The sequence below is a fragment of the Thermostilla marina genome, from assembly GCF_054657455.1.
The window spans coordinates 692,056-922,741 of the sequence record NZ_BAAHYR010000001.1; the positions used below are offsets into that span (position 1 = coordinate 692,056).

Sequence of the window (230,686 nt, forward strand, 5' to 3'; positions counted from 1 at the left end):
GAGAATGATCATCGCGAAGTACAGCCGCAAGAACTCGTTTCGGCCCAGCAGGTTTTCCATGTCGCGGCCGAAGAAAAACAGCGTGAGCATGTTGAAAAACACGTGCTGCGGCGTCGGCGAGTGGAGAAACCCGTAGGTCACGAAACGCCACCACGTCCAAGGGGTCCACAGAGTTTCCACCCGTGCCGCCCCAAGATTGCTCAACAACTGCCCCGAAAACCCGTCTGCTATGTAGATCACAACGTTTAGAATGATTAGCGTGATTACCGCGGATTGCGGCCCGGCCGTGCCCAAAGGGGATCGGCGGTAGCGCACGTAGTCGCGATCGTACAAGCCCATGCCCGGAGTCCTTTCGCCGTGAATTGCTCCGAATAATCCGCAATGAAGACGCCAACCTCGGCACTTGTCGCCATTGTACCGTAGCACGCGGGGAAAGAAACGACGATCGCCGCCGGACGGTTCTTGCCGCCGGGTAAGGAACCGTTTGCCCGCGACCGGTTGCCGGGACTACACTCGGTTGTTTTGCTGTGTCGCCCAGTTTGTCTACTTTTTGTGTCGCATTGCCGGAGACGCATCATGTCACGTGCGTGCTGGTTCTTCCGCCGGTTTCGGGGATCTCGCCGCCACGGTCGGCCGCTCGGTTTGTCCGGGGCTGTGCTGGTGGGGATCGTGTTCGTTGCCGCCGCAGCCTGCGGACAGGAAGCACGTGTACCCACGTTTCGCGTGGTCGAAGCGGTCCCGCTTTCGGCGTGGGATGCGCGCTTCGCGCCGAGCGAGGCCTGGGGCGGCGCCGACGGGGCCTACTCGGTTCCGTTGTCGTCGGATCGCATCTTGTGGTTGTTCGGCGATACGTTCACCGATGCCGCACGACGTCGCATGGTCAACAACTCGATCGCCCTTGCCCGCAAGGCGCAATCGGGGGATCGCACCGCCTGGACGGTCGATTTTCATTTTGGAAGCGATGCCGCAGGCAGACGCGCGTCGTGGATCGTTCCCCGCGACGGGCGAGGGTTCTTCTGGTTGCTTTCGGGTTTGCGTCTCTCGAAACGTGCCGTGCTGGCGGCTGCGCAAATCGAGCACACACAAACCGGAGGCCCGTTCGGGTTTCGCCAGATCGGCCAATGGCTTTTGGTGATCGACAATCCCGATGCCGAAGTCGCCTCGTGGCGCGTCGAGCAATACGCGGTTCCGCATTTTCTCGATACGAAAGCGCGGGCGATCGTCTACGGATTGTCGTTTCTGCTGCACGATGGTCGACTGTACATCTACGGCTACGATGAAGACCGCCGGGCGAAGCCGTTTCCCGACAAGCGATTGATCGTTGCGAGGGGCGATCCGCAGCACGTGGCCGACTTCACCGCGTGGCGGTTTTTCGACGGCAACGGCTGGGCGGCCGATTTCCGTCGCGCGGCTCCACTGTTCGGCGGTGCGGCGAGCGAGGGAAGTGTCACCTATTCCGCCGACCGGCATTGCTTCGAGATCGTGTATACCGAGATCGGCCTGTCGCCGCGCATTTTGTATCGCAACGCGGCATCGCCGACCGGCCCGTGGAGCGAGCCGCTTCTGCTGTACCCGTGCCCTGAAGGCGACGACAAAGGACTATTCTGTTACGCGGGCAAGGCTCATCCCGAGCTCGCCCGACAAGCGGACGAGTTGATTATCACCTACGCTGCGAACGCGTGGGACTTCAAACGCCTGGTCGAAGACCGCTCGGTCTATCAGCCGCGGTTCGTGCGGGTACGTTTGGCGGAAGACGACTGACGCCGACCATGCCCGGATCGTGACGCGCGAAACGCCGTGTGCCGTATGGGCGCACACAGCACATCCGACCGTGCTGCTTTGCCGTTGCGGCAACGGTTCTCGTCGGCGGCTCTTTCCCAAAAAATGCGGTATGCCTTGCCGCTGCGGTTGCGTGGTTGCGCGCAGCTCGCGCTTGGGAGCGGAACCCTGCGTCGGAACGGTCGGTCCATTACAATGAACACGCCCAGAAGCGTAAGACTCTAGCCGCGGATTCCTTTTGGTGATGTCGAGTGCGATGAACATCTTCGGTTCGCTGTACACCCGGGTGCCGGCGACGGCCACCGATTTGTATCAGCTCACGATGGCCTGCGGCTACTGGAAGCTGGGAATGGATCGGCGCCGCGCCGTGTTTCAAGCAACTTTCCGGCGGAACCCCTTCGGCGGGGCGTTCACGATCGCGTGCGGGCAACATACGGCCGCGCAGTTCCTGGCCGGCTTGCAGTTTTCCGAGGATGATGTCGCCTACCTCGAAACGGTCACCGCGGCGGACGGCTCCCGGTTGTTTCCTCCCGAGTTTCTCGCCGAGCTGGCGAAGATGTATTTTGTCGGCAATGTCTACGGCGTGCCCGAAGGAAGCATCGTCTTGCCCGGCGAACCGATCTTGCGGGTCGAAGCCCCGTTGCTTTGGGCGCAATTGGTCGAGACGCCCTTATTGACGCTCCTCAATTTCCAATCGTTGATCGCCACCAAGGCGGCGAGGGTTTGTCTGGCGGCTCAAGGGGATCCCGTTCTCGACTTCGGCCTGCGCCGGGCCCAGGGGCTGGACGGCGGCGTTTCGGCGTCGCGTGCCGCCTACATCGGCGGCTGCGTCGGCACGTCGAACGTGCTGGCCGGAAAGCTATTCGGCATTCCCGTCCGCGGTACCCACGCCCACAGTTGGGTGATGGCCTTCGACGACGAGCTGCGGGCCTTTGAAGGCTTCGCCGAGGCCATGCCCCAAAACGGCATCCTGTTGGTCGATACCTACGACACACACGAAGGGCTGAAGCACGCCGTCGTTGCAGCTCGGCGGTTTCGGGAAAAGGGGCACCGGTTGCTCGCCGTGCGGTTGGATTCCGGAGACCTCGACTACTGGAGCCGGACGGCGCGTCGAATCTTGGACGAAGCCGGCCTGAACGACGTCAAGATCGTCGCCTCGGGCGATTTGGACGAGTATCGCATCGACGCGTTAAAACGGGCGGGAGCACCGATCGACCTGTGGGGCGTGGGGACGCGACTCGCCACCGCCTACGATGAACCGGCCCTTCCCGGAGTCTATAAGCTGGCGGCGATCGAAACCGATCACGGCACGATGCGTCCCTGCTGGAAGTTGTCGGCCCAGGTCGAAAAGCGTTCGCCGCCGGGGGTGGTCGAAGTCGTGCGGGCATACGCAGGAGATCGGGCACAGGCCGACATCCTATTCGCGCCGCAGGTGGAGGCGACCCCGTCCGGCCCGTGGTACGATTTGCAGGGGCTCCCGCTGTCGCTTTCGCTCGAAGACGAAGAAAATAGCGTGAAGGCCGCCGAGTCGCGTCTTGTGCCCCTGTTTTCACGCAGCGGCGACCCGCACGCCGAAGCGATCGATGCGACCGGCCTGCACACGTTACCGGAGGCCGAAGCCGTCGCACGCGCCCGCAAGCGGGTACAGGAAGAACTTGCACGCCTGCCGGAAGCCTGCTTGCGGATTCGTCATCCGGAACCGTTTCCGGTCATCGTCTCGCACAAGACCCGGCAAGCCTGGTCGGCGTTGTGGAACGATTCCGCCGAGGAGCCCTCATGAAACGCATTCGATTGGCCGCCGCCGCATTGAACCAAACCCCGTTGGCGTGGGACGACAATTGTCGGAACATCTTGGCCGCGATCGAGCAGGCCCGAGAGGCAGAAGCGATCCTCGTCTGTCTGCCCGAGCTGTGCATCTCGGGCTACGGCTGTGAAGACGCGTTCCACTCGACCGACATGCAGCACGAGGTTCTCGCCGTCCTCGAAGCGATCGTTCCGGCGACGCGGGGAATGATCGTCTCGATCGGTCTGCCTCTCTTGCACAAGAGCGCCTTGTTCGACGCCGCGTGCCTGGCAGTCGACGGTCGCATCGCGGGCTTCGTTGCCAAGCGTCATCTGGCGGGCGAGGGGTTGCATTACGAGCCGCGTTGGTTCAAGGCCTGGCCCCGAGGCGTGCGTGACGAGATCCGCATCGGCGGGCGAAGCTATCCGATCGGCGATCTGGTGTTCGACGTCGGCGGATTGAATATCGGATTCGAAATCTGCGAAGATGCGTGGGTGGCGAAACGCCCCGGCGGCGACATGGCCCTCGAAGGCGTCGACGTGATCTTGAACCCCAGCGCCAGCCACTTCGCGTTCGGCAAGCACGATATTCGGCGTCGGTTCGTCGTCGAAGGTTCCCGCGCCTTCGGCGTCAGCTACGTGTATGCCAACCTGTTGGGGAACGAGGCGGGACGGATCATCTACGACGGCGGCGGGCTGATCGCCTCGGCCGGGAACATGATCGCCCAGGGCAAGCGGTTTTCCTTCGAGCCGGTCTTGTTGACCACGGCGGTGGTCGACATCGAAATCACGCGGATGATGCGTGCCCGCACGGGAAGCTACGAGCCGAAGCTCGGCGGCGATCATCCGTTGGTCGTCGAATGTCCGTTCACGTATCCCGACCTCGACCCCGAAGTTCCCGATCCGGCGCCCGAACCGTGGGAACAGGGACCGCACGTCAAAGAAGAAGAGTTCGCCCGCGCGGTGATGCTCGGGTTGTTCGACTACCTGCGAAAGAGCCGGTCGCGCGGTTTCGTCGTGAGCGTCAGCGGAGGGGCCGATTCGTCTGCGGTCGCTTGCCTGGTCGCGTTGATGATCGAGGCTGCGCACAACGAGCTGGGACACGAACGTTTCTGCCGGGCCTTGTCCCACATGCCCGAATTGCGCGAGACGACCTCGCACGCGCAGCGCGTACGCATGTTATTGAACTGCGTTTACCAGGCCACACGAAACAGCAGTGCGGCGACGCGCGAGGCGGCCGTCGGGCTGGTCGAGTCTCTGGGCGGTTCGATGGCCGTGTTGAACGTCGACGACGTGATGGCGGCGTACATCGGCAAGATCGAAGAAGTGTTGGGGCGTCCGCTCACGTGGGAGCAAGACGATCTGGCTCTCCAGAATATTCAGGCCAGGGCGCGCGGCCCGAGCGTGTGGCTTTTGGCGAACGTCAAAGGCGCGCTGTTGCTGGCCACCAGCAACCGCTCCGAAGCGGCGGTCGGCTATGCGACGATGGACGGCGACACCTGCGGCAGCCTGAGCCCGATCGCCGGCATCGACAAAGCGTTCTTGCGTCGCTGGTTGAAGTGGTTGGAAACGACCGGACCGGCGCATCTTCATCCGGTTCCCGCTCTGGCGGCGGTTACGCAACTGCCGCCTACTGCCGAGTTGCGTCCTCAAGACAAACACCAGACCGACGAAGACGATCTGATGCCCTACGAGGTGCTCGATGCGATCGAGCGGGCGGCCATCCGCGACAAGCAAGCGCCCGTCGAAGTCTTCCGCCTGATGCGGCGACTCTTTCCGCAGTACACGATCGAACAACTTGCGGACTGGATCGAACGGTTCTTCCGTCTGTGGTGTCGCAACCAATGGAAACGCGAGCGATATGCGCCGTCGTTCCACCTGGACGACGAGAACCTCGACCCGAAGACGTGGTGCCGGTTCCCCATCATCTCGGGCGGCTTTGCCCGCGAACTCGAGACGATGCGTCGCTATGCCCGAAGTTTGCGGGAGAATGCGCAAGGCGAGACGCGATAACGCCTGCGACGCCGGCTCAATCTTCGTCGATCTCGCGAAGCAGCGCCACCAGCCGTTTCGTCTCTTCGGTGGTGTTGTAGTGTAAAAGCCCTACGCGAAGCATCCCCTCGGGTTCGAGCCCCAGCGCCTCGGTGAGCGGCAAGGCGTAGAAGTTGCCGTGCCAGACGAATATGCCGCGACGGCCCAAATATTCGGCCAGATCGCGCGGCGACAAGCGGTCGTGCAACAAGCCCAGGGTGGGCACGCGGTCGCGTGCGCGGGCGCGCTCGGTGATTCCCAACACGCGGATATGCCGCAACCGAGACAGGTCGTCGATCAGGCCGTAGACCAACTCGGTTTCGTAGGCGGTGATCGCCTCGAAGGCGGCCGCCAACTGTTCCCGTCGATGGTCGGCTTCCGGATCGATACGAGAGCCCAACTCGGCCAGGTAATCGACGGCAGCCTTGACACCCGCGATGCCTTCGTGGTTTTGCGTGCCGGTCATCCACCGATCGGGTAGATTGTCGGGGGCGGGGCGGACCTTGTACGGTGTGATCGTTTCGAGCAGCTCGCGACGTCCCCACAACACGCCCACGTGCGGACCGAAAAATTTGTATGCCGAACACACCAGAAAATCGCAATTCCACGCGGTGACGTCGATCAGGCGGTGCGGCGCATAATGGACGCCGTCGAGAAACACCAACGCGCCGGCGGCGTGCGCCTCGCGGATGATCGTTTCGAAGGGCTGGACCGTACCCAACGCGTTCGAGGCGCAACCGACGGCGACCAGCCGCGTCTTGTCGCTGAGTTTATTGCGGAAGTCGTCGAGGTCGATCGAGGCATCTTCCGGACGGATGGAGACGACTCGCACCGTCGCCCCGGCGTCTTCGGCGGCCAGTTTCCATGGGGTGAAGTCGGCGTCGTGTTCGGCTTGGGTGAGGAGGATTTCGTCGCCCGGACGCCATGTTCGCGACAGTGCCCGCGACAGGGCGAAGGTCAGACTCGTCATGTTCGGCCCGAATACGACGGTCTTCGGATCGGAGGCGCCCAAGAAGTCGGCGACCGCCTCGTGCGCCGACTCCAACAGCGAATCGCTCTCGCGGCTGGTTTCGAACAGTCCGCCGTGATTGGCGTTCGTTTCGATCAGGTACCGGCATACGGCGTCGACGACGGCGTGCGGTACCTGGCTGCCCGCGGGACCGTCGAAGAAGACGACCGGCAGTCCGTCAAGTGTCTTGCTCAAGGCCGGAAATTGTTTACGACACCAGTCGACATCGAACGCGTCCGCGGTGCGAGGGTTTCGGTCGGTCATTCCACGGCTCCTGGAAGGTTCCGGTCATCGTCGGGGCATGGGGCGTGTTTGTGCGGACTTGCCCGCTGAACCCGTCTTGCCGAATAATTGCCAATTGGTCGTGTGAACTTTACCGGCATAGCGGGCGGCGGTCCAGTCTCGTGCATTGGATCACTGTAGCGATTCGGCGGCAATCCCCGACGTGCGGGGGCGCCGACATGGGTCGCGTCCAAGCTCGGGACGCGGCACGCTTTCTGCGTCGGGCCCGTCTTGGTCACGGCCGACGACAACACGTCAATCACGTCATCTTGTAACGGTTTGTACGACACCCATGACTTCGCTCGAACAAAAACGCCGGACGGGGCTTCCGATCGTCTTCCTGGTCGTTTTCGTCGATCTGCTCGGATTCGGCATGGTCTTACCGCTGTTGCCGGTGTATGCCAAGCAGTTCATGGCCGGATACAGTCCGGCGACTACCAATGCCGTGCTCGGCCTGTTGATGGTCTGCTTCTCGATCATGCAATTCTTTTTCAACCCGCTGTGGGGAAGGCTTTCCGACAAGTTCGGACGCCGCCCGATCATCTTGTTGGGGCTGCTGGGGTCGACGGCATGTTATTTTCTGTTCGGCTTGGCCACGCAAGCGGGAAGCTTGACGTGGATGTTCATCTCGCGGATCGGGGCCGGCATCACCGGTGCCACGATTCCGACGGCGCAGGCGTACATCGCCGACGTCACGCCTGCCCATCGCCGTACACGAGGCATGGCGCTGATCGGGGCCGCGTTCGGCCTGGGATTCACGTTCGGGCCTTTGTTGGGAGCGGGCGCGCTGTGGATTGCCACCGAGAAACATGCCGCGCTCAGCCCCTGGCCCGGCTACACCGCCGCGATCTTCTCGGGAATCGCTTTCTTGTTGGCGTGGCGGTTGCTCGCCGAGTCGTACACGCCCGGTGAGGCCGCGCAAGCCGATCGACGCTTGTTCGACTGGCAGACTTTTCGCGAGGCACTCACGCAGCGGCCGCTGGGGATGGTGTTGGCCTCGGCGACGCTGGCGATCTTCGCCCTGGCCGGTTTCGAAGCCACGTTGTCGGTCACGCTGGCCGATCTGTTGAAGATTGATCGCGGGGGGGCCGAAATCCTCGTCGTTTTCGCGTTCATCGGCCTGATTCAAACGCTCGTTCAGGGATTGCTGGTACGTCCGCTTTCAGTGCGCGTGAGCGAAGCATGGTTGGGATATTCCGGGCTCGCCATTGCGTGTCTGGGATTCGCCGTCATCGCCGCTTTTTCGGAAGGCACGTGGGCCAGCGCGGTAATGATCATCGTCGGGGCGGGGGTGGTCGCCTGGGGGTTGAGCTTCGTGCAACCGGCGCTGCATTCGTTGCTTTCGCGGCGGACCTCGGCCGACAAACAGGGCCGCGTGTTCGGCCTGGCGACGAGTTTGAGCGCGGTCGCTCGCATCGTGGGCGTGATGGTGGCCTTTCAAGCCCGCACACTTTCCGCGTCGGTGCCCTTCTGGGCCGGGGCGGCGCTGATGATCGTAACCGCCGTGTTGCTGGGCTACGCGCTGCCCGAAGCACCGGATGCGACGCGCAATGAAGAAACGGGATCCGACGCGATCGACGGCCGACAAGTCGTCCTTTCCGCCCAAGGTGCCTCGGCGGACGAGGACGCCTGACGAACCGACGTGCGAGCATGCTCCGGCGGCGACCCAAGAGGCGGGTCGCCAAAGAAAGGCCCTCCGTGGCCCCGGCCGATGCGCCCCGTGAGGCGCAACGACCGTTCGGTCCGTCGGATGTTTCGGCGGTAGGACGCCGCTGAGAGTTCGCGTTCAGTTCTCGGCGGGCGGTTCGTATCGCCCCGGCTCACGGACGCCCGAACCTGCCTGCTTGGTGGCCGAGTCGCCCAGGTCGGCGCGGGCTTTTTCGGCCAACTTTTGCAGGCGGGCGACGACCTCGGGATGCGCGTCGGCGACGTTGTGTCGCTCACCGACGTCGGCTTCCAAATCGAACAGCGAAAGGCCGATCTCGGCCTGCACGTACGGACCGGGCTGACCGTCTTTGCCCGGTGTACCGCCCTGTTCCATGCTGCGGTACTTGTGCGGGAAGTGAAGCTTCCATTTGCCGCTGCGGATCGCTTGGAGATGTCGACCCCAGTAATAGTAATACGCCTCGTGCGGCGTCTTCGCACCGGGCTCGCCCGCCATCAACGGCCAAATGTTCTTGCCGTCGATGATCCGATTTTGAGGCAACTCGCCGCCGATCAAGTAGGCCATGGTCGGCAAGATGTCGATCGTCGCGGCCAATTCGTCGCACACCGTTCCGGCGGGAATCTTGCCGGGCCAACGCATGATGCAGGGTTCGCGGACGCCGCCTTCAAAGGTCGTGCCCTTGCCTTCCCGCAAAGGCTTGGCCGAACCGGCGTGATTGCCGTACGACAACCAAGGACCGTTGTCCGAAGTGAAGATGACCAGCGTGTTGTCGTCCAAGCCGTGTTTCTTGAGCGTCGCCAAGATTTGCCCGACGCTCCAGTCGATCTCTTCGATGACGTCGCCGTATTTGCCGCGTTCCGTTTTTCCGGCGAATTTTTCCGACACACCCAACGGTACGTGCGGCATATTGTGGGCGAGGTAAAAGAAGAACGGACGATCTTTGTTTCGCTCGATGAACGAAACGGCCCGCTCGGTGTACCACGTGGTCAACTGGTTCATGTCGTCCCAGTCGACGTACTTGACCGTCTTGGTTCCTTCGATCAAGGGAAGCGGCGGGAACTTGGCGGTCGGATGATACGGCCACATGTCGTTCGAGTAGGGCAGACCGAAATACTCGTCGAAACCGTTGTTGACCGGCAGGAACTGCTCGTGATGCCCCAGGTGCCACTTGCCCGCCATGCCGGTCACGTATCCCTGTTGTTTGAACAGTTCCGGCAACAACAGTTCATCGGCATGGATGCCGATATTCGCGCTCGGCCCCAAAGCCCCCAGAATGCCGACACGGTTCGAGTAGCAGCCGGTCAGCAGTGCCGTCCGCGATGCCGAACACACGCCTTGCGCGACGTAGAAGTTCGTGAAGCGGCGGCCCTCGGCGGCCATGCGGTCGAGATTGGGCGTTTCGAACCCTTCGGCGCCGAAACAACCGACGTCGGCGTACCCCTGATCGTCGGTAAACACGATCACCACGTTCGGCAGCCGATCTTTCGTCACGGCGGGGCGTTCGGCCGCGGTAACCGGTTGCACGACCGCGCCCAGCATCGCCAATCCGGCGATCCACAGAAACCAGCGGTTTGCGGTCATTATGAAAACCTCCGACGATGAAAATGCCATTGGGAAGAGAAACAGCGGCACGGGCAGACGTCACTCGTCGACGCTTTGCACGTCGTGCGGCTGAACGCCGTACTCGATGATCGCCGACGGATCGTCCGTCTTGGGCAACGCGTCGGGATTCCGGCACGTCTCCCGAATATGATCGGCCAGAATGTGCAGGAACCGTTCGATCCGTTCGCGGTGCTCGGGCTTGTGCGCGACGTTGACGAACTCGCCGGGGTCTTCCTCGAGATCGAACAGTTTGATCGTCGGCCCCGGCAACGGACGCTTGGGATCGTAGCCGTCGTCCCGCACTCGCTTGCCGCGGAAGTAGACCAGCTTGTAGCGTTCGTCACGAATCATGATCTCGTCGTTGTGCGCGTACGAGACGATCACGTATTCGCGGTGCTTGTCCGTCTTGCCGGTTGCCACGTCGATGAGGCTCTTTCCTTGCACGCAGTCGGGGACGGGAACACCGCACACGTCCAAGATCGTCGGCACGATGTCGATGAACTCGACGAACGCCTGCGTGCTGCGTCCTTCGGGAAACAGCTTCGGATAACGCATGATCAACGGCGCGGCGTCGGCGGGCTCGTAACTGCAATGTTTCTCGAAGCGGCCGTGCTGGCCGAGCATGTACCCGTGATCGCCGATGTACACGACCAGCGTGTCGTCGTCCAACCCGGCCTGCGACAGCGTGTTCAACACCAGCCCCACGTTTTTGTCCATGAACTCGACCGAGGTGTAGTACGCCGCGTTGATGCCGCGTTTTTCGTCCGGAGTCAGGTCGCGGAAGATGTCGGGAATCTGGTCGTCGTCTTCCGGTCCCACGCGGTACACGTCGAATTCATCGCGGGAGTGCCGTCCGCGGTATTCGACGGGAAATCGAAACGGCGAGTGCGGCTCGTAGAAGCTGACGATCAGGAAAAACGGACGTTGGTGCTTTTGGGCCAAGAACTCGCACGCCTTCTGTGCGAAAAAGGTGCCCGACATTTCGGCATCCCAGGCACCGTAAGGCAAACAAGCGGCATTCAGCCAAATTCGTGCGGGATCGCGGAAGGGCTTCCACGGCGGTTGCACCTCGACTCCCGGCGGCAGCGGCCGTTGCGGCATCGTGTTCAGCCACGCACGCCACTGCGGATTGTCGATCCGCGTTTGGAAACCGTGCGTCAGGTTGCTGTTGAAGTGCATCTTGCCGATGGCCGCGGTCTCGTATCCTGCGTCGGCCAGCATCTCGCCGATCGTCAAGGCACTTTTCGGCAGCGGCGTGTGCAGCAACGTCACCCCGACCGAGCGAGGATACCGGCCCGTGATGAACGATTGTCGCGACGCGGTACAGATGGGCGAATTGCAGTACGCTCGATCGAATCGGACGCCTTCGGCCGCAAGTCGGTCGATGTTCGGCGTGCGGACGATGTCATTTCCGTAGCAACCGGTGACATACGCGGCGTGGTCGTCGGCGATCAGCCACAACACGTTCGGGCGTTTCGGTTCTTCCGCCCGCGTAATGCACCGCGCCGCGAAGATCGCAGCGAGAGCAGTCGCAACGAAAGCACCACGGAAAAGCAACGAGATCACACCAGACTTCGGCATTACCGTACCGCTCCTTGAAACGAGCCGGGAAGAGTCGTCCGGTGCCGCAGCGGCGCACACGGACACACACGTTCATCGTTCGGCAACGCACCCCCCAACGCTTCGGTCATCATCATGGTTGCAGGGACCGTCCGAGTCAACTAAAAGAGCTTACCTTTGCCGCGGCGCCACGGAGTGCACTTCGAGACGGCGGATTGCAGGCAACACGCAAAGGGCAAAAATCGCCATGAACGTAGCTTTCCGATTGCCCGCGCGATAGATTTAGCCGCGGACGGCGTACGGTCGCTGCGGCGACACGAGGCGTCCCTTTTCGACGATCGACGAGACGAAAGGAGCAGCGGATAGTGCGCCCCGGCGTTGTCCTTTTCTGCCTGGTTTTGTCATCGGCCTTGCCGATGTTCGGATGCGGCCGGCAACCCGTCAACCGGGACGAGGAAGGCCGGCTGATTTCGTTGGAAGAAGCTCGCGCCGCATTTACGACGACGATCGTGCGCGTCGATCCGCCCGGTCCGCCGCCGGATCGACCGCCGCCCGGGTGCGGGTTCGAGTTGGTGTTCTACGAATCTCCGGCGGGGCGTTTCCCGGCGTATGTCACGGTCGATCCGCAAGACGGCGTGCGTCATCCGGCAATCGTCTGGATCACCGGCGGAGACTGCAACACGATCGGCGACGTATGGTCGCCGCAACCGTACGACAACGATCAATCGGTGCCCGCCTTCCGCCGAAACGGTATCGTGATGATGTTCCCCTCGTTGCGCGGCGGCAACCGAAACCCGGGGCGGCGCGAAGGGTTTTACGGCGAAGTCGACGATATCCTGGCTGCCGCCGATTACCTGGCATCGCTTTCGTACGTCGATCCCGAACGAATCTACCTGGGCGGTCACAGCACCGGCGGCACGCTCGCGATGCTGGTGGGTGAATACAGCGACCGCTTTGAAGCGGTGTTCGCCTTCGGGCCGGTGGCCGAAGCCCGTCAATACGGCGGCGAATTCATCTACTGCGACCCCGGCGACGCCCGAGAAATCGGCTTGCGGTCGCCTGTGTATTGGCTCCATTGCGTGAAGAAGCCGATGTACGTGTTTGAAGGCGATCACGACGGGAACTGGTACGGCGGCGTGGACAGAATGGCCGACCGGAACGAGAATCCGAACATCCGATTCTTCAAGATCACCGGGCACGACCATTTCAGCGTCCTGTCGCCGGTGACCGAGATCATCGCCCGCAAAATCGCCGCAGGCGACGTGACGATCACCGAGGCCGACCTGGCCGGCATTCGCTGAGGGGCGTTTCGGCCTTGCGGGTTTGCCGCCGTCAAAAACTGCGAAACAAGAGCCGTCTTTCGGTTTGCCGAAAAGCGGTGTGCCGCTTTCCGCATACGCCTTCTTCCCGCCGTAATCGTCTGCAATTAAGATGCATTGTCACGGTTCGGCGATCCGGCATGTGCCGCTCGCCCGAGTCATCCCTCCATATCGTTTCCTTCCGATTCGCCGCACACAGGGAGCCGGCATCATGATCCTTGCACGTCGATTCTTGTTCGCGCTACTGGGGTGTTTGCTGGTCGTTTCGACGTTTCCAAATCCGGCGGAAGCCGGTGAGTTCACGATCCGTCGCGGCGTGAACATCAGCCATTGGCTTTCGCAAAGTGGACGCCGCGGAGAGGAACGGCGGGCGTGGTTCACCGAAAAGGACGTCGCCTTTCTCGCCCGCTGCGGATACGACCACATCCGACTGCCCATCGACGAAGAACAAATGTTCGACACGCAAGGCAACAAGGAAGCAGAAGCCTTCCGATTGTTGCACGCGGGCATCGGCTGGGCGCTGAAGCATGATTTGCGGGTGATCGTCGACTTGCACATTTTGCGGTCGCATCATTTCAACGCCGCCGAGAAGCCGCTGTTCACCGATCCGGCAGAACAAGAGCGTTTCTGCCGCTTGTGGGAAAAGCTGTCGAGCGAGCTGAGTCGCTATCCCGTCGACAAGGTCGCGTATGAACTGATGAATGAGCCGGTGGCCGACGATCCCGAAGATTGGAACCGGATCGTCGCCAAGGCGGTCGCCGCGATTCGCAAGCTGGAACCCGACCGCGTTCTCGTCATCGGCTCGAACCGCTGGCAGTCGGCCTCGACGTTCGATCAATTGAAGATTCCCGAAGGCGACCGGAACATCATTCTCAGTTTCCACTTCTACGAACCGTTCTTGGTTACGCATTACCGTGCCTCGTGGACGGCCAACAAGGATTACACGGGCCCGATCCATTACCCCGGTTGGTTGGTGCGGCCGGAAGAAGTCGCCCAACTTCCGCCCGATCAGCAGCGATTCGTGAAGGCGAGGAACCGTGAGTACGACCTCGACGCGCTGACCGAGATGATCGCCAAGCCCCTGGCCGTTGCGAAAAAGACCGGCTTGCCGCTGTATTGCGGCGAGTTCGGATGCATCGAAGCGTGCCCTCGCGACGTCCGGCTTGCCTGGTACCGCGACGTCCGCACGATGCTCGAATCGAACGGCATTGCATGGGCCAACTGGGATTACAAAGGCGGCTTCGGGATCGCCGACTCGGCCGACGAGCCGGACGTCGAGTTGATCCGCATTTTGACGGGCGTCGACCTGTCGCAGGCGAAGTGATACGGAGTCGGCCGCCCGCGTCGCGCATCGCCTTTCTCGACGCGCGGGGCGAAGAAAATCGACGACCGAAGCCTTTCGTTCCGGTTGCCGCCCGAGTAAGCTCGAATCTCGGAAAAAGAAATCTTGCCCGCGGCGGGTTGTGCATTCGGCGCTCGCCGAGCGCCTTGACGGCTTCGATCGCACAACAACCAACCGAGGAGGTCGATCATGCGGGCACAAAGGCCGGCACGAAGATTCATGGGGCACGCTGCCATTTGGACAACGGCCCTGTTGCTGGTTTGCGGGACGGTTCGAGGATTTGCCGCGACGCCCCAAGACATCTTGCAACAAACGCATACCGACGGCGGTTTCGTCGTCGTCCTCGGCGGGAATGGGGCTTTGGCCGAGGGGATGCGGCCGAACGACCGGTACACGGTCGTCATGTTTTCTCGCGATCCGCAGACGGTGAGCGACGTCCGCAGTCATCTGGCAGCCGAAGGCAAATACGGCTTCGTCTCGGCCGATCGCTTGGCGGGCGACGTCCTTCCCCTGACGGACAACCTCGTGAACTTGATCGTTATCGCCGACGACGAAGGAATCGCCGAGGACGAGTTGCTTCGCGTGCTTGCGCCGGGTGGTGCGATCTATCGCCTTGCCGACGGGTCGATCGTTTCGAAACCGTGGCCCGACGACTTGGACCAATGGTCGCATTTCTTGCACGATGCGGGCAACAACGCCGTTGCGAACGACGACGAAGTCGGTCCGCCGCGGGCGGTCCAGTGGGTTGCGCCGCCGCTTTGGTTGCGCAGCCATGAAACGCCTTCGGGTATCGAAGGCATGGTCTCGGCCGGCGGACGGCTGTACTACATCTTCGACGAGGGGCTCATCGGCATCACCGACAAGCGTTTGCCCGAGCGTTGGAGTCTGATCTGCCGCGACGCCTTCAACGGGAAATTGCTGTGGAAACGTCCCTTGGAATCGTGGGGATGGCCTGAATGGGCGCCCGAGCGAGCCGACGTCGATTGGCTTGAAGCCCGCGCCTTTCGTACGGTTGTTCCCGAAGAAAACCAGCGCCGCGTCGTCGCGACCGAAGACCGTTTGTACGCCACCTTGGCCTACCGCGCACCGTTGAGTATCCTCGATCCGGCGACGGGCGAGGTCTTGAAAACCGTGCCTGAAACGAACCCGGTGCGTGAAATCTTGTACGAAGACGACATCGTCGTCGTCCACTCGGCGAATGCGAATGAATCCTCGCAAGCGGGTTCGATCCTCTTCGGACTTTCGCCGGACGGCGACATCCTGTGGAAGAAAGAGACGCCCGGCATCCGCAGCCTGATGCTGGCCGCCGACGACGGACGCGTGGTCTACTTCACGCAAGGGGCGTTGTCGGCGATCGACTTGGCAACCGGAAAATCGCTCTGGTCCACGCCCGGGATCAAGGGAAACGGAAAGACGTTGATCGCTGCCGAAGGTGAAGTCTTCTGGTTCGACGGTGGAAAACTGGCCGTCTTCGACGCGACCACCGGCGACAAGTTGTGGGAGAAGTCGGTTCCTCGCTCGGGAGGTGCCGAGTCGGTCGATCTGTTCGTGATCGACGGGCTCGTGTGGCGCGGCATGGTGCCGGTCGACGAAAACGGCCGCCCGGTCGGAAAGAGCGAAAACGCGATGGCCGTGGGCTACGACATCCGCACGGGTGAAGAGAAGAAACGCGTCTTGGTCCGAAAACTCCGCAGTCCCGAGCACCATCACCGCTGCTACCGCAACAAGGCGACCGAGCGGTTCATCATCAGCGGCATGGAAGGCGCCGAGTTCATGGACCTGGTGGACGGCGAGCACTCGCAGAACAACTTCTTGCGAGGTGCCTGCAAGCTGGGCATCATGCCCGCCAACGGCTTGATGTACGTTCCCGCCGACCAATGCTTCTGCCAGCCGGGTTCGAAACTGTTGGGTTTCGTAGCGACGACGGACGATACCGACTTCCGCTCGCAACGGGTTCCCGACGACCGGCGACTCGAACGCGGCCCGGCCTACGGGACGAAAGCGTTGCAAGCAAAGGAAGTGGGGCCGGGCGATTGGCCGACGTACCGGCACGATCCGGCACGGCATGGGTACACACCCGCCGAGGTAAAGAAAGATGTCGTTCCGGCCTGGCGGACGAAGCTGGGCACGAAGCTCACGCAACCGGTCGTCGCAGGCGGCCGTGTGTACATCGCCGATATCGACGCGCACACCGTGTTCGCCTTGGACGCGAGTGACGGGCAACCGATTTGGAAGTTCGTCGCCGGCGGACGCATCGACTCGCCGCCGACCGTCTATCGCGGGGCCGTCCTGTTCGGCTCGGCGGACGGTTGGGTCTACTGCCTGCGGGCGGAAGACGGGGCCTTGGCCTGGCGGTTCCTCGCCGCACCGGCCGATTGCCGTGTGGCCGTCTTCGATCAGCTCGAATCGGTTTGGCCCGTTCACGGTAGCGTACTCGTGGAGAACGGCACGGCCTACGTCGCCGCAGGGCGATCGACCTACCTGGACGGCGGTGTCCAATTGTGGGCGTTGGATCCGCTCACCGGCGAAATTCGGCACCAAACGGTCTTGGCCGGACCGTTTCCCAAGGTCGGTGAAACCCGCGACATGGGATTCTTCCTCGAGGGGGCGAACGTCGAAGTGCTCGTGGCCGAGGGCGGCTACGTCTACATGCGACAAAAGAAGTTGACCCGCGACTTGAAACCGATCGAGTCCGAGATCCTCTCGTCGAAGGGCGAAAAAGATGTCGGCCTGCACGTGTTCTCGACCGGCACGCTGCTCGACGGATCGTGGTACAACCGGGCCTTCTGGATGTACTCGAAGCGTTGGCCCGGTTTCCAATTGGCGAATCAGGCGCCCAAGGCGGGCCAATTGTTGGTCGTCGATCCCGAGCGGACCTTTGCCGTGCGGGTGTACTATTATCGGAACGTCCACAGCCCGATGTTTTTCCCCGGCCGCGAAGGCTACCTGCTGTTCGCCGACCGTAACGACAACGAACCGCAAATCGTCGGCGAACCCGGCGCCCGCAAACCGGTCGAGTGGTTGCCGCAATCGTACATTCCTCGCGACGGCGGCAAGCGACCGCTCGACAGCGAGGCGTTCGGGCTCGACAAGATGATCGGTTACACGCGGGCGGAACCGCCCTTGTGGAAAACCTGGATTCCCGTGCGGATTCGCGGGATGGTCAAGGCCGGCGACCTGATCTTCGCGGCGGGACCGCCGGACGTCTTCGATCCGAACGATCCTTACGCCCCCTTCGAAGGTCGCAAGGGAGCAAAGCTGGTCGCCGTCACCGCCGACGACGGACGCGTCGTCCACGAATTGTCGCTGGAGGCAGAACCGGTGTTCGACGGCTTGATCGCCGCCGACGGCGCGTTGTTCATGTCGCTTCGCGACGGCTCGTTGGCCTGTTTGCGTGCGAAGACCTCACCATAATGTTCGACATTCGATATCCATCGGCACGACACCGTCTGATTGTTCTTTCGTAACCGACGACACCGCCCACTCACGGGGAGGAGCTCAGATGACACGCTTTCACAAAACTGCGATCGTCGCTTCGGTCGATCGACGGCAATGGTGGTGTTGCACGGTCTTGATGTCGGCTCTCATCGTCGCGGCATGCGGCCTGTGGGGGGCTTCGGCTCTTGCAACCGAACCGGAAGCCGCTTCCACCGAGGTTCCCGACTACATGAACGCGCCGCCGGAACGCATCGAAGCCTGGCGGAAGCTCAAGTTCGGTATGTTCATCCACTGGGGACCGGTGAGTTTGAAAGGAACCGAAATCGGCTGGTCGCGCGGCGGCGAACGTCGCGGCCACCGAACGCAACGTAACCCGAACGGCATCCCCGTCGAGGTCTACGACAATCTCTACAAAGAATTCAATCCCGTGAACTTCGATGCCGACGAATGGGCGGCGATCGCCAAGCGGGCCGGAATGCGCTACATGGTCTTCACCACCAAGCATCACGACGGTTTCTGCATGTTCGACACGCAGCAGACCGACTACAAGATCACCAGCCCCGAAAGCCCCTTCGGCCGCGACGTGGTCAAAGAACTGGCCGACGCCTGCCATCGTGCCGGATTGTGGTGGGGATGTTACTACTCGCCGCCCGATTGGCATCACCCCGACTATCGCACCGAACGGCACGACAAGTACATCGCTTACTTGCACGCGCAGATTCGCGAGCTGCTCACGAATTACGGTCAGGTCGACATCCTGTGGTTCGACGGCCTGGGCGGCAAGCCCGAAGACTGGGATTCGCCTCGCCTGTTCCGAATGATCCGCGAGTTGCAACCGCAAATCTTGATCAACAATCGTGCGGGACTTCCGGCCGACTTCGACACGCCCGAGCAACGCATCGGCCGCATGCAAACGGATCGTCCATGGGAAACCTGCATGACCATTTGCACCCAATGGGCGTGGAAGCCGAACGACCGGATGAAATCGCTGGAGGAATGCATTCACACGCTTGTCCGCGTGGTGGGAGGCGACGGCAACCTGCTGTTCAACGTCGGCCCCATGCCCGACGGACGCATCGAGCCGCGCCAGGTCGAGCGGCTCGAACAGATCGGCGACTGGCTGGCCCGCAACGGCGAATCGATCTACGATACCCGCGGCGGCCCCTTCCCGCGAACCGACGTCGTCGCTTCGACGTACCGCGGAAACACGGTCTACCTCCACGTGCTTTCGCCCGACGCTTTTCCCGTGACGCTACCCGCGATCGACACCAAGATCGTCTCGCAACGATTGCTGAGCGGCGGCGACGTCTCGGTTCGTCAATCGGCGGACGGCATTGTCGTCGACGTGCCTGAGCAAAATCGCGATGCAATCGACACGATCATCGTGTTGCAACTGGAAAGTCCCGCGGGTGAGGTGCACATCAACCGTTATTCCGGCGAGCCGGTCACGCTCGGACGCCCGGCGACGGCCTCGAACGTATACCGGGGCATGACCGCGCAATACGGCCCCCGATTCGCCGTCGACGACGATCCCACCACCCGTTGGGCGACGGATGCGGGTACATCGGAATGCACTCTCGAAATCACGCTCGACGGTCCCGCGACGGTCGATGCCGTGATCGTGCACGAATACGAACCGCGCATTCGACGTTACGCCCTCGAGACGTTCCGCGACGGGAACTGGATCGCGTTTCACGAAGGCACGCGATTTCCGCCGGGGGAACCGGTTCGCTTTCCGCCGGTGGAGGTCGGTCCTCGCGTGCGGCTGCACGTGTTCGAAGCCTCGGACGGACCCACGCTGTACGACTTCCAACTCTTGCGAACCAAGAACTGAATCGCGGACGATCGCAGTGGGCAACAGGGGTGTTGCCGGCTCGGCTGTTCAGATGACCCCGTGCAGCGGCCCGCCGGGGGCGGCCAGCTTGTCGACCCGCGCGCTAATCTCGGGATCTTCGACCAACGGCGGCGGATGGTGCGGCTTCGCCCGCGCATCGATCACCAGCGATCCCGCGCAACCCCAATGCTTGTCGGTCGTACTCGCGTCGATACCGTAGATGTCGCTTGCCGGATCGCTGCGTGTGAAGGTCGTCCACAAGAAGTTGGACAGCGAGGACGAAGCAAAGCGGGCATCGTCGACGATCACCACCAGCGGATAGAGATTGATCGCATCCTTGCGTGTGTAGTGGGCGCAGAACTGCGCCACGGCCATATCCTTGCCGCGGTCGTCGGGTGAAAACGGCGGCCCCTGGACGACGAGGATGCCCGGCAGCAGTACGTGCGGCTTCTCGAAGCCCAAGCCCTTGGGCAACTGCAAGCGGGTGTCGATCCCGACCGGCAAGGTTCGCCGCGGCTTGCCTACCGCGGCAATCACCACCTTTGAGCCGCGATTGAGCGTCCCGCACGTGTAATCGAGCGTGTCGGCGGTGGTTTCGGTGTGAAAATGCAAATCACGTCGCCAATCGACGCGCTCGAGAATGTGTCGCAGAAACTCGTCGACCTCGTGAACGTCCAAGTCGGGATCGTCTTCGGCCGCCGCGATGAACAGGTATTTCGCCAGCGACAACTGCCCTTGTCCCAAGATCGCACTTGCCTGCGTCAACAGTTCTTGGGGACGCTTCCGTTCGCTGTAGGGTGTGTAGCGTTCGGTACCGAGCGCGAGCAGCAACGGGTGGACGCCGGCGGCATCGACCGCATGCACCGCCCGCACACCGGGAATCGTCCTCGGAATGATCGGCCCCACCAGTTCGTGGATGAGCTTACCGAACATCGTGTCTTCCTGGGGCGGACGCCCCACGACCGTAAACGGCCACACGGCGCCCGATCGGTGATAGATCTTTTCGACCCGCATCACGGGAAAATCGTGTTGCAGGCTGTAGTATCCCAGGTGATCGCCGAACGGTCCCTCGGGCAGAAGCGTTCGCGGCTCGATGTAGCCGCAGAGGGCGAAGTCGGCCTCGGCCATGATCGGCAGCTCGTCGCCGCGGCGGATCATCGCGATACGACGTCCGCCCAGTAGCCCGGCGAAGAGAAGCTCGCTCATGTTTTCGGGCAAGGGCATCACGGCGGCGACGATGGCCGCGGGAGGACCGCCCACGAACACGTTGACACGCAACTTTTGCTTGCTTTCGATGGCCTTCGCATGATGAATGCCGATGCCTCGATGGATTTGATAGTGTAAGCCGACCTGATCGCGATCGTACTTGCCTCCCGAGAGCTGCACGCGGTACATGCCCAGGTTCGAATGCAGATAACCGGGCCGCGTGGGATCTTCGGTGTAGACCAGCGGCAACGTGATGTACGCGCCGCCGTCGTTGGGCCACGAGACCAATCCCGGCAAGCGATCGAGCGTCGTCGTGTTCGCCAGCACGGGACCGCGGCGGACGGTCTTCGGTCGCGCGTGCCGCGCCCACCAGGGAAGTTTCAGCAAGAGTCGCGGACGCTTGAAAACGTCGGCGGGGTCGGCTCCCAGTTCGACCATCTGCCGTAACCGGTCGAGCGTGTCGCGAAAGATGAATCGCACCCGCTCCATAGTGCCGAACAGGTTCGAAACCATGGGGAAGGCGCATCCGCGGACATTGGCGAAATACAAGGCCGGTCCTCCGGCGGCGAACACGCGACGCTGGATTTCGGCCATTTCGAGGTGCGGATCGATCGGCTCGTCGATTTGCAGCAATTGCCCCGTCCGCGCCAGGTCGTCGAGGCATTCTCGAAGGTTGCGATAGCCCATCTACCTGTCCTGCGTCATTTTCCGCCCCGGCGTTTCCGCGGATCGTCGAGCGCACGGCGGTCCATGCGCTTTTTCAAGTGCGCAAAGCGCGTGGCGGGGCGGCGCACCACCCGATTGGTTTTCCGCGGTCTGCCCTTTCCTTGCGTCATCGATGCCGCCCGGTGTATGCGAGAGGATACCGTACTCGTTGCGTATGCCGAAGTCCTTCCGGCCGAAGAAGAGATCGCCGATTCGACGGCCATTCCTATTGTAGCCGCCTTCACCGCCCGATCCACGAAATTGACCGATCCGATGTGTTGCTTCCTCCGAAATCGGCCGCCTTCATGCCCGGCTTTACATTGCGTACAACAGCAACCGGCGGACGCGGCGGCTGTTCGGTAGAGTGCGCCGAAGTCGCCCTTGCAGCCGCGGACACATCGGCAAGGCGGCGCAAGAAATACGGTGCGCTTGTTGCCGAACCAACGATCGCCGGGCCTGCGCTTCGTTTGTCCCGCCCCGCTCCGGCTATCGGCTGGCCTTGCACTGAGAAGAACGGTTCGTTGCTGTTTCGCGCTGCGAGTGTCTACAATCGTCCGCAAGTCGCAGAGAGGTTTGCAACGGGCTGCTATACGTTGAGCCGGGCAGCCCGCGGGAAAGCAGCGATGCGGAGTCGTTCGGCGGCCGTCTTCGCGACGAATCGCTCGCCCGGGAGGAGTTCGAAAACATGGCCGAGCCCCCACGCTATGGTATCGGTTAGCGGTTGGACTACAATCATCGTCGGCCGCACCGTGCGTGGGGCTATCGGATTCCGGTGGAGTTTGTTGCCGGCTGTGCGGCTCGGTCGACGACGCGATCGACTGCCAAGGACAGTAGCCTGTTCCCAACAATGTGCGATAACGATGTTTCCGAATAATGTTAGGATTCGAGCCGGCGCAAGGCGAGGCTTGAGCTGTTTCTGTGCGATGGCTGTTACGCTCGTCTCGTGGGCGTCATTCGGGCAGGCCCAGAACCGGTCAGACGTGTTTCTGAAGAATTGGGATGCGACCGCAGCGGACCTGTTTCGCGCAGACGGCGTGACAAGTCTGGTTCCCCCCAGCTTGGTCGATAAAAGCGCCATCGCGGCGTTCAAGAAGACGGTCGCCGAGGCGAACGCCAAGGGGCTGATCACCGTCGGCCGGATTCCGCTCGATTACCGGATCGAGATCTATGAAGACTTTGCGCGGCAGCAGGGTAAAACGCTGGACGAGGATGTGTGCCGGGACATCGAAGGCAATGCGCTGCGTCACTGGAACGGCAACATCTTCTTGTGCTCCAATTCGCCTTTCGTTCGCGAAGCAATGAAACGCATGGGGCAAATCTGTGTCGAGGCCGGTTGCGACTGGATTTCAGCCGATCTTCAGACCGCAACGCACGATTCCTTGCGTCTTGGCGGCTGCTTCTGCCGGCACTGCCGGCAGGGATTTGCCGCGTATTTGCAGAAGCCGGCCTCATGGAGCTATCGCGACTTCCTGGTTAGCCGTGGTTACGACACGGTCCAGAAGCTGAAACGCGAAGCCGGAAGGGGCGAAGCGAGCATGATGCCGCTATATCGCGAATACCGGGCGTTTCAGCATCAGGCCCTGCGTCAATGCTACGAGGCAATCCGGGCTCCGGGTAAAAAATTCCTCACCTCACAGGACTTTCACGGCCACAGCGCGCCGCTGGGCACGCATCCGGATTTCGACTTCGTCGGCGAAGGCCTGTGGGGACTGGACAATGCTGAAATCCCGTTCCTGTACGCCTTGACCGAGGCGGCGGGCCGGTTCAACTACATTACTGAAGGCCCGGAAGGCGACTGGGAGAATTTCGCGCAGGGCCGTTTGCGACTCGCTCAAGCCTACGCCTACGGCCAATCCTGGGTGGTCCCCTACCGGCAAGGTATCCGCCGAGATGGAAAATGGCTCAAATGGATCAGCCCGCCCGTCCAAGACCTTTACGAGTTCATCCACGAACATCGCGAGCTTTTCGATGGTTACGATCCGTGGCCCTGCGTCGGACTCATCTATAGCCATCTGGGGCATCGGTACAATCAAGCAGTGACCGCCGAAGCGGTTGCCGTGCTCGTGCGCCGGAACGTTCCTTTCAAAATATGTGTGGCGGGGTCCGACTGGTGGAATCCACCGTTCGACCTTTCAGGTGTCCAAGCGTTGGTCAAGACCGCCGACTTTCGCTACCTGACGGCGTCTCAGCAGCAGGCCGTCGCCGCCGCTCAGTTGCCCACCGTTGATATTTCATCCCTGGACAGCCTGTGGCGCCGCATTCCTCGCCCGATTCACGTTTCCATCGGCGACGAAAAGGTCAACGTCGTGCCGCGGCGCAAGGACGAGCATCGGCTACTGCATCTGGTCAATATGCTTCCGGGAACGGCGCACCGAGACTTCGTCGTAACCCTCAACCGACAATGGGCAGGTCCGGTTCGCGCGGCTACCCTGAACGCGCCCGGCCGGCAAGCGACAACGCTCCGCTGCCAAACGACCGGCTCGCACACCGAGATTCACGTCCCGTTCTTGCAAGAATGGGCCATCATCACCTTGGAGTAGGCGGCACAGCCGGATATCGTAGTGAAACTCGCCGAGAGGTTTTTCAGTAGATTGTCAAAATATAGCGGCGGTAGTTGTTGTAGGTATAGCGGAAGAGTTGTGACTGCTTTTTGGGAGGCGTTTTCTCGTGGGCGGCCGCGACTTCATTTTCGGTCGCAACCTTCTTGCGAAATCTGTAGCGGCAGCGCAAACCCTGCATACAAAGCATGCCCCAAACGGCGGTTTGATGATGTCTTCCGGCAGGGAGCAGGGCGTCGAGCGAGGCCCGACGGTCGCAGAATTCCGGTCGCGGCGTGTTCGTCGCATCTTGTTGGCACCACGATGTTTAGAAAATATTCGCGAAGCCGATTCGAGTATTCTTTAGAAAATCTTTTGACTTTCCGCCGGTAGCGTGTATAGACATAGTGCGGCGGGAAAAACCGAGCGGAAACAGGGGCCACCGGAAAGCTCGCCGCGAGCCGAACTCTCCTCAATCGTTTCTTTCCACACGGGGGTGCTCCATGCGAAGCGAGCACTGCTGCCGGCAACGGCGGACGCGGAGGACGGCCCGATCCGGTCCGAGAGATCGGGGGGCTCGGTGAGGCCGGGCTCCCCCGCCAAGACGGGTCGCCGTGCGGCCCGGAGCGTTCCGCCCGGTGAAGACGCGATCGTCGGGATCCGTCGCCGGGGACTGTGAGGCGAAACTCGTGCAAGCGAGGTGGACCATGCCAGGGTACCGAGCACGTTCCAATCCCGGCTGAGGGGCGTCCGGTTGCGGTGACCGCGACGCCCGAACCCGGTCCGAATCGCCAGGTCTTCGTCATCGGAGGAGTGCCTATCGAAGCACGTTGCGGCAACGGTCGTTGCCGAACAATTCGGTTGTCTCCTTGAAAACGCATCGGGATCGACGGAGACGTCGTGCCGAGCCGGATGGCAACCGCCCGAATCGGATTCGCGAGACGATCCCCGCAAAGGCCGCATCGGCGTTTCTCTCGGCGGCTTGGGAATGCAGCTCGGTATTGTCCATCGGCTTTCTCGCGAGTGGTACCCCGGCCCGAACGGCCGCGGGCCGAGGAATCTCGGGCGACCATCGGTCAGCGTGTCGAAGCACGCAGCACGCCTCGCGATCACCGATGCGTTTTTTTATGCGCCGCGTCGTGCCGGCTCGAGGCCTTCTCGGCGGCCGTCGTTCGAACGCCTGTCGATCGTTCTCGAAACGTGGTACCCTAATCGTGTTTGTCGTGGAAACGAACACTCGCGGGAAGGAGTCGAGAACGCGTTTCGTGATCGAAGAAAAAAGGGCGAGCGACAGTGACGACACGTAAGGCGGTAGGACTTTTCGTTGCGGGAACCGATACGGGCGTGGGGAAGACGTATGTCGGCGCGCTGATTGCAACGAAGCTCCGCGAGCAGGGGCTTCGCGTGGGGGTCTACAAGCCGGCCGAAAGCGGTTTGTCGCCCGACGAGCCCGACGACGCGACGATCCTTTGGGAGGCCGCGGGCCGTCCCCGCACGCTCGAAGAAGTGTGCCCGCAACGATTCTCGGCCCCGTTGGCTCCCTACTTGGCCGCTCGCGAAGAAGGCAAAGAGATCGACGAGACGCTCTTGTTCGACGGGATCACGCCGTGGTTGGAATCGTCGGATATCGTTTTGGTCGAAGGGGCGGGCGGATTGATGTCGCCGATCTCCGACAACTTGTTCGTAGCCGATTTGGCCTACGAGTTCGGCTTTCCGCTGGTGATTGTCGCTCGGAACGCCTTGGGCTCGATCAACCAAACGCTGCAAACGTTGATCACCGCCGCGGCATTTCGTGACGGGTTGGAAATCGCCGGAATCGTGTTGAATCATCCGCGATCGCCGGAAGACGGGGACGTGAGCCGGGCGACGAATCGGCGCGAAATCGAGCGATTTAGCGGTCCGTCGGTGTTGGCCGAAGTCGCCTGGAACGCCCGCACGTTCGATGCCGAGGTCGATTGGTTCGGCCTGGCAAAACCGGCGCGCGAACCGAGCTGAGGATACCGCACAATAGAACGTAAACACCGGCCGACAGACAAAGCGAGAAGCCCGACGCACGAGGATGCACGATGGAGACGATCCGCGGCAACATCTACGACTATCCGAAGTATTACGACGTCCTCTTCGGATCCGATTGGGCCGCAGAGTTTCGATTCTTGAAGGCCTGTTTCGCGCGGTTTGCGAAACGACCGGTCAAACGTCTGTTCGAGCCGGCCTGCGGCACCGGCCGATTGATCTATCATTTTGCCAAGGCGGGATACGAGGTTTCGGGGCTCGATCTCAACGAAAAGGCCGTCGATTACTGTAATCGGCGGTTCGAAAAAGCGGGGCTTCCGCCCGCGGCGTTCGTGGGCGACATGAGCTGCTTCAAGCTCAAGCGAAAGGTCGATGCCGCTTTCAATACGATCAACAGCTTTCGGCATTTGCAAAGTGAGCCCGAAGCCCGCGGACATCTCGAGTGCATGCAGCGGGCGGTCGCCAAGGGCGGCTTGTACGTGTTGGGGTTTCATTTGACGCCGAAGGGGCGTCCTACCTGCGACCGTGAGGCGTGGGTGGCGCGGCGGGGTCACTTGCAGGTGTCGTCGTACATGGAGTCGCTGGCGTTGGATCGCCGTCGTCGCGTCGAGCGGGTAAAGCTGGTGTTCGATGTGTACACGCCGACGCGGCAGTTTCGGATTACCGACGAATTTCCCTTCCGCACGTACACGGCCGAACAATTCCACCGATTGCTCGATGCGGTAGGCGGCTGGGAAATCGCGGCCACGTATGATTTTGCATACAATATTGATGAGCCGCAGGCGGTAACGGGAAAGTCGGAAGACGTCGTATTCGTGTTGCGGCGGGTGTGACCGGCGACGCCCGGGTATCCCGACGCCCTAGCGCGAGGACGAGCGTACGGAGCGGGACTTTCGGGCCGCCTGTAGGGTACAATTTCGACGGGTTGCACGAGCGTTTTCGAAGCAGCAACCGGACCCGGGAGTAGCACGATCGTGGTTTTCGGCGCCTCGGTGCAGGTGGTGCATGCCCGACCGGCCGGGCAGCTCCAAAATGCATCACAAATCGCAGCCAGATTGTTTCCGGCTTATCGGTTGGACGGCGGGACCGTTCAACTTGCCGGCTGCGCGCTGGAAGACCACTTGTTCGTTCGGCTCAAGGTCCGTCTTGCCGACGATCGCGAAGAAATCTATTTCGCCGATGCGCAGGCAAAGTTGTTGGAGCCGCTGCAAGTCGACGGCCTGGGGCTCCGCGAGCTCGAAACCGGGACCGAACCGCCGGAAGGCTGGTCGGTCAAACGGCTCGACCGCCTGTGGGAAGTCGTGCGCCGCACGATCGCCGAACGGACCGGTTGTACCGAGCCCGAGCCGGTCGAGGTGGTGTGCATCTGGTGCCGATACGTGACCGGCAAGTTGCGATTCCACTTCGGTGCGAAGACGGCCGAGCAATCATTCGCCGGTTGGACCCGCCGGTTGAAGGCGCCGCCGGTGACGTGTCCGGCGACGGGAACGCCCACGTATCACCTCACGCAGACCGACGACGCCCGCATCGCCGCGGCCGAACGTATCGCCGTATGCGAAGAAACCGGCAGTCGCGTGCTCGACATTGATCTGGAAACGTGCGAGCTGACAGGCAAGCGGGCGCAAGCGGGATTGCTGGCGTTGTGTCCCGTGACGGGCCGCAGGATTTTGGCGTATCGGTTGTTACCGTGTCGCTTGTGCGGCGAGGAGGTCGATCCGGAGTGCCTGGAAAACGACATATGCCGGGCGTGTCGGCGACCGGCGCCCGTATCGGCCGACGATCCGCGGATCGTGCGGTTGACCTCGGAGTATCCCTCCTTGGAAAAGTGGGGGCGGTGGCGACTTTCCGAGACGGCCTCACTGTATATTGTCTCCGCCCGCTGTTGGCTGCGGCAGGCAATGTTTGTGTTCGACAAAGATAGTTTGGCGTTGCGCGCCGCGGCGACCGGCGGACGGTTGGCGTCGGTGGAAAAGCTCCGAAAAATCGACCAGCCGCAATCGATCTTGGAGACCGAGACCGACGTAGGATAAGCTGAGGACCGGATCAGCGCGGTTTGGATGCTTTGAACACGGCCGCGGGCAACGGAGAGCTGCGCCGGTCGTGCAGGCGGAACTTCGCGCTCTCGACATCGGGCACGGAGGTCGGGGAAGGCATGGGAATCGAATTTCGATTGGGCGCGCGACTTCGCGTCTGGCTGTGGTTCGGCTTCTTGACGCTCTTGGTTGTGGCGGCGCTGTTGGCGTTGGCGGCCTATCTTGCCTATCGCGCGGCAACCCACGTGCCCGACTTCTACCGTGAATCGTTGGTGCTCGATCCGCAGGCGGCCGCCGAGGCGACCGATCGCGTGCTGAAAAAAGCGGCGGCACTGAGCAACGAGGCCGGGCAACCGGGGACTTGGTCGATCGAGTTCACCGAAGAAGAAATCAACGGATGGCTGGCCTACGACCTGCCGGAGAACCATCCGCGTGCGCTGCCGCCGGGGGTTTCCGACCCCCGGGTGCACATCGAACAAGACAATTTCACCCTCGCCTGCCGCGCCGAACGCAAGGGCGTGCAAACCGTCCTCACCGTGACCGTCGACGGGTACGTGACCGGTGACGGCGAGGTGGCCGTGCGGGTGAAGCGAGCCAGGGCCGGGATTCTGCCGTTGCCCATGGACGAATTGCTCGAAAAGCTGGTCGGCGCGGCAACCAAAGCGGGACTGGGCGCTCGCCGCATGCAGCAAGAAGGCGATCCGGTCATCCTTTTCGACGTGCACGGTTTGGCGGGCAAGGAAGAGATTCTCAAGTTGCAGGCCATCGAGATCGGCGAAGGTGTCGTCCGCCTGAGCGGCGTCACATTGTCTCGCGAAAATGCGGAAAAGGCGTCCTCGTCGTAAACGGCGCAAGCGGGGAGAGGATCCCGCAACGGCAGCGAACGGATATAATATCGAACGGTTCGGTGACCGAGAGGCGTGATCGACGGCCTTGCAGCGGGGGTAAGCTTTTCTTGAAGTTTCCGGCCGTCGGTCGACCCGGCGATTTCGCACGTCGAAACGCGGCGTGCGTGTTCCGGCCCGTGGGGGTCGGTTCGAGGAATTTCATCGTTCCGCCGAAGCGGAAGCGATCATGAACATGCGTGCTGCTCCAAAAAGTTTTCGACTGCATATCGGCATTTTCGGCCGGCGAAATGCCGGGAAATCGTCGCTGTTGAACATGCTTACGCGGCAGGAGACGTCGATCGTTTCCGAGACGGCCGGCACGACGACCGATCCGGTCGAAAAGCCGATGGAGCTCTTACCGTTGGGGCCGGTGTTGTTCATCGATACCGCCGGAATCGACGATGAAGGCGCGTTGGGTGAACAACGCGTGGAAAAGACGCTCCAGGTCATCGATCGGACCGATTTGGCACTGTTGGTGGTCGCCGAAGGCCGCTGGACGGCGTTCGAGGAACGGCTCTTGCAGCTGTTCTACGAACGTGAGATACCGGTGGTCGTCGTGTTCAATAAGTGGGATCTCGATCGTCCGCCCGACAAGCTGGCCCAAGATCTGGAAGAACGCGACATTCCGTGGGTGGCGACGATAGCCAACCGGGGCGAAGGGTTGAACGTGCTGCGGGAAGCGTTGATCCGCACCGCACCGGCCGACTTCATCGACACGCCGCCGATCATCGCCGATTTGGTTTCGCCGGGCGACGTGGTCGTGCTCGTGGTCCCGATCGACAAAGAAGCTCCCAAGGGACGCCTCATCCAGCCGCAGGTGCAAACGATCCGGGAATTGCTGGATGCCGACGCCTACGCGATGGTCGTCAAAGAGCGGGAGCTTTCTGCGGCGTTGCGCGACTTGAATCGACCGCCTGCCTTGGTGGTGACCGACAGTCAGGCCTTCTTGAAGGTCGCCGCCGACACGCCGCCCGACGTGCCGATGACCTCGTTTTCCATTCTGTTCGCGAGGCAAAAGGGCGACTTGTGCCGGTTCGTCGAAGGGGCGTTGGCGATCGACGATTTGAAGCCGGGCGATCACGTGCTGGTTGCCGAAGCCTGCTCGCATCACCCCATCTTGGAAGACATCGGGCGGGTGAAGATTCCCCGTTGGCTGCGGCAATACGTGGGCGGCGAGTTGCACTTCACGCACGTGCAGGGGCACGATTTTCCGAACGATCTGCGTCCCTACCGGCTGGTGGTGCACTGCGGGGCCTGCATGTGGAACCGGCGCGAGATGCTCAGCCGGATGATGCGCTGTCGCCGGATGGGCGTGCCCGTGTGCAACTATGGAATGACGATCGCCTATACGTTGGGAATCTTCGATCGCGCCTTGCAACCGTTCCTCGATGCGTATGAAACCTACAAGCGGCTCATGCGCGAGCGGGCGGCGGCAAAAGAAAACGTCGCCGAGAGCGATTGAACGTCCCGGCGACATGCGGCTCTTTTCGAGGGTAATGACCGGCCTACGGATCAGAAGCCGCGCGCGGCCTTGATGTCGTCAAAGTCGCGCAAGTGGTAGTCGATGCCCACGTAATCGAGCAGGCTGCACAATCCACGCAGGGCCACGCCCAGCCCGTCGGGACCGGAGAATCCGCCGAACTGCCCTCCGCCTTTCACGTGCGGTTCCAGATCCAGGAACACGCCGGGAACGCCTTGGGCGGCGAGCTTCTGTTCCAGTTCGGGCAAGATCTCGGCGAAGTCGCGCAAGATTTGCTCGTGGCCGGTGTCGCCCATGTTCGCGGGAACGAAGTTCTTGAGCATGTCTTCATCGACGTGGCCGCCCTTGCCGTCACGTTGCGGCCGTCGATAGTCCTTGATGTGGAGCCAGCCCAATCCGGGCTTCATCGCAAGGTATTCCTGGTAAATGTCGTCTTGCGTGTAGCCTTGGACCACCAGGTTCGCACCGTCGAAGATGAGCACCATCGCCGGGTGATTCACTTGCTTGTAGATTTCGGCCAACAGACGACCGTTTTGGCCGACGAGATTCGCTTCGACTTCCAGACCGAAGATCACGCCCGCCTTTTGGCACGCGTCGGCGATTTGCCCCAGCTTGTCCGCGACCTCGGGAATGTGCGGTTCGGGATCGGTGTCTTTCGGATGATAGAACGAAAAACCGCGGATGAGCTTCGTCTCGAAGCGGTTGGCCAATTCACACGCCCGGGCGACGTCTTCGGCCAGGTACTTTTCAAAGGGGATGTAGACGTTTTTCGTACCGTCGTCGACGTCTTTGAGCTTCACCTTACCGATCGGGGAGCCGATCGACGACACCTTCAGGCCGTAGTCGGCCATCAGTTTGCGGACGGTGTCGATCTCGTCGTCGGTCAACTTCATGACGTTCTTGATGCCGTTGCCGACGTCGATAAACCGAATGCTGAAATACTGCAAGCCCAACGCGGCGAATGCGGCGAATTGTTCGACCGCCGTCTTGTTGATGGCGGCTTCGTCGGCGAAACCCGAAAGCAATACGCGGGGACGTTGTGCCATGAATGAATCTCCTTGTGATGTTTGGGGGGACAAGAACACCGGCGCAAATCGATACGCGACAAAAATCCTTGCGCGACGTCCGAATCTCGATGAACCTGTTTCGAGATCGTTGCAGGAGTTCGCTATTGTCACCCACCCGAATTGCGCCGACAACCCCCGCAAGATCGGACGCTTTCGCGCGAACAGATCATTGAGAAGGCATTTCGACTCCGTTTCGGAGGCCACTATTCTGAGGGGTTTTTCGTTGATCCTGCCGTGGTATTTCGTATCATGGACATTGGGTTATTTGGGTCCATCTTTTCCGAAATTTTGCGACAGGCGGAAGTCGTCGCCGGCTGACTGCGATCGGAGCACCTCGAAGGCACCGGCGGATCGGGAAATGCGTCGCTGGTAAGAGGAGTTTTGTCATGAGCTCGCGATTGTCTTTGGCGATTCTTGTGCTTGCGCTCGGCCTGTTTGTCGTCCCGGTCGAGCGGCTTTCGGCCGAAACGCGAAGTTGGAAGACGCAAAGCGGAACGACCTTCAAGGCTGAGTTCGTCCGCATCGATGACGGCAAGGTCGTTTTCATGCGAGGAACCCGACCGACCCTCGTTCCGTTTGCGTCACTTTCTCCCGAGGATCAAGACTACCTGCGGGAATTGCTCACCAAGCAGGGACAGGCCGATTTGATTCCCGACGTTTCGGCGACTCCGGCGCCTTCGACGCTGCAGCGGCCGACAGCATCGGCGAGTCCCGCGAGAAGGCCGGGTGATTCGGCACCGCGACCGGGCGCGGGTTCCGGGCCGTTCCAGACGCAACCCGATATCGGTTCGTCGCCGGGCAATAACGTACCGGCAAGGCCCGGATTGCCGGCCGGTGTCCGCCCGCTCGACGAGGTGCGTGCCGAGTTGGGCCCCGACGCCACGCCCGAGCAGATCATCGAGGCGATGTTCGGCGACGGCGAACGCGTGTGGCGGGATCGGCGCGGCAAGCAGCTTCGAGCGAAATATGTGCGAGTGGACGAAACATCGGGGACGCTGTACCTGTCGGCCGACGGTAGAGAAATCGGTGTTCCGATCATCGGCCTGAGTCCCGAAGACCAGTTCTATGTCCGGTTTCGCATCATGATGGAGCGGCAGCTTCAAACGGTCGCCGGTGCGTCGTCGCGTCATGAATCCTCCGGCGGATTCGCGGGCGCGAGTCCTTTCGGCAGTTCACCGCCGCAAATGCCCGGCTTCGGATCGCGGCCTGCGGGCGGTTCCAGCGGACAGGTCGTCTCCGGTCACGATGCCGAAGGCGAAAGCGAATACGGTTCGATGCCGTCCGCTCCGGGGAGTTTCGGGATTGGTTCGGCGAATCCCATGCGCGGCGTGATCGGGACCGCCGACGAGGAATACGAAGAGGAATACGAAGAGGAACCCAGCGGCCACGATGTGGGAACCGGGCACGATGTCGGGGCTCCGTCCGGCGGTTACGGCTCGCGACCGCCGGTGAACTCGCTTGCATCGGCCGAAACGGGGCACGATGTGGGCGGTTCGACGCCCGAGTCGTACGGTTCTCCCGGCTCCTCGGCGCCTACGTCGCCTCAGTTGACGCCGCCCGTCTCTCAACCGGAAATAGAATATGAGGAAGTTTGGGTGTGGACCTGCGAGTCGTGCGGTTACGAGTTCGAGGCCAGCGACGAAGAAGTCCACACCGGCATGAAGTGCCCGAACTGCGGCATCGTGTTTGCCGAAATCGATCGCGACGGCGACGGCACGTATGAAGAAAAATCGGCCGTGGCCCAGGCCGGGTTCTATACGGGAATGGTGAAGATCGTCGTCAGCGTGATCGTGTTGCTCGTGTCGCTCGGTGGATTGGTAGCCGGGATCAAGAAAGCCTCAGGGTGAGGCCTGGAAATCGAGACGGCGGGGCATTCCTGGGACGTCGCGGAGAGAAGAGGCCCGCTTCGGTCGGAGACTCATCGATGTTGCCGATTCGTTGCCCACACTGCACCGGGCGTCTGAAGGTTCCGGCCGAGGCGGTGGGCACGTTGCGACGCTGTCCGCTGTGCGCAAAGGTCTTCACCGTTCGGCCTCCCAAGCCCGAGTCGGAGATGCCCGCATACGCGACGGCTGCGGAAGGTTCCGATCCGGGCGAAAAGTACGTGGGGGCGATCTGCCCGACCTGCCACGCGTCGTTGTACGCGCCTGTTTCTCAGGCGGGCAAGGAAATCACCTGCGACGATTGCGGGACGCGGGTCCGCTTGCCCCACAGGCCGACCGCCGCTGATCGGAAGACACGGCCGTCTCCGCCCGAGGACGCTTCGGCGGAAGACGTCTACGAGCTGGCCGACGAACAGTGGTATGCGGCCGATCGTCGTCGGGGAGACGAGCAACGATACGTCTCGGTGACCTGCGGCATGTGCGGCACTCGCGTGACGGTCGAGCGAAGCCGGGTCGGCACCACCGTACGGTGCCCCGATTGTGATCATCCCGTGGTGATTCATGAGCGGCCGCCGGTCGAAAAGCCGTCATGGGCGAGTACGGCCGCCCGCCTGGGGAACACGTACGGCGTGAAAAAGGCGGCCCCGGTCGAAGAGCCGAAGTATCGCTTTCTCGTCGATCCGGAGCGGGCGAAAGAACGCTTCATGTTCGATCGCGAGTTGCCCGACCCGCCGCGGTTTCCCTTTTTGAGCGGTGTGTGGACGTATCCCTTCTATCGCACCACGTGGCAACCGATGGCGTTCGCGGTCGTTGTCGGTATGGTTGCCGCGGTCTTGATCGAGTTCATCGCGGTCCTCTGGCAGGGGGTAAGCCTGGGATCGATCTTGGTCGTGTTCATGCTTCCGGCGGCCGCGGCTTTCGGCCTGTTTTGGTTTTTCGGCGCAGCCTCTACGGCCTTTGGTACGATCGCCGTCACCAGCGAGGGCTACGACCGAGCCGAGGGCTGGTCCCAAACGCCATGGATCGATCGGGTGGGCATCGCGCTGTACTTCGCATTTGCCCAGGGGTACACCTCGGTCTTCGTTTGGCTGGTCGCCGGGTTGGTCGGGCATTTCGGCGGCAGTCCCGTGTGGGCGGGTATCGTCACGGCGGCGCTTGCGTACCCGATCTTTTTGCTTTCGGAATTGGAACGAGGATCCCCCTTCGAGCCGTACTCGGTGGTCGTGTGGTCTTCGCTGGTTCGCCGGGCGGGCATGTGGATTCGCTTTCACCTGGTAGGCAGCGTGCCCGTCGGTTTGGGCCTGCTCGCACTGGTGTGGCTGCGACAGCGGATCGGCGGTTTCGCTTGCGCGCCGATCGAAGTGATCGTGCTCACTTATCTGTGGATGGTTTATCACCGCCTGCTCGGCCGAGTCGGATGGTGCCTGAACCAAACCGGCACGCGCGACCGCACGCAAAGCCGGCGAGACCGCGCCGCCGCAAGCCGCGAGTTGGAGGTTTCGGGGGAAGATCTCCGTGCCGCACTCGAGCGGCCGCCCCGGCATTGATCGGGCGATCGCTTCCTGGCCCGCGCGGTTGTGCAACAGGCGTGTTGCCGAACGCGATCCGCCTACCGCGCCGAGGTCTTCAGCGGTCCGTGTTTCGCTTCCAGCGCCTCGGCGATGGCCAATGCCAAATCGACGTCCTTGCACGGTTTGGTGAAGTACTTCCACACGCGACCTTCGTTGATCGCGCGAATGGCGGCCTCGACGCTGGCGTGCCCCGTGAGGACGATCCGTGTCACCTCGGGAAAGAAGTCGGCGACCCAGGCCAGCAGTTCACTGCCGCTCATGCCGGGCATTTGTTCGTCGGCCACGATCACGTCGACCGGCCATTTCATGAGCACGTCCTTGGCTTCTTTGCCCGACCGCGCGGTGAAGATGCGGTAAGGTTGATGCCGCAGTGTCCGCAGCAGGCCGCTGAGCACGTTCGGATCGTCGTCGACCAGTAGCACCGTTCCGTTCATTGTGTTACCTTCTCCGAGTCGTCGGTTCATGGCGGTCGTGTCTGTTTCCTTTCGTCGGGCGGCGGATCAGTCACCGGTATCGGTGGTCAGCGCGCTGACGAGCACGGTGTCGCGTCCGGCTTCGTCGTCGGTTTGCAGGTCGCGGACGGGCAACCGAATGATGAAGGTCGTTCCCTTGCCGACTTCCGATTCGAACGAAAGCACGCCGTGGTGTTTTTCGACGATCGTGTTGTACGCGATCGCCAGGCCCTGGCCCGTTCCCCGGCCGACGCCCTTGGTCGTAAAGAAGGGGTTGAATATCTTGTCCCGCAATTCTTCGGGAATCCCCGTGCCTGTATCGCCGATGCGGGCTTCGACCCAATTATCGTCGATCTTGCGGGTGGCGAGCGTGATCGTGCCTTTGGTTTCCGTGCCTTCCACCACGTCGGCGATCGCGTGCGCCGCGTTGACGATGATGTTCAGCACCGCCTGATTCAGTTCGGCGGTGAAGACGGGAACCTTCGGCAAGTCGGGGGCGAATTCGGTCTTCAGTTCGGCCACGTACTTCCACTCGTTTCGCGAGACGGCGGCGGCGGTTTCGAGGACGTGGTTCAAATCGACCGGCTGTTTCTCGCTGCTTCCCGGGTGCGAGAATTCCTTCATCGCCCGCACGATCGTAGCCACCCGTTCGACACCGTCGAGCGATTGGCGAATTGCTTGCGGGATTTCTTCGCGGAGGTACTCCAGGTCGGCGTCTTCCAACGCCTCGTCGGCCTTGGCAAGGAGTTCCCGGGGCACGGGGCCGCTTTTGGCTGCTTCGTGGACGGCGTTCAACGCCTCGATCACGGCATCGAGATCGCCGAACGAGTCTTTGAGGAAGCGGATGTTGTCGCCGACGTACTGGGTGGGCGTGTTGATTTCGTGGGCGATGCCCGCCGCCAGATGAGCGACCGCTTCGAGCTTCTGCGCCTGGGCCAGGTGCCCTTCCATCTTCTTGCGCTCACTGATATCGACGGTGATCTCGGCCACGAACCAATCGCCGTTTTCGTCCTGGTAGGGGATGGCGGTCGTTTGGACCGGGCGGTTGTTTTCCCGCGGCAAGTTGTGTTCGACGACCACACGTTTTTTCGTTTGCAGCGCCTTTGCGGCGGCGCAGGTCCAGCAGGCCTCGTCTTTGCCGCAGAAGTACTCGTGCGATGTCTTGCCGCGGAAGTCGCCGTAGATTTTCTGTCGATTGCGGTCGACGTACAGCATGCGGCACTGCCCGTCCATGATGCTCATCCCGGTATTGGTGACTTCCAACAGCATTTCCATGCGCTGGTGCAATTGTTGGGCGTCGCGCGTGGCTTGCTGGGCGTTGAGAATGCTGCCGATGCGTTCGGCCAGCTCTTCGACCAGGGGGCGGTGCCGGTCGAGTTCTTCTTTCAGTTCCGTGGGGACGTCACATTCTTCGACGGCGACCTCCAACGCCCCGACGTATTGGTCTTGTACAAAGATCGGCGCGCTGACGACGAACGGCGTATCGACGAAGCGATCCGATAAGTACGTCTGTTCGTGCAGCGTGAGTCGCGCGTGAACGGTACCGACGTTTGGGAAGGCGCCGGGGATCAATCGCACGGCGCGTTGCAGGAATTCTTCCACGGAGAGAAATTCTTCGGCCAACCGCGTGATCGCGAACATCGTCTCGATCTGCCGCGTTTGACGCTCCAGTTCGGCCGACTGGGTCCGCAGCTCTTCTTCCGTCGCCTCGCGTTGACGTTCCTCTTCGGCACGGTCGAGGCGGGCCTTGAGGATCGGGCCGAGGTAGCGGGCAATGCTTTCCAGGGTGTCGCGCTCTTGTTCGGTGTAGTCTTCTGCCTTGTTGGCGACGAAGAGCGCCCCGATCAGCCGATCGCGATAGACGATCGGCGTTCCCAGGAATCGCGTGATGGGCACATGGCCCTTCGGCGGTGTGAAGGAACGGTTGGCAAGGATCGTTTTTCGTTCCGTGAGCACCTTGCCCCACACGCCGCCCCATACCTTGCGAGGGAGGACGATCGATTTGTCGGCCATCCGGCACTGCTGCCAAATGTCGCGGGTCATCGACGGGCACACCAACGATCCTTCGTGGTCGATGTACCCGAAGATGCCGTACCGACTCTTCAATTTCGTCAAGATGATCGAAAGAACCTCGGCATACGCCTCTTCGCCCGGGAAGGCCAAAAACGTGTTGGCGATCGTCGTGAACAGTTCCAATTGGCTTTGGGACCGCATCAACGATCGCTGTAGTTCGGCGTTGCCGGCTTGCACCACACTGACCATGACCGAATGAATCCTGCCCTCTTGCGTGCGCATGGGGATGGCCGTGATCGTGGCCTGGAATTTCTCGCCGTCGGTGGTCGTGCGGACGGCAGTTCGCGTTACCATGCGATTGTGGCGTAAGGCCGTCATGGCCACGCAGCATTCGCCGCCGTCTTCATTGCCTTCTGAGGGAAGCACTTCGCAACAGTGCTTGCCGAGGAACGCCTCTCGTTCGGCCTGCATCAAGGTGCAGAAGGCTTCGTTGACGTCGCGGACGACGCCTTGCGTGTCGACCAGTAATCGTGGGACACCGTCTTCCAAGACGTTGGAGGCAAGCGCCTGGCCTTGCAGTTCGGTGAACGCCATATTGGCTTGGGCTTCGCTTCGCCGGCGGTCGGAAAGAACGCGTTCGACGACCGCGGGAAGTTCGCGGGTGATCTTGCCGGGACCGCTCTTGCGGAAAAACGCCGCGTTGCCGACGTGTTCGGCCTTGAAGGCGACCTCTTCGCTCGCCGAGGCGGTTGCCAGGATGGCCGCCGGCAAAGGACGCATGCGCTGTAGTTGTTTCAGTAGTTCCAGTCCCGTCATGTCCGGCAGGTAATAGTCGGTCATGACCAAGACGAAGTCGCCTCGCCGGTACGCTTGGATCGCTTCCTCGCCGTTTTCCACCGCAGTCACGGGATAACCCGCCCCTTCCAAGACTGCGGCGAAAAGACGTCGTTGGTCGTGATCGTCTTCCACCAGCAGAATCGGATGACTCTCGGCCGTCATCGGAATGTTTCCTTCTTGGTTATACGTTTGGGAAAACCGTAACCGGGGTGCGATGAGGCTTACTCCAAGAGATTGCTCAGTTCCTGCATCGAGGTGTCGTCGAAGGAATCGACGGCGTCGTCGGTTTGTACGGCTTGTTTTGCGGGTACGTACACGCGGATCGGCTTCGAAATTCCGACATTGATCGCATAATTCCGCAGACGCAGCCGGATGGCCGGTGTCACGACCTGCCCCTTGCTGCAAAGCAAGGTGCCTTGGACCGAAACGACGTCGTCGGCCAGCACCGTGCCGTCTTTCAGGTCGGCAATCTTCACCTGGCGCACCACGTGCACCTCTTCGATGTTCAGGGTGCGGCGGAAGGCCTCGACGACCTTGGGGTCGTACCAGCCGTCGCGGTCGTTGATCTCGGCCAGGGCGATTTCGGGGTTCAGGCCCACGTTGCACAAGGTGTCCCAGTCGAGGGCCAACTTGAGGATGCGGCTGCCCAAGGGAATCTGGTCACCGGCCACGAAATCTTCGGGAAAGCCCGACCCGTCGTAGTGTTTCTCCTGGTAACCGACGATCTCGGCGACTCGATCGAGGCGGGGGATCTTGGCCAGCAATTCGCGGGCGAGTTTGGGATGCGACTCGTAGATTTCACGTTCTTGAGGTTTCAGTTCCTCGCCGTTGTACACCTTTTCGAGAATGTGGGCGGGTACGGCAACACAGCCGATCTGGGAAAGCATGGCGGCAATTTCGACCTGCCACGTGTTCGGCACGCGCATCGCCTTGCACAGCTTCGAGACGGTGGCGCGGACACGGGACGCTCGGCCGAAGGCTTGAGGCGAAACGGCCGTCAAGATTTCGGTGAGCACGCGGACGCTGCCGGCCAACGTCTTCGACAAGAGTTCTTTTTCGGCGGTCACCAGCCGGTATTGTTCGATGCCGGCATCGAGCATCTTGGAGAAGGTTTCGGGCGGACACGGCTTCGTCATGAAGCGAAAGATGGCACCCTCGTTTACGGCCTGGATCGCGGTTTCTTGGTCGGCATTGCCGGTCAGCATCATGCGGACGGTTTCCGGCGCGATCTCCTTGACCTGGCGCAGAAACTCGATGCCGTTCATGCCCGGCATTTGCATGTCGGAAACGACTACGGCATACGGGCCGCATTCGCGGACGGCCTTGAGGCCGTCTTCGCCGCCCAAAGCGACTTCGAGGTCGTACCGCTTGCGGAGTGTCCGCTTGTACGCCTGGAGGACGTTCGGGTCGTCGTCGACGCAAAGGACTCGCTCGATCATGCCGATACTCCTGTAAATTGAAATTCGCTGCACATGTCCTGCCACTTTTCGAGGCGCTCTGTCCAACCCCGGCGTTCCAAGAATTCGCGATCGAGTGTTTGGGGACGACCGATCAGGTCGCTCAGGCTTTCATCCATGACGCAGCCGACGACGTGCAGGATGCTTATCTCTTCGAGGAGTTCGGGGTCGTCGGTCGGGGCCTCACTCGGTGTGCGCACATGCTTGGCGACGGTAATCACGTCGCGCGGCAAGCCCCACAATGCCAAGAAGTAGGCGCCCACTTCGTTGCGCGTGGCTTGGAAGACCTCGCGTTCGACCTCGGGCAAAGCCATTTCGTAGCGGACGGCCTTTTCCAGAAGCGAGATGTAGAAGTCGATGTCTTGCGTTGCCAACACCAGCATCCCGACGTTCATCAGCCGTCCGGCCAGATGCAGGCGGCGCAACCGACTCTCCGACAATCCCTCGGCTTTGCCGATCTTCATTGCGCCTGCCACGATGGCCTCGTGTACGCGGTTGAAAAGGGTCAACAGTTCCGTTGCCTTGGGCGAGGCTTCGAGCGGTTGCAGGGCTTCCGTTTCGAGTACCAGCGGCCGCATGACGTCGGTACCTAGTAATCTCGCAGCCTGCGCCGCGCCCGAAACTCGCTGCGGCGATCCGAAAAAGCTGCTGCTGACCAGTTGGACCAACTTGGCCGTCACGCCGATGTCGCGGGAGGCAATCTCGGCCAGCGCATCGATCGACGTGTTCGCGTTCCCACATTCGGTGCGCAAGTCGGCGATCACCTGCGGTTGGCATGGCAGGCATACGATCGCACTGACGCGCGAACGAATGGCGTCGTTTTTCAGCTTGTCGCGCAAATTCGACACGCCGCAGACGGTGCTTTTGAGCAACTCGGCATCGCACGGTTTCGAAAGAAACTGATGGGCCGGGCCCGCCGCCTTGAGTACAGAGGTCTTGTCGCACTGCCCTGAAAGGATCAACCGCACGGTGGCCGGATAGCGTTGCCGGATCGTTTCGAGCAGCTCGGCACCGCTCATGCCGGGCATGCGCATGTCGCTGACGACGACGTCGGTCGGCGCTTCCTGGAGCATTTCCAGGGCTTCGGCGCCGCTTTCGGCGAAACGCATGTCCCATTCCCGCCGATGGCTGCGCAACAAGCGCCGCAGGCCGTCCAGCAGCTTGCGTTCGTCGTCGACGAAGAGGATTCGTTTTTTGGGTGTTTCCCTGGTTACATCCATAGCGAGTCCTCGAGACGAAAGGCGTCCACCGAATCTTGGATGTGTTGTTTCAAGGCGAGTATGTCGTCGAACCGGCGTTCGAATGCAGCGACGATTTGCGGATCGAAGTGGCTACCGGATGCCCGCCGCAAATAGTCGAGCGCGTCTTGGTGGCTGCCCGCCTGCTTGTACGGGCGCCGCGATGTGAGCGCATCGAACACATCACACACCGCCGTGATGCGCGATACGAGGGGAATCTTGTCGCCGGCCAGTCCGATCGGATAGCCGGTTCCGTTCCACTTTTCGTGGTGGGTCAGGGCGATTACGGCGGCCGTATCCAGCAAAGGATCGATCGTGTCGCTCGGGCTTTCGCAGTGATACCAGTTCAACAGCGGCGCCATGACCGAGGCCCGACCGCGCAGGATCTGCTCACCGAAGACGCAGTGCTTTTGCATCAGCGCCCATTCGCCGGGAGAGAGCGGACCGGCCTTGAGCAAGATCGCGTCGGGGACGGCGATCTTGCCGATGTCGTGCAGCGGTGAGGCCAACAGGAGCATCTGCTGGTCTTCGCGCGGCAGGCCCAAGGCTTCGCCGATCAGCCGCGAGAAACAGGCGACGCGGACGACGTGATTGCCCGTCTCGGTGTCGCGGTGTTCGGCGACCATTCCCAACCGAAAGACGACTTCGAGCCGTTGCCGGGCGATCAACGCCTGCTGTTTGGCGATCTGCTCGTTGAGCCGATCGGTGATTTGCTCGAGTTCGTCCTGGCGTTCCTTCCATTTGAGCAGGCTTTCGATGCGGGCGGTCAGTTGCCGCGACCGTACCGGTTTGTTCAACAGGTCGAACGCACCGCTTTCGAGCGCGCGTTCTTTCAGGTCGTCGTCTTCCATGCCCGTCAGCACGACGACCGGCATGTTCTTGTTGTGCGGAATCTCCTGGACCCTGGAGACCAGTTCGAGACCGTCCATCTTCGGCATCTTCAGATCGGTCACCAGGGCGTCGTACGACTCTTCGGTGAGGCGATCGCAGGCTTCTACGGGATCGTCGACGAATGCCAAATCCCACTCGTCACGCCGTGACCGCAGGCAGCGGGCGATTGCGTCGAGCACGGGACGCTCGTCGTCGACGAACATGATGTGCTTCTTGTCGTTCATGGCTTGGGGCCCGTCGAGGCTTCTTCGGAATCCAGCGGCAAGCGGACGATGAAGGTCGTTCCTTCACCCGGCGTCGATTCGACGTCGATCGATCCGCCGTGCTTGTTCACGATGATGTTGCGTGCGATGGCCAGCCCCTGCCCCGTACCTTTGCCGACCGGCTTGGTAGTGAAGAAGGGATCGAAAATCTTTTCCAGGTTTTCCGGCGGAATACCTGTTCCGGTGTCGGCGATGCGGATTTCGACCGCCCCTTCGACCCGGCGTGAAGTGACGGTGATCGTGCCTTTTTCTTTGGGGGATTCCCCGAGCTTGTCGCCGATCGCATGCGCCGCATTCACGATCAAATTCAGAAAGACCTGGTTGATTTCTCCCGCCAAACATTGGACCGGCGGCAGATCCTCGGCCAGGTCGGTTTTCAGCTCGGCGACGTATTTCCACTCGTTGCGGGAAACGGTGATCGTGTTCTCCAAAGCGCGGTTCAAGTCGACCGCCTGTTTCTCGTCACCGCCGGGATGTGAGAACTCTTTCATCGAGCGGACGATTTTTCCGACGCGTGCGACGCCTTCGAGCGATTGAGAGATCGCCGAGGGAATCTCTTCGAGCAGGTAATCGAGGTCGGCTTCTTCGGCGGCACGGCGAATGGCATCGAGGACGTCGGGCGAAGGTGTTTCGGAGTCGGATTCGGCCAATCCGCGGCAAAGCTGCAAGAGCGATTCGAGATCGTGGAACGAGTCTTGGATGAAGCGGATATTGTCGCCGATGTATTGGGTCGGCGTATTGATTTCGTGGGCGATTCCCGCGGCCAACTGACCGATCGATTCGAGTTTTTGGGCTTGTCGCAGTTGGGCTTCGAGTTGACGGCGTTCGCTGACGTCGGTGAAGGTGACCACACGCCCCGCCAGGTGTTCGCCGTCGTGCATCGGTCGGCTGGTGAACGTGACGGGGAAGTGCGTTCCGTTCTTGCGCCAAAACAGGTGATTGTCGAGCGGGTTCGACGCTACGACGCTCGAATCACCGTGGCAGACGGGGCAGGGCGAGGGCAGGGGGGAGCCGTCGACATCCTTGTGGATCGTTTCGTGCATGGGTTTCCCGATCAATTCGTCGGGATTCCAGCCCAACAGCGATGCCGCGGTGGGATTGACCCACAGGATGTTTCCCCGGGCGTCGAGGCCGATGATGCCTTCGCCTGCCGAATTGAGAATCAATTGCAGCATCAAGTGAAGACGCCGCAGCTCTTCTTCGCTTTCTTTTCGCCGCGTGATATCGCGGAAGATCACCGTGTACAATTGCGTCGTGCCGATCATGACCTCGCTGACGGCCAGCTCGACGGTGATCGGCTTGCGATCGCTGCGCAAAACGACGACTTCCTCGGTATGCCCCGGGCATTCAAGGCAATTGCGTTCGCACGAACCGCGGCGACATACCAAGCGATTGAACAAACCGGTTTCACGTTCTTCGCCGTTATCGCCCGCCAATGTATCGATGTGTTTGCCGACGATTTCGTTGGGGGCGTAGCCGAGGATACGTTCCGCCGCCTCGTTGAGCGACCGGACGATCCCCTGGTGATCGACGGTCAAGATGCCGTCGGCTGCCTTGTGCAGGATCGTTTCGATCTGCCGGAAATGTTCTTCCTGTTCCCGCAGCCGTTCCTCGCGTTCTTCGACGGCCGCATTGACGGCTTCGGTGTGCGAGGCCTTCATGGCCGCGACTTCCACCTTCAAGTGATCGACGCGAGTTTGCAGCTTGAGGAGTTCCTGCTGCTGGCGGAAGATGACGCCGGAAAGAAGCCCGCCCAGCCAGGCGGGAATCTTGGGAACGTCGGCCGCCGGTGCCGGGCCATCCTTCGTACAGCCGCACGTCAACTCTTCGCCTTGGGCGGTATCGACCAGGCAACCGATCCAGATGGGCCCGCGACGGCTGAGGTGCCGCCAGGCGACGACGCGACAACGACCGTCGGTGCCGGGGAGAACGGCGCAGTCGACGGCGGCGTCGCCGAGTTGCTCGTGGATGAAACGACGGCCGAATTCGAGGTCGGCTTCGGGGATTTCTTCGTCGAGCTGGAGTCGACTGAGTATGTCACCCTCGGGCGATTGCAACCACACGGCCGAAAGCCCCCAGGGCTCGACCGACAAGGCCACCCGCTCGCCGGGATCCTCGCCGAGAATCGGGTTTACCTCGGCCAACAAGTCGTCCAGGTTGTCGAGAAATGCCGTCATCGGACCGTCCTCGCTCTTCGCAATGTCGACCGAACGAGGTTCGCCTCGTGGCCCCCTTGCGAACGATGCGTCGGAACGCCGCCGAATCGATGCCCGCCTGCGACTGTATGCCGCGGGTGCGCAGGGTGGGTCACAGGTGATACAAAGCGGCGTTTTGCGTAATCTCGTTTTCGAGATCTTCCGCCAAGACGGCGATGTCGGACTTCGTCAGTTGCAGACCCTTGAATGCCGCGGCGGGAACTCGCAGCAATTTCATGCCGACGGAAGAGATGCCTTTCAGCGTGCAAATCAGGTTCGCCACTTCGACGCAGCGAACGATGTCGATTTCTTCTCCCCGATAATTGTGCGAGCCGTGGTGGTGACTGATGGCCGCGCGGACGTTCGGCGGGAAGCCCCACGCCTTGCCCAGTTCTTCGCCTACCAGACAATGATCGAAGCCCACGTACTCGCGTTCGATTTCGGACAACGTCTTTTCGGGAGTCAGGTGTTCGATGACCGCGCGGAACTGCTTGGGAGCATTCTGGTCGATCAGAATGATGCCGATGTCGTGCAACAGCCCGGCCAGAAACGCGTCTTCGAAATTGGCTACCTTGCGACGCATGGCGATCAGCCGCGCGCAGATGCCTACCGTCACCAGGTGTTTCCACAATCCTGCCCGCGAATAAGGTTCGATTCCCAGGTCTTCCCGGAACATCTCGGCCACGCTGGCGGTCAAGGCGATGTTGCGGATCTGCTTGAGGCCGAGGTAGGCGATCGCCTGTTGCAGGTTCGTGATTTTGGTGCGGACGGCGTAGGCAGACGAATTGACGCAGCGCAGAATGCGGGCCGACAAGGCGGCGTCCGTCTCCATGACCTCCTTCAGATCAGCCGCTCCGGAAAGCGGATCATTCGCCACCTTCAAGACTTGCAAGGCGATCTGCGGAATGGTCGAGATGTCGTGGACGCGTCGGACAAACGCCTCGAGGTCCGGGCCTGTCGTCCCTGAGTACGAGATTACTCCAGCCACTATCTGCCTCCTTGTCCGACAAGTCGAGGGGCGAATTCATGGGAGCCGCTCGATGCACGGCGAGATTCGCCCAACATTCGATGCAAACGTCGGCTCTTCATTCAAGGTTAGTACAATTTTCCCCTCTTGGCCGACCGGAAAAGGTTTGTATGGTTGCTTCTTTTCGATGCTGGGAGTTTCGATCGAATCAGTGGCGCAGGAGGCGGGATCGACTGGGGGGATCCTACCGGTCATGCCGGAAAGTGACGGCTGGGGGTGGGAAAATTCACCCGCGAACTCGACGGCGAAGAATCCGCTACCGGCGGGGGTAACAGAGAAAAAACCCCGTATTTCGTCCGCTTTCGCCGCCCGGATGAGCTGGTTCAGGGGCGGTTGCGCTGAATTTGTGGTGTTTGACGGCAGCGCGCAAGGTAGGGGGGATCGAAGGACAAATCGTATATTTTCTTTGCCGGAAGACGAGTTTCTTCGTGCTTGTCTTGGCGGCGCAAGGCAAGCGAACGCGTTACCGTTTCGATCCGCCGACGGACGTTTTTACCCGCTCGAGAACCAGCAGGCGCGTCTCATTCTCCGGTGTTGATCGAAAGTTTGAGGGACGTATGCTGCCGAGACACAATGTCAGCCGGTCGCCTTCGATTCGGTAGATGCCGTAGACCCTGCTGAAGAGAATCGTGTACTCGAAGTGCCGTTTGCGGCGATCGAGCCGATACGCGAAACGATACGTGCCCTGTTGCGGCGAATCGAAGGTCAGCTTGTCGTCGTTCTCAGGGAGGGTGAGAACACACCCGATCAGTTCGGGCGACGGCCCGCCTGCGTACCACGCCTCCACCACCTTCCAAGAACCGTACGGCGACGGGCCGAGGTCTTCGACGGCGGCGTCGGCGGTTTGGTCGTTCGCCCCGGTGGCCGGGGCGTCGTCGGCATCGGCGGCCGAACGCCCGCACCCGCAAACCGCCGGAAACGAGACGACAAAAACGGCTACGACAAGCCGTAAAACGGCGAATTCCGCTTGACGAAAGGGCATGACGACTCGCGTGAGGTGAAGGCAAGAGGATCGTCGCGGCGGCACGAAGCCCGGACGACGCTTTCGGCGTTTGTGCGGAAAGTCATTCGCCCGAACAGCGCCGTTCTTGTCGGGTTGGGTGTCGCCGACAGACGTTTTTCAATTCTACAGCCGAAACGGCGTGTTCGTTACCGGCACCGTGGGCGAGCGATCGGAAGTTTCCATCGTGGCGCACCGGCCTTTTCGGGCTTTCTTGGTGTTCTCGAACTCACGCACCACACGGGGAGTGACTGCGAAGCGAAGGGGAAGCCTCTCGCCGAAGCCGTCGATTCGTCCTCCGATGGCAGCGCATCGGCGTGGGAATGCGCCTATCAAGAGCCGCGCACCGCACAGCGAAGGATGCCGCCGGTGATTCCTTCGGGCGGCTGCACGCTTGAAGTGCAACGTGGACAACGAATCGCCGCGAATGCCTCGCCGGATCGCGTTCCGAAAAGGTCGGTGACGTTTTACTTCGGCCACGGCGCGAGTGAGGGCCGGTCGCTCGTTTCGGTGAGCACAAAAAACTTGATGCGCTCTTCGGGAGAGCGGTTCGGGCTGTGCAGCGCGAGCATTTGTGTGCCGTCGAAGCGGGTGAATAGCATCGCGTGACCGCCGCCGATGAACAGCGGCTCGGGTTCGTGTGTCCAAGGTCCCCTCACGCCGCCGGAGCGACTGCGGGCGACGCCGACGGCATATCCCTTGTCTGTGAAACTCGACCAAAGCATCCAAAGGGTTCCGGCGTCCGTGCGATACAGACACGGCCCGTCGGTCACGTACTTGTCGTCGTCGCGCACCGGACGTGTCCAGGGGGCGTCGGAGGCGGCAAACAGCGTCGTGATCGGGCCGACCGTTTTCGACAGGTCGTCGCTGAGGCGAACGGCGCACATCGTTCCGTCGCCGATCTGCACCCACTCGTGGCAGAATACCATCCAGGGCTTGCCGTCTTCGATCCACAGGGTTCCGTCGAGGGCAAACCAATCGTGCGGCGTTGCGGCGTCCTTGCTGTGCGGGCGAAACGGCCCGAGCGGATCATCGGCCTCGAAAATTTGTGTACCCCGGCAGCGGTCCGCTGCACTGAGTGTACCGAACAGGTAGTACTTTCCCCGATAACGATGCACCTCGGGGGCCCAGAAGTCCCGCGTGCCCCAGAAGTCGGCCGGCGGCGTGAAGACGGGTGTCGGCCGGGACCAGTGGAGGAGGTCTTTCGAGCGATAGCATTCCCATCCGCGGGCGTCTGCGGTCCGGTTTGCGGCGTTGGCGTACAGGTAGTACGTTTGCGATTCGGCAACGGGCAAGATGAACGGGTCGCGAACGCGAATGTCGCCCACGTGCAGGGGGTAGGTTTCGTCGGCGAGAGTCGGCAAGCAGATCGAGCCGAGAACCACCGCTGCCGTCTGCACGCAAAGGACGACTCGTATCGGCTGCTTGGAGATATGTCGCATCGAAACGGTCTCCTGTCGGATGGTAGCGGCACGGGGAAGGACCACTGTTGGAGGTGTGACTATTCTCACCCGTCGCAAGGCTGCTTACAATGAAAATTGGTGAATCGGGAACAAAACGCGGTCGCACGGCGCCCGCGGATTCGGAAAAGGAGAGAGCGGGGCCGCGGATCGGCACCGGGTGTGGAGAACAGGCATGCAAGCATTCGTGTTGGCAGCGACGGCCACGTGGGTCGGATTGTATTTCTTGGTCGGCTTTGTGATCGTGGGCGGATTGGCGGTTGCGTTGGCGCCCAGTCGTCGGCGCGACGCGAGTAAACCGGCCGACTTCAAAGGCACCTCGTGGGGGGCGGCCGTCAAAGAAGAAAAGCCCACGGAAGAGCAGGGCCCGCCGCCCGGTGTGTTCATGCCCGGCCGGTGAATCGTCGGCCGGATGCCGCGTTTGCCGGTTCCACCCTGTTTTCCGACATCGGACGAATCACAAGTGAAAAGCCCCTTTCGGTCGTCGTGGCCGAAAGGGGCTTCGTAGTTCAGGCCGAAAGATTCGGCGGGTCATTCGGGAATCACGATATCGAAGGTGTTGGCCCCTTCTTGGATGGTGGTGGTGATTCCGGAGGTCGACGGCTCGAAGAACTTTTGCGGAATCTCGACCATTTTGGGCATCGGCGGGGCGCCGGGGCCTTGCGCCGCGGCCATGGCCTCTTCCATGGCGATTCCTTTGCCGGCTTCGGTGTTCACGCCGATCAGGACCTCGCCCACGGGGACGTACTCGACCTTGTAATGCCCTTCGCGATCGGCATTACCGGTGGCCGAAAGTTCCCCGCCTGCTTTGGGAACGACGACGACCAAGGCGTACGGAACCGGTTGGCCCTTGTACGTGATCGTGCCTTCCAAGGTGGCATTGGGCAGGTCGAGTCGTTCCGTGTCGGAACACGAAATCGACGTGGCACACAACGCCGCGACGAGCACGGCGACCGCGATTCGAAACGCTTTCATCTTCTCTGTAAATCCTCCCGTGTAGAAGCTGGGCAAAGCGGTCGGTCCTTTCGGCCGATGGTGAACGATCAGTTGTTATGCTCGGTCTCGCCGCCGCGACGGGTCATCTGTGCCGACCAGACGATGACGTCGATCGTGTTGTTGACGGCCTGCACGCTGCCGTCGGCCATCAGCACGTTGACGACGCCGCCCGCGTGGATCGGGTAAATGTTCCACACGATCTGTTGGTCTTCCGGTCGGTTGCGGGCCGGGGGTTGGAAGAACTCGCGGGTTTGACCGTTGTAGGTGAACTTGCAGTCACCGCGCCACCATTGGCCTTCTTCGTTGTCCCAGGTGACGTTCGGGTCGTTGCAGTTGCAACCGAAGAAGGCTTGGACCTCGGGGCCGATATCGGTCTTGGCCCACACGTTGGCGCCGTCGGTCTTGCCGTTCTTGCCTTTGACGCTCCACGACTCGGCGTAGACGATGCTTTCGCCGGTGATCATGGGCTTTTCGGCCTCGACGATCGTGTTCGACGTGCCGTCCACGAAGTCGGACATCGAAACTTCACCGCTGCAATTGTCCCAGGCGATGTTCCACACGCTCATCGAGCCGTTCGAGTTCTTCTGGCCGAAGGCCTGGGCGCTGGGGACGTAGCTGGTCAGACCGACCGGTTTCAAGGCACCGCCCAACACCCACGAATAGCCGCCGAAATTGATCCAGTCTTGCGGTGAGGCATCGCTCGGGCACTTGAGGACCGGCGGCGATTCATAGTCGAACCAGTTGCCGGGGTGTTGCCGCGACTCGGACAGCACGCAGTTGTCCCAAACGGTGTCGTCATGGAGCATTTGCAGTTCCATGTACGGCAGCAGGCAGTAGAAGTAAGTGATCTTCTGGCCCGACGAGGTCGGGTCGATGTACTTGCCGCGGTACACGTACGTGCTGCCGTCCGACTTGGGATTCTGGCTGACCCAACCGTTGATGATCAACGGCGGGAACTCGCCATGGATGTCATGGGCGTTGTGTAAGGCGATACCGTGCTGCTTCAGGTTGTTGGTGCATTGCGATCGACGTGCGGCCTCGCGGGCGGCTTGCACGGCGGGCAACAACAACGAAATCAAGATTCCGATGATCGCAATCACCACCAGAAGCTCGACCAGTGTGAAACCGGCCGACCTGCGACGAGCGGACGGGAAAATCATGGGATAACTCCTTCCTCCACAGAAATGCACAGGGAAATCACACCACCTCCGCGACCGCAAAACGCCGTCGGGTGCGCTCGGCCGAGGGGCACTACATAGCCGCGCTTGTGTTGGGGGGACGATCGTCGACGTCGGCACGCAGGGGGGCGAGCCGGAAACCTGGTAGATGGCGGAAATCCCGCCGTAGGAACACAATCGTTCTAATGGTTTTTCCCTTGCCCTATGCACACGATATTTCAGCGAACAAATTGTGTCAACAATTTTGAAGCTGAAAACGATGGGGGGTGCTTTGTCATGTATTGCACAGGGTGCGTGGCTGTGGTGTGGGGGTAGCTTTTTGATTTTCCACCGTTGTATTGTCGACAGAATACAATCGGCGGCTTCTGTGGCTGTGGCCGGCAGGCTTCTCGAATTGCGGTGTGCTGATTTTTGGCACGCCCTCCCAGGGGGCGGTGTTGGTCGCGGCCCCATGCGCGAAAAAAACGACCCTGCTCTCGGCAGGGTCGTCGGCGATTCATTTCCGTTTTCTTACGGCCTTCGGCCGCAGCGGCAGGATCAGTCCCACCACCATTTGCCTTCGGGCAGCGTGATTTCGAGGTCTTTGTGCAGCTTGGCCAGCTTGCCTTCCTCGTCGTTGAGGAGGTTTTCCGGCTTGAGGGCCTCGTCGGGTTCGATGTGCACGCCGCCGCCGACGGGCGTCAGCAGGCGGCTGCCCTTGAACACGGCGTTCACGGCCGTGGCCACTTTCTTGGGCGCCGGATACAGGCGGACCTTGAATTGCGTTTCGTCGCCCAAGTATTCCATCTTCCAGCCGGTCTTCGAGTAGACGTCGTTCTTTTGCAAGTACGCGGCAACGACGGCCATGTCGATCAGGTTCCGCAGCTCGGCATAGACCGGCGAGCGAGCGGCCAGTTGGCTGTAGTTACGGGTAAAGCTGATGGTGTAGGCTTTCGAGGCGGGCGATTCGCTGCCTGCCACTCGGCGAACACCGTCCTGTTCGACGATCTCGTTGGCGCCCACCAACTTCACGCCGTCCCCGACGAGTTCCATGCCGTTGCCGTCTTCGCTGACCCGCAAGCACTGATAGTCGGGCACGAAGTACCACCGCATCAATGCGTTGGCCGGTTGCGCCCCGCTTGCCCGGTCGATGTAGGTCGTCATACGCACGGGCGGTTTTTCGAGGCCGATGCCGATGAGCTTCATGCGATAATCGGCTTCGACCAGAACTTGAGCGAAATGCGTGTCGGCCGGGACGCCCTCGATCGTGATTTCTTGCGGTCCGAGCGATTCCCGCAGGTTCGCCGCAATGTATTGTGCCGCCTGGTATTCACCTCCCGGCGGCAGGATGCGGCCGACGCTGTTAAGAAACTGTTGCATACGCGCCAGGCCTTCCTGCGTGGGATCGATCGAGCAAGAGATCAATTGCGTCGACTTGCCGTCGGGCGAATAGGCCCGCAGCGCAACGACAAGGTCTTCCAGCCGCAGGACGGGACGGCCGGTCGTGAGGCCGACGACGCGTCCGGTCGGATCGGTCATCCAGCCTTCGGCCGGTCCGGCGATGACGATGTCGCCGCTGTCGGGATAAACGAATACGTACTTGATGCGCTGCAATCCGGCGAGATACTTCATCTCGTCGGTCAAGGCACCGTTGGCCTCGACGATCGCGCGTTCCAAACGCGGCAATGAAACCATCCGCAACGCGGTGGGCTTGGCCACGTCGGCGTTGAGCGAGGCCCGTGCCGCGGCGATTTGCCGGCGCGTCAACATTCCGGTGGGATCGGCGACGACGCGGGTTTGCACGACGCCGTCGGGATTGACCAAGATACCGGCCACCCCGTTATTGTTGTTGTTTCCACCGCCGCCTTGGCCGAACGCGACCGGTGAAAGGCCGCCGACGGCAATCGCGAGTGCGGCAACACCCAAGACAGCGTACATGCCCGAGATTGGCCGACGCATGAGTTGCTTCTCCGTTAACCTCGTGATCGAATCGTTCCCCGAACCGCCTCAGGAACGTGCCGGTTCGGTCATCCAAGTCTACGTCGTATCCGGATTTGTTGTGCAGAACCGTCCGAAGAGCCTTCGCCCGCAAGACCTTGCCAATGTCTTGCTGCTCGAAAAGCGCCGAGGGCCGGAACGCGTCGCACATCCTCCGGCACCAAAAGTCAGAAAAGGTGACTCATCTCGATCATAATTGGGCAAACTGGGTAAAGCAAGGAATTCTCAGTGGTTTTGACGCTTGATTGCCGCCGTAAGTTCCCTTGCTGTCCGCATATTCTGAACCGACCGAGTCGCTCGGAGGCTTCACGTAAAGGCGCGATTGTGCCGGTCGACGGGGCGGCACGGCGTGTTCCCGGCACTGAAGTGACGTTCGACGGGGGATGTCATTCCGGCTTTGATCTGGGATAATCGGCCCCAGGGGCGTTTGCTGCGTTATTGGGCACCAAGTGCCTTGATTGTGGGCGTGTTCGCGGCGACCGACGTTGCTTTGTCGGATTATTAGGGCAGCGAAAGTACCGTATTAGGCCGAAGTTCAGGCATCTTGTCGTGAATTTCTTGTGTTTCGGTCGTTTTGGTACGGCGGTTGCAAATCCGCGGTTGCAAAGACTTGGTTCGAGGAACGCTGCCGCAACCGCGGGGCGTATCGGATTCGATCCGTGGGTTCTCTATTTTAACAGAAGTGGTGATCCAGTGACTCCGAAAGAAGTATTGGCGCTGTGTCGTGAGAAGGGTGTGAAGTCGGTCGACCTTCGGTTCATGGACTTCCCAGGCGTGTGGCAGCACTTTACCATCCCGGTGACGGCCCTCGATGAAGACACCTTCGAGAACGGCTTGGGCTTCGACGGCTCGAGTATCCGAGGCTGGAAGAAGATCAACGAAAGCGACATGTTGGTCGTGCCGCAACCCGAAACGGCCGCCATCGACCCGTTCGCCGAAATTCCCACGTTGATGATGATCTGCAACATTCAAGATCCCATCACGCGGGAGGATTACTCGCGCGACCCGCGGAACGTGGCCCGCAAGGCCGTCAACTATCTCAAGTCGACCGGCATTGCCGACACCTGCTACGTCGGGCCTGAGTGCGAATTCTTCATTTTCGACGACATCCGCTACGATCAAACTCCCCATTGCGGCTTCTACTACGTCGACAGCATCGAAGGTCAATGGAACCGCGGTCGCGACGAGGGGCCGAACCTCGGATACAAGCTTCGCTACAAAGAAGGCTATTTCCCGGTGCCGCCGGCCGACCAACAGTTCGACCTGCGGAACGAGATGATGCACGCCCTGATCGACGTCGGGATTCCGATCGAGGCGCAGCACCACGAAGTGGCCACCGGGGGGCAGGCCGAGATCGACATGCGATTCTCGGAATTGGTGCACACGGCCGACATGGTCATGTTGTACAAGTACGTCGTCAAGAACGTCGCCCGCAAGCACGGCAAGACCGTCACCTTCATGCCGAAGCCTTTGTACGGCGACAACGGTTCCGGGATGCACACGCACTTGTCGTTGTGGCAGGGGGATACCCCGCTGTTCGCCGGTAGCGGTTATGCGGGGTTGTCGGATACCGCCTTGTACGCGATCGGCGGTTTGCTCAAGCACGCACCTTCGATCTTGGCGTTCAGTAATCCGACGACCAACAGCTACAAGCGGTTGGTGCCCGGCTTCGAAGCCCCGGTCAACTTGGCGTACTCGCAGCGGAACCGGTCGGCGTCGATCCGGATTCCGATGTACAGCGCCAGCCCGAAGGCCAAGCGGATCGAGTTCCGCTGCCCCGATCCGACGTGCAATCCCTACCTTGCCTTCGCCGCCATGTTGATGGCGATGATCGACGGGATTCAAAACAAGATCGATCCGGGCGAGCCGCTCGACAAGGACATCTACGACCTGTCGCCGGAAGAATTGAAGGACGTGCCCACCACGCCGGGGTCGTTGGAAGAGGCCCTCAAGGCGTTGCGGGGAGATCACGAATTCCTGCTTCGCGGCGACGTCTTCACCGAAGACGTGATCGACACCTGGATTTGGTACAAGATGGAAAACGAGGTCAACGCCCTGAAGCTGCGACCTCATCCCTACGAATTCTGCTTGTACGCCGACATGTAATCGGTGACGCGAGTCGACTCCGCGTGTCGGTTCGACCGGCTGCGTGAATCGGACGGTGATCGTGCAAGAAACGAGGCCGAAGGAAACGCGGTTTTCCTTCGGCCTCGAATCGTTTACGAGTCGAAAAAAACGGCGGTCGGTCGACTACGGCTTTTTCAAGTCCTGTTTGGCCTTCCACTCGAGGGCCTTACGGAATTGCGGGTTCGGCGTGCTGTGGAAATAGTATTCCGGCGGCCACCAGTGTTCCGGCTCTTTCAGCCAGTAATTGTCTTCGTCGAGACTCAGTTCGCAGTCGAAGCGGGCAAGGATGGAATAGCTTTTCTCGCGGGTTCCTGCCGTCGTGAAATGGCAAAGCCCCCAGGTGATTCCGCGGCCGTTACCCGAATCGGTGAAGGCGTCGGGGACGTACGGACCGGCTGCGAACGGGGGAATACTGACGCTTGATGCCACGTCGAAGTTGACGCCGTCCGGCGCGTATTGGATCGTGTTGTGCTCGTTTCCGTGCCGCGTCACGATCGCTGCGATGCCTTCTTTGAACGGGAAGAAGGCCGTTTCGTGGCCCGAGTTCAACACCGGGTTGAGCGGATACTTCTCGAACGGTCCCAAGGGATCGTCGGCGATCGCCACACCCAGCAGACGCACCGGCTTCGGCCTGCCGGCCGATTCCGACTTGTAGTACAGGTAGATCTTTCCCTTGTACACCAGCGGATAGGGATCATGGACGGCGTACTGGTCCCACGCGCCTTCGGGGCCGCAGGGGACGATGACCTTGTCGGTGCGGGTCCACGGGCCGTCGGGCGAATCGGCGTAGGCGCACGAGGCGGCGCAGAAGTCGCCCCGCTTACCCGAGGTTTCGACAAATACCTGGTAATACAGGTAATACTTGCCCTTCCAGTAAAGCACATCCGGCGTGCAGACGGACCGCCAGCCCAACTGCGGCTTGGGAGGACGGGTGACGGCCGGGCCTTCTTCGTGCCACACGAAGCCGTCTTCACTGGTTGCATACCAGATTTCGGCCAGGTCCCAATCGGTGGAAGGAATCTCGTCGGTCGAGGCTTCGTATCCCCGCGGCGGCGTGGGCGTTTCGCGTCGCGTGTACCACACGTAGTATTTTCCGTTTGCCTTGATCACCTTCGACGGATCGCGGCGCGAGACGGTGCCGTCGCCGTTGTGATAGTCGAGTCCTTCCAACGGCGAGTAGAGGAACTTCGTGAACAGTTCGTTGCCCCAGGTGGTGGGCGACATGTACCGCGTGTAGGCCCGCTCCATCGCCTTGCTCAACGGGCGATCGGGCTTTTCGGAAGGTACGCCGTACGGAAAAGGCGGCAGGTCCGACGACTGGCCGTAGCCCGGCATCGCCTGCATGGCCGCCCCCAGGGCGAGAACCACGAAACACCATCGAACTCGACGCATGGGACACTCCTCGTTGGCTTGACGTGCGATTAGACGGACCGACAGGGACGGTTTTCGCGGTCGATCGCTTTTCGTCCCGTCGACCGGACGACGAACCATTTTGTATACAATCTACAATCCGCGTCAAGCAGATTTTCCGTGAAAGTCGTTTCCTGCAACACGCATCGTCGAGGTCCTTCCGCGTGCCGGGCCGCAAGCCTTCTTTCGCGAGGTCGCGGCGGCCGTCATGCGTGGTAATCGATCTTCCGGCGACGTACACTGCCTATTGGGCCGCAGGCGCGCATCCGGCCGAGCCGTCGGCCTCATCGCGCCGGGAGCCGTCCGCGGCCGACGGGATCGACATCCGACTCGACAAACAGGGGAAAAGATCATGCAACCGGTTTTCGCGACGTTGTGTTCGGTAGTCGCTTGCTGTTCGTTCGGGGTACTGGTGGGGGCGGGCGAGCCGCCGCGAACGCTCGACGACATCATTCCGCCCGGCACGCCGGTCGAGGTGCTCGGCACCGGCTACGGTTTTTGTGAGGGGCCTGCCGTCGACGCCGAGGGCAACGTCTACTTTTCCGACGGCAAGAACGACTCGATCCACGTGTACCGGCCGGGAAAGGGCGTCGAACGGTTCGTCGACGACAGCACCGACGCGAACGGCATGATGTTCAACGCAAAAGGGGAATTGGTCGTTTGCGAAGGGGCCGCCTACCGGATCGTCGCCTTCGACACGACCACCAAGAAAAAGCGAGTGCTGGCAAGCGAGATCGACGGCACGCACTTCAACGAACCGAACGATCTGACGATCGACCGGCACGGCGGATTCTACTTCACCGACCCCAACTACCGGCATCGCGGCCAAGAGACGGTCATGAAGGAAGACGTCTACTACGTCTCGGCGACCGGCGAAGTCACGCGCGTGTCGCAGGTATGCCAAAAGCCCAACGGCATCTTGCTGACGCCCGACAACAAGACGCTGTATCTGGCCGACAACAAAGGCCGCGTGCTGTACCGGTATGACGTGCTCGGTCCCGGCAAACTGGCCAACGAGCGACTGTGGATCGAGCTGGGGGCCGGCCCCGACGGGATGACCTTGGACGAGTTCGGCAACCTGTACGTGGCCTGCGGTCGGGCGGGCATCAAAGTCTACACGCCCGAAGGCAAGCCGCTGGGCGTGATCGAGGTTCCCTACGCCTCGAATTGCGTGTTCGGCGGCACAGATTTGAAGACGCTGTTCATCACGTCGGCCGACAAGTTCCTGGCCGTCAAGACGCGGGTTCGCGGTGTACCGCCGTTGTGCGCCGACTGATACACGATGACGCAACCGCCGATTACTCGCGGGTTTGCTCGTTCGGTCGCAAACGACGGAAAGCAAGTTCTGTTTGGAACACCCGATCGAGGGGATTGTCCGACGGTCTGGTGACGCCTAGAGTTTTTTTGTGCACCAAAACCTAGGTTTTGGGTATCCAAAATCTCGATGTGGTGCTCTGTTGATAGGTGAGGGCGAAGCGTGACTCTACGCATTTGGAATTGGATTCCGTGGCGCTGGGCGCGGCGGATGCAGCAGCGCGTGTTGTTCGAGGACACGCTCAAGTGGCTGTTCTCGCGCGAGCACGACGGGGTGTCGGCCGATGTCCGCGGACTGGCCGAGGCGTTGGGAATCTCACGCAAAAGAGCGGCGCAGATCGTTGAGCGACTCATGCAGTTGGGTTTGGTCACGGTGACGCCCGAAGGAACCGTCGCGCTTTCTTCCAAAGGTCGCGACGAAGCCGCCCGTATCGTCCGCGTGCATCGCTTGGTCGAAACCTTCTTGGCCGAAGAGAGCGGCCTGCCGCCGGAGGAATGGCATGCGGTGGCCGACCGTCTGGAACATGCCGCCGGCGAGGAGGAGGTCGAACAGATCGCCCGCCGGCTGGGAAATCCGCGGTTCGATCCGCACGGCGATCCGATTCCGACGCCCTCCGGCGAGATCGAGGCGTTGCCGGGCGAGCCGCTGGCGGGCTTTGCGCCGGGAAGCCGCGGCCGAATCGTCCACATCGAGGACGAGCCGCACGACGTCTACCAGGGCCTGCTCGATCGCGGATTCGAGTTGGGCCGTCAAGTGTCGATCGTTCGCGACGAAGGGGCCGCCCGCGTGGTCGAGATCGACGGACGCCGCGAGGTGCTTTCGCCCCAGGCGGCGGTCAATGTTTCGTTGGAGCCTTTGGCGGAAGACGAACCCGAGGAACGGCCCGCGCGACCGCTTTCGGCGCTGGCCGTGGGCGAAACCGGGATCGTCCGCGACATTGCGGCTGCCTGTCGCGGATTGCAGCGGCGGCGACTGCTCGACTTGGGGTTTGTTCCCGGTTCGAAGGTGACGGCGGAATTTTCCAGTCCGGCCGGAGACCCCGTGGCGTATCGCGTCCGCGGCACGCTGATTGCCTTGCGGCGCGATCAGGCGGCGCTCATCCGCATCGAACCGCAAGAAGCGGCCCGCCCCGAACCGGTCACCGCTTCCGCAGGATGAGCCGACCGCCCATTCACCGCGAAGATCGCGAACCCATCCAAGAGAGACAGGATCGGCGACGATGGATTGCAAGTCGTGTGAACAGTGTCCGAGCAATCGGCCGACCGGCTGGATACGGCTGGGCGACGAGGAGGGAGAATTCGATTTCGTCGTCGCCTTGGCGGGGAACCCGAACACGGGCAAAAGCACCGTTTTCAATGCGCTCACCGGACTGCGACAACACACCGGAAATTGGCCCGGCAAGACGGTCGCCCGCGCAGAAGGCGCCTTTTCGTACCGCGACAAACGTTTCCGGATCGTCGACTTGCCCGGGACGTATTCGTTGATGGCGACCAGCGTCGATGAAGAGATCGCCCGCGACTACGTTCTGTTTTCGAAGCCCGACGTGACGATCATCGTCGTCGACGGGGGGCGGCTGGAGCGGAATTTGAACCTGGTCCTTCAGGTGCTCGAAATCACCGACAAAGCCGTCCTGTGTGTGAATCTCATGGACGAGGCGAAACGGCACGGGATCGCCGTCGACGTCGAACGACTGGAACAGGAGTTGGGGATTCCCGTCGTGGCGACCTCGGCCCGCTTCGGTCGCGGGATCGACAGGTTGTTGGAAGCCGTCTATCAAACGGCGATCGGCGAACGCCAGACGCATCCGCGGCGCGTGGGCGGTGAATCGCCGGTATTGCGGAACGCCGTGCGCGAGCTGACCGAGGCGTTGAACGAGGCCTTTCCGGCGTTGACCAACACACAGTGGATTGCCTTGCGGTTGCTGGACGGCGATCGACGGGTGACCGAGGCCGTCCGCACCGGCGAGTTTCGCCGCGCGTTGGCCGAAGAAACAACGTTGACTGCCGAAGCGGAAGCTTCCCAAGACGGGCCGGAAGAAGGCGTCTCGTTTCCGCCGGGCGAGCGGATCGTGAAGCGGGCGTCGGAGCTGCGCTGGGCCGTCGGTCCGCGGTTCCATCAGGCGCTGGTCGAAACGATCTATGCCGAGGCCGCCCGCATCGCCGACGCTTGCGTTTCCCGCAGCGAAGACCGACGCGCGACCGACTTCGACCGGAAGTTGGACCGGATTTTGACCAGTCCGTGGACGGGCTATCCGATCATGATCGGACTGTTCCTGCTGGTGATCTGGTTGACGGTCGTGGGAACGAACTACCCTTCGGCGTTCCTGTCATGGCTGCTGGTCGACCAAGGCCACGGCTGGCTGAAGGGGCTTTCGGCCTCGATCGGATTGCCGTGGTGGCTCGACGGCGTGTTGATTGATGGGGCCTATCTTGCCACCGCTTGGGTAGTGAGCGTGATGTTGCCGCCGATGGCGATCTTCTTCCCGCTGTTTACCCTGGCGGAAGATTTCGGTTATTTACCGCGGGTGGCGTTCAACCTCGACCGTTTGTTCCGGGCGGTCGGTGCGCACGGGAAACAGGCGCTCACGATGACGATGGGTTTCGGCTGTAACGCGGCGGGGGTCGTGTCGTGTCGCGTGATCGACAGTCCGCGGGAAAGATTGCTGGCGATTCTCACGAACAATTTCAGCCTATGCAACGGTCGTTGGCCGACACAGATCTTGATTGCGACGATCTTCATCGGAGCGATGGTGCCCGCCTATCTGGCCGGAGTGATCGCCTCGCTGGCGGTCATCGCCGTGGCGATCTTGGGGATGGCGTTTATGTTCGCCTCGTCGTGGTTTTTCTCGCGTACCGTCTTGCGGGGCGAGGTTTCGACGTTCCATCTCGAATTGCCGCCGTATCGTCCGCCGCGGTTGCTGCAAACGCTGTATACGTCGCTCATCGACCGCACCTTGTACGTGCTGTGGCGCGCGATCGTCTTCGCGCTTCCGGCCGGTGTGGTCATTTGGCTCATTTGCAACGTGCACGTCGGCGACGTCACGATCGCCGAATGGATGATCGACAGGCTTGACCCGTTTGGGCTGGCAATCGGGCTGAACGGCGTGATTCTCGTCGCGTATATCGTGGCGATTCCGGCAAACGAGATCGTGATACCCACCGTGCTCATGCTGACCGTCCTGGCGCACGGCATGAGCGGGCAAGGCGTGGGGGCGGGCGTGATGTTCGAGGCCGATGTGCAAGGAACCGCCGAGATCTTGAAGGCGGGTGGTTGGACCCTGCTTACCGCCGTCTGCTTGATGCTCTTCAGCCTGTTACACAACCCCTGCTCGACGACGATTTACACGATTTACAAAGAGACCGGCAGCGCGAAATGGACGGCCGTGGCAGCGTTGTTTCCCGTGGCCCTCGGCATTGCGGTCTGTTTCATGACCGCGACGATCTGGCGGCTGGTCGGAGCCTGAGGCGACCTCCGGCGGTGTGCAGCAAACGGAACGTATGAAACCGAGAGCTGTTGCGGCGATCGCTTGTTTTGTCGGCGATGTTCTTTTTTGGGAATGCCGCAGGTGGTTGCGGCGGACGTCGGACCGACGTTTGTTTCTGAGAAAAACGAAAATGCAGCGGTTCCCGCGGTGCGCGGGTGGTGTGCCCGATCGTCGGTGATACAATGACAATCTGCTGGAGGCCGCGGCAGGATTCTTACCGATCTTGCGGCCGAAACGCCGTGGTCGGACCTCTCTTCGCTGGTTGCACCGGGAGTGCGTCGCATGAACGAAGCCGACATCCGCGCCTTGCCCCGCTGGGAATATCCGCCGTACGAACGCGGCGAAAAGGTCGCCCTGTTCATTCCCTGCTACATCGACCAGTTCTTTCCCAAGATCGCGAAAGACACCGCCGAAATCCTTACCCGATTGGGCGTGCCCGTCGAGTTTCCCGAAGAACAGACCTGTTGCGGCCAGCCGGCGTTCAACTCGGGTTATTGGGACGAAGCGCGGCGCGTGATCCGGCATTTTTGCGACGTGTTCCGACCGTATCGGTACATCGTGACGCCTTCGGGGTCGTGTGCGGCGATGGCCCGCGTCTTCTTCGGACAGGCCGATCCCGACGAGGCCGTGACTTCGGTCGGGGCGCGGGTGTTCGAACTGACGGAGTTTCTCGTCGAGATTCTCGGTGTGGTCGATCTCGGAGCACGGTATCCGCATGCGGTCACGATGCACAGCGGTTGCCACGGGCGGCGGGAATTGGGAATCTACTTTCAGCCGCTGCGATTGCTCGAACACGTCAAGGACTTGGACTACCGCGAGCTGCCGAACATCGAAGAGTGTTGCGGTTTCGGAGGGACGTTCAGCGTGAAAATGGCCGGCACGTCGTTGGCGATGGGGAAGACGAAGGCCGAATACATCGCCTCGACCGGGGCCGAGGTGGTCACGTCGGTCGATATCAGTTGCTTGATGCACGTCGGTGGTGTGTTGCGAAAAGACCCGGCCAAGAGACATATTCGTACCGTGCACATCGCCGAAATCCTCAACAGCCGATGAACGGTCCGCCGTCGGAGACGCCTCGAATTCCCTCTCCTACACCAGGCGAGCGACGTCATGAGTGAACACGAAAGCCTATTCGGTGCCCCCTTCTTGAAGGCCGAAAACAAGGGGCTTTACGAACCGCACGGTTCCGAATCGCTCGGTATCTCGGCCGAACGCTCGATCAAGCACAACCGCGAGGTGGCCGCGAAAATACCGCAGTGGGAAGAGTGGCGCGCGGCTGCGAACGCGGTCAAACGCTACGCGATCGCGAACCTCGACAAGTTGCTTGTCGAATTCGAGAAGAACATTTCGGCACGCGGCACGACCGTGCTGTGGGCAAAAGACGCCGCCGAGGCCAACCGGCACGTCCTCGACATCGTTCATCGCCATTCGGTCAAGACCGTCGTCAAGTCGAAGTCGATGGTCTCGGAAGAAATGGAACTCAACCACGTGCTGGCCGAGGCCGGCGTGCGGGCGCTCGAGACCGACTTGGGCGAATACCTCGTCCAACTGGCCGAGCAGCGACCGACGCACATCGTCACACCGGCCTTGCACCTGTCGGCCGAAGACGTGGGACGATTGTTCGAGCGAAAACTCGGCGAACCGTTCACCGCCGAACACGAGGCGCTCACCGACATCGCCCGGCGGCACTTGCGTGAAGAATACTTGCGGGCGGATATGGGCGTCTCGGGGGTGAACTTCGGCATCGCCGACACCGGCTCGATCTGCATCATCGAAAATGAGGGGAACGCCGGGTTGTCGACCACGGCCCCGCCGGTTCACGTCGCCCTGATGGGCATCGAAAAGGTGATCCCCTCGATTCGCTATCTTCCCTTGTTTTTGAATTTGCTCGCCCGTAGCGGAACGGGGCAGCAGCTTACGACGTATACGCACTTGCTGCACGGGCCGACGCCCCATCGCAAGCAGTATTTGATCATCTTGGACAACGGACGGTCGAACGTGCTGAAGGATCCGCACGCCAGAGCGGCGTTGTTCTGCATTCGTTGCGGGGCCTGTTTGAACGCGTGCCCGGTCTACCGCCGCGTAGGCGGATGGGCCTACGGCTGGGTCTACCCGGGACCGATCGGATCGATCTTGACGCCGCATCTGGTCGGTTTGGAGCAAGCCGGGACGCTACCGTTCGCCTCGTCGTTGTGCGGTGCCTGCGGCGAAGTGTGTCCGGTGAAAATCGATATCCCGCATCAGCTCGTTCACTTGCGGCATCGTGCCGTGGAGGAACCGTCGCCGGTGAAAAGCTGGACGGAACGGCTGACCTGGCAGATGTGGTCGTGGGCGATGCGCGGTCCTGTGCGATATCGCCTGGCGATGGGCTGCGTGCGGTTGGGCGTGCGGTTGGCGCGGTTTCTGCCGTGGCATCCCGGCAAACTCGGTGCGTGGACACGGGGTAGGGCGTTACCCGACGTCCCCGGCGACACGTTCCGCAATTGGTGGAAACGCAACGGCAGTCGTCTGGTGCCCAAAGACGTTTCTTCCGGCGGGACGGGAGGTGAAGCATGAGCAGTCGCGACGAAATCCTGAATCGAATTCGCACCCGCTTAGCCGATGATCCGCCGCTGGAACGGCCGCCTGTGCCCGAGGTGTGGGCCAAAACCGATCCCCCCTTGGAACCGATGATGGAACGGTTCGCAAGCGAGCTGGCCGCCGTGCAGGGCGAGCTGTTTCGCGTGCCCGATGTGAATGCGGCGCGGAAGCAACTCGAAACGTTGTGCAGCGAGTCGAACTACGGCGAGATCGTCGTTTCGGGACATGCCCTGGCTCGCGAGACGGCGACCGGTCTGTCGGTGCCCGTTCGCGAATGCAGCGACAACCCGGTGCCGCGCGATTTGGCCGACGTGCCGGTGTCGCTGGTCGAGGCCGACTACCTGTTGGCCGATACCGGATCGGCTCTGGTCGACTGCCCGACGCCGCGGGAACGTCTGTTGTGCTACTTGCCTCCGGCGTGCGTGATCGTGACACGAAGCGATCGTGTGCGCGAGCACATGCCCGCGGTCTGGGACGACATTGCCTCGCGAACGGCCGAACCCGATCGGCGGGGTGAATTCGTGATCATCACCGGGCCCAGTCGCACGGCCGATATCGAAAAGATTCTGATTCTCGGCGTCCACGGTCCGAAGCGCGTGGTCGTTCTGGCCGTCGACGGCTGACGGAACGCGTTTCTTGTCGCACGACCGCAGGCGATGGAAGGGTCGGTGGGATTATTCTTCCGGCTGTGACGCGGCGGGCGCTTCGTCCGAAGGTTCCGGTGGTTCCTGAATCAGTTCGCGGACCGGTTCACCCCGCTTGTACGATTCGAGTTCTTTTTGCAGGGCTTCCTTTTCTTCCGGATCCCCCAATTCGACGGCCTTGGCCGACCACTTCTTGGCCGATTCGAAATCGCCCAGCTCGGCATAGGCGGCCGCCAGCGTGCTCAGAATGTGGGCTTGCTGGTAGTTGGTCAACTCGCAGGCTTTCTTGGCCAATTCCAATGCCCGCTTGCCGTCACGCAACTTGGGGTCGGGCGACGTGCACAACAGCCAGGCGAGGTTGTTGAGGACACCGTCGTCCTCGGGGGCGACTTTCAAGGCTCGTTCGTAGTCGGCGATTGCTTCGGCCTGCTTGCCCATACTCAGGTAAGCGTCGGCCCGTCCGCGAAGCGCGATCAGGTTGTCGGGTTCGAGTTTCAGAACTTCGGTGAATTTTTCGACCGCCTTGGCGTGGTATTTCTCGGCGGCGTAGAGCAGGCCGAGTTGAAGTGCCGATTGGACATCTTGTGGCTGGGCCTTTTCGATCCGTTCGAGATCGGCGATGGCTTCTTTGAATTTCCCGGTTCCGGCGAGCATCGATGCCCGCATGCGGATGAGCTGCGGATTGTCGGGTTGGAGGCGAATCGCTTTGTCGAGATCGGCCAGGGCTTTTTCCGTGTCGTTGAGTTCGTTGTGGACGGCCGCCCGCAGCAACAGCGCCCGCACGTCACGCGGATCAAGCTCCAAGGCCTTGTCGAGATATTCGATCGCCTGATCGAACTTCTCTTGAAGTGCGGCGATGCGCCCCCGCTGGAACCACGGCAGCGACTGCTCGGGCAGGAGTTCATCGAGTTGTTCGACGACTTTCATCGCCTGATCGAATTGTTTCAACTCGACCAGACAATCGATCTTGGCGACCACGGTGCCCGCATGGTTCGGATCCATCTCAAGGGCTTTGTCGAAGTCGTCGAGTGCCTTGTCGAATTGTTCTTGTTGGGCATACAGCAATCCGCGAAGCCGCAACGGGACCGGGTTGTCGGGCAGCAGTTCGATCGCCTTGCCGAGCGTTGCGATCTTCTCTTCGGGTTTTTCCACCAACTCGGTGCGAAGCAAATAAGCCTGGGCCGACAGATTGCGGTCTTCAGCGGCTTTTTCGACCGCTTTGTCGACCGCTTCCAAGGCTCGTTTCCGGTCGCCGCCGGGCATCATGTTGAGTTGGGCGACGAGGAGCCACGCCTGCGGCTGGTTGTCGTCCCAGCTCAGGGCGGTCTCGAGATCTTCCAACGCCTGCTTGCGAAGCATCTGCCAGCTTTTCGGCGGCCCGACAAGCGTGGGGCGGACGATGGCCTCGGCGATCGTCATTCCCCGCTGCAAACGGGCGGCGTTTGCCAACTGCTTGGCGAATTCGGTATTCGCCTCGTCCAGTCCTTCTTCGATGGCCTGTTCGCAAAGGTCGATTACTTTGCCCAAATCTTCCAGACTTTCGGCGGCCAGCTTGGCCTCGATGGCTCGATCGAGGGTCGCCTGGCCGGCGTTGGAAACCTCGTTCTCGCTCGCCTCTTGTGCGGCGGCCGGAACGGCCAGGCAAAGCGACAACACGAATACGACAACCGACGGCCGACGAAGCATGACGGCGACTCCTTCAAAGCAGTGGGGAAACACCGGCGACCGAGGCGGCCGCGGGCGGGATTCGTCCAATCTACACAAACAATCTGCGTCGCAAGCGAATTCTATTCGGAAAACTCGCTGTGCGTTTCCTATTTTGCAGGGGGCGGGCGGCGAAAGGCAAGATCGAATCGGTATTTCTTGAACCCGCCGCGTTGGGCACGGTACCGTTGATGTCCGTCTGCTGCGGCCGTTTCCGCGATGCGATCACGGGGCATCGACGATGTCGTCGCGCGGAGGGGAAGGCGAATCAGGGGAAGTCGGTCGGATGGGAGGCTCGACGGGCGGGCGCGTTCGACGCTTCTTGCGGCGACCGAAAAGGTATCGGGAGCCGAGTTCGACGAGCATGCGGCCGCCTTCGGTGATCTGCGTTTTCGTTTGGGCCCAACGCTGCTCGCGACGCAGCGCGGCCGTCGCCCGCAAACGGCGAACGCGATAGGCCTGATGCAGCACGTGGCCGATGGCAGCGGTCAGGCTGTCGGGGCTGTCTTCGAGGTTGTACACGCGGTCGGGATGCGTACAGACGGGCGCGATCGCCTCGCGTTCCATTTCGAAGATCGTCGCCCACCGATCGACTTCGCGGGAAACGCTGTGTTCTTTTTCGCAAAGCGGCGCTTCGAACGCGTAGGGCGGCGACCATTCGTCTTCTGGAGGAAGCCGGTCGATGTGCGTCAAGGCGACGACCACCGGCGGTTGAAGACGTTTCGGATTGCAGGCGAAGAAGCCTCGCAACTCGGTGAGAAAGCGCTGTTGCGGGCCGGACACCGCGGAATTCGCCGGGCACACCAACAGAATCAGGTCGGCCGAAAGCACTTCCTTCTTCCAGCGGGCGAACGGGTCTCGCCGGTCGGTGCGATCGAAACCGGGCGTGTCGATCAGCAGGAGACGGCCGAAGTCTTCTCGTTGGACGACGTAATGATCGACACGGGCGGTCGGAGGAATGTCGTCGGTCGGCCACGGGGTGCCGCATATCGCGAAAATCAAACTCGTCTTGCCCGCACCGCGCGGACCGACGACCAGCACGCGCAACGGTGCTGCCGTTTCTTCCACGTCGAGCCGCCGCGCCTTGGCGACGGCCTTTCGGTCTTCGGCCGGGGCGTACGACTTGAGCGAATCGTGTTCGATCAAGGCCCTGCCGGAGTACAGCTCGATCGCGTAGTAACCGATCCGGCGCACGGCAAAGCCGATCGCCCATCGGCGAAGTTCTTCGACCGAGCGGCGAAGCCCCGCGCTTGCCGCCGATCGCTGGGCCTCGGCCAAGATGCCCGATCCGGGTGAGACGATGAACCGAAAGATGCGATACGCGAAATAGAACCGCTCCCCCATGGACGACAGATGACGCATCCGCTCGAAGTCACCCATCCGTACGATATGGGCACCGGGGACGCGACGCTCCAGGACTTCCCGCAATTCGGCGGCCACCTTTTCGACGATCCGCAGCACGTCGGGCAACGGCGTTTCCAGGGTCGGGGTTTTGCTGTCGGGATAATATTCCTTGGCTACCGTCTCAAGAACGCGGGAGAGTAGTTTCCAGGCGTCTTCGGGGGAATTGAGCGGAAACGTATCGTGTTCGGCCTGAACGGCCAGCTCGTCGACGACTTTCCAGACCTCGCGATCGTGCGGCGGCCAGCCCTCGGGAGGTTCGCGATTTTGCGGCAAGGGGGCCGTCGAGCCGCGTTTTCCGAGCGACAAGAGCGCCCAACCGACCGCGGTGATCGCCGCCGAGACGGCCAGGTAGAGCCACAACCATCCCTGGCGATAGCACCAATACCCGCCCGCGACGATCAACACCCCGTAGGGGATCGCCAGCAACACAAGTCCGGAAAACCACAACCAACGCGTTCGTTTCATGAAGACCGGAAAAATCGTTTTGCGGCGGTGCTATCCGTCACGAGCAGGAATTGTTTGCGAAAAAAAAGGGGAAGGCGCAGCGAGGGCGCAGGGCGTCTGTCTTCGTTATATCTGAAACGATCCCCCCGCGGGGATAGTTTTTCGGGACCGGCCGACAATGCGGGAAGATTCCGCAGATTAGGAATGGCAGCGGGGATGGGTAAGAAAGGAGGCGTCGCGACGATCGCTCCGATCAGGATCGGGCGGTGCTCGGATTGATTGCGATGCCTTTCCGTTTGACGCGGGCGCTCAGGTGAACGTCGGTTCCCACCTCCTCGATGCGGATGTCGGACAATTGGACGGCGCGGTCCATCGACTCCCGTCCGCGGCCGGCGACCGGCGTAAAGCCCTCGCGACCGCCGACGATCTTCGGGGCTACGAAGGCATGCACCTCGTCGATCTGGTCCAAATCGAACAGGTTGCCCAACAGCGTGCCGCCGCCTTCCACCAATACGTTTGTCATGCGGCGATTGCCGAGTTCGTCGAGCAGGTACAGCAGGCGTTCGGCGTGCGTTTCGCCGGGGCATCGCAGGATTTCGACACCGGCCTCCATCAAGGCGGCACATTTGTCGGGCGGTGCGCCTTCGCCCACGGCCAACAGCACGGGCCAATCCTTGGCGGTCTTGGCCAGTTGGCTGTCGAGATTCAATCGGGCCCGGCTGTCGACGACGATGCGGACGGCGCGGCGTAATCCTTCGGGGCGGGCGGTCAACAAGGGATCGTCGGCCAGGGCCGTCCCGCTCCCGACCATGATGCCGTCGACGCGGCCGCGCAATTGATGGACCATCGCCCGCGACTGTTCGTTCGACACCCAACGGCTTCGCCCCGTATAGCTGGCGATCTTTCCGTCGAGCGTCATGGCCCACTTGGCGATCATCCAGGGGCGCTTTTCGCGGCATAGCTTCAAATAGGGGGCGTTCAGGGCGACCGCCTGGGCTTCGAGCAGGCCGATTTCGGTCGTGATGCCCGCCGCCTGAAGTCGGGCGATGCCGCCGCCGTCGACCTGCGGAAAGGGGTCCTGCATCGCGGCGACGACGCGTCGGATGCCGGCCTGGATGATGGCTTCGGTGCAGGGAGGCGTCTTTCCGTGGTGACAACACGGCTCGAGCGTCACGTACATCGTGGCGCCGCGTGCTCGATCGCCGGCCAATCGCAGGGCCTCGATTTCGGCATGCGATTCACCGTAACGGGTGTGGTATCCTTCGCCGACGATTTCGGCTCCGCGCGCGATGATGCAGCCGACCATGGGGTTCGGCTCCACGGCGCCTCGGCCTTTGGCGGCCAACGTCAACGCTCGTTGCATGTGCCAAATGTCGATCTCGGAACGTTCCATCGCAAAAGGATCCGAGCCGCGATTTTCTGCATCACCGGATGAACGCGAGGAGGAATCGAACAAGATGAGGCTCCCGGCTGCGCGACAAACGGGAACGGAGGAAACCCTCAACACCTTCGGCGGCCCAAGTGCCGAACGACGAAATCCTCGAAACAAGGTTACGACGCCGTCGGCACGTCGTGAGCGGGGAGCCGTGCCCGAATCATGGATGCCGCTGAGGGGGAGACGCCGCAGTCGAGGCCTCGTTGACAGAAATTGGACGCTGCAATGGTGCTGATGATACCGCGTTTTCGGCCGATTTACAGCAGGTTCCGGCGACATTTTTCCAATTTTTAGTGCGAAAAAGACCGGTGGTCGACGGGCTGCTGCACGACCGTCGGCACACGACAAAAGCATGTTTCATGAGCAAATACGAATGATGCCGTGCCGAAACGAACGTGAATGAAGCATATCGTCCATCCTCACGAGGGGGTGAGGATGGTTTTTGTCGATTATTTGTGCATCGGCGGTCGGAGCTCGTCCATCAGCCGCGAGGCGGCTGCTTCGCCGCTGCGAACGGCGCTTTCGAGTGTGCCGGGCCACGACGTAGCCGTCCAATCGCCCGCGACGACCCAGCCGGAAACAGGGGTTCCTTCCACCGGTCGTGCGCGTTCCATTTCGGGATCCGGCGGCAGCACGGCGTGACGTTCCCACACGAGTCGTGCGTGCACGGCTTTCGCTTGCGAACGGGGAAAGTGCGCCTGCATTTGGTCGCGAATCGCATCGCAGGGATCGCCTTTTGCCTTGCTCAGCAGGCGATCGGCCGCGCTGATGACGACTTGCGCGTACCAATGCGGCTGCGACTTTTCGGGCTCGCTCGTGGGGAAAAAAGCCCATTGTCCCAAACCGTCGAGCAATGCCGCATTCGGTAGCTGCGTAAGGGGGCGGTCGTACCACACATGCACCGTGGCGATTCCGCAGGCGGTCAGTCGCGAACACGCGGCGCGTAAGGTGGATAGTTCTTCGTGGGGTGCGAACAGTTCGGTTACCTGCCGGGGAGGCACGGCCGTGACGACGGCATCGAATCGCATCGTTTCACGCTCGCGATCGGCGTGTTCGACTCGCAGGCGAAAGCGGCCGTGCGTGCCGCTTTCCGATTCGCGAACGATCTGCCGCACGCGAACACGTCGGCGGATATGAATTCCCTTTGCCTCCAGCGACTTCGCAACGATCCGATCGAAGAACTCGGCGGACGAGGTATCGAACATGTAGATTTCATGGCCCCGACGGCGGCGGAAGAACATTTCGTCGAACACGAACGCAGCCGTTTGGGCGGGAACGTATTCCGGCAGTTCATTCAAGGCACTGATGAGAACCGGGGCGAAGAATCGGCGAAGAACGATCTCGGGTACGCGACGGCGGGCAAGGTACGCCGTGATCGGGACGTCGAGTCGCTGTCGGTCGTTGCGTCGCCGATCGCGAACGAGCGACCGGAGCGATCTCGCCAAACAAAGGCGATCCCGCAACGAAAGAAAACGCAATTGTCCCAAGCCGGGCATCCAATGCAGCGGCGGGGGCAGCCACGTCCACGGTCGAAAGGAAAACACGCCGCCTCGATTGTCGACGAAATACAATCGTGATTGCCGTTGAAGATGCGACCGAACATCCCATTCTTCGCACAGTCGCAGGAATCGCTCGCAGCAGCCCATCACCAGGTGCCGGCACGTATCGAGCATGATGCCCGCGAACGGATCGAGGAACGAATTCGCCCGTCCGCCCAGCACGCGACGCCGCTCGAAGACCGTGACCACGAAACCGGCTTCGGCCAACCGCCACGCCGCCGTCAGTCCCGCGGCACCACCGCCGACGACGGCAACCCGCGGACGCCGATCGTCGGGAGAAGTGCCGGTGGGCGAAGTGTTCTCGGTCATGCCAGGGCGAGCGGTCAAGGGATCAACGGGCGGTTCGGCAGCAGCAGGCGGCGAAGGACCAGGCGGCGCTTTCGCATCCGGGGCAACGTGATGCGTCGAAATGCGAGCTCGGAAGCGTGTCGTTTTACTTCGCAAAACAGGGCGAAATACACGTCGAACATCGCGCGAAAGATCAAACGCCCCCGTTTCATCAGGTAGCGATCGGTTTCGGCGGCACATTGGAACAGCGCCTGCGTCCGTTCCAATTGCGCGGCCACGACCGATTCGAACCGCGGATCGGCGAACAACCTATCGAGGTCGTCGGCTGCAAGCCCCGCGGCGTGTAGGTCGCTTTCGGGCAGGTAGAAGCGGCCTCGGCTGCGGTCTTCCGGGATGTCGCGCAGGATATTCGTCATCTGGAAGGCGATGCCGCAATCATCGGCGGGCGCGAAGACGGCCGGGTCGTGGTACCCCCAAATGTGAATGCATGCGCGCCCGACTACGGACGCGACGCACCGACAATACTCTCGCAGCGAGTCGAAATCGGAGAACGTTTGAAACTCCAGGTCGCGTCGCACGCCGCGAAAGAAATCGGTGAAGACGCCGGCGGGGATGTCGAACGCGGTCGCCGTATGCGCCAACGGCGGCACGATCGCGGCGTGGTGCAGCAACTCGGCGTCGCAAGCATCGTCGGCCCAGGAACGCAGGCGGTCTTCGATCGACGCCCAATCGGGATCCGACGCACGAGCCGCCTCGAGCGTGTATTGCAACATCGCTTCCCAGCGTTCGAGACGAGGTCCGAGTGAGGAACTCTCGGCGGCGGGCGCGTCGACGAAATCGTCGGTGACGCGCATGAAGGCGTACAAGGCGTCCATCGCCCGACGCTTCGCCCCGGAAAGCAAAAAGAAAGTCGCGTAAAAGCTGCTGTGCGCGCGGCGTCCGATCTTGCGACAACGTCGATAACCGGCTCGCAGGGCAGAGGGGAGCGAAACGGACGGCTCTTTTCCCGTTGCCGCAGGGCGATCGTTGTCCGGCTGATTCGATAGCGGCTCGCTCATCAGACGCCCTCCGCCGCGAACCGTCCGCGTTTGACCTGCCACCACGTGCGGACGACGAGCAGGAACTTTTGCTGCTTGGTGAGTTCCGGACGTCGGTCGAAAATGTCGTAATCGACCTCGCGAATCGCCCGGCAGATCGCCAGTCCTCCGGCGACAAACAGGGCGGTCGGCACTCGCAGGTCGCCGGGCATTTTGGCCACCAAAGGCACGCCGCGTTTCAGGTACGCCTCGGCTTGATCGACCAGGCTGTGCATCAGAAGTCGGAAAGAGGCATCGATTTTACCGACTTCCAGAACGGCGGGATCGCAGTGGAAGCGGCGGAATTCCGACTGCGGCACGTAGATGCGCCCGCGTGCGAAGTCGACGGCGACATCCTGCCAAAAATTCGCCAGTTGCAACCCCGTGCAGATCGAGTCGGAAAGCGAGATCCGCTCCGGCGTGGCGCAGCGGCCCAGGTGGAGCACCAATCGTCCCACCGGATTCGCCGAATGACGGCAATAGTCGATCAATTCTTCGAAAGTGTCGTAGCGGAACTTTTGTTGATCTTGCCGAAAGGCAACCAGCAGATCCGAAAAGGGCTCGATAGGGATCGCGTAGCGCGAGATCGTTTCGGTGAGGGCGATCGTGACCGGATGCACGGCATTGCCCGCGAAACAAGCCGACAGTTCTCGTTGCCACCATTCGAGCAAGGCGGCCGCCTGCTGCGGCGATTCGGTTTCGTCGGCGAGATCGTCGGCCCAGCGGCACCAGGCGTAAATGTTGCAGAAATCCTGCCGTAGGTCCCTGGGTACGAATCGCGAGACGACGGTAAAATTCTCGTAACGGCTGCGGGCAAGCGCGCGGCAATAGGCTTTGGCCCGTCGCAGAGAGATCGGTTGCGGCGGGGTCGTCGGCCCGTACTGCTGCAAATCGGCAAGAAATCGCCGACGCCGTTGCTCGTGTTGCGGCACAGCGGCAGAGGCGGGTCGATTGTCGGGTCGCGTGGCGGCGTCCATCATCGGGTTCGGTCGTTTCGAGCCGGGTGGTCGTCGATTGCCTATTATGCCGTAGCAGAGGTTTTCTGCCGAGTGTCCGCCGAAAAGTCGGTCTTGCCTGTTTCGGCCGCTGCAAAACGACCCCTAACTTTCGGGATACGAACCAGATGCGAATTTTGCTTGCCTCGCCCCGCGGCTATTGCGCAGGGGTGAACATGGCCATCGCCGCGTTGGATACCGCCCTTGCGCGCTTCGGAACGCCGCTTTACGTATTCCACGAGATCGTGCACAACCGTTGGGTGGTCGAGCATTTTCGCGGCCGGGGAGTGATCTTCGTCGATTCGATCGACGAGGTCCCCGAAGGGGCCGTAGTGATGTATTCGGCCCACGGGGTCTCGCCCCAGGTACGGCAGCAGGCGGAGGCAAGGCGCTTGCAAACGGTCGACGCGACCTGTCCGTTGGTGACCAAAGTGCACCGCGAAGCCGTCCGCTTCGCCGCGGAAGGGTACGCGATCATCTTGGTGGGACACGCGGGGCACGACGAAGTCGTCGGCACGATGGGCGAGGCACCCGAGGCGATTCGGCTGGTCGGCAGCGAAGAAGACGTCGACCGCCTGGAATTGTCCGCCGATGCCAAGGTCGCCTACCTGACGCAAACGACGCTTTCGGTCGACGACGCCGAACGGATCGTTCGACGGCTGAAGACGCGGTTTCCGCACATCGTCGGTCCTCCCCGCGACGACATTTGTTATGCGACCCAGAACCGCCAAGAGGCCGTCCGGCAGGTGGCCTCGGCGGCGGATATCGTCCTGGTCGTGGGCAGCCGAAACAGCTCGAACAGCCGACGCCTGGCCGAGATCGCCGAATCGATGGGCGTCGCGGCAAAATTGATCGATGGACCGAAACATTTGCAGTCGCAATGGTTTCACGCCGATCAAACCGTGGGCATTACCGCCGGGGCCAGCGCGCCGGAGCACCTCGTCCAGGGCTGCATCGACTGGCTGAAAACCCGCTACGACGCCGTGGTGGAATCGGTCGCCTTGCGCGAAGAGAATGTTCGGTTTCCGCTTCCGATCGAATTGCGGTCGGAATTCGACGCCGCGTCGTGACCGGCAGCGGCCCGGCAACAGCGGTGTTGCTTTGCCGTGTTCCGGCATTGCCGCTTGTGTTGCGAACCGGATAGAATGGCGGCCGTGCTTGTCGAGCTTTTCTTCGGCGTGGATTGACGGTGCGGTCCGGCGGACGACGAGTTGCCCTTCGATGCAGATCTCCGACCTCGAGTTTCATTGGATCCCTCTTCGGGAAGCGTACGCCGAATCGTGCGGAACGCGTCCGATTCGGGGCCTGCTGTTGGTGCGCCTCATCAGTGACGGAGGTTTGGAAGGTTGGGGCGAGACGCCCACTTCGTGGCGGGAAGACGAAACGGCAAGTCGCCGTGAACATTGCCTGCCGTTGGTGGCCGGTCGGAGCGTGTTTGCCGTCGAAGAGTTGTTGCGACTGGACGGCTTGGACGATTTCGGTCTGCGCTGTGCGCTGGAAGTCGCCTGTCGAGATCTGATCGGCAAGGTGGCCGGACAGCCGCTTTGTCACCTGAGCGGCGGCATGTTCCGGGATCGGGTGCCCGTCGCGGTTCGAGTCGAAGGCGACGCGGTCGACGCGGCGGTCGTCCGCGCGAGGGAGTTCTTGGAAGCGGGGTTCACGACCCAGGTCTTGGTTGCGTCGGGACGTCTCGAAGAAGATTGCCGTCGCTTTCTCGCGGTGCGCGAGGCGGTTCCCGATCATATCGACGTGCAACTCGACGCCATGTGCCGATACACGATGGACGACGCCCGCGAGTTGTGTGCGTCGTTGGAGGAATTCGGCAATCCCGTGGTGATCGACCCGGTGGCCGAAGGCGATCTCGACGCCGTGACGCGACTGCAGCGCCAGGTCAATGTGCCTTTGGCCGTCAAGCGAGGTATTCGAGAGCCGGCCGACGTGCTGCGTCTGCTGCGCAGCGGCGAAATGAAACGTGTGATCATCGATCCGATACGTGTCGGCGGAATGACGCGTGTGCGGGAATGCGCCGTGGTGGCCGGCAGCGGCGGGTTGACTGCGGCGCTGGCCGTTTCCACCGCGGCAGGGCCGGCGACGGCGGCGATGATTCATACGGCGGCCTCGACACCGGCGGTCAGCGGGTGTTTGGAATGCCCTGTCGTGAGCATGCTCGAATTGGGAATCACCGGCCCGTGGGAAGTCGTCGACGGCATGGTCCATGTCCCCGACGGTCCGGGGCTGGGAATCGATGTCGATCTGCAACGGCTCGACCGCCTCGGCGAGTTGACCGGGTGAAGCGATTTGCCGCGTCCCGCCCGCGGATTCGGGACGAACGTGTTGCATGCCGCCAAGCGCAAAAAGAACGGGCCGCCGACAGGGAGCGGCCCTTGAAACGTCGTCGATCCGCGTCGATGGAGTGAGTGATCGCTACGGCGTCATGTCGAAATTCACATCGGTCTTGTCGCCGTTGATGGTGGCGGTCAGGCCCGACGATTCCGAGCTGCGATACTTGTCGGGGATGTTGTCGACCTGCTTGTACTCTTCACCGGGTGGCGAGTCGGGACCGCCCCCGACCTCGATGAGCGGCGGAGAAATGCTCACCTTGTAGTCGCCGGCGGGAAGTTGCAAGGTGTATTTCCCTTCTTCTCCCAGGTCGGCCGACTGCACGAACCCGGTTTGCGGATTTTCAAAGCTGATTTGACCCTCGGTGACGGGCGAACCTTGGAAGGTCACCGCCCCCGAGACCGTGTACATTTTCTCCTGGTTGCCGCTGTTGCAGCCGAGCAAAAGCGCCGCACCCAACAGTGCACCGGCGGCGAGAAAACGCGTCGTCTTGAACATGGCTTTCGTCACCTCTCTCTTGAATTGGTGGAAACACTTGCCGGAACGATGCGACATCGTACCCCTGAAAATGCGACTTGCATTCTTGCAGGCGAGCACCCAGGGAACCCGGCGGTAAGCAAACCGGCGCCGCCGTCGGGCAGCGCCGGATTCGATTCTCGACAACCGGCGATCGAAGTCGCCGAATCGCCGCACCGGCGATCAAAAAGCGTCGTTGCCGACGACTTCGCGGTCGTCGCGGTCGGCCAAAATCTTCAGCGTGTGCAGGTCGATCGTGTCACGAATGAAGTGGACCGAACCGTCCGCCAGTCCGACCTGGGCGCCGCCGGGGTGGGCCGAGGTCAACGGCGTGTTGCAGCGGTTGTTCTTCTGCCAATTCGCCAGCCCCTTCGGGTTCGGCGGTTGACGAATCGTCGTTTGCGCGTAGCAGCGGGTGTCGTCGTTCGATGACGAAAAGCTGTGCGATCCCGATTCGGCCCAGGTTCCGTCACCGTTGGGGACGCGCGGATTCTTACTTCCCATCCACGGACCGCTCGAGCTGAAGGCCGTGCGGAATTCACGGTTCTGTCCGATCCAGTTCGACTGTTCGACGAACGTGAGCGTGTTCGACGAGCCGTCGATCAAGTCCGAGAAGCTCCTCACGCGGTTGTTGGGGAACACCCCGCCGGCCGATGCGTAAGCACCGTCGTAGACATTGTGGTCCGTCGTGCGGTGGAGATCGCTACCTGCACAGCAAGCGTAGCTGGGCACCATGATCTTCTTGCCGGAAACCGTCCGCGTGTCGTCGAAGGGACTCGACGGACAACGATAGGCGTCGATCTTGACGTTGTGAAGAATGTTCCGAACCTGAACCGTACGCGGATTCGAGCTACCCAACCAGTAGTTCGTTTGGTAGCCGAACCCGATGGCGGCCAGTTGGTCGTACAGCGAGCGCTGTTCGACGTACGGCAACATGAACACGAACGCCGTGGGGCCGTGTCGTCCCGAGGTCATCACGACCGGCGGAAAACACTTGTACGAATCGTGATAGTTTTGAGCTGCCAAGCCGAGCTGCTTCAGATTGTTCGAGCATTGCGCTCGACGGGCGGCTTCGCGGGCGGCCTGCACCGCGGGCAACAACAGGGCGATCAAGATGCCGATGATAGCGATCACCACCAGCAGCTCGACCAAGGTAAAACCTTTTCGAGTGACGCGCTGAACCATAGCTGACTCCTACCTACCCAAAAACATCAAACATGAAAACCGAATCGGGAATCGGGGCATTACATTCCGCGAGCGCAGCCCCAACCCGTTGGGGCGCACTTTCCCGACGTGATGAGCACAACCCTAGAGCGACCGCAAGCTTCTCCCGCCCGCTATCGGGCAGGACACCTCTTCTCGCACTACAGACTGTTCCGAACGAGGTGGGAAACTGGGGAAAACTAATGGTATTATGGCATTCGATCGGGTGTAGTTCAATATAGTTGAGATTCCGAAATAATTCAGAAAAAAAGTGTGCATATGCGATATGCAGTGAAGTCGCAAAAAAAAGAACAAAGAGTTTGGCTTTTTCCGGAACCGCAATGCGACGGGCCGTGTTGCGTGAAATCGTTCGGTACACGCCGAATGACCCCCTTCAGAGAGGGGTGGAAACAGGCTCCCGGCCGAGCCGGTCAATGGAGGGGCATGGGACACCAAATTCCTAGCCCGACCGGGAGCGCATACGGGAAGCGGGCGACGCATTCGGGCAGACAAGCGAAACCTTCCACCGATTGCGGAAAACGCCGCTCGGCCGACCCTCGCGGCTACGGCGTCGGTCTCTCGACGAGACGAGCTATCTGAAGCATAGCTTTTTTCTCCGCGCGGGGGCTCTTGGCCGCTTCGCGAGCTGCCCGACCGAGTGTGCCGGTTTTGTCGGCTGCGAAAAGTCGGCGGGCGGCGGGGTTGTTGCGGGCTAGGGTCTTGTTTCCGGTGGCTGAAACGGTGGCTGTTCTCGCGGCTGCACGGGGGCGGTGGTGCGGATTTTCGGTGCTCGCGGTGCTTTCGTCGAACCGGTTCGGCGACGGGGGACGATGTCTCCACGGGGGAAGTGTGTTTGCTTGTCTTTCGATGCCCCCCTCGACGCGATTGCAATCCAGTCACAAGGGAAACGATGGCCATGTTTCGATCGGGATTGTACGGGATCGGTATTGTGCTGTCGGGCGCTGCCCTGGCCTGGGGGCAGTACGGTCTGACGGGGGCGCCCGAGCTCATGGCGTTTCCGCAAAGCTATTCTGCGGCACAAGCACCGCAAGACGCCTACGCGGCGCCGGGTTCGTACGGTTCTCAGCCCGCGAGCAGGTCGCAGGCATCGCCGTATTCGCAGTTTCCGGCACCTTCCGCGGCATTCAACGGCGTACCTCGGCCGCAGTATGCCTCTCAGGTCGTGCCGCAACCGGCGTATTACCCGGCAGGTCCTGTTGCCCCGGCGGCCATGCCTTACGCCGCGCCGCAACAATCTCGTCCCGCGATGCCGCCTAGCGGCGGATTGATCCCGGCGGCGGCGACGCAACCGGTACCGATCGATCAGGGCGAAGCACCGTTGTTGTTGGAGGCCCAGCCGCCTGCGACCTCGTCGTCGGACCAGGTCAATCTGATGGATCGCATGCTCGGCAATCAAGAGGGGGAAACGCTCGAGGCCCCGGTCATGCCCGACGGGGTCGAACCGGCCGACGACGACTGGAGCTTTTTCGGAACGGAGGCTTGCCCCACGTGCGGTTCGCCGTGCGGCGAAACCTGTCTGCCGCCGGTGCTGTGGTACGTCGATGTAGGCGGGCTGATCATGGGGCGGAACGACGCCAACCGCGTGTGGTTCTCGTACCAGTCGAACAACAACGCGAACCAGATCATGCACAGCCAGGATGCCCGCACCGGGTGGCAGGGCGGCTGGGAAATCACCTTGGGCCGGTATCTCGGCGGTCCCGCCGGCAGTTGCGGACTGCTGGGTGATTGCAATCCCTGCGCGCGTTGGGCGATTGAAGCGACCTACTGGGGAATCGCCGACATGGAAGGTGATTCGTCGGTCACCCATGCTTCGTACGTGAGCACGCCGTTGATCTTTACCGACGTCGTGTACGCCGATCCGTCGATCGTCGATCCGGTTACCGACCTGTTCTTCGGTGTGTACGAACAGAAGCTCGAGCGGCGCAACGACTTCCACAGCGTGGAATTGAACCTGGTGCGGCGCCGGATGGCCGACATGCCGCACGGGCTCGGAGTCGACTGGTTGTGCGGCGTGCGGTACTTCCGCTTCGACGAAGAGTTGCTCTTCGGTTCAAAGGCCCACAACGGCGCGTGGGGCGCGAGCCCGACCGAGGAAGGTTTCCTTTCGGATCGCACCGAAAACAACCTGGTGGGGGTTCAGTTCGGTTTCGACATGCGCTACTACTTGGGCTACAACCTGTCGCTGTCGTGCGTGCCGAAAATCGGCATCTATGGAAATCACATCCGAAATCGTTTCAAGGCCTATCGGGGGGACGGCGAGGTGTTCGGTCCCGATCCGACGCCGCCGTTGGGTGATCCGGTTTCCGGCAGCTATCCCGTCAGCTCGACCGACGATGCCCTCTCGTTCCTCACGCAAATCGATTTGGGCGTCGATTGGCAGATGACGCCGCGCTGGTCGGCCTTCGTCGGATACCGCGTGGTGGTTGCGACCGGCATCGCCTTGGCCGACAACCAGTTTCCGCCGTATGTCGTCGATATTCCCGAGATCGCCGATATCGACACGAACGGCGAACTCGTCTTGCACGGGGGCGTGGCCGGGCTGACGTACACCTGGTGACCGGTTTTCAGCAGGAGACATTTTTCAAAAACGACCTGCGAAAAAGCCCCGGCGATCCCGGCGATCTCCGGGGCTTTGGTTGTTTTGTAGACAATGCAGAAGCGATCCGCGCTCGCCGGAACGGTCTTCACCGCGGCATCTCGGGAATCTCGCGCCGACACACCCAGTAGATCGCGCGAATCAACATGCCGACGAACGACGCCTGGCGGAAATCGTCCTGATGGCCCAACGAGGTGTAAAACACGCGGGCGCCTTTGTAGGTACGCGTCCAGGCGACCGGCTGTGTCGACTCGGGAATCGAGCCTTGGAGCAACACCGTCGTATCGGGGGCGATCGACGGATTCTTATACAAGCTGCCCTTCGACACGTACGGCTTGAAGCCTTGAACGATCGGATGATCGGCCGCACCCGGCGCCGTCTCGATTTTCGGGTAGATCGTCTTGCCGAAATGGCCTTGGTAGTCGCCGCCGAAGACCTCTTTATCGAGTTCCAGCCAGTTCTGGAAGGCGTGGCTGGCGGTCCGAATACCCACCACCGGCTTTCCCGAAGTGAGGTATCGCTTTATCTTCTCGAGCGATTCGCCCTTGATTTCCAGCCGCCGCGTGAACAGCACCATGCAATCGCAGCGATCCAAGGCATCGAGACCGGGCAACTCGTCGACCGACGGCGCATACGCCTTGTCGCACTCGATGCCGAAGTTTTCTTTCACGTAAGCCGCGAACCAATCGAGCGACTTGTCCGACTCGTATTCGAACGAACCCGACACCAAGCACAGCCGCAACGGTGGTGCCGCGGGCCGAGAGGGCGACTCGGTCTCGATGAACTCGGCCAAGACTTCGCGGGAACGGAAGGCCGCCATGCCCGCCGACAGCCCCAACGTACCGTGGGCGGTATGAAAGATGAATCGGCGTCGATCGATGCGGGACATCGTTTATGACTCCCCAAGGTGTATGCTCTGGAACACGCGTATGAGGCGCGCCGTCGCCGTTCCATTATGCTCCCGCACCATGAGGAAATCCACGAATTCGAGGCCCCGCTAGGCCGAAATTGCGTCGCGGCGGAATCGTCGTATCGGCGGCGAAAACCCGATAACTACCGAAAACCTTGACGGCCGTGCCGTGCCTTTGGAAGAGGGCGAAAAGACCGGCGACAGCGTGTCGATTGCGCAAGCGTGAACAACAAGGAGGAATGGGAAAACAAAATGGGCCGGGCAGACACGGTGCCTGCTCGGCCCGGGGAATTCGATATCGCGAAAGACGACTATTGGGCGTTTTGCGTGATGCCCGGGAAGTCGTCGGTGCGGAACGGGCTGGCCGGAAGACCGGCCTTGTTCCACAGGTTCACGACCGGGTAGTCGGCCCATCCGAAGCGGACGGCGACGGGCTTGTCGACCCCCTCGGCCCAGACGACGACGGTATCGCCCTCGATCTTGGCTTGGGCGTTGACGAACTTGCGATCGGGACCGCAGATCGTGAAGCCGGTCAACTTCTCACCGCGGCATTCCAGTCCGCCGTCGACGTGCGTGAAATGAACGATCGCCTTGTTGCCTTGGACTTCCATGTGATCGTAGATCGGGCCGGAATACTCGATCTTTTCACCGTAGGCCAAGGCCCGTGCGGCAATCGCGAGCCGATCGCCTACCGGCTGTTTCTTTTTCGGATGGATGTCGTGTTCTTCACCGACGTCGGTGATGACCGCCATGCCCGTATTCGGCACGTTGAGCATCGTGAGCAACTGGGCTTCACGCAGTTCGGCCCAGGTGCTTTCGGTCGGCTCGTCGACGATGTCGCGGAAGGGGGCCAACTGGACGAACAAGAAGGGGAAATCGCCTTCGTTCCAGTGGGTGCGCCAGCAACGGATCATCGCCGGGAAGAGCGCGCGGTACTGATAGGCGCGACCGGAGTTCGATTCACCCTGGTACCAGATGGCGCCGCGAATCGCATACGGCACCAAGGGGGCGATCATTGCGTTGTACAACCCGGCCGGGCTGTGCGTGTGATGAGGTCCCATCGGCGGTCCCGGCGCACGCGGAATCGGCTTGCCTTCGGCGCGAAGCTGCTTCACCTTCTCGCGGTATTCTTGCAGCCGCTGTTCGTACTGCTTCATGGCCTCGGGATAGCGCTTCATCGCCTCGTCGAAGGCGGCAAGGATGGGGGCCGCTTCGGGCGTGGCTTCCAGATGCGCCCGGCAGGTCCACGCTTCGGCCGGAGTGCCGCCGACCGACGTGTTGATCAGCCCCACGGGAACCCCCAGCTTTTCCTGGAGATGCTTGCCGAAGAAGTATCCGACCGCCGAAAAGTAGCGACTGGTTTCCGGGTTACACGGTTGCCAAGCGGCGTCGATCGTCTCTTGCGGTTCCGGTTCGGCCTTGCGCGGCACGGTGTACAGGCGGATGTTTTCATTCGCCGAATTCGCGACCGCCTCTTCGCCGTTATGCGCATTGATCAACGCGAACGCCATGTTCGATTGGCCGCTGCAAATCCAAACCTCGCCGACGAGCACGTTCTTCAAGGTGACGGTGTTCTTGCCGCGGATGACCACCTCGACCGGTCCGCCCGCTGCAAGCGGATCGAGTTTCACCATCCAACGACCGTCGGCACCGGCGGTGGTCGACGCCGAGTGATCACCGATTCGGACGGTGACTTTCTCGCCCGGATCGGCTTTGCCCCACACGGGAAGCGGCATGTCGCGTTGCAGGACGGCGTTGTCGGTAAAGATCGACGCGGGCTGGACGTCGGCCCACAGCAACGGCGGTGCCGCCGGCATCATCGCGAGAACGAGCACCGCGTACAAGATGCGTTTCATGGCGAAATCTCCTCTGCTCAAGTTGAGTGTGACGGAAACGGATCGGCCGTGGGCGAAGGCCCCACGGGTTCAATCCGACACGGCTATTGTGTTTCGACGGAAACGACCGAGCAAACAATTGTGCCGGACCGTCTTACGACGGCCCGTTGTCGACAGTCCGCTTCGACAGGACGATTCGATCCGGCCGCGAAAGTTATTCGTCCCGCGACAACGTGACCGTGCCGAGGGGACACCAGCCGTCGGCGGTGGTTTCTTCGACGGCGAAGCGAACGGCGGGTTTTGCGGCTTTCGCGTCGGCAAGCAATCCGACCGCCAGGCGGTACCGACCGGCCGGAACGCCGTCGAATCGGGCCGCGAGGACGGCCTCGCTCGTTTCGTCGGGCATCCACTCGTGCGGATCGACCTGGGGCACGGGACGCACGGCAACCGGTTTGCCGTCGGTACTCAGCAGGGCGATCGCGGGAACACATGGGACGTAGATCGGCGCGACGCCGCGGTTGGCGACGGTGATCCGGACAGTGCAGGGCGTTCCAATTCGGACGTTCGGGTCGAATCGGGCCGTTTCGAGCACGAAGTGGTAACCCATGCGGTTTGCCAAACGCCGCACCAGCGCGGGTTCTTCATCGAGCAGTTGTTCGCCCGTCTTTCCGCCGCGGCTGAGGTCGATATAGCTGGGTTTCCCTCGTTCGACGCAGTCTTCGAGTTTGTAGCCGAAGCCCTTACGGCCGTCGTTGTCGCGTCCGTACCACCAACCGACCTGTTTCAGGTAGGGATACGCGGCAAACAATTCGAACACGGCGGGCGCAACGCCGAACGCCCGCAGCGTTTCGCTGCCGTCGCTGTTGCCGCAAATGCCGTCGCGTCGGGCGGCACAGTGCATTTCTTTGACGGCCCAATCGTAGACGGCGACGTGCGGGCCGGACTTGTTTTCACACGAGATGCACAACCGCGTATGCGGAAACGCGTCGAGGTGCAATTGAATATGGTAGCGGAACATCTCGCCCGAAATCGGTTCGCCGCCGAAGGGGTGCATGTGCCCTTCGCCCCAGTTGCCGTACGATCGCACGTCGTAGAACGCGATACGGGGATCGCCGCCGAAGCGTTTGCCCATCGCCGATAAGAACTGTTTGAGCTTTTCGAGAAAGATCGGATCGTCGAAGTCGGGGACGATCTTCACGCCGGGTGTACCGGTGGTCGGGCGGTCGATCTTCGTGAGATCGAATCGGCGGAAGGCGGCTCCGGAATCGAAAACCCACTTCGGCGTACTGTAGCCGCCGGGCTGCCGCGTGTGGGAGTTGCAACACATCACACCGAAGGCTGCCTGCTTACCGCGTTTCGCCCAGCTATCGAGATATTCCTCGATCGGTTGCCAGTTGTAACGGCCTTCTTCCGGTTCCAGTTCGGCCCACTCGAATCGCCGATAGCCGAGATTGGCGACCGCGTGCAAGCGGTCGGAATGCCATTCGGCGTTGCCGTACAACACCCAGCCTTTGCCGGGATTGAGGACGATTCCTTCGGCGGGCGTCGGATGGACGACGGTTTCTCCGGCGATCCCCGCGGTACCGAGCCCGCACAATACCGGGACGAAAAACGCTGCAATCCAATGTCCGCGCATACGTGCACCTCACTTCCTGCAATGGAAGTTACGTTGCGATCGGAAAACGCGTGTGCCGAAGCGATGTTACTCGGGGCAGTCTTCCGGCGACAGTTCCCGCAGGCGGATGTTCTTCCATTCGACATGCAACGGCTCGGTCCGTTTCCCCACGCCGTGGACCTGCAAGCCGATGAAGCCTTCCCGCGTGGTCGTGTCGCGGATATCGGTCACCTTCGTGCCGTTTACCCAAGTGAGGATGCGGTCGCCGCAGCAAATCACGCGGTAATGATTCCATTCGCTCGGCTTGAGCAGCTTGGTGACCGATTCGGTCATTTGCTCGGGCGGATTCAGAAAGCGGCGGCGTCGGCCCTCGTCGTAGATACAGCCGGACCATTTGCCTTCGGCGATTTCGACCTGGTAGCCGTGTACGCGATTGTCGAGATATTCGGGATACGCATTACTGCGGATTTGTACCCCCGAGTTCAACTCGGAATCGACTTTCACATCGAAGACCAATTCGAAATCGCGGTAACGCTTTTCGGTGCACAAGAACGAATTGGGGCTGTTCGGAACGGAGGTTCCGCGGATCGTCCCCTCGGGCGTCACTTCGTACTTGGCAAAGCCGTTGATTTGTTTCCAGCCGGTCAGGTCCTTGCCGTTGAACAGGTCGATCCAGCCCTCATCGGCTGCGGCGAGGCCGACGAGCGAAAGGCTCAACGAAAGCGACAACGCAAGATATCCGAGATGTTTCATCGTGAAGACTCCTGTTGGGTGACCTAGCAAAGGAAGGTTGATATGCACGCCGGTACGCGGCGCACCGACGGGAAAAGAGAGCGGCGACGGCGGCTCGGCCGCCGACATCGGGCATTCTAATCGCAAGGTGTGCCGAAGGCACGCAAAAATGAGCCGATGCAGACCGTACCGTCGCAAAGCGTCGACGGTCGGGACGCGAAAGCCGTCTCAGCCGAGGATCATCCACAAGGCTGCTGCGCCGGCGAGCACGAGGACGAGAAAGTCGAACAATCCTTGTGAGATACGACGGGCGACGTAGCGTCCGCCGGCCACCCCTACCAGCAACATCGGGATCGCCCACAAATCGAACAGTAGCGTTTCGCGCGTGATCATCCCCTCGAGCGAAAAAGGAACGATCTTCAGCAAATTCACGATGAAGAAGAACCACGCACACGTTCCCAGGAACTTGTCTTTGCGCAGTTCGTGACTGAGCAAGTACATCGTCATCACAGGGCCGGCGGCGTTTCCCACGGCGGTCCCGAAACCTGCCAGCAGGCCGATCGATACGGTGAACGCCCAATGGTGCGGGACGTCGTTCCAGCCGTAATAGCGACGGGCCATCTCGAGCGCGAATAAGAAGAGCAACAATGCCCCGAGGATCGGGCGGAGCTGGTTGCCTTCGACGATGTGCAACACGCCGATGCCCAGGCTCATGCCGAGGACGACCGTCGGAAACAGCCGTACCAGCCGCTTCCAACTGGTGAATTTGCCGTAGAAGCGCACGGCAAACACATCGCCCACCAGCAACACCGGCAGCATCGCGCCGACGGAAAGTTCGGCGTTGTGCCGGAAGCCTTGGGCCATCAAGGCGACAGCCAAAATAGACGCCCCCGGCAGGCCGGTTTTGGCGAACCCCATCAACAGGGCCGCCAGCCCGCCGAAGACGATCAACGAAATGTCGATAGGCACACCGGGCTCCGCAGAAGGGAAACGTCAGCTCTTGTTCGCCATCGCTTCGGCGAGAATCTTGGCCGTGCTTTCACGCATGATCCGCGGATCGACCGGCTTGCCTTCCTGGAGCAACGCCCGGACTTGCTTGCCCGAGATGAACACGGGCTTTTCGTCGGGATGGTTTTCCATCAGGTCTACCCGTCCGAGCGATTCGTAATAGGCTGCAAAGCCGACGCACAACGGCTTGATCTTCAAGTCGCCCTTGAGTTGGTTGAAGATTTCGTGCGCGTCGAAATCGCCCCAGATCGGTGTACCGTCGTGATAGGGGGCGTCGGCATGCTTCCGCCCGATGATGATGTCGGTGAAGCCGAAGTTTTGGCGATAGATCGCATGCATGACGGCTTCCGCCGGACCGGCGTAGAACATCTTGATGTCGAGTCCGAGGAGGATGACGCGGTCGGGCACGGACTCGCCGCGAGGTCCCCACAACTCGGGATCGCTGTCGCCGTCGCCCAATGCCCGCTGTTGGATGAGCGCTTCGTAGGTCCGCATCCGCACATCGGCGGGAACGTCGTCGCCTTTCGTTTCGCCGATCAGCGGATTCAGGCACGCCCCGGCGTTGTGGCCCGCCCGCAGCAGCGTCTCCAGACCGTAGACCAAGGCGTACTCGTGCGCCCGATGCAACGGGTTGCGGGTTTGGAACGCGACGACGCGGTCCCAGCCTTTTTCGGCCAGCAAGGCCCGCACTTCCCGCGGTGTGAGCACGTATTGGCCGAACATGGGATTCTTCGGTTGCGGTAAGGCCATGATCTCGCCGCCGATCAAGTACGTCTTGTCGGCGTCTTGCTTGAGGACCATGTCGCCGCCGGGATGGTCCGTCCGCTCGGTCCGGTAGACCTTGGTGAGGTATTTCTTCTTGTCCCACGGGAACACGTCGGTCAGTTCCAGCGTGGCGACGATTTCGTTTTTCGAGTCGACCAGCGCGACCTTTTGGCCGGGAGCGAGCGTCTTGGCCAGTTCCTCGGTCACGGGGAAGGCGATCGGAATCGTCCAGGCGTACAACTTCCCGTCGACCTCGATCACCTGCTCCTCGAGCACGCGGTCGTAGGTTTCGCGGTCCATAGGACCGGTCAGCGGACTCAAGGCACCATCGCCGAATCGATACACGCTCGACAAATCGGCATCGGAGACGGGAACGCGAGGCAGCTTTTCCGCTTCGGCGAGGAAGTCGTCACGCGCCTCGGCGGGAACCGTGCGATCGACGAGTTGCTGTAAACCACCGTGCGGAGGAATCAAATCGGCCATCGTTGAAGAAACTCTCTTTCACCTGAATCGAAAATTGCCACGCAGATTCGAGAAACCGAATTGCCACCGAGCCGGACCATGTATCGGCTGCGGTGTTCACCAAGAAGGTAATTTTACTGCCCAATCAAACTAAGGCAAAAAAGGACGCCTTGGGCGATCGGATCGGTTCGGGCGGCATCATGCCGCAGCGATCGGTGAGGACGATTCCTCTACCGGCCGGAACCACGTTGCGCCAAGGCGGCTGGACAAATCCGTTTCGTTTCGAGACCTCGCACCGCCGGAACGCCGTGGGCGTTCGGGACGATGCAAAGGCGAGAGGTTTACTCTTCCGCGGTTGCGGACGACTCGGCAGGCGTATCGACCACCTCTTGCCCGTTGACCTGCACGCCGGTGATCTTCACCTTCGTGTAGAGCTGTCGATGGCCTTTCCGGCGGTGGTAATTCTTTCGCCGACGGAATTTTTCGACGTAGATCTTTTCGCCGAACACCGGACCGAGGACTTCGGCGGTCACGACGGCGCCGTTGAGCGTCGGGCGGCCGAGCTGGATTCCTTCGGAGGTCCGCAGGGCGAGTACGGAGTCGAACGTGATCTGTTCTCCCTTGGGGGTCTCGCGATAGTCCACTTCCAGTTCCTGACCGGCCTCGACACGGTATTGCCGCGTGCCGTCTTGGATGATTGCGTACATGATCTTCACCCGATCTCGAAAATCGTGCTGGTATAGGTATTTCCGGCGCGAAGTGCGTTTGCGTTGCTCGATTGCAGTCGGTTGAAAGAAACAGACCCCTAAGTAAACCAGATCGCTCGCCGTTCTGCAAGGGGCCGGACAAGGTCCCACGCTCAAGGCGTTTGACCGGCGATTTGACCGACAACCCGTCCTCGAGAGGGGGAAATAATGTGGTCAATTGTTGGGAAAATCTTCGGAAATTTGGTATCCTTTCGGCCGTAAGGGGCGTCCTATAGGACGGGCATCCAATGTCGGCCGGCATGGCCGGTTCGCGTTCGAAGCCGCCGATCAAGAAACTATTGCCAAGTGGCATGCGTATCGATACGGGCGACGGTGAGAGCCGAGGGAAGCCGCGGCGCACGAGTGGGTTCCCCCAAAACCCGACCGCACGTTTTCGCTCGATGACAAGCAACAACTGTTTCGCTGCGGCAATGCTCTTCATGGGAGACGGTGTTGAGCGGTAACGTTGGGGAGAGAAGATTTTTTCAACGCTGCCGATAGGACACCCTGGAAATGGGGCGGTTTTCGTGGGAAACTCCCCGAAAAGAGGTGTTTCGACCCGATCGAAAGCCTTGGAAAAGGGGCGGGACGATCGATGTAAGGCTTTTCTGTTGCAGTTGTTACGACAATTCTCGGGGATTTTTACACTTGTGCTTGCAAAAAATGGCAACATGAGGTACGCTGGGAAGCAACAATTGCAACAGGCAAAATAGATTCAAAACGGTCGGGCGACGACGCGTCACGCGTGCGGTGGGTCGTTACCCGGAGCCGATCGAGTGAGGAGGAGGGCTGCCATGCCTGGGACCAAGACCGCAAAAAACAAGTACCGCGTGCCCGCCTTGAGGGAGCTGTGCGAACAGCTCGTGCGGTTTGCGCCGCGGGAAAAGAAAATCGAGCAGCTCGAACGGGCGGAGGCTCTCATCGGCACCCTGCGACCGGATCGGGAGTATTCGTACACGTATATCTGTACCCAAGTCACACGCTTCAAACCCGAGGCGTATAGTGATCTGCGGATCTCCGGAGAAGACGCCCGACATGACCTGCGGTTGATGGTCGACGAGCTGTCCGACGCGGCCGATCTGCGCGTCGAGGAGGTCGAGCAAAAGGTCTACACGGTTGAAGAGCTGGCGGACCGGTTCCAGGTTTCGACGAAGACGATTTCGCGATGGCGGGAACTGGGCCTCGTCGGCCGGCGGCTCGTGTTTAAGGGCCGAAAGCGAGTCGGCTTCACGGCGCAGGCGGTGGAGCGGTTCGCCCAGGAAAACGCCGCCCGGGTCGAACGCGGGGCGAGTTTCAGCCAGCTCACCGAGCAGGAGCGGGACGAAATCATCGAGGTCGCGCGGCGGATGGCAAAGGCCGGAGGGTGTCCTCCCGAGGTCACACGACGCCTTGCGCAACGGACGGGACGCAGTGTCGAAACGATCCGTTACACGCTGCGCCATTTCGATAAACGCAATCCCGAAGATGCCATCTTTCCCGACACCGGGGGTGTGTTGACCGAGGAGATCAAGCAGCGAATCTACCAGCAATACAAGCACGGCGAATCGCCGGAAGTGCTGGCCAAGCGTTTTTGCCGCACGCGGTCGAGTATTCATCGAATCATCAACGAGGTGCGGGCAAAGCGGATCATGGAACTGCCGCTGGACTACATTCCGAACGAAATGTTCGAAAAGGTGACGCCCGCTCAAGAACGGGAAATCTTAGGGCCGATGCCCGAGGGACCTGCGGCGCCGCGCAAGCCTCGCTTGCCCAGCGGGCTCCCGCCGTATTTGGCCAGCCTGTACGAGGTGCCGTTGCTCACCAAGGAACAGGAAGTTCACCTGTTCCGCAAGATGAACTACCTGAAATACAAGGCATCGAAACTGCGCGAGCAGCTCGATCCCAAGCGGCCGAAACGCCGGTTGATGGATCGAATCGAGCAGCTTTACGAACAAGCCGTCGCGGTGAAGAACGAGATCGTGTCGGCCAACCTGCGGCTGGTGGTTTCGATCGCCAAGCGGCATGTAGGGCCGATGGAGAGCTTCTTCGAGTTGGTCAGCGACGGCAACATGTCGCTGATTCGGGCGGTCGAGAAATTCGACTATGCCCGCGGCAACAAGTTCAGCACCTACGCCAGTTGGGCGATCATGAAGAATTTCGCCCGGACGATTCCCGATGCCCATCGGTATCGCGAGCGGTTTCGGACGGTCGATTCGGAGCTGTTCGCCGGAGCGGAAGACGAGCGAACGGATCAGCTCGAGATCGAAACTGCTTACGCCCGGCGGCAAGCCCAGATCCGCAAGATTCTCGGTCACTTGGACGAGCGGGAACAGAAGATCATCGTTCGCCGCTTCGGTCTGGATCGAGAGCAGGAGCCGCTGACACTCAAGGAGGTGGGGGCGGAACTCGGCGTAACGAAGGAGCGAATCCGCCAGATCGAGGCCCGTGCGCTCAACAAGCTGCGCAAGCTGCTTCAGGAAGAGAAAATAGAGGCTTTGGAGCTCGATTAGGGCGAAAAGCGGGCTCGATCCGGGTTGCTCGAGCGGTCGAATATCCGCACAATAGGAATCTGCCGATCGCCGTGCGGATAATGCGGAACGGATGGTCGGCGCGCTTTCGAGCGTGAGTTGTTCGTGCTGTCGACGGAGGGCGGTACCGCTTACACATCTCATACGGCCGCGAGGCGGTGTTCTATCCGACCGCATCGGTCGCTCGCACAGGACGGCGGGGCTTCCCAAGTGTGGTGAAATTGGTACCATGTTGGGAATCGTCGCCGAGCGGGCGATTTGTCTAGGCTCGGCTTGCATCGTTTCGCGGTTCGGCTATATTAAGTGGTTCGCGTCCTCTCGGAGGCGGTCAGGCTAGCGTAGCTCAATTGGCAGAGCGGCTGACTTGTAATCAGCAGGTTGTGGGTTCGAGTCCCACCGTTAGCTCGTCGAGCCGAGGAGACAAGACGCGGTTGACGCGGCTGCGAAGCCGAATTTGTCGGGGGGTTTCCCGAGCGGTCAAAGGGGCCAGACTGTAAATCTGGTGGCTCAGCCTTCGCAGGTTCGAATCCTGCACCCCCCACTTAACGATGGGAACCAAGCCTGCCGACCCGACGTGGGTTGGAGGAGCGGTCGACCGGGGGCTCCCGGTCGCGAAAAGCGATTGCGGGTGTAGCTCAACGGTAGAGCAGTAGCCTTCCAAGCTATTGACGAGGGTTCGACTCCCTTCACCCGCTTTCGTGACGGCCGCGGCAGTCCGGCTGGGTTCGGCGAGCCGAGCTGTATGCCGTCGACGCGTCGATCGGGCGTGACGAGGATCGCTGCTGTAGCTCAGCCGGTAGAGCGCGTCCTTGGTAAGGACGAGGTCATGGGTTCGAGTCCCATCAGCAGCTTTTGGGAACGCTGGTTCGGTCTGCCGCCAACCAACGACTAGGCTGATTTCCTTTTACCCGCATCATCCATTCGTAGGGAGAATCCAGCAGAATGGCCAAAGACACATTTGTTCGGACGAAACCCCACGTGAACGTGGGGACGATCGGTCACATCGACCACGGTAAGACGACGCTCACCGGTGCCATCTTGGCCGTGCAGTCGAAGAAGGGGTTGGCGAACTTCAAGTCGTATGCGGATATCGCCAAAGGTGGTACCGTCCGCGACGCCAGCAAGACCGTGACGATTCACGTCGCGCACGTCGAGTACGAAACCGAAAAACGCCACTACGCACACATCGACTGCCCCGGCCACGCCGACTTCATCAAGAACATGATCACCGGTGCGGCCCAAATGGACGGTGCGATCCTGGTCGTGTCGGCGGCCGACGGCGTCATGCCTCAGACCCGCGAGCACGTGCTGCTGGCGCGTCAGGTGAACGTGCCCGCTCTGGTCGTCTTCATGAACAAGGTCGACCTGGTCGATGATCCCGAATTGCTCGACCTGGTCGAGATGGAATTGCGGGAACTGCTCGATCGCTACGAGTTCCCCGGCGACGAGGTTCCGGTCATTCGCGGTAACGCCCTCGGCGCGTACCAGAATCCGGAAGATCCCGAAGCGATCAAGTGCATCGAAGAGTTGCTCGATGCCGTCGACAGCTACATTCCCGAACCGGAACGTGCCGTCGATCAGCCCTTCTTGATGGCGGTCGAAGACGTCTTCTCGATCGAAGGTCGTGGTACCGTTGCGACCGGTCGTATCGAACGCGGTATCGTGAAGGTCGGCGATGAGGTCGAGATCGTCGGTCTCGCTCCCGAGTCGCGGAAGACGGTCGTCACCGGCGTCGAAATGTTCAACAAGACGCTCGACGAAGGCCGTGCCGGCGACAACGTCGGATGTTTGTTGCGTGGTGTCAAGCGCGACGAAATCCAACGCGGCCAGGTCTTGGCCAAGCCGGGCTCGATCACGCCGCACACGAAGTTCGAGGCCGAGGTCTACATCTTGTCGAAGGAAGAAGGCGGCCGTCATACGCCGATCATGTCGGGGTACAAGCCGCAGTTCTACTTCCGGACGACCGACGTGACCGGTGAATTGAACCTGCTCGGCGACGCCGAAATGGTGCTGCCCGGCGAAAACGTCAAGTTGCGCGTCGACCTGATGAAGCCGATCGCGATGGGCGAAAACCTCCGCTTCGCCATTCGTGAAGGTGGTCGTACCGTCGGTTCCGGCGTCGTGACGAAGATCATCGAGTAGTCGTGTGCGGGCTGTGTGCCCGTTTGCAGCGACGTGAATATACGGCATAATGTCGGGCAGAGTCCCGATATGCCACAGGGGTGTAGCTCAATTTGGTAGAGCACCGGTCTCCAAAACCGGCGGTTGGGAGTTCGAGTCTCTCCGCCCCTGCTTGGATTCAGGTCGAGGACGTCAATCCGCGGACAGCATAGGCTGCCCGGGCGGGGGAAGTTTCTGCCCGGCAGGCTTATTTGTTTAGGGAAATACGGCCGGTGAACGCTTTCATTCAAGAGTTGTTTCGCGTCGGCTTGTACAAGCGGACGCAAGGGCGGATCGTCCGGCAAGCGACCTTCGCAGCGATCATGGTGATCACGTTGTTCGGGCTGTGGAAGCTCGTGATCACCCTGAACGGATGGGGCGCTTCGCCGAGCCTTACGTTCGGGTTGCCGGTGGTGATCGGCGCGGCGGTGGCGTGGGTCGCGTACCGACTGATGAACGTCCCGGCGGTGGCCGACTTTTTGATCGCCGTCGAGGCCGAAATGCGGAAGGTGTCCTGGCCCACAAGGCGCGAGCTGATTCAAAGTTGTGCGGTCGTGTTGGTGGTCATCTTTTCGATGGCGTTCGTATTGTACGTGTACGACATCGTGTGGCAGTCGTTGTTTCGGGCCATCGGAATCGTGTGACGGACGAACGATACGATCCGTCGGCCGGTGAGGCGGCCGGATACATTGGGGGATATTGAACGTGTCCGTGGATCCGAATACCCCGGAAAACCTGAACGAAGAAATCGAGGCCGGCGACGCCCTCGAAGCTGCCGACGAAGCGCGCGAAACTGAAGTGGCGGCACCAACCGAGCAGGAGACTTCCGAGGCGGTGGAGGATGCCGAGGAGGAGGCTACGGCTTCTGCTCCGGAGGCGGACGCCGAAGAAGCCGAGACTGCGGAAGACGAAACCGAAGAGTCCATCGAGGACCAGATGGACTGGTACATCCTCAAGGTGCAAAACAACCGCGAGGATACGATCCGCGAAGCGATCCTCCGCCGAATCAAAGTGGCGGGGTTGGAGAAGTACTTCGGCGAGATCATCGTGCCGACGGAGCGGGTGACGGAGTTCAAACGCGGCAAACGCCGGGTCGTCAAGCGAAAGCTGTATCCCGGTTATATCGTGATCCAGATGGCGATCAACGACGATACGTGGTTTCTCGTGCGGGAGACGCCGGGAGTCGGCGATTTTACCGGCGCGATCGGGCGCCCCACGCCCATGCTTCCCCACGAGGTCGAACGTATCAAGTCGCTCATGGCCGAGGAGACCGGCGAAGATCAACCGAAGCTGAAGATCGGCTTCTCCGTCGGCGACCGCGTGAAGGTCAACGAAGGCAACTTCGCAAACTTCGAGGGCGAGGTGTCGGCGATCGACGAGGCCAACGGGCACGTGACGGTGATGATCAACATCTTCGGACGCAGTACCCCGGTGGAGCTCGGTTATTGGCAGATCGAACCGGTGGAATGAACGCTCCGCGGTCGGGGGATGCGTCGTTGAAGATAGCGGAAATCTGAGCGAGTCAGGAATTCACACAGATGGCGAAAAAGAAAGTCGATACGGTACGGTTTCACGTTCCCGGCGGACAGGCGACTCCGGCGCCGCCGGTGGGTACCGCCCTGGGCCGGTTCGGGGTGAATCTCGGTCAGTTCGTGCAGCGGTTCAACGATGCGACGCGCGAATACACGGGGCTTCGGATCCCCGTCGAGGTCACCGTGTACGATGACCGGTCGTTCGATATCCGCACGCAAAGCCCGCATTGCGTCGATCTCTTGAAGCAGGCGGCGGGTATCGCCAAAGGGGCGCACGAGACGCCGCGGGACAAGGTCGGCAAGGTCACCAAGGCCCAAATCCAGGAAATCGCGGAAAAGAAGAAGGCCGACCTGAACGCCGCCAGCCTCGAGGCGGCCTGTCGAATCATCGAAGGCACCGCCCGCAGCATGGGGTTGGATGTCGTCGACTGAAAGAACCGAGTACGTCGCGAGTCGGTTCACGGGAAGATACTTTTCGGTTCGTCGTCTTTCGCACAAGACGCGAATGGACCCTTGTTTGTACCGCTAACCTCTTCATCGGCCGTCCACGTGGAACGATGGTTTCTCGGCGACTTGTCGTCGGACATCGCTTGCGACCGATGACGACGGGGTGCGGGAGAGCTTGAATTCACAGGTTCGCAACGATGCCGAAGCATTCGAAACGCTATCGGGCACTGGCGAAGAAGGTGCCCGGAAAAACACCGCTGCCGCTGGAAGAAGCGGTGAAGGTGTTGAAGAGCTTTGACAACACGAAGTTCGATCAAACGGTCGAAATCGCCATTCGGCTGGGGATCGATCCCCGCCAGGCGGATCAGATCGTGCGTGGATCGCTTGTGTTGCCGCACGGAATCGGCCGCTCGCTCCGGGTGATCGTGTTCGCCAAGGGAGATCGGGCCGAGGAAGCCAAGGCCGCCGGTGCCGACGAAGTCGGCGGCGAGGAGCTCGCCGAGAAGATCAAAGGCGGCTGGCTCGATTTCGACGTGTGTATCGCGGCTCCCGACATGATGGGAATCGTTGGGCCGTTGGGGCGCGTGCTCGGGCCTCGGGGGTTGATGCCTTCGCCGCGGGCGGGCACCGTGACTCCCGACGTCGGAAAGGCCGTCAAAGAGTACAAGGCCGGTAAGGTCGAATTCCGAAACGACGCCGGTGGGAATGTTCACGCGATGGTCGGTAAGTTGAGCTTCGACGAGCAGAAGCTCGTGGAAAACATCCGCGAGTTCATCCGCTACATCGAATCGCTCAAGCCCGCCGCCGTCAAAGGGCAGTACATTCGGAACATTTCGATCGCCGCAACCATGTCGCCGGGCGTCCGGGTGGCCGTGTGAGCGGGACGTGACGCGACGAGACGGCCGCAAGCGAAACACATTCGATGGGCGTGAACGATCATGAGTAAATACGTCAAACAACTGATTACCGACGAGTACCGCAAGCAGCTCGACGGCGTCGACGCGGTCGTGTTGACGAACGTGATCGGGCTGGATGCGAACCGAACGAATCGACTCCGCCGGCAATTGGCGGAGAAGAATATCCGCATGATGGTCGTGCGGAATACATTGGCCCGCCGGGCGCTCAAGGGCACGGCTTTGGACGGGTTGTTCGACGATGCCGTCGGGCCCCACGCGGTCTGCTGGGGGGCGTCGGATATCGTCGAGTTGGCGAAGACGATCGTCAAGCTGGCCGACGACCCCGAATACGAGAAGTTCGAAGCGAAAGGCGGCATGTTCGACGGCCAGAAGCTGTCGGCCGAACAAGTGGTCGAGGTCAGCAAGTGGCCGTCGCGCGAAGAACTGATCGCCAAAATCGCGGGTCAAATCATTGGGCCGGCCGCGACGTTGGCCGGGCAAATCAGCGGCCCGGGTTCGACCTTGGCCGGTCAGGTCAAGCAAAAGGCCGAGGAAGGCGAGAGCTGAAATACGAAACGGATTGGCGGTCGGCCGTGATGACGGGTGCGGTCGGCTCCGTTGGTAAGAGGAAACAAGTGGAACATGGGAGAGCGGCCGGCGGCATGTGCCCGCCCATGCCGCTCGCAATTACCAAGTTTTTGCGAAAGGATCATTCGACCGATGGCAACTGACGCTCCTGCACGTGAATTTTCGGAAGCGATCAAGGAACTGGGTGATCGCATCGTGGCGCTCAGCCTGAAGGAAGCGAAAGAGCTGAGCGACTACCTGGAAGAGGTCCACGGCATCAAGGCCGCCGCAGGCGGTGTCGTGATGGCGGCTCCCGCCGGTGGCGACGGCGGCGCCGGTGACGGCGGTGCGGCCGAAGAAAAGACCGAATTCGACGTGGTGCTCGAAAGCTTCGGCGACAAGAAGCTGAAGGTCATCACGGCCGTCCGCAGCATCCTTGCCGGTATCCCCTTGACCGAGGCCAAGAAATTGGTCGAAAGCGCCCCGGCCACGATCAAGGAAGGTGTGCCGAAGGAAGAAGCGGAACAAATCAAAGAAGCGCTCGAAAAAGAAGGCGCGACGGTTACCATCAAGTAGCATATCGTACCGGTCGGTGTCGGCGGAACGCAACGCGTTCTGCCGACGGCCGGTCTGGTGCGCGCCGGTTGCAACGGCAAGGAAGTTCGCCGTCGAAGCGGCCGGGCGCGTCCGGGCAAACCGCGGTTGGAATCCGTCCTCGCGTCCTCGAGCGGGATGGAGTGCGCATGCGCGTGTGTCTTCGACTTCGCTGTTCGGGAGCTCTGTACTCGAATGGGTCCAGGCTGCGGCGCCCTTGCGCGCCGATTCAACCTCTCGCCCCATCTGTTTGATTGGGTCCCGATTACATTTCGTTCATTGTGGAGGGTAACCCCTGCATGGCTAGCTCTGCTCAGCGCCGGCTGGAACCTAAGGACGCTCGCTATTTCGGGAAACGGCGTCATGACGATTTCGAGATCCCTGATCTGACCAAGATTCAAACCGAATCGTACGCAAGGTTCTTGCAGTACGATGTTCCGTCCGAGAAGCGGAAAAACGAAGGGATCGAATCGGTTCTGCGGGAAATCTTCCCGATCGAGAATTACGACAAGTCGGTCAAGCTGGAATACGTCCGCTACGAGCTGGGCAAGCCGCGGTACACCCCCGAGGAATGCCGGCAACTGCGCTTGACCTACGGCCGACCCTTCAAGGTTTGGCTGCGGCTGAACAAGGAGGAGCCGGTCGAGGAAGAAGTCTACCTGGGCGACATGCCGATCATGCTCGGCGGCGGTGAGTTCATCATCAACGGGGCCGAGCGCGTCGTCGTCAGCCAGTTGCACCGCAGCCCCGGTATGGACTTCGTGGTCAACCAGGAGGGCGACCGGCGCGTCCATAGTTGCAGAATCATCCCCGAACGCGGCAGTTGGATCGAGATCGAGGTCACTCGCCGCGAAAGCCTCGCCGTCCGCATCGACCAGAGCGGAAAGTTCCCGGTGATGACGCTGCTGCGGGCGATGGCACCGGAATTGGGCGACAATGCCTCGATCCTGCGGGCCTTCTACGGCGACCAGATCAGCGAGGAAACGATCGTCGACGGCCGCAGCGCCGTGAAGATCGAGGGCAAGATCGCCGTCGAAGACATCGTCTATCCCGAAGATAGCCCGAACGCCGGTGAGATCATTGTCGAGTGCGGGCAGAAGATCAGCAAGAACACGGCCGAACTCATTTGCGCCTCGGGGCTGAAGTCGGTCGTGGTCATGGAACCGCAAAAGAACCCGCTGATCCTCAATTCGCTGGCCGATGATCCGACCGCCAGCCACGAAGAGGCCCTGCTGCGCATCTATCAACGGCTGCGGCCCGGAAACCCGCCGCAACTGGAGAAGGCGAAAACGCTCTTTACCGAGAAGTTCTACGACACGAACCGCTATCGGCTGGGACGCGTGGCCCGCTTCCGCATCAACCGGAAGCTTAAGTTGAACGTCCCCGAGGATGAAATGTGCTTGCGGCCCGATGACTTGATCGAGGCGATCAAGTACCTGTCGCATCTGCGGGCAGGCGACGAAGGCTACGAAGTCGACGACATCGACCACTTGGGCAACCGGCGCGTCCGCACGATCGACGAGTTGGCCTGCGAGGAGCTGCGGAAAGGGTTCCTCAAGTTGCGGCGGACCGTGCAAGATCGCATGGCGTTCAAGGATCTGGCCGACATGACGCCGAGGTCCTTGATCAACTCCAAGAGCATCAGCGCGGCGATCGAGTACTTCTTCGGCCGAGGGGAACTGTCGCAGGTCGTCGACCAAACGAACCCCTTGTCGATGCTCACCCACGAGCGACGGCTTTCGGCCTTGGGGCCGGGCGGCTTGAACCGAAAGCGAGCCGGCTTCGAAGTCCGCGACGTGCATATTTCGCACTACGGTCGCGTGTGTCCGATCGAAACCCCTGAAGGGACGAACATCGGCTTGATCTCCAGCTTGGCGATCTACGCCGGAGTCGACGAGTACGGGTTCCTGGTGACGCCCTACCGCGTCGTGGAAAACGGCGTGATCACCGACAAGATCGAGTGGCTGCGAGCGGATCAGGAGTTCGACGCCGTCTTGGCACCGGCCGACGTGCCCGCGGTGGACGGCAAGATCCAAGGCGAAAACATCGTGGCCCGCTACCACGGCGATTTCACCCTGGTGCCGGTCGACAAAGTGCAATACATCGACGTGGCGCCGGCACAAATCGTGGGGGTCTCGGCGGGGTTGATTCCCTTCTTGGAACACGACGACGCCAACCGGGCGTTGATGGGGTCGAACATGCAGCGGCAGGCTGTGCCGCTGTTGGTGACCGAACCGCCCATCGTCGGGACCGGTATGGAGAAAAAAGCGGCCGAGAACTCCAGCCTGCTGGTCCGGGCGAAACGTGCCGGAACCGTCAAGTACGTAGACGGTTTGCGGATCGAAATCGACACCGGCAGAGGCGTCGACGTCTACGAATTGAAGAAGTTCGTGGGCATGAACGAGCGGACGTGCCAAAACCAGAAGCCGATCGTCATGCCCGGCCAAAAAGTCAAAAAGGGCGAAGTCATCGCCGACGGTGCCGCCACCTACAAAGGTGAGCTGGCGCTGGGCCGAAACGTCCTGGCCGCCTTCATGTCGTGGGAAGGCTTCAACTTCGAGGACGCGATCATCATCAGCGAAGAGCTGGTCCACAACGATACCTTCACCTCGATCCACATCGAGGAATTCGACGCCGAGATTCGCGAAACGAAGATCGGCCGCGAAGACTTCACCCGCGACATTCCGAACGTCAGCGAAAAAGCCCTGCGCAACCTCGACGAGAACGGGATCGTGCGGGTGGGGACCTACGTCCGGCCCGGCGACATCCTGGTCGGTAAGGTTTCGCCCAAATCGAAAACCGAATTGTCGCCGGAAGAAAAGCTGCTGCACGCCATCTTCGGGCGTGCCGGTGAAGATGTGAAGAACGATTCGCTCGAGGTTCCTTCGGGCATTGAGGGAATCGTGATCCACACGCAGAAGTTCGCCCGGCGAATGAGCCTCAGCGACGAGGAACGCAAGGAATTCGAAGACAACCTCAAGAAAGCCGAGGCGGAGGGCAACGCCAAGATCGCCGAAGCGTTCGGGCAACTGGTCGAACGGATCGAGTCGATTTTGAAACGAAAGCTGACCGACGAAGACGGCAATCCGCTCGTGGAAGGGCAGGAGCACCGCTACGTGGCCGAACAGGCCCAGCGATTCGACATCAGCAAACTCGACATCCGCAGCGAAGAACGTCGCAAAGAGGTCAAGGCCGCGTACGAAGAGCTGTGGCCGTTGGTCGAAGAAGCCATCGACAAGCGGGACCGGACGCTCAACTCGATGAAGCGCGGCGACGAGCTGCGCAGCGGTGTGCTGCAAATGGTCAAGGTGTATATCGCGACCAAGCGGCACATCTCGGTGGGCGACAAGATGGCCGGTCGGCACGGAAACAAGGGTGTCATCTCGAAGATTCTGCCGAAGGAGGACATGCCCTTCTTGGCCGACGGGACGCCCGTCCAAATCCTGCTCAACCCGCTGGGCGTGCCCAGCCGTATGAACGTGGGCCAGATTCTGGAAACGCACCTGGGATGGGCCGGGGCGAAGCTGGGCTTTCGTGCGATCACGCCCGTCTTCGACGGTGCCGAAGAACACGAGATCAACGAGTGTTTGAAAGAGGCCGGTTTGCCCGCCAACGGCAAAACGACCTTGTACGACGGCCGGACGGGGGAACCCTTCGAACAGCAGGTCACCGTCGGCTACATCTACATGCTCAAGCTGCACCACTTGGTAGACGACAAGATTCACGCGCGGGCGACCGGACCGTACTCCCTGATCACGCAACAGCCGCTGGGCGGTAAGGCTCGCTTCGGCGGTCAGCGATTCGGGGAAATGGAAGTGTGGGCCTTGGAAGCCTACGGTGCAGCCTACGTGCTGCAAGAATTGCTGACGGTCAAAAGTGACGACGTCGAAGGTCGTACGAAGATCTACGAAGCGATGGTCAAGGGTGAGAACACCCTCGAGGCGGGAACCCCGGCCAGCTTCGACGTGTTGACCAACGAAATCCGCGGCCTGGCCCTGAACATGCAGTTGGTCAAGGGGCGGAACTTGTAACCAAGAGGCAATCGACGGGATCGCGCAGTGCCGCGCAAGGATCGAGTCCTCCGCGGCGTTTGCCATACAGCCGATGATCTCCTATTCGTCTTCTCCGGAGAATAAGGAGTTTGTATCGTGAGTTTCGGTGAAGCTTCCTACGACCGGGTCAATGATTACGCGGCCGTCAAGATCAGTCTGGCCAGGCCGCACGACATTCGGAGCTGGTCCTTCGGCGAAGTCCGGAAGCCGGAAACGATCAACTACCGAACCTATCGCCCGGAGAAAGACGGGCTCTTCTGCGAACGCATCTTCGGTCCCGAAAAGGACTGGGAGTGTTCCTGCGGTAAATACCGCGGCATGAAGTACAAGGGGATGGTGTGCGATCGCTGCGGCGTGAAGATCGCGCACAGCCGCGTCCGCCGCAAACGGATGGGCCATATCGAACTGGCCAGCCCGGTCGTTCACATCTGGTTCTTCAAGGCCGTTCCCAGCCGCTTGGGAACCTTGTTGGCCATGAAGACGACGAGCCTGGAAAAGATCATCTACTACCAGGACTACGTCGTCGTCGATCCCGGCGACACGCCGCTGAAGAAGCAGCAGTTGCTCAGCGAAGAAGAATACCGCCAGGCCCGGGCAGAGTACCCCGACGGCTCGTTCCAGGTCATGATCGGGGCCGAGGCCATTCGACGCCTGTTGCAAGACCTGGACTTGGTGACGCTTTCCCGCGAGCTGCGCGCCGAGCTGAAAGAGTGCAATTCGAAGCAAAAGCGTAAAGACCTCATCAACCGGCTCAAGTTGGTCGAGGCGATCCGCGACAGCGAGAATCGTCCTGAATGGATGGTGTTGGACGTGCTGCCGGTGATTCCGCCCGACTTACGTCCGTTGGTCTTGCTCGATTCGGGAAGCTTTGCCACCGCCGACCTGAACGATCTGTATCGCCGGATCATCAACCGGAACAACCGGCTCAAGAAGCTGGTCGATCTGAACGCACCCGAGGTGATCGTCCGTAACGAAAAGCGGATGTTGCAACAGGCCGTCGACGCCTTGTTCGACAACGGCCGTTGTAAACGCCCGGTGTTAGGATCGAGCAACCGGCCGCTCAAGTCGCTCACCGACCTGATCAAAGGTAAGCAAGGGCGCTTCCGAGAAAACCTGTTGGGAAAGCGGGTCGACTACTCGGCACGAAGCGTGATCGTGGTCGGTCCGTCGTTGAAGCTGCACCAGTGCGGTTTGCCCAAACGGATCGCTCTGGAACTGTACCAGCCGTTCGTGATTCGGCGACTGCGTGAATTGCAGCATGCCGACACGATCAAAAGCGCCAAGAAGATGCTGGAACGCCGCGACGAGGAAGTGTGGGACATCCTCGACGAGGTGATCCAGAATCACCCGGTGTTGCTCAACCGAGCACCGACGTTGCACCGGATGGGGATCCAGGCCTTCGAACCGGTATTGGTCGAAGGAAACGCGATCAAACTGCATCCGCTGGTGTGCAAGGGCTTCAACGCCGACTTCGACGGCGACCAGATGGCCGTTCACTTGCCGCTGTCGATCGAGGCCCAGGTCGAGGCACACACGTTGATCATGTCGACGAACAACGTGTTCAGCCCGGCCCACGGGAAACCGATCATCAGCCCGTCGCAGGACGTGGTGATGGGGTGCTACTACCTCACCTTGGCCTTGCCCGATCGCAAAGGCGACGGCATGGTGTTCAGTTCACCCGCCGAGGTCGAATTGGCGTACTCGTTGGGCAAGGTCGATACGCACGCCGAGATCAGCGTTCGGCTGCCGCAAGGAAAGACGGTCAAGAACCGGCCCGACATCGCTCCCGGATCGGTCGTGTCGACGACGGTCGGCCGCATCATCTTCAACGAGATGTTGCCCGAGGGCATGCCCTATTACAACGAGGTGATGACCTCGAAGGGGCTGGCGACGGTCATTTCCGACTGCTACGAGTTGTTGGGACGGCCGGCGACGATCAAGTTGCTCGACGACATGAACCAGCTCGGTTTCCGGCAGGCCACACGCAGCGGTTTGAGCTTCGCTACCGACGACCTGCTGATGCCTGCCAACAAGAGCAAGATCCTCGAAGCGGCCGAAAAAGAAGTCATCAAGAAGCACCGTTCGTATCTGCGCGGTGCGTTGACGCAGAACGAGCGTTACAACCAGATCCTCGACATCTGGACCCGGGCGCGAAACCAGATCACCGAGGAATTGATGTCGTCGTTGAAGAACGACCGACGGTATCCCGGATACGTCAACCCGATTTACCTGATGTCGCAGTCCGGGGCTCGTGGTAACGTCGAGCAGATCCGGCAGTTGGCCGGTATGCGGGGCTTGATGGCCAAGCCGTCGGGGCAGATCATCGAAACACCGATCAAGGCGAACTTCCGCGAAGGCTTGAACGTGCTCGAGTATTTCAGCTCGACGCACGGTGCCCGCAAGGGGTTGGCCGATACCGCCTTGAAGACGGCCGACTCGGGATACCTCACGCGAAAGCTCGCCGACGTGGCGCAAAATGTGGTAATCACCTGTCACGACTGCGGAACGACGCAGGGAATCACCAAGGGCGTCATCTACCGCGGCGAGAAAGTCGAAGTGAAGCTCTCCGACGCGATTTGGGGACGCGTCGCCCGATCGAACATCGTCAACCCGATCACCGACGAGATCATCGTCCGCGAAAACCAACTGATCACCCGCGAAATCGCGCGCAAGATCGAGGACTTGGGCGTCGAGAAGATTCAGGTCCGCAGCCCGATGACGTGCGAGGCGCCGTTGGGCGTGTGCGCGTTGTGCTACGGGATGGACGCCTCGACGGGGCGGTTGGCCGAGCAGGGCTTGGCGGTCGGGATCATCGCTGCCGAGAGTATCGGCGAACCGGGGACGCAATTGACGATGCGGACGTTCCACATCGGTGGTACCGCTTCGCGGGCGGTCGAAGAGCACGAAATCCGTGCCAAGCAGGAAGGGACGATCCGGTTCACCCGGTTGCGGAAGGTCGATGCCGACGATGGACGGCAGATCGTCTTGGGGCGGAACGGCGAAATGCTCTTGCTCGACGAACGCGGTCGAGAACTGGACAAGTTCGAAGTCCCCGCCGGGGCCGAGCTGAAGGTTCGCGACGGCGACCAGGTCAAGGCCGGTCAGGTGCTGTGTGAGTGGGATCCGCACAGTATCCCGCAGCTCGCCGAGGTGCACGGTCGCGTTCGCTACGAGGACGTCATCGAAGGCGAAACGATGCGTCTGGAAAAGGATGCCGTGGGCACCATGCGGCGATTCATCTTGGAGCATCGCGCCGATCGCAGCCCGCAGATCATTATCGAAGATCCCGAAACCGGCAAGGTTCTCGACTTCTACCCGCTGCCCGAACGATCGCACATCTTGGTCGAAGAAGGCGACATGGTTTCGCCGGGGACCGTGCTGGCCAAGCAGCCGCGTGAGGTTTCGGGTACGCAGGACATTACCGGCGGTTTGCCGCGGGTGACCGAAATCTTCGAAGCCCGCAAACCGAAGGATCCTGCCGTCATCGCCGAGATCGACGGTAAGGTCGAAATCCTCGGCGAGAAACGGCGCGGCAAGAAGACGATCGTGATCCGCAGCGAAAGCGGTCTGGAACGTGAGCATCTGGTTTCGCCCGGTAAGCGTATGCTCGTGCATACCGGCGATTACGTGAAAACCGGCGATGCCTTGATCGAAGGTCCGCTCGTCCCGCACGACGTGTTGCGCGTGTCGGGGGAAGAGGCCGTCCAGCAGTACCTCGTCCGCGAAATCCAGAACGTGTACCGCAGCCAAAAGGTCGAAATCAACGACAAACACCTCGAGATCATCGTGGCCCAGATGCTGCGGAAGGTGAAGGTCGAGTCGGGCGGCGACACCGGTTTGCTCGAAGGTTCGGTGATCGACAAGTTCGAATTCCGCAAGGCGAACGAGCAGCTCGCCAAGTGCGTGAAGATCGTCGACCCCGGCGACACGAAATTCGAGGTGGACGAGATCGTACCTCGCGAGGTGTTCGAACAGCAAAACGCCCAGGTCGAGGCCGAGGGGGGCACTCCCGCGACGTGCAAGCAGCCCACCCCCGCCACGGCCAACACGCAATTGCTGGGGATCACCAAGGCGGCCGTGCAGAGCACGAGTTTCCTCTCGGCAGCCAGCTTCCAGGAAACGACCAAGGTGCTCACCGAGGCGGCCTTGGCCGGCAAGACGGACCATCTGGTCGGCTTGAAAGAAAACGTCGTGCTGGGGCGGTTGATTCCGGCAGGAACCGGTTTCAAGCTCTATCGGCAAGCGGAAGTCCGCTTGAGCCCCGAGGCATTGGCCGAACAGGCCGAGCGCGGCGCGCCGCTGCCGGAGCAGGAATTCCGCTTCCTGGCCGATGCCCCTGCCGGGCAGACCGAGAACGCTGCCCCGTCCGGTGGGCCCACACTGGACGACATTCCCAGTGCCTCGAACAACCCGGAAGGCGGGTCGGACAGCGTCTCGACCGGACAGGAGTCGGAACAAGCCGACTGAGCAGCCCGCGCGGCAGGGCTTTAGACAGCCGAGAAAAGCGTTCGAGGGAAGCCTTGACAGCCGATACCGTTTCGGTAGGCTAAAGGTTTATCCCTTTTCAGACAGGTATGCTTCGGCAGCCTGTCGCCGATCGAGTCCGAGGCCGGCTCGGCAAGTAGTGGACAAGTGGGTGCCGTCAGTAACGGCAAATTGGAAAAAATATTCAGTTAGGGCAATTGAAGTAACATGCCAACGTTCAGTCAGCTCGTTCGCCGTCCGCGGAAACCGAAACCCACCAAGAGCAAGGCTCCCGTTTTGGACAAATGTCCTCAGAAGCAGGGAGTGTGCCTCCAGGTGCGGACGATGACGCCCAAGAAGCCGAACTCCGCGATGCGGAAGATCGCCCGTGTGCGGCTGAGCAACGGGAAGGAAGTCACCGTCTACATTCCGGGCGAAGGCCACAACCTGCAAGAACACTCGATCGTGCTCGTCCGGGGCGGTCGTATCCGCGACTTGCCCGGTGTGCGGTATCAGGTCATCCGCGGAACCCGTGACGCCGCCGGTGTCGAAGCACGTCGTCAGGCACGCAGCCGTTACGGGGCGAAGCGGCCGAAGAAATAGTTCGAAGCGGCCGAAGGCGAGGCGTGCGGAGTTGTTGGGAAAACGTCGAACATAGAACCGTAGTTTGGGTGAAGCAAGATGGGTCGTCGGACTGCCAGTGAAAAACAGCTCGCTCCGGATCCCGTATACGGGTCGATCTTGGCGAGTAAGTTCATCAATTCGATGATGTGGGACGGCAAGAAATCGGTCGCGCAGCGGATTTTCTACGACATGCTCGAAATCCTGCGCACCAAGATTCCCGACGAAGAACCGATCGAGGTCTTCACTCAGGCGATCGAGAACGTCAAGCCGAATATCGAGGTCCGCTCGAAGCGCGTGGGTGGTGCCTCGTATCAGGTGCCCATGCAGGTGAATCCCAAGCGACAGCTCTCGTTGGCCATTCGCTGGATTTTGCAGGTGACCCGCGAACGTAAGGGTAAGCCGATGGCCGAGAAGCTGGCCGACGAAATCGCGGCGGCGTACAAGCGGGAAGGTGCCGCGATGACCAAGCGCGAGAACGTCCATCGTATGGCCGAGGCCAACAAGGCGTTCGCTCACTTCGCCTGGTAATCCATTCCGTACACAATCGCACCGCGCCGGGATCGTCTCGACGCGGTGTTGTTTTGCGCCCTTTGGGGCGGCTATATTGGGAAGCTCCTCGTCCGCGGCCTTCCGCGGCGGGGTTCGCCCGAGGATGACACACCTTCGGTTCGCTTACGGTGTTCGACCATGCCACGTGACTTGAAGAAGCTGCGGAACATCGGAATCGTCGCGCACATCGACGCCGGTAAGACGACGCTTACCGAGCGCATGCTCTATTACGCGCATTTCGTCCATCGCGTGGGCATGGTCGATAACGGCACGACCGTCACCGACTATGATCCCGAAGAGCAAGAGCGGGGGATCACGATCCAATCGGCGTGCGTTACGTTCAAGTGGGAAGGAATCGACATCAACCTGATCGACACACCGGGACACGTCGATTTCACGGCCGAGGTGGAACGCAGTTTGCGGGTATTGGACGGTGCCGTCGTCGTCTTCAGTGCCCGCGAGGGAGTCGAGGCGCAAAGCGAGACCGTGTGGCGCCAGGCCGATCGCTACCACGTTCCCCGCATCGCGTTCATCAACAAGATGGATCGCGAAGGGGCCGACTTTTACGCCGTCTTGGACGAGATCGAAAACCGACTTCACTGTCAGCCGGTGCCGTTGAATATTCCGGTGGGAAGCGGGCCGCCGCACTTCAAAGACGCTTTTCGGGCGGTGATCGATCTGATTTCGATGAAGATGCTGACCTTCGAGCCGCAGGGCGAAGGCAAAGACGTCGTCGAGCATCCGATTCCCGACGAGATGGCCGACGATGCGCAACTGTGGCGGGCGCAGATGCTCGATCGGTTGTCGCTGTACAGTGATGAAATGACCGAGTTGTTGTTGGCCGAGGAAGAGGTGCCCGCCGAGTTGATTCAAAACGTCGTTCGCGACGCCGTGATTCACAACATGATCGTGCCGGTGTTCTGCGGTTCGGCCTTGGACGGTATCGGCGTGCAACCGGTGCTCGACGCGGTCAAGCTCTATCTCCCCAGTCCGCTCGATATTCCGCCGGTCGAGGGAACCGATCCCAAAAAGCCCGAAAAAAAACTCGTCCGCAAGGCCGATCCGAAAGAGCCGTTCTGCGCACTGCTGTTCAAAGTTCAGGCCGACAAGCACGGCGATTTGGACTTTATTCGCGTCTACTCCGGCACGCTCAAAGCCAACAGCCGTGTGTTGAACCCCGGCAAGAACAAAAAAGAAAATGTGCCGCAGCTTTGGCGCATTCAGGCCTCGGATCGTGAACAGATCGCCGAGGTTTCGGCCGGAGACATCGCCGGCATCATCGGGTTGAGACACTCGGTGACCGGCGATACGTTGTGCGACACGCGAAACCCGATTTTGCTCGAGCCGATCACCTTCCCCGAGACGGTCATCGACATGGCCATCGAGCCGGAGAATTCCACCGAGCGGAAGAAGCTCGCGGCCGCGCTCGACATGATGCGGCGTCAGGATCCCACCTTCCGCGCCCGCGAAAACGAGGAAACCGGCCAAACGATCATCAGCGGTATGGGGGAACTTCACCTCGAGATCATCACGCACCGCTTGATTCGCGAGCACAACTTGAACGTTCGTGTTCACAAACCGCGGGTGAGCTACCGCGAAACCGTGCGCAACGCGGTCGAAGTGACCGGTGCGTGCCATCGGACCATCGGCGGCAAGCAACTGTTTGCCGAAGTGACTATCCGCATCGAACCGTTCCAGGCGGAGGGGGCACCCGTAACCGTCGTCAACGCATGTGCCGATCCGGTTCCACAGCAATTTCTCGATGCCGCTCTCGAAGTCTTGCGTGAGCAGGGATTCGGTGGAGGCTTGTACGGTTTCCCGCTGATCAACATCCGAATCAGTCTTGTCGGCGCCAAGATGCACGAGGTCGATTCGAACGAGATCGCGTTTCGCTTTGCCGCCGCCGACGCCTTCGAAAAAGGCCTGCGCGAGGCTGAGGTCGTGTTGCTCGAGCCGATCATGCGGGTCGAGGTCACCGTACCCGAAGAATTCGTCGGGGATATCGTCGGCGATCTGCAACAACGCCGCGGCGAGATCACGCAAACCTTCAACCGCGGTAAAGACACCGTCATCGAGGCCAAGGCACCGCTGGCCGAGCTTTTCGGTTACTCGAACGCGATGCGCAGTCTCAGCCAGGGACGCGCTTCGTGCTCGATTGAACCGCTCGATTACGGGCCGGCACCGCCGGAAGTCGTCAACAGCTTCGTTTGATGAGCGGCACGTGGTAGGCGTCGGCGCAATATGGGCGAGATAGGGGGACCCAGAAGTCGCCCGAGGCCAAGTTCTCTTGACGCCGCATCGCTTGCGGACGTACAACCGTAATCGCTCTCCCCGAGTAAACCCCCGGGGCCAAGGATGACCTTTGCGCGCTGTTCGAAACAAAAGGATGCGACAAGCATGGTAAGGCTTGGGCGAACGGAATCGAGAATCGCGTTGCTTGCCGGTGTGATCGTTGCGGCAACCGCCGTTTGTGGGGCGGTTTACGCCGAGACCGTCGATTTGACCCCGAAACGGCAGCCGGGTGACTTCTTCCGCATCGAAACGGCGATCGAGGTCAAGGGAAAAGTCACCGTCGATCCCACGACCGAGAAAACCGAACCGCTGGCGATCGCGGCGAATTTGAACTACGAGGGGCAAATCCTTCAATACGATTCGGGCGACAAGCCGGTGGTTCGTTCGCTGCGTGATTATGACAAAGCGATTGCGAAGATTCGCGTGGGCGAGAAGCCGTTCGAGGTGGTTCTCCGGCCCGAGGTGCGGCTGATCGCGGCCGACGTATCGGAAAACCGCACGACCCTGTTTTCGCCGTCGGGGCCGCTGACACGCGACGAATTGGATTTACTGGAGACCTTAGGCGACAGCGACGCACTGTGTAACGCCTTGACCCTCGAATTGATCTTGCCCCGCAAAGAGGTCGAGACCGGGGCGACGTGGACGATTCCCGAGAGCACGTGGCAGCTCTTGTTGGGACTCGATTCCGTCCGACAGGTCGAGTCGAGTGCAAAGCTCGTCGAAATCCAGAATGCACAGGCCCGAATCGAGTTTTCAGCCGATGTGCAAGGAACCGTCCACGGTTCGAAGACGGCCGTGCAGGTCGTCGGCCGTTGCCTATTCGACACGGGCAACGGCACCATCGTTTGGGCGGGGGCGGTCGTCAACGAACAACGCGAGTCGAACATGATCGAAAATGCTTTTGCCGTTTCGGCCCGCGTCCAGTGGAAGTGCGAGCCGTTGACCGTTTCGGAGCGGTTGGCGAAGTTCGATCCGGGGACACTGACCTTTCCGCCGGAAGGCGAGCAGGCGGGGCTGCTGCTTCAGCCCGAGGGCAAGCCGTGGCAGCTCGTCCACGATCGCCGCTGGTATCTGGTCGAAGATTCGCCGGAACTGGTCGTGTTGCGGTTTGTGGACAGCGGCGACTACTTGGCCCAATGCAACATTTACCGCGGCAAGGGCGGCTCCGAGAGCATCACCCTGGCGGCGTTCAAAGAACAGGTTCGCGTGCTGCTGGGCGATAGCTTGAAACAGTGGCTCAGCGAGAGCGAGAACGAGGCGGGCGGAGGCTTCAAGCTCTTCCGGGTGGCCGCCGTGGGCGATGAACAAGGCCTTCCCGTGCAATGGACGTACTACCTGCTGACCACGCCTCGCGATGAACGATTCGTGTTTCTCTTCTCGGCCCAAGAGGACCTGAGCGAGCGGTTGGGTGACGCCGACCAATCGCTGGTCGCGGGCTTTGCGCTGCTCGATCCGGACGAAACGGCCGCCAAAGAAAAACCGACCGCCTCCCGGTAAGAAGGCAGTCGGTGTCGTCGTCGCGTCTCAACCCGACCGAGGGTGCATCAGTCGAGCGGGAAGTCCTCGGTCGTGCTTTGTTTGCGGTAGATCGGCAAGTGCCGATAGTACACTTCCAGGATCATCGTGGCCATCGCCGTGCAGTACAGACGACCGCCTTTTTCGGAATGGTTCTGTTTGAAGAACCAGCTTCCGGCTTCATGGCCTTGGGTCGCCTGGGACTCGACGAGGTAGTCGCGCATCTCGGCGTTCCACTTCTTCCACTCTTCACCTTCCCAGTGCCGCATGACCTGCGTGGCGTAATAGTCGTAATACATGTTGTTTTTCGAGGGCCCCCTGTTGCTGAGCCACTTGACGCCCTGGGCCAGTGCGGGGTGATCGTGTTTCCAACCGAGATACATGCGGCACAGGAGGCCGATGGCGGTGGTCGCTTCGCCCGATCCCGGGCTGACGTAGCCGTAGTTCGCCCCGTTGTTCGACTGGACTGAATCGAGAAAACGCATGGCCTTTTCGATCGTGGTGGGCGGCACTTGCAGATAGCCCATGTGAGCACTTTTCAGGGCCATCAATTGCCAACCGACGACCGACGTATCGCCCGCCTGACGCGGTTGGTAACGCCATCCGCCGCCGACCGGATCTTGGGCGTAGGCGATGAAATTGACCGCCTGTTGGGCGGGAACCCGCAACGCTCGGTCGTGTGTCATGGCGTATGCCTCGCACAGAACGATCGAGGCGATGCCGTGGGAATACATGCGTCCCTGCTTGTCGATCAGGCTTCCGCCGCCGGTTTGGGGCGAAACCTTCATGCGGGTAATCAGGAAGTAAAGTCCTTGCTTGACGTTGTTGCGATACTTGCCTTGTTGGTGCGTATTTCCGGCACCCAACAGCGGCATCAATGCCAACCCCGTGGCGGCGATGCGGGCATCGGTCAGTTCACCCGTATTGCGGCATTGGCCGTGACAACTGGGGGCCAAGGCATGATTGAAGGACCATCCGCCGTCGGTGAGCTGGTGCGCGACGATCCATTTCAGGGCGTTGGCGACCGCCCGTTCACTTCCCTCCGTACCACCGCCGGTCGCTACCAAGCGTGCCTTGCCCGATCCGCGGCCGGCTAGTGCATCGCCGGTCAGCGTGCCCGCCTGGGCGGCCAAATCGGTATCGGGAACGAGGACGGGACTCAGGTCGCTCAGGGCTTCGACCGAGGCCAAGGCAGCCGTCTCGTCTTCGAACGGCGAGGGGTCCTCGATCGGTTCGACGTCGGTCGGCATTTCGATCGGCATCGACGCCATGTCGAGGTCGATCGCCTCGGGCGGATCCGGAAGCAATTCCTCGATTTCTTCGATTTCTTCCGATTCCCCCGGCGCAACGACCAATTGCTGAACCGTGGATTGAACCTCGGTCGGCAAGGTGATCATCGCCGCAACCAAAAGCAGCACGATGTGAAACACCATGCTGACCAGCCAACTCGGCGTCCAATGAAGGACTTCGGAAAAGAAATACGCCAAGCGGCTGCGACGGCGGTCGTCTTCCTGGATGAAACCTTGCTCGGGCCGGCTCTGTTGTTGGGCTTGCTGTTGGGTAGAAGCCGCTTGAGAACTCGCCTTGGCCGCTTGTTTTCCGGCCGAAGCGTTCGTGGCCTCGGCGCTTGCCGTCGGCTGTTTGGCCGGCGATGGGGCTTTCTCGGACGCCGACGGCTTCCCCGGCAGCTCAGGAGGGCCATTTTTGTTTGCCGGTTGCGGCGCCTTTCCCGCTGCGTCTTCCGCTCTTCTTTGTTCCGGTTGGTCTGCCACTTCCCTCACCTCCTCGTAGGGACACCCCGACGAGAGAACCTGTTCCGCAGATTGTAATCCGTGGGTTCGGGCGGGCGCAAAAACGGCATCGAGTCCAAGACCTCGCCGCTTGCAAACCCCGTTTGCCGCGCGTTTGCTTCGGGGGGTCGGACAACGTAACCGCCCGACGTTTCACCACTTCCTACGATAACGACCGGCCTCGTAAAACGCAAGCAAATGCCCCCTCGCACACGGCAAGGGGGCTTCGGTCGTCACGATCAAAACTCGCCGATGAGTACGCCGCCGGCTTCTAGTCTTTCGGGAACGGCCGCGGGGCGACGTCGTCGGCAAGCATTTCCAAGGCCAGCGTGTCGTGATGCCGCACGGCAAATTCGCGCAACATTTCGCGGTGACGGCGCACGACCTCGCGATATTCCGGTCGATACGCCAGATTGACGGTCTCGCCGGGATCGTTTTCGAGGTCGTACAGCGATTCGCGCCGGTTACCGTACTGGTAGAGACAGTATTTGAAGCGGTCGCTGCGGACCATGCGCCCCTGCATCTTGGGGGCATAGCCGTTCACCGGGCCGGTTTGGACCATGTCGTCTTCCGAGACGACGTATTCTCGCCACACGTCGATCTTCTTGCCGAGAACGACCGGCGCGAGTGAACGACCCGGCAATTTCGAGGGGATGGGGATACCGGCTAGTTCGAGCAAGGTGGGCAACGTGTCGACGCCGGTGTTTACGAGCAGGTCGGTAGTCGTCTTCGGGGTGTGTCCCGGCCACGAGATGATCAACGGAATGCGGACGGATTCTTCATATAAGACGGTCTTCTGGTTGAAGTGATGGGCTCCGGCGCAGTCGCCGTGATCCGACGTAAACACGACCACCGTGTCGCCGTCCAGCTTCCGCCTTTTCAACGCGTCGAGAACCTTGCCCAGCTCGGCATCGACTTTTTCGATCATCCGGTAATAGCCCCAGCGGTGGCGACGCCAATCGTCCCGCGTGAAATCGCCCACGGGGAACTTGGGATCGGCGTGGTAGCCCTTGCGGATGAGCGTCATGCCGTCGGGTTCATCGACGGGCGGATCCCAGTTTTCGGGCGGGGGAGGGCATTCGTCCAACGGCGGCGGCGTGCCCACCTCTCCGCAATTGAAGTTTTGCTCTCGACCGGCCAAGAATCGGGCCCACTCGCACACGTTGTGCGGATTCAAGAAGCTGACCACCAGCAAGAACGGTCGCTTGTGTTCTCGCTCGAGAAAGTCGACCGCCGCCGCTGCGGTGGTCGCGTCGACGCCGCCCTCCTCCTTCGGGATCGGCTCGTGCTTGAGAATCTTGAACCCGTGCGTCGATTCGTCTTTTATGGGGAAGCACAAGTGCCACTTGCCGCAGTATGCCGTTTCATATCCGGCCTCGCGGAAGTATCGTCCCATCATGACGAATTCGTTGAAATCGAGACCGCCCTTCGGTGTCGCGTTGTGCATGACCCGTGTTTCGTGGGGATAGCGTCCCGTAAACAGCGAGTTGCGAAGCGGCATGCACAGCGGGTTGCTCGAATATGCCCGCGTGAACAGCACGCCCTGTGAGGCGAGCGAGTCCATGGCGGGCGTGCGCAACCAACGATCGCCGATGCGGCAGCTCATCAAGTCGGCCGATTGTTGGTCGGTGATGACCAATACGATGTTCGGTCGCGTGTCGGCCGCACCGAAGCGGGCCGTTGCAATGACCGCCGCCGCAGCGACGACGGCGAGCATGAGGGCTCGGCAGAACATACGAGGCATTTCGAAACCTCCGGATGCGAAAGACAGGGGATGGGAACACAAACCACCGACTTCGGTGGGGGCGCGATCGTTCTCTCCCATTGTGATTGCGCGCCTGACGGCGGTGCACGCAAAAATTGACGCTGTCGACAATATACAGAACGCTGCCGACAGCGGGACGATCCGGCGCTGTCGAGTGGAGATGCGATGCGTTACACCCCGCCTTGGGAACGGGCCGTCGGAGGCCGGTCAGAGATCGCCGCGCCCGCTCAAGCCGACGCCCTCGAGATGGTCGACGCGATCCACATCCACGGCGCTGAAATGATCGGATTCCGGATCGTACGCGAAGACGGAAATCGAGCCGTTTTGCAGTGCCGAGGGAACGGCGTTTTCGTGTTCACCGAGCAGGCGTTTGAGCGTCACGACCAGCAATCTGCCGTGTGCTACGACCGCCACTTTGTTTAGCCCGCAGCGAAAGATGTCGCGGAATGCGGCCTCACCGCGGTCGGCCAATTGCCGCCGCGATTCACCCTCGGGGATGACGAAGTCGGGATCGCCGCTGACCCAGCGGGCATAGATTTCGGGGTACAGTGCCTGTAGCTCGGTGCGAAGGCGGTCTTGGAACACGCCCGCGTTGACCTCCTTCAGGCGGGCATCGACGCGGATCGGCAGGCCCGTCCGCTGCGCGAGAAACTCAGCCGTCTCGTACGCGCGTTTCAAGGGGCTGGCGTAAATCGCTTCGAGCCCTACATCGGCCAGCGCGTCGGCGACGGCACGGCCTTGACGGCGTCCCAGTTCCGAGAGAGGTACGTCCGACTGGCCCTGGACGCGACCTTCCGCGTTGTAAGTGCTTTCTCCGTGGCGCACGCAGTAGATCAACATGATCGGGATATGTCTTCCTCGGTTGCTTGGTGTTGATCGGCGAAATCTTCTTCGGGATCCAAAGAGAGGGCGGCTCATGGCCCGCGGGGACGGGAGACCTGCGCATGTCTTGCCAGTTTGGGCGAGACGGCGCGTTTCGGCAACCCCGTGCGGCTCGCGGTGTGCGCACGACGGCCGAGCGTGCGTGGCGAGTTCACGATCGCGAAGAGGCCGGTTCTTGTGACGGAAGGATCTCGGGGGTGATTTTCGGCCGGATGACGCGGCAGCCGATGGCCGCCATTTCTTCCGTCAGGCGCTGGAACGTTTCGGCATCCGGTACGCAACCGACGATCGCCCCGCCGGAACCGGCGAACTTGGCCGAGGCGCCCGCTCGACGTGCGCGGCGGACCATTTCGACATGTTCCGGTGCCAGCTTCAAGATCGAGCGGCGCAAATCGAAGTTGGCATCCATGATTTTCGAAAAGGTTTCGGCATCGTGTCGCAACAGGGCGTCGCGTGCTTCGTCGGTGAGGGCCGCAAATCGCTTCATGGCCTCGACGACTTCGGGATCACCACGACGGTATCGGCCCCGCAGATCGTTGTGGATGACTTCGGTCGGCTCGCTGATTTCGGGATTGAACGCCAAATACAAAGGCGGCAACAACGCCGGATCGAGCGGCTCGTACGTGCCGCACGGGAAGCCGTGGATGATGTCGGTACGGTCTTCCGAGAAGTCCATGTACACGACGCCTTCATAGACCTGGATCACCCGGTCCTGCAAACCGGCGGCGATACCCAGTTCCTCGGTTTCGACCGACAGTACCAGCGACGGTTGCACGCGGCGTGCGATGTCGATGCCGTAGAAGTCCATCAGGCAGCGCAGGGTGGCGACGATGATGGCGCTGGAGCCGGCCAAACCGAGTTGCCGCGGAATGTTCGTTTCGTAGCGGATCGAAAAATTTCGGTCGTGCAGCGGAATGTCGTTTGCGCGGCAGTACTCGAAAAACCGCTTGATGGTCGCTTTGACCAGCCGCACTCCGCCGTAGTAGCCGTGCAGCTTGACGTCGTGCGCCAATTCGGCGATCGAACGGAACCGACTGCGATCTTCCTGGCTGAGGACGATCTCGATTTGGTCCCATTCGTAGAGGGTGACTTCGGCCCAGAAATTCCGAACGATAGCCGAGATCGTCTTGCCGTGATAGCCGTCGGACGGGTTTCCCACCAAACCCGCCCGGGCGAAGGCTCGTTTTCGAATCAGTTGCATGAGGCTCTGCTCCCGACGTTCGGCGCGGCGATCGGTCGGTGAAGGGGACGGCGGATTACGGTTCGCGGTCGATCAATTCACGCAAGAAATCACGCAGCGGCGGCCCGTAGTTTTCGTCGGCCAAGGCGAATTCGCAGAAGGCGCGAAAATAGCTCTCGAAGTTGCCGATGTCGAAACGGGGTTCGCTCGGCGGCAGTCGCACCCCCAATACCTTGCCGCCTTTGTGGATCAAGCGGCGAATGGCGTCGGTCAGTTGGATTTCGTCGCCCTTGCCCGGCTCGATCCGCTTGAGGTGTTCAAAGATGATCGGACTGAACACGTACCGTGCCGCCACGGCCAGGTTCGAGGGCGCTTCGTCGAGCGAGGGTTTTTCGATGATGTCTGCCAGCCGGAACACTTCGTTCGCTTGTCCGTCGGGCTTGGCGATCCCGTAGCGAACGACGTCCGACCGCGGAACTTCTTCGAAGGCGACGACGGCATCGGCCTGCTGCGATTCGAACTCGTCGATCATCTTCGCCACGACCGACGATTGGGCGTTCAGCCCGATGATCGAATCGCCCAACGCGACGACGAACGGTTGCCGGCCGACGATCCCTTCGGCACACAAGACGGCGTGTCCCAGCCCCAGTTGGCGTCGCTGGCGGGTATAGAAGTAGTCGATATCCGCCCGCTCGAATGCCAGTTCGGCCAGCAGATCTTCTTTGCCCGACTGCCGCAACGATTCGATCAACTCGGCGTCGATGTCGAAATGATTTTCGATCGCGGTCTTTCCGGGGCCGGTGATGAACAGGATGCGTCCCACGCCGCAACGGGCGAGTTCTTCGACGACGTATTGAACGACCGGCTTCCGGCCGACCGGCAGCATTTCTTTCGGCTGGCTCTTGGTGAGCGGCAGCAAGCGGGTTCCACGACCGGCGACCGGCACGACTGCAAGATCGACCGACATGTTCGGTGTTCCTTCCTGGATGCGTAAAGACGCGTTGTGCAGAGGTTCGACGACGGATGTTCCAAGGTCTCGGGTGCTCGCGGTGTGCCCCACCGAATGGGGCCGCAAGCCGGGGTGCCCCCTAAACGGCGGACGGCCGTGCGAAGAGGAGCTGTCAATGTTTACTGGTTTATTGTTCAAGTATACCCTCGATTTCACACCGGCGGTCCTGCCCCGGATTAGGGGGATACGCCTCGTCTCGCTGCCGGTCGTGGGATATAGTTTCCAAGGGCAACGCCGTCCGGTATGTTCGGGGGGCACCACCACTTGGGATTATGGGACCATGCCGCCTCGTTTGGGCAATCCAACTCGATCTACTTTCGACGCAGCGATCGCGCTGGCGGCCGTCGCGACGCTCTTGGTGTGGGGGGGATGCGGAAAACCGTCGTCGGGCGGGAAATCGGCCGGCTCGAATCGTGCCCAAACGGCTCCCTCGGAGAGCGATTTACCACAACGAAGCGTTTCGCCGGACGACACCCGCGAAAGGGCCGACGCCTCGTCGACCGAAAACTTATCACCGAAACCGGCGCAACTTGCCGGGGCGCCGTCGGGAGATGCAATGCCGCCCCGAGCGGAGGGGCCTGCCCCGGGCTCGTTGGAGGAGGCCGTGGCCAAGCGTCGCCGTGGTCGGCGACTGCTCGTGCCCGTCCCCATCGACGAAGCGAAGTTTCTATCTGCCGGATTGCGGAAACTTGCAGGAAGGTACATCGTCTTGTACACCGACCTGCCGGCGGGGCCCGAGGTCGACACGTTGCCCCAGGTATTCGACGCGGCCGTTCCCCAATGGGCCGAGTATTTCGGTTTCTCGGAGGATGATTACGCCGATTGGTCGATGATCGGATTTGTGATTGACGACAAAGAAAAGTTTCGCGCGTTGGGCGTGTTGCCCGAAAGCTTACCGGCGTTTGCCAACGGCTATTCGATCGGCAAAGTGCTGTGGATGTACGAACAGCCGAGCGCGTACTACCGGCGGCACTTGCTCTTGCACGAAGGCGTACACGGCTTCATGCGCTATTTTTACGGCGACGACGCACCGCCGTGGTACGAAGAAGGGATGGCCGAGCTTTTGGCGACGCATCGTTACGAAAACGGTCGATTGGAGGTGAACTACGTACCCCGCTCGCGCGACGAGGCACCGATGTGGGGACGCGTGCGCATCTTGCGGGAGGCGTTCGCTGCGGGAAAAGCCCTCGATTGGGAAGACGTGCTGAATCTGGGACCGACCGCCCATCGCGAGGTCGACGCCTACGGCTGGTCGTGGGCGGCGTGTTTGTTGTTGGAAAAAGATCCTCGGTTCCACGAACGGTTTCGCCGCGTGCCCGCGCTGTTGGAGTACGGCGATTTCTTCAACGGCTTCCACGATCTGTTTGCCGACGATTGGGACACGATTCGTCGCCAGTGGCGGGTGATGGTCGCCATGTTCGATTACGGGTACGACGTGAGCAAAGAAACCGTCGACGGCACGCCAGGGCAACCGCTACCGGCAGAAGGGGCCGAGATCGTCGTCTCGGCGGAGCATGGCTGGCAGAACAGCGGTTACCGCCTTGAGGTCGGGAAAACCTACCGCATTACCGCCCGCGGACGGTACACGATCGCCGTCGATCCCGAGCCGTGGCCTTGCGAGCCGAACGGCGTGACGGTGCGATATTTCAAAGGTTTCCCTTTGGGGATTTTGTTGGCCGCCGTTTACGACGACGAAACCTCGCCCGAAGGTTTGTGGAATCCCGTGCCTGTCGGTTTGGAGCAAACCCTGGTCATCCAACGGCCGGGAACACTGTTCTTTCGTGTGAACGACTCTCCGGCCGAGTGGGACGACAACCAAGGCGAGCTGCGCGTGCGGGTGACGCCGATAACGCAAAACGGCTCATCGACGACCGCAAGCCGACCGTGAGCAGCACGGTATGGCGGTTTACTTCGCTTTCGAGGGTTTCACCGAAACCGTATAATCGCAGAAAGCCACGATCGCCTGAGACCGGCCGCGATCCGTTGCGGGCCGGTTTGGAATGGCACACGACGACAACCTCCAAACGCAGATAGCAGATACACGGACGATCATGAGCGAGAAACCCCGGATCCTGATTGCCGACGACAACGCCCCGAATGTCGAGCTGCTCGAAGCTTATCTGGCCGATGTGGATTGCGAAACCGAGATCGCCGTCGACGGGCAAGACACGCTCGAAAAGGTGGCGGCTTTCCAGCCCGACTTGATCTTGCTCGACATCATGATGCCCAAGCTCAGCGGCTTCGAAGTGTGTGCGAAACTCAAGAGCGATCCGGCCACCAGCGACATCATGATCTTGATGGTCACCGCCTTGAACGAACTGGGGGACATCGAACGGGCGGTAGAGGCCGGTTGCGACGACTTTTTGAGCAAACCGGTCAACAAACTCGAGTTGCTCAAACGCGTCGAGAACATGCTCAAGCTTCGCAAAGTGACCGATGAGCTCGAGCGGCTTCGGGCGTACATCGACAGCATGGAAGACAAATAACCTCCAGCAACCAGGTAAAAGCATGGCGGAAGCATCCCCCCTGTACGTCGAAATCGCTTTCGATTGTCTGCCGCTGCGGACGGTGGCGAGACTCGATCCGCCGTTGGATGCCTCACCGGCGTTTCTCGCGCTCTTCGACCGGGTCGTGAAGGCGATCGAAAAGCACGGACGGCACAACACGTACTACCTGCATCACGCAACGTGCGTTTTTCATCTCACGAACGATCCGCAGATCGGGATGCTCGAGTTCGCTTTCGAAGGCTGCGTGATGACCGATTCGCTCGATCGGCAAACGATCGCTTGCGATCTCGACATCTCGCTGAAACGCGATACCTGTGACTGGGCGAATGCCCGCGTGATCGAGTGGTTCCACGAAACCGTCCGGCGAGCGGTGATGGTCGAGTTCGACCGCTACATTGCCGCGGGCGATCTTCAACGGGCCATCGAGCGGTTGGAACGCCTGGAAAAAGAGGCCGACGAACACGGCGGCTACCTGGGCTTGGGATTGTAGACGGAATACCGGCGGCTTTTCCGGAAACGGCCTGTGCGTCGTCGCCGCGGTTCGCTACGACGAAAAAGCCCGGCGGGGCGGTGAACCTCGCCGGGCTTCCGTCTTGAAGGCCCTTTCGCATCGAAAGGGCTTACGACAAAGGGTGCATTACGCGTCTTTCTTTTGTTCTTCCTTGTCGAACGCGGCGTCGAAGGCGACGTTGCTGGGGGCGAAGTCGACCTTGCGGACGAATTCGCAGGCTTCCTTCGCACCGTGCATCCGGTCCATGCCGCTGTCTTCCCATTCGACCGACAGCGGACCTTCGTAACCGATGTCGTTCAGCGCCCGGATGATCTCTTCGAAGTTCACGCCGCCGTGCCCCAGCGAGCGGAAGTTCCAACCGCGACGCCAATCACCGAAGTCGATGTGGCTGCCGAGGATGCCCGACTTGCCGTCCAGCGTGACGATCGCATCTTTCATATGCACGTGGAAGATGCGGTCGGGGAAGTTGCGAATGAATTGCGCCGGATCGACGCCTTGCCAGATCAGGTGGCTCGGGTCGAAGTTGAAGCCGAACGCTTCGTGGTAGTTGAGAGCTTCCAAGGCCCGTTCGGCCGTGTACAGGTCGAAGGCGATTTCCGTCGGATGCACCTCGAGGGCGAACTTGACGCCGCATTCGGCGAACACGTCCAAGATGGGCGTGAACCGTTCGCGCAGCAGGTCGAAACCGGCTTCGATCATCTGCGGCGGGACGGGCGGGAACGAATACAACAGGTGCCAAATGCTCGAACCGGTGAAGCCGTTGACCACGCCGACGCCGAACTTCTGTGCGGCACGGGCGGTGTCTTTGAGTTCATCCGCCGCACGCTGGTTCACGCCGGCCGGATCGCCGTCGCCCCACACGTAGTCGGGCAGCAAGGCCTTGTGACGCTCGTCGATGTTGTCGAGAACCGCCTGCCCGACCAGGTGTGCGCTGATCGCGTAGCACTGCATGCCGAACTTGTCGAGCAGCTCGCGCTTCTTGGCGCAGTAGTCGTCTTCTTCGATCGCCTTGCGGACCTCGAAGTGGTCGCCCCAGCATGCCAGCTCGACGCCGTCGTAGCCGAATTCCTTGACGTGGCCCAACAGGGTTTCCAGCGGCAGATCGGCCCATTGGCCCGTGAACATGGTGACCGGACGTGGCATGGTGTACTCCTTCCGAACGAAATGAGGTTTTCAATCGGCGGACCGCAAAACGGTCCTGCGTGTCTCGACAACACCGGATGGTGGTATTGTGCCCATATTCCCGCCCCGCTGCAACACCCCGGCGGCATTTGCCCACGGCTGGAGACTCCCCCACACGAACCACCGACTGCGGCGGGAGGACGCAACGAACCGATAAGAAAATTCGAGGGAATCGCCGACGGAGGAGGCCGGTCAATCGACGTCCGGTTCTGTTTCGGGAGACGCCGCTCGCGGAAGTTGGGCCGTCATCGATTGCAGGAACTTGGCCAGATGATCCGAGGCGACCAGCGCCCTTTCTTTCAACCCCCAAAAGTCTTTGATGCTCGAAGGGCGGCGCCAGAGTGCGGCCACGAATGTTCCGGCCTTTTCCGTCCACTTGTGGCGGTCGAGCATGGCATCGACTTCGGGGGGAAGGCGAAAATCGAATTCGTCGCTGATGATCCGCACGGCCAAGAGCGGCATCTGGTGCGCGCGACATACCTGGGCGACGGCAAACGTCTCCATGTCAACCGCCCAGGCTCCGTATTTTTCGTGAAGCGCCTGTCTTTCCTGTTGTCGTCGGACGATGTGATCGGTCGTGACCAGGGGGGCGACGTGCAGGCCGGGGGTTTGCGCGACTGCGTCGCGGTCGACCTGAAGATCGAGCTTCAGCGACTTACCGGTGGTATCGCACACGCGATCGATCATGACGATGTCTTTGTAACGCAGTTCGGGGACGAGGCCGCCCGCGAATCCGGCGGAGACGATCCAGCGGGGGCGATGGCCCAGAAGAAGGGCTTCGGTCGCGTGGGCGGCAGCCTTGCGTCCGGGCCCGGAAATCACGATGACGACGTGGCGGCCGTCGAGATTCCCGTACCGCGCAGCAATGTGTTCTCCTTGCAGGTAGACCACGTCGGAAAGCAGGTCTTCCAATCCGCCGGCTTCGATTCCGAGGGCGAAGATGAAGCCCACATCGCACGGAGGTTGCCGGTCGGGCGGTTCCTGCGGCTGCGTTTCGGAGACGGCCTCTTCGACCTTCTGCCGAACGTGGTTCTGGACCGTCTGCGTCACCTGTTCGCGGATCAAACCTTGGACGAGCGAGCGGAAGACCATAGAACCCTCGACGGCCGACGATAGGGCGTGACGATATCGAAGCGGGAAAACCCGACGCCCTCATTGTACCACGAACTGCCGAGCGACGTTCGGCACTTTTCACACCTCGCTCGGGCGCCAGTCGACCAGTTGAAGTTCTACCCGCTGGTAGCCGCGGAAGTCGTTGATTGCCGGACGAAAGGCGATGTCGAACGGGCCGGTCGATGCTTCCAGCTCTTCCAGCCGATCGGCGGCACCGAACGCGACCGCCCGAAAGTTCGTGTCGTGCTGCCGTATCCGCATCGACAGATGGCGTCCCGATTTGCCGATCGGCTTGGCGTCGGTAATCTCGACGCCGGTGGTGCACATCAGCGGTCGGTGGTTGCCCTCGCCGAAGGGGCCGAGCGTTTCGAGCTGGCGAACCACATCGGTCGTGAACGCGGCCAAAGGGAATTCGGCGTCGATCGCCAATTCGGGCACGATTGATACCGGGTCGTAGTTCTCGGCGACATACTCGCACAATGCCGTGCGGAAGGCGTCGAGTTGTGCCGGATCGATGGAAAGGCCTGCAGCCATCGCGTGTCCGCCGTACTTGATCAGGTGATCGCCGCAGGCGGACAGGGCGTGATACAAATGGACACCGGGAATGCTGCGCGCCGAACCGGTTCCCGGCGAGGTTCCCGACCGGTCGAGACTGACCACCACCACCGGCCGGTGAAACGTCTCGGCCAGCCTTCCCGCCACGATCCCGATCACTCCTTTGTGCCACTGGTAGTCGGCCAGCACGAGCGCGGCGTCGTTTTCGGGATCGAATTGCTCTTTGGCCTGTTTCAACGCACGCAAGTAGATGCTGCGTTCGAGCGATTGGCGTTGATCGTTGAGTCGGTCGATATATTCGGCGAGTTCGCGGGCGCGTTCTTCACGCTCGGTGATCAACAGCTCGACGCCCAGCGCGGCTTGTTCCAGGCGGCCGGCGGCGTTCAGGCGAGGGGCCAGTTGAAAGGCCACATCCTCCGAATTCATCGCAGCCTTTTCGGTCAGCTTGGCGACTTCGGCGAGGATCCGCAAACCCAGCGGCGGTCGCTTTGCCATCGCGGTGTGCACGCCGTAACGCACGAGGATTCGGTTTTCGTCCAACAAAGGGACGACGTCGGCGATCGTGCCGACGGCCGCCAGGGCGACGGCTTCGACCAGGTAGCTTCGCATCTTCGGCGAGACGCGCGTGCCGTCGCCGGCCAATTGGGCCACCGCCCAGGCCAGCTTGAGAGCCACGCCCGCGCCGCTGAGTCCGTGAAAAGGATAGTCGGAGCCGGGAAGACCGGGATGGACGACGGCCGCGCAGTCGGGCAATACGGTGGGCGGTTGATGGTGGTCGGTGACGATCAACGCAATACCCAGCTCACGCGCGACCGCCGCTTCGTCGACGGCGGTGATGCCGCAATCGACCGACACGACGACTTGCGTTCCGCGTCGAGCGAGCGTTTGCAAGGCGTCGGGGTTCAGTCCGTAGCCTTCGGTCGTGCGGCTGGGAACGTAGTATCCGACGTCGCCGCCGAGCAGCTTCAGGCAGCGATAGAGAATCGCCGTGGCCGTCATGCCGTCGACGTCGTAATCGCCGTAGACGACGATGCGTTGCTTGTTTTGGACGGCGTTCCAAAGGATTTCGGCGGCTTGCGAGCATCCGGGCAACCGTTCGGGCGGCCGCAGCGCGGTCAACTGCGGATTCAGAAACGTGCGGGCTTCGCGCGGATCCTCGATGCCGCGGCAGATCAGCAGTTGAGCGACGACCGGTGGAATCTCTGCGGCACGTTGAAGGGCCGTGATCTTGTCCCGGTCATGCGGAGCGATGCGCCAACGCCGTTTCATGTCCGTCCTCGCGGCGCGCAGAAGAAAGACCGCTCGCGCGTTCGGAAGTCGAAGTCACCCGATACGCACCGACGGCGGTCGAAAAAACGAGTGATTCTTCGGAACGGCGTGTGGCCGAACCGACGAGGCGTTCCGGTAAACGCCCTGCGGAATGACTATTTCTTTTTCTCGGTGTGCCAGGTGTGGCGACGCAGCCGCGGGCAGTACTTCCGCAGTCGCAGTTTCTCACCGCCGGGCTTGCGCTTGAGCGTGTAGTTGTAGTCGCCGGTTTCTTCGCACACCAAAAAGACCGTTTCGGCCTTCTTTTTTGCTTTGCCGCCTTTGGCCATCGAACCGAACTCCTCGTGCCCGATTGATTTGCACCTGCGGCCGATTGAGAGAAATCGGCCGATCCGTATTTTACAGCGGCCTGCGGCGGTGCCCTGCGGGCAAGACCGTCACAGGCGAAGTCCCTCATTTTAACTTTCGGCGGGCCGGTTGCAAATCCCGGCCGCTTCGGCGTCGCGAAAAGTGGACACTCAGGTCGTTTTTGTGGTCGGTGTCGGCAGGTATAGCTCGATCGGTGAAGGTTATGTGGCTCACGGGTGGCATTCGGGCGCCTCGCGTGGGAAGCCGGTCTGGTCGTTGTGATCGGAATAAACTATTCTCCGCGTCCGACCGACATATGTAGGCAAGGGAACCCGTCGATGAGGGATACCGCTGCGCGGCTGGTCCCTCGAAAGAAGGGTTTTGCTGCTGGACGTTGTTGTCGGACGTGTTCCTTCCCGCTGGATCGCTGAAACAGGGTATCGCGGTGTCTCGCCTGTCCGTGATCATTCCCGTGCTCGGCAATCTCGACCGAATGGAGCAGACGCTCCTCTCGGTACTCGAGAATCGGCCCGACGATTGCGAGGTCATCGTCGTCTTGGACGAACCGTATGACGACCCCTACCACCTCGAGGGCGAGGTGCGGTTCTTGCCGCCGGAAGGCAAGCACGGTTTGGCGGCCGCGGTGAACCGGGGGCTGAGGGTAGCCTCGGCACCGCTGGTGCACATCTTGGCCTGCGGATGCGAGGTCGTCGAGGGATGGACTGAAGCGGCTGCGCGGCACTTTGAAGACGAACGCATCGCCTGCGTCGTGCCGGTCGCCCTCCAGCAGGAAAAGCCGTCGGCGATCCTGGCGGCGGGACTGGGATATGAACCGACCGGGCGACTGATTCATTTTCAGTACGGCGTGGCCGCCGACGGAATTCGTCTCGCCCATCGAACGCAAGTTCTCCCCCACGCATCGGGAGCGATCTTCCGAAAGGATTTGCTGGAATTGATCGGCGGCGCCGATCCGATGGTCGGCGATCAGTGGGTCATGGTCGACCTGGTGCTCACCTTGCAGCACGCGGGACGGTTGTCGATCTTGGAGCCGCGTTGTCGCGTGCGTGCGATGCACATCGTGGGGGCATTCCCCGGCGAATATCGACTGGCCAGCGACGCCGAAGCCTTCTTCTGGCGTTGGAACGCTCTGACCGGCTCGTGGAAACAGACTCTCCGACACGTCGGATCGTTGGCCGGCGAAGGGGTCAGCTCCCTCGTGCGATGGCAACGGTTGCCGCGTCTTTCGGGCCGGTTGGCGGGCATGCGGCGACCCAGCGGCGGGGAGTTCCTCGCGCAACGGATTCGCCGACTGCGCCGTGCCGAAGAATCGCACGCCGTTCGGCCGTTCCCCGTCAGGCAGCCGCTGGCAAAAGCCGGGTGACGAGGGTTTCCTCACCGGCGGGCAGGGGATTTTCTCGATCGAACGTTCGCTTGCGCCCGGCCGAAGCGAGCGGGTTGTCGTTCTTGCCCATCTCGTTTAAGTTACGTGGTTTTGGGGCCTTTTGCGCGTCGAAGCGGGGGCGGCCTTTGCATCGGAGCGATGGCGCCGGATGCAGCCGGACAATATCCCCACGCGGCGTGTCGGCACCTTGTGAACAACACGATCACCGACTTTATCAGGCGGCCGAGGTCATCCGGATGAGCGATCCCTATTTCCAGAAACTGTTCGCAGAACGAATCGGCGGGGCGTCCTACGGGAAAGGGACCGAGATCTACAAATTCGAGAAGATCAAGCGGGCGAAGCGCAAGGCGTTGGCCGAGCACCCCGAGCGCACGCTGATCGATTTCGGAATCGGCGAGAACGACGAGCCGGCCGCCGAATCCGTCCGCGCCGTGATGGCCGAAGAAATTCACAAGCCCGAGAACCGCGGCTACGCCGACAACGGGATTGCCGAATTCAAGGAAGCCGTCGCCCGGTTCATGAAACGGCGGTTCGGGGTCGAGCTTGATCCGACGACCGAGGTCAATCACTGCATCGGGTCGAAAACGGCCTTGGCCATGTTGCCGGCGGTGTTCATCAATCCCGGCGATGTAACGCTCTTGACGGTGCCCGGCTATCCCGTGGCGGGGACACACACCCGTTACTACGGCGGCGAGGTTTACAAACTGCCGTTGTTGCCGGAAAACGATTTCTATCCCGATCTGGACGGGATTCCCGAAGATGTTCGCCGCCGCGCGAAGTTGTTGGTGATCAACTATCCGAACAGCCCGACCGGACAGGTGGCGACGCAGGCCTTCTACGAAAAGGTGATCGAATTCGCCAAGGCGAACGACATCGTCGTCGTTCAAGACGCGGCCCACATCATGCTCAGCTTCCGCGACGAGCCGTTGAGCTTCTTGCGAGTGCCCGGCGCCAAAGAAGTCGGCGTCGAGGTCCACTCGCTGTCAAAAGGCTGGAACATGATCGGCTGGCGGTTGGGCTGGGTGTGCGGTAACCCGCTGATCGTGCGGGCGTTCGCCGATGTCAAAGACAACTGCGACTCGGGACAGTTCATCGCCATTCAAAAGGCGGGCATTGCGGCATTGGACGACGATTCGATTCCCGATCGAACGCGGGCGAAGTATCGCCGGCGATTGGAAAAGCTCGTCGCGATGCTCCGGCGATGCGGTTTTCGCTGTGAGATGCCCGGCGGAAGCTACTTCTTGTACACGCCTGCTCCGAAGGGAACTACCGACGGTCGCCGTTTCGCGAATGCCGAAGAGGTCTCACAGTACCTCATCACCGAGCACTCGATTTGTACGGTGCCGTGGGACGATGCTGGTCCGTACTTGCGATTCTCGGTCACCTACCTGGCCGAAGACGAAGCCGCGGAAGACGCCCTGATGGCCGAGACGGAATCGCGGTTGCGCGACATCGGCTTCGTCTTCGAGTGAGCGTAAGCCGGCAACACCGCTGTTGCCGGGGCGAGCAAGATCGTCGCGGCGCCTCTCCGGCGTCGGCGAACGTGAGCAACCGGAGGAAGCGGCGTCAGTCGTCCCAGTACGAGAGCTTCTTGACATGACTCAAGAAGCTGGTCGTGATGGCGTCGAAGACCTTGGCCTGCGCCTGGAATTCCCGATCTTCTCCTTGACAGAAGAAGGCGTAGGTTGCTTGCTCGGTTTGCACGCAGCGGATCGTGGCCGTGCACACCAGATCGAGGAAGAAGAAATTCATCTCGTAGCCGACGAGTTTGCGGCCGCCGAGCGAAACGGTTTGCGATTCAGAATCGACGGTGTCGTATTCCAATTCCATCGTCTTCAGGACCGATTCGGCCAGTCGGTGAGGATCGGCATCGCGCGGATGGACGCTGACCGACCAGAATGCACCTCCGGGGCTGTAGACGGCCACGGACGACTTGCCCGCCAGCATCTCGGAATGGTCCAGCTCCCAACCGTCGGGATACATGAATCGCAATCCGCGGTGAATGTATTCCTGCGGCATCGAGCGAACTCCCCTATCATGCCGTGAGAACGATGGTTTCGGCCGCCGCGCTGTGTGCCCGGCAGTCTTTCTCATTGTACCCCGCGGCAAAATGCTGCCGAATGGGGGTGGTTCGGCGGGCCGCTGCCGGAAAGCCCGAACAGGGGGCCCGGTCGATGCGACGCGCTCCCGAATCGTCGAACCGTTGTGCCGGATTGGTGTCTCCCCGGGGTGTCCGCAATATAATGACACGCAACCGATAGGGGGTATTCGACCGACCGTTCGATCCGCGAGGGTGGGCCATGGCGATTCGGGAGGGCTTGTGATGATTATCGGCGTTCCGCGGGAGATCAAGCGTGACGAGTACCGCGTGGGCATCTTGCCTGCCGGAGTCGAAGAGTTTACCAAGGCGGGGCATCGCGTGCTGATCGAGGCGGGGGCGGGCCTGGGGTCGGGGATCGCCGATCACGAGTATCTTCAGCACGGCGCCGAAATGGTCGCCGGCCCCGAGGAGATCTACGGCCGCGCCGACATGGTGATCAAGGTCAAAGAACCGCAGCCGCAAGAAATCGAGCTGATCCGGCCGGGACAGATCCTCTTCACGTATTTTCATCTGGCCGCCGATCGACAATTGACCGAAGCGCTGCTCGAGGCGAAAGTGACCGCCGTGGCGTACGAAACATTGCGGACCGACGACGGCCGCTTGCCGCTGTTGACGCCGATGAGCGAGGTCGCCGGCCGCATGAGTATTCAGGAAGGGGCCAAGTACCTCGAACGGCCGCAGATGGGCCGAGGGATCCTGCTCGGCGGTGTGCCGGGCGTACAACCGGCGCATATCACCGTTCTCGGCGGCGGTGTGGTGGGCGCGAACGCGGCGAAGGTGGCTGCGGGATTCGGTGCCTCGGTGTCGATTCTCGATATCGATGTGGATCGTCTACGCTATCTCGATGATGTGATGCCGCCGAACGTCACCACCTTGTACAGCGACAGTTACAACATCCGGCACGAGCTGGGACGCTGCGATCTGCTGATCGGAGCCGTGCTCGTACCGGGCGCGCGAACGCCCGTGCTCGTGCATGAAGACGACCTGCGACTGATGAAATCGGGAGCCGTGTTGATCGACGTGGCCGTCGACCAGGGCGGATGTATCGAGACGAGCCGCCCCACCACGCACAGCGATCCGACCTTTATCGTGCACAACGTCGTGCACTACTGCGTGGCGAACATGCCCGGTGCCGTGGGACGCACCAGTACGTTCGCGTTGTGCCACAGCACCCAACCTTGGGCGCGGCGGATCGCCGATTTGGGAATCCTCGAAGCCGCCAAGCGGTACCGGCCGATCGCCAGGGCGGTAAACATCTACGAGGGCGAGTTGACCAATCGGGCGGTCGCCGATTCGTTCCAAATCCCGTACAATCCGGCTTTCGACCTGTAGTCGCTTCTGTCGATCGGCTGAAGTCCGCATGTTTGGGAGTTCATGATGTCGGAAAACGGAAAACCGATTCGTGTCGGTATCGTAATGGGCAGCGACAGCGACTGGCCGAAGATCCGCAAAGCCGCCGACGCGCTCGACGAGTTCGGCGTGGGGTACGAGGTCCGCGTGATGAGCGCCCATCGCACTCCTGCGGCGGTTCAAGAATACGCCGAAACGGCCTACGAACGCGGTTTGCGCGTGATCATTGCTGCGGCAGGCGGCGCGGCGCACTTGGCAGGCGTGGTGGCCGCACATACGGTGTTGCCGGTCATCGGCCTGCCCGTCCCGACCCAATTGGCCGGAGGATTGGACTCGCTCTTGTCGATGTCGCAAATGCCCGGCGACGTGCCCGTGGCGACGATGGCCGTCGGTATGGGCGGTCCTCGAAATGCCGGCCTGCTGGCCGTTCAAATCTTGGCCCTCAGCGATCAGTCGCTGCACGGAAAACTCGTGCAGTTCAAGAATGATCTTGTCGACAAGATCAAAGCGAAGGACGCCGCCTTGCAAGAGGCGATCGCGCGGGAACGGGAGCAGCGTGACGGCTGAAACCGCCGACGGCACCCATGGGAAATCGAAACCGAGTGGAGTCTTTTCGTGGATCAATCGTTGCAAACGCTTGAGTGGATCGGCGGGATCGACGGCTATCTGCGTCTGATCGACCAGACGAAGTTGCCCGTCGAGTTGACCTATTGCGACTGCCGCGATGTCGAAACGTTGTGGGAGGCCATCAAGGTGCTTCGTGTCCGCGGGGCACCGGCGATCGGGATTGCCGCGGCGTACGGCGTCGTGCTGGGGACGCGTTCGGCTGCCGCGGGCAGCACGGACGATTTCTTTGCGGCCTTGGCGAAGACGATCGAGTATCTCGCCTCGAGTCGGCCCACTGCGGTGAACCTGTTTTGGGCCTTGCAGCGGATGGAAGCAACGGCCCAAGCCGCTCGCGATTTGCCGCCGGCACGGTTGCTCGAACGTTTGTTGCAAGAGGCGAAAGCCATCCATGATGAAGATCGCCGCATGTGCCATGCGATCGGCGAGCACGGTGCGGCGTTGATCGAAGACGGTTGGGGCGTGCTCACGCATTGTAACGCCGGCGGTTTGGCCACGGCCGAGTACGGTACGGCGTTGGCCGTCTTCTACGCCGCGCACGAGGCCGGGAAACGCATTCATGTCTACGCCGACGAAACGCGCCCCTTGTTGCAAGGTGCCCGCCTGACCGCGTGGGAGCTTCAGGCCCACGGTGTGCCGGTTACGCTCATCTGCGACAACATGGCCGGGCAGGTCATGCGCGAGGGGAAGATTCAAGCGGTCGTGACCGGTGCCGACCGCATCGCGGCGAACGGCGACGCGGCCAACAAAATCGGCACCTACTCGGTGGCCGTGCTCGCCAAGCATCACGGTATCCCCTTCTACGTAGCGGCCCCGGCCAGCACGTTCGATCTGTCGCTGGCCGACGGTTCGGCGATTCCGATCGAGCAACGCGATCCGCGCGAGGTGACGCACGGATTCGGACGGCAAACGGCGCCGGAGGGCATCGACGTGTACAATCCCGCCTTCGACGTGACGCCCGCCGAGTTGATCGCGGGACTCATTACCGATCGAGGCGTCATTCAGCCGGTGACGCCGGAAGAAATCCGGCGCGTGCTCGGGGACGCGTGAACTTTGGGGTCGGCGATGGTGATTCGGTTGCCGACACTGCCGCGCAATTGAAAAACTTTGACGCGCCCGCTGTGTGCGCGGTACGATCCGAGCGGTTTTCGGCCGTCTTTTCGGCCGGTTGTTGTTGCCGGTTTCTCTGTAGGAGGCTCGCCATGGATCGCTCATCTACTCGCGCGCACGGCATCACACGCCGCCGATTCGCCGCCGCGGGGGCGGCCGTCGGCCTTGGGTTGTCGGCTGCCTCGTATGCCCGCGCGGCGGGAGCGAACGATCGCGTCCGCCTGGCGTTTATCGGCGTCGGCAACCGCGGAAGCCAACTGCTCGATGCATTCCTTACACACGACGACGCCGAGCCGGTCGTCTTTTGCGACGTGTACGAGCCGTATCTCGACCGGGCGCGCGAACGGGTCGGAAGGCCCGTCGATACGACGATCGACTTCCGGCACGTTCTCGATCGCAACGATGTCGATGCCGTGGTGATTGCGACCCCGGACCACTGGCACGCCTTGATGACCGTGTGGGCGTGTCGGGCGGGCAAAGACGTGTACGTCGAAAAACCGTTGTCGGTGACCGTCGTCGAAGGCCGCAAGATGGTCGAAGCGGCGCGCGAACATGGCCGCGTCGTTCAGGTCGGCACGCATCGTCGCTCGTCGACACTCTATCATCGGGCCGCGGAACTGATCGGCTCGGGCGGCATCGGCAAGGTGACCGTCTCGCGGGCGTACCGCTTGAGCAACATGTTTCCGGATGGCATCGGCAAGGCCCCGCCGAGTGATCCGCCTTCGGGATTGCACTGGGACTTGTGGCTGGGACCGCGTCCGGCACGGCCGTTTCAGGCTACGATCGCGCCGTACAAGTTCCGCTGGTGGCATTTGTATTCGTCGCAGATGGCCAACTGGGGCGTGCATTACCTCGATGCGATCCGCTGGTTGACCGGCGAGGAGGCGCCCTCGGCGGTGTGTGCGATGGGCGGGCGATTTGCCGTCGATGACGACCGAACCATTCCCGACACGCTGGAAGTCACCTTCGAGTTCGCCTCGGGACGATTGGCCGTGTTCGGCCAGTACGAGGCGTCGGGAAACCCGGCCTTGGCGAGCGGCGAAATCGAACTTCGCGGAACCCAAGGTACCGCCTATATCGACGAACGCAGGCTCAACGTCGTTCCCGAAAAAGGCGGACAGTTCCAAACCGGCGGCTTACGGATGGACCCGATCGAGTGGGCGGAAGAATCCGGCGGTAACGCGGGGTTGACTGCCGCGCATGCACGAAACTTTCTCGATTGCATCAAGTCGCGTCGAACACCGAACGCCGATGTCGAGATCGGCCACCGCTCGACGACCTTCGCGTTGATCGCGAACATCGCCTTGGCGACGAAGTCGCGACTTGAATGGGATCCCAAGCTTGAGCGCTTCACGAACCACGCCGATGCGAACCGGCTGCTGCACTACGAATACCGCAAGCCGTGGCGACTCGATTGACCGGTCAATGATCCTCGCTCGGCGACATTCCCGTCAGCGATCGCGGAAGCGTTCGATGCGATGGAACGTCATGAAGTTCGCATCGTGGTAGTTGTGCGCGCCGCCTAGGCCGTCGTCGTATGCCGTGCGGGAAACGGCGATGATGTCGTCGTCCTCCAACAGCCAATCGACGTATTGAAAGCCGTGGTACTTCGTTTCGGGATGATGCAGGATCGTCGCCCGGACCGTCCACGTGCGCAGGTCGGGTGAACTGACCAACGCCAGCGTGTTCCGCACGCGATCGGGTTCGCCTCCGTCGTAGTTTTCGGGGAGCGTGTTGACCAGCGACCAGTATCGGCCCGACGCCCGGTCATAGCGAATCGTGAACTTCTTGGCGCCGCCGGGAAAGGAGATGAAGTCGCGCGACGGATCGAAGCGGGCGGTGCGACCGTCGGGACCGATGTGGATCATTGCCGCGGTGTTGCCTTGCGGCCGCCGGTGGACGCGCAGGATGTCCACGATCTCGCCCTCGGGAGTGACGACCGCGTTCCCCTCGAGCCAACCGCCGAACTCGCCGTTCAACCATTCGGGGTTGCGAGGAAGGCGCTCGCTGAAGGTCCAGTTTCGGGCGTCGAGCAGGTCGACTTCGACGGGGACGGACATCATCAACGCACGAAAGTGGGCTCCCCATCCGCCTCCGCCCATCGCATCTTCCATCCCCCGCCACAGACGACCGGCGTGTTCGATTACCGGGACCGGCGCGCAGTGATAGCGTGCCGAATCGTCCAGTAACCCGGTCTTTTCGTCCCGCGGCTCGGTCCAGGTGTAACCGCCGTCGGTCGAGCGACGAATCACGGCCGGGCCGTACTGTCCACCCGTGCCGATCAGGTACAACGCGCCGCGATGGGTGAACAGCGTCGACCAGAATTGGTCGGGAATGCGGGCGATTCGCTCCCAGGTGCGTCCCTTATCCGTCGAGCAAAAGACGAGCGTGCATTGTGCGCCTTCGCCGGGACCGAACAGATCGTGCGAGGCGACGTACGTACCGTCCTCCAGCTTCGCAATGCTCGGTGAGCCGATGTACAAGCGGCTTGCGGCCGGTTGGTGATCGATGACGACACCCGGAACGCGCGACAAGTCGGGCCGAGGCACGCCCTCGACCAGTCGGATGTGCGCGGCCGCAATCATCGTACCCGTCCAGCCCAATTGACGGACGACACAAGGAAGCACCTTCGGCGACAGGCGGTATACGGCCAGCGGTGTCCGGTTCGCGTCGGTGTAACAAAAGCCGTCGGCAGGGACGCGATCCCAATCGTCGGGGGCGACCGCCGCGGCGGAAGTGATCGCGTACACGTCGGCCTCGGCAGGCCGCGATTCGATGCGCAGAAAGGCCGCTTCGCCGCCGGGGAGTCGCGTGAACGTCAGTCCCTGCAAGCAGGCCGGAATATTCTCGAACACGTATCGCCGGTTGGAAAAGGCGAGGGCCGACTCTTCGAATCGCCCAAGTTCTGCCTTTTGGGCGGCGATTGTCACAAGCCCCTGTTCGGCTCCTGCGGTCGATGCTGAACCGGCCGTCGCGCAGACGATGCCGAGCACGATCGTCGGTATCGAAACAGGTAGAAGACGGCTGTGCCGAACGATCGGCATCGCGAACAGTTTCGGCAGGTTTCGGTTGCGGGGATCGTTGGACACCGAGTCGGTCATCGGAACGCTTCCTGTGTGGGTCGGTGGGGACAGACATACCTTGAGAATGCCCGCCAGTGTGATTCGCGCGGAACAACGATGCAACATGGGCATGCTGCACCCGGGGGTCGGATAAAACGAGTGGGCTGGAAATAGCGGTTGCGCGGAATCGAGTGGTCGGCGTTGCCGATCGCGCCCCAAAAACGCCTTCTCGTGAATATCGCGCTCGCTTCTTCTCCGGTTCCCCTCTTTATGGTGGAGGCTTGTGCGAAAAATACGGCGTACTCACGGGAATTCTCGAGGGGCGTCGAAAATTTTTCCTATGATTGATTCGAGGCACCTGTGAGATGGCATCCTGGAGAGGGGCACCGAAAAGTGGTATTGTAGACAAAGTTTGGTTGTGCGGACCGACGGGGCAAGCGTTCCCGAATGCCGATGCGGGGCAATCGGCGGAGTCTGGTGATCCCAGTCCATGAGCATCGTCAAAAATGCGGCCGTCTTACTGACCGCCTTTACCTGCGGTTGGATCATGATGGGCCTGGAAATCCTCGGCGGACGGATGCTGTCTCCCGATTTCGGGAGCGGCGTGTTCGTGTGGGGAAGCATCATCGGCGTGTTCCTGTTGTCGCTGAGTGTCGGATATTTTCTCGGCGGGATTCTCTCGGCGCGGTGGCCCTCGCATCGGGGACTGGCAATCGTGATCATTCTCGCGGCGCTGGCGCTGCTGCCCACCGCCGTGTGGTACCGTGAAATCAGCGGCTTCTTCGTGCTGACCGACTGGAACGAACGCTGGGGCTCACTGGCGGCGGCGTGCGCGCTGTTTCTCGTACCCTCATGCCTGTTGGGGATGGTGTCGCCGTACTGCATTCGACTGTTGGTGCACGACGTGAAAAGCTCGGGCGCCATCGCCGGAAGGCTGTACGCGGTTTCGACCATCGGCAGCTTCCTGGGCTGCCTGCATACGGCGTTCTACCTGATCTTGTGGGCGGGGATTCATCAGATCCTGTTGATTGCCGCCGGGTTGTTGGTAGCAACGGCCTTTTTCTTGTGGATCGTGTGTGAGGCCGCCGAACGTGCGTCGAAGCGGCAAGGAGGAAACGCATGAAGCCGGTCGGTATGCTGCGTCGCCGAAACGCCTGGATGCTTGTCGCGCTGTGGCCGGTGTTTGCGATGACCGCCTGCACCAGTCGTTCGCAGGGCGAAACGCGGACATTGTTCGAGCGGGAATCGCTGTACCATTACGTGCGCGTGGTCGAACAAGGCGACGTTCGCTACTTGCAATTCCGCCGACGAGGATCGGACTACGACGAGTCGGCCATTCGGTTGAGCGATCCGCTCGATTTTCCGCTGAACTACTATCGGCTGATGTTCGCCGGATTGGCGCATCAGCCGGAACCGAAACGCATTCTGTTCGTGGGGCTGGGCGGCGGCACCCTTCCGCGGGCGCTGCACCATTATTTCCCGCAGGCGAAAATCGACGTTATCGAGTTGGATGAGGTCGTCGTCGAGGCGGCCGTTCGCTACTTCGGTTTTCCTGCCGACGATCCGCAGATCGACGTGTTCGTTCGCGACGCGCGCGTCCAGATCAACCGCTTCGTTCGCGAGAAACGAAGCTACGACTTGATTTTTCTCGATGCCTTCCGCGGTGGATACATTCCTTACCATCTGACCACGCGCGAGTTCTTCGAGGCCGTGCGGGCGATCCTTGACGAAAACGGCGTCGTCGTCAGCAACTTGCAAGCCGGATTTCGCTCGTACGACTATCACCGGCGGACGTTGGCGGCCGTCTTCCGAAACGATTGGTCGTACGGCGATCGGGCCAACGTGATCGTGGTCGACAGCAACGAACCGAACCCGCCGACGCACGAAGAACTCATCGCCCGCGCTCGCCGGTTGCAAGAAAAGCTCGATCTTCGTTTCCACTTGCCGTCGATCATCGAAGCCGGCGGCATGCGGGACAATTACGAGCGGTCGGGACGCATCTTGACCGACGACTACGCGCCGACCGACGTCTTGCGCGGTATCCCGCGTGAATGAGGCCGTGGGCATTTCCTGCCGACGTATCTTCCCGTTACACCGAAGCGGCTAGCGACGCTGGAAGGCTTCTTTCTCGAACGGGTTGTCCAGGTAGGGATCGGCCCCTCGAAGCAACAAATACAACCAGCATCCCAGGTAAGCGGGAATGAAGAAGAGTCCCCATCGCATGTACTGCCGAATGTGAACGTGCTCGTGCTCGCGCGCAGCATCGAGGGCCGCTTGATCGACACCCAGGATCACGTGTCCGAAGGTGACCGCCGAAGCGCCGCGAAGCGGTACGAGGTTCCGGAGGAAAAACGCGGCCCAGCCGCCGCAAAACTCGAAAGCACCGGCGTAAAAGGTGCCCCGTCCCCCTGTCGCCAACGTAAGAAGCCCGTGCAGCAATCCGAACAGAGTTACGGGGGAAGCCCACAGGAAACCAGCCGGCAAACACATGCGACGCAACGTGGAACAGCGGTTAGGGGGGCGCGGTGCGGGAGACATGGTTTCCTATCTTGGCTAGCTTGTGTATTTGTCAAGAAAAATGTTCGGATTCCGTGAGATTTTCTCGTGTGCCGCGGTCGATTGGATGCCGATCGGCCGAATTTTGCAAGTGCCGTTTAGATGAGAGGTTAAGCCGAAACTTTGATGCCTGTAAAGCATGCCCCCCGATCGGCTTGTAAATCGGGAACCGACGGTGAAACAACAAGTTACGACGAACGCTATCCTGAAGGTTGACTTCGAAGCCAGGAACGCTAAACTAACAATCGTCGCCTGTATCTTGTGGTTGCATCTTGTCGATACACGATATGTAGTGCAGGCGAAGGAGCACTAGGATTAAAACGGGTCGGTTCGACGGCGTTGGGGGGATGACTCTTTTGGTCTACTTGAATGTCCCCTGCTTTGCGTAGTTTGCGGGGCTTCTTTCATCCGTGATTCCACACGTGAAGGCTGATCGGTCCGCCCGTTTCCCGGTGCAAACTGAACGGATGTATATTTACCACGGCGTGTGATCGTTTGCAATTTGGAGGCCGATCATGAGCGAACAGGAAGTTGCGGCCCGGACGACCGGGGCAGATAAACATATCGATACGTCGGGCTTGCGGATCCAACCGCGGTTTTGTCCGGAGGATGTTGCGTCGCCGTTCGACACGGTGACGTGGAGCAAGCGCACCGCGTCGATCAAAGGGGCCGACGGCACCGTTCACTTCGAGCAACACGACTGTGAAGTGCCCGAGTCGTGGAGTCAATTGGCGACCAACGTCGTTGCCAGCAAGTACTTTTACGGCGAACAGGGAACGCCGGAGCGCGAAACCAGTGTCCGGCAGTTGATTCATCGCGTGACCCGCACGATCGCCGATTGGGGCCGTGAGGACGGCTATTTCGCCTCGGATGCCGATGCCGAGAATTTCTACCGCGAATTGACGTGGTTGTGCCTGCATCAGCATGCGGCCTTCAACTCGCCGGTATGGTTCAACGTGGGGTTGTACCACCAATACGGCATCAAGGGGGCGATGTGCAATTGGCGGTACGACGCCGTCAAGGGTGAGGCGGTCCAACCCGAGAACCCCTATGAGTATCCGCAGTCGTCGGCCTGCTTCATCCAAAGCGTCGACGACAACATGGAAGACATCATGGAACTCGCCCGCAGCGAGGCCATGTTGTTCAAGTTCGGCTCGGGGACGGGAACCGATCTATCGACTTTGCGGTCCAACCGCGAGAAGCTCTCCGGCGGTGGAAAGCCTTCGGGACCGTTGTCGTTCATGCGGGTGTACGACCAGATAGCCGCCGTCGTGAAAAGCGGTGGAAAGACGCGTCGGGCTGCGAAGATGCAGTCGTTGAAAGTCTGGCATCCCGACATCCTCGAGTTCATCGAGTGCAAGTGCAAGGAAGAAGAAAAGGTCCGCATTCTCATCGGGAACGGCTACACGCCCGATGAAGCCTACAGTTCGGTCCTCTTCCAGAATGCGAACTTGTCGGTCCGGGTGACCGACGAGTTCATGGAGGCCGTCGAGGCCGATCGACCGTGGACGACGCGCTGGGTGACCGACCCTGAACGCGAGGGGCCGACCTACGATGCCAAGGAACTGCTGCACAAGATGGCCGAGTCGGCGTGGGCGTGCGGCGATCCCGGTGTGCAATACGACACGACCATCAACCGCTGGCATACCTGTCCGAACTCGGGGCGAATCAACGCCTCGAATCCGTGCAGCGAATACATGTTCCTGGACAACTCGGCGTGTAACCTCGCCAGCATCAACCTGATGAAGTTCCGCCGTGAAGACGGCGTGTTCGACTACGAACGGTTTGCCGCGGCCTGCCGCATCGTCTTCATCGCGCAAGAGATTCTCGTCGATCATTCGAGCTATCCGACGCCGCGGATCGCCAAGAACAGTGTGTTGTTCCGGCCGATCGGGTTGGGGTACACGAACCTGGGCAGCTTGCTGATGGCCAGCGGATTGGCCTACGACTCGAACGAAGCCCGCGGCATGTGCAGCGCCGTCACGGCGATCATGCAGGCTGCCGCCTGTCGGGCCAGCGCCGAGATCGCCCGGGTGAAGGGGCCGTTCCAAGAGTTCGAAAAGAACCGTGAACCGATGCTCCGCGTGATGGAAATGCACTGGGAGCATGCCGAGCGGATCGAGGCGGCACCGGAATACCTCAAAGAGGCCGCGCGACGCATGTGGGACCAGGTGTTGGCCGACGGGCGACGGTACGGCTTCCGCAATGCCCAAATGTCGGTGTTGGCGCCCACCGGTACCATCAGCTTCATGATGGACTGCGACACGACGGGCATTGAACCCGACATCGCCCTGGTCAAGTACAAGCAACTTGCCGGCGGCGGCATGATGAAGATCGTCAACCGGACCGTTCCGCTGGCCTTGCGGACGTTGGGGTACGACGACGAGGCCATCCAAGAGATCGTCGAATACATCGACAAGAACGACAAGATCGAAGGCGCCCCGCACCTGAAAGAAGAACACGTTCCGGTGTTCGACTGTGCCTTCCCGCCGCCGGGTGGAGGTCGTTCGATCGCCTGGCGGGCGCACATCGCCATGATGGCCGCCGCACAGCCGTTCATCTCGGGAGCCATCTCGAAAACGGTCAACATGCCGCGCGACAGCAAGCCGGAAGACATTGCCGCGGCGTACATGGAAGGTTGGCGATTGGGCTTGAAGGCCTTGGCCGTTTATCGTGACGGCTCGAAGGAAGCTCAACCGCTGACCACCAAGAAGGTCGAAAAGGATTCGGCCGAGCAAAAGGTCGTCGCGGCGCCGCGCCGCGAGCGACTGCCCGACACGCGGCAGTCGGTCACGCACAAATTCTGCGTGGGCGGCCACGAGGGCTATATTACCGTCGGCTTGTATCCCGACGGTCGGCCCGGCGAATTGTTCATCACGATGGCCAAAGAAGGAAGCACGATCGGCGGGTTGATGGACTGCTTCGGAACGGCCATCTCGATGGGCCTGCAATACGGCGTTCCGCTGGAGGTGTACGTCAAGAAGTTCTCCTTCACGCGGTTCGAGCCGATGGGCTTCACGACGAATCCCGAAATCCGCCATGCGACGAGCCTGGTCGATTACATCTTCCGCTGGCTGGGCGTCACGTTCCTTCCCGGCTACGCCGAGGCCAACCGCAAACGCCAAGCCGCGCAGACGAAGGAGGCCGCATCGCCGGGCGACGGCGTCGTGAAGGAGGACGGTGAGGCAGAGACCTCGCCCGCCGCCACGAAGGCCGGCGGGCGCAACGGTACTCCCGCCAAGGACGAGCCGACCTCCCACGAAACGACGACCCTCGAACCGCCCGCCCCGCACTTCACCGGGCGATTGGTCGAGTCGATCGTCAAGAAAAACGGCGGCACCAACGGTGCCTCGCGGCTGGCGGCAGTGGGCGTGCAACTCGAACGCGAACGACGCTACGCCGGGTTCCAGTCCGATGCCCCGTGTTGTGAGCGCTGCGGGGCCATTACGCGACGCGTCGGAGCCTGCTACTTGTGCGATCAGTGCGGGCATTCCGGCGGTTGTTCCTGACATCGACGGAGACTGTTCGCTCCGATCGCATGAGGCGACCTCGGGAGCGGACTCAGCCTCGACATGACGTCGACATACAGAATGCGGTCGAGTCGCTTTTCGGCTCGGCCGCATTCGCGTTCTTGCCCGTGGTAAGCCTGCCCCGTTCCGGCAACAGGGGTGTTGCCGAAGCCGCTTGGGCAGCGAGATGGCGGCACTTGTCTCCGTGGCCGATTATCATGAAAACATCGGTCCACCGCGTCGATGCTTCGTCGTCGAAATTGAATGCCGCTTCAAAACAGGAGTTCTTCCATGGATTACCGAAAGCAATGCCGTGCCGTTGCAGGCCTACTTGCCGTGTTGGTCGCCGCGAGCCTGATTGCGTCGGGAAGCCGATCGACGACGGCGGCCCCTCGTGCACCGGGCGACAAGCCGAACCTCGTCATCTTGTTGGCCGACGATCTCGGATACGCGGATGTCGGTTTCAACGGGTGCCGCGACATTCCCACGCCGCACATCGACTCGATCGCCCGGCAGGGCGTGCGGATGACGCAAGGCTACGTGACCTTCTCGGTATGCGCCCCCAGCCGCGCCGGACTGCTGACCGGTCGGTACCAGGATCGTTTCGGATTCTGTCGTAATCCGACGATCAACCCCGAAGTGGAGACGGCGGGGTTGCCGTTGAGCGAACGCACGTTGGCCGATCATTTGTCCAAGGCCGGGTACACGAGCGTCGCAATCGGAAAATGGCATCTGGGGACACATCCGACGTTGCATCCGCTCGAACGGGGATTTGACGAGTTCTTCGGTTTCCTCTCCGGCGGGCACAATTACTTTCCCGAGGATCTGACGTTGGAAGACCTCTCGGAAGTGCGTCGGCAGTGGGAATGGTACCGCACGAAACTATTGCACAACCACACCCGCACGGCGATCGACGACTACCTGACCGACGAGCTTTCCGACTTTGCCGTCTCGGCGATCGAGAAGTACGCCGATGGGCCGTTCTTCTTGTACGTGGCGTACAACGCGCCGCACACGCCGCTTCAAGCCACCGAAAAGTATCTTTCCCGCTTTCGCACGATCGAAGATCCCAAGCGAAGAACCTATGCCGCGATGGTCAGTGCCCTGGACGACGGCATCGGACGGATTCTCGACGCGATCGAGCGGCACGGGCTGGCCGAGAATACACTGGTGGTGTTCCTTTCCGACAACGGCGGTCCGTTCAAGGTGAACGGATCCCGCAACTTGCCGCTTCGCGACGGCAAAGGCAGCCCGTTCGAAGGCGGAATTCGTGTTCCCTTCGCGATGCGGTGGACCGGCACGTTGCCCGCCGGCGTCGATTACACCAAGCCGGTCATTTCGCTCGACATTGCCGCGACGATTCTTGCCCGCGCAGGCGTCGAACCGCCGCGTGACAAACCGCTCGACGGTGTCGACTTGTTGCCGTACTTGACCGGCAAGAAAGAAGGCAGGCCGCATGACGTTCTTTACTGGCGTTGGTTCGGCTCGAACACGGCAGCGATTCGCGAGGGCGACTACAAGTGGATCGCCAACGGCAAAGAGAAGCCGCCGCAAACCTACCTGTTCGATGTCGAGCACGACATCTCCGAACGACGCAACCTGGCAAGCGGCGAGGCCGATCGCGTTGCACGCTTGAAAGCAAAGTGGGAAGCGTGGGCCGCGCAGTTGCAGGATCCGGCATTTCCCGGGCTTGGGACGTGGAATCCGTCGGCCGGGAAGAAGTCGCCGTGAGAATCAAGGGCGACCACCTTCGTGGATGCCCGGGCGGCAACAACACGGAAAGAAAACTCCCTCGACCGCACGGCGGCCGAGGGAGCTCGTTTTTGCTTGGCTGCGTCGGGTGACGAACCATCACCCGGCGGCTTTGGGGGCGATGATCAGCCTTCGCCTTGCGAGGCGTCGCCGGACTTGTCGGCCGAGTCGTCTTCGGCCGGGCCGAAGATTTCGGCCAGCTTGTTGCTGAGGGCTTCACCACGTGCGTTGAAGGTCATCACCGTGCCGTCTTTGTCGACCAGCATCACCGTGGGAATCGCCAGAATACCGTAGTAGTCGCCGGGGTTTGCCGGTCCGACGGCGTTCGGGTCTTCGTTGAAGATGATTTTCCACGGTACGGGATTGTCGGCCAGATACTTTTCGAGGTCTTCCCGCGAACGATCGACGCTGATGCCGACGACCTCGAAGCCCTTGTCGTGGTACAGGTCGTAGTTTTTCTTGACGTTGGGCATTTCGGCCCGGCAGGGACCGCACCAGCTTGCGAAGAAGTCGACCAGCACGACCTTTCCGCGGTAGCTTTCCCAGTCGAAGTCCTCGCCGTCGAGAGTCTTGCCGGCCAGTTCCATCTTGTTGCCGATCAGTTGAAGACGTCGCGCGACACCCGCCAAACGTTCACCGAGGCCCTTGATCTGTTCGTCTTCGGCTCCGCTGAACAGCTTACCGAATTTTTCGTAGTAACTGCCGACTTTCGCTTGGTCGTCGACGAGGCGTTCGAGCGTTTGGAGGACGCTCAACACCGTGGTGACGTTTTCGCGGCTGACGGACGCGGGAGTGCTCATCGAAGCAGCCATCGAATCGAGCAAGGCGAACGCTTCGTCGAGCAGAGCTTTCGCTTGGTCCGGATCGGCCGATTGCAGCTTGGCGAGCAGGACGGAGGTCTTCAATTGCGAGGCGAGTTCACCGAGACCGCCGTCTTCGAGCTTCTTGATGATCGCGTCGACCTTGTCGCTGTACTTGTCGCCGCCCATGCGAAGTGCGAGCAAGATCCAGTCGCTTGCCGTTTCGGCTTGCTCGGCGGTCGGCTTGTTGTTGAAGACCTCTTCGGCCTTGGCGACCAACACGTCGCCCATGCTGCGCAGGCCCAAGACGGCGTTCATGTCGCCCGACTGGGCTTGCAGGATCAAGCCGCGATACTTCCATTGCAAGGCCTGGTCGGTTTCTTCGACGTTGGCCTCTTGTTCCAGGATCTTGTCGGCGGCGGCGACCAACGCCTTGGCGAGTTTTTGCCGTTCCGAAGGCGCATTGGGCAACGGTTGATTGAGGAGTTTTTCAATGAACTGGAGGTACTCCTCGGGCGTTCCCTGTTCGGGGACCGCGGGGACTTCGGCGGCCGCGTTTTGTTCGGCGCCCGGGGCGCTCGGCGCGGCGGGGGCTTGCGCATACGCTATGCCTGCGGTCGCGATCAACGCGAAGACCAGCGTCGGCAATACCGGCAGATTCCATTTCCAAGACATGAACTCGACCTTTCACACACAAAAAGAAACAACCATCGTCAACGGCCCGACGCAAACCGAAGGGCCGACATTGTTCATCAACGGGGCGGGATTCTCACGGAGGTACTGAAAGGGCGGAATCGGTCCGCATGACCGGCGGCTTCCAATGCCTGAGATCAACGACGAACACGGCACCTCGAGGTGCCCGTTTTGTAGATGCCGTGGACAAGGGATCTTTCCGCCTGGGATGAAGGAATTCTCGCGTCCTGACGCAAAAAGAAAAGGGAAGAAATTGCCTACACCTGAGGAAACCCTACTTTATTGCAAGGGATTCGCAAAAGCAAGAAATACTTTCGTCGGCTGTTCTGACGGGTGTCTGCGGCGCGCGGGCTGCGGGACGACCCCTTACTCGATCATGCCGTGGAAGCGTTGGATGATCGTCCACGCCTCTTCCGCCGTTTCGGCGTGGTGGATCAAGTCGAGATCTTCGTCGTCGATCACGCCTTCGTCGGCCAGAAACTGGAAATCGATCACGCGGTCCCAATATTCACGGCCGAAGATCACGATCGGGATCGGTTGCATCCGGCCGGTTTGGCGCAGCGTCAAGGCGTCGAACAGTTCATCCAGCGTGCCGAACCCGCCGGGGAAGACGACCAACGCCTTCGCCCGCAGTAGGAAATGAAACTTCCGCATCGCGAAGTAATGGAACTGAAAGCACAACTCGGGGGTGATGTAGGGGTTCGGCTTTTGTTCCATGGGGAGGCGGATGTTCAAGCCGATCGACTTGGCGCCGACATCGTAGCTGCCCCGGTTGGCGGCTTCCATGATGCCCGGTCCGCCGCCGGTACAAATGACGAACTCGCAATTCCCGTTCCGCTGGCATTCGCGGGAGACGAGGCGCGCGAATTCGCGGGCAAGTTCGTAGTAACGGCTGTTCTCCAAGAGCCGTTCGGCGCGTGCCGCCGCCCGTTTGAGACGCGGATCGTCCGGGTTCGCCTCCAAGCGATGCTTGGCCTGCTCATAATGGAGCTTGGCCTCTTCGGGATCGGCGATGCGGGCGCTGCCGAAGGCCACGATCGTGGAGCGGACCCCCTCCTTCTCCAAATGCAGCTCGGGCTTCAGCAGCTCCAACTCCATTCGAGCCGGTCGCAATGCCGGGCTGGCCAGAAAATCCAGGTCGCGATAAGCCACCCGATAGGCGGGCGACTCGATCAGCCGCCGGACGTTCTCTTCCTTTTGCTTGGGATCCAGTTTCGGGTATTCCACGGATTCGTCTTTCATGAGAAGTGCTCGACCAAAAAGGGCCGTTCCAAAGGCCGCCGACCGATACCGGATACCGATCGGACATTCACGCCGATTCCCGAAAACGATGCCGCGGCTGCGCTATCCCCCGAAAGCGATCGCCGCGATGGAAACCAGTCCGCATATCAATAAATACACCATCGGAAGGGCGCGAGCGATGTCGGTTCGCGGATTCGGAGTACTATCTACTTCTTTAGAGGGTGGGGGTGTCTCTGCTAAAGTGGACCTGGTGGGCGGTTTGGTTCTTTCAGGAGAGGGGGTTTGGAGGTTGGGATTTGCTGTCGCCAAGCGAAGCCGCACAAGGTGGGTTGCGACGGCCGTCGCCCCGGCCGCTACGACCGGTAAAACACCGAACGTCCCGCCCGCCACGGCACCGATCATTGCGGCCGGCACCGGTTTGGGGGCGTTTCCCTCTCCAACGCAGGCGACGATCGTCCACAGGAGAGCGCCCAGGACTGCGGGTACGAGCAGGCTCCACGGATCGAGGGCCGCGCCCGTCAGGTGCTTTGCGAGGGGGAATCTGTCGGTGAAGATCGTGACGATTCCCGGCGGTTGCGACTGCATCATGAAACAGGCGACGACGATCGACGTTGCCGTCAAGAAAGCGGCGGGATGCCACAACCGGATAGGAACGGAACACCCGTCGTACGCAATCAGCGCGGCGGCGAGGATCGTCAGGAATACGACCGTTCCTTGCACCATGACGAGTGTTCGATTCCAGAAAGCGGCATCGAATCGGCCGTAGACGAGCGATTCCGTCCAGCTCCCTTTGCCGTCGAACGCCAGGTAGACCAAGAGCATTACGATTCCGCAAACGGCTTCGACGGCCGGGTAGCGTGCAGAGATCGGGGTGCGGCAATCGCGGCATCGGCCGCCGAGAAGCAGCCACCCCACTACCGGGACGTTGTCGCGAGCCCGAATCGGGGCCTTGCAGCGCGGGCAATGCGACGGCGGATGCGCCAGGTTCAAACCTCGCGGAAGCCGGTAGATGACGACGTTCAAGAAACTGCCGAAGATCGTCCCAAGGACGGTGAACCAAAAGGCACAAAAGACGACGGCAGGCCACAACGGCGGTTCGCTCGGAGAAGCCGGCGCGCCCGCGGCAAGAACCGGCTCGATCCAAGTGACGCCGAAATCCATGGAAACACCCCCGACTGACGGCCGCCTGCGGCCGCGAAGCACGACCGCCTTTTGCGTCTCAACCGCCGGCCACCGGCGCGATGAAGACGAGTTCGTCTCCGTCCCGCAGCGGGACGTCGCGGCAGGCCGCAACCGTACCCAGGTGCGTGCCGGAGGCGGCTACCAACGTTCCTTCCGGTAGTGCATCGTCGCCCAGCTTTTCCCGCAGTTGCCGAACGGCCTCGAGCGAACCGGTGCCGTCGGGGAGTTCGAGTTCGGTCGGGAAATCGTTCGCGCGATGGTAATTGCGACCCGAGACGACGACGTGAATCTTCATGGGTTTCACCTGACCGTTGAACGATTTCGCAAGAGGTCACGCACCTTGCTTCTGCCCGCACACGGGACATTCGGGGTTGCGATGCAACGAAACGATCGACGAGTAAGCCTGGTAACTATCGATGGTCCACATTTTGCCGTACAGAGGTTTGCCGCAGCCGGAAAGGATCTTGATCGCCTCCAAGGCGGCAAGGCTCCCGATAGCCGACGAAATACCGCCGACGACGGGAAAGAACTCTTCGAACGGCGGATCGTTCGGATACAAGCAGCGCAGGCAGGCCGTTTCGCCGGGTTTGACGACGATCAGCGTGCCGCTCATGCCCCATTGTGCCGCGTCGATGAAAGGAATTCCGGCTTCGACTGCGGCGGCGTTCAACCGCAGTCGTTCTTCGAAAGTGGGCGGGCACGAAAGAATCACGTCGCAACGGCGGGCGAGTTCCCGGGCTTCGTCGTCGTCCGGCTCGTGATCGATCGCCTCGACTTCGACGAAGCGGTTCATCGACCGCAAGTACGCGGCGAAGTGCGGGGCACGTGGTTCGCCCAAGACCGCCTCGCAACCGAGCACCTGGCGATTCAAGTCGGGCGAGATCAGCTTCCCGCCGTGCGCAATGATCACGCGGCCGACCCCGGCCATGGTGAGCATCAACGAGGCGGGGCCGCCCATTCCGCCCACGCGTGTAATCAAGGCGGTCGACGCTTTCAATCGGCGTTGACCTTCTTCGGTCAAGACGCCGTCGCCGATCTGCCGTGCGTATCGTTCGAGTTCTTCCTGCGAAAGCTCGGGAAGCGACATGCGAGAGTTCTCGCTGCAAATAGGACCAAGAAGTTCGTACCGGTTTGGTCGGGCCGACGACCGACCATCGGATTGCGCCCGATCGCGTCGGCGCACCGGCACGCCGCGCGACGACAAGCCCCATTATTTCACACGCGGCCGATCGCGACAACGCGCGCACGCTGGCATCGCCGATACCGTTAGGCCACAATTGAGAGCGTCGATTCACGATCGATCGGCGGTTGGAGGAAATTCACGTCGGGCGGGGCTTGTCTGCGTCGGTGGTAATGCATGAGCGAACCGAAAAAAATTCCCGCGGCAATCGACGGCGAAAAGCTCGAACAGTTCCGCGGCTACCTGAAGGTTTTGGCCGAGGCGAACGTCGCTCCGGCGCTGCGGGGCAAGATCGATGCATCGGATGCCGTCCAGCAAACCCTGTTGGCAGCCTACCAGGCCCGTGACCAATTTCGCGGCAAAAGCGACGAAGAACTCGCCGGCTGGTTGAAACGCATTCTGCTCAACACGTTGTTGCGAACGCTTCGCGACTTCAAACGCGCCAAACGCGACGTGCGCCTCGAACGGCCGTTGCAACAAGCGGTCGATCGCTCGTCGGCATGCTTGGAACAATGGCTTTCCTGCGGCGGGACGTCGCCCAGCCGTCACGTGATGCGGGCGGAAGAGGCTCTCCGGTTGACCAAGGCACTCGACACGCTACCCGAGGAACAACGCCGCGCCATCGTCATGTACTATTGGCAAGGTTGCACGTTGGCCCAAGTGGCCGAAGTCATGGGTAAGACGACCTCTTCGGTGGCGGGGTTGGTTTATCGCGGGCTGGCGAAGCTGCGTAAACAATTGGAAGGCGACTCCTGACGGGAACACGTCGTGGCCGATTCGTCTGCCGACAATCCGAACGAAGCGTCGTGTGATCGGCGGAGGCGACTCGAATCGCTAATTGCCGCTTTTCTCGATGCGTGCGAGTCCGGGAAGCCGTTCGACCGCCGGGCTGCCTTGCGGGAACACCCCGACTTGGTCGATGAACTCGAGGCGTTTTTCGCCGAGCACGATCGCATGCAACAGGTGGCGGCCGGTATCTCGGGATTACCGCCGCGACAGCACGCGCCGTCTTCGACCGGCGGTTTGCCTTCCGGTTCGTTGGGCGATTACGAATTGCTCGAAGAAATCGGCGCGGGCGGAATGGGCGTCGTCTATCGGGCGCGGCAGAAGACGCTGAACCGCATCGTCGCCTTGAAGACGATTCGGCCCGAACGCAGCGGCGATACTCGTTTGCTCGAGCGCTTTCGCGCCGAGGCTGAAGCGGCGGCTCGACTTCAGCATCCGAACATCGTGCAGGTGTTCGAAGTCGGCGAGGCCGACGGTCTGTTGTTCTACTCGATGGAATTGGTCGAGGGAACGACCTTCGCCGAGTTGGTGCGCGACGGACCGTTGCCTCCGCGACAAGCGGCGAAGTACGTCTGCGCCCTGGCCGAAGCAGCGGCCTACGCGCATCGACAGGGAATCGTCCATCGTGATTTGAAGCCGTCGAACATCTTGTTGGACGAGCACGACCGGCCGCGGATCTTGGACTTCGGGTTGGCGAAGATCCTCGAAGCCGACCGCGATTGGACGCGGACGGGCCAGATCTTGGGCACGCCTGCGTACATGTCGCCCGAGCAGGCCGGGGCGACGAAACATCCGGTGGGACCGGCGACCGACATCTACGCCTTGGGCGCGATTCTGTACCAGTTGACGACCGGTCGGCCGCCGTTCGAGGGGGCGAACTCGATGGAAGTCTTGTGGCGCGTTCGCGAGTGCGAGCCGTTGCGACCTCGCCGCGTGAACCGGGCGATCCCCCGCGATTTGGAATTGATCTGCCTGAAGTGTCTCGAACGCGATCCGAGGGACCGATATCCGAATGCCGAAGCATTGGTGGCCGACTTGAACCGTTACCTGGAAGGCGACCCCGTCAGCGCCAGTAGCATGTCGCTTTTCGGACGCGTCGTGCGGACGCTCCAGCGGAGTCGGTACGACGCCGAGTTCCTCACCTGGAGCCACATGCTGCGGCATTTTGTGTGGATCATCGTGGCCGTGCATGCGGTCGTGTTCTGGTTGCTTCACACACGAGCGGACCGGATTTTGCCTGCCGGGTGGTTCCTCGGGATTCGACTGATCGAGTTTGTGGCGATGGCGGCCGTGCTGTTGTTCTATCGCAAGGCCTGGTACCCGCCGCAAGGCGGCGCGGCGCGACAGCTTTGGGCCTTGTGGCTGGCCTATGTGGTCGGATCGATCACGCTTCAGATCATCACCCCGTACGATCTGCGGTTGTTGTATCCCCAGTATGCCGTGTTGGCGAGCATGGGATTCGTGATGATGGGGGCCTCGTACTGGGGGTTTTGTTACGTCATCGGCGGTGCTTTCTTGGCGTTGGCCGTGGTGATGCGGCAGACGCCGTCCTGGGCACCGTTGGAGTTCGGCGTCGCCTGGGGAACGAGTCTTTGGATCTTGGCGCGACATCTGGCGCGATTGGGACCGATCATGCGTTCGGGGGGAACTTCTCGATAAGATCAGGGGGCGATCGGCCTTCGCCCCGATCTTTCGATCGCTTTTTCACGCTTTTGCGGAAAATCGAACCGAAAACGGGGTCTACTCGCGTTAGCCGGCGTTGTGCCGAACGTATGTCGTCGACCGGTGCCGTTTTCCGCCTGGAGGTGCCTGATGGGCTACCAAGAGTGGAGCATTTTCTTCGCGAGTTTGGGGCTCCTGACGAGCGGGATGACGCTGTGCTTGGTGATTCACCAGTACCGCATCCTAGGGCGGTTGTGGCGGGATGTTTCTGAGACGAAGTATCAACTGCGCACGCTGCTCGAGCGGCTTGCGAAACCGGCGCTCGAGGTCCCTTCGCCGCCGGAAGAACCCCGCCGTGCACCGAAACCGCCCGTCGCACCGCTACGGCGCCGAGAAAGCGATCTGGTCGGCGGCCTTCCCGGCGAAGGCGGGACGCGACCACGCCGTCCCGCGGGAATGAACCCGATGCCGTCGGACCTCCGGCGCCCGAGCGTACCGACGACGAGCCAAGCGACACCGCCGCCGGTGCCGTCGCAACCGAGCGAAGTCTTCTCGGCTGAGTTGGTCGAAACCCCCGCTTCCGATCGCAAGACGCCGGTCGCTCCGCAACCGACCGAGCGCGAAGAGGCATCTTCGGCTGCCGCGGCACTGCGCCGGTTTTGGAATTGGATCATCGTCGGCGAAGAACACGTGCCCGAGAACGTGTCGTATGAGTACGCCGTGGTGACCGCTTGGTTGGTTCGTTTGGGCGTGCTCGTCTTGCTGTTCGGGATCGGTTTCTTCCTGAAGTATTCGATCGATCAGGGGTGGATCTCGCCGACGTACCGTGCGCTGATGGCGGCCGGTGCCGGAGTCGCGTTCATCCTGACCGGCGGATTGATTCACCGCAAGCAATATCGCATCTTGGCGCACGGTTTGACGGCCGCGGGAATCGCCGCACTGTACGCGACGGTGTTCGCTTCGTTGCGGTTCTATCACCTGATCGAACTGGATGTCGCCTTCACGTTGCTGATCGGCATCACGATACTGGGAGGCGTGCTGGCGCTGGTCTACAACGCGAACTTCATCGCGGCATTGGCGGCGACGGGGGGATATCTCACTCCCGTATTGGCCGGAAGCGAAGGCGATCCCGCGTTTCTGTATGTCTATTTGGCGGCACTGACGTTGGGCGTGTTCTTCCTCGCGTTTCGTGCCGGCTGGGCGCCGTTGGCGATCATCTCGTTCGTGGGCGTGTACGGCTGGTTGGCGGCGGCGACACCGTCGGCCGTGGAAGACATGCCCTCGGCGATGCTGTTTTGGGCCGTCTTTTTCGTTTTGTTCAGCGGGGCGACGACCGTACGGAGCCTGGCGGCAGGCGAAAAATCGACCGTTTTCAATGCGATCTTCATGGTCCTGATCGCGGCCGTCACGTTCGGTCTGTTCAGCATCCATATGGGCCGATTTTACGGTCCGCGGCAAATCGCCTGGCCGGCGTTGGGCATGACGGCCTTCTACGGGATTCAGCTCTTCTTGCTCTCGGGATACGACAGATTCTTGTCGTGGAACAAGCAGGGCAAAGGCCGGGACGTTTTGACGGCGGTGTTGCAGGCGTTGACAGCTCTGTTCGCCGCGACGGGCGCGGCGCTCGTCGTGCGACCGGAATGGATAGGGCTGGTATGGGCGGGCGAAATGCTCGTGCTGGGATGGTTGACCGTGAAGAACCGCAGTGCGACGCTGGCGGCGTTGACTGCGGCAGCGGGTGCGGCGGTGCTCGTTCGCACCCTGGGATTCGAATGGCATCGTGCGTTCGGGCCCTATCTCGGCGGTGAGATTACCGGGGCGGAGTTTCTATCGCAGTTTCACGGGCGATTCGGCTATCTTTTGCTGCCGCCGCTGGGGGCTGCCTTTGCTGCCGGTTGGGCGGCGAAGCGGTTTGGGATGGACCGCACCGAGAGCAGCAATTCTTCCGCCCTCGAGCGGCTGATCGACGGGGGATTGCAAGTCGTGTGTGCCGGGAGCGTGCTTGCGGCCGTCGGCTACGCCGTGTTCGAAACGCATCTCGATTTGGGAATCCTGTTGCCCGCGGCCCAATGGGCGATGACGACCGCGCTGCTGTTCGCCGTCGCAGGCGGTCTCCTGTTGCGAGGAATCGCCACCCGCGACGATATCGGAGCGGCACTGTTCGGCGGTGCCATGACCATCGGCGCGTTGAAGTTTTTCGTCGTCGATACGCTGATGGTCTATATGAAGGGTGATCTGGCGGAGACACCGGCGGCCGCCGTGCAGAACGCAGGTTGGCATTCGATCGGCATGCTGGTGGGGGGCTTGGTTGCTATCAAAGCATGGTATGAACTGCGCCTCGCAAGCGAATCGAGCCGCAAATCGCTTGCCGTAGGGGCGCGGTGTTGCTTGGCCCTCGTGCCGTCGTTGCCGACGGTGTTCTTGGGACTCGAAGCCTATTATTACTGCCGGACCTTCGAGCCGGGAGCCGCGGCCGGGGCGGTCTCCTCCGTGTTGATGGCGGGCGCCTTCGCGGCGATCGCCCTGGGGATCGCTTTCCGCGAACGAGTCGTGCGCTGGGGTGGGCTGACGCTAGTCGGCGTGGTTGTCGTCAAGATTTTCCTGATCGATCTGGACGCGTTGGATCCGCTGTACCGAATCATCGCATTTTTGACGGTCGGCGGATTGTTGCTCGCGGCGGCACTCTTGTACCTGCGTTTTCGATCCGTCTTTTTGCCGCAGGAAGAAGAGGACGCCTCGCCGCCCCCGCCGCTTTCGGCCGGTGATCACGACGACGCGCCGTCGGCCTGAAGCGGCAGGAGGTGTCGTCGGAGTTTCCACGCGCGAGGCTCGGCCTGGAGTGTTCGAGACGCCCCGTGCGATCGGGCAACGTTTTCGTTGCAACGTCCGATCGTTCTGTATATTGTCGACAAGGCTGAATCTTTGTCATGTGGTCCAACGACGAGGTCGAAACCGATGAGTTGGTCGATTCGGAAAATGGCCCTTTGGGGGCTGCTCGGTATCGCTGCGGTTACGGTTTTTGGGATGCACGCGGCGCGGGCCGACAAGCGACCGAACATTCTGTTCGTGTACATCGACGACATGGGGTATCGCGATCCCTCGTACATGGGCAGCGACTTTTTCGAGACCCCGAACATCGATCGACTCGCCCGCGAAGGAATGGTGTTTACGAATGCCTACTCGTGCGCGGCAAACTGTGCGCCCGCCCGGGCGTGTTTGCTCTCGGGACAGTACACGCCGCGGCACGAAATTTACAACGTGGGAACAGGGCCGCGGGGTAACGCCAAGTATCGTCGGCTATTGCACGTGCCGGGGACGGACGTTCTCGATCCGTCGATCACCACGTGGGCACAGTGCATTCAAAAGGCGGGCTACACGACGGCCATCATGGGCAAGTGGCATTTGAGCAATGATCCGCGGCCGTACGGGTTCGACGTGAACATCGGGGGCAATCATTCGGGGAGTCCGCCGAAGGGCTATTATCCGCCGCATCCGAACGCGCCGGGCTTGGAAGATGCGCCTCCCGGCGAATACCTGACCGACCGGCTCAGCGCCGAGGCGGCGGCATTCATTCGTGCGAACAAGGACCGGCCGTGGTTGTTGTACTTGTCGCATTACGCGGTTCACTCGCCGCTTCAAGGTAAGAAAGAGTTGTTGCCGAAATACCAGGCGAAGACGCCCGGCAAGCTGCACGACAACGTCCAATACGCCGCCATGGTTCAAGCCGTCGACGACGGCGTCGGACTCATCTGCCGCACACTCGACGAGTTGGGGTTGACCGAAAACACGATCGTGATTTTCTACTCCGACAACGGCGGTTTCTACCAGGCGACCGACATGGATCCGTTGCGTGGGTACAAGGGCACCTATTACGAAGGCGGAATACGAGAACCGTTCTTCGTGAAATGGCCCGGTGTCGTGAAACCGGGGACGGTCTGTCACGAGCCGATCATCGGCGTCGATTTGTATCCCACCTTGTGCGAGATGGCCGGGGCAGACATGCCGCAGGATCAAATCCGCGACGGCGTGAGTATCGTGCCGCTGTTGACCGGCGAAAAGAAGACGCTCGGCCCGCGACCGTTGTTTTGGCATTTCCCGGCGTATTTGCAGGGAAATCCCGTGTTGTACGAGTCGCGGGATCCGCTCTTTCGCACGCGACCGTGCAGCGTCGTTCGTTTGGGCGACTGGAAGTTGATTCAATACTTCGAAGACGGCGCCCTGGAACTCTACAACCTTCGGCAAGACATCGGCGAGCGCCGGAATCTGGCTTCCGTGCAGCCCGAAAAGACGAAGGAATTGCTGACCGTGCTTACCGAGTGGCAGAAGCGGGTGAATGCGCCGATTCCGAGGGAACCGAATCCGCAGTTCGACCCGCAAGCCGAAGCCCAAGCCCGCGCACAAGCCGAAGCGAAAGCCGCTGCGGCCGGCCGAAGTCGCTGAACAGGTACCTCAGGGGGCGAGGAACGGATTTTCCGCGGCACCCGGCTGCTGGGCGGGCGGTTGCGGCTGGAACGGATTGACCTCGGCGGGCGGCTGCTCCGTCGCGGGCAGCGCCTCACCTTCCTCGGCAGGGGCCGGAGCGAACGACTCGTGGACGGTCGGTTGCTCGGCACCGACTTCCCGCAAGCACTGAACCAAGCCCGACGTCGTCAATAAGTAGATGCGATCCGTCTGCGTGTTCATGTAGCGGATCGGGTACGACACGACGTCGATTTCGTCGATTCGTGTACCGGTTGCACGATCGAGAATTGCCAGCAAGTTGAGCTTGTCGACCGCGTACACTCGCGTTTCGCTCGCCGCAACGAACTGGAGAATGCGGGGCGCGAACCATTTCGGCTTCCCGGTATCGGCGTCGATGCAATGAATGCCGCCGAGCTGGTTGGCGACGTACAGCTCGCTACCGATCAACGCCGGCGGCTCGACAATCGGCGACCCGGTGGAATACCGCCACAACAACGTGCCGTCGCGTTCTTCCAACGCATACACGTAGCCGTCTTGCGAGGCCACGTACAAGATTCCCGACTGGGGCGAGCCGATAGGGGCCGGTCGATACGCCGGTGATGCGGCGCTCGGCGCATCCATGGTGAGTCGGTAACGCAACAGAAACAACCCGGTGACATTGTTGATTTCGCCGACGAAGACGAAATTGCGGTCGGTCGGCCATGCGGCGCGTTCTTCGCCCTTGACGTCGTGGGTGACGATCGGTTGCACGAGGGCGCGGCCGTACGACTGACAAAACAGCCCCGTCCACTCGCGTTGTTCCAGCTCGATCTGTTCTTCTTCCGGCTCGGTCGAAAATCCGGCTTCGAGGTCGTCGGTGCCGGTTCCGGCGGCACTCAACAATTCGGCTTCGGTTTCGGAGACTTCCTTGCGGTAATCTTCCGGTGAAAGCGGTTTTTCGACGGTGTACCGGTAGGCCATCACTTTTCCGCGGACGGCGGGGACGAAGACGTATTCCTGGCTGATCGCCGGGCCGGCACCGGCGGCGTCTTCAAGTTGACGACTCCACAAGATGCGACCGTTTCGGCGGTCCAAAAGGTACACATACGAGCCGTTCACCACTCCGACGTAACGATCGTTGGCCCCAAGCTGTTGGCTGAGGTGATCGGGATTGCCGACGCGGGTGGTCCATTGCGTGGCGCCCGTCTCGGCATCGAACGCCTGCACGATGGCCGAATCGGTGAGTGCGAACAACTGACCTTTCGACAGCAAGACGTCGATGACCTTGGATCGTCCGGCGTCGATTTGCACTTGGTTGAACCAGGCCAGTTCCAGATTGTGGGCGTGCAAGGCGATGTCGTTGAGCAACTCGGCCCCCTCGACCGAAGCGGGACGGGGCATGACGAGTGCGAGCGTCATCGCGGCACCGACGAGAAACGCAATCCTTCCTCGCATCGATATCACCAATTCGTTGCCGGCAGGAGAAAAGGGTTGTTCCAGGTACCGACCGACGGCTTCATGCGAAAGCGCCGACGCCCAGGGCCGGTGGCTCCCCGACGCAGCGTCGCCCGAGCCGCCTCGCCGGTGGTCGTTTCGACGAGACGAGCGTTCCCTCGACCGCACCTTTTCGGCACGGAGAAGGGACCGATCTCATTACCATCATAATCGAAAAACATGCAAAATGAACAGGAAAACCGATTTGGGAAAGCTGGGGCAAATGGCGGCGGAGCGAGGTGTTTGGGTTGTGTTGATTGTGGCGGTTGCAAGGCGGAGCGACGGCTTCTCCGGTGTGCTCGCGGGGCGTTCCTCGTCTGGTAGACCGCTCTGTAACCCGGCATTACAATGAAGCCTGATCCGTTGCTACCCCCTCGGATGCCCCTGTTTGGCGAGGGGGTTTTCCCTTTCAGAAGGGGTAGGGGATGTGTGCGGCGGATGTCTTTTCCTGCGATGACGGCGTGTGGGGGGCGGCGATTCCGGTCGGACGACGGCAAGCACGGACGATCGTTCGAGGGACAATGAGCAGACGGATGGTGGGAAGACCAAGGTATGGCGCGAACGAGTAGCGAAGCGACCCTTCGGTCGTCTACGGAAGCGATTCTCGGGTACTTGAACTACTCGGAGGGCCGTCGCGATCCCAAGTTCTTCAAGGCCTGGAACGATTTCTGGAAGGCCGGGCGCATCTATTCCCGCCGAATCGACCGGAAAAAAGCCGACCGCAAGAGGCCTTGGGGCGTCATCGTCGACCGGCTGACCGCTCGCCTGGACGAGTTGTCCGAAGCATCGACGGCCTTTCGAAACAGCGAGCAAGCGCGCACGATCTTGCGGTTGCTCGATGAAAAATTCCTCGACCGGTACCGCGCATTCCACCACGATCTCTTACTGCACTGGAGTCCCATCGACGTTTGTCAGCCCTATTTCCTGGCGCGATGTTGCGAGGTACTGCTGGCGGCCGGGACCGCGGGAGGAGACGACGAAGCGATCCTCGATCGGGCACTCACGGCGATCAACGATTATGTCGGCTATCGGCCGACGGCGGTGCTCGAATCGAAAACCGCATTCGAACCCTACGAGCACGAGTTTATTTGCCCCGTCCCGCTTTACGTGCGCGAAGCGGGGGTCGCCGAAGGCAAGTACCGCCGCGTCATCGAAGAGGCCCTGAAGATTCTTCAGAGAACGCCCCAGGGGATTCTCGAAGACGCCATGCTCGACCTCGAATTGCTCGACGAGTTGGCGTACGATCCGCGGCCGTACGATTTCACGCATCCGGCGCATCGACGGCCGAACTATCAGTTCGGAACGTGGGATTTTCGGCGAATCGACGAAAACGGATACTTCCGCCGATACGTCGTCCAGGGGACGATCCTCGACTGCATTCTCAAGCGCGTGGAGGAAGCCGACGATATTCCGCGAAAGGAGCGGTTGTTCGAGGCCGGGGCCGTGTTGGCGGGCACGATCTTGATGGGGTCCGGTGTTGCGGGCAATCGCCCCGACGCGCACAGCTCGCAAACGAGCCTGCCTCGCTTGTTGGAGCGGATCGCCGGCTACCGGGACGTGTTCTACGAGCATTTGCTGCGCAACAAACGCGGCAAACACGGTGCGCGACTGCGCGAAGAACGTAAGGTGAAGCATCAGGCGTTCGCCACGGCGAGGCAAAGCCTGAACACCGAGATTTCGAAGTTGCGGGCGAAGCAGGAAGTCCACGCTCGATTGGCCGGCGTGTTCGCACGCCTGGGCGAAGTCGACTTGGCTCTCGAGCACGCACGCAAGACGAATGTCGTTTCGGGACGCTTTCGGGCGATGATCGAAGCCCGGTTGGTTCAGGCTCGTGAACTGATCGACGCGAAAAGTCTCACCGCGGCTCTCGATCTGCTGGACGACGTCGTCGACATGATCAATCGCGGTATCGAATGCGGGGCGTTGGCCGATCCGTGGAACATCTTGGGGTTCAGCGGCAATTACCCGTTGTTCATCAACCGGCAGGAGTCTACCCGCGACGACCGCATCGACGTGTTGATTCAACTCGTCCGACAAACGTGCGAGACCTTCGGCAGGCTGTGGAAGGAGGCGGTCGCGGCCGAAGAGACCAAGGTCGAAAAGATGGTCGCGAACGACTTCTACGTGTTTGCCGATTGGTGGGACCAATTCGGCTCCGACGAAGTCGAAGACGTACCGGGATTTTCGGCCCTGGAAATGTGGGAGGCGCACGAACGCGGTACCCAGGTGTTGCGCGAGTGGCGTGCGGCGGGAAGCGAAAAGGGCGATATCGCTTTTTGGCGCGAACGTGTCGAGCATTTCGACTCGGCCGAAAACTACGCCTTGATCGTCGAGACGTTGCTCGATCACAACGACCTTTCGGCGGCGATGGCATTGCTGGTGCACTGGGCCAGCCGCGGCGACGAGGTGAGCTTCGGCGAGGGGATGCGGGCGCTGTACGCGTTTTGCCTGCGATGGATTTTCAAGGTCTGGCAAGGCGACCTTCCGGACCTCAATACCCATCGCAAACGCTGGGAAATGACGCGTCGGTTCATCGATTTTCTCGAAGCGAACAGCGAACAGTACTGGCGGGCGCCGCAATTCGGGTTGATGCCCGCCGTCGAAATCGATCGGACCAAGGAAGACTACGCGTACGACGAATACACCGCCGAGGACGACGACGTCCCGCCGGGGCTCGAAGGCGCCTCGGACGAGTTTCTTTCGGCCTTTCGTGATGCGGTCGACCGGTTGGACGAATCGTTCTTCGATGATTTGCTCTCGGGCGAGAAAGAAATGGACTTTCAAGACTCGGGAGAAGACGGCGTCGACGGTTCGGTCGCCGACGACGAGAATCCGCTGTTCATCGAGTTGAGTGCGGAGTTCCGCTACTTGACGAACCACTTGCTCTTCCTGATGACGGTGGCGCGGCTGTGGTACCACACCGCAATGTTTTGCTTTCCCATCGCGCAGCCCGACGAAGAACGCTTCGACGTCTTCGAGAACTGGCGCAGGCAGGCCGCCGAACTCAGCGACAAGCTGGTCCAACTGGCCGAAACCGTCTATCGTTTTCCCATTCCGCGGCCGCGCAGCGGTACCGAGTCGATCATCGAGTTCGACCAACTCAACGTGATGCGGCTTTCGTTTTGCGAGCGGGTGGTCGATACGGCCGTGGCCATGGCCGACGCCGAGCGTGCGTTGACCGCTGCGATTCCCGAGGACTTCGGCCGCCGCGCCGAGGGGGAAAGTCGTTGGGGCGGCTGGTTGGACGAGTATCGAATCGTCTTTCGCGCGATCCTCCACGGCGATGCCGAGACGGTTTCCGACCATTGGCCCGCGTTACTCGAGAAAATCCACAGCGAGCCGATTCTGTACGTTCACCTTGCCCGCGGGGGAGAGCCCTCGCGATTGTTTGCCGCGGTCAACCTGCACCGCGCATTGGGGCGGCTGCTGCGCTATGCGCCGTGTTTGGGCCTGATCACCGAGACGTTGCAGTTGTTGCGGGCGATTCGGCGGATGGAAGAAGAGTCGCCGTTGGCGCCGGCCTCGGTGACCGAATACGACCGTATGTACGACGCCGCGTGCCAAGGGATTTTCGACGTCTTCCTCGAGGTGTTGGCCAAGGAATACGACGAGCGGAAGGCCTCCACCCGCTCGTTGGAACGCAAGTTCGACGTCCTCAATGCCGTCGTCGAACGATTGTTGAAGATTTGGCTGGAACACGCGCAGAGCATCCGTGTCTCGTCGGCCGAACCCCTGCGGGATCCCGAAGTGTGGCAAATGGTGAAGCAGTTCATCCAACGCTACGGCTCGGGACTGTTCACACAAGATTTCATGTCGATGCCGAACCTGCGGGGAATCTTGCAAGAGGGAATCGACGACTTCCTCAAGGCCTTGTGCGACGATACGCGTCGAAGCGGCGTCTCGTCACCGTTGGTCGACGATCTGGAATCGGGAAAATTGCCGTGGCGTGAATGCCGGTGGTGCCTGCAAATCATCTTCGAGACGATCCTCGAGAACTATGCCGAGTACATCGATTACAACGGCATTACCACGCAATCGGACTACGGCCAGAACTTGTACATGCTTCTCGATTTCTTGCGTCAGGCGGGGTTCTTTCAGCGAACCGTGTGGAACCTGCGGCCTATTTTCCTCGCACACGAGGTGTTGATGCAGCGCAACGAGCGCGCGATGGCCGCCGCCTGGGAAGTGGCCGTCCGCGAGCGAACTCGCGTGATTACGCAAGATCTGCTTGCCGGGTACCGCTCGTTGACGCTCAAGTACGGAATTCATCTGCCGTCGTTGTACGATCTGTTTCGTGCCGGATTCACCCGGCAATTGGTCGAACACGATCTGATGTGGCTTGCGAAACGGGCGCTGACGACCGACGATCCGAAACAACGACGCGAGGCGGTCGGCGATATCGTGCGGTTGATCGGTCAACTACTCGACGAAATCAGCGGGTTTCATTACCGCATGGCCGATTGGATCGACGCCTTGGAAGAAACGATCCACCATACCCGTGAAAAACTCGACGTGTTCGACCGCGAAACCGAGGTCGAATATCTACGTCCGCGGATGCGCCGACTGACTTCGCGGGAATTGTTGCGCCAGCTCGAATCGTGGCAACCCCATTGACGGACTCGAAGCCGTGGACACGTTCGGCGATCGATTTCCCTTGCTTACCAGCCGGAAAAACCCGCGAATTACGGCAGCCGCGCGACTGCGCGACGGTCGGCATCGGCGAAAGACGAAACGGATCGTCGTCGACGGCATTCGGGAGTTCGTGCGGGCGGTGGATGCAGGCGTCGTCGTCGATGAAGTCTTTCTCGAAAACGAAGCGTTCGCCGCAAGGAGACGCGATCCTGCTCTGAAAGCCGACGCAGATCGCGTCGCCGCGTTTCTCGAACGCCGCGACGCAGCCGACGGCGTCTTCCGCGTGACACGCGAAGTGTTCGACAAGTTGGCCTTCGGAAACCGCAAGGACGGCATCGTGGCCGTGTGCCGCGAACCGAATACCGATTTCGACGGCTGGCTGCCGCGGGAATGCGGCGAACCGCCGTTGATCGTCGTCCTCGAAGGCGTCGAAAAGCCGGGAAATATCGGAGCGGTCTTGCGCACCGCCGATGGTGCCGGGGCGAGCGACTGCCTGCTGGCCGACCCGAAGACCGACGTGTATAACCCCAACGCGATTCGCGCCTCACTGGGAACGATCTTTTCCTTCCGGCCGCGAACGGCTTCCGCAGGACGAATCGTCGAACGCTTACTGGAATCCAACATCGCAGTATTTGCCGCGCGAGTGGAAGGCGCCTGCGATTACGATGCCGTCGATCTCACCGGCCCCTGTGCGATCGTGTTGGGAAGCGAGGCGGACGGGCTGACGGACGTATGGGGGCATGAGAAAATTCGTGCCGTCCGCATTCCGATGCTCGGGCAGGCAGATAGCCTGAATGTTGCGGCGGCGGCCGCGGTATTGCTGTACGAAGCACGCAGACAGCGGCGAATGAGCGGTTCCCAGCGTTAAAAGCCCGTCGCACAAGCCGGGGGTGGGGTTGTTCGAGGTCGAATAAAGCCCCCCCGGCAGTCTCGGCCGCGCAAGGCGGATTCGCACTGGGCGGATGAGAAACGTCGGCCGGCGAAGCGATCTCTGCGCCCGGGTATCGCGCCGTCGAAAACTCGGGCCAACCAAACTTCTTCCTTGCTGTTCTGTGCCGCGATCCACCACAGCCGTCCGCGAATCGCAGAGGAAGACTTACGACGGGCTGCTAGGGCTTGCTGCCCAAGATCATGCCGGAAAGCGTCAGCACGACGCCGACGACGGCAGCGGCCGTGATGGCCTCTCCAAAGAACAACCAACCGGCCATCGCCGCAATGACGATTTGGGCCGTCGTGATGATGTTTGCCCGCACCACCGAAGTCCACTTCAGCCCGAACGTCAAAGCAATGAAGGCCGTGCAGTTCAGAAAGCCCGCTCCCAGCATCAACCCCCAATGCGGCCCTGTGATTGCCCGAAAGCCCTCGAGACCGGTCGTCCAAGCGGCCAGCGGGGTGAGAATCAAGCTGCCGATGAGCGTGACGAGCACGATGACGACCACCGGTGAGGCGTCGCCGGTGACGTTTCCGCGGATGGCGACGACCAGCGTCGAATAGGCGGCGCCCGCGGCAACGGCAATGAGGACGGCCGCAAGAATGATCACCGGCGGTGCATTGACACCTTCCAGCCCGGTATCCGCGCCCCAGTACAAGGTGACGATGCCGGCGATCAAGATCACGATCGCGACCGCCGAACGCAGGCTCACGCGTTCCTTCAGGATGAAGTACCCCAGAAGAGCCGATCCGATCAGGCAGGCGGCTTGCGTCAGCGGCGTCACGATGGCCACCCCGATCTTGCTCATGGCCCACAAGAAGCCGATGTTGCCGACCAGTTGCGTCAGCAGTCCGGTGATGCCGATGGTCACCAGCGTTTGCCGGGTGGGAATCGGGATCTTGCGGCGTGCGAGCTGGTATATCAGCACAGGCCCGACCAGAACGACGGTGACCGACTCTTTGACACCGATCACCCAAAACGGGTGCGTTTGGGATTCGGGGCCGACCAACACGCGCAACAGCAAGTTGGCCGTTGCGTAACCCAGGGCCGAATACGAGACCAACAGCGTACCGAACCACGCGGCGGCCGCGGCGCTGGGACAAACAGGCGGGGCCGAGGCGTGGTCGACCCCGATCGGCGAGGTGGTATCTGCCATGTGATGCGGAAGAAAAACAACGGCGAGGAAAACAGAAGCCCCGACCCGACCGGGTGGGGCTCCAAAACGAATCCTTGTCTCTCATTCTACCAACCGCGGCCCGTCCTCCCAGGCGACGGGGCGGAAAAACCGTCCTTCGACCGAGCAATCGCAGAAAACTCGGACATGGTGTGCGGGAACGCATCGTCTTTCCCGCTGGACACTTCTCCGCTCGAACCGGTTCGTGTTTCGAGGGGGTATTTCCGCAGACTCGGGACGCCGCAAGAAACACACAACAGGGAGCCGAAGCCGGTCGCCCGGTGACGACTCCCTGGTGTGACGAAGGAGAGTGATGCGACTTCTCTTGAGTTGTTCGCCGGAGGCTCAGACGCGACGTCGGCGGCGGGCGATCCAGCCCAGGCCGATGCCGCCCATGCCCAGCAACGCGACCAGCGTACCCGGCTCGGGAACGGGCTCGAAGTTGGCGGTGTAGGTCGTCTTCCCGTCGAACTTCACCGTCACGTTGTCGACGAAACCGTCGAAGGTTCCGCTCCACCCGGAGCCTGCGGCAACGCTTATGCCGCCCACGATGGTCGAATTCGGATCGATCTTGAGTTCGACGTCCGTATGGCCGTTGATGTTCCAGAATTTACCCGAAGTGCCCATCCAGTCGGCGAGGGTTTTCACGTTGGAGTTGTCGACGGCGTCCAGGCCGTCGGCCCAAATCCAAAACTTGTCGTTTTGGAGTCCTGTTTCGGTAACCCACGTGTCGACGGCGGCAGCACCGGAGACTCGGTACGTCCGCTCCCAAATGATTTGGATCGTCGTAAACGTGTAATTGTCGGTCGCGATGTCGTGCAGCAACGCGCTGGCGTGCAATCGCAAGGCCGGTACCAAGTGATCCGGAGCGGTGCTCGAAGAAGCCCGATACCAGTCGAAGCCGAGGTTGCTGGCCGGATCGAGCAATTCGCCGAGACTGCCCAGCGTAGGAAAGAACATGCCGATCGCGCCGGCCTTGTCGTCGCCGTCGGTCAAATGAAGCTCGAGCGACCCCAACCCTGAACGGGGGTTCGTCTCTGTGATCTCCACCGTCCCGTCGCTCCGGACGTCCCAGGGGGTCCAAAACTGCGAGCCGTCGAGCTTGCTGACGATCGCGCCGCTGGCCGGTGAGATACCGAACACGCTCAAGGCGATCAATGCACAACCGAGGACTGCCCCCTGCCACCAATGACGCAACATTGGCCCGGCTCCTTTCAAGATGAATCCACAGGTGCCTACTTCTACAGGTGCTGCGTTTCCCTGGTCCCCAATGCCCTAGTTTCGGCGGGAATCGTTCTGTTCCGGATTCCGGGGAGCACTAGAACGGGAAACGAATTTGCCGCGATTGACGATTGTGCCAATCTTGGCAGTCATCCAGTATAGTTGCGTTAAGATGTGTTGTAAACACCCAGGCAGGAAAAATAGATAAACTAGGCTGGATGTATTGTGACCTCCCGCCCCCCTCATGCGGCGGAGTTGGTGTTCCGCTTCGGCCGCAATTCCTCGAGTGAGGGGGGGCAGACGGCGCCTTCCGTGTCGATGACAAGCCAGTCGGAAAGCCCGACCGTCGGCAAGGTCACCCGCTGAAGGGTGATCGAGAGAAAGAAGGTCTTCTTTTTCCCGTCCTCGGGATCGTCGTACGTGACGGCAAACATCTCGATGATGTGCCAGCCGTTGGCGTCCTCCCAAATCGCGGGAGTTTCGTAATAGCGAACGGTTGCCTTTTCGCCCAGGGCGATGAGCGCGAGGACGCCGTCATTCTCGAGGAAGCCCTGAAGGCCGTGCCGCAGCGACGATTTAGGGGTGTATTTCGAGGCGAGCTTTTCGTCGAGTGGTTCCCTCCGGCCGGGGGCCTGCGTCAGTTGGTGGGCGGCCAAGACCTCACCCTTGCGCAAGTGCGTGATCCACGTTTCGGCATAGGCGCGGGCCTCGCGTTCCAGCAGCACGCGGGTGACGAAGTACGAGGTCGGTCCCGCCCCCAACGAGAAAAGGGCGAGAAAGATGCCCAGCCATGCGGCATTCTTGCCCACCAGCGGGGGATCGGAAAAACGGATGCGCACCAGCGCCGTGATTCCCAACACCAACGCGATGACCGGCACGACGATCAGCAGCATGCTGAGGAGGGCCGACAAACTCAGCAGCCCGGCCAGCAATGCGACCAAGGCGAGGGCGCTGAAGGTTCGGTACTGCTGCTGTTGTTCCGCTTCGTAATCGGCGAGTTGAAACGATTCGCCCGCAGAACCTTTCGATTCGGCCATGAATATATTCTCCCCGACGAAGGCCCGAGTCGTGGTGACGGATCAGCGGCCCGGCGCGGCCTTTCCGGCGTCGGTAAACGATGCGCCGCCTTCGATCGCCTTTTCCAACGCGGCACGTCGGGCGGCGTAGTTCGAGATGAATTTTGCTTCGGGGTCGAACTCGCGCCCGGCGAACGAACCGACAGATACATTGTGCACAAAACCAAGCCAAAGTCGATCCGGGCCTACCACCAGCATCTTTTGGGTGGGATCGAAGCTGCCCATCAAGAATTTCTCGGCCATCGGTGCGGTGTGCAGGCTCATGAGGGTGAACGACACGAGCACGCAGCCGACCATGAAGCCGAGGGCGATGCCGCCGATGCGGTCGACGATCTTCATGAATCGCACTTTGACACGCGAGAGCATGTCGGCGGGCAGCCGCAAAATCAGGCAGAAGACGGCAAACAGCCCCCACAACGCGAGAAAGTCGTACGCGTAGGTGAGGCCTTTGCCCATCATGCTTTCGAGCATCTTCGCGGCCGGTTCGAACCAACTGGTGGCGAGCAACCCCGCCATGATGACGACGAACAGGCGGATGGCGTTTCCCCAGATTCCTTCGTTGAGTGTCAGCCCCACGGCCGCCGCAATGATGACCAAGGCTACCAGGTATAACATGAAACCGACTCCTCGCGGGATGGTGTGGTTCGCGTAGAGTTATTGTTGTCCTCGAAATACCCGCATCAACTCTTGAATCGAGGTCAGGCCGCCGGCCGCCAGATAGATACCCTCGTTGAACATGGGAACCATGCCCGATTGCACGGCGGCGGCATACAGGGTGTTGTAGTCGGCCCCTTGAGCCAACAGTTGACGAATCTGGTCGTTGACGGCCAGATATTCGAACACGGCGATGCGGCCGAAATAGCCGATGCCCGCGCACTGCTCGCAGACTTGGTCCGGCTTGTCGGGATTCGGCGGTCCGGGTTGGAAGAAGGCCTGCACGCTTCCCGGCGGAAGACCCAATTGTTGGAGCAACTGAGGTTGCGGCGCGTACGGCTGACGGCACTTGTCGCACAAGCGGCGCACCAGTCGTTGGCAAAGGACGCCGCCGACCAGTTTCGGGAAGCTCGCCGACTTCGGTTGTAGGGACGCGATTTGCAGCAAAGCCTGAACCGTGTCGTTCGCTCGGGTGGCGGTCAGCAACAAGCGGTTTTCTTCCAACGCATCGCGAGCGATGATCTCGAGGATTTCGCCGTCGGGGATGTCGCGGAAGACGACCACGTTCGGATCCATGTGAACCAGCTTGCGCAAAGCCTCGATCAAGGCTTCACGATTCGTCGGATCGAACGTGGTGACGGGGACGTTCTCGACCTCGTCGTACCGCATGTTGACCGCTTCGAGCGCGGCGTATTCCCGCATGAACCGATCGCTGGCGTTGAGCGTCACGTGGACGGTCGTCCGCAGCCCCTGGCCGGGCGGTGCCGAAAAGATGAACGCGCTCTTTTCGGCGGCCATGTGGCCTTTGACCTTCTCGATGATTTCGGGGCGCATGCCGAGTTGATCGAGCGATTTGAACGGGCATTTCTCGGGTTCGAGGCGGATGATTACCCGCTCCATCGTCCCGTTGCCCTGCGTGATCAGCGTGCTCTTGAGTTTCGCGCGCGCGTAGATCGTGCGAAACTGACCTTGTTGCGGATTGACCCGATCCTGAGGATTCAGCCCGCAGAGGATCTTCAGCGAGTCGACGGCCGGGAAGGCCTCTTCGACAGTGGGGGCCTCGGCATCGAACCACACCCCGTCGATACTGATCTTCAGCGTGGCGGCGTTGGCGGTCAGATCCATCATCAGGATATCGCCGCGCCGGGCGATCGCATCGGCAACCAGGCGTCGCGCCACCATGAACCCGGGATTCTGCCGGGCGGGGATCAACCGCATGTTCCGCTCTTGCAGGCTGCCGCCGACGGCTTCAAAATCGGCGGGCGGACCGGTGACGGCCTCTTCCTCGATTTGGCCCTTCTTCTTACCCGCCATCAATCGCTTGAAATGGGTGACCGTGAACACCTTGTCGCTCTTGTCGACCAAGGCGTTTCGTTTGACGACGTAGATCGCCGACGGCACGATCAATGCCAACAGCCACAACGGCAAGTTCACCCAAAAGATCGGGATGAACAGCGAGAGCAGGGCGATCACGAAGAACGGTGCGAAGACGATCGGGTTCCATTGCATGTAGTCGAGGTCGATGTCTTCCAGGTCGCGGTTGACCCAATCGACCATCCGAACCCAAATCAGGAAGATCAACCAGAAGATCAGGATCTTCCACCAGCTCGCGTAACCGCCGGGGCCCATCCAACCGCCGCCTGCACCTTCTTCGGCCCAGGCCGGTTGCACTGCCAAGGAGAACGCTTGCGCGAAGATGCCGATTTTCAACAGGTGTCGGTGCATCAGAGCATTCCGGATTCTTTGACTTCGATACCCTTAAGCGCCATCTTCAGGGACTCGGGGTTCGGGGCCACTTCGAAGGCCGTTGCCCGATCGATCAACCGACGTTCCACCAACTGCTTGAGGCTCAGCGTGAAGTCTTGCATGCCCTCGTTGTAGCACTGGCGGATGGCGTCGGGCAGTTTGTTGTCCAGCTCCTCGAGGATGAGTTTGCGGACGGTGGGGTTGAACGTCATGATCTCGCAAGTGGGCACACGCTGGACACCCTCTTTGATCGAAGGCAGCAGCTTTTGTGCAATGATCGCCTTCATGTTGAAAGCGATGGCACTGCGGATCGCCGCGTGCATCTCTTGCGGGAACAGGTCGAGGATACGTCCGATCGTACTGGGGGCGGTCGAGGCGTGGATCGTTCCGAACACCAGGTGCCCGGTTTCGGCGGCCTGGATCGCCGTTTCGAACGTTTCCCGGTCGCGCATTTCGCCCACCAGGATGATGTCCGGGTCTTCACGCACGGCATGCTTCATGCCGGTCATGAAGTCCTTCACGTCCATCCCGATCTCACGCTGATTGATCAGGCACTTGTCTTCGGTGAAGGTGAACTCGATCGGGTCTTCCAACGTGAGGATGTGCTTGTGGTAATGCCGGTTGATCCAGTTGAGCATCGACGCGATGGTCGTACTCTTACCGGACCCCGTCACGCCGGCCAGCAGAATCATGCCCTGGTGGAATTTACAAAGGTTTTCCAGGCTGGGGGGCAAGTACAAGTCTTCGAAGTTAGGGATCTTGTTGTTGACGCGCCGCGCGACCAACCCCAAGTGCCCCATCTGTTGAAGCACGTTCACGCGGAAACGCCATTTCACCCCGTCGACGTCGACCACGTGCGCGAAGTCGCAACCGCCGTCTTCGTCGAAGATGCGCCGCAGCCGCTCGTCGAACATCGGGAAAATGAGACGCACCATCTCGTCGTCGTCGATCGGGCCGCGATTCAAGGGGCGCAACGTTCCGGCGACGCGGACGTACGGCGGTTTTCCAACTTTCAGGTGCAGGTCGCTTCCTTCCAACTTGACCAGCGCCCGAAACAGCTTGTCGATTTCGAGGTTCGTCGGCTTTTTGCCGAACCGCATTTTGTCGGCTTCGATCGGGATCGTCATCGCGTTTCTCGTCTCTCTTCCTACGGCAACGGTGTCCAATGCCGGACGGCGACCGGCTCGTCGATTCGGGTGATCATAATCGAACCGGGATACCGCGGGAACGCAGGTATTCCTTGGTCTCGGCGATCGTGTACTCTCCGAAGTGGAAGATGCTGGCTGCCAAGACGGCGTCGGCACCGCCTTTGAGGATGGCGTCGGCCATGTGTTCGGGACATCCCGCCCCACCGCTGGCCACCACGGGGATGCGCACCGCATCGGTCACCGCGGCGGTGATCTCCAAATCATACCCGTTCTTGGTTCCGTCGGCATCCATGCTGGTGAGTACGATTTCACCGGCTCCCAGGCGTTCGACCTCGCGGGCCCACTCGACGGCTTCGAGCCCGGTTCCCACACGTCCGCCGTTGATGTGGACTTCCCAGAACTCCTTGCCGTCGCGGATCACCCGCTTCGGGTCGATGTTCACGACGATACACTGGCTGCCGAAACGCCGTGCCGCCTTGCGGACCAGCTCGGGATCACGGCAAGCCGCCGAGTTGATCGAGACCTTGTCGCACCCGGCGTTGAGCAGGTTGCGGATGTCGTCCAGCGTGCGGATGCCTCCGCCGACGGTCAGCGGCATGAAAACGACTTCTGCCGTTCGGCGGACGACGTCCAGAATGATATCACGTCCTTCGTGGCTGGCGGTGATGTCGAGAAAGACGAGTTCGTCGGCACCTTCGGCCTCGTAGCGGGCGGCGATCTCGACCGGGTCGCCCGCATCCCGCAGGTTGACGAAATTCGTTCCTTTCACCACCCGGCCTCGATCTACGTCGAGACAGGGAATAATCCGTTTGGCTAGCATCGATTCGGTGACGTATCCGTCGAGTGAAAAGGGCCGGTTCGGAATCCTCGAAACCGTCGCGGTCGGTGCGAAGCGGCAGGCGGCGGATCGAATGCGATTCGGCCGAAAGGATCGTTCGTGCCGGTAAGCGACGTCCGCGAGCGTACTTCGGTGCGGTCCCTCAGTCGCCGGATCGGAGCCCGAAACGACCGAACACAGGGTGTCGCGAAGCAGACTCGCAATCGTTTCGCGTCGATCCGGAAGAGCTATCGCCTCGTCTCCGTCCGATCGGAACAACCATTGCGCGTCGCCCGGCTTCGGTGATTTTGTGCAAGGGAATCGTCCCGCGCAAGACCCCGCCGTTGCCGAAGCCTCGGCTGCCGACTTTCCCGGGAACAACTTCCCCAATTCTCCTACTGTATCGTCGGAAAGGCAGGGCGGTCAACTAATGCCGATTGGGGGGAGCACGCTCACCAGCATGCGCCCGGCGATGGGAACGACCGCCGCTTCGTCGTCCGGCGGGCCCACGCAGACTTTTCCCGGGCGTTTCCACGCTGCCGCCGGCGATCAGTGCCCGACTCCATGCCGATCACCGACTCGCGAAAGAACCCAGATCATCAACGACGAGATGAGAATCAAGCCCGCGAGCACCGAGTACGAAATTACGTCGCCGTACCGCTCGCTCCAGGCGGCCAAGGCACCGGTGATCGCCGGCCCGAGGCTTCCGCCGCCGAACCCCAGAGTGAAGCTCAGGCCGTAGGCGAGGCTGCGGCGGTCCCGCCGGATATATTTGGCGACCAGGCTGTTGTACAGCGGCTGATGCATGAAGAACACCGGGGCGAAGACCGCGGCGGCCGCAATTCGCCACGGGCCTTGGGCCACGCCCATTGCCAGCAGACATGGGGCCGTCATGAAAAACACCAGCATCAGCCAACGCTCAAGGGTGTGCGGACGAGCCACCCGGCCTGCCGTGTATTGACCGATCGCACCCAGCAACAGAACCCCCCCGGCAAGGAGGTTTCGCTGGCTTGCGGGGGCCAAGTTACCGAAACGCAGTCCGATATCATCCAAATAGCGGGCAAGGAACGTCATCACCGAGGCATACACGAACCCCGACAGCAAGATGGCCGAGATCAGCAAGAAGTAGCAGCCCCAGCTCGAACCGGCCGGTGCCTGCGGTGCCTCGGAATGATTCGTCGCGCGATCTTTGGCGGCCGCGGCAAGGGCCTCTTCGGCCTCGGTCGGAGCCTCGTCATGGGGCAACGTGAGGCCGATCAAGACTGCCAAAAGGACGCCGGGCACCGCCAGAAAGAAGTAGTATTGCTGCCAGGTGAACTCGAACTGGAGGACACCGGCCGCGATGAACGGACCGGTCGCGATACCGATCGAGCCGAGGATTCCGTGATATCCCAATGCCATCGGACGATTTTCGGCCGTCGTATGTCTTCCGATCAGGGCCAGTCCGGCCGGATGGTAGATGCTCGCAAACGTCCCCATCACGAATAACGTGAGAAACAGAACCGCCATCGAGGGCGAGACCGCCACCAGGCAAGCCGACACGGCACATCCAAGCAGGTACACCAGCAGCATCCGCCGCGCCCCAAGACGATCGGCCAGCCAACCGGCGAACAAAGCGCAGACACCGAACGGCAATCGAAACGTCGTGCCCAGTTGTCCCGTGATCGCCTGCGACACCCCGTATTGGTCGCCGACCAGTTGCTCGACGCTCGAAAACGATTGCTCGTACACGTGCACCAGCAAGTGGCAGCAGGAAATCAACAGGACGATTTGCAAGACGCGCTTCGACATGGAAACCCCAGGCGGCAGTTGACGAACAAGATATTCAAACCGGTGATACGCCGTCACGGGCCCGTGACGAGGAAACGCCGCAGGTGCTCACTCGTTGCGGGGGGGAGGCGAGCGACGGCTGCGTTCGACCAACCGTTCCAGAAGTTCGGCGGCCGCGCCCGAATCGATCGCTTGAGCTGCCGATTCGACGGCGGCGGGCAGCGAGTCGGCTTTGTCGGCCAGGTAGACGGCAGTCGCGGCATTCGCCAAGACGACGTCACGAGCCGGGCCCGGTGCGCCCGCCAGGATGCTGCGGATGACTTCCGCGCTGGCAAAGGTATCGTTCACCCGCAGAGCATCGATTTCGACCTGCGGTAGCCCGAAATCCTGGGGCGTCCACACCTCTTCGGTAATCTGGACGGTCCCGGACGAATCGGCAATCACCCAGGTGACGTGGGTTTCGCCCGCCAGTGATACCTCGTCGAGACCTCCGGCACCATGAACGACGACGGCTTTTTCCGTCCCCAGCAGCGCCAATGCCTCGGCCATGACGGGACGCAATTCCGGCTTCCCGACCCCCAGCAATTGGCGTTTCGCTCCGGCGGGATTCGCCAGCGGCCCCAAGATGTTGAAAATCGTCGGATGGGGTAGCGCCTTTCGGACGGGCGCGACATGCCGCATCGCCTCGTGCAATAGCGGGGCAAAACAAAAACATATTCCCAGGGCATTCAGACAATCGGCGACGACGGCGACGTCGGCCTCGATATTCACGCCCAGTTCGGCCAGCACGTCGGCCGAGCCGCTCCTGCTGGTGATGCGCCGATTGCCGTGTTTGGCGACGGGAATCCCTGCCGCAGCCGTCACCAAGGCCGCCGCCGTGCTGATATTGAACGTTCCGGACCCGTCCCCGCCGGTTCCCACGATATCGATCGCCCGAGGACACGCGTGCGGGATGGGCGTCATATGACGCCGCATGGCCCTGGCGGCCCCGGCGATTTCGGCGGTCGACTCGCCCTTCTCGTGCAACGCCGTCAACAAATCGGCGATGGCCTCGGCAGGCCACCGACCCGCCATGATCTGGTAGATCAGTTCGTCGGCTTCGTCGATCGTCAGGTTCGTTCCCGATCGAATCCGCTGGATGATCTCGGTGTGCATGGGCGTCGTCCCGGCGGCCACGGGGTCGGTAGGGGCACCTCCACTTGAGATGGGGGCCGATAAAGCGATTGTGTTGATTATTGTGGTGATCAATGAAGTGGAGGACAGCAGGAAGAAAGCCGAATTTTACCCCGCCGCTCGGGTGCGGGGTAGGGTTTTCAAGGCTGCGGCAACGGTTCGTAGAGGTCGCACTTTGGGGACTACATCGCCATTTCGAGCGGTAACCAATGAATGAGCAGTGTCACAGTGACCTTGCCGCAGATACCGGGGGCGACTACAATCCCGCGGCTTGTCGGTCGTCGAACTGCGGTCTTAACGCTTACGGAATTCGAAAGAAACAGAGGATGTCATGGCCAAGAAGGTCATCTTGGACGTCGATCCCGGCATCGATGATGCCGTCGCACTGACGATCGCCTTGTTTGCATCGGAGCTTGAAGTGACGGCGGTCACGGCGGTGGGAGGAAACGTATCGCCGAACATCGCTACCCGCAACCTACAAGCCCTGGTGTATTATCTCGACCCGCCACGGTTCCCTCGTTTGGGGGCCGCAACTCCGCCTGAGTACGGCCTGCCGATCGTGGGCCGCTTCCCCAGCCGCGTCGACGAGTTGCGCGAGGCTGAGTTGAAGCCGGTGGAGCTGCGGACGCCGCACCCCGCCGAAAAGGTGATTATCGACGAAGTCCGTTCCTCGCCGAACGATGTCACGTTGATCGCGTTGGGGCCGTTGACGAATATCGCCCGGGCGTTCCAGCTCGATCCGCAATTGCCGTCGTTGATTCATCATTTGGTGATCGCCGGGGGAACGGTGATCGCCCCGGGGAACATCACGCCTGCCGCAGAATTCAATTTCTATTGTGATCCGCAGGCGGCCCGTACCGTATTGGCATCTCCGGCCGCCAAAACGCTGGTGACGCTCGATGCGACGAACCGGCTGAGTTTCACGTACGGAATGTTGCACGACCTGCCGTCGCCCGAAACGCGAGTCGGCGCGTTGCTGCACAAGATTTTGCCCGCCAAGTTTCGGGCGTATCGCCAGCAGTTGGGGCAAGAGGCCATCCACCTGCACGATACCGTCGCCTTGATGGCCACCTTGCTGCCCGATGTGTTTACGTACAAAGAGCTATCCGGCGATGTAGAAACCAGCGGCGAGCTGACCGCGGGGGCCGTCGTCTTCGATCGCCGTCCGATTCCCGGCTGGCGAAACAATCTCGTCGAGGTGGCCTACGACATGGATCCCAAGCCGATCGCCACGGCGATTCTGGAGCGATTGCACGCCGTGGCCGACGCGGTCGGTTGACCCGGACGAAGCGGGGGCGCCTGCGAACCGAAGACGGCGTGCTCAGCCGGATTGCGGTCTGCCCTGGAGGGTGACCTTCAGCAACGTCGGTTGTTTGTCCCGCAGTACGAGCACGGGCACTGTCTTGCCGATCGGCGTGATGGTTACCAAGTGGACGAGATGGGCGTCGTCCTCGATGGGAACGTCGTTATAGCGCAAGACGATGTCGCCCGGCTTGATCCCGCCTTTTTCCGCCGGTGAGCCCGGCGTGATGCTGAGGACTTTCGCGCCGATGAGTTCGTCCAAACCGGCTTCGCGGGCGGCTTCCAGATCGTAATGGGAATCGAGCGTGACGCCCAAGAATGCGCGTTCGACGTAGCCCTTTTCGACCAATTGGCGGGCGACGAACATGGCGAGGTTGATCGGGACGGCGAAACCGACGCCTTCACTGCCCCCCGATTCGCTGGCGATCGCCGTGTTGATACCGACCACTTCGCCTTTGAGGTTGACCAGCGGTCCGCCGCTGTTGCCGGGGTTGATCGCGGCGTCGGTCTGTAAGAAATCTTGCAGCCGCACGGCGGGGTCGCCCAGATCGAGTCCGCGACGGCTCTTGCCGCTGACGATGCCGAACGAGACGGAGTGTCGCAATCCGAACGGGCTGCCGAAAGCCAGCACGAAATCGCCCACCTCGAGCGAGTCGCTGTCGCCGATCGCGGCGGCGGCGATGCGCGGGGCCGAGATGGCCATGACGGCGATGTCGGTTTCGGGGTCCGTCCACAGCACGTCGGGTTGAATTCGGCGGCCGTCGTATAAGTGAATGGAAATTCGCGGCGGCAACGCGCCCTTGACGATGTGCCGGTTGCTCACGACGTAATACTTGTCGTTGATCGTGACGATGACGCCGGCGCCGGCCTCTTCGACAGGGGCTTGGGGGCCTTGTTGCAGCGCACGACGGCCGGGAACGCGAGCCTCGATGTGAACGACGGCCGGTTCGATCAACTTCGCGATGATTCGGATGGCCTTCGAGTAGGATTCCAGTACCGCGGCATGCTTCGCCAACTCTTGCCGCAGGGCTTCCCGCGACGGCTCGTCGATTGGACCGAATCGTTCGGAGGCGGCCGGAATCGCGACGATCGGTTTCTGTTGGGCGTAGCCCGCTTGGGACATTGCCGCGACAAGAAGGGCGACCAGGAGGAGCCTCCACCGCCCGAGGGGGGATAGCTTGGCAACGCTGGAATCCATCGATTACCTCGCGAATGATTCGAATTCGATTCTGATCGGAGGAACACACGAGGGGGAGCCGGTGATTGTACCCCCCTCTTCAAGAAACGCAAAAGGAGCGGCCGTGGATCGTCCGCTCCCTCGCTTGGGTTGCTCGTTCGCTCGCACATCGGCCACGCATCGGACCGATGCTGCCGACGGACCGCCGTCGAAGTTCCTACCCCGGAACACAATGGGAACGGGTCAGGAAACGTCGAGATTGAGGTCGTTGAGCGAAAAATCCTGGTCCATCGGTGTGTCGACGACGCGACCCCACGCCGGAGGCGGACCGCCGCTCGATCCGTTCTCCTCTTCTTCTTCCAACTGGCACTTGACGCACAGGGTTGCGTACGGCAAAGCCTGAAGCCGAGCCAGGGGGATATTGCATCCGCAGCTCTCGCAAACGCCGTATTCGCCCGAGTTCATCTTTTCGAGCGCGTTTTCGATGCGATCGAGCTCCCGGCTTTCGACCTCGGCCAGTTGCGAGCTGATTTCGTCCTGCACCGAGTCGAGCGCGAAATCGACGACGTCGCCGCTTGCCTCGCTGCGTAGGGTGCTCAATTGACTAAGGTCCCCCTGCAACGCTTTGCGCAAGGCATCGCGCCTCTTGATGAGGACCTGTCGCATTTTCAGGATGGCTTCTTTCCGATTCATGGGTCTCCACCTCTCGGTGTCCGATCCGGGCCGGCTTTCGGAGTCTTGCCCCATGCAGAGCCGAAATCGAACTACCTCTTCTCGAAGGACGTTCCCGGTTGCCGCGTTCGACTCGACACAAACCCATTCGACGTTGAAACGCCGCACCCAAAATATAGTACGTGGATGGGTGTGTGGGGTTCCCTGTTTTCCGAAAAAAAGTCTGACTATTTCGGCAAAGGTTCGTGTCGCGTGGTGTATCGCCCGCGACGGTCGTCTCCGACAGCGGAGGCGGCCCCGGGAAGCAAATCATAAGTCCTTGCGTACTGTATAGTTGCTTCCATGAACTCGGTGTTGCACTGCCGTCGTGGCAGCCCGGTTCGCACTCCCCCGACGCTGGGTGAGTGCTATCCGATAATCGACAAAAGCCGCAAATATATACAGTCGATTTCGGAGAATCTATTGGTCAGGCGGAGGGGATAACACCCCCAGCTTGACTATCTTCTAAACGCATGCTAGATGCCCCTGGGTACCCCTATTGACTATCAGGGGACGCGGCGCTGCCGCATTTCCGACGGAAGCTCCTGGGCGCCCCTCTTTAGGGTTGTGTCATCGTTTCGTGCCGGTCGTGCGTGGCGAGCCGGCGACACGCTACCGACAACGGTTCACCGAGTTTGGTTCTCGGCGAAATAGTGGATTCGGGATGGCCGCCGGATGGACAAGGTACCGGTCTGCCCCGGTTGATCGAGCGGCTGCCCACGTGATGTAGAAGACAGAGTTGATAAGACGGGCAAATGTTACTGAATCTTTCCGGAAAGTAAATCCCCTCCTGGTGGTGGGTTGTAATCCCCCTTATGTTGTCGGTCCCGCCGCCTGGTTTGTCCCGCCGAAACGGCCTTGTAATCGGATTCACCTGCCATGTCTCAGGTTCTTGATTCCCAGCACGACGTGTTCACCCGGCCCGGCGAAACGGTATTCCGCATCGTCGGCAGCAGTCGCGACGGACAACTCCTGCGCGTTCGGTCGCCGCGGATCACGATCGGGTCGGGCGCAAACTGCACATTGCGGTTGCGGGCGCGCGGTGTTCGTCCGTTGCACTGTCTCGTGTTGCGCGGGACCCGACACACGATCATGCGTGCGTGGCATCCCGATACGCGTCTCAACGGACGAAGTGTGCGTGACGCCGTACTCACCGCGGGCGATCGCCTGACTTTGGGGCCGGTCGAACTGGAATTCGTCGGGGCGGGAGAAAACGTACCCGTCGACCCGCCGAAGGCCGCAAACCGGCGCGTTCCTCCGAAACCCGACGAGAATGCGGCCGCCGGACATGCGACGTTGCGAGTGCAGGCCGATCCGGCAGCCACGCGCGTTCCGCATGCCCCGCACGACGAGCGGGCTGTTCGCCCGATCTTGAAGGCCGACGGCGAGCCGCATCGTTCTGGGTCCGATGTCGCCGCCTTGGAAACGTTGCGCCGCGATTACGATTTGTTGCAAGAAAAGCATGCAGCGGCGCAGGCCGAAATTGCACGACTGCGCGCCGAATTGAAATCGCTTCGGGAAGCGAACGCAGCGCCGTCGCAAGAATCGTCGGTTTCGGTCGATCGACAGGAACTGGAAGAACTGCGCACGCGGTTGAAAGAGTGGGAAGCCGAACTGGTCGACCAAGAAAACGCGCTCACACGCCGGCGCGAAGCGATGGAATCGGAGGCCGCTCGACTCGAACGCGAACGAGCGCAACTGGCGGTCGAGCGTAAGACGATCGCCGAGCAACGCGACGAGCTGGAAGCCTTCCGCCGCAAGTGGCAAGAAGCCGCGGCTTGCGATTCGCAACAGGAAGACGGTCGTGCGGCACAAGAAGCCGCATTCCAAGCACGCGAGCAGACACTCGCCGAGGCCGAAGCCCGCCTCGAAGAACGGCTGTTTGCCGTTGTCGAACGCGAGTCGCAGGCCGAACAATTGCTCGAAGAGATCGGCAAACAGGAAGAAACGATCAAGGAACGCGAAGCCCGGCTGATCGAACACGAAGAAGCACTCGAAAAAGAACGTGCCTCGTTGGAATCGCAGCGAGAACAACTTCAACGTCGCGAACAGCGCGTGGCGCAGCAAGAAAAAGAGCTGAGCTTGCGGGCGCAGACGGTCGGGCAGACGAATGCCCTGGCCGAACAGCGGGAAGAACTCGCCCTGCGCGAGCGGTCCGTGGCGCAGCAGGCAAAAGCAATCGAAGACCGTGCCGATCGGTTGGCGGCCTTGGAGGCCGAATTGGAACAGAGAGAAGCGACGATCCGGCGACTCCAAGAAGAGTTGGACCGGCAGCGCGAAATGCTTCACCGTCGTGAAGAGGCCCTCCGCGAACGAGAGGAGGCCTTTGCACGTCGCCTGGAAGAAGCGCAAGGATCGCCGAACTCGCAAGAGGACGTTCCGGCCGAGGTCGCTTCCGGCTCGAATACCGGGTTGGCGACGGCTGCATATCTATCGCAGACTTCGCATGAACCCGAGCCCGACGACGAGGAAGACGCGCCGCCGGAGGTGCTTTCCGTCTTGCGGCGATTCGGCAAACGCAAAGAGGAGCCCCAGCCTGCGACTTCGGTGTCGACTGCAGCGGCCGAATCGGACGCGACCGACGACGGCGAGGAGTCGGTCGAAGAATATATGAAGAACCTGTTGGCCCGGTTACGGGGAACGACCCCCGACGCCGTCTCATTGACGAGCGGTTCCGAGGCGGCATCCGGCAAAGGCGAAACTCGGGAACAGGAGCAAACGCCCATCGGGCCGCAGCGACGGCCCGTGCGGATGCGTCCTCGCACGGCCCCCGAACGTCAAGCCGACCTTGCGGCCATGCGCGAACTGGCGAATTCGTCGTCGGTCGCGGCGTTGAATTCGGCCGCAATGCGCCGTGTTCGCGAGACGATGCGCAGTCGGTTGGCGGTGGCCCTGGTGTCGTATGCGTCGGGAGGGAGTTTGCTGTACCTGTGGATGCGGTTCGTTCCGCAGGCTCAGGTCACGTTCTACGCGGCGATCACGGCGTTCATCCTGGGGGTGTTCTGGACGATTCAGTTCGGCGTCCTGTTCTTGTATCAATTACGAATCCGGCAGGCTCTTACCGCTGCGAAGCGGGATGATGACGATGCCGATCGTGAAATCGGGGCGTCGTGCCGAATGATCTATCGGCCGGTTCCCGACGAAGAATCGTCCGCGCCGGAACGAGCCGACCGACTCTCTGCAACGGACGAAGATGCGGTGAACTCCGACGGTGCAACCGATGAGTCGGTTCCGACCGAGGACGCCTCTCCGCAACCGACTGTCGAATAATGTTGCTGCCTGTTCGGCAACGCCCCTGTTGCCGGGACGGGCCGAGTGATCACCGCGACCCGTTGGGCGTTCTCGCCGGCGATTGATTTCCCGCCGACGGCCGACTAGCCTGAACCGGCATCGAACGCTTCGATGCACGCGGGAAGCAGGGCGGATGTACGTGTCGTTGCGGGGATCCGTCGCATCACATCGAGGAGGGTCACGGCATGATTCGATCGATTCGGCCGGGAACGGGGATTGCGGTTTTGGGATTCGTCGCCTTGTCGCTTGCGGCGGCATTCGTGCCCGAGACGCAGGCGGCGAATGGAACGCCCGATCGCTGGAACGTGCTGTTTCTGGCGGTCGACGATCTACGACCGCAGCTTGGTTGTTACGGCGATCCGCTGGTCAAATCGCCGAACATCGATCGCTTGGCGGCAGACGGCATGGTGTTCGACCGCGCGTATTGCCAGCAGGCGTTGTGTTCTCCGTCGCGCATCTCGTTGTTGTCGGGCAGACATCCGGCGACGACGCAGATCTACACCATCGGTCCTCCGTTGCGAAGCACGATGCCCGACATCGTCACGTTGCCCCAGTTGTTCAAGAACCACGGGTGGTTCACATGCAGCCTGGGCAAGGTCTACCACGTGGGCATCGACGATCCGGCGTCGTGGAGCATTCCCTCGTGGCAGTCGCCCAAGCCGCGATACGGACCGGTCGGAATGGCGGCCGTCCGGGCACGGCGTGAAGCCTTGAAGAAGGCCGGCAAGCCCATTCCCACCCGCGGACCGGAAAACCCGTTCTACGCCGGTCCCGCATTCGAAGCCGTCGATTGCGACGATGCCGATTTGACCGACGGCGACATCGCCCGCGAGGCCGTCGAGCGGCTGCGCAAGTTGGCTGCCGAAAAGCAACCGTTTTTCCTGGCGGTCGGGTTTCACAATCCGCACGTTCCGTGGGTATCGCCGAAAAAGTATTGGGACTTGTACGACCCGGACGAGATCGTCCTTCCCGACAATCGCTATCCGCCGCGAAATGCACCCGATTTCGCCGCGAGCAGTGGTGCCGATTTCTATTGGTACGGCAACACGCCCGAAGACAGGAACGTCACGCCCGAATTCGGAAGACAATGCTTGCACGGATATCTCGCCGCGATCAGCTACATCGACGCCCAAGTGGGCAAAGTCGTCGCCGAACTGGAGCGGCTGGGACTGCGCGACAAGACGATCATCGTCTTGTGGGGCGATCACGGTTATTACATGGGTGAGCACAATTGGTGGGGCGGCAAACACAACAACTACGAAGGTGCCACCCGCGCACCGTTGATCGTCTCGGTGCCGGGCATGAAGGCCGCGGGTAAGCATACCTCGGCCTTGGTCGAGTTCGTCGATATCTATCCGACGCTCGCCGATCTGGCCGGCTTGCCGACTCCCGAAGGCGTCGAAGGCAAGAGCTTCAAGCCGCTGTTGAACGATCCCGATAGGCCGTGGAAGCGGGCGGCGTTCAGCGAGTATCCCAAGCGGGGCTACAAGGGGACGGCGATGCGGACGGATCGGTATCGGTTCGTCGTCTGGCTCGACAAGCAAGGAAATGTCGTCGCCCGCGAGTTGTACGATCACCAGGTCGACCCGCAGGAAAATGAAAACGTCGCCGCGAAACCCGAGTACGCATCGATCGTTGCCGAATTGGAGGCGGAATGGCGTGCGAATTGGCCGCCGGCGAAGTCCGAGCAATGATCGGCCTGAATGGTCGACTGTCGACAATGTTCAAGGAGGCCGCCTTTCCGCCGACTCGCGCTGTTGACGTGTAGTTCCGGCGCCGCCGGGTGAGTACAATCGGCCGCGTGCAGCGAGTATTCGTCGACGCGGCCGTTTTGCTGCGCACTTGGTTTTCAGAATCGCGGCCGATTGACACGGGAGGCGAGTTTTCTGATGAGCGACGTTCTCCGGCCCCGAGAGGTTCCCCGCATCGAAACGAAATACCGGCGGATCGTAACACCGATCCCGGTACCCGAGTCGCTGCCCGTCCTCGAACGATTGCGACGTTGGGAACCGCGGTCGATGTCGGGGCAACCGCCGGTCGTATGGGATCGTGCGGAAGGCATCCAGGTATACGACGCCTGGGGAAACGTGTGGCTGGACTGGTCTTCAGGCGTGTTGGTGACGAATGCCGGTCATGCGCACCCGGCGATTCGCGAGGCCGTTCGCCGGACGGTCGACCGGCCGTTGATGCACAACTATTGTTTTCCTTCGGCCGTGCGGGCGGAATTCGTCGAGGCGCTCGTGGCCGTCTCGCCCGACCCCTTGAAAAAGGTGTTCTTGCTCACGACCGGCTCCGAGGCCGTCGAATGTGCGATCAAACTGGCGCGCACCTGGGGACGACGCCGACGGCCCGACAAAAAGGTGATCGTGTCGTTCGAGAACGCGTTTCACGGACGCACGCTCGGCTCGCAAATGGTCGGCGGGATTCCCGCCTTGAAAGAATGGATCGGAAACCTTGACCCCGACATGGTCCAGGTGCCGTTTCCCGACGGGTTTCGATGCCCCGACACGCGGTTCGCGTTGTTCGAAGAGTCGTTGGAGCGTCAGGGCGTTTCGCCCGATCGAGTCGCGGCCGTGCTGACGGAAACCTATCAGGGCGGAAACGCCAGCTTCGCGCCGCCGGAGTATATCCGGCAGTTGCGACGCTGGTGCGACGAGCACGAATCGCTGTTGATCTTCGACGAGGTCCAAGCGGGCTTCGGGCGTACCGGGACGATGTGGGGGTTCGAGCATTACGGCGTGCTGCCCGACTTGTTCTGTTTGGGAAAAGGCATCTCGAGCGGCCTCCCACTTTCGGCGGTGGTGGGAAAGCCCGAGATCCTCGATTTGTATGCGCCCGGCTCGATGACTTCCACCCACACGGGCAACCCGGTTTGCTGCGCAGCAGGGCTGGCCAACTTGCGAATTCTTCGAGAAGAACGACTCGTCGAGCACGCCGCGGCGATGGGGCGTGTGTTGCTGCCCGGTCTCGAAGCGATTCGCGAACGCTTCCCGCAGCGGATCGGTGCCGTGCACGGCAAGGGGCTGGTGGCTTCGCTGCATATCGTGAAACCCGGCGGCTTCGAACCCGATGCCGCATTCGCCTCCCGCGTCGTTCTCCGGTGCGTCGAAAAGGGGCTCATGCTTTTTGCGCCGGTCGGTTACGCCGGGGCCTCGGTGAAGATCTGTCCGCCGCTGACGACGCCTGAGGACGCCTTGCGCGAAGGAATCGACGTCATGGCCGAAGCGGTCGCCGAAATCGACGCCGAATCGAACGCGTAATCGCCCCGGCATCGCGGACCGTTCGGTGTCGGAAAGAGAAGGGAGAACGGGGATGTCCGAGACGATCGACGTGTTGCTCGCCGGAGGCGGCATGATCTGTCGGGACCAGATCTTGCCGTCGCTCTATCAGTTGCAGCGGGAAGGGACTGTCGGCACGATTGTCGTCTGCGCGCGACATGCGGGCACCTTGCGGCGGTTGGCGAACGATCCCGAATTGGCCGACGCGTTTCCCGGGATGTCGTTCGAGGCGGTTCCCTCGCTCGACGAACCGGACGACCGATTCGTGCCCGACGCATATGCAAAGGCCCTGCAACGCCTGAGGCCGTATCAACTGGTGGTCGTCGCCGTTCCCGACCATTTGCACTTCGAATTCATCGAGGCGGCGCTGGAAGCCGATCAGCACGTGTTGGTCGTCAAGCCGTTGGTGTTGACGTATCGGCAGGCCGAAGCCGTTCGCGAAAAGGCCTTTGCCCGCGGACTTTTCGTGGGCGTCGAGTATCACAAGCGTTTCGACCGACGGGCGCTCGAAGCGCGACGCCTGTACCGAGCAGGCCGGTTCGGCGAGTTCCGTTTGGGCGAGGCACGCTTGTTCGAACCCTACTACTACCGGCACTCGAATTTCCAGAACTGGTTCACCACCGAAAACAGTGATCCGTTCACCTACATCGGCTGCCATTACGTCGACCAGGTGCATTTCGTGACCGGCTTGTTGCCGACGGAGGTCTCTGTTCGCGGTGTCGAGGGCGAGTTTCCCAACGGGAATCGCGGGTATTTGTGGTCGGCGGCAAGAGTCGTGTGGGAAAACGGGGCCTTGCTCGAGGTGATCAACGGTTTGGGGTACCCCGATGACGGCGGCAGCTGGAACGACCAGGGAATCCGCCTGTATTGCGAAGGAAACGGTGCGACCGGCGCGATCCTGCACGACGACCGCTATCGCGGTGTGATGCACGCATATGCGGCAGGCGACGGACCGCGGTTTCGGATGATCAATCCCGACTATTTCCGACTGTTGCCGTGGGAAGGCCCGGGCTTGAAACCGGTCGGTTACGGATTCGAATCGGTGTCGGCGTTGGTGCGTGCGGCGATCGACTGCAATGCTGCCGCGCGATCGGGGGAGGAACCACTCCGCGCGCGGCAAAATGTGTTGCGGCGAATCGACGAACAAGGTTTGTTGGCCACACCGGCGAACAGTGCGTTCAATGAGTTGGTCATCGAGGCCGGGCGTGCGTCGATTCTCGATGCGGGGCGTCCGGTGCGGATCGACTATCGGCCGACGCCGCACATCGTCGGTTGAGCGGCGGCGCAAGTCGGTCGCGACAAACTGGTGAGCTTGGAGAATCTCCGGCAGGCGGTGCGGGCACGCCGGGGAAATCCCGCTCGAGTTTTGGTTGCATCCCCCCTTGACGCACGCTATCATGACGGCCGGTATCTCATGCCAATCCCATTGACCTTGTGGTAAAAAGGGCGGTCGCAAACGCCGAACGACGGGGTCGGATCAATGGAAGGGCTCGTATATTCTCTGGTCGGTCGTCGTGGTCGGTCGAGGGCTATGTCGGTCGCCGCTGCACTTGCGATCGCAATTGCCGGAACGTCTTTCGGTTTCGCGGAGGAATCGTCGAAATGCCCCACGATCGGGGAGATCGAACGAGTCGACCCGCGGGTGGACGCCCTGTTGCCGGCCGATGCCGTGATCGAGGTGCTGGCCGAGGGATTCGATTGGGCCGAAGGCCCGGTGTGGGTGCCGCAGCGGGAAATCGAGCTGAACGGTTACCTGCTTTTTTCGGATGTGCCCCAGAACACCGTCTACAAGTGGTGGCCGCCGACGGGCGTGACCGTGTTCTTGCGTCCCAGCGGATACACGGGAAAGGATCCGCGGGGCGGCGAGTCGGGATCGAACGGTTTGGTGCTCGATCCGCAGGGGCGGCTCGTCCTGTGCCAGCACGGGGACCGACGGATCGCGCGGTGGGATCGCGGCGGCTTCGTGACCCTGGCCGACAACTACCGCGGCAAGCCGTTCAATAGCCCGAACGATGCCGTCTTCAAGTCGAACGGCGATTTGTACTTTACCGATCCGCCCTACGGGATGACGCCGGAGACGCGCGAAGCCGCCGATGCGCTGGGCTTTTGCGGTGTTTACCGACTGTCGACCGACGGCACCGTCACGTTGCTTACCGACAAAATGACGCGGCCGAACGGGATCGCCTTTTCGCCCGACGAAACCATCCTCTACGTGGCCCAGTCGGATCCCGAGAATCCGGTCTGGATGGCATTTCCCGTCAAGGACGATGGAACCTTGGGCGAAGGCCGCGTGTTCTTCGATGCGAAGCCGTGGGTCGAGGCCGGCTTGAAAGGCTTGCCGGACGGTATGAAAGTCGATCGACAAGGGAACTTGTGGGCGACCGGTCCCGGCGGGGTGAACATCATTGCGCCGGACGGCACATTCCTGGGGCGTCTGAAGACGGGCGTCGCCACCGCCAATTGTGCGTTCGGCGAAGACGGTTCGGCACTGTACATTACGGCCGATCGCTACCTGTTGAGAATTCGTACGACGACGAAAGGTCTCGGTTTCGAATAAGTCGAACGGTGCGTCGGCCGTGAGCCGACGACGAGAAGAGGTCGACGGAGCAGCCGCGTTTCTCCGCCGAGGGGCGATCCTCCGGCGGAGCGAATCGCGTTACGGCCTCGGCTCGGAAAGTGCCGCGATCCGTACGGTTTCTCACAAGGAGAGCTTCGCATGAACAAGGAAGAGATTCTCAAGAAGGTGGCGGCGGGCGAACTGACGGTCGAAGAGGCCGATCGCCTCTTGGAAGAGTTGGCGGCTTCTCCGCCTCCGTTGTATTGCAAGGTGAGCCAGAAAGGCGCCGTGAGCGTGTACGGTCTCCAACGCATGCCGGTCACCTTGTACGCCGACCAATGGGAACGCCTGCTCGGTTTCGCCGATCAGATCAAGGCCTTCATCGCCGAGCACGAAGGCGAACTGAAACGCAAGACCGCCGACGGGTGACGCCGTAAGGCTCGGCGAACTTGGGCCCCCCCAGTCTCGAAGTGCGGGACGATCGTCCGCGCACGGCCGAATCGGCCTCCGCCAAGAACGAGGCTTTGTGGGCAATGTCAACTCGATGGTAAAGCGCCGTTGTCCCAGGTTCACGCCGAGACGGGCTTCGCAATAGGGATGCGGAAGAATGGCGGGGGCTTCGGGCGGGCGCGTCGAAGGGCTATGACTGTCGGCAGCCGGCCCCATGTGCGCAAGCCGCGTTTTTTCGATGCCGAGCGGGGGGAAGAATTTCTCGTTGAAGCCGGTGAATTGAACCGCATCGGTCCGCCTTTCGTACGGAGAGCGGCAAGGAGGGCGGCATTGCCGCGTGCGGTCGCGGCTTGTTTCCCTCGGGCGAGGGAACTAGACTCAAAAAGTTATCTCTGGTTTGCCGAGATCGCTTGCTTAGCGGTTTCTTCACCGTAATTCCTGAAACGAGAGGTTTCTGCTCATGTCGCGTTTCAATCACACCAGTCGTCGCCGTTTCCTCCAAGGAGTGGCGGCAGGGGCGGCAACCGTTTTTCTGCCCAAGACCGCCCATCGTGCGTTCGGGTATGTTTCCGCCAATGATCGGCCGCGATTTGCGACGATCGGTCTGCGGAACCAAGGCTGGGCCATCACGAGCAAAACGTTCCCCTACGCTGATTTCGTGGCCTTGGCCGATGTCGATGCGAACGTGTTGGCGCGATATGTCGAAGAGACGACCAAGCGGCAGCAGGGGAAGAAACCCGATGCGTACAAGGACTATCGCCGCGTCCTCGAACGCAACGACATCGACGCGGTCATGATCGCGACGCCCGACCACTGGCATACCAAGATCGCCGTTGAGGCTATGTATGCCGGAAAGGACGTCTACTGCGAAAAGCCGCTCACATTGACCATCGACGAAGGCAAGCTGATCGAAAAGGTCGTCAAAGAGACCGGCCGCGTCTTCCAGGTCGGTACGATGCAGCGGTCGGAATTCGACGGTCGGTTTCTCACCGCCGTGGCGTTGGTGAAACACGGCCGTATCGGTAAGGTCAAGAAAGTGACCTGCGGCATCAACGGGATGTCGCCCTCGCCCGTGATTCCCGTGGCGCCCGTTCCGGAAGGACTGGATTGGGATTTCTGGCTGGGGCCGGCACCGAAAGTCCCGTATCGGGCGTTGCCCGAGATTCGCAAAGGTTACGGCGGCGGCGTTCCGCTGTACAGCAACTGCCACTACTCCTTCCGCAACTGGCACGAGTATTCGGGCGGTAAGCTGACCGACTGGGGGGCGCACCACGTCGATATCGCGTGCTGGGCGATCGGCGCTTCGCACACCGGCCCCAGCAAGGTGACGCCGATCGAATACGAGTTGGCCTGCGAATACGACAAGAACGGTTATCCGATCTACCACGATCGCTACAACGTGGCGACGAAGTTCCTCATCAAGGCCGATATGCCCGGCGGCATCGAGCTGTACATCACCAGCGAAGGTGACAACGGAATCTTGATCGAGGGCGAAAAGGGCCGTTTCTTCGTCAACCGCGGTCGCATCAGCGGAAAGCCGGTCGAAGAACTGGCCGACAACCCGTTGCCCGACGGGGCGCTCGAAGAAATCTACGGCGGCAAGATTCCCGCCAATCACAGCGTCAACTTCATTGAATCGATGCAAAGCCGCAAGCAGCCGATTTCCGACGTGTGGACGCACAACCGCATGCTCGAAATCTGCCATTTGTCGAATATCGCGATGCGGCTCGGCCGTCCGCTCGAATGGGATCCCGAAAAACGGGAAATCGTCGGCGACGAGCAGGCGAACGGCTTCCTTTCGCGCGAAAGCCGGAAAGAATACCGCATCGAAGTCTGAGCATTGCTTTCCGAAGCCGATGACCGCAGGCTTCGAATGAAGCGTGCAGGATGCAAAGCGTCGAAACGGCCGTCCCGCATTCGGGGCGGCCGTTGCTGTTTTCAGCGAATCTCGTCTTTCGATGTTCGAAGGGAAGCGCCCTCGTGCGGTAGGGCGTCAACCGGCGGTTTCAGAACGGTCGCTGCCGCGGCTTTGTTTCAGCAAGCCCGGGAGAATCACGATGGCCTGGAGGATGCTGAGGGTCAGGTATCCGATCATGTACAACAGGTAGGTGGCGATCGGAATACCTCCCCCTGCCAGCAGGAACAAGATTGCCGTTTGAAAAGCGACATGGGCGGCCAGCTTGGCCATCCCGCTGCCGAGCGAATCGAATCCGCTGTCGGTAAGCTCCGGCGGTAAAATCGGGCCGTTTTCGTCGAATTCCAAGTCCGACAGCTCGGCCCCGTCCGACGCCGCATCGACCCTGGCGGCCGGCGTGGGTTGCGGTGCCGGAGTTTCCGGTTGACTGGAGATCAATGCTCCGGCGATGACGGCGATGGCCAGCAACAATTGCAGGCAGCCGAGCAAGACTGTGGCGCCGAACAGCACGGGAGTGGCGATCACGAGGCATTTCAGGAAAAAGACGCCGAGCCCCAGGGCTTCTTGTGTGGGGTCCGATTCGGCGACGATATCGACGCCCAGTTTTTCGGCGTTGAGCGCGACGATGCCGACGAAACTGAAACCGATGAACGCGACGACGCCGACCAGAATGATGGGAATCGCTCCCGTTTGGATGCCCGTCACGGTGGCGCCGATCAGGGCGGCCAGGCCCGTCAAGAAGCTGCCCAACGCGATCGTGTCGGGCAACGCCGATGATCCGAGCCGCACACGGGTCGAGCGGTGCCAGCGATCCAAGACGGCCTGAAAACGGCCGGCGGCGTATTGCAACAGCACGAGAAAGAAGACGGCGATCGTTCCCATCCCGACCAATATGATGCCCGCTTTGGCGGCGACGGCGAGAGCGACGAACAACAGCACCAGCACGCATGCCACCAGCAACCCGTAACGGCCGCTGATCCCGAACAACCAGGTCGTTCCGCCGACGAACTGATCGCCGAAAACATCCCGCAGGCCGCTCAACAGGGCGTCGAAGAGGTGGCCGCCGCCACCTTCGCGGGCGCGGGTGAAGGCCGACATCGAGCGCTCGAAGCCGGCCCCCATCCGTGCGCTCTCGCGAGTCGGCGTGAAGCGGACGGCTTCTTCGGACGAGACGGCTTCGGTACTCGTTTCGGCGGCCGTCGATTCCGCCGGCTCGGCGTGTGTTTGGGTGAATCGGGGCGGCTGCTTCCGGTGCGTTCCGATCGGTTCCGATTCGGCGGCTTCAGCGATCTTCGCCAATTCGTCCGGAGCCTCGGGGGCCGCGGCGGGAACCTCGGTGAATTGCGGCACTTCATCGGCAGCTTGCGGCTCCGCAGGTGCGCCGACCGCTTCGGAGGGCGACGAAAGGTTGGTGGCTTGAGAGCCTTGCGGTGTTTCGGCCGTCGGGGTTCCGGTGGGGAAGAGTCCTTTCACCCGCCGGGCAGGAACCCAATCCGACATGCCCTCTCGCCACACGAGGTCGTCGGGACCGAGTTGCGCGGCCTCGGCCAGTCGTTTCAGCTCGGCCGAAGTCACCGGGCCGAAGCGTTCATTGTCCTTGGCGTAATACCATTCGACCATCGTTGCACCGGTGTGCCCTGAGGTTTGTCGTGTCCGGCCAGATGCGAGCCTGTCGTGCAGAAGCACCGACACCTCGATATCGGCGCTTCGACAGAGCGAAACTCCTGCCGTGGATTCGGCAAGCGGGGTGGTTTGGGTAACTCGCGTGCCGCTCGGCGATATTGCTATCGTGACCTAACCACCGGAACCTTGCAAGGAAAAGCCATGGGGCGGTCGTCCACTACGGGGCGACGAACAGCTCGGCGACGAGGCGGCGATATTCGTCGGCAAGCGGCGGCATGGCACCCGGTTTCGAAGCGGTCAGGGCACCTGCCCGATTGGCGAACTTGGCTTGGATTTCCGGCGGTTGGCCTTCCAAGAGGGCATGAATCCAAGCCGCCGTGAAGGCATCGCCCGCCCCGACCGTGTCGGCCACCGTGACCGCGATGCCCGGCTCGTCGGCGAACGTCCCGCGGCAACTGAGCAGGCATCCGTCTGCTCCGCGGGTTACGCATACGCCCTGTAGCGAGAACCAGGCGGCCAGCTTTTCGATGAAGGCATTCGGCGCGGAGGGAAGTTTGAGCAGCTCGGCCACGACGGGGACTTCGTCGCTATTGAGCTTCACGTAGTCGGCCAGGCGCAGCGACGATTCCAGGACCTCCAAGTCATAGTAGTGTTGGCGCAGATTCACATCCAACACCCGCAAACATTCCGGCGAAGTGTTCTCCAACATTCGGCGAATGGTTTGCCGCGAGGCTTGGGAACGCTGGGCCAATGTTCCGAAGCATACCGCGGCGGCTTGGCGGGCGAGCTGTTCCCAAGCGGGAGAGTACTCCAAGGCATCCCACGCGGTGTTTTCATGGATCGTAAACACCGGATGATCGGGGATCGACGTGTCGACGGTCACCAAGCCGGTCGGATGGTCCGGATCGCGTTGGACGAAATCGACGATCAGGCCGCGGGCGGCAAGTTCGGTGAGCAGAGCGCGACCGTTCTCGTCGCAACCCACACGCGAGCAAACGATTCCGCTGCTGCCGAGTTGTGCTGCGTGGTAAGCGACATTGGCAGGGGCACCTCCCGGTCGCCGCGAATCGGGAAAGCAATCCCATAACACTTCACCTAGTCCGATCACGACACGATTCGCCATCTCATCCTCCTGAAGCTTCCTTACTCACGGGTGCAAATACTCGGTGTCGATCCGGCGACCTGCGTGCACGAAGCCCCCTCGGTCGATAGAGCTGCCGGCTGGATACGGTCGGGGTGTCGGACGCATGTCGCACGTTGTTTTTCGGAGGCCGATGATGCAAGGGCGACGTTCGGCATGCGCATACCCGAAAAGACGATCACAGGCGACACGAGGGCCGATCATTCGGGCAGTCGCGTGACGGCGCACTTGCGGGCGTCGTATGGTTCACGGCGACAGGGGGACCGTCGCCTTCGAGTTGTCAGGCAGGCGCGATTGGAGACGAGCAATCGAAGGGACTCGCTGCCGGGGGCGCAATACCGACCGGCACGGCACCGTTCCGGCAAAGTTCCCCTTCCTTGCGTACAACTATCCCGCCATTTTGACTGATCGACGAGGGGCAGTCAAATGCCGTCCGCGAAAAGAAAAATCCCCACGATTGATTGTCGAGATTTTTGAGGGATGGTAAGGTAACGCTTTCGTGCGGCAATGGTTGTTTCCGGCAGAGGAGAGAGCGTATCTTGTCGTGGATGTGCCGGTGTGGTTGGTCCCGACTGCTGCGCAAGCGGCTTTGCCGTATCTTCGGCGACGCGGTGCGGACGATTTCCCCCGTCTGCGTGCGTCGATAGCAGCTTCTGATCGGCTTGTAATGGAACGACGAGGTCCCCCATCAATGAAGAAGCGTCGCGTACTTGTCGTCGGAATCCCAATGCTCCTTGTTTTCGGATCGACTCTATTGGGGCCGGGCTCGATTTTGGCGAACGAACCCGGTGCCGCGGCGGCCGATCTGGGAAACGTCAAAGTCGGGTTGGGAACACTCGATTATGTGATCGTCGCCGCCTACCTGGTGGGCATCATCTTGTTGGGGTGCCTGGCCGGACTGCGACGCAAGAGAGCCGAGGGGAGCGATTACTTTCTCGCCAGTAAGTCGCTCACCTGGCCGGTGATCGGGTTGGCGCTGTTTGCGACGAACATTTCGACGATTCACCTCGTCAGCTTTGCCGAGAACGGATACACCTCGGGGCTGACCTACGGCAATTTCGAGTGGATGGCGGCGTTCACGCTGATCATCTTGTCGATGTTCTTTGCACCGTTTTACTTGCGGGCGAACGTCGCCACGCTGCCCGACTTCTTGGAAAAACGGTACAGCCGAGGTTGTCGCGACGTATTGGCGATTTTGTCGATGTTTTCGGCAATCGCCGTGCACATCGGCTTTTCTCTGTTGACCGGGGCGGTGGTCATCGAAGGGACGGTGTTGCACGCCTTCGTCGACGATCCGGAAAAATACCGGTTGTATACCGTGCTGGCCATGTGCGGGGCGACGGCGATCTACACGATCGTGGGCGGATTGTTGGCCGTCGTGTGGACCGAGTCGTTGCAAACGATCATCCTGCTGGCCGGGGCCGCGTGTATTACGTACATCGGCTTGGATCGGCTCGGCGGCTGGTCCGCCTTGCAAGAGGCGGTCCATCCGGTGAACCTGAGTATCCTTCGATCGCAGACCGATCCCACCGGTATCACGTGGTACGCGGTTTTCTTGGGATATCCGGTGTTGGGGATTTGGTACTGGTGTACCGATCAGACGATCGTGCAGCGCGTGTTGGGCGCCAAGGACGAGCATCATGCCCGCATGGGACCTCTGTTCGCCGGCTTTCTCAAGATTTTGCCCGTCTTCCTGTTCGTGCTGCCCGGGGTGATCTGCCTGGCGTTGGTGAACTCGGGGAAGATGCCCGAATTGCCGGCCGGGCCCGACGGGAATCCGATCACCAAGCAAACGTACACCCACATGATCACGACCTTGTTGGGGCCGGGGTTCCGGGGAGTCGTTATTGCTGCGTTGTTGGCGGCGTTGATGAGTACCGTATCGGGCGCGTTGAACTCGATTGCGACACTCTTCAGCTACGACATCTATCGTCGCTGGACCGGGGAAGAGAACGACCGCAAGCTCGTGCGGATCGGCCGGATCGCCACGTTCGTGGCCATGTGTATTGCGATTGCTTGGACGATGGCCTTGAGCCGCCAGGATACGACGCTGTATCAGGCGCTGGTCGATGTTTTCCCCGTCGTCGCGCCGCCGACGGCCGTCGTGTTCGTTTGGGGCGTCTTCTGGAAGCGGACTTCGTCGAAGGCGGCGCTGGCCGTGCTCATCGGCGGCCCGGTCTTGGGGATCATCGTATACGTCTTGACGGTCTACAAGATTCTCACTCTCAACAGCCTGTTCATGGCGTTCGTGTTGTTCGTGATCGAGTCGTTCGGGATCGTCATCTTGTCGGTCTTGATGCCGCAACAGCTTTCGGAAGAGGCCGAAAAACTCGTCTGGAAAAGCCCGTGGGAGCCCCTCAAGCCGACCGAAGGCGCCCACTACCTGCTCGATTATCGCGTGTTCGCCGCGTTGCTGCTGGTCGTGATGGTCGGACTGTACGTTGCCTTCACCGACCTTACGCCGTACTACCCGGTGGCCGCCAAATTGACGCTTGAAGGGAAGCCGGTGACCGGTGCGGCGGTCACGCTCGAAACGGACGATCCGCGCTACCGCGACACGTTGATCACCGATCTGGAAGGGAAAGTCGTTTTCGGAACCGAGTTCCGCGCGGGAGGCGTTCCGGCGGGAACGAAGGTCCGCCTGCGATTGGAACCGGCCCGCGACTACCTGGCCGTGCTTGAAAAACCGCCGGCGACGAACGGCAACGGTGAGGGCAAAGCGAAACCCGTTTGGAAGATCGCCTTGGCCGTGCCGGCGGGCGCCGAGATGACCGTCGAGGATGCCGCCGACGGTGAGGCGGAAACCGACCAAAAGTCCGGCGGGAAAAAGATCCGCGTTACGTTGACGTCGGGCGACGTTTCGAAGTCGATCGTACTCGATGCCGAAACTGAATATCGGCTGATTCATGCGACCGACGTGCCCGCGGTATACCGAACGGACGATTCTCCGCTGGTGATCGAGGTCGAACCCGACGTCGAAAAGGTCTACGCGTTGGAACTGGCCGCTTCGGACGAGCCCGGCAAACCGGCAACGACCGAACCGTCCGCATCGGAGGAAACATCCTCCGGCGAGGGCTGAGTTTCGCAGGCCGGTACGAATACCGACAAACGTTCGCAACGGGCTTGTTGCCGCTTCGGATGGGCAACAGGCCTGTTGTCGTATGAACGCAATCGACTCGACTCACCGGGGGCCGATCGGCTATCTTGGTGAGAGATCGAAGCCGATTGGTGATGCGATACCGTAGGGAAGGCGGTGTCGCGTCGCGGCGGTGGTGAGACGGTAGATGCGCGTTTTTCGCGAAACGAGGAGGCACGTCATGGTCCGCCGGTTCTTCCTGGGGATGTTCGCTTCGATCCTTGCGGTCGGAATGCTCGGGTGCGGCGAAACCCGCTACGACAAGACGGCGACGGCTCCGGAACCGTCGGCGGAACGGCAGCCAGTCGCACCCACCGAGCCGCTGGTCGTGAACACGAACGCGGAAGGCGCATACACCGCCGATGTCGCCCCGCCGCCGACCAAGTCCGCCCCCGATACGTCGGACGCTTCGGCGCCTCCGGCCGTGCCGGAATCCGAGGCCGGCCCGATATCTACGGGAAGATCGCCTGCTTCGGCGGGCGCATCGGCACCGACGGTCGAATTGTCGGTGGGCGTGGCCCTGCCGCAAACCCTTCCCGAGGGGACGGCGATGACCTTCAGTGTCGATTACGAAACCGCTGCGGCTCCCTTGGACGCCGTGTGGTGTCTGAAGAACGGGCGAAATGAAATGCTGCGGCAGCCGGTCCGCCTCGACCGGCAAGGCAATCTGGCGGCCATCGTGCCGCAATGGCGCCCCGAAACGGGCCCCTTCCAAAGCCGCATCGAAGACCCCAGCGGCCGACCGCTTTCACGCTGGATCGACATGCGCTGAAGCTCGACGGAGCTTGCGCAGAAAACGGCCGCGTCTTCTCTGGGAACCGAGAATAATCGGTAAGAGGGATGGTTTGCGCAGAGATTGCCGCTTGGCCGGGCAATCGGTGAGAATGGGGACGCGGTTTCCGAATTGAGTATTGGGATGGTATGCGCTAGGCAAAGGCAGGATACGTTTCGGAAACGGTGAAGGCGTATGGGATCGGCAGCAGCCAACGGAATGCCGTCGCGGCCGGCGGACGAAGGCGATCCCGTTGCGCCGATTCCTCCCGCCGTGCGACCGGGAGAGGAAAACTCACCGGCGGCTGAGAACACACGACACGAAAGCGGCAAAGCCCGCGTGAGCAATGATGTCCCACCGGTCCATCGAGCTTCTGCGGCAGCCCCGCAGCAAGAGGCCGCCAAACCGGTCATCCCGTTGGACGATCCGGAGCCGCCGCAGCCCGACGAACCGGCGCCCGAGCCGGTGGACGAGATCGATTCCCGAAGGCGTTTTCGTCTGCGCGAGCGATTCTTGAGCGTGGGGGTCAGTGCGGCCGTCCACGCGACGTTGCTGGTCGTGTTGGCGATGATCAGCATTGCAGCGACCTCGGGCACGGGGGGGATCGTACTGCACTCGGAACTGAACGCGCAGCCCGATTGGCAGCCGGAGGACATCATTTTCGATCCGACCGACGCCAAGCTCGATTTTTCGCCCGGCGACTTGCAGGTGGATGCCGATTCGGTCGAGGTGAACGTGGCGGAATTTTCGCAAGCGGCGTCGGGGCCGGATGCCTCGCAGTCGTACTCAGGCGTGATCTCGTTCTTGAACCCGGATGTCGATCTGGCCTTTCCCATCGAGAAGATCGTCGGCGGCGGGCTCCAGGGCCGCTCGCCCGAAAATCGCCCGAACCTGGCGATGCAGGACGGTGGAACTCGGGAAAGCGAGGCCGCCGTCGAAGCCGGCCTTCGGTGGCTGGCGGCGCATCAACTCGAGAACGGCGGGTGGTCGTTCGATTTCACCAAAAGCTACTGCGGCGGCCTGTGCTCCCATCCCGGCAACGAACCGAGTACGACCGGCGCGACCGGTTTGGCGCTGTTGCCGTTCTTGGGCGCAGGATACACCCATCTCGACGGCGAACACCGCGACGTCGTGCGGCGAGGGCTGTACTATCTCATGCAACGAGGCCGCGTAACCGAACACGGCGTCGACCTGCAAGAAGGAACCATGTACGCGCAAGGAATCGCGACCTTGGCGGTGTGCGAAGCCTACGCCATGACCGGCGATAAGGCACTCGAAGATTTCGCCCAGGGGGCGGTCGACTTCATCGTGTACGCGCAGGATCGCAAAGGCGGCGGCTGGCGTTACTCGCCGGGTGAGCCGGGGGATACGACCGTCACCGGATGGCAGTTGATGGCCCTGAAGAGTGCCGAACTGGGACGCTTGCAGGTGCCTCGTGATACGCTGTACCTGGCGCAGCATTTCTTGGATCGCGTGCAATCGGAAGACGGGGCGTTGTACGGGTACCTGAAGCCTGACGAACCTCGACCCGCGACGACCGCCGTCGGGTTGTTGTGTCGGATGTACGGCGGCTGGACCCGCTACGAGCCGGGATTGCAAAAGGGCGTCGCCGTGCTCTCGCACTGGGGGCCGTCGGCTTCCGACATGTACTACAACTACTACGCCACTCAGGTGATGCGGCACTGGAACGGACCGGGCTGGCCCGAGTGGAACCGACGGTTGCGGGATTATTTGGTCGAAAACCAATCCCGCACAGGACACGAGGCGGGAAGCTGGTATTTCGAGGATCCGCACGTCTCGGCGGGAGGCCGTTTGTATACGACGGCCTTGGCGATCATGATTCTCGAGGTGTATTACCGGTACATGCCGCTCTACGGCCGCGATGTCTTCCAGCCGCAATCGCAATAGGGTTGAGCCGTTTAGGAAGAATCCCCTATTCAGGGGTGCTTGACGGCGAGGATGTCGCCTGCGAAAAGTATCTTCGCAATGCTACGATTCGTGGCGTGCATTCGGCGTCGGCGCGCACATGCAACGAATAGAGCCAGCATCCGGGAAATGCCGCCGCACCACCGAGGGGGTCAAGAATTATTTTTTGGTTTGCCTTTCCTTTTTGGTTTGCCGTCTTGACCAAGTCTCTCCATTTTGATATCGTCAACCGTGTTCGTGCCGCAGTTCGGAAACTTCGGTTCGAAAATCCTTCCGGGTAACTTGCAGCCCACGTTTTGTCCCACCTGCAACATCGGATGCGCCAGGGCAACACTGCCGGTTGCCGACTGATGCCGTTAGGCGACATGACATTGATCGCACCCCGTTCGGCTCCACAGTGCGAATTCTATCGTAACCTCTCTTGGCATGGCAGGTTACGTCGATCTATCTCTTGCCGCACGGAAGCTTTGGCACATGGTGTGCTTCAGTCGTTGTCAGGCAGTTGGAACGCAGTTGGTCGCATCTATCGATGACTTTCGCCTGTTGAGGATCGCACCTTGTCCAAAGTCAACACGAAATCGGTCGGTCGGAAGAGTCGGGCTCAAAAAGGCCGCAACGGCAAGGTCGCCCGCAACGGTCGGGTGAACGGTCACAACGGCCACAACGGTCACACGGGCCTCGACTTGGACCTCTTCGACGACGCCGTCACCCCCACGACGACGGTCGACGAATTCGATCTCGACGATGAGATCGACGAAGAAGACGAACTCGAAAACGAGTTGGAAGCCGAAGCCGAGGAAGACGGTGAAGGCTTGAGCGACGAGACCGGGCAAGACGACCAGATCGACGACCCGGTTCGCATCTATCTCATGCAGATGGGGGAAATCCCCCTCCTTTCGCGGAAAGAGGAAATCGCCGCCGCCAAGGCGATCGAAAAGGCTCGTCGCCGCTTCCGCTACGCGATGCTGGCGACCGACTATATCTTGCAGGCCGCGATCGTCTTGCTCGAAAAAGTCCGTGACGGTCGGCTGCGTCTGGATCGGACCGTCGACGTCTCGGTCACGAACCTGCGCGGCAAGCGACACATCATGGGCCTGTTGGGGCCGAACCTGACGACGCTGCGGGCGCTGTTGGCCCGCAACCGAGCCGACTTCCGCATCATGATGAATCGCCGTGAGTCGATGCGGAACCGCCGAGCCGCACGCGTCCGGCTGATGCGTCGTCGCTTTCGGGCCGTTCGCCTCATCGAGGAACTCGACCTGCGAACACAGAAGTTGCAACCGAACGTCGAGCGGCTCGTTCAAGTTTCGAAGCGAATGGACGACCTCGCCCGCGAGATCGCCGAGTTGCGCCGCACCCGTCAGAACAACGAACGACTCGCCGAACTGCGAAAAGAATTGTGCTTGCTCATGCGGGTGACGCTGGAAAGCCCCAGCACGTTGCGTCGTCATGTGGCCGCGATTTTGCGGGCGCAGGAAGAATACGAGGCCGCCAAGCGACGTCTTTCGGCCGGAAACCTGCGGTTGGTCGTCTCGATCGCGAAACGCTATCGCAACCGCGGTTTGAGCTTTCTCGACTTGATTCAAGAGGGGAACACGGGCTTGATGCGGGCGGTGGACAAGTTCGAGTACGCCCGCGGCTTCAAATTCTCGACCTATGCGACCTGGTGGATCCGTCAGGCGATCACCCGCGCGATCGCCGATCAAAGCCGCACGATTCGCGTGCCGGTGCACATGATCGAAACGATGTCGCGGGTACGAGCGGCTGCCCGCGAACTCCAGCAAAAGAACGGCGCACCGCCGACGGTCGAAGAGACGGCCGCGTTGGCCGGATTGTCGGTCGACGAAGCGGGCTGCGTGTTGCAGATGAGTCATCAGCCGTTGTCGCTGGATCAGCCGGTCGGCGACCACGACGACAGCTTCTTCGGCGACTTCCTGGCCGATTACCGGGAAGACGACCCGTTGTACGAGATGAATCAAGAGTTGCTCAAGCGGCGCATCTCGGAGGCGCTTTCCGAGTTGAGCTATCGCGAGCGTGAAATCATTCGACTGCGATACGGGCTGGCCGACGGTTACGCCTATACGCTGGAAGAGGTCGGCAAGATTTTCTCGGTCACGCGGGAACGCGTGCGACAAATCGAAGCGAAGGCGGTGCGGAAGCTCCAGCACCCCGTTCGTGCCCGCAAACTCGCCGGGTTCCTCGACAGCACCTTGGCGAATTGGAATCCGGAAGACGGTGACGGTGAAGGCGAGGAGTGATTGCCGGTAGCGACGGCCTCGCGAGACCGACAAGCGTCACTGCCTGAGCTTTTCTTCGCGAGGAGTCGCCCGACCGTGCATGCCTGGGGACGATGACCCGCCTCGTCCGCCGCGCGATCGTCCTCGATGCCGTCCCGTCGAAACAGGTGTGCAGGCGTTCTCGGTTCTTGTGCGATCCGACCGGGAACGCCTGTCCCGCTTTCTTGCCCGGCGTCGCGTATGTCAATCGACGCGATCGAGGCGACCGACCGCCACGGCGGCGGATCGGCCTGCGTCGGCGGTGAGTCCGGCCAACCACTCGGCGAGTTCCGGGGTCAGGTCGGCCGATGAGAACCGCCACCGCCAGTTTCCCGTGGCCGTACCGGGGATGTTCATCCGGTGCTCGGCGCCCAGCGAGAGCACGTCTTGCAGCGGGGCAATCGCCATCCGGGAACCGGCCTGCCAGGCCAGCTCGATCATTCGCCGCGCCACATCTTCCGGCCGTCCGCCGAGGTCTTCATCGACGCGGGCACGGAAGTGCGGGTCGGGCGTTACCTCCGTCTCGTACCACCCCCGACTGGTGTTGTTGTCGTGCGTGCCGGTGTAGATGACCGTGTCTTCCGGGGCGTTCGCCGGAAGGAAATGGTCCAGTGACGGATTCCCCAGCACGAACTGAAGCACGATCATCCCGGGCAAATGAAACCGGCGGCGGAGGGCGACGACATCTTCGGTGATGTGGCCTAAATCTTCGGCCACGATGGGCAACACCCGGCGGTTGTCGGCCGTGTACTCCCACGGGCCTTCCCACGTATCGAGCAGCGTTTGCAGCAGTGCCTCGCCCGGGGCAGGAATCCATCGGCCGTGTCGGGCCGTCTTGTGATGCGCCGGAATCGACCAATACGCCGCGAATCCGCGGAAGTGGTCCAGGCGCGTCAAGTCGACCATCCGGCAGCAGGCCCGCAGGCGGTCGACCCACCAGCGGAAGCCGTCTGCCGCGAGCGCCTCCCACTCGTATACGGGATGTCCCCACAGTTGCCCGTTCGCTGAAAATCCGTCGGGAGGCACACCGCCGACCTCGAGGGGATTCCCCGACTCGTCCAACTTGAAATAACGCCGGTTGGCCCACACGTCGGGACTTTGGTAGGCCACGTAAAAGGGCATGTCGCCGAAAATGCGGATCCCCAGCGACTTCGCGTGTGCGTGGAGCCTTTCCCACTGGCGAAAGAAGACGAATTGCTCGAAACGCAGGCGACGCACGGCCGTCGCCAAGGCATCGTCCACGCGCTTCGCGAGTTCATTCCACGGCGTGCCGGGACGCGGTGCGTCGTCGGGCCACGTGTTCCAGGGGCGATGGTCGTAACGCTCGGCCGACGCCATGAACAGTGCGAAATCGTCCAACCACCACGCATGTGCGGCGCAGAATCGCTCGAAGTCCTGTTGCAGCGGATGGGCCGCAGGCAGCGATTCGAACGCCCGAAAGGCCTCTCCCAACAGCGCTCGCTTGGTCCGCACGACCGCCGGGTAATCGACGGGGGCATTCTCCGGACCGGCCGCTGCCGCGTCGTGCAAGGCGTCGGAAGACAAGAGTCCGTCTTCAGCCAGCAACTCAGGGCTGACCAGCAACGGATTTCCGGCGAATGCCGAGGAGGACGTGTATGGCGAGCCGTTTTCTTCGATCGGGCCCAGCGGGAGGATTTGCCAAACATGCTGATCCGCCTGCGCGAGCCATTCCAGAAACCGGTACGCACCGGGCCCCAAGTCGCCGATGCCGAAACGGCCGGGAAGCGATGTCGGATGAAGCAAGATTCCGCTGGACCGCATGTGAGGTCGGCCTTCTACCTATGGAAACCGAGGGTCGGAAAACCGTCGTGCGCTGCGATTCGCCCTTCCGAGAGGAAACAAGGAGGACAATTCACGCCATTATACGGACTCGCCCCAACTGTGCCACTGTCCAAAACTTGCGCCTTCGTTACAGATTGTCGCGTCGCTCGTTGTACCGCGTTCCATGCGTGGTCGGATCATGCGGTGCGGCTTGTGCGGATTGTGGCGATCAGGGAACTTCGCCGAATCACGGCGGCAGTCGCATCTCTTCGCTTGGAACAATACAACATTTCGGGGGGGTGGGTGGTAAAAAAGGCAAATGATAATGGATAAGTAGCTTTTCGTGCGGCGATTCGCGCTGCGTCACTTTTCTCGATTTGCTACAGTTCGCCTGTCACGCGGTCGGGGCACCGATTTGCTTTCCCCGGCGCGAACACTGCTTTGGGGCAACGCTCATCGAGCCGTCAACAGCCAACGAGGATCATCGGCGATGTGTGGAATAGTGGGATACGTCGGGGGCGAGCACGCCGTTTCGTTCATGGTGACCGGATTGCGCCGGTTGGAGTATCGCGGCTACGACAGTGCCGGAGTGGCCACACTGGATTCCCAACGCGAGATTCGCGTAGTGAAGACGGCCGGTCGAATCGACGACTTGGCCAATCAACTTGCCGAAACCCCGATCGACGGTTGCCTGGGGATCGGCCATACCCGTTGGGCCACGCACGGCCCGGCGACCGACTTGAACGCCCATCCCCACTTGGGCGGCGACGGTGCCGTAGCCGTGGTGCACAACGGCGTGATCGAGAACTATCTCGAATTGCGAACCCAATTGGAACGCCGCGGCCACGAGTTTCGCTCGGCGACCGACACGGAAGTCATCGCCCACTTGATTGCCGAGGTCGTTCAACGGCTCGGCGATCCCGAGGCCGTGGCGCGCGACGGCTACGAACCGCTCGTGCGTGCCGTGCAGGCGGCGTTGGGACAGCTCCGGGGAACGTACGGCCTGGCCATCCTGTTCCGCGACTATCCGGATGTGTTGATCGCCGCGCGGCTGGGAAGCCCTCTGATCGTCGGGGTCGGTGACGAGGCGCACTATGTCGCCAGCGATTCGTCGCCGTTGGCCGGGTATACCGACCGAATCGTTTACCTGCGCGATCACGAAACGGCTTTGCTTACGCGCGACAGCGTTCGCGTCTTCCACCGCGACGAAGGCGCCATTGAACTGACGATCGAGCGCCTCGATTTGCAGGTGGACGATGTCGATTTGACCGGCTACGACCACTACATGCTCAAGGAGATTTACGAGCAGCCGGTATCGCTGCGGAACGCGATGCGAGGACGCTTGGATCTCGACACGGCCACCGCCAAGTTCGGCGGATTGAACCTTTCCCCCCAGCAGTTGCGGTCGATCGACCGAATCTTGCTGACCGGGTGCGGCACGAGCTGGCATGCAGCGTTGGTCGGCGAATACCAAATCGAATCGTTGGCGCGGCTTCCCGTCGAGGTCGAGTATGCCAGCGAGCTGCGCTATCGCAATCCGCCCCTCGATCGGAATACGTTGTTGTTTGCGATCACTCAAAGCGGCGAGACCGCCGACACGCTTGCGGCCCTGCGGGAAATGAAACGCAAAGGGCATTTCTCGCTGGCGATTTGTAACGTGGTGGGCAGCACGATCGCCCAGGAAGCCGACGGCGGCATCTACCTGCATGCTGGTCCCGAGATCGGTGTGGCCTCGACGAAAGCGTTCACCTCGCAGTGTCTCGCGTTGGGGATGCTGGCCTTGTACTTCGGCCGCTTGAACCACCTGGGGTTCGAGGCCGGAATGCGTCTGATCCAGCAAATTACCCAGTTGCCCGAGAAACTGGCTCGCACGCTCGAATGCAACGAGGTCGTCCGGCAGGTGGCCGCGAAGTATCAGCACTGTCGGAACTTCTTGTACCTGGGCCGCCAAATCAACTTCCCCACGGCGTTGGAAGGGGCGCTCAAGCTCAAGGAAATCAGCTACATCCACGCCGAGGGATACCCCGCCGCCGAGATGAAGCACGGTCCCATCGCCTTGGTCGATGCCGAGACGCCCAGCGTCTTCGTATTGCCGCGGGGTTGGGTGTACGACAAGGTGCTGGCGAACATGCAGGAGATCAAGGCCCGCGGCGGACCGGTCATCGCCGTCGTCGAACAGGGCGATTCCGACGCAGCGTCGATCGCCGACGACGTGATCGAGGTGCCCGCCGTGGAGGACTTCCTGCAACCGATCGTCTTCGTCGTGCCGCTCCAGCTATTGGCGTATCACATCGCCGTGTTGCGGGGTTGCGACGTCGACAAGCCGCGAAATCTGGCCAAGAGCGTGACGGTCGAGTAGGCCGCTTTCGGGGGTGCTACGGAGAATTTCCGAAAAAGAAATTTCGATCGATTGCATGCGGCAAAGGCGGGCTCTATACTGTCGGATTCACTCAGCGAAGCCGCTATGCCCCCGGGCGGCTTTCGCCGTGTCCGACGGGGTGGGTATAGTCATCCAAGGAGGCCCGCCGTGAACCTTCAAGAGCAAGCCTACGCTCGGTTCCACCTCGTACGCGAAATGATGGAAACGCCGGAATTGGTCGGGCGTTTCGATCCTGCCGCCGGCGCACCGTTCGTCTCGGCGATCGACGAGGTCGGAAAATTGTTTTTGACCGGCGAAGGTTCCAGCCGTATTTTCCCCGCCAAAAACTGCATCGCCGAAAATCTGAAGCGAGGCGGTGCCTGGACGATCGTGACCGAAGGCGCCCGCCAGGCGCACGAATATCGCTTGGAATCGTTCGCAGTCTTCGGCGCCAGCAACAGCGGCCGCACGAAAGAACTCATCTCGCTGTTCCGACAGTTGCAGGAGCAAGGCCACGCCCGCCGGTTCGGTTTGACGGCGACCGCTGGCAGCACGTTGACCGAGGTATCCCAACAGTGTTTCGTGCTCGGGTGCGGCAAGGAAGAAGCCGTAGCAGCCACCAAGAGCGTCGTCGAGCAGGCGCTCTTCTACCTCTCGTTGTTGGCCGCCAAGGATGAGACACTGCCGTTGGCGGCCAACCGCGACGCGGCTGCGGCCGCTTGCCGTGAAGTGCTCGAATCGACGTTGGATGCGTCCATCGTCGAGGCGATTGCTGCGGCCCCGATCGTCTATTTTGCCGGACGCAACAACGGTGTTGCCGAAGAGTTGACTCTCAAGACGAACGAGATCACGCGCAAGAAGAGTGACTACCTTGAAGGTACCTACGCCGTTCACGGGATCGAAGAGGTGATGAATCCCGACGAGGTCGTGTTGGTGGTCGATCCGTATCCGGCGGAGGTGGACAAGTTCCGCGAGGTACTGGTCGACGGCGTCGGCCTGAAGGTGTTCGCAATCGCGTCGAAAGAGACGGGTTTGCCGACGATCAAGATTCCGAGCGTGCCCGGCTACGACACGATCCTTCAGTTGTTGGCCGGTTGGAACGTGCTGGTCGAGGTGGGGGTGAAACTGGGAATCGATCTCGATAAGCCCCAACGCGCCCGCAAGGTCGGCAACGAAGTTTCCGGCTGACGTCTCCGCTTGTGTGCCGCTTGCCGCGCGTCGCAGCGGACCGCGCCGCGGTTCGCTCGATGTTTCGCGGCCGTACCATCGAATCGACGAGGAGTTCCGTGATGGTCGACGGAGTCACCTACTCTCGGCGCACCGCGCAGGGAATCGTTCACAGTCCGCAGATCGCCGACGTCTTCGACGGCTGGAAGGCCGGACAAGAACGCTGGATGTTCGTTTCGCCCCACGACGACGATGTCGTCATCGGGGCCGGGCTGACGACGCACATCGGCATCTTGGAGGGCGTGGAGGTTCACGCGGTCATCACGACCGACGGCCGCATGGGGTACTGTCGACTCGCCCAGCGTCGCAGTATCGCGCGCATTCGCGCCGATGAGGCCGTGGAAGGGTATCGTGCCCTGGGGCTGGTCGCCGAACGGTTGCATCGCCTGGGATTCCCCGATTGCAACTTGAATCCGTATCGAGGCCGGCACTTTGCCACGATCGGCGATCCGACCGAATTGGAAGGTGCCAGCGGGCTTCAGAACGCGTTTCCCTACGTCTTGCGGCAGGTGCGGCCGACGCGGGTGTTCCTGCCCACGCCCACCGACCTGCATCCCGACCACAAGATCGTCTACGAGGAGATGCTGATCAGCCTGTTCCACGCGCAGGGGACGATCTGGCCCGAGTTGGGACGGCCGATCGACGAGGTGCCGAAGGTCTACGAGTACGCCACGTACTGTGATTTTTCGGAACCGCCGCAAATTCGCGTGACCGGCACGGCGGAAATGTTGGAACGTAAACTCGAGGCGATTCGGGCGTTCGCCAGCCAGGAACAGATCGAGGCTTTGGTCGAAGTGCAACGAAACGTCGGCCCGGTCGAGTACATTCGAGAGGTCGAATTCAATTTCTATTCGCCGGAGAAATACGCATCGCTGTTCGAGTGAGCCGCCGGCCGGTAGAGCAGGGGCTTGAGGCCCCGGTCGATATCCGGCGCGTGTTCCGGTTTTCGGACGCGAGGCTTCGGCGAACGTGGGTATCATGGAGATATCGGAACGGCCGCACGACGCCGGTGAGGCGTGTCGCGGTCTTTCACGATCGACTTCTCTTGCCCACAAGGAATCGGGATCATGCGCGATCGAATCTGCTACCTGGGCGACGACGACCTTTCCGGTGCGGCCGTGTACCTGGCCGGTGTGTTGGGACATCACCAGCTTCCCTTCGACCACGTGCCGAGCACTGTGAGGCTGAGCGACAATTGCATCGACGATCCGTATCGGTTGTATATCTTCAGTGATTATCCCGGCGCGAATCTCACGGTGCAGCAAATGGAAGGCATCGTCGCGGCCGTGGCCGAACAAGGCGCCGGATTGTTGATGATCGGCGGATGGGAGAGTTTCTACGGACGCGTCGGTGAGTATGCGAATTCGCCGATCGCCGGGGTGCTTCCCGTCTTCCTGCAATCGCAGGACGACCGCTGCAACTGCTGGCGGCCGTGCGTCGTCGAAAAGACGGCGGCTCATCCGATCGTCGACAATCTGCCCTTCGACGAATCACCGGTCATCGGCGGATTCAATCGGACGACGGCCAAGCCGAATACGAAAACGATCTTGAAGGCCGTCGTGTTCCGGGCGATCGCTCGCGGTGAACGATTCACCTTCGTGCGCAGCGACGAGGCTCCACTGCTGGTGTTGGGGCGATTCGGTGCGGGGCGAACCGCGGCCTTCACCACCGATGCGGCACCGCACTGGGTCGGCGGGCTGGTCGATTGGGGCAACCGGCGGATCGTCCGACAGGTAGAAGATGCCTACGTCGAAGTAGGCGACCGCTACGCGAGACTGTTGGCGAACATCGTCGAGTGGACCGGGCGTTGGAACGATTGGCCCGACGCCCTGGAAGACGACGAAACGGAGATTCCCGCCGAGGAACCGAACGAACTGATGTTGTGATATCGGCCGGCGAAGCAGCGGGACATGCGTCGGCGGCCGTGGGTGTCCGAGTCGAACGGATGCCGAGAAGACGACTGAAACACGGAAAGGGTGAGAACCATGTTGCGCGGAAAAGCCTTGATCGGACAAAGCGGCGGCCCGACGTCGGTCATCAACGCCAGCTTGGTGGGCGTGCTCGAAAAGTGCCGCGAATTTGGCGACATCACCGGCGTTTTGGGCATGCGTTTCGGCATCGAGGGCTTCATGGAGGGCGAAGTGATCGACTTGGGGGCGCTCTCGGACGAGACCGTCGCCGCCCTCAAACGCACGCCCGGCTCGGCCTTGGGAAGTTGTCGTCACAAACTGGTCGACGAGGACTTTCCCCGCGTGCTCGAAATGCTCGAAAAGCACGACATCCGCTATATGTTCCTGATCGGCGGAAACGACACGATGGACACGATCCACCGTGTCGAGGCCTATTGCCGCGAGAAAGGTTACGAGATGATCGGTGTGGGCGTGCCCAAGACGGTCGATAACGACCTGTTCGGCACCGATCACACGCCGGGATTCGGCAGCGCCGGCAGGTACGTGGCGCTCTCGGTACTCCAGGGCGGTACGTTGGCCAGGGACATGCAACGTGTCGATCAATACGTGATCTTCCAGACGGTCGGCCGTTCGGCGGGATGGTTACCTGCCGCGGCCGCGGTCGCCAAACGGGATGAAGCCGACGCCCCGCACATCATCCTGCTGCCCGAACGCCCCTTCGATCGCGACAAGTTCCTGGCCGAGGTCGAACGGTGCCGGTCGGCCTACGGATGGTGCAGCATCGTATGCGGCGAAGGGATCTGCTACGCCGACGGCACGCCCGTCAGCCAATCGCAAACCACCGACAAGTTCTCGAACGTCGAATTCGGAGCGATGGGCGGCACGAGCGCCGCCATGATGCTGCACCGCATGATCGGCGATGCCTTTGGATGGCGAGGTGAATTCCAGGTGTGCGAGTCGCTGCAAATGTGCGCCGCCGATCGAATCAGCGAAATCGACCTGGAAGAGGCCTACGCCGTGGGATGCCGGGCGGTGGAATTGGCGGCCGAAGGGGTTTCGGGGGCGATGGTCTCGATCGTGCGAGAGTCCGACGATCCGTACGCCTGGAGCCTCGGGACGGCTTCGCTTTCAGAAGTTGCCGTTCGCGCGAAACCGATGCCCGACGAGTTTATCGACGCCTCGGGCATGTTCGTGAACGAAGCGTGCCTGAACTATCTGCGACCGTTGATCGGCCCCTTGCCGAACTACGTTCGGCTGTAAGGGTTGCCGCGAGGGGGGCGGTTCGATCATACTGAAGTGCTTTCCTAATGCACAGAGGACTCCCCCCAATCCGATGCAGCAGGACGCGTCCGGGAGGGTGACGGCCGTCGTTTCCGGCGGACGCTATGCGGCAAGTTTCTTGCCCGCGATCGAAGGGCGGTGAGTCCCGTTCGGAACGATTGATGATTGTATGCAAAATAGGCGATAGAAACGTTCTGCGCGAGGGACTCATGTTCGAACAAATCACTCGAGAACAGGCCCAGGCACCCTTTTACGTCGGGATCGATCTGGGCGGAACCAACATCAAGGCTGGAGTCGTCGACGACCTGGGGCGCGTCATTTGGCGCGACCAGGTGCCTACCTACGTTGAACGCGGACCGCACGACGGTGCCCGCCGAATCGGCGAATTGATCAAGCGGGCGATCGCCGAAGTCGGGGCGGCGGAGGACGAAGTCGGCGGAGTCGGGCTCGGCTCGCCCGGCACGATGGACATCCCCGGAGGAAAGCTCGTCGTTCCCGCCAACCTCAAGGGTTGGGAGCACTTCCCGATTCGCGATGAAGTCAGTAAGGTTTGCGGACGCCCGGTCGTCTTCGCCAACGATGCGACCGCCGCCGCATTCGGCGAAAGTTGGGTCGGTGCCGGAAAACAGTTCGAGAGCCTCATTTTGCTGACGTTGGGGACCGGCATCGGCTGCGGGATCGTCATCGGCGATATGCTGCTGGACGGTCAACACAGCCACGGCGGCGAATACGGCCACACGGTCATCGACTGCGGGCCCGACGCGCCCACGTGCTCGTGCGGCAGGCGAGGTCACCTCGAGGCTTTCGCCAGCGCCACCGCCGTCACTCGCCGGGCGAAAGAAGCCCTCGACGCGGGCCACGTGAGCATGTTGACCCGCCGTATCGCCGAAGGTGCGGTTCTCGAACCGAAATTGATCGCCGAAACCGCCGAAGCCGGCGACGAGCTTTCGCGCCGGTTGATCTTCGAGACGGCCGAGTATCTGGGAATCGGTATCGTCAACCTCATGCACACGATCGACCCCGATGCCATCCTGATCGGCGGGGCGATGACCTTCGGCGGCAAAGGTTCCCGCTTGGGCGAGCTGTTCCTTCAACGCGTGCGGGAGGAAGTGTTCCTGAGGGCCTATCCCGCGGTCGGCGACAATACGGCCATCGAATTCGCCACGCTCGGAGGGGCCGCGGGGTTCATCGGCGCAGCCGGTATCGCCCGGCTCGACGCCCGCAAGAAAGCCCGAGGCTGATCGGCGCTGCGACCGAGCGGACGAAGCAGGCAAGGCACGGCGGCCGCGGCAAATCGATGGATGATCAACCCGGGGCATGTTGAAGCATCGAAGGAGGACGTTCCGTGACCGCCGTCATTCGACCGATTCCGCTGGCACGTTCCGTCGCACCGTTTTACGTCGGGATCGACCTGGGAGGAACGAACACGAAGATCGGATTGGTCGACGATCTGGGGCGTCCGATCTTTCGTCCGGAATCGATACCGACTTCGGTCGAAGACGGGCCCGAAGCGGCGATCGAGCGGATTGCTGCGGCCGTCCTCCAGATGATCGACCGCTCCCAACTTCAGCCAAACGAGGTGGCGCGGGTCGGGTTGGGGTGTGCCGGGATTCTCGACCTGCACGCGGGCGTGATGGTCAATCCGACGAATTTCCCCGGCTGGGGCGGCTTTCCCATTCGCGAGGCTTTGGCCGAGCGCTGCGGGATGCCCGTGGTAATGGCCAACGATGCCTCGGCCGCCGCCTTCGGCGAACTTTGGATCGGCTCGGGACGTGGATTTCGCAGCCTCGTACTGTTGACGCTCGGTACCGGTGTCGGCTGCGGTGTGATCCTGGGCGATTTGATCATCGAAGGCGAACACGGCCACGGGACCGAGTGCGGCCACATTCTCATCGACCCCGCCGACGATGCGCGGATGTGCTCGTGCGGGAAGACGGGCCACCTCGAAGCCTACGCGGGCGGGTACGCCGTCATCGAACGCACACGCGAGCGAATCGAGGCGGAACCGACCACTTCGCTCAAGCCCCGAATCGACGCCGGGGAACGCCTGACCCCGCTGATGGTCGCTGAAGAAGCCGAAAAAGGGGACCCCGTCGCCCGCGAAATCGTCATGGAAACCGCCCGTTATCTCGGGCTCGGAATCGTCACGCTGCTGCATACTTTCGACCCCTCGGGGGTGTTGATCGGCGGGGCGATGACGTTCGGAGGGGCGGCAAGCCCTCTGGGGCAAGCGTTTTTGGGACGCATTCGCGAGGAGGTGGCCGCCCGCGCGTTCCCTGTGCTGGCCGAAAAGGTGAAAATCCGGTTCGCCGCGTTGGGAAACGATGCCGGATTCATCGGAGCCGCCGGTATTGCACGATTGGAGCATCGAAAAGAACGCTGACGCATCCCCATCCGGGGGGCGCCGTTCGCTCGGTTCTTCCCGAATACGACCAATACAAAGCGCCGCCGGGCGAATGGCATCTTGGGTAACTGGCGATCGGCGGACTCCCACCGCGCGCCCCAAGGAAGCGAAGTCTTTTGCTCACGAAGACACTTCTGTAGAGGGGGTTGAGGTGTTTGACGGCCTGTTCGAGGCAGTCCTATAATGCGCCGGGTTCGTATGCTGTCGGAGGCCGATCTTCCTTCGAACCTGCGTCGTCGGAAGTCGATTTCCATCGCTCGAACGAAAGGAATTGCGGTCATGCCGGCATGGTTTCCGGTTTCTCCGCGGAAACGTAGAAAGTGGCTCGCCGCCGTCGTATTCGCGGGGGCGATCTCGGTGTGGTGCTCCGGCTTGCTCGAAGCTCAAGAGGCCTCGATCGACCCGGCGGGCGGACGACCGTCGGCACCGGCGGAAGAAGCGACGGACGACGCGAATGTCATTTTGGGACGCGTCTTGCGGATCGGATTGCCGATTACCGGCCCGGCGACGGGGCGAATCAAGCAGCATGTCGGCGATTTGGTGCAACAGGCGGCCGACCGCGATCAGCGGCTGGTGTTCATTCTCGAATTCGACGTTCCGCCCGACGAGGAAGAATACGCCGTCCGCAGCGAGTTCGGTGCATGTTACGACTTGGCCGAGTTTCTCACCGGTCCGGCGATGGCGAACCACACGACCGTCGCCTTCATTCCGCAACCGGTTTTCGGCCATGCCGTGCTGGTTGCTTTGGCATGTGACCGGATCGTGATGGGGCCGGACGGCGAATTGGGGGCCGCGGGCATTGCCGAAGCACGAATTTCACCGCCGATGGTCAGTGCGTATCGGCATATGGCCCAACGGCGGCGCACGATTCCCGAAGAAGTCGCCGTCGGAATGCTCGATCCTGCAAAGTCGGTGTTGATCGTCGAGACGGATACGGAACGCCGGTTCGTTACGCCCGACCAACTGGAGCGCCTACGACAAGAGCGGACCATTCGCGGCGAACCGAAAGTGCTCTTCGCCGAAAACGAGTTCGGCCGTCTTGCTGCCCGCGAGGCCCGCGAACTCGACTTCATCGATGCCTTGGCCGACGACATGACCGAGGTCTTGCGGTTATTGGAGATCGCGCCCGATCATGTGGAACAGATCGACCTGCTCGGCGAGCGATGGCGACCCGTGTTGGTCGAGATCAAAGGACCGATCCGCGCGAACGCCGTCGATCGCGCGATTCGGCTCGTGCAAGACGCGATTCGGCGCGACGACGCGAACTTCGTGTGCGTGCGGATCGACAGTCCGGGCGGCTCGCCTGCCGATTCGTTGCGACTGGCCACCTTCTTGTGCGAAGATTTGGCGGCCGATCGCGTGCGGACGACCGCCTACATTCCCAACATGGCATTGGCCGATGCCGCGCTGATCGCTGCCGCCTGTGATCACGTGATCATGAAAGAAGGCGCTTTGCTCGGCGGCGAAGGCGACGTCGTCCTCACCGATCGGGACATCAAATCGATCGTTTCGACGTTGAAAGACGTGATCGTCAAGCGAACGCATCGATCCTGGTCGCTGACCGCGTCGATGTTCGATCCGAACCTGGAGGTCGTCAAGTACAGTCGCAAAGGCAATGCGAACTACGTCGATTACTTTTGTAAAGAAGAGTTAGCGTCGTTGCCGGATGCCGATGATTGGGAGGCGGGCGAAGTCGTCCATCCGCCGGGAGACGTACTCCAAGTCGAGGCCGAACAAGCCCGCGAACTGGGGTTGGCCCGCGAGATCGTTTCGGGGTTCGCCGAGTTGAAACACCTGTACGGTTTGGACGACGATCCGACCCTTTTGGAGCCGACGTGGGCCGATATTCTGATCGAGGCGTTGGCCTCACCGTATGTGGCGGTGTTTTTGCTGATTTTCGGCGTCGTCGGACTGATGATCGAGCTGCAAACCCCCGGCGTCGGCGTGGGCGGTTTTCTTGCCGCGACGTGCTTTGTGCTTTTCTTCTGGAGTCGTTTCTTGGGGCAAACGGCCGGATGGCTCGAAGTTTCGTTGTTCGTGTTGGGAATCGTCTGCTTGTTGCTGGAATTCTTTGTGATTCCGGGGTTCGGGATCTTCGGGCTCGGCGGCGGATTGCTCGTTTTGGCCTCGCTGATCTTGGCCGGTCAAACGTTCATCATTCCCCGCAACAGCTACCAATTGCAGCAGTTTCAGAATTCGTTGTACGTGCTGGCGGGAACAGGAATCGGCATCGGCGCGGCGATTTGGGCCCTCAACAAATGGTTGCCCGGCATTCCCGTCTTGGGACGCGTCGTCCTGCAACCGCCTTCCGAACAGGAACAACAAGAATTTCAACAGCGGCGGCGATTGTCGACGGTCGACGAGAGTTGGGTCGGTAAACGCGGCAAAGTGACCGCCCCTTTGATGCCCAGCGGCAAGGCCCGCATCGACGGTCGCCTGATCGATGTGATCGCCGAAGACTACGAAAGCGTCGATCCTCCGGCCGAAGTCGAAATCACCGAGGTGCGCGGCAACCGGGTTTTCGTGCGACCGGTGCACAAGTAATCGGCAGTAATCGGCGGCGGACGCACGTGTGAAGCAAGCGGCAACACGCACTTCGAAAACGATACCGAGGTCACCCAGCGATGGATACGTGGATTTGGCCGGTGATGATGGTTTTCGTCGGGCTGGCTTTGGCCGTGCTGGAGCTGTTTTTCGTCTCGCACGGCATCTTGAGCGCGCTGGCGGTGTTGTCGCTGGTGACGGCGGTCGTGATGGGGTTCATGTATTCCACGTTGTTGGGTGAAATCCTGCTGACCGTCTCGATGTTGGGAATTCCCGGTTTCGTGGTCTTGGCGATCTACATTTGGCCGCGGACGCCTATCGGTCGCCGTGTCCTGTTGCCGGAGGTTTCCGAAGAAGCCGTCTTGCCCGACAATCCGCGGATCAAGGCCCTCAGGACGCTGGTGGGCGAGGTCGGCTTGACCAAGGCCCAACTGTTGCCCTCGGGACCGGTCGAAATCAACGGTCGCACGTACGATGCGCTGAGCGAAGGGCCGGCCATCGAGGCAGGCACGCCGGTGCGGGTCGTCGCCGTGCAGGGGGCCTGGATCCTCGTGCGGGCCCTGGCCGAAGAAGAAGGCAACGATGCGGAAACGCCGGACGGTTCACAGACCGCCGACACGCAACACTATGGCAAGGAATCGCCGCGAGAAGCGAATACCTCGGAGAAGGAAGCCGATATCGATCTGGAACTTCCCGACGATTTGTTCGACGACGAACGGGGTTCCAAGTGATGCGGGACGGTGCGTCCCTCCGGAATTTCTTGACAGTATGCAGCAAATTGGGTAAAGGGTAGGCAGTCTTTAGAGGGGATTTGGCGCCCGAGAACGCGGGGCGTCGGCGACCGCAGCCGTCGATCCGCGTATCGTGCTCTCCGCTTGCGAGGGCGAGCCTCGCCCAACGAAAGAGAGTGTGACCGATGTGGATGCTCGCACAGCAGGACGTCAAGACGATCATCATTTTCGTGGCCGTTTTCCTGGTCATTGTTTTCGGGATCGTCGTCCTCGCCGTTTTTGCGAAGTACTTTCGGCTGTGGATTCAGGCGAAAACGACCGGGGCGGGAATCAGTATTTTCGATCTGTTGGGGATGACATTCCGTAAGGTCCGGCCCGAGATCATCGTCCGCGCGAAGATCATGGCCGTGCAAGCCGGAATCACAGCCGCCGACGGCGTGACGACCAAATCGCTCGAGGCGCACTACCTGGCCGGAGGAAACGTGGGGCAGGTCATCCGCGCCCTGATCGCCGCCCGCAACGCCCAGATGTCGGAACTCGATTTTCGCCTCGCTGCGGCGATCGACCTCGCCGGACGCGACGTGCTCGAGGCGGTGCGGACCAGTGTGTACCCGAAGGTCATCGATTGCCCCAAGAAAGGGTCCGGTAAAGACGCCCTCGATGCGGTGGCCAAGAACGGGATTCAATTGCTGGTCAAAGCGCGGGTAACCGTTCGGGCGAATATCTTGCAACTGATCGGTGGGGCCACGGAAGAGACGATCATTGCCCGCGTCGGCGAGGGCATCATTCGCGCCATCGGCTCCTGCGATACCCACTACGAGGTGCTCGAGAATCCCGACAACATCTCGAAGGCGGTGTTGGCCCAACGGTTGGACCGGCAGACGGCCTTCGAGATCGTTTCGATCGACATTGCCGACATCGACGTAGGACAGAACATCGGCGCCCGCTTGCAGGCCGACCAGGCCGAGGCCGATGTCCGCGTCGCGCGTGCCAAGGCCGAAAGCCGCCGCGCGATGGCGGTCGCCGCCGAGCAAGAGAACTTGGCTTTGATCGAAGAAAACCGAGCGAAGCTGGTCGAGGCCGAAGCCGAAGTTCCCAAGGCCATTGCCGAGGCGTTCCAGAACGGCGGTTTGGGGATCATGGACTACTATCGGCTGCAAAACATCCAGGCCGATACCGACATGCGTGCGGCGATCGCAAAGGCCGGAACGCCGACGCAACAAAAGCAAGCCGGGCAGACACGGGGGACGGCCTCATGACGTTTTCGCCCGCTTGGATTTTGGCCGACGGCGAATGGGTAGGCGTGATCATCTTCTTGGTGATTTCGGCTCTGAGTGCCTTGGCGCAGGGATTGGGGAACAAGAAGAAGAAGGCCCCCGGTCCGCGGCCCGGGCCGCAGCCTCCCCGACAGGCACCCGCCCCCGGATTGCGCGACGAGATCGAAGCCTTCTTGAAAGCGCAACGCGGCGACCGGCGCCCTGCCGCCGACGAGCCGCCGGTCGAGGCGATCGTGATCGACGAGGAAAACGACTTTTCCGGAATGCGGTCGTCATCCGCCCGAGAGGCGAAGACGACCATCTGCGGCGGCGTCTCTCGTTCAGACGGTGATGACGACCTCTCCGATGTCGATTCGCGTCATTTGCCGCACCTTAGGCAGGCTCCGGAACCGGGCGCCGATCCCACGATCGACGGAAGTGAGAGAGATATCGTCGACGCTCCGGGACCGGCGACTTCCTCGGAGCAGATCGACGAAATCAGCAGTCCGTTGGCCTCGCAGTTGACGGCCATGTTGCAAAGTCCGCAAGGGGCCTTTCAAGCGATCTTGTTGTCGGAAATTTTCCGTCGCCCCGACGAACGGCCGTTTCTGTAAGCGACGGCAAGGTGTTCCCGATTCGATTTTCGGCCGTCGATGTCGCGTGCAGCTTTCATGCCGACGCCCCACGTGGCAACGCCCGTCTCGAAGCGGTAGCATGAAACCGTTTCGGAGCAATGCGCCGGAGCATGGGGCGAATCGAGCGACTAGACACTGGGAGGTGAACTCATGGATCGCGCAGACCCGGGGAAAACCCGCGTCGGTTGGATCGGGACGGGCGTGATGGGACTGAGCATGTGTCGGCATCTGATCGAGGCCGGTTACCAAGCGACCGTCTACAACCGCACGAAAAGCAAGGCCGAGCCGCTGATCGCCTTGGGGGCCGCGTGGGCCGATTCGCCGCGGCAAGTCGCGGAAGCGGCCGATATCGTCTTCTCGATCGTCGGCTTTCCCCACGATGTCCGCGAGGTGATCTTGGGGCCGAACGGTGCATTGGCGGGATGTCGGCCGGGCAGCATCATCGTCGATATGACCACCAGCGAACCTTCATTGGCGGTCGAAATCGCCGCTCAAGCCAAGGCGAAGGACGTGTGGGCGATCGATGCGCCGGTTTCCGGCGGCGATGTCGGGGCGCGAGAAGCCCGCTTGTCGATCATGGTCGGCGGCGAACCCGAAGCCGTCGAGGCGGTCATGCCCTGTTTTGAGGTGATGGGCAAGACGATCGTGCATCAAGGGCCGCCCGGCGCCGGCCAACACACGAAGATGGTCAACCAGATCCTCATCGCCACGAACATGATCGGCGTGTGCGAGAGCCTGCTGTACGCCTACAAGGCCGGGTTGGATCTCGAAACCGTCTTGAAGTCGGTGGCTTCCGGCGCGGCAGGGAGCTGGTCGTTGTCGAATCTCGGTCCCCGCATCATCGACAACAACTTCGATCCCGGCTTCTTCGTCGAACATTTCGTGAAAGACATGGGAATCGCGCTGGCCGAGGCGAAGCGGATGAACCTGGCATTGCCGGGGTTGGCGCTGGCCCATCAACTGTACATCTCGCTGATCGCCTGCGGCGGTGCGAAGAACGGAACACAGGCGTTGCAATTGGCCCTGGCACGAATGAATGACATCGACTGGCAGCATCGTTGAACGAACCGGCGGTCCGGCCGATTCGGCGGAGGAAAAACTCCAAGCGGCGGCTTCGTGCAAGGCGAGGCCGCCGCGTTTCGATTTGCCGAACCGAAGCGTTTACCAGATCGAACGCAGTTTCGAGAAAACGAGCCGTTCAAGCGTTGCCGAACCGTCGGCGCGAAGCGCGTACGATCGGTTTGCCGGATCGATCGGTACGACGAACGAGAGCACGTAGCGCCCGTCTTGGGCGAAGATTTCGACCGACGTGCGATCGACGAGTACGCGCAAGTGGAGCGATGCCGCGTCGCCCGGGAGTTCGATCGCCTTGCCGCCGCATTGCAGTCGGTGATCTTGCGGCGTGTACGCGATCTCGAAACCGCGACAGGTCAGCGTGATCTTTTTCGACTCACCGGGGGTGACGACCAGGTCGATGTCGGCCGTTTCGGACTCCACATTCGCCAACGGGTCGCTATCGACGACCAGCGGTTGCTTGTCCAAAGTGATCGTTTCGGCGGCCAGTCGGGCGATTTCGTCGATCGGTTTCGCAAACAATCGCACACCCTCGGAGGTCGTCCGGAGGCTGAATTCTCGCGGAAAGGTCATCTGCTGGTTGAACGGCATGTCGGGATATGCCTGTCCGTTGCTGCGCATCCAACCGATGAACACGCGGCGCCCCTTCGGCTCGTCGTTGTAGGTTTGGCCCGCGTAGCAGTTTCCGCCCCATTCACTGGGAAGGACGTCGGTTTCGGGCGAAAAGGTCTTGCCGTCGAAGGTGCCGATCATGTGGCGGCCTCCGGCTTCCCAGATTACCCATTTGACGTTGTTCGCATCCCCGTCGACCGGCAGCGGGAACAGCTCGGGGCATTCGTGCGCATTGGGGAAGTCGCAAATGCTTGCGAGTTTCCAGTCGACGAGATTCTTTGAATTGAAGATGTGCATCGATCCGCGGCGCACGTACAGGACGAGCACCCAGTGTTTGCCGGGGGCGTACCAAATCACCTTGGGATCGCGGTTCGAGCCTTCGATGTTTTCGATGATCGGATTGTCCGCGTACGGGGTGAACGTGCGACCGTCGAGCGAATAGACCAACGACTGCGTGAACGGACTGCCGGCGGAGGTGTGGAAACAGCACATAGCCGGTTTGCCGGGCTTGCCTAGTCCGCTCGTGTTGTCGTGATCGACGACCGCCGAACCGGAGAAGATCGTGCCCAATCGGTTCGGCAGGATGGCATCGCCGACTTCTTCCCAGTGGAGCAGGTCGCGGCTGACGGCGTGCCCCCAGGTCATATTTCCCCATTTGATACCGAACGGGTTGTGTTGGAAAAACAAGTGATACTCGCCGTTGAAGTAGACCAAGCCGTTCGGATCGTTCGTCCAGCCGGTCCGCGGCGTGAAATGGTACAGCGGTCGGAACGGTTCGTGATAGACGTTTTCGGGCAAGATCGGCGCGTCGCCTTGGCGAATGTGTTCGGCGATTTCGGCGGCCGCCTTGCGCGGATTCGTCCGCAGGATCAACGTCTTGCCGACGAACGGTTTCACGTCGAGCGAGGCCCAGTACAAGAGACTTTCATCGTCGAGCGCGGGCGTGAATTGAAAGTAACGGACGACTTCCTCGTCCAAGGAAAGCTCGACCCGGATTCGCTCGGCGTCGCGGGCGACCGGCACCAGCAACAACGGCTTGGTGATGGGCAGTTCGACCGCGCCGAGGGACTGTGCCGGTGTGTCGGACTGTACGATCTGATCGACGTTGATGTGTCCCCAACCTCCAGAGCGGGCGTCGACGATCCGCAGCACGGCCGTTTTGCCCTCGAATTCCGAAACGTCCCAGCTCGCCCAGTCGAGTTCTTCCGAGCCGCCGGGACGTGTGTTGGGGCCGACGGCCTTGCGGACGGACTTTCCGTCGATGATGAGCTCCATGTAGGTCTCGTCCGGGTATCCGCCGCCGCCGATCAGGAAATTGATGTGGCGTCGGCGAATCTCGAAAGGCGGACTGGTCAGGGTGCCGGTGGGCTTGTCGCCGCCGTAGTAGCTGTTGACCAGGCGTTTTCCCTCGTAGCCTGTGACGGCCATTTGATGCGGCAAGGTTCCTTCGGCCGGGCCGGGGCCGAACGCCTCCCCGGTCGTCTTCCATTCACCGTAGGTTTCCGACTCGAAGTCGGCGATCAGAATGTCGGGGCGGGGAGACGGCTCGGCGGCGACGGACACGACCGAAAACGATGCGCACACGGCAAGCGATGCGATCACCAACCAGGCGGCGTATTGGTGACGTAGCATGGCAGAACTCCTCGCTATAGGTGGGAATAGAAGCGACGATCGCGGCTGGAACGCCGTCGCGTCACATTGTAGACAGCCGACAATCCGAATGCGAACGAATCACCGGCCACATCGAGAAATGCGTCATTGGCAAGGTAGCGGCTGACGGTTTCCACGCATTGAAGCCGTCAAGACGCTTCATCCGGGAAGCGATCGGCGATCCAGGCTTCCAGTTCCTGCGGATCGACCGGCGGGATGCTCGACAAATCGGGACGCAACGCCTCGGCACCTTTGACGTACACGTGGACGATGTCTTGCGCCGTTTTTTCGGTATTCCACAAGATCAAGATGCGGATGCACTTTTCGAGCGAGCCGGGCACACCCATTTCGTGGCCGCACAGTAAAGGAACGTGCATCCAACCTAGTTGCCGGGCGGCCAAGGCAGGAAACTGGCTGTTCAGGTCGGGGCTGGTCGTGAAGAAGATGCAGGCGACCTCTTCGGGGCGAATGTCGTTTTCCCGAATCATCAGCGCCAACAGTTCGCGCGTGGCCTGAAGAATCGCCGCCGAGGTATTGTCGTCGGCGGTCGTGGCGCCTCGAACTCCGCGACACATCAACATGGGTGCCCTCGATCCGTGTATCTGGTGCCCATCCGCTTGCGTAACCTCTCCAGTCTACCCCGACCGGCACGCCATGGCTACCGGTCGCGCGCCCGTGACCGACTACGGCATTGCGGTGTTTAAGTTCGTTCCAAACGTTCGCGGATCGCCCGGTATTCGTCGGGCGTATTCATGTTGCGGAACGACTCGAGCAAGGGATCGACGCGGCGGAGTTCGTCTGCCGCGAGGTAGTGCACGGGGACTTCGTCGAACACACGGTACAGGCGACGCTCGCCGCTTGCCAGAAGACGCCGCACGACCGCCGTTAGGTGCGGTCGATAGATCGCCGCCAGCGGTTCGGGGTATTTGTCCGGTTTCGGGACGATCGCCGCAACCTCGGGATGGGCCGCGGCCGTTTCCCACAACAACGCAACAAGCTCACGACGCAACAACGGTAGATCGCAGGCGGTCAGCAAGACACCGGAACAACCGGGAAAAGCGTCCAGCGCCACCGCGAGAGCAGCCAAGGGACCGGCGTAGTCTTCGCGGTCGCGCAACAGACACACGTCGTCGGGAAACGGTCCCGGATCGTCCGCCGCCGCCACGACGGCCGTCTGGTCGGCTTCGGCGGAGACGAGTCGCACCATGTGATCCAGCAACGTGCCTGCGCCCAAGGGAAGGCGATGCTTCGGACGCCCCATCCGCCGAGCACGACCACCGCACAGCACGGCTGCGATGCGTTTCCCTGCCGTAGGGGAAAAGGGGGAATGCGTCGAAATGCCGGATGTCGGTGGATTCATGACTCATGTGCCGCGCGTGGGACCGTACCATTCGATTTGGCGTCGGGGGCAAAACCGAAAGCCGTTCTCGACGCAATAGGGTTTCAACCAAAGGGCCTTGCGGGCCAGCAGCAGCGGATCCGTTCCTTGCGGCATCAACAAGATGCGATTGCGATCCAGGTGGGGCAGGTCTCGCAAGTACCGCTCCAGTTCGGCGCAGTCGTCGGGGTGGTCGATCACGAACTTGACTTGATATTCGTATTCCTGCGTCAAACGGGCGAGGACGTCGGGCCGATAACGGCGCCGTTCGTGGGCTTCGGCCCAACGGGGATGACGGTTCGGATCGGGCCGCGAGTTCGCCAGCTTGGGGCTGAGCGACATCAAGTGACAGACGACCGGCAGATAGCGGGTGCCCGCCGTCTCGATCGTAATGTGACGGTCGTAGGATGCCAGGGTCTCGCACAGGGGGACCAGATCAGGAAACAGCATCGGTTCCCCTCCCGTGATGACCACATGGCGACAGTCGTACGAGAGAATCCTGGGCACGAGCTGTTCGACCGAGACGAGTTCGCCCGTCCGTTGCCATGAGGTATACGGCGTATCACAGAACCAACAGCGGAGGTTGCAACCGCCGGTCCGCACGAACACGCTTTCGGTGCCGGTCAGCAGCCCTTCGCCTTGTCGGGATTGATAGACTTCGGTGATACGCATGAGCGGTACGACGGGGCATGTGCGGCGACTCACGAGTCGTTCGCATAGGGAAGGGGATCGACCAATCCGGCTTCGGCAAACCCCTTGCGGCGCAGGCGACAGGCATCGCAGCGGCCGCAGGCGAGGCCGCCGTCCAGCGGGTCGTAACAAGTGCTCGTCAGGCCGTAATCGACGCCCAACTCGGTACCGCGACGGATGATGTCGGCCTTGGTCATGGCAATCAGGGGAGTGTGGATGCGGAACCGGCTACGCCCTTCGACGCCGGCCTTGGTGGCGACGTTGGCCAGCTTTTCGAAGGTGGCGATGAACTCGGGCCGACAGTCGGGGTAGCCGCTGTAGTCGATCGCGTTGACGCCGATGAAGATGTCGGCCGCGTCCGAAGCCTCGGCAAAGGCCAACGCCAGCGACAGAAATACCGTGTTGCGGGCGGGGACGTACGTAACCGGAATGTCCGAGGCGATGGCCTTTTCGTCGCGGTCTTTCGGGACCTCGATGGCATCGGTCAAGGCACTACCGCCGAAGGCCGACAGATCGACTTTCAGCACGACGTGCCGCGCGATGCCCAGCGACTGCGCCACACGGCGGGCCGCTTCCAGCTCGTAGCGATGGCGTTGACCGTAGTCGATGGTCAACGCGGCGACCTCGAAGCCGTCGGCGACGGCGATGGCGGTGGATGTCGTGGAATCGAGCCCTCCCGACAGGAGAGCGACGGCCTTCTTGCTCATGGTTTCGGCGGTACGTTCCTGGAAAATGATGTGAGTCCCTCGCGTGAAGGGGAAAGCACGCGTCTGCGACCGTCCGCAGCGCGTGCGAAAGTGCCCGGCTCAGGGGTATCGGCCCGTTTCGCGGCACTTCCCCCAAACAATCCATCATGCCACAATAAGGGGGAAGAGAAAAGGAGAGCGAACCGTGAGCGAGTCGTTCCGCGACATTCTGGAAACCTTCGACAACAGCTATCCCGGCCGTGATTACACGATCGAGATCGTGCAGCCGGAATTTACGTCGGTATGTCCTCGCACGGGCCAGCCCGATTTCGGCACGCTGACGATCACGTACATTCCGGCCGAAAAGTGCGTCGAGTTGAAAAGCTTGAAGTTCTATCTCCAGCGGTTCCGCAACGAAGGGATCTTCTACGAGAACGTGACGAACCGCATCTTGGACGATCTCGTGGCCGTCTTGCAGCCCAAATGGATGCAGATTCGCGCCGCGTTCACGCCTCGCGGGGGGATCAGTACCACCGTCACTGCCGAATACTCGGCCGAGACCGGAACTCGCTGACGACGTGCTGTCGCCGCGCCTTACGACGTCGAAGGAACGTGTCGCGCGAAAAACGCGCGCAGTTCTCTCGCGGAATGTAGGCAAAACGCGTATTCGCGATTGCCCAACACCGTTTGCGCGTGAATTCGCCGCCGCAGGGCGGTCCGCTCTTGTTCGAGTTTTGCACGCCGCTCGGCGAGGAATGCGGCGAGGCGCCGGTTCAGTTCGCGAATCGCCAAGAACCGCTTGCGATAATTCGCGGGAGTGATTTCGGTCGTGATCCACGATCGTTTTTCGTCGATCAAGCCCGCGACGGCGGCGGCATCCTCCGGCGAGAGAGAGGGGAGGGCGGCGGCCAGATAACGCTCGGGTTGCCACGTCATCCGGCGGAGTTCTTCGTCGAGGCGACGCAGCGAGCGTTCGTCTTCGCGAATGTCGCGCCGACCGGCCGAAAGTCGATACGTCGCCGAAAGGATCATGTAGCCCGGCGCCGGGGCCCCGAAGAAGGCATGCATGATCGCATCGGTCACTTGGTCGTACTTGGCGCCGCCGATACCATGCAGGAACAAGTCGCCCAAGATCAAACGGGCGTACATCGTCGTGATCAGCGCGCGGCTGCGCAGGCGAAGTCCCGAAGCGGCGGCCGACATCCACGCATCGATCGCCGGTTGAAGATCGTGTTCGCTCAAAGGCAGGCAGAAGCGGTCGCCCGTCTCGTCGCCGATCGCCAGGCAGCCGCGATTGCGCCGCACGAACATGCGACGACGCGTCGGATCGTCTCGCGTCCAAAGCCAGAAAGGGGCTTCCAGCCGTCCGTCTTTATCGGCGGCCAAGTCGGGGACCGGCTGCGCGCGGTTCCGCAAATGATGGACGTCTCGGTACACCCCCAACACGTGATTGTGGATTTCGACGAACCGGTCCAGACGGCTCAGCAGGTGTACGGCGAAACGGGCGAACGCCGGGCTTTCGCACACGGTACTTTGGGGCACTTCGAGTGTCCGCAAGCCCCATTCGTGTTCCAGGCGATGACGCGCTTGGGCCACGGCCGACCCCCAGTAGCCGGTCGCTTCCAATCGAGCGAGAACCGTCGGCCAAAACTGCGGCAGCATCGGCTCGTCAAGAACAGCGCCCGCGGCCCGAAGGACACGTTCGACAAAGCTCTCGGCGGTGGCTCGGTCGTGCAAACGCCTTTCTTCGAACGGCTGCTTTTGTGTCCCGATGTCGAAGGGAATGTATTCGATGTGCGGGGCCTCGGGCGTGCCTGCCGGCACGCGCAGCAACGGCGAGCGGAAATCGTCGGAATCGATGATCAGGTTGATCGCGGGGGCGTCACACGACCGGGCGACATAATCGAGGGCGAAGTTCTTGAACCATACTCCGGGATGAAACAGCGACGGTTGATGGCCGGCCAGTACGATCCTTTCAGTCGTGCGCGGCGAATCGCAAACCACCTCGGGCAGGTAGGCGCGGGTATACTTGCAGGCGGCGTCGAGAAGGTGTTCGCGGGCCTCGGCGCGCAGATCGGCCAAGGAAATACCGCCGATCGTGCCGTCGAAGAGGGCGAGTGCCCGGCGGTTGTGTTCCAACAGCGACCACGCCTCGTCGAGCGGCGGTTCGATGTGCACGCCTTCGTGTTCTTGTGGTGCGCGGAGCTTGCGGTAGGTCAGATAATCCAGGTGTGACGTCATCGACATGCCTCGTCCTCACCGCGTTCACCGGAGCAAGCACCCAGGCACAGCGAGTCACCGGCCGCCAATCCCGCCTTGCGAATTGCCCGCTCCAGGACAGTTCGGTAGACCGCCAGTCGTGTTTCGGCGTGATCCAATGCCCCGCCGAAAGACCGCGTTTCGTCGAGGTAGATCAAAGGGACCGGCAATTCGACGATCCGCATGCGATGTTGTACCGCCTGCACCCACAGTTCCAGCGGCATGGCGTAACCGGTTTCTTCGATATCGAACTTGGCCAACACGGGAACACGATAGGCTTTGAAGCCGCAGAAAGCGTCCGTCAGGTTCAGGCCCAAGCGACGGTTCAACTCCTCGGTGATGATGCGGTTGATGCGACGACGATCACCGGGCGGTGGTGTATCGCCGGGAAACCGACGCAGGTAACGGCTGCCCGAGACGATATCGACCTCGTCGGTACAGGCCGCGGCGAACTCGGGGATCCGGCGGGGTTCGTGCTGGCCGTCGCAATCAATGGTCACCAGCACGTCGAATCCATGCACGAGTGCGAATTCGAAAGCCGACAAGAGTCCGGCGCCGTACCCTTGGTTTGTGGGGTGGCGGACCACCTGGATATCGTTTCGCCGCGATAGGATCTCCGAGGTGCCGTCCGTCGAACCGTCATCGACCACCAAGACGTGGGGGCTATATTTCACTACCTCGTCCAACACGGCCTCGACATGTTCGGCCTCGTTGTACACCGGTAACGCGGTCAGGATGGTTCGTTCCATGGGCTTCGTGCTCGGATCATGCGGGATATCGGCCGATCGGAGGGATCTGGGCGACACGGCCGTTGCGCCCAGGAAACGTCGGCCTTCACCCCGGAGACGTTTCCTGATTCCTCACTGAAGACAATTGTCATTGTAGCGGACGGCCTGGATCAGGCGACCTTGCGTCGCTTTTTCGGGGGCGATTGAAAAGCGTCCTGACGGCTCTGATGAGGGGGGCCGTGGACCGTATCGAGTTGACACGACGGCGAAAAAATATCACATCCTATTGACTTAATTGTAAAAATTCAGGTGTGCCGGTGCCGGAATAGGTGCCGATACACGAAGGTGTTCTCGGAAGCGAAGACTCTTGGATCGCGTAGGTTTCTCCCCCGGTGGATGGGGGCGACCCGGCAAGCCATAGAAAGAACAGCGATGAAGACCGCCGTTTTCAGTACCAAGCCGTACGATGAGAAGTTCCTGCTCGAAGCCAATCAGGAGTTCGGGCACGAATTGGTGTTTTTCGAAACGCGACTACACGAGCAAACGGCAGGCTTGGCCGCCGGTTTTCCCACCGTCTGCGTGTTCGTCAACGACACGCTCGATGCCGGCGTGCTTTTGGAACTGGAACGCGGGGGGACGAAGCACATCGCGCTGCGTTGTGCGGGTTACAACAACGTCGATTTGCGGGCGGCGGAACGGCTGGGATTCGTCGTCTCGCGTGTGCCCGCCTATTCGCCCGAGGCGGTTGCCGAACACACGTTGGCCTTGATCCTGGCCTTGGCGCGACACCTGCACAAAGCGTACATCCGCGTGCGAGAAGGGAATTTTGCCCTCAACGGCTTGTTGGGATTCGACTTGCACGGGAAGACCGCCGGAATCATCGGTACCGGCAAGATCGGGGCGCGCGTGGCCAAGATGTTGCACGCCTTCGGTTGTCGCGTGTTGGCGTACGACGTCTACCCGAACCCCGAGTTGGTCGACTTGGGCGTCGAGTACGTCGATACCGAACGGCTCTTCCGCGAGAGTGATATCATCAGCTTGCATTGTCCCTTGCTGCCCGAAACGTACCACATCATCAACGAAGAGGCCTTCGCGCTGATGAAACGCGGCGTGATGCTGATCAATACCAGCCGCGGAGCACTGCTGGACGCGCGGGCTTGTGTGCGGGCCTTGAAGTCGGGCAAGGTCGGTGCGTTGGGCTTGGACGTGTACGAGGAAGAAGCCGACCTGTTTTTCGAAGACTTGTCGAACGAGGTGATTCAGGACGACGTGTTCGCCCGCATGCTCACGTTTCCGAACGTCATCATCACCTCGCACCAGGCGTTTTTCACGACGAATGCGATGCGCGAGATCGCCCGTTGCACGCTGGAGAACATCACGGCCGTCGAAGAGGGCCGTGATCCGCCCGGGTTGGTCAAGGACGGCGCCCGCGTGGGCAGTGCCAAGTGATCCGACTCTTCAGTAGTCTTGCGGCCCGGAATGTCGTGCTTTCCGTCCATCCGGCGGGGGGATTAGCTCGAAGAAATTTGCACGACGTTATTTAAGGAAAATCGTAATCGGCACAAAGTTCGGGCAAAATCGCGGCTTGCTCCGTACAATGATAAGCGCCGGCAGCGACGGCGTTCGTGCTTGCGTCGCCTGCTTCGGCGATGACCGACATGAGTGTTCCCCGAACATGCTACGGCGTGTTCGTGCTTTCGCGGTTCTGGGGCGGCGGGGGGCGTCGTGGCCCTTCGCCTTTCGCGGTGCGTGGAAGTTGCCGCCGCTGGTCGAGCGGCGGAACGGGATGACTCGTCGGTATCGTGCGAAGGAGGTTTCGGTATGGGGGTGACGATCGAGCTGAACGAAGTCGACTTGCAGTTGGTGGGTGAATTGCTCGAGCGCGAGCGCGCTGAATTGCACGGCGAAATTCGGCATGCGCGACTCTCGCGGGTGCGGGAACAGCTTCGAGAACGCAAGGCCCGCGTCGAGGATTTGATCGAACGACTGCGCCGCTTGCACGAGCCGGTGGTCAGCGAATAGGGTCGCGGTCGACCGCCGAATTGTTTGTCCCTCGCGCAATCGACAGCCGGAAAACGTTCGCATCGAGCAGACGTTTTCCGACCGGTCGGTGTGCAGCGGCAGCCGTTCACACGTCGCAAATCGCGTAGGCCTGCTTGAGGCTTTCGGCGAGATCGCGCGTGGGACTGAATTCGTGAGCGACGATGCCCGCGTATCCCGTGCGGGCGATCGTGCGCATGATCTTCGGATAGTCGAGCGTTTGCGAATCGTCGATTTCGTGCCGGCCGGGGACACCCGCCGTATGGTAGTGGCCCCAGCAGTCGGCATGGTTCTCGATATCGGCGACGACGTCTTCGCCCATCATGCCGGCGTGAAAGATGTCGTAGAGAACCTTCACTCGCTCGGATCCGACGCGGTGTACCAGCTCGACACACCACTTGGTCGAATCGGCCATGTAGTCGGGATGCGTCTTGGCCGAATTCAAGAACTCCAGGCAAATGGTGACCCGTTTCCGTTCGGCATAACCGGCGACTTGTTTCAGGGCCTTGACGCAGTTTTCCAGGCCTTCTTCGTCGGACATGCCTCGGCGATTCCCCGAGAACGTGATCACGTTGGGAAAGCCCGCCGCCGAGGTAAGGTCGATCGATTCGCGGATCGCCTTCAGGCACGCGTCGTGGAACTTGGGATCGGCCAGTCCGTCGGTGAGTTTGTGCGACGGGGTCATCGTGCAGATCAGACCGTGCTTTTTCAGTTCCGGCCAGTATTCCGGCGCGCACAGGTCGAAGCCGACGAAGCCGATTTCTTTGGCCAGCTTGCAGCACGCTTCGATGGAGGGCAGTTTGCGCTTCAATGGCCCCAAGGCCGTCGCTTGCCGGTAGCGGGCGATTTTTTCGCGGGCCTCGAGAATCGCCTCGGGGGTCGCTCCCAAAGCGGCCGATCCGCACAGGACGGAGGCCGCTTTCAACCAATCACGACGTGTGAATCGCGGCACGACAAGATCTCCTTGAAAGGCGTTGCGAATACGAAAGGAGGCGGACATTTGCCCGCCTCCGGTGAATTGCGCTTTACGGCACGATCGAACGTTCGTCAACGCCGGAACAGGCGGAACAAACCGCGGCGTCGCGGCACGTAGACGGGGGCCGGTTCGGGCTGCGGTTCGACGGTCTCAGGTTTGGCTTCCGGTTCTTTCGGTTTCGGCGGTTCGACCACCTTTTCGCCGTCCCAGCAATACGGATGCAGTTCACGGACCCAAATATTGCGGTATCGCACGGGATTGCGGTGATCTTGCAAATGCAGGATTACCTTGTCGACGTTGCCTTCGATCTTTGCCGCGTGATGAACGAGGATACCATTGTGGAAGACGGTGACCGAGCCGGGCTCGACCATCTTTCCATCTTTCACCTTGGGAGCGTAAAAGACGATGTCGTAGTACTGCCATTCGCCGGGCTTGCGCGAGGCGTTCACCAACGGCGGATACTTGCCGTAGATGGCTGCTGCCTGACCGTCGGGATACGTGACGTTTTCGTACGAATCGAGCACTTGGACTTCGAGCAACGGCAGCAGTTTCACACCACTGTTGCCGCGACCTTGGCCGTCGCCTTTGACTTCCGACGGAGTGGCCCACTCGAGATGGAGCTGAATGTCGCCGAATCGCTGTTTCGCCTCGATGGCGCCGGTGCCGGGTACGACTTCCATGTAACCGTTCTCGATTTTCCAGCCGATTTTTTTGCCTTCTTTCGGAGGTGAGGGCTGCCAGGCGTCGAGATTCGTCCCGTCGAACAGCACGATTGCGTCGGAAGGCGGCGCGCCGGGAGCTTCCTGCGTACTTTCGGTCGGCGGTGTGATGACGACCGGTTGGGGCATTTCCCGCGAGTGAATCGGCCAACCCAGCGGAGTGCGCGGTTCGGGTTTCGGAGATTCAGCCGCCGGTTTGGCGTCACTGGGGCTTGCCTGTGCAGCTTCGGGAACACAAGGAACGCATGGTCGGCAGACAACTTGCCCGGGAAGGGCTGCCAACACCATCGCAAGGGCCATGGAATACATCAGGGCAGACTCCTCGATGTTGAAAACGGTGGAGGTGGGGGGACGAACTAAGAGCGGCAAGGTGCACAAGTTGCATGGCTTGCCGGGACGAAAGCGCACAAACCCCGCATGAACTTCACTATGCAGCGTATTCTTCGACAATAGCCTCGCCTTCGCCTGTTTGTCCAGATTCAACCGCTGCATTTCCCGCGGCGGACGACAGGCAAAGGCGAGGGCGGGTTTCCGGCACGAAACGGCGATGCGTCTTCGGATTATTCGCCGAGGTATTCGACGACCACGAAGTAGCAGCCGCGGGTCTTGCCGTCGGCTTGCGTGATCCAGGTTTGCAATCGCGTCTCACCGGCGGGCAAAACGGCTTCGAACGAGACGCCGGGAACGTTTTCCGGGATCGGTTTCTCGGCCTCGAAGTCGCCGACCTGCAACCGGGCTTTCGTGCCCAACAGCGGTTCATCGACATAAGGCGGTCGATCCCGCAACGTGATTCGGTACTTGCCGGGACGATCGACTTTCACCGCCCAAAAACCGTTCGCGACGATACGACGCTCCATGTGCACTTGCGCCCAGGGCACGTTGGGGCCGTGCCAATCGTGACTGCAAAGCACGGTCGGGTTCTGCGCCGGTGAGCCGAGGTAGATCGGCACGTACTCGTCGTAGCGGCGAGAGACGTCGGCGTACCATTCTTCGTAGTCTTTGCGGAGTTTCGCCACGATGTCGGGATGTTCCGCGGCGATGTCGTGTTCTTGACCGGGATCGGCGTCGATATCGTATAGTTCCTTGCCGTCGATCAGGCGGTACTTCTCGGTCATCGTCGACGTGCGCACCCACGGCTCGGGGTGGTCCATCCGGTTCACCGAGACGATGATCGTGCGGTCGGGCCACTCGGGGTTCTTTTCTTCGATGAGCGGCCGGAGACTCTTGCCGTCGAATTTTACGCCGGCGGGTTTCGGCAGATCGCACACGTCGATGAACGTCGGCAGCAAATCGAGATGCGCCGTGAGCCGATCGATGTCGCGTCCGCCCTGCCAGTGACCTTTCCAGCGGAGGAAACAGGGGACACGATGACCGCCGTCGTATTGCGATCCTTTCTTGCCCCGCATTCCGGCATTGTAGTTGCCCGCGGCGGTGCCGTTGTCGGTCATGAAGACCAAGATCGTGTCTTCCGCCAGCCCCAATTCGTCGAGCTTGGCGACGAGCTTGGCCATGTTTTCATCGATGTTGACGATCATGCCGAAGAATGAAGCCGTCGGATCCTTCAGGCCCATTTCGAGGAAGGGCTTCTTATATTTTTCATCGACCTGATACGGCGCGTGTGCGGCGTTCGGCGGCAGGTAGACGAAGAAAGGCTCGTCCTGGTGTTGCTCGATGAATCGGATGGCGGCCGAGAAGAAGACATCGGTGCAGTAACCGTCGGAAGGCTCCCACTCGTCGTTGTGCAGCAAGGTGGGCGAAAAGTACGTATTGCCCCAGTAATCGGGACCTTGGGTGATGCCCCCGCCGCCGTTGACCAAGGCTTCTTCAAAGCCGCGGTCGGTCGGGCGATAGGGGAAGTTGTCGCCTAGATGCCACTTGCCGAAGATTGCCGTCCGATAACCTGCGGCGTTGAACACGTCGGCCATCGTGACCTCGTCTTCCCGCAAGAGGGATCGGCCCATGATCGTGTGCCACACGCCCACGCGAGAGGAATATCGACCGGTCATCAAGGCAGAGCGGGTAGGCGAACACGTGGGATCGACGTGGAAGTCGGTCAGGCGGATGCTTTCTTCGTACAACCGATCCAGGGCGGGCGTCTTCAAATACGGATTTCCGTGACAGGACAAATCGCCGTAGCCTTGGTCGTCGGTATTCACCAAGATCACGTTGGGCCGGCGAGCAAACGCCTCGTGGGCGACGAAACCGACCGTCGTCGCCCAGGCGGCGACCAAGGTCGCCCGCAACCACCGACATCGGAAAAGACGATGCAACATGACGTTCGACTCCTAAAGTTGTGCTGACGGGGGGAAACAAAAAACGCGTCGATTCCGCCGACGATTTCGGCGAAATCACGGCGGCCGTCGTGAGAGCCCTCGGCGGCAACCCGCCTCCAAAGGCCGCTTCAGCCGGTCATTGTGATCGGCACCTCTATCGGCGACAAGCGCGGGGGCATGTTCTGCACACAATGTCGGTCAAGTTGCCGCATCGACAAATATGGCACAACTGGTTTGCCGCTGGTCACCGTGGCGGTTTCCTTATTTCGAGCAACAACGCTTTGCGTTTTCTTTTGCGGTCGTCGCGAACTATAGTGCGAAATGGCCCGGCGCGAATGATCGTGCCGGGCGCGACGCGTTTTCTGAACACAGGATCCGCAGGGAGACCGAGAACATGCCGGCGCGACGTCTCATTTGGATTGTGGCGGGATGGGGGCTTGTGGTCGGTTTCGCGGGAGTCGTTCGAGCCGACAAACCCCGACTGATCGTGACCACCGACATCGGCGGCGATCCCGACGATTCACAGTCGATGGTGCGATTGCTGGTGCATGCGAACGAATTCGACATCGAGCTGTTGGTCGCATCGGCTTCGGGGACACCCGGTGAATTGAAGCAGGACATCGTTCGTCCTGATTTGATCCGCGAGCGGGTCGAGGCCTACGGCCGCGTGTATCCGGTGCTCAAGCAACACGATCCGGCGTTTCCCCCGCCCGAAACACTTTTGAATCGCATTGCGGCAGGTAATCCGAAACGAGGTGTTCAGAATTTGGGCGACGGCTGCGATACGGAGGCCTCGCGTCGAATCATCGAAATCGTCGATCGCGACGATCCTCGGCCCGTGAATATCGCCATTTGGGGCGGCTCGACCGACCTGGCTCAAGCATTGTGGCGCGTGCGACACGACCGATCGCCGCAAGAGCTCGCCGCGTTCGTCGCGAAGATTCGCGTTCACGACATCGCCCATCAAGACAGTACCGGCGAATGGATCAACCGCGAGTTTCCGTCGCTGTTCTACATCTTGAGCAAGGCGCCCGAGGGACACGACAAGCGGGAGGCCGTCTTTCGCGGCATGTACTTGGGCGGCGACATGGACTTGACCTCGCTCGCTTGGATCGATCGCCACGTGCGTAAGGATCACGGCCCGTTAGGGGCGCTCTATCCGCCGAAGACGTGGACGGCCCCCAATCCGCACGGGGCGCTGAAAGAGGGCGACACGCCGTCGTGGTTTTACTTCTTGCCGGTCGGGCTGAGCGATCCGGAGCATCCCGATTGGGGCTGTTGGGGCGGGCGGTTTCGACCCGCTGAAACGAACTCGCGGCTGTGGATCGATGCGCAGGACAGCGTTGGAAAGACGACCTCGGCCCGGGCGACGGTGTGGCGCTGGCGTCCCGATTTTCAGAACGAGTTTCAAGCCCGCATGGACTGGTGCGTTCGGGCGCCGGAAGCGTGCAACCATCCGCCGATGGTCGTCTTGGAAGGCGATGACGGTTGCGGTGTGTTGCAGCGTCGCGTGCGTGCCGGAGAACGGGTGCGATTATCGGCCGCCGACACCCGCGATCCCGACGGCGATCGGCTGCAATTTCACTGGTGGATTTACCCCGAGCCGAGCAGCTATCCACGGCCCGAAGCGGTTTCCATCGACCGGCAAGGCGTATTTGCCGAATTGCGCGTGCCCGCCGATGCCGCGGGAACGAGCCTGCACGTCATCCTCGAGGCACGAGACGACGGCGCCCCGCCGTTGGTTCGCTATCGGCGGATGATCTTGAACGTCGTCGAGTGAGCTCGCGCATCACGGCGCTGCGGCCAACGTGTCGCTATCATCTTCGATGACGATTCGGAAGCCGACGTTGAACACGCGTTGCCACGCCGGATAGGACCGGCGAACACTCGCCCGGCTCCATTTCGGCGGATCGAAGTAGGAGCCGCCGCGGACGACCTTTTCGCCCTCGGGGCGTTCGGCGTTGCGGCCGTCGTCGCGATACGGATACGGCGCGTAGGTCGTGCGGGTCCATTCGGCGGCGTTTCCGGCCATGTCGAACAATCCCCAGGGGTTCGGGCGATAGGAACCGACCGGCACGGTCACCTCGGCATGATCGTCGAAACGGGTGTCGGCGGTCAGGCCGCCTTCGCGAATCAGGTGGGCCAGTCCGCCGGTAATTTGCGGCAGGTGCCCGTTCGCAAAGGCGAAATCGCCCAGGTTTTCAAACGCCGAAAAGTCCTCGGTCTTGTCGGCGAACCAGAAGTCGCGGTCGCTGCCGGCGCGCGCAGCGTATTCCCACTGCGCCTCGGTCGGCAGGCGAACATTCCGATTCCAACGCCGCGATAAGGCACGGCAAAAGGCCGTCGCCTGGATCCAAGAAACCCGAACCGCCGGTTGGTCCAGACCGTCGAGCGGCAATCCGGGGTCGTCGGCGCGCGCGTGACGCTTTTGGTAGTAGCCCGGATCGTGATCAGGGAACAACAACCGGAATTGCCGGTTCGTGATTTCATGACTGCTGATCCAGAAGGGGCGATCGATCGAGACGACCGTCGGCGGCGATTCGTCGGGGAACCCGTCCGTGCTGCCCATGATGAACTTTCCGGCGGGAATGCGAACGAACTCGACGGCGACCCCTTCGTCGATCTCCAACGTCATGCGGTGCGGCTCTAGAGCCTGCTGTCGTGCCGTCGCCTGCCGGGGCGAGAGCGGCCACCCGGCGAGCTTCGGCGCTTCGGCTCGGAGGAGCTTCCTTCGAGGGTTCGGCGGTCCCACGTAGCCGGGGGTAGGCGGGATGACCTCGTAGTCTTCGTCGGGGCCGCCCGTTGCTCGCCGCAGCGCGAGCCGTCGTTCGTGCATGCCGTCGGGAATCGGGAAGACTTCGTGCCACGTGCCGTGACACGGGGCATTCAGATCGATCCACGTGACCAGGCGATCCCAGGCTTCGGCGTCGAGGTTCACGCCGCCGTGCCCCTTTTGCAATAGTTGGATCAAGGGGCTGGTATCGGCATGGTATTCACCGGGCGTGAGCATGTGCACGTCGTCTTCGATGCTCACGCGGCGGATGTATGGCAACAGGGCTTCGTAGGCGGGCGTAAAGCGCAACACGCCGCCGGTCG

General features: G+C 61.4%; 165 protein-coding genes and 5 tRNA genes (2 of these 170 running past the window's edge). 93 read left to right on the forward strand and 77 right to left on the reverse strand.

Annotated elements, in window-relative coordinates:
- On the reverse strand, positions 1 to 339 hold the beginning of the coding sequence (locus ACYQ2I_RS02390; protein WP_460165390.1) for a rhomboid family intramembrane serine protease. Its footprint begins 558 nt before the window's first position; only the first 339 of its 897 coding nucleotides appear in the window; its start codon is at positions 337 to 339; its stop codon lies off the left edge, out of view.
- 237 nt (positions 340 to 576) lie between these two features.
- On the opposite strand from ACYQ2I_RS02390, the gene ACYQ2I_RS02395 reads away from it, so the two are divergent.
- The 3 genes from ACYQ2I_RS02395 to nadE all read left to right on the forward strand — a co-directional run bounded on the left by ACYQ2I_RS02395 (position 577) and on the right by nadE (position 5,574).
- Positions 577 to 1,761 carry a DUF5005 domain-containing protein gene (locus tag ACYQ2I_RS02395; protein WP_460165391.1) on the forward strand — a complete coding sequence of 395 codons (1,185 nt, stop codon included), beginning with the start codon at positions 577 to 579 and terminating at the stop codon, positions 1,759 to 1,761.
- 274 nt (positions 1,762 to 2,035) lie between these two features.
- Positions 2,036 to 3,559, forward strand: a complete 1,524-nt coding sequence (locus ACYQ2I_RS02400) for a nicotinate phosphoribosyltransferase (RefSeq protein WP_460165392.1) — start codon at positions 2,036 to 2,038, stop codon at positions 3,557 to 3,559.
- Positions 3,556 to 5,574: an NAD(+) synthase gene (gene nadE / locus ACYQ2I_RS02405; RefSeq protein ID WP_460165393.1), complete on the forward strand. Its 2,019-nt coding sequence runs from the start codon at positions 3,556 to 3,558 to the stop codon at positions 5,572 to 5,574. The genes ACYQ2I_RS02400 and nadE overlap by 4 nt, the downstream gene beginning before the upstream one ends.
- Positions 5,575 to 5,590: 16 nt before the next feature.
- On the opposite strand, the gene ACYQ2I_RS02410 is transcribed toward nadE, so the two are convergent.
- The gene (locus ACYQ2I_RS02410; protein ID WP_460165394.1) at positions 5,591 to 6,865 is read right to left on the reverse strand and encodes a cysteine desulfurase-like protein; all 1,275 of its coding nucleotides are present in this window, start codon (positions 6,863 to 6,865) and stop codon (positions 5,591 to 5,593) included.
- A gap of 310 nt (positions 6,866 to 7,175) precedes the next feature.
- On the opposite strand from ACYQ2I_RS02410, the gene ACYQ2I_RS02415 reads away from it, so the two are divergent.
- Positions 7,176 to 8,516, forward strand: a complete 1,341-nt coding sequence (locus tag ACYQ2I_RS02415; RefSeq protein ID WP_460165395.1) for an MFS transporter — start codon at positions 7,176 to 7,178, stop codon at positions 8,514 to 8,516.
- Between the two features lie 153 nt (positions 8,517 to 8,669).
- Here the strand turns inward: ACYQ2I_RS02415 and ACYQ2I_RS02420 are convergent, their stop codons facing one another.
- Both ACYQ2I_RS02420 and ACYQ2I_RS02425 read right to left on the reverse strand, forming a co-directional pair.
- A complete protein-coding gene (locus ACYQ2I_RS02420; RefSeq protein ID WP_460165396.1) occupies positions 8,670 to 10,130 on the reverse strand; it encodes a sulfatase family protein in 1,461 nt (486 codons plus the stop codon).
- Positions 10,131 to 10,190: 60 nt separating this feature from the next.
- Positions 10,191 to 11,732, reverse strand: coding sequence for a sulfatase family protein (locus tag ACYQ2I_RS02425; protein ID WP_460165397.1), 1,542 nt, complete (start codon positions 11,730 to 11,732; stop codon positions 10,191 to 10,193).
- 344 nt (positions 11,733 to 12,076) lie between these two features.
- Here ACYQ2I_RS02425 and ACYQ2I_RS02430 point away from each other — a divergent pair, with 344 nt between their 5' ends.
- From ACYQ2I_RS02430 to ACYQ2I_RS02445, 4 genes are all read left to right on the forward strand, one after another.
- A complete protein-coding gene (locus tag ACYQ2I_RS02430) occupies positions 12,077 to 13,012 on the forward strand; it encodes an alpha/beta hydrolase family protein (protein WP_460165398.1) in 936 nt (311 codons plus the stop codon).
- 229 nt (positions 13,013 to 13,241) lie between these two features.
- Positions 13,242 to 14,354, forward strand: coding sequence for a glycoside hydrolase family 5 protein (locus tag ACYQ2I_RS02435; protein WP_460165399.1), 1,113 nt, complete (start codon positions 13,242 to 13,244; stop codon positions 14,352 to 14,354).
- Between the two features lie 237 nt (positions 14,355 to 14,591).
- Positions 14,592 to 17,786 carry an outer membrane protein assembly factor BamB family protein gene (locus ACYQ2I_RS02440; protein WP_460165400.1) on the forward strand — a complete coding sequence of 1,065 codons (3,195 nt, stop codon included), beginning with the start codon at positions 14,592 to 14,594 and terminating at the stop codon, positions 17,784 to 17,786.
- 88 nt (positions 17,787 to 17,874) lie between these two features.
- Positions 17,875 to 19,644, forward strand: a complete 1,770-nt coding sequence (locus tag ACYQ2I_RS02445; protein WP_460165401.1) for an alpha-L-fucosidase — start codon at positions 17,875 to 17,877, stop codon at positions 19,642 to 19,644.
- A 48-nt stretch (positions 19,645 to 19,692) separates the two neighbouring features.
- Here the strand turns inward: ACYQ2I_RS02445 and ACYQ2I_RS02450 are convergent, their stop codons facing one another.
- Positions 19,693 to 21,537, reverse strand: coding sequence for a UbiD family decarboxylase (locus tag ACYQ2I_RS02450; protein WP_460165402.1), 1,845 nt, complete (start codon positions 21,535 to 21,537; stop codon positions 19,693 to 19,695).
- Between the two features lie 998 nt (positions 21,538 to 22,535).
- Between ACYQ2I_RS02450 and ACYQ2I_RS02455 the strand changes: the two genes are divergently transcribed.
- From ACYQ2I_RS02455 to hydF, 6 genes are all read left to right on the forward strand, one after another.
- Positions 22,536 to 24,095: a hypothetical protein gene (locus ACYQ2I_RS02455; protein ID WP_460165403.1), complete on the forward strand. Its 1,560-nt coding sequence runs from the start codon at positions 22,536 to 22,538 to the stop codon at positions 24,093 to 24,095.
- Positions 24,096 to 25,385: 1,290 nt separating this feature from the next.
- Positions 25,386 to 26,087: a dethiobiotin synthase gene (gene bioD / locus ACYQ2I_RS02460; RefSeq protein WP_460165404.1), complete on the forward strand. Its 702-nt coding sequence runs from the start codon at positions 25,386 to 25,388 to the stop codon at positions 26,085 to 26,087.
- Between the two features lie 71 nt (positions 26,088 to 26,158).
- A complete protein-coding gene (locus tag ACYQ2I_RS02465; protein ID WP_460165405.1) occupies positions 26,159 to 26,938 on the forward strand; it encodes a class I SAM-dependent methyltransferase in 780 nt (259 codons plus the stop codon).
- A gap of 141 nt (positions 26,939 to 27,079) precedes the next feature.
- Positions 27,080 to 28,135, forward strand: coding sequence for a hypothetical protein (locus ACYQ2I_RS02470; protein ID WP_460165406.1), 1,056 nt, complete (start codon positions 27,080 to 27,082; stop codon positions 28,133 to 28,135).
- 122 nt (positions 28,136 to 28,257) lie between these two features.
- Positions 28,258 to 28,983: a hypothetical protein gene (locus ACYQ2I_RS02475; protein ID WP_460165407.1), complete on the forward strand. Its 726-nt coding sequence runs from the start codon at positions 28,258 to 28,260 to the stop codon at positions 28,981 to 28,983.
- A 229-nt stretch (positions 28,984 to 29,212) separates the two neighbouring features.
- Positions 29,213 to 30,487, forward strand: a complete 1,275-nt coding sequence (gene hydF / locus ACYQ2I_RS02480; RefSeq protein WP_460165408.1) for a [FeFe] hydrogenase H-cluster maturation GTPase HydF — start codon at positions 29,213 to 29,215, stop codon at positions 30,485 to 30,487.
- Positions 30,488 to 30,537: 50 nt separating this feature from the next.
- Here hydF and ACYQ2I_RS02485 read toward each other — a convergent pair whose 3' ends face one another.
- Positions 30,538 to 31,551 carry a sugar phosphate isomerase/epimerase family protein gene (locus tag ACYQ2I_RS02485; protein ID WP_460165409.1) on the reverse strand — a complete coding sequence of 338 codons (1,014 nt, stop codon included), beginning with the start codon at positions 31,549 to 31,551 and terminating at the stop codon, positions 30,538 to 30,540.
- Between the two features lie 407 nt (positions 31,552 to 31,958).
- Between ACYQ2I_RS02485 and ACYQ2I_RS02490 the strand changes: the two genes are divergently transcribed.
- Together ACYQ2I_RS02490 and ACYQ2I_RS02495 are read left to right on the forward strand one after the other, a co-directional pair.
- Positions 31,959 to 33,419: a DNA polymerase III subunit gamma/tau domain-containing protein gene (locus ACYQ2I_RS02490; RefSeq protein WP_460165410.1), complete on the forward strand. Its 1,461-nt coding sequence runs from the start codon at positions 31,959 to 31,961 to the stop codon at positions 33,417 to 33,419.
- 77 nt (positions 33,420 to 33,496) lie between these two features.
- Complete coding sequence (locus ACYQ2I_RS02495) at positions 33,497 to 35,002, forward strand: TFIIB-type zinc ribbon-containing protein (protein WP_460165411.1); 1,506 nt, start codon at positions 33,497 to 33,499, stop codon at positions 35,000 to 35,002.
- Between the two features lie 62 nt (positions 35,003 to 35,064).
- Here the strand turns inward: ACYQ2I_RS02495 and ACYQ2I_RS02500 are convergent, their stop codons facing one another.
- The 9 genes from ACYQ2I_RS02500 to ACYQ2I_RS02540 form a co-directional block, all read right to left on the reverse strand.
- Complete coding sequence (locus ACYQ2I_RS02500; protein ID WP_460165412.1) at positions 35,065 to 35,460, reverse strand: response regulator; 396 nt, start codon at positions 35,458 to 35,460, stop codon at positions 35,065 to 35,067.
- 66 nt (positions 35,461 to 35,526) lie between these two features.
- The gene (locus tag ACYQ2I_RS02505; RefSeq protein ID WP_460165413.1) at positions 35,527 to 38,490 is read right to left on the reverse strand and encodes an ATP-binding protein; all 2,964 of its coding nucleotides are present in this window, start codon (positions 38,488 to 38,490) and stop codon (positions 35,527 to 35,529) included.
- A gap of 59 nt (positions 38,491 to 38,549) precedes the next feature.
- Positions 38,550 to 39,767 (reverse strand): HD domain-containing phosphohydrolase, encoded by a 1,218-nt coding sequence (locus ACYQ2I_RS02510; protein ID WP_460165414.1) that lies wholly within the window; start codon positions 39,765 to 39,767, stop codon positions 38,550 to 38,552.
- On the reverse strand, positions 39,764 to 41,005 hold the full coding sequence (locus ACYQ2I_RS02515; RefSeq protein ID WP_460165415.1) for an HDOD domain-containing protein: 1,242 nt from the start codon (positions 41,003 to 41,005) through the stop codon (positions 39,764 to 39,766). Before ACYQ2I_RS02515 ends, ACYQ2I_RS02510 begins: the two co-directional genes overlap by 4 nt.
- Positions 40,996 to 42,138 carry an HD-GYP domain-containing protein gene (locus ACYQ2I_RS02520; protein ID WP_460165416.1) on the reverse strand — a complete coding sequence of 381 codons (1,143 nt, stop codon included), beginning with the start codon at positions 42,136 to 42,138 and terminating at the stop codon, positions 40,996 to 40,998. Before ACYQ2I_RS02520 ends, ACYQ2I_RS02515 begins: the two co-directional genes overlap by 10 nt.
- Positions 42,135 to 44,354, reverse strand: coding sequence for a PAS domain S-box protein (locus ACYQ2I_RS02525; RefSeq protein ID WP_460165417.1), 2,220 nt, complete (start codon positions 44,352 to 44,354; stop codon positions 42,135 to 42,137). The genes ACYQ2I_RS02520 and ACYQ2I_RS02525 overlap by 4 nt, the downstream gene beginning before the upstream one ends.
- A 130-nt stretch (positions 44,355 to 44,484) precedes the next feature.
- Entirely contained in the window at positions 44,485 to 45,360 is an 876-nt protein-coding gene (locus ACYQ2I_RS02530; RefSeq protein WP_460165418.1) for an HDOD domain-containing protein, read from the reverse strand.
- A 502-nt stretch (positions 45,361 to 45,862) separates the two neighbouring features.
- Complete coding sequence (locus ACYQ2I_RS02535; RefSeq protein WP_460165419.1) at positions 45,863 to 46,381, reverse strand: hypothetical protein; 519 nt, start codon at positions 46,379 to 46,381, stop codon at positions 45,863 to 45,865.
- A 485-nt stretch (positions 46,382 to 46,866) separates the two neighbouring features.
- Positions 46,867 to 47,841, reverse strand: a complete 975-nt coding sequence (locus ACYQ2I_RS02540; RefSeq protein ID WP_460165420.1) for a glycoside hydrolase family 43 protein — start codon at positions 47,839 to 47,841, stop codon at positions 46,867 to 46,869.
- Positions 47,842 to 48,034: 193 nt separating this feature from the next.
- On the opposite strand from ACYQ2I_RS02540, the gene ACYQ2I_RS02545 reads away from it, so the two are divergent.
- The gene (locus ACYQ2I_RS02545; RefSeq protein ID WP_460165421.1) at positions 48,035 to 48,259 is read left to right on the forward strand and encodes a hypothetical protein; all 225 of its coding nucleotides are present in this window, start codon (positions 48,035 to 48,037) and stop codon (positions 48,257 to 48,259) included.
- A 131-nt stretch (positions 48,260 to 48,390) separates the two neighbouring features.
- Here the strand turns inward: ACYQ2I_RS02545 and ACYQ2I_RS02550 are convergent, their stop codons facing one another.
- From ACYQ2I_RS02550 to ACYQ2I_RS02560, 3 genes are all read right to left on the reverse strand, one after another.
- The gene (locus ACYQ2I_RS02550; protein ID WP_460165422.1) at positions 48,391 to 48,834 is read right to left on the reverse strand and encodes a carboxypeptidase-like regulatory domain-containing protein; all 444 of its coding nucleotides are present in this window, start codon (positions 48,832 to 48,834) and stop codon (positions 48,391 to 48,393) included.
- Between the two features lie 68 nt (positions 48,835 to 48,902).
- Positions 48,903 to 50,015, reverse strand: a complete 1,113-nt coding sequence (locus ACYQ2I_RS02555; RefSeq protein ID WP_460165423.1) for a DUF1559 family PulG-like putative transporter — start codon at positions 50,013 to 50,015, stop codon at positions 48,903 to 48,905.
- 555 nt (positions 50,016 to 50,570) lie between these two features.
- Positions 50,571 to 51,971 carry a DUF1598 domain-containing protein gene (locus ACYQ2I_RS02560; RefSeq protein ID WP_460165424.1) on the reverse strand — a complete coding sequence of 467 codons (1,401 nt, stop codon included), beginning with the start codon at positions 51,969 to 51,971 and terminating at the stop codon, positions 50,571 to 50,573.
- A gap of 732 nt (positions 51,972 to 52,703) precedes the next feature.
- Between ACYQ2I_RS02560 and glnA the strand changes: the two genes are divergently transcribed.
- Positions 52,704 to 54,116: a type I glutamate--ammonia ligase gene (gene glnA / locus ACYQ2I_RS02565; protein WP_460165425.1), complete on the forward strand. Its 1,413-nt coding sequence runs from the start codon at positions 52,704 to 52,706 to the stop codon at positions 54,114 to 54,116.
- A 144-nt stretch (positions 54,117 to 54,260) separates the two neighbouring features.
- Here the strand turns inward: glnA and ACYQ2I_RS02570 are convergent, their stop codons facing one another.
- Positions 54,261 to 55,529 (reverse strand): glycoside hydrolase family 117 protein, encoded by a 1,269-nt coding sequence (locus tag ACYQ2I_RS02570; RefSeq protein WP_460165426.1) that lies wholly within the window; start codon positions 55,527 to 55,529, stop codon positions 54,261 to 54,263.
- A gap of 370 nt (positions 55,530 to 55,899) precedes the next feature.
- Here ACYQ2I_RS02570 and ACYQ2I_RS02575 point away from each other — a divergent pair, with 370 nt between their 5' ends.
- The 6 genes from ACYQ2I_RS02575 to ACYQ2I_RS02600 all read left to right on the forward strand — a co-directional run bounded on the left by ACYQ2I_RS02575 (position 55,900) and on the right by ACYQ2I_RS02600 (position 63,549).
- A complete protein-coding gene (locus tag ACYQ2I_RS02575) occupies positions 55,900 to 56,823 on the forward strand; it encodes an SMP-30/gluconolactonase/LRE family protein (RefSeq protein ID WP_460165427.1) in 924 nt (307 codons plus the stop codon).
- 201 nt (positions 56,824 to 57,024) lie between these two features.
- Positions 57,025 to 58,020 carry a metal-dependent transcriptional regulator gene (locus ACYQ2I_RS02580; protein ID WP_460165428.1) on the forward strand — a complete coding sequence of 332 codons (996 nt, stop codon included), beginning with the start codon at positions 57,025 to 57,027 and terminating at the stop codon, positions 58,018 to 58,020.
- A gap of 61 nt (positions 58,021 to 58,081) precedes the next feature.
- The gene (gene feoB, locus ACYQ2I_RS02585) at positions 58,082 to 60,325 is read left to right on the forward strand and encodes a ferrous iron transport protein B (protein WP_460165429.1); all 2,244 of its coding nucleotides are present in this window, start codon (positions 58,082 to 58,084) and stop codon (positions 60,323 to 60,325) included.
- A gap of 303 nt (positions 60,326 to 60,628) precedes the next feature.
- A complete protein-coding gene (locus ACYQ2I_RS02590) occupies positions 60,629 to 61,399 on the forward strand; it encodes a (Fe-S)-binding protein (protein ID WP_460165430.1) in 771 nt (256 codons plus the stop codon).
- Between the two features lie 57 nt (positions 61,400 to 61,456).
- Complete coding sequence (locus ACYQ2I_RS02595; RefSeq protein ID WP_460165431.1) at positions 61,457 to 62,902, forward strand: lactate utilization protein B; 1,446 nt, start codon at positions 61,457 to 61,459, stop codon at positions 62,900 to 62,902.
- On the forward strand, positions 62,899 to 63,549 hold the full coding sequence (locus ACYQ2I_RS02600; protein WP_460165432.1) for a LutC/YkgG family protein: 651 nt from the start codon (positions 62,899 to 62,901) through the stop codon (positions 63,547 to 63,549). The genes ACYQ2I_RS02595 and ACYQ2I_RS02600 overlap by 4 nt, the downstream gene beginning before the upstream one ends.
- 51 nt (positions 63,550 to 63,600) lie before the next feature.
- Here the strand turns inward: ACYQ2I_RS02600 and ACYQ2I_RS02605 are convergent, their stop codons facing one another.
- The 6 genes from ACYQ2I_RS02605 to hpnC form a co-directional block, all read right to left on the reverse strand.
- Positions 63,601 to 65,256 (reverse strand): tetratricopeptide repeat protein, encoded by a 1,656-nt coding sequence (locus ACYQ2I_RS02605; protein ID WP_460165433.1) that lies wholly within the window; start codon positions 65,254 to 65,256, stop codon positions 63,601 to 63,603.
- Positions 65,257 to 65,499: 243 nt separating this feature from the next.
- Complete coding sequence (locus tag ACYQ2I_RS02610; protein WP_460165434.1) at positions 65,500 to 67,143, reverse strand: GTPase family protein; 1,644 nt, start codon at positions 67,141 to 67,143, stop codon at positions 65,500 to 65,502.
- Between the two features lie 232 nt (positions 67,144 to 67,375).
- Positions 67,376 to 68,515: a bifunctional diaminohydroxyphosphoribosylaminopyrimidine deaminase/5-amino-6-(5-phosphoribosylamino)uracil reductase RibD gene (gene ribD / locus ACYQ2I_RS02615; protein ID WP_460165435.1), complete on the reverse strand. Its 1,140-nt coding sequence runs from the start codon at positions 68,513 to 68,515 to the stop codon at positions 67,376 to 67,378.
- Positions 68,516 to 69,006: 491 nt separating this feature from the next.
- On the reverse strand, positions 69,007 to 70,425 hold the full coding sequence (hpnE, locus tag ACYQ2I_RS02620; protein WP_460165436.1) for a hydroxysqualene dehydroxylase HpnE: 1,419 nt from the start codon (positions 70,423 to 70,425) through the stop codon (positions 69,007 to 69,009).
- A gap of 14 nt (positions 70,426 to 70,439) precedes the next feature.
- Positions 70,440 to 71,462 (reverse strand): phytoene/squalene synthase family protein, encoded by a 1,023-nt coding sequence (locus ACYQ2I_RS02625; protein ID WP_460165437.1) that lies wholly within the window; start codon positions 71,460 to 71,462, stop codon positions 70,440 to 70,442.
- Positions 71,462 to 72,460, reverse strand: a complete 999-nt coding sequence (gene hpnC, locus ACYQ2I_RS02630) for a squalene synthase HpnC (protein WP_460165438.1) — start codon at positions 72,458 to 72,460, stop codon at positions 71,462 to 71,464. The genes ACYQ2I_RS02625 and hpnC overlap by 1 nt, the downstream gene beginning before the upstream one ends.
- A gap of 23 nt (positions 72,461 to 72,483) precedes the next feature.
- Here hpnC and ACYQ2I_RS02635 point away from each other — a divergent pair, with 23 nt between their 5' ends.
- Positions 72,484 to 73,545 carry a 4-hydroxy-3-methylbut-2-enyl diphosphate reductase gene (locus ACYQ2I_RS02635; protein WP_460165439.1) on the forward strand — a complete coding sequence of 354 codons (1,062 nt, stop codon included), beginning with the start codon at positions 72,484 to 72,486 and terminating at the stop codon, positions 73,543 to 73,545.
- Positions 73,546 to 73,696: 151 nt separating this feature from the next.
- Positions 73,697 to 74,767 (forward strand): mandelate racemase/muconate lactonizing enzyme family protein, encoded by a 1,071-nt coding sequence (locus ACYQ2I_RS02640; RefSeq protein ID WP_460165440.1) that lies wholly within the window; start codon positions 73,697 to 73,699, stop codon positions 74,765 to 74,767.
- 132 nt (positions 74,768 to 74,899) lie between these two features.
- Here the strand turns inward: ACYQ2I_RS02640 and ACYQ2I_RS02645 are convergent, their stop codons facing one another.
- Together ACYQ2I_RS02645 and ACYQ2I_RS02650 are read right to left on the reverse strand one after the other, a co-directional pair.
- Positions 74,900 to 75,313, reverse strand: a complete 414-nt coding sequence (locus tag ACYQ2I_RS02645) for a carboxypeptidase-like regulatory domain-containing protein (protein ID WP_460165441.1) — start codon at positions 75,311 to 75,313, stop codon at positions 74,900 to 74,902.
- Positions 75,314 to 75,514: 201 nt separating this feature from the next.
- Positions 75,515 to 76,516 carry a DUF1559 domain-containing protein gene (locus tag ACYQ2I_RS02650; RefSeq protein WP_460165442.1) on the reverse strand — a complete coding sequence of 334 codons (1,002 nt, stop codon included), beginning with the start codon at positions 76,514 to 76,516 and terminating at the stop codon, positions 75,515 to 75,517.
- A 934-nt stretch (positions 76,517 to 77,450) separates the two neighbouring features.
- On the opposite strand from ACYQ2I_RS02650, the gene ACYQ2I_RS02655 reads away from it, so the two are divergent.
- Positions 77,451 to 79,112 carry a BBP7 family outer membrane beta-barrel protein gene (locus ACYQ2I_RS02655; RefSeq protein WP_460165443.1) on the forward strand — a complete coding sequence of 554 codons (1,662 nt, stop codon included), beginning with the start codon at positions 77,451 to 77,453 and terminating at the stop codon, positions 79,110 to 79,112.
- A 127-nt stretch (positions 79,113 to 79,239) separates the two neighbouring features.
- Here ACYQ2I_RS02655 and ACYQ2I_RS02660 read toward each other — a convergent pair whose 3' ends face one another.
- The 7 genes from ACYQ2I_RS02660 to rplU all read right to left on the reverse strand — a co-directional run bounded on the left by ACYQ2I_RS02660 (position 79,240) and on the right by rplU (position 87,185).
- Positions 79,240 to 80,040 (reverse strand): ThuA domain-containing protein, encoded by an 801-nt coding sequence (locus tag ACYQ2I_RS02660; RefSeq protein WP_460165444.1) that lies wholly within the window; start codon positions 80,038 to 80,040, stop codon positions 79,240 to 79,242.
- Between the two features lie 332 nt (positions 80,041 to 80,372).
- Positions 80,373 to 81,917: a sialate O-acetylesterase gene (locus ACYQ2I_RS02665; protein WP_460165445.1), complete on the reverse strand. Its 1,545-nt coding sequence runs from the start codon at positions 81,915 to 81,917 to the stop codon at positions 80,373 to 80,375.
- A 193-nt stretch (positions 81,918 to 82,110) separates the two neighbouring features.
- Positions 82,111 to 83,532: a DUF4832 domain-containing protein gene (locus ACYQ2I_RS02670; protein WP_460165446.1), complete on the reverse strand. Its 1,422-nt coding sequence runs from the start codon at positions 83,530 to 83,532 to the stop codon at positions 82,111 to 82,113.
- Positions 83,533 to 83,598: 66 nt separating this feature from the next.
- Positions 83,599 to 84,264 carry a 3-keto-disaccharide hydrolase gene (locus ACYQ2I_RS02675; protein ID WP_460165447.1) on the reverse strand — a complete coding sequence of 222 codons (666 nt, stop codon included), beginning with the start codon at positions 84,262 to 84,264 and terminating at the stop codon, positions 83,599 to 83,601.
- A gap of 207 nt (positions 84,265 to 84,471) precedes the next feature.
- The gene (locus ACYQ2I_RS02680; protein ID WP_460165448.1) at positions 84,472 to 85,212 is read right to left on the reverse strand and encodes a TSUP family transporter; all 741 of its coding nucleotides are present in this window, start codon (positions 85,210 to 85,212) and stop codon (positions 84,472 to 84,474) included.
- 24 nt (positions 85,213 to 85,236) lie between these two features.
- Positions 85,237 to 86,499, reverse strand: coding sequence for a hypothetical protein (locus ACYQ2I_RS02685; RefSeq protein ID WP_460165449.1), 1,263 nt, complete (start codon positions 86,497 to 86,499; stop codon positions 85,237 to 85,239).
- A gap of 320 nt (positions 86,500 to 86,819) precedes the next feature.
- Complete coding sequence (gene rplU, locus ACYQ2I_RS02690) at positions 86,820 to 87,185, reverse strand: 50S ribosomal protein L21 (protein WP_460165450.1); 366 nt, start codon at positions 87,183 to 87,185, stop codon at positions 86,820 to 86,822.
- An 833-nt stretch (positions 87,186 to 88,018) separates the two neighbouring features.
- Here rplU and ACYQ2I_RS02695 point away from each other — a divergent pair.
- From ACYQ2I_RS02695 to ACYQ2I_RS02785, 19 genes are all read left to right on the forward strand, one after another.
- Positions 88,019 to 89,713 (forward strand): sigma-70 family RNA polymerase sigma factor, encoded by a 1,695-nt coding sequence (locus tag ACYQ2I_RS02695; RefSeq protein WP_460165451.1) that lies wholly within the window; start codon positions 88,019 to 88,021, stop codon positions 89,711 to 89,713.
- A 350-nt stretch (positions 89,714 to 90,063) separates the two neighbouring features.
- Positions 90,064 to 90,136, forward strand: a tRNA-Thr gene (locus tag ACYQ2I_RS02700).
- 54 nt (positions 90,137 to 90,190) lie between these two features.
- Positions 90,191 to 90,272 (forward strand) — tRNA-Tyr (locus ACYQ2I_RS02705).
- Positions 90,273 to 90,355: 83 nt separating this feature from the next.
- A tRNA-Gly gene (locus ACYQ2I_RS02710) sits at positions 90,356 to 90,426 on the forward strand.
- An 83-nt stretch (positions 90,427 to 90,509) separates the two neighbouring features.
- A tRNA-Thr gene (locus tag ACYQ2I_RS02715) sits at positions 90,510 to 90,582 on the forward strand.
- A 91-nt stretch (positions 90,583 to 90,673) separates the two neighbouring features.
- Entirely contained in the window at positions 90,674 to 91,873 is a 1,200-nt protein-coding gene (gene tuf, locus ACYQ2I_RS02720) for an elongation factor Tu (protein ID WP_460165452.1), read from the forward strand.
- A 76-nt stretch (positions 91,874 to 91,949) separates the two neighbouring features.
- Positions 91,950 to 92,023, forward strand: a tRNA-Trp gene (locus ACYQ2I_RS02725).
- A gap of 101 nt (positions 92,024 to 92,124) precedes the next feature.
- Entirely contained in the window at positions 92,125 to 92,535 is a 411-nt protein-coding gene (gene secE, locus ACYQ2I_RS02730; protein ID WP_460165453.1) for a preprotein translocase subunit SecE, read from the forward strand.
- A 61-nt stretch (positions 92,536 to 92,596) separates the two neighbouring features.
- Positions 92,597 to 93,361, forward strand: a complete 765-nt coding sequence (nusG, locus tag ACYQ2I_RS02735; protein WP_460165454.1) for a transcription termination/antitermination protein NusG — start codon at positions 92,597 to 92,599, stop codon at positions 93,359 to 93,361.
- Positions 93,362 to 93,429: 68 nt separating this feature from the next.
- Positions 93,430 to 93,855 carry a 50S ribosomal protein L11 gene (rplK, locus tag ACYQ2I_RS02740; RefSeq protein ID WP_460165455.1) on the forward strand — a complete coding sequence of 142 codons (426 nt, stop codon included), beginning with the start codon at positions 93,430 to 93,432 and terminating at the stop codon, positions 93,853 to 93,855.
- Between the two features lie 212 nt (positions 93,856 to 94,067).
- A complete protein-coding gene (gene rplA / locus ACYQ2I_RS02745; protein WP_460165456.1) occupies positions 94,068 to 94,748 on the forward strand; it encodes a 50S ribosomal protein L1 in 681 nt (226 codons plus the stop codon).
- Between the two features lie 60 nt (positions 94,749 to 94,808).
- Positions 94,809 to 95,333 (forward strand): 50S ribosomal protein L10, encoded by a 525-nt coding sequence (gene rplJ / locus ACYQ2I_RS02750; RefSeq protein ID WP_460165457.1) that lies wholly within the window; start codon positions 94,809 to 94,811, stop codon positions 95,331 to 95,333.
- Positions 95,334 to 95,486: 153 nt separating this feature from the next.
- Positions 95,487 to 95,909 carry a 50S ribosomal protein L7/L12 gene (rplL, locus tag ACYQ2I_RS02755; protein WP_460165458.1) on the forward strand — a complete coding sequence of 141 codons (423 nt, stop codon included), beginning with the start codon at positions 95,487 to 95,489 and terminating at the stop codon, positions 95,907 to 95,909.
- A 317-nt stretch (positions 95,910 to 96,226) separates the two neighbouring features.
- On the forward strand, positions 96,227 to 99,958 hold the full coding sequence (gene rpoB, locus ACYQ2I_RS02760) for a DNA-directed RNA polymerase subunit beta (RefSeq protein WP_460165459.1): 3,732 nt from the start codon (positions 96,227 to 96,229) through the stop codon (positions 99,956 to 99,958).
- Positions 99,959 to 100,075: 117 nt separating this feature from the next.
- Positions 100,076 to 104,446 (forward strand): DNA-directed RNA polymerase subunit beta', encoded by a 4,371-nt coding sequence (gene rpoC / locus ACYQ2I_RS02765; protein ID WP_460165460.1) that lies wholly within the window; start codon positions 100,076 to 100,078, stop codon positions 104,444 to 104,446.
- Between the two features lie 225 nt (positions 104,447 to 104,671).
- Positions 104,672 to 105,046: a 30S ribosomal protein S12 gene (gene rpsL, locus ACYQ2I_RS02770; protein WP_460165461.1), complete on the forward strand. Its 375-nt coding sequence runs from the start codon at positions 104,672 to 104,674 to the stop codon at positions 105,044 to 105,046.
- A gap of 78 nt (positions 105,047 to 105,124) precedes the next feature.
- Complete coding sequence (gene rpsG / locus ACYQ2I_RS02775; protein WP_460165462.1) at positions 105,125 to 105,595, forward strand: 30S ribosomal protein S7; 471 nt, start codon at positions 105,125 to 105,127, stop codon at positions 105,593 to 105,595.
- Positions 105,596 to 105,754: 159 nt separating this feature from the next.
- Complete coding sequence (gene fusA, locus ACYQ2I_RS02780) at positions 105,755 to 107,827, forward strand: elongation factor G (protein WP_460165463.1); 2,073 nt, start codon at positions 105,755 to 105,757, stop codon at positions 107,825 to 107,827.
- Between the two features lie 186 nt (positions 107,828 to 108,013).
- Positions 108,014 to 109,405: a hypothetical protein gene (locus ACYQ2I_RS02785; RefSeq protein ID WP_460165464.1), complete on the forward strand. Its 1,392-nt coding sequence runs from the start codon at positions 108,014 to 108,016 to the stop codon at positions 109,403 to 109,405.
- Positions 109,406 to 109,452: 47 nt separating this feature from the next.
- On the opposite strand, the gene ACYQ2I_RS02790 is transcribed toward ACYQ2I_RS02785, so the two are convergent.
- The 5 genes from ACYQ2I_RS02790 to ACYQ2I_RS02810 all read right to left on the reverse strand — a co-directional run bounded on the left by ACYQ2I_RS02790 (position 109,453) and on the right by ACYQ2I_RS02810 (position 116,007).
- Positions 109,453 to 111,195 carry a prenyltransferase/squalene oxidase repeat-containing protein gene (locus ACYQ2I_RS02790; RefSeq protein ID WP_460165465.1) on the reverse strand — a complete coding sequence of 581 codons (1,743 nt, stop codon included), beginning with the start codon at positions 111,193 to 111,195 and terminating at the stop codon, positions 109,453 to 109,455.
- Positions 111,196 to 111,484: 289 nt separating this feature from the next.
- Entirely contained in the window at positions 111,485 to 112,957 is a 1,473-nt protein-coding gene (locus tag ACYQ2I_RS02795) for a sulfatase family protein (RefSeq protein ID WP_460165466.1), read from the reverse strand.
- Positions 112,958 to 113,185: 228 nt separating this feature from the next.
- Positions 113,186 to 113,818 (reverse strand): histidine phosphatase family protein, encoded by a 633-nt coding sequence (locus ACYQ2I_RS02800; protein WP_460165467.1) that lies wholly within the window; start codon positions 113,816 to 113,818, stop codon positions 113,186 to 113,188.
- 193 nt (positions 113,819 to 114,011) lie between these two features.
- Complete coding sequence (locus tag ACYQ2I_RS02805) at positions 114,012 to 115,061, reverse strand: mevalonate kinase family protein (RefSeq protein ID WP_460165468.1); 1,050 nt, start codon at positions 115,059 to 115,061, stop codon at positions 114,012 to 114,014.
- A gap of 55 nt (positions 115,062 to 115,116) precedes the next feature.
- Complete coding sequence (locus tag ACYQ2I_RS02810; RefSeq protein WP_460165469.1) at positions 115,117 to 116,007, reverse strand: UTP--glucose-1-phosphate uridylyltransferase; 891 nt, start codon at positions 116,005 to 116,007, stop codon at positions 115,117 to 115,119.
- A 322-nt stretch (positions 116,008 to 116,329) separates the two neighbouring features.
- On the opposite strand from ACYQ2I_RS02810, the gene ACYQ2I_RS02815 reads away from it, so the two are divergent.
- From ACYQ2I_RS02815 to ACYQ2I_RS02825, 3 genes are all read left to right on the forward strand, one after another.
- Positions 116,330 to 117,937, forward strand: coding sequence for a hypothetical protein (locus tag ACYQ2I_RS02815; protein WP_460165470.1), 1,608 nt, complete (start codon positions 116,330 to 116,332; stop codon positions 117,935 to 117,937).
- Between the two features lie 163 nt (positions 117,938 to 118,100).
- Positions 118,101 to 118,535, forward strand: a complete 435-nt coding sequence (locus ACYQ2I_RS02820) for a response regulator (protein WP_460165471.1) — start codon at positions 118,101 to 118,103, stop codon at positions 118,533 to 118,535.
- A 22-nt stretch (positions 118,536 to 118,557) separates the two neighbouring features.
- Positions 118,558 to 119,046, forward strand: coding sequence for a hypothetical protein (locus ACYQ2I_RS02825; protein WP_460165472.1), 489 nt, complete (start codon positions 118,558 to 118,560; stop codon positions 119,044 to 119,046).
- 147 nt (positions 119,047 to 119,193) lie between these two features.
- Here ACYQ2I_RS02825 and ACYQ2I_RS02830 read toward each other — a convergent pair whose 3' ends face one another.
- From ACYQ2I_RS02830 to rpmG, 4 genes are all read right to left on the reverse strand, one after another.
- A complete protein-coding gene (locus tag ACYQ2I_RS02830) occupies positions 119,194 to 120,210 on the reverse strand; it encodes a sugar phosphate isomerase/epimerase family protein (RefSeq protein ID WP_460165473.1) in 1,017 nt (338 codons plus the stop codon).
- A gap of 231 nt (positions 120,211 to 120,441) precedes the next feature.
- Positions 120,442 to 121,341: a phosphorylase family protein gene (locus ACYQ2I_RS02835; protein ID WP_460165474.1), complete on the reverse strand. Its 900-nt coding sequence runs from the start codon at positions 121,339 to 121,341 to the stop codon at positions 120,442 to 120,444.
- A 99-nt stretch (positions 121,342 to 121,440) separates the two neighbouring features.
- Positions 121,441 to 123,186, reverse strand: coding sequence for a single-stranded-DNA-specific exonuclease RecJ (recJ, locus tag ACYQ2I_RS02840; protein ID WP_460165475.1), 1,746 nt, complete (start codon positions 123,184 to 123,186; stop codon positions 121,441 to 121,443).
- A 155-nt stretch (positions 123,187 to 123,341) separates the two neighbouring features.
- Positions 123,342 to 123,515, reverse strand: coding sequence for a 50S ribosomal protein L33 (rpmG, locus tag ACYQ2I_RS02845; protein ID WP_460165476.1), 174 nt, complete (start codon positions 123,513 to 123,515; stop codon positions 123,342 to 123,344).
- Between the two features lie 464 nt (positions 123,516 to 123,979).
- Here rpmG and ACYQ2I_RS02850 point away from each other — a divergent pair, with 464 nt between their 5' ends.
- Both ACYQ2I_RS02850 and ACYQ2I_RS02855 read left to right on the forward strand, forming a co-directional pair.
- Positions 123,980 to 124,915, forward strand: coding sequence for a glycosyltransferase family 2 protein (locus ACYQ2I_RS02850; protein ID WP_460165477.1), 936 nt, complete (start codon positions 123,980 to 123,982; stop codon positions 124,913 to 124,915).
- Between the two features lie 257 nt (positions 124,916 to 125,172).
- Positions 125,173 to 126,408 (forward strand): LL-diaminopimelate aminotransferase, encoded by a 1,236-nt coding sequence (locus tag ACYQ2I_RS02855; RefSeq protein WP_460165478.1) that lies wholly within the window; start codon positions 125,173 to 125,175, stop codon positions 126,406 to 126,408.
- A 94-nt stretch (positions 126,409 to 126,502) separates the two neighbouring features.
- Here ACYQ2I_RS02855 and ACYQ2I_RS02860 read toward each other — a convergent pair whose 3' ends face one another.
- Positions 126,503 to 126,955 carry a hypothetical protein gene (locus ACYQ2I_RS02860; RefSeq protein ID WP_460165479.1) on the reverse strand — a complete coding sequence of 151 codons (453 nt, stop codon included), beginning with the start codon at positions 126,953 to 126,955 and terminating at the stop codon, positions 126,503 to 126,505.
- Between the two features lie 304 nt (positions 126,956 to 127,259).
- On the opposite strand from ACYQ2I_RS02860, the gene ald reads away from it, so the two are divergent.
- From ald to ACYQ2I_RS02880, 4 genes are all read left to right on the forward strand, one after another.
- Positions 127,260 to 128,369 (forward strand): alanine dehydrogenase, encoded by a 1,110-nt coding sequence (ald, locus tag ACYQ2I_RS02865; RefSeq protein ID WP_460165480.1) that lies wholly within the window; start codon positions 127,260 to 127,262, stop codon positions 128,367 to 128,369.
- Positions 128,370 to 128,411: 42 nt separating this feature from the next.
- Positions 128,412 to 128,954: a 5-(carboxyamino)imidazole ribonucleotide mutase gene (gene purE / locus ACYQ2I_RS02870; RefSeq protein ID WP_460165481.1), complete on the forward strand. Its 543-nt coding sequence runs from the start codon at positions 128,412 to 128,414 to the stop codon at positions 128,952 to 128,954.
- Between the two features lie 48 nt (positions 128,955 to 129,002).
- Positions 129,003 to 130,061, forward strand: a complete 1,059-nt coding sequence (gene mtnA, locus ACYQ2I_RS02875; RefSeq protein WP_460165482.1) for an S-methyl-5-thioribose-1-phosphate isomerase — start codon at positions 129,003 to 129,005, stop codon at positions 130,059 to 130,061.
- 152 nt (positions 130,062 to 130,213) lie between these two features.
- Positions 130,214 to 131,539 carry a Gfo/Idh/MocA family protein gene (locus ACYQ2I_RS02880; RefSeq protein ID WP_460165483.1) on the forward strand — a complete coding sequence of 442 codons (1,326 nt, stop codon included), beginning with the start codon at positions 130,214 to 130,216 and terminating at the stop codon, positions 131,537 to 131,539.
- Between the two features lie 33 nt (positions 131,540 to 131,572).
- Here the strand turns inward: ACYQ2I_RS02880 and ACYQ2I_RS02885 are convergent, their stop codons facing one another.
- Positions 131,573 to 133,222 (reverse strand): sialidase family protein, encoded by a 1,650-nt coding sequence (locus ACYQ2I_RS02885; protein ID WP_460165484.1) that lies wholly within the window; start codon positions 133,220 to 133,222, stop codon positions 131,573 to 131,575.
- A gap of 451 nt (positions 133,223 to 133,673) precedes the next feature.
- Between ACYQ2I_RS02885 and ACYQ2I_RS02890 the strand changes: the two genes are divergently transcribed.
- Positions 133,674 to 134,306: a fused MFS/spermidine synthase gene (locus ACYQ2I_RS02890; RefSeq protein WP_460165485.1), complete on the forward strand. Its 633-nt coding sequence runs from the start codon at positions 133,674 to 133,676 to the stop codon at positions 134,304 to 134,306.
- Entirely contained in the window at positions 134,303 to 135,238 is a 936-nt protein-coding gene (locus tag ACYQ2I_RS02895; RefSeq protein ID WP_460165486.1) for a spermidine synthase, read from the forward strand. The genes ACYQ2I_RS02890 and ACYQ2I_RS02895 overlap by 4 nt, the downstream gene beginning before the upstream one ends.
- 48 nt (positions 135,239 to 135,286) lie before the next feature.
- Here ACYQ2I_RS02895 and ACYQ2I_RS02900 read toward each other — a convergent pair whose 3' ends face one another.
- Positions 135,287 to 135,673, reverse strand: a complete 387-nt coding sequence (locus tag ACYQ2I_RS02900) for a hypothetical protein (protein ID WP_460165487.1) — start codon at positions 135,671 to 135,673, stop codon at positions 135,287 to 135,289.
- Positions 135,674 to 136,254: 581 nt separating this feature from the next.
- Between ACYQ2I_RS02900 and ACYQ2I_RS02905 the strand changes: the two genes are divergently transcribed.
- Positions 136,255 to 139,248 carry a vitamin B12-dependent ribonucleotide reductase gene (locus ACYQ2I_RS02905; RefSeq protein ID WP_460165488.1) on the forward strand — a complete coding sequence of 998 codons (2,994 nt, stop codon included), beginning with the start codon at positions 136,255 to 136,257 and terminating at the stop codon, positions 139,246 to 139,248.
- Between the two features lie 291 nt (positions 139,249 to 139,539).
- Positions 139,540 to 140,979, forward strand: coding sequence for a sulfatase-like hydrolase/transferase (locus ACYQ2I_RS02910; protein WP_460165489.1), 1,440 nt, complete (start codon positions 139,540 to 139,542; stop codon positions 140,977 to 140,979).
- A gap of 146 nt (positions 140,980 to 141,125) precedes the next feature.
- On the opposite strand, the gene ACYQ2I_RS02915 is transcribed toward ACYQ2I_RS02910, so the two are convergent.
- From ACYQ2I_RS02915 to ACYQ2I_RS02935, 5 genes are all read right to left on the reverse strand, one after another.
- Positions 141,126 to 142,475, reverse strand: coding sequence for a TlpA disulfide reductase family protein (locus ACYQ2I_RS02915; protein ID WP_460165490.1), 1,350 nt, complete (start codon positions 142,473 to 142,475; stop codon positions 141,126 to 141,128).
- Between the two features lie 384 nt (positions 142,476 to 142,859).
- The gene (locus tag ACYQ2I_RS02920) at positions 142,860 to 143,735 is read right to left on the reverse strand and encodes an LOG family protein (protein WP_460165491.1); all 876 of its coding nucleotides are present in this window, start codon (positions 143,733 to 143,735) and stop codon (positions 142,860 to 142,862) included.
- 102 nt (positions 143,736 to 143,837) lie between these two features.
- A complete protein-coding gene (locus ACYQ2I_RS02925; RefSeq protein WP_460165492.1) occupies positions 143,838 to 144,896 on the reverse strand; it encodes an A24 family peptidase in 1,059 nt (352 codons plus the stop codon).
- A gap of 58 nt (positions 144,897 to 144,954) precedes the next feature.
- On the reverse strand, positions 144,955 to 145,212 hold the full coding sequence (locus ACYQ2I_RS02930; RefSeq protein ID WP_460165493.1) for a MoaD/ThiS family protein: 258 nt from the start codon (positions 145,210 to 145,212) through the stop codon (positions 144,955 to 144,957).
- A gap of 36 nt (positions 145,213 to 145,248) precedes the next feature.
- The gene (locus tag ACYQ2I_RS02935) at positions 145,249 to 146,004 is read right to left on the reverse strand and encodes a HesA/MoeB/ThiF family protein (RefSeq protein ID WP_460165494.1); all 756 of its coding nucleotides are present in this window, start codon (positions 146,002 to 146,004) and stop codon (positions 145,249 to 145,251) included.
- A 270-nt stretch (positions 146,005 to 146,274) separates the two neighbouring features.
- Here ACYQ2I_RS02935 and ACYQ2I_RS02940 point away from each other — a divergent pair, with 270 nt between their 5' ends.
- The 4 genes from ACYQ2I_RS02940 to ACYQ2I_RS02955 all read left to right on the forward strand — a co-directional run bounded on the left by ACYQ2I_RS02940 (position 146,275) and on the right by ACYQ2I_RS02955 (position 152,985).
- Positions 146,275 to 146,853, forward strand: a complete 579-nt coding sequence (locus ACYQ2I_RS02940; protein WP_460165495.1) for a sigma-70 family RNA polymerase sigma factor — start codon at positions 146,275 to 146,277, stop codon at positions 146,851 to 146,853.
- Positions 146,854 to 146,865: 12 nt separating this feature from the next.
- Positions 146,866 to 148,542, forward strand: a complete 1,677-nt coding sequence (locus ACYQ2I_RS02945) for a serine/threonine-protein kinase (protein WP_460165496.1) — start codon at positions 146,866 to 146,868, stop codon at positions 148,540 to 148,542.
- A 153-nt stretch (positions 148,543 to 148,695) separates the two neighbouring features.
- Complete coding sequence (locus tag ACYQ2I_RS02950) at positions 148,696 to 151,335, forward strand: DUF2339 domain-containing protein (protein ID WP_460165497.1); 2,640 nt, start codon at positions 148,696 to 148,698, stop codon at positions 151,333 to 151,335.
- A gap of 165 nt (positions 151,336 to 151,500) precedes the next feature.
- Positions 151,501 to 152,985 carry a sulfatase gene (locus ACYQ2I_RS02955; protein ID WP_460165498.1) on the forward strand — a complete coding sequence of 495 codons (1,485 nt, stop codon included), beginning with the start codon at positions 151,501 to 151,503 and terminating at the stop codon, positions 152,983 to 152,985.
- A 9-nt stretch (positions 152,986 to 152,994) separates the two neighbouring features.
- On the opposite strand, the gene ACYQ2I_RS02960 is transcribed toward ACYQ2I_RS02955, so the two are convergent.
- Positions 152,995 to 154,440 (reverse strand): outer membrane protein assembly factor BamB family protein, encoded by a 1,446-nt coding sequence (locus ACYQ2I_RS02960; protein WP_460165499.1) that lies wholly within the window; start codon positions 154,438 to 154,440, stop codon positions 152,995 to 152,997.
- A gap of 591 nt (positions 154,441 to 155,031) precedes the next feature.
- Between ACYQ2I_RS02960 and ACYQ2I_RS02965 the strand changes: the two genes are divergently transcribed.
- On the forward strand, positions 155,032 to 159,093 hold the full coding sequence (locus tag ACYQ2I_RS02965) for a hypothetical protein (protein WP_460165500.1): 4,062 nt from the start codon (positions 155,032 to 155,034) through the stop codon (positions 159,091 to 159,093).
- A 13-nt stretch (positions 159,094 to 159,106) separates the two neighbouring features.
- The gene (locus tag ACYQ2I_RS02970) at positions 159,107 to 159,979 is read left to right on the forward strand and encodes a TrmH family RNA methyltransferase (protein ID WP_460165501.1); all 873 of its coding nucleotides are present in this window, start codon (positions 159,107 to 159,109) and stop codon (positions 159,977 to 159,979) included.
- Between the two features lie 241 nt (positions 159,980 to 160,220).
- Here the strand turns inward: ACYQ2I_RS02970 and ACYQ2I_RS02975 are convergent, their stop codons facing one another.
- From ACYQ2I_RS02975 to trpD, 9 genes are all read right to left on the reverse strand, one after another.
- Positions 160,221 to 161,198 carry a DMT family transporter gene (locus tag ACYQ2I_RS02975; protein WP_460165502.1) on the reverse strand — a complete coding sequence of 326 codons (978 nt, stop codon included), beginning with the start codon at positions 161,196 to 161,198 and terminating at the stop codon, positions 160,221 to 160,223.
- A 363-nt stretch (positions 161,199 to 161,561) separates the two neighbouring features.
- On the reverse strand, positions 161,562 to 162,416 hold the full coding sequence (locus ACYQ2I_RS02980; RefSeq protein ID WP_460165503.1) for a PEP-CTERM sorting domain-containing protein: 855 nt from the start codon (positions 162,414 to 162,416) through the stop codon (positions 161,562 to 161,564).
- A 263-nt stretch (positions 162,417 to 162,679) separates the two neighbouring features.
- Complete coding sequence (locus ACYQ2I_RS02985) at positions 162,680 to 163,474, reverse strand: hypothetical protein (RefSeq protein ID WP_460165504.1); 795 nt, start codon at positions 163,472 to 163,474, stop codon at positions 162,680 to 162,682.
- 42 nt (positions 163,475 to 163,516) lie between these two features.
- Positions 163,517 to 164,128, reverse strand: a complete 612-nt coding sequence (locus tag ACYQ2I_RS02990; protein ID WP_460165505.1) for a CvpA family protein — start codon at positions 164,126 to 164,128, stop codon at positions 163,517 to 163,519.
- Between the two features lie 39 nt (positions 164,129 to 164,167).
- Positions 164,168 to 165,892, reverse strand: coding sequence for an ATPase, T2SS/T4P/T4SS family (locus tag ACYQ2I_RS02995; RefSeq protein WP_460165506.1), 1,725 nt, complete (start codon positions 165,890 to 165,892; stop codon positions 164,168 to 164,170).
- Positions 165,892 to 167,040: a type IV pilus twitching motility protein PilT gene (locus ACYQ2I_RS03000; protein ID WP_460165507.1), complete on the reverse strand. Its 1,149-nt coding sequence runs from the start codon at positions 167,038 to 167,040 to the stop codon at positions 165,892 to 165,894. Before ACYQ2I_RS03000 ends, ACYQ2I_RS02995 begins: the two co-directional genes overlap by 1 nt.
- A 73-nt stretch (positions 167,041 to 167,113) precedes the next feature.
- Positions 167,114 to 167,881, reverse strand: coding sequence for an imidazole glycerol phosphate synthase subunit HisF (hisF, locus tag ACYQ2I_RS03005; protein WP_460165508.1), 768 nt, complete (start codon positions 167,879 to 167,881; stop codon positions 167,114 to 167,116).
- A 546-nt stretch (positions 167,882 to 168,427) separates the two neighbouring features.
- A complete protein-coding gene (locus ACYQ2I_RS03010) occupies positions 168,428 to 169,669 on the reverse strand; it encodes an MFS transporter (RefSeq protein WP_460165509.1) in 1,242 nt (413 codons plus the stop codon).
- Positions 169,670 to 169,756: 87 nt separating this feature from the next.
- The gene (gene trpD / locus ACYQ2I_RS03015) at positions 169,757 to 170,803 is read right to left on the reverse strand and encodes an anthranilate phosphoribosyltransferase (RefSeq protein ID WP_460165510.1); all 1,047 of its coding nucleotides are present in this window, start codon (positions 170,801 to 170,803) and stop codon (positions 169,757 to 169,759) included.
- Between the two features lie 349 nt (positions 170,804 to 171,152).
- Between trpD and ACYQ2I_RS03020 the strand changes: the two genes are divergently transcribed.
- Entirely contained in the window at positions 171,153 to 172,100 is a 948-nt protein-coding gene (locus ACYQ2I_RS03020; protein ID WP_460165511.1) for a nucleoside hydrolase, read from the forward strand.
- Positions 172,101 to 172,142: 42 nt separating this feature from the next.
- Here ACYQ2I_RS03020 and ACYQ2I_RS03025 read toward each other — a convergent pair whose 3' ends face one another.
- Both ACYQ2I_RS03025 and ACYQ2I_RS03030 read right to left on the reverse strand, forming a co-directional pair.
- Complete coding sequence (locus tag ACYQ2I_RS03025) at positions 172,143 to 173,321, reverse strand: S1C family serine protease (RefSeq protein ID WP_460165512.1); 1,179 nt, start codon at positions 173,319 to 173,321, stop codon at positions 172,143 to 172,145.
- 222 nt (positions 173,322 to 173,543) lie between these two features.
- Positions 173,544 to 173,993 (reverse strand): TraR/DksA family transcriptional regulator, encoded by a 450-nt coding sequence (locus ACYQ2I_RS03030; RefSeq protein WP_460165513.1) that lies wholly within the window; start codon positions 173,991 to 173,993, stop codon positions 173,544 to 173,546.
- Between the two features lie 897 nt (positions 173,994 to 174,890).
- Between ACYQ2I_RS03030 and ACYQ2I_RS03035 the strand changes: the two genes are divergently transcribed.
- The 7 genes from ACYQ2I_RS03035 to ACYQ2I_RS03065 all read left to right on the forward strand — a co-directional run bounded on the left by ACYQ2I_RS03035 (position 174,891) and on the right by ACYQ2I_RS03065 (position 185,424).
- Entirely contained in the window at positions 174,891 to 177,281 is a 2,391-nt protein-coding gene (locus ACYQ2I_RS03035) for an FHA domain-containing protein (protein ID WP_460165514.1), read from the forward strand.
- 206 nt (positions 177,282 to 177,487) lie between these two features.
- Positions 177,488 to 178,996 carry a sulfatase gene (locus ACYQ2I_RS03040; RefSeq protein ID WP_460165515.1) on the forward strand — a complete coding sequence of 503 codons (1,509 nt, stop codon included), beginning with the start codon at positions 177,488 to 177,490 and terminating at the stop codon, positions 178,994 to 178,996.
- Positions 178,997 to 179,191: 195 nt separating this feature from the next.
- Positions 179,192 to 180,562 (forward strand): aspartate aminotransferase family protein, encoded by a 1,371-nt coding sequence (locus ACYQ2I_RS03045; RefSeq protein WP_460165516.1) that lies wholly within the window; start codon positions 179,192 to 179,194, stop codon positions 180,560 to 180,562.
- A gap of 52 nt (positions 180,563 to 180,614) precedes the next feature.
- Positions 180,615 to 181,856: a Gfo/Idh/MocA family protein gene (locus tag ACYQ2I_RS03050; RefSeq protein WP_460165517.1), complete on the forward strand. Its 1,242-nt coding sequence runs from the start codon at positions 180,615 to 180,617 to the stop codon at positions 181,854 to 181,856.
- Between the two features lie 255 nt (positions 181,857 to 182,111).
- The gene (locus ACYQ2I_RS03055; protein WP_460165518.1) at positions 182,112 to 183,137 is read left to right on the forward strand and encodes an SMP-30/gluconolactonase/LRE family protein; all 1,026 of its coding nucleotides are present in this window, start codon (positions 182,112 to 182,114) and stop codon (positions 183,135 to 183,137) included.
- A 159-nt stretch (positions 183,138 to 183,296) separates the two neighbouring features.
- On the forward strand, positions 183,297 to 183,566 hold the full coding sequence (locus ACYQ2I_RS03060) for an SHOCT-like domain-containing protein (protein WP_460165519.1): 270 nt from the start codon (positions 183,297 to 183,299) through the stop codon (positions 183,564 to 183,566).
- A 481-nt stretch (positions 183,567 to 184,047) separates the two neighbouring features.
- Complete coding sequence (locus ACYQ2I_RS03065; RefSeq protein WP_460165520.1) at positions 184,048 to 185,424, forward strand: Gfo/Idh/MocA family protein; 1,377 nt, start codon at positions 184,048 to 184,050, stop codon at positions 185,422 to 185,424.
- A gap of 156 nt (positions 185,425 to 185,580) precedes the next feature.
- On the opposite strand, the gene ACYQ2I_RS03070 is transcribed toward ACYQ2I_RS03065, so the two are convergent.
- Both ACYQ2I_RS03070 and ACYQ2I_RS03075 read right to left on the reverse strand, forming a co-directional pair.
- Complete coding sequence (locus ACYQ2I_RS03070; protein WP_460165521.1) at positions 185,581 to 187,122, reverse strand: DUF4339 domain-containing protein; 1,542 nt, start codon at positions 187,120 to 187,122, stop codon at positions 185,581 to 185,583.
- Positions 187,123 to 187,342: 220 nt separating this feature from the next.
- Positions 187,343 to 188,248 (reverse strand): carbohydrate kinase family protein, encoded by a 906-nt coding sequence (locus tag ACYQ2I_RS03075; protein WP_460165522.1) that lies wholly within the window; start codon positions 188,246 to 188,248, stop codon positions 187,343 to 187,345.
- Positions 188,249 to 188,957: 709 nt separating this feature from the next.
- On the opposite strand from ACYQ2I_RS03075, the gene ACYQ2I_RS03080 reads away from it, so the two are divergent.
- The 4 genes from ACYQ2I_RS03080 to ACYQ2I_RS03095 all read left to right on the forward strand — a co-directional run bounded on the left by ACYQ2I_RS03080 (position 188,958) and on the right by ACYQ2I_RS03095 (position 196,358).
- Entirely contained in the window at positions 188,958 to 191,345 is a 2,388-nt protein-coding gene (locus ACYQ2I_RS03080) for a sodium:solute symporter (RefSeq protein WP_460165523.1), read from the forward strand.
- A 238-nt stretch (positions 191,346 to 191,583) separates the two neighbouring features.
- Entirely contained in the window at positions 191,584 to 192,174 is a 591-nt protein-coding gene (locus ACYQ2I_RS03085; RefSeq protein ID WP_460165524.1) for a RodZ family helix-turn-helix domain-containing protein, read from the forward strand.
- A 195-nt stretch (positions 192,175 to 192,369) separates the two neighbouring features.
- On the forward strand, positions 192,370 to 194,082 hold the full coding sequence (locus ACYQ2I_RS03090; protein WP_460165525.1) for a prenyltransferase/squalene oxidase repeat-containing protein: 1,713 nt from the start codon (positions 192,370 to 192,372) through the stop codon (positions 194,080 to 194,082).
- A 701-nt stretch (positions 194,083 to 194,783) separates the two neighbouring features.
- Positions 194,784 to 196,358: a sigma-70 family RNA polymerase sigma factor gene (locus ACYQ2I_RS03095; protein WP_460168394.1), complete on the forward strand. Its 1,575-nt coding sequence runs from the start codon at positions 194,784 to 194,786 to the stop codon at positions 196,356 to 196,358.
- 222 nt (positions 196,359 to 196,580) lie between these two features.
- Here ACYQ2I_RS03095 and malQ read toward each other — a convergent pair whose 3' ends face one another.
- Positions 196,581 to 198,158 (reverse strand): 4-alpha-glucanotransferase, encoded by a 1,578-nt coding sequence (gene malQ, locus ACYQ2I_RS03100; RefSeq protein ID WP_460165526.1) that lies wholly within the window; start codon positions 198,156 to 198,158, stop codon positions 196,581 to 196,583.
- A 490-nt stretch (positions 198,159 to 198,648) separates the two neighbouring features.
- Here malQ and glmS point away from each other — a divergent pair, with 490 nt between their 5' ends.
- From glmS to ACYQ2I_RS03160, 12 genes are all read left to right on the forward strand, one after another.
- Positions 198,649 to 200,517, forward strand: coding sequence for a glutamine--fructose-6-phosphate transaminase (isomerizing) (gene glmS / locus ACYQ2I_RS03105; RefSeq protein ID WP_460165527.1), 1,869 nt, complete (start codon positions 198,649 to 198,651; stop codon positions 200,515 to 200,517).
- 168 nt (positions 200,518 to 200,685) lie between these two features.
- Positions 200,686 to 201,705: an SIS domain-containing protein gene (locus ACYQ2I_RS03110; protein WP_460165528.1), complete on the forward strand. Its 1,020-nt coding sequence runs from the start codon at positions 200,686 to 200,688 to the stop codon at positions 201,703 to 201,705.
- Between the two features lie 101 nt (positions 201,706 to 201,806).
- Positions 201,807 to 202,628 (forward strand): PIG-L deacetylase family protein, encoded by an 822-nt coding sequence (locus tag ACYQ2I_RS03115; RefSeq protein ID WP_460165529.1) that lies wholly within the window; start codon positions 201,807 to 201,809, stop codon positions 202,626 to 202,628.
- A gap of 183 nt (positions 202,629 to 202,811) precedes the next feature.
- Positions 202,812 to 203,630: a glutamine amidotransferase gene (locus ACYQ2I_RS03120; RefSeq protein ID WP_460165530.1), complete on the forward strand. Its 819-nt coding sequence runs from the start codon at positions 202,812 to 202,814 to the stop codon at positions 203,628 to 203,630.
- A 99-nt stretch (positions 203,631 to 203,729) separates the two neighbouring features.
- Positions 203,730 to 204,914: a 6-phosphofructokinase gene (locus tag ACYQ2I_RS03125; RefSeq protein WP_460165531.1), complete on the forward strand. Its 1,185-nt coding sequence runs from the start codon at positions 203,730 to 203,732 to the stop codon at positions 204,912 to 204,914.
- Between the two features lie 230 nt (positions 204,915 to 205,144).
- Entirely contained in the window at positions 205,145 to 206,176 is a 1,032-nt protein-coding gene (locus ACYQ2I_RS03130; RefSeq protein ID WP_460165532.1) for an ROK family protein, read from the forward strand.
- Between the two features lie 104 nt (positions 206,177 to 206,280).
- Positions 206,281 to 207,318 carry an ROK family protein gene (locus tag ACYQ2I_RS03135; protein WP_460165533.1) on the forward strand — a complete coding sequence of 346 codons (1,038 nt, stop codon included), beginning with the start codon at positions 206,281 to 206,283 and terminating at the stop codon, positions 207,316 to 207,318.
- 300 nt (positions 207,319 to 207,618) lie between these two features.
- Positions 207,619 to 209,883: an NfeD family protein gene (locus tag ACYQ2I_RS03140; protein ID WP_460165534.1), complete on the forward strand. Its 2,265-nt coding sequence runs from the start codon at positions 207,619 to 207,621 to the stop codon at positions 209,881 to 209,883.
- A gap of 80 nt (positions 209,884 to 209,963) precedes the next feature.
- Complete coding sequence (locus ACYQ2I_RS03145) at positions 209,964 to 210,614, forward strand: NfeD family protein (RefSeq protein ID WP_460165535.1); 651 nt, start codon at positions 209,964 to 209,966, stop codon at positions 210,612 to 210,614.
- 185 nt (positions 210,615 to 210,799) lie between these two features.
- Complete coding sequence (gene floA, locus ACYQ2I_RS03150; RefSeq protein WP_460165536.1) at positions 210,800 to 211,873, forward strand: flotillin-like protein FloA; 1,074 nt, start codon at positions 210,800 to 210,802, stop codon at positions 211,871 to 211,873.
- Positions 211,870 to 212,484 carry a hypothetical protein gene (locus ACYQ2I_RS03155; protein WP_460165537.1) on the forward strand — a complete coding sequence of 205 codons (615 nt, stop codon included), beginning with the start codon at positions 211,870 to 211,872 and terminating at the stop codon, positions 212,482 to 212,484. Before floA ends, ACYQ2I_RS03155 begins: the two co-directional genes overlap by 4 nt.
- A gap of 171 nt (positions 212,485 to 212,655) precedes the next feature.
- Positions 212,656 to 213,567, forward strand: a complete 912-nt coding sequence (locus ACYQ2I_RS03160; RefSeq protein ID WP_460165538.1) for an NAD(P)-dependent oxidoreductase — start codon at positions 212,656 to 212,658, stop codon at positions 213,565 to 213,567.
- Between the two features lie 99 nt (positions 213,568 to 213,666).
- On the opposite strand, the gene ACYQ2I_RS03165 is transcribed toward ACYQ2I_RS03160, so the two are convergent.
- The 5 genes from ACYQ2I_RS03165 to queC form a co-directional block, all read right to left on the reverse strand.
- Complete coding sequence (locus ACYQ2I_RS03165; RefSeq protein WP_460165539.1) at positions 213,667 to 215,823, reverse strand: glycoside hydrolase family 32 protein; 2,157 nt, start codon at positions 215,821 to 215,823, stop codon at positions 213,667 to 213,669.
- A gap of 167 nt (positions 215,824 to 215,990) precedes the next feature.
- Positions 215,991 to 216,422, reverse strand: coding sequence for a chorismate mutase (gene aroH, locus ACYQ2I_RS03170; RefSeq protein WP_460165540.1), 432 nt, complete (start codon positions 216,420 to 216,422; stop codon positions 215,991 to 215,993).
- A gap of 119 nt (positions 216,423 to 216,541) precedes the next feature.
- The gene (gene mobA / locus ACYQ2I_RS03175) at positions 216,542 to 217,201 is read right to left on the reverse strand and encodes a molybdenum cofactor guanylyltransferase (protein WP_460165541.1); all 660 of its coding nucleotides are present in this window, start codon (positions 217,199 to 217,201) and stop codon (positions 216,542 to 216,544) included.
- Positions 217,202 to 217,204: 3 nt separating this feature from the next.
- Positions 217,205 to 217,924: a 7-carboxy-7-deazaguanine synthase QueE gene (locus tag ACYQ2I_RS03180; protein WP_460165542.1), complete on the reverse strand. Its 720-nt coding sequence runs from the start codon at positions 217,922 to 217,924 to the stop codon at positions 217,205 to 217,207.
- Complete coding sequence (gene queC, locus ACYQ2I_RS03185; RefSeq protein ID WP_460165543.1) at positions 217,921 to 218,616, reverse strand: 7-cyano-7-deazaguanine synthase QueC; 696 nt, start codon at positions 218,614 to 218,616, stop codon at positions 217,921 to 217,923. Before queC ends, ACYQ2I_RS03180 begins: the two co-directional genes overlap by 4 nt.
- Before the next feature lie 184 nt (positions 218,617 to 218,800).
- Here queC and queF point away from each other — a divergent pair, with 184 nt between their 5' ends.
- Complete coding sequence (queF, locus tag ACYQ2I_RS03190) at positions 218,801 to 219,169, forward strand: preQ(1) synthase (RefSeq protein ID WP_460165544.1); 369 nt, start codon at positions 218,801 to 218,803, stop codon at positions 219,167 to 219,169.
- Between the two features lie 20 nt (positions 219,170 to 219,189).
- Here queF and ACYQ2I_RS03195 read toward each other — a convergent pair whose 3' ends face one another.
- Both ACYQ2I_RS03195 and ACYQ2I_RS03200 read right to left on the reverse strand, forming a co-directional pair.
- Positions 219,190 to 220,836: a hypothetical protein gene (locus tag ACYQ2I_RS03195; RefSeq protein WP_460165545.1), complete on the reverse strand. Its 1,647-nt coding sequence runs from the start codon at positions 220,834 to 220,836 to the stop codon at positions 219,190 to 219,192.
- Complete coding sequence (locus ACYQ2I_RS03200; RefSeq protein WP_460165546.1) at positions 220,833 to 221,603, reverse strand: glycosyltransferase family 2 protein; 771 nt, start codon at positions 221,601 to 221,603, stop codon at positions 220,833 to 220,835. Before ACYQ2I_RS03200 ends, ACYQ2I_RS03195 begins: the two co-directional genes overlap by 4 nt.
- A 411-nt stretch (positions 221,604 to 222,014) precedes the next feature.
- Between ACYQ2I_RS03200 and ACYQ2I_RS03205 the strand changes: the two genes are divergently transcribed.
- Both ACYQ2I_RS03205 and ACYQ2I_RS03210 read left to right on the forward strand, forming a co-directional pair.
- Positions 222,015 to 223,031, forward strand: coding sequence for a 2-hydroxyacid dehydrogenase (locus ACYQ2I_RS03205; protein ID WP_460165547.1), 1,017 nt, complete (start codon positions 222,015 to 222,017; stop codon positions 223,029 to 223,031).
- 372 nt (positions 223,032 to 223,403) lie between these two features.
- On the forward strand, positions 223,404 to 223,604 hold the full coding sequence (locus ACYQ2I_RS03210; RefSeq protein WP_460165548.1) for a hypothetical protein: 201 nt from the start codon (positions 223,404 to 223,406) through the stop codon (positions 223,602 to 223,604).
- Positions 223,605 to 223,710: 106 nt separating this feature from the next.
- Here ACYQ2I_RS03210 and ACYQ2I_RS03215 read toward each other — a convergent pair whose 3' ends face one another.
- The 3 genes from ACYQ2I_RS03215 to ACYQ2I_RS03225 all read right to left on the reverse strand — a co-directional run bounded on the left by ACYQ2I_RS03215 (position 223,711) and on the right by ACYQ2I_RS03225 (position 227,590).
- A complete protein-coding gene (locus ACYQ2I_RS03215) occupies positions 223,711 to 224,574 on the reverse strand; it encodes a hydroxypyruvate isomerase family protein (protein WP_460165549.1) in 864 nt (287 codons plus the stop codon).
- Between the two features lie 95 nt (positions 224,575 to 224,669).
- Positions 224,670 to 225,626 (reverse strand): 3-keto-disaccharide hydrolase, encoded by a 957-nt coding sequence (locus ACYQ2I_RS03220; RefSeq protein WP_460165550.1) that lies wholly within the window; start codon positions 225,624 to 225,626, stop codon positions 224,670 to 224,672.
- 251 nt (positions 225,627 to 225,877) lie between these two features.
- Positions 225,878 to 227,590, reverse strand: coding sequence for an arylsulfatase (locus tag ACYQ2I_RS03225; RefSeq protein ID WP_460165551.1), 1,713 nt, complete (start codon positions 227,588 to 227,590; stop codon positions 225,878 to 225,880).
- A gap of 394 nt (positions 227,591 to 227,984) precedes the next feature.
- On the opposite strand from ACYQ2I_RS03225, the gene ACYQ2I_RS03230 reads away from it, so the two are divergent.
- Positions 227,985 to 229,370, forward strand: coding sequence for a DUF1593 domain-containing protein (locus tag ACYQ2I_RS03230; RefSeq protein ID WP_460165552.1), 1,386 nt, complete (start codon positions 227,985 to 227,987; stop codon positions 229,368 to 229,370).
- Between the two features lie 9 nt (positions 229,371 to 229,379).
- On the opposite strand, the gene ACYQ2I_RS03235 is transcribed toward ACYQ2I_RS03230, so the two are convergent.
- A protein-coding gene (locus ACYQ2I_RS03235) for an SUMF1/EgtB/PvdO family nonheme iron enzyme (RefSeq protein WP_460165553.1) crosses the window boundary here: on the reverse strand, positions 229,380 to 230,686 show its end. Its footprint extends 2,095 nt past the window's final position; the window shows 1,307 of its 3,402 coding nt (coding positions 2,096–3,402); its start codon lies off the right edge, out of view — the gene reads right to left on this strand; its stop codon occupies positions 229,380 to 229,382.

Bases quoted from the DNA above. Each gene is read 5' to 3' on its own strand.
- ACYQ2I_RS02395 (WP_460165391.1), top strand. From the start codon at position 577: ATGTCACGTGCGTGCTGGTTCTTCCGCCGGTTTCGGGGATCTCGCCGC.
- ACYQ2I_RS02400 (WP_460165392.1), top strand. From the start codon at position 2,036: ATGAACATCTTCGGTTCGCTGTACACCCGGGTGCCGGCGACGGCCACC.
- nadE (WP_460165393.1), top strand. From the start codon at position 3,556: ATGAAACGCATTCGATTGGCCGCCGCCGCATTGAACCAAACCCCGTTG.
- ACYQ2I_RS02410 (WP_460165394.1), bottom strand. From the start codon at position 6,865: ATGACCGACCGAAACCCTCGCACCGCGGACGCGTTCGATGTCGACTGG.
- ACYQ2I_RS02415 (WP_460165395.1), top strand. From the start codon at position 7,176: ATGACTTCGCTCGAACAAAAACGCCGGACGGGGCTTCCGATCGTCTTC.
- ACYQ2I_RS02420 (WP_460165396.1), bottom strand. From the start codon at position 10,130: ATGACCGCAAACCGCTGGTTTCTGTGGATCGCCGGATTGGCGATGCTG.
- ACYQ2I_RS02425 (WP_460165397.1), bottom strand. From the start codon at position 11,732: ATGCCGAAGTCTGGTGTGATCTCGTTGCTTTTCCGTGGTGCTTTCGTT.
- ACYQ2I_RS02435 (WP_460165399.1), top strand. From the start codon at position 13,242: ATGATCCTTGCACGTCGATTCTTGTTCGCGCTACTGGGGTGTTTGCTG.
- ACYQ2I_RS02440 (WP_460165400.1), top strand. From the start codon at position 14,592: ATGGGGCACGCTGCCATTTGGACAACGGCCCTGTTGCTGGTTTGCGGG.
- ACYQ2I_RS02445 (WP_460165401.1), top strand. From the start codon at position 17,875: ATGACACGCTTTCACAAAACTGCGATCGTCGCTTCGGTCGATCGACGG.
- ACYQ2I_RS02450 (WP_460165402.1), bottom strand. From the start codon at position 21,537: ATGGGCTATCGCAACCTTCGAGAATGCCTCGACGACCTGGCGCGGACG.
- ACYQ2I_RS02465 (WP_460165405.1), top strand. From the start codon at position 26,159: ATGGAGACGATCCGCGGCAACATCTACGACTATCCGAAGTATTACGAC.
- ACYQ2I_RS02475 (WP_460165407.1), top strand. From the start codon at position 28,258: ATGGGAATCGAATTTCGATTGGGCGCGCGACTTCGCGTCTGGCTGTGG.
- hydF (WP_460165408.1), top strand. From the start codon at position 29,213: ATGAACATGCGTGCTGCTCCAAAAAGTTTTCGACTGCATATCGGCATT.
- ACYQ2I_RS02485 (WP_460165409.1), bottom strand. From the start codon at position 31,551: ATGGCACAACGTCCCCGCGTATTGCTTTCGGGTTTCGCCGACGAAGCC.
- ACYQ2I_RS02490 (WP_460165410.1), top strand. From the start codon at position 31,959: ATGAGCTCGCGATTGTCTTTGGCGATTCTTGTGCTTGCGCTCGGCCTG.
- ACYQ2I_RS02495 (WP_460165411.1), top strand. From the start codon at position 33,497: ATGTTGCCGATTCGTTGCCCACACTGCACCGGGCGTCTGAAGGTTCCG.
- ACYQ2I_RS02500 (WP_460165412.1), bottom strand. From the start codon at position 35,460: ATGAACGGAACGGTGCTACTGGTCGACGACGATCCGAACGTGCTCAGC.
- ACYQ2I_RS02505 (WP_460165413.1), bottom strand. From the start codon at position 38,490: ATGACGGCCGAGAGTCATCCGATTCTGCTGGTGGAAGACGATCACGAC.
- ACYQ2I_RS02510 (WP_460165414.1), bottom strand. From the start codon at position 39,767: ATGATCGAGCGAGTCCTTTGCGTCGACGACGACCCGAACGTCCTCCAG.
- ACYQ2I_RS02515 (WP_460165415.1), bottom strand. From the start codon at position 41,005: ATGGATGTAACCAGGGAAACACCCAAAAAACGAATCCTCTTCGTCGAC.
- ACYQ2I_RS02520 (WP_460165416.1), bottom strand. From the start codon at position 42,138: ATGAACGACAAGAAGCACATCATGTTCGTCGACGACGAGCGTCCCGTG.
- ACYQ2I_RS02525 (WP_460165417.1), bottom strand. From the start codon at position 44,354: ATGACGGCATTTCTCGACAACCTGGACGACTTGTTGGCCGAGGTAAAC.
- ACYQ2I_RS02535 (WP_460165419.1), bottom strand. From the start codon at position 46,381: ATGCCCTTTCGTCAAGCGGAATTCGCCGTTTTACGGCTTGTCGTAGCC.
- ACYQ2I_RS02540 (WP_460165420.1), bottom strand. From the start codon at position 47,841: ATGCGACATATCTCCAAGCAGCCGATACGAGTCGTCCTTTGCGTGCAG.
- ACYQ2I_RS02545 (WP_460165421.1), top strand. From the start codon at position 48,035: ATGCAAGCATTCGTGTTGGCAGCGACGGCCACGTGGGTCGGATTGTAT.
- ACYQ2I_RS02550 (WP_460165422.1), bottom strand. From the start codon at position 48,834: ATGAAAGCGTTTCGAATCGCGGTCGCCGTGCTCGTCGCGGCGTTGTGT.
- ACYQ2I_RS02555 (WP_460165423.1), bottom strand. From the start codon at position 50,015: ATGATTTTCCCGTCCGCTCGTCGCAGGTCGGCCGGTTTCACACTGGTC.
- ACYQ2I_RS02560 (WP_460165424.1), bottom strand. From the start codon at position 51,971: ATGCGTCGGCCAATCTCGGGCATGTACGCTGTCTTGGGTGTTGCCGCA.
- ACYQ2I_RS02570 (WP_460165426.1), bottom strand. From the start codon at position 55,529: ATGCGTCGAGTTCGATGGTGTTTCGTGGTTCTCGCCCTGGGGGCGGCC.
- ACYQ2I_RS02575 (WP_460165427.1), top strand. From the start codon at position 55,900: ATGCAACCGGTTTTCGCGACGTTGTGTTCGGTAGTCGCTTGCTGTTCG.
- feoB (WP_460165429.1), top strand. From the start codon at position 58,082: ATGGATTGCAAGTCGTGTGAACAGTGTCCGAGCAATCGGCCGACCGGC.
- ACYQ2I_RS02590 (WP_460165430.1), top strand. From the start codon at position 60,629: ATGAACGAAGCCGACATCCGCGCCTTGCCCCGCTGGGAATATCCGCCG.
- ACYQ2I_RS02595 (WP_460165431.1), top strand. From the start codon at position 61,457: ATGAGTGAACACGAAAGCCTATTCGGTGCCCCCTTCTTGAAGGCCGAA.
- ACYQ2I_RS02600 (WP_460165432.1), top strand. From the start codon at position 62,899: ATGAGCAGTCGCGACGAAATCCTGAATCGAATTCGCACCCGCTTAGCC.
- ACYQ2I_RS02605 (WP_460165433.1), bottom strand. From the start codon at position 65,256: ATGCTTCGTCGGCCGTCGGTTGTCGTATTCGTGTTGTCGCTTTGCCTG.
- ACYQ2I_RS02610 (WP_460165434.1), bottom strand. From the start codon at position 67,143: ATGAAACGAACGCGTTGGTTGTGGTTTTCCGGACTTGTGTTGCTGGCG.
- ribD (WP_460165435.1), bottom strand. From the start codon at position 68,515: ATGGAACGTTCCGAGATCGACATTTGGCACATGCAACGAGCGTTGACG.
- hpnE (WP_460165436.1), bottom strand. From the start codon at position 70,425: ATGACCGAGAACACTTCGCCCACCGGCACTTCTCCCGACGATCGGCGT.
- ACYQ2I_RS02625 (WP_460165437.1), bottom strand. From the start codon at position 71,462: ATGAGCGAGCCGCTATCGAATCAGCCGGACAACGATCGCCCTGCGGCA.
- hpnC (WP_460165438.1), bottom strand. From the start codon at position 72,460: ATGATGGACGCCGCCACGCGACCCGACAATCGACCCGCCTCTGCCGCT.
- ACYQ2I_RS02640 (WP_460165440.1), top strand. From the start codon at position 73,697: ATGCAGATCTCCGACCTCGAGTTTCATTGGATCCCTCTTCGGGAAGCG.
- ACYQ2I_RS02645 (WP_460165441.1), bottom strand. From the start codon at position 75,313: ATGTTCAAGACGACGCGTTTTCTCGCCGCCGGTGCACTGTTGGGTGCG.
- ACYQ2I_RS02650 (WP_460165442.1), bottom strand. From the start codon at position 76,516: ATGGTTCAGCGCGTCACTCGAAAAGGTTTTACCTTGGTCGAGCTGCTG.
- ACYQ2I_RS02655 (WP_460165443.1), top strand. From the start codon at position 77,451: ATGTTTCGATCGGGATTGTACGGGATCGGTATTGTGCTGTCGGGCGCT.
- ACYQ2I_RS02660 (WP_460165444.1), bottom strand. From the start codon at position 80,040: ATGTCCCGCATCGATCGACGCCGATTCATCTTTCATACCGCCCACGGT.
- ACYQ2I_RS02665 (WP_460165445.1), bottom strand. From the start codon at position 81,917: ATGAAACGCATCTTGTACGCGGTGCTCGTTCTCGCGATGATGCCGGCG.
- ACYQ2I_RS02670 (WP_460165446.1), bottom strand. From the start codon at position 83,532: ATGCGCGGACATTGGATTGCAGCGTTTTTCGTCCCGGTATTGTGCGGG.
- ACYQ2I_RS02675 (WP_460165447.1), bottom strand. From the start codon at position 84,264: ATGAAACATCTCGGATATCTTGCGTTGTCGCTTTCGTTGAGCCTTTCG.
- ACYQ2I_RS02685 (WP_460165449.1), bottom strand. From the start codon at position 86,499: ATGGCCGATTTGATTCCTCCGCACGGTGGTTTACAGCAACTCGTCGAT.
- rplU (WP_460165450.1), bottom strand. From the start codon at position 87,185: ATGTACGCAATCATCCAAGACGGCACGCGGCAATACCGTGTCGAGGCC.
- ACYQ2I_RS02695 (WP_460165451.1), top strand. From the start codon at position 88,019: ATGCCTGGGACCAAGACCGCAAAAAACAAGTACCGCGTGCCCGCCTTG.
- tuf (WP_460165452.1), top strand. From the start codon at position 90,674: ATGGCCAAAGACACATTTGTTCGGACGAAACCCCACGTGAACGTGGGG.
- rplK (WP_460165455.1), top strand. From the start codon at position 93,430: ATGGCGAAAAAGAAAGTCGATACGGTACGGTTTCACGTTCCCGGCGGA.
- rplA (WP_460165456.1), top strand. From the start codon at position 94,068: ATGCCGAAGCATTCGAAACGCTATCGGGCACTGGCGAAGAAGGTGCCC.
- rplJ (WP_460165457.1), top strand. From the start codon at position 94,809: ATGAGTAAATACGTCAAACAACTGATTACCGACGAGTACCGCAAGCAG.
- rplL (WP_460165458.1), top strand. From the start codon at position 95,487: ATGGCAACTGACGCTCCTGCACGTGAATTTTCGGAAGCGATCAAGGAA.
- rpoB (WP_460165459.1), top strand. From the start codon at position 96,227: ATGGCTAGCTCTGCTCAGCGCCGGCTGGAACCTAAGGACGCTCGCTAT.
- rpsL (WP_460165461.1), top strand. From the start codon at position 104,672: ATGCCAACGTTCAGTCAGCTCGTTCGCCGTCCGCGGAAACCGAAACCC.
- rpsG (WP_460165462.1), top strand. From the start codon at position 105,125: ATGGGTCGTCGGACTGCCAGTGAAAAACAGCTCGCTCCGGATCCCGTA.
- fusA (WP_460165463.1), top strand. From the start codon at position 105,755: ATGCCACGTGACTTGAAGAAGCTGCGGAACATCGGAATCGTCGCGCAC.
- ACYQ2I_RS02785 (WP_460165464.1), top strand. From the start codon at position 108,014: ATGGTAAGGCTTGGGCGAACGGAATCGAGAATCGCGTTGCTTGCCGGT.
- ACYQ2I_RS02795 (WP_460165466.1), bottom strand. From the start codon at position 112,957: ATGCCTCGTATGTTCTGCCGAGCCCTCATGCTCGCCGTCGTCGCTGCG.
- ACYQ2I_RS02800 (WP_460165467.1), bottom strand. From the start codon at position 113,818: ATGTTGATCTACTGCGTGCGCCACGGAGAAAGCACTTACAACGCGGAA.
- ACYQ2I_RS02805 (WP_460165468.1), bottom strand. From the start codon at position 115,061: ATGCAACTGATTCGAAAACGAGCCTTCGCCCGGGCGGGTTTGGTGGGA.
- ACYQ2I_RS02810 (WP_460165469.1), bottom strand. From the start codon at position 116,007: ATGTCGGTCGATCTTGCAGTCGTGCCGGTCGCCGGTCGTGGAACCCGC.
- ACYQ2I_RS02815 (WP_460165470.1), top strand. From the start codon at position 116,330: ATGCCGCCTCGTTTGGGCAATCCAACTCGATCTACTTTCGACGCAGCG.
- ACYQ2I_RS02820 (WP_460165471.1), top strand. From the start codon at position 118,101: ATGAGCGAGAAACCCCGGATCCTGATTGCCGACGACAACGCCCCGAAT.
- ACYQ2I_RS02825 (WP_460165472.1), top strand. From the start codon at position 118,558: ATGGCGGAAGCATCCCCCCTGTACGTCGAAATCGCTTTCGATTGTCTG.
- ACYQ2I_RS02830 (WP_460165473.1), bottom strand. From the start codon at position 120,210: ATGCCACGTCCGGTCACCATGTTCACGGGCCAATGGGCCGATCTGCCG.
- ACYQ2I_RS02835 (WP_460165474.1), bottom strand. From the start codon at position 121,341: ATGGTCTTCCGCTCGCTCGTCCAAGGTTTGATCCGCGAACAGGTGACG.
- recJ (WP_460165475.1), bottom strand. From the start codon at position 123,186: ATGAAACGGCGTTGGCGCATCGCTCCGCATGACCGGGACAAGATCACG.
- rpmG (WP_460165476.1), bottom strand. From the start codon at position 123,515: ATGGCCAAAGGCGGCAAAGCAAAAAAGAAGGCCGAAACGGTCTTTTTG.
- ACYQ2I_RS02855 (WP_460165478.1), top strand. From the start codon at position 125,173: ATGAGCGATCCCTATTTCCAGAAACTGTTCGCAGAACGAATCGGCGGG.
- ACYQ2I_RS02860 (WP_460165479.1), bottom strand. From the start codon at position 126,955: ATGCCGCAGGAATACATTCACCGCGGATTGCGATTCATGTATCCCGAC.
- ald (WP_460165480.1), top strand. From the start codon at position 127,260: ATGATTATCGGCGTTCCGCGGGAGATCAAGCGTGACGAGTACCGCGTG.
- purE (WP_460165481.1), top strand. From the start codon at position 128,412: ATGATGTCGGAAAACGGAAAACCGATTCGTGTCGGTATCGTAATGGGC.
- ACYQ2I_RS02880 (WP_460165483.1), top strand. From the start codon at position 130,214: ATGGATCGCTCATCTACTCGCGCGCACGGCATCACACGCCGCCGATTC.
- ACYQ2I_RS02885 (WP_460165484.1), bottom strand. From the start codon at position 133,222: ATGACCGACTCGGTGTCCAACGATCCCCGCAACCGAAACCTGCCGAAA.
- ACYQ2I_RS02890 (WP_460165485.1), top strand. From the start codon at position 133,674: ATGAGCATCGTCAAAAATGCGGCCGTCTTACTGACCGCCTTTACCTGC.
- ACYQ2I_RS02895 (WP_460165486.1), top strand. From the start codon at position 134,303: ATGAAGCCGGTCGGTATGCTGCGTCGCCGAAACGCCTGGATGCTTGTC.
- ACYQ2I_RS02900 (WP_460165487.1), bottom strand. From the start codon at position 135,673: ATGTGTTTGCCGGCTGGTTTCCTGTGGGCTTCCCCCGTAACTCTGTTC.
- ACYQ2I_RS02905 (WP_460165488.1), top strand. From the start codon at position 136,255: ATGAGCGAACAGGAAGTTGCGGCCCGGACGACCGGGGCAGATAAACAT.
- ACYQ2I_RS02910 (WP_460165489.1), top strand. From the start codon at position 139,540: ATGGATTACCGAAAGCAATGCCGTGCCGTTGCAGGCCTACTTGCCGTG.
- ACYQ2I_RS02915 (WP_460165490.1), bottom strand. From the start codon at position 142,475: ATGTCTTGGAAATGGAATCTGCCGGTATTGCCGACGCTGGTCTTCGCG.
- ACYQ2I_RS02920 (WP_460165491.1), bottom strand. From the start codon at position 143,735: ATGAAAGACGAATCCGTGGAATACCCGAAACTGGATCCCAAGCAAAAG.
- ACYQ2I_RS02925 (WP_460165492.1), bottom strand. From the start codon at position 144,896: ATGGATTTCGGCGTCACTTGGATCGAGCCGGTTCTTGCCGCGGGCGCG.
- ACYQ2I_RS02930 (WP_460165493.1), bottom strand. From the start codon at position 145,212: ATGAAGATTCACGTCGTCGTCTCGGGTCGCAATTACCATCGCGCGAAC.
- ACYQ2I_RS02935 (WP_460165494.1), bottom strand. From the start codon at position 146,004: ATGTCGCTTCCCGAGCTTTCGCAGGAAGAACTCGAACGATACGCACGG.
- ACYQ2I_RS02940 (WP_460165495.1), top strand. From the start codon at position 146,275: ATGAGCGAACCGAAAAAAATTCCCGCGGCAATCGACGGCGAAAAGCTC.
- ACYQ2I_RS02950 (WP_460165497.1), top strand. From the start codon at position 148,696: ATGGGCTACCAAGAGTGGAGCATTTTCTTCGCGAGTTTGGGGCTCCTG.
- ACYQ2I_RS02955 (WP_460165498.1), top strand. From the start codon at position 151,501: ATGAGTTGGTCGATTCGGAAAATGGCCCTTTGGGGGCTGCTCGGTATC.
- ACYQ2I_RS02960 (WP_460165499.1), bottom strand. From the start codon at position 154,440: ATGCGAGGAAGGATTGCGTTTCTCGTCGGTGCCGCGATGACGCTCGCA.
- ACYQ2I_RS02965 (WP_460165500.1), top strand. From the start codon at position 155,032: ATGGCGCGAACGAGTAGCGAAGCGACCCTTCGGTCGTCTACGGAAGCG.
- ACYQ2I_RS02975 (WP_460165502.1), bottom strand. From the start codon at position 161,198: ATGGCAGATACCACCTCGCCGATCGGGGTCGACCACGCCTCGGCCCCG.
- ACYQ2I_RS02980 (WP_460165503.1), bottom strand. From the start codon at position 162,416: ATGTTGCGTCATTGGTGGCAGGGGGCAGTCCTCGGTTGTGCATTGATC.
- ACYQ2I_RS02985 (WP_460165504.1), bottom strand. From the start codon at position 163,474: ATGGCCGAATCGAAAGGTTCTGCGGGCGAATCGTTTCAACTCGCCGAT.
- ACYQ2I_RS02990 (WP_460165505.1), bottom strand. From the start codon at position 164,128: ATGTTATACCTGGTAGCCTTGGTCATCATTGCGGCGGCCGTGGGGCTG.
- ACYQ2I_RS02995 (WP_460165506.1), bottom strand. From the start codon at position 165,892: ATGCACCGACACCTGTTGAAAATCGGCATCTTCGCGCAAGCGTTCTCC.
- ACYQ2I_RS03000 (WP_460165507.1), bottom strand. From the start codon at position 167,040: ATGACGATCCCGATCGAAGCCGACAAAATGCGGTTCGGCAAAAAGCCG.
- hisF (WP_460165508.1), bottom strand. From the start codon at position 167,881: ATGCTAGCCAAACGGATTATTCCCTGTCTCGACGTAGATCGAGGCCGG.
- ACYQ2I_RS03010 (WP_460165509.1), bottom strand. From the start codon at position 169,669: ATGTCGAAGCGCGTCTTGCAAATCGTCCTGTTGATTTCCTGCTGCCAC.
- trpD (WP_460165510.1), bottom strand. From the start codon at position 170,803: ATGCACACCGAGATCATCCAGCGGATTCGATCGGGAACGAACCTGACG.
- ACYQ2I_RS03020 (WP_460165511.1), top strand. From the start codon at position 171,153: ATGGCCAAGAAGGTCATCTTGGACGTCGATCCCGGCATCGATGATGCC.
- ACYQ2I_RS03025 (WP_460165512.1), bottom strand. From the start codon at position 173,321: ATGGATTCCAGCGTTGCCAAGCTATCCCCCCTCGGGCGGTGGAGGCTC.
- ACYQ2I_RS03030 (WP_460165513.1), bottom strand. From the start codon at position 173,993: ATGAATCGGAAAGAAGCCATCCTGAAAATGCGACAGGTCCTCATCAAG.
- ACYQ2I_RS03035 (WP_460165514.1), top strand. From the start codon at position 174,891: ATGTCTCAGGTTCTTGATTCCCAGCACGACGTGTTCACCCGGCCCGGC.
- ACYQ2I_RS03040 (WP_460165515.1), top strand. From the start codon at position 177,488: ATGATTCGATCGATTCGGCCGGGAACGGGGATTGCGGTTTTGGGATTC.
- ACYQ2I_RS03045 (WP_460165516.1), top strand. From the start codon at position 179,192: ATGAGCGACGTTCTCCGGCCCCGAGAGGTTCCCCGCATCGAAACGAAA.
- ACYQ2I_RS03050 (WP_460165517.1), top strand. From the start codon at position 180,615: ATGTCCGAGACGATCGACGTGTTGCTCGCCGGAGGCGGCATGATCTGT.
- ACYQ2I_RS03055 (WP_460165518.1), top strand. From the start codon at position 182,112: ATGTCGGTCGCCGCTGCACTTGCGATCGCAATTGCCGGAACGTCTTTC.
- ACYQ2I_RS03060 (WP_460165519.1), top strand. From the start codon at position 183,297: ATGAACAAGGAAGAGATTCTCAAGAAGGTGGCGGCGGGCGAACTGACG.
- ACYQ2I_RS03065 (WP_460165520.1), top strand. From the start codon at position 184,048: ATGTCGCGTTTCAATCACACCAGTCGTCGCCGTTTCCTCCAAGGAGTG.
- ACYQ2I_RS03070 (WP_460165521.1), bottom strand. From the start codon at position 187,122: ATGGTCGAATGGTATTACGCCAAGGACAATGAACGCTTCGGCCCGGTG.
- ACYQ2I_RS03075 (WP_460165522.1), bottom strand. From the start codon at position 188,248: ATGGCGAATCGTGTCGTGATCGGACTAGGTGAAGTGTTATGGGATTGC.
- ACYQ2I_RS03080 (WP_460165523.1), top strand. From the start codon at position 188,958: ATGAAGAAGCGTCGCGTACTTGTCGTCGGAATCCCAATGCTCCTTGTT.
- ACYQ2I_RS03085 (WP_460165524.1), top strand. From the start codon at position 191,584: ATGGTCCGCCGGTTCTTCCTGGGGATGTTCGCTTCGATCCTTGCGGTC.
- ACYQ2I_RS03090 (WP_460165525.1), top strand. From the start codon at position 192,370: ATGGGATCGGCAGCAGCCAACGGAATGCCGTCGCGGCCGGCGGACGAA.
- malQ (WP_460165526.1), bottom strand. From the start codon at position 198,158: ATGCGGTCCAGCGGAATCTTGCTTCATCCGACATCGCTTCCCGGCCGT.
- glmS (WP_460165527.1), top strand. From the start codon at position 198,649: ATGTGTGGAATAGTGGGATACGTCGGGGGCGAGCACGCCGTTTCGTTC.
- ACYQ2I_RS03115 (WP_460165529.1), top strand. From the start codon at position 201,807: ATGGTCGACGGAGTCACCTACTCTCGGCGCACCGCGCAGGGAATCGTT.
- ACYQ2I_RS03120 (WP_460165530.1), top strand. From the start codon at position 202,812: ATGCGCGATCGAATCTGCTACCTGGGCGACGACGACCTTTCCGGTGCG.
- ACYQ2I_RS03125 (WP_460165531.1), top strand. From the start codon at position 203,730: ATGTTGCGCGGAAAAGCCTTGATCGGACAAAGCGGCGGCCCGACGTCG.
- ACYQ2I_RS03130 (WP_460165532.1), top strand. From the start codon at position 205,145: ATGTTCGAACAAATCACTCGAGAACAGGCCCAGGCACCCTTTTACGTC.
- ACYQ2I_RS03140 (WP_460165534.1), top strand. From the start codon at position 207,619: ATGCCGGCATGGTTTCCGGTTTCTCCGCGGAAACGTAGAAAGTGGCTC.
- ACYQ2I_RS03145 (WP_460165535.1), top strand. From the start codon at position 209,964: ATGGATACGTGGATTTGGCCGGTGATGATGGTTTTCGTCGGGCTGGCT.
- floA (WP_460165536.1), top strand. From the start codon at position 210,800: ATGTGGATGCTCGCACAGCAGGACGTCAAGACGATCATCATTTTCGTG.
- ACYQ2I_RS03155 (WP_460165537.1), top strand. From the start codon at position 211,870: ATGACGTTTTCGCCCGCTTGGATTTTGGCCGACGGCGAATGGGTAGGC.
- ACYQ2I_RS03160 (WP_460165538.1), top strand. From the start codon at position 212,656: ATGGATCGCGCAGACCCGGGGAAAACCCGCGTCGGTTGGATCGGGACG.
- ACYQ2I_RS03165 (WP_460165539.1), bottom strand. From the start codon at position 215,823: ATGCTACGTCACCAATACGCCGCCTGGTTGGTGATCGCATCGCTTGCC.
- aroH (WP_460165540.1), bottom strand. From the start codon at position 216,422: ATGTTGATGTGTCGCGGAGTTCGAGGCGCCACGACCGCCGACGACAAT.
- mobA (WP_460165541.1), bottom strand. From the start codon at position 217,201: ATGAATCCACCGACATCCGGCATTTCGACGCATTCCCCCTTTTCCCCT.
- queC (WP_460165543.1), bottom strand. From the start codon at position 218,616: ATGAGCAAGAAGGCCGTCGCTCTCCTGTCGGGAGGGCTCGATTCCACG.
- ACYQ2I_RS03195 (WP_460165545.1), bottom strand. From the start codon at position 220,836: ATGACGTCACACCTGGATTATCTGACCTACCGCAAGCTCCGCGCACCA.
- ACYQ2I_RS03200 (WP_460165546.1), bottom strand. From the start codon at position 221,603: ATGGAACGAACCATCCTGACCGCGTTACCGGTGTACAACGAGGCCGAA.
- ACYQ2I_RS03205 (WP_460165547.1), top strand. From the start codon at position 222,015: ATGAAGACCGCCGTTTTCAGTACCAAGCCGTACGATGAGAAGTTCCTG.
- ACYQ2I_RS03210 (WP_460165548.1), top strand. From the start codon at position 223,404: ATGGGGGTGACGATCGAGCTGAACGAAGTCGACTTGCAGTTGGTGGGT.
- ACYQ2I_RS03220 (WP_460165550.1), bottom strand. From the start codon at position 225,626: ATGTATTCCATGGCCCTTGCGATGGTGTTGGCAGCCCTTCCCGGGCAA.
- ACYQ2I_RS03225 (WP_460165551.1), bottom strand. From the start codon at position 227,590: ATGTTGCATCGTCTTTTCCGATGTCGGTGGTTGCGGGCGACCTTGGTC.
- ACYQ2I_RS03230 (WP_460165552.1), top strand. From the start codon at position 227,985: ATGCCGGCGCGACGTCTCATTTGGATTGTGGCGGGATGGGGGCTTGTG.